Raw genomic sequence first — 230,686 nt, forward strand, 5'->3', positions numbered from 1 at the left:
AAGTGGCTATTGGCATAATGCAGCAGTATTTTGAGAGTTTGAGTTTGCGCTAAGTTACGCATGGTTTTACCACTGGCATCACCCAGCACTTTATTAAGTAAATGCCAGTGCTCGTAGCGCTTTTGCTGTTGAACTAATAATTGCTGTTTATCTGCTAATGCTTGGCTATTTTGTTGGTGCGTGTGCAGCTCACTGCCTACTTGCATCAGCGATTGATTCGTATGTTGCTGGGCATTAACGGCGTTAGCTAGTTCAGTTTCAGTGTCGCTTTCGCTGTGCTTTGGCTGATCTTTTAAATGCGCCGACTGCGATGAATGCAGCTGTTTTAAAGCTGCTTGAGTTTCTTTTAGCGCATTTTCTGCCGCGTGGTGCTCGTTGAGTGTTTGCTTTATTGATTCGCTACTGATGCTTAAAAGCGTTGTAATTGCGTCTTCAGAAAGTGAAGGATGCTGTGCTTTAAACTCGCTAAACCACTGCGTGAATCGTTTTTCAAGCGCAGCTTGTTCATCGCTTAACTCTTTTTCACGCATCGTTAAGTGGCTTATTTGAATAGCGTGCTCGTCACGCGCTTTAACCGCATTGCTTAGGTGTTGTTGAGCCTGTTGCACTGTTTGCTGTAACGAGTCAATGGCCTGTTCAAGTTGTGCAATATACTCATCGACCGACATGTTTGCATCGGCAAACAAGGTAATGCGTTTTTCATGCAAATCAGCCTGCTCGTTCTCGGTATGGGCAAGTTGCGCAGTGCACTTAGCTTTCGCTTCTGCTGCTTCATGTTGCTGAGGCAGTAAATGCGCGATGGTTTGCTCAGTGCTTGTTAGGGCTTTCGTTAGCTCATCCGATTGTTGAAGTTTCGTTTGATAGCGTTGCACATCCTCTGCAATAGTCTCTAATAACACCTGCTGCTCATTGAGCTGTTGCCACCAAGGGGCATTTTTAAAGGTGTCGTCGAGTGTGGTATGCAGTTGCTGATGCTCTGCATTTAGCTCGTTTAAACGCGCTTGTTCAGTGTTGAGTTGCTGCTGTGTTTCACTCAGTTTTTGCTCTGCTGCATGCAGTGCTTGCCCTTTTTGATTAAACTCTGCTTGTTTGGCTGTTAATGATGTTTGCAGCTGCTGTTGTTGCTCAAGCACTTTAAAATACTGCTGTTTCTGGCTCGTGAGCTGCTGCTGACGCTCGTTTAATTGCGCCTCGGTTAAATCATTCAGCTCTGTACGATTTGCCGCCATGGTCTGTTTGAGCGTGTTCTGCTGGTCGGTGAGTTCACTCACCTGCCCCTCTAATGACGCTATTTGCTGAGTACAGGCTGTCAGCTCATTACTTTTTGTTTGCTGTAAAACTTGCTGATTATTTAAGTGCTGTTTGGCACTATTAAGTTGCTCAGTAAAATCATTAATAAGCTGACTAAACTGCGCATTAACCACGTCATGTTGAAACGGGTGTTCAGTCGAACCACAAACAGCACATGGCTCACCAGCTTTTAAAGTGGCTCTTAATTGGCTGACCCCCTCACTGGCTCTTAACTGTATTTGCTGTAAGTTTTTTTCACATAGTGTCAGCTGTTGTTGGGCGTTTTCTACATCCTGCCCTATCGCGCTGAGGGCTGTTTGTAACTGTTGTTTATTTTGATTTAAGGTGTCTGATTGGCTTTGCCACACTTTTAATTGCTGCTGATTACTTTGCCACAGTTGACGCTTTTCAATAAGGTGTTTAATCGCCTCTAGTTGTGCATCTATGTCGGCCATAGACTGACTATTTAAGCGATCTTTGAAGCTAGCGTCTTGTTCATTCAGCGTTTTTAGTGCGTGCTCAAGCGCTTGATACTGTTTTTGTAATTGCTGACGACTGTGTTGCTGCTCAGTCACCGTAGGCTGAAGTGACTTTACCGTTTGATTTGTTTTATCAATACGAAGCTGCAGTTGATTAAAGCGGCTTAATTCACTTTTATAATATGACCAGTCTTTCGCTAATGGTTGCCATTGTGCATGTGTCGCTAACCAATTAGTGAGCGCTTGTTGTTGCTGATGTTGCTGTTGTTGCTCAGCCTTTGCCGTATTAAGTTTATTACTCAGCTCGGTGTTATGCTGGTTTGCTTTTTCGAGTTGTGCTTTTTGAGCGTGTGCTTGCTGGTTCAATACCGCCAGTTGTTTATCGTACTCACGTGCTTGGCTAATGATTGGCTGAGCATCTTTTTGCGTTTGTTTCGCTTGCTTTAACTGCTCAGTGTGTTTGTTTAGCGTTTGCTCTGCGTCACTTATCAGGGCGTTATGATCAATTTTTAAAAGTTGCTCACGGTTTTCTACAAGCTGCGCTTGCTGAGCTTTAATTGTGGCTGTGCGCTCACGGTTATCTTTTATTTCTAAGCACTGCTGCGCTTGTTTGGCTTGCTTTGCCTTGTCTTCAAGTTGATGTAATTGCTGCTCAGCTTGGTGCTTTGTATGTTCTGCTTGCGTTATTTGCTCTGATAGATGCGCCGCCTGTTTATACCAAGTTTGGTATTTCTCCAGCTGCTTTATTTGATTTTGTAGTTCAGTTTGCTTCGTTAATAGCGACTTATGCTCAGCTTGCTTAGCTGCTAACTCTTCGGGGCTTAATACCTTAAAGTTCGCCAAGCTCAGTTTTAATTGCTCAAGAGCCTGTTGTTGTTCGCGGTGACGTTCAAATATCCGTTGCCCAATACGACTAAACTTATCGGTGCCAGTTAAGCATTCTAACAGTTGTGCCCGTTCATCCCCTGTGGCTTTCAAAAAGGCTGCAAACTCATGCTGGGCAAGTAACACCGCCCGCGAAAATTGATCAAAGCTTAAACCAATAATGCGCTCTATTTCTTTGCTGGCATTACTTCTATCGGCAATTAAGGTTTCGTCAGGCAATGAATGAAGTGTGTGTTGCGCTTGTTGTAATTTGCCATTCGCTTTGTTCCGTGCGCGGCTAAAGCTCAAGCGAGCACGGTAGTGATGTTTATCTTGGCCTATAAAGTCCACTTCGGCATAGCCCTGCCCTGCCCCACGGCGTAATAAATTTCGCGAGTCATTGAGCTTGATATTATCGCCATTAAAGTCAATTTTATTACCTGTGTCGCCACGAAGTCTCGCGGTTTTGGTATACAGTGCTAAACAAATGGCATCAAGTAACGTACTTTTACCTGCCCCGGTATCACCCGTAATGGCAAATAGCCCGGCTTCTTTTAATGGCGAAGCTGTAAAATCGACTTCGGCATCGACAATGGATGCCAATTGATGAACACGTATCGCTAAAATTTTCATAGCACGTCCTCCGTATTCAACTCATCAATAACGTGGCTTAATAAGTCTTCGAGCTCTTTTGGCACTGCTTGCCCTGCCATATCTTTATGATTGGCAAAGGCTTGCTCTAACAACGAATGTGGATTGAGAGCTTCGATTTGCGACACATCGTCAAACAAGGCTTGCTCATCGTCTTGATGATTGCGCTCTTGTCGCACCCGTTCAATCCCACAAAACTTAAGCTGCTTACCTGCCAGCGCTTGTTCAATTTGCTCTCTGAACGTGGTGTCGGTGTCGTGAGCGCTCAGTTTAACGCGTAAATAGGGCGCTAAGTTTTCATCGCTTAAATCAAGTTCACTCAACAGCTCACACAATTCACTCAGTGGCACACAGTCTTTTTCGGGGAGCAGTATGACTTTACAAAAGCTCGGTATGTAAAGGGGGTTTACAGTGCAACTTGAATCAGAAAGCTCAATTAACACAACTTGGTGCTTGTAACGGCGCTCAGAAAAGGACATCGGCATGGGGGTGCCACTGTAGCGAATGGTCTCAGACTTGGCGACGGTTTGTGCTTTATGCAAGTGACCAAGGGCTACGTAATCAGCCTGTTCACTAAAAATGTTAGCAGAGATCGCTTCTTCACCGCCAATCACTAAGTTTCGCTCTGAGTCTGTCGAAATATCGCCGCCTTTTGCATGGAGGTGTCCCATTACAATTAGCGGCGCTTTCGGTAACTCACTGGCAGCATTTAGTGCATCTTTATAAGCCAGTGCCACTGTTTGGTTGTAACTTAAAGGTTGCTCTTCTTGGCGATTATAATGACTTAAATCGCTGCTTCGTAAAAATGGCATGGCAACAACATGTGCTTGGCCATTTTTTGTTGATATAGGCAGTACGACATCCTTTGGGCTTGCGGTATCGAACCGACCCACCACATGCGTATCAAATTGAGCCAGTAAGGGTTTTGCAGCCATGATACGGTTTGCCGAGTCATGATTACCAGCAATAATCACGATGTGTAAATCTGGGCAACGTTGTTTGGTGTTCTTGATAAATTGATAGAGTTGGTTTTCAGCACTCGCAGGCGGTGTCGCCGTGTGATAAATATCGCCAGCAACGAGTAATAAGTCGATGTGCTGTGCTGCGAGAGTCTCCGTTAACCAGTTTAAAAAAGCCTGATGTTCCTCGAAGCGGGAATGTTCGTAGAATTGTTGGCCTAAATGCCAATCAGAAGTATGAAGGACTTTCATTAAACGCTCTTATTATTTATTAAGAGTGTCAATATACCTAAGCTGAGCCTCGATGCCCAGCCTCGTTTTTAACTTAAGCTATACCACGCAAACAACACCATAGGCAAAGCAAGCAATGCCATTATTAAGGGCACTTTGATAGCCTTTGTTTGTTTGGCCTGTAAAACTTTAAGGGCATTGGTTTCATTACATGCCGCTACTTTGTCGATATAGAAATACCCCGAATCTAGGTATTGTTTACAATTTTGTTCGTCCGCTGGAATTGCAATTAGTTCTTGTTGTTTTTTTAGGATGTAAAAATCCATACGCTCACCGAATTCTATGCTGATTACCGAAACATTTTTTGGGTATGAATAGACACACATAAACACCCAAATCGAAAAAAGTGGGCGATTTTAAATACAAACAGCAGTAAATTTCAATAGAAAATGTCGCAAAAACTACTTTATTGCGAAAATAATTGCAATTAGACTCAAAATAACCAGCGTAGAGCCATAAAACAGCCATTTTTTAGGACGTTTTGCATGGGGAGTGGTACGCGATAGTGCATCGGGTTCATCGCGAGCGGCAATGACCTCTACAAACTCAAATCCGCGTGCTTTGTATTCGTTTAAAACCGATTCTTCTGCTGGAATAGCAGCTAATCGAGAGTCTTTTTTTACAATGTAAAACTTCATTTAAGTCCCCTCTTACCTTTAAACAAAAAATAAGCAACCTCGCTATATTTTAAGTGTAATACGGGGGTATGAATTAGCACTGAACCTGTTAGGTTTGTAAAGGGGCTTTACAGTATTGTTAATAGCAGATGAAAGGATTGAAAAATACAGGCTAGGAAAGCGCGAATACTACCCTAAAAAACCCGCACTTTATCGTGATTTTATTGAAATTTTGTTAGTGATTTGAGATGTTACGCTCACGCATATTTTACAGGATTAACAATGAAAAAAGCAGTTATTACTTTGAGTGCTTTGGTATTGCCTTTAGCAGTATCAACCGCAGTCATGGGGTCGTCTGTTGAGCAAACTAAAGGCTCATTTGTTGACAAGTTCCGTCAACTTGATGAAGCACTTGCAACGCCTAACGTATACCGTAGCGCCGCGGGTGAACCCGGCGAAAACTACTGGCAACAGCAAGTAAATTACGACATTGATGTAAACCTTGATGAGAAAAAACGTCGCTTAACAGCGCGTCAAACTATCGAATATAAGAATAATTCACCTCACACATTAAAGTACCTTTGGTTGCAATTAGACCAAAATATTTTTAAATCTGATTCAATTGCCGAGATGACCGCTACTTTCAATGGTAAAACATTGCAAGGTGACCCTCAGCCTAAAGCCACTAAATTGAGCTTAGGCCAGTTACGTCGTCAGCAATTTATGGCCGACAACGAGCTAGGTTTTCAAATCGCCAATGTTAAAGACGAAGACGGAAAAGAGCTTAAAGTAACCGTGGTTGATACCTTAATGCGTATTGACCTAAATGAGCCGCTTAAACCGGGTAAAGACGTTGAGTTCAGCATGGACTTCGCCTTTAACATTGTTGAAGAAGATGCGGTAGGCGCACGTTCAGGTTATGAACACTTTGAAGAAGATGGCAACGATATCTTTTTATTAGCACAGTGGTTCCCGCGTCTTGCTGCGTACACAGACTATGAAGCATGGACTAACAAAGCATTCTTAGGAAGCGGTGAGTTTACACTGGAGTTTGGTAATTATGATGTCGAAATCACCGTTCCTGCGGATCACATTGTATCGGCAACAGGTAAGCTAGATAACCCAGGCAGTGTATTAACACGTACGCAGCGTAATCGTCTTGAAGAAGCTGAAAACGCTAAGCGCCCTGTATTTATCGTGACCGAAGAAGAAGCACTTGAGAACGAGAAAGAAGGCACCGACAAAACCAAAACATGGCACTTTAAAGCCGAGAACGTGCGTGACTTTGCATGGGCATCATCACGTAAGTTTATGTGGGATGCAAAAGGCTACCATCAAGGTGGTAAAGAACAGCCGTTAGTGATGGCAATGTCTTTCTATCCGAAAGAAGGCGGTGACCTGTGGAAGAAATATTCTACCGAAGCTGTTGTGCACACGATGGAAGTGTATTCACGCTTTTCGTTTGACTACCCTTACCCTGTGGCTCAATCAGTCAATGGCCCTGTTGGGGGGATGGAATACCCCATGATCACATTTAATGGTCCGCGTACAGAGCTTCAAGACGATGGCACCCGTACTTACTCTCAAGCTGAAAAACGTTTCTTAATTGGTGTTGTTATCCACGAAGTCGGTCACATTTACTTCCCGATGATTGTTAACTCAGACGAGCGTCAGTGGACGTGGATGGACGAAGGTCTAAACAGCTTCCTAGATGGTGTTGCGGGGCGCGAATGGGACCACACAATCCCTTGGGGTGTTGAGCCGCGTGATATTGTTGAATACATGAAGTCTGAAAACCAAGTACCCGTTATGACACAGTCTGACAGCGTATTACGTTTAGGACCTAATGCGTATACTAAACCTGCTGCTGCACTTAATATTTTACGTGAAGTGATTCTGGGTCGTGAGCTGTTTGACTTTGCATTTAAAGAGTACGCGCAGCGTTGGAAGTACAAACGCCCTACTCCTGCAGATTTCTTCCGTACTATGGAAGAGGCGTCAGGGGTTGATCTAGATTGGTTCTGGCGTGGTTGGTTCTACACCACAGACCATGTTGATATCTCGTTAGACAAGGTTTATCAACTGCGTTTAGACACAAAGAATCCTGATATCGACTTTAATCGTCTTCGCGACATTGAAGCTGATAAACCAATGCCATTATTCGTTAAACGCAATAAAGAAGAAGGCAAAAAGTTATGGGTTGAAGAAAACCCAGATGTCACAGATTTCTATGACGAAAACGACCGCTTTACAGTGACTAACAAAGAACGTAATGCGTATAACAAGTTCCTTAAGGGGTTAGAGCCGTGGGAGCGTAAAACGTTTGAACGTGCAATTAAGGAAGATAAAAACTACTATGTGCTTGAGTTTTCAAACTTAGGTGGCTTAGTGATGCCTATCTTATTAGAGCTGACCTATGAAGATGGCACGAAAGAAGAACAGTACATTCCGGCTGAAATCTGGCGTCGTAACCACAAGCACGTACAAAAGCTAATTATTACTGAAAAAGGTAAAAACTTAGTGTCTGTTACGGTTGACCCTCGCTGGGAAACAGCCGATGTTGATGTGGAAAACAATAACTACCCTCGTCGTATTATTCCATCGCGTATCGAAGTGTATAAGCGTGAGAAGAGTAAAGCGAAAGTGAGCCGTGATATCATGCAAGATATCAAAACTGAGCTGAAAAAAGACGACGAAAAAGATGCTGAGGAGCAAAAATAATGCGCTTTATAGCCATTATTTTCGCTTTATTACTGAGTGCGCCAACGATGGCGCACCAGTTAAAAGCGTCTGTGACTACGGTATTATTTAATAAACGCACTAATAACATAGAGCTAATGCATCGCTTTTATTTGCACGATACGGAGCATGCTGTTGAACATTTGTTTAATGGCAATGCCGATATCTTAAGTAACAAAGAAGATCAAAAGCGTTTTGCTGATTATGTTGAGTCACACATTGCACTGCAAACCTTAGAGGGCAAGCAACTTGAGCTTAAAAAAGTGGGAGCGCAAGTTGATGGTAAGTTCTTTTGGGTTTACCAAGAAGTTACCATCCCTGAAGGCATCAAAGGGATTCGTATGAGCAATGGCGCGTTACGTGATTTATGGCCTGCGCAGGTCAATATGGTTAATATTGAAGGCAAAGGAAAGGTGAAAACACTTACCTTTAGCCAAGATGATAACTGGCTTGAAGCTAAATTTGAGTCAATTAAATAATAACCCTATCCGATAAAAAAGGATTGAAAAAGTCTATTTTTTAATCCTTTGATCCTTTAATTAACGGTTATCGTACACTATCTTATTAATGGGTCTTAAAATTTTCCCCCAATTCTCATATACAGGGATTTATATGAATATCCATGATAACAATATACGTGGTGTCATTTTCGATTTAGACGGCACCTTGGTTTCGTCAGAACTCGATTTTTCACTGATTAAAGCGCAAGTTGGCTGCCCGCTTGAAAAAGACTTGCTAGCCTTCATAGCCGCTTTACCTTCGCCTTATATGCGCGAAGAAGCGATGAACATCGTGCATCAACATGAGCTTTTAGATGCGCAGCACTCGCATTTATTGCCAGGTGTTGCCAGTGCGGTTACTGCACTCAAAGAAAATAATATTCCAATGGCTATTGTTACGCGCAATTATGACCGTGCTGCAGCAATCAAACTTAAAAATAACCCTTTGCCAATCGAAACAGTGCTGACTCGCTCAGATGCGCCAGCAAAGCCAGATCCAAGTGCGCTCAATGCGATTGCAACGCTTTGGGAGCTTGATAAATCAGAGCTGTTGTATGTTGGCGATTATTTGTTTGATATTCAAGCGGCACATAATGCGAATATGCGTGCTTGTTTGTATGCGCCAGATGACATTCCTGACTATGCTGATCAGGCAGATTACATACTGCATCATTTTTCAGAGTTACCTAATTTAGTTGGCGCATTTCAACAAAATAAAGTGTTATGTTAAATAGCTCTTCCTTTAATTATTTCTGCATCGTTTACTTAATTTTTTACTTTCAAGGTTGTCGCCACAGTCGTTGTCTATTTTAGCGCGAACGATAAACAGACCTGGTACTAGCCCAAGCGACAATGAATTGCTAAAATATCGGCAATTATCAAATGTATTCATAGAGGCATAAGATGGGCAGAGCATTTGAAGTCCGCAAAAACGCCATGGCTAAAACGGCCAATGCAAAAACAAAAGTAAATTCTAAGTACGGTAAAGAGATCTACGTTGTTGCAAAGAATGGTGAACCCGACCCAGAAGTAAACCAAGCATTAAAACGCATTATTGAACGTGCAAAACGTGATCAGGTTCCTGCGCATGTAATCGAAAATGCCATCAAAAAAGCAGCCGGTGGAGCAGGGGAAGACTACTCTCCAGCACGTTACGAAGGGTATGGCCCAGGTAACTGTATGGTGATTGTTGACTGTTTAACAGACAACCCTAACCGCACAATTAAAGATGTGCGTTTACCGTTCACTAAAACTGACTCAAAAATTGGGACGCCTGGTTGTGTCGCGCACATGTTCGATCACTTCGCGGTTCTTGGTTTTGCTGGCGAAGATGACGAAGTGGTACTCGAAGCCCTAATGATGGCTGATGTTGACGTGACGGATGTCGAAGTAGAAGATGGCAAAGTGTCAGTATTTGCACCGCATACAGAATACTACAAAGCAAAAACAGCACTTGAAGAAGCGTTTGAAGGTATTACATTTGAAATAGACGAAATCACGTTTGTTCCACAAGTACATACAGAGATCACTGATCCAGATGATATTGCTAATTTTGAAAAGTTCATCACGATGTTAGATGACTGTGATGACGTTCAAAACGTTTATCACAATGCGATTGTCAAAAACTAATTTTAAAAAATTAGCACGTAAAAAGGGGCATTTGATAACAAATGCCCCTTTTTTGATCAATTTTTATTAGCCGATGAATGGCCATTATTCACAGTATTTATTCCGTTAAATAACAATATCAAGCTGAAAAAATACTGAATCATTGTAAGGGATAACATGAGTCGCAAGCGTGTAAGACAGCGCTCACTAACGACTGTATAGATATAAAAGATAAAGCAATACAGGCGCAATTGCCGAGCACAACTCAATACAAAATTTTTGCCATGTTATCAACGATGTATTATTGCCTCAAAATAGACCACTTAATTAAGCGAAATGGTATAAATACATGCGTTTATTGATTTTTAGACGAAAAAAAGCAGCCCGAAGGCTGCAAAGAACGACACATCAAACTCAAAAGGGAGTGAGAAAAGTGATTAATGTTGAGACTTATACTTTATACGAAACGCATGCAGTAATGGTTCAGTATAACCACTTGGCTGTTTAACGCCTTCTAAAACAAGGGCTAATGCTGCTTGGTACGCAACACTTTGTGCTAGGCTTTCGGCTGAGTCAGCCATATTGGTGTAAGCTGGATCCCCTTCGTTTTGCCCATCGACGACTTTAGCCATACGTGCCATCGTTTTACGAATTTGCTCTTCATTGCATACACCATGATACAGCCAGTTCGCCATATGCTGGCTTGAAATACGCAGCGTTGCACGGTCTTCCATTAAGCCTACATGGTTGATATCTGGCACTTTTGAGCAACCAATACCTTGATCAATCCAGCGCACAACGTACCCTAAAATGCCTTGTGCATTGTTATCAAGCTCGGCTTGGATATCTTCTTTTGATAACGTACTTGGGTCTTTCATCAGTGGGGGGGTAAGTAAGCGTGTGAGGCTTGCTTCTTTACGGTCCATCAGTGTCTTTTGACAGGCAAATACATCAATATCATGATAATGCATTGCATGCAGTGTAGCCGCAGTAGGAGAGGGCACCCACGCGGTATTAGCCCCGCTTTTCGGGTGGCCAATTTTTTGTTCCATCATCAACGCCATTTTATCAGGCATTGGCCACATACCTTTACCAATTTGCGCTTTACCACTGAGGCCTGTTGCAAGGCCAATATCGACATTACGGTCTTCGTAAGCACTGATCCAAGGTTCTAGTTTTATAGCGCCTTTAGGCAGTACGACACCTGCTTGCATTGAGGTATGAATTTCATCACCTGTACGGTCTAAGAAACCTGTGTTAATAAACACAACACGGTTTTTAGCTTCGTAAATACAGGCTTTTAAATTTGCTGAAGTGCGGCGCTCTTCGTCCATAATCCCCATTTTTATGGTGTTTGCAGGTAAACCAAGCATCTGTTCAACACGTGTAAATAGGGTATTGGTGAAGGCCACTTCTTCTGGGCCGTGCATTTTGGGTTTAACAATATTGATGCTGTGAGCTGACGAATTTTTAAGGCCGTGCGTGCCTTTTAAGTCATGCAGGGCTGCGGTACTGGTGATGATGGCATCCATTATGCCTTCAAACACATCATTCCCCTCGCTATCTTGAATTGCTGGGTTTGTCATTAAGTGGCCTACGTTACGCACAAACATCATGCTTCGCCCTTTTAGGGTCACCGTTTCGCCATTAATACCCTGATATTGGCGGTCTTCAGCTAAGCGACGTTCAATAGTCTTCCCATCTTTGTTGAATGCTTCAACAAGGTTGCCTTGCATCAAACCAAGCCAGTTTTTGTAGACATTAACTTTGTCTTCAGCATCGACCGCAGCAACAGAATCTTCGCAGTCCATAATGGTGGTTAGTGCTGCTTCAAGTACAACATCTTTGAGGCCCGCTTTGTCTGCTTGTCCAATTGGGTGATGATGATCGATTTGTAGCTCAACATGTAAGCCATTATTTTTCAAAAGAATAGCACTCGGATTTTGTGCTTCACCTTGATAACCAACCAATTGCTCTGGGTGTGCCAGACGCACTTGGCTGCTATCACGCAAGGTGATAAGTAGCTCGTTATTCACAATGGCGTAACTGGTACTTTCAATGTGTGAGCCATTGGCTAAAGGCAGCGCTTTATCAAGGAATTGGCGTGCAAAAGCCATTACTTTAAAGCCTCGCACAGGATTGTATGCAGTGCCTTTTTCTGCGCCATCGTCTTCACTGAGCACGTCGGTGCCGTACAACGCATCGTACAAGGAGCCCCAGCGTGCATTAGCTGCATTCAGTGCAAAGCGTGCATTACTAACAGGCACAACTAACTGAGGGCCTGCTGTATTGGCTATTTCGGGCTCTACGTGTTCGGTTTCAATTTTGAAACTGGCGGGCTCTGGCACCAGGTAGCCAATCTCCTCAAGGAAACGTTGGTAATTGGCTGCATCCCATACCGGCTGCTGTTTATGGTAGTTATCAATCTTGGCTTGCAGTTGTTCGCGTTTTTCTAAAAGCGCCCGATTGATAGGAGTTAACTCATTAACAATATCGGCAAAGCCTTGCCAAAACGCAGCTGGAGAAATGTCTGTACCAGGTAGCAATTGTTGTTCAACGAACTGTGCTAGCTGCTGGTCAACACTTAACCCATTTAGTGAGAGAGTGGTGGTCATAATAGTGTCCTTTAAACGGTCGTAATTCGATCAGTCATGACTCAACCATATCGTAAAAAAGGGTAAATGGCAGGCTAAATGTCATTCACCAAAAATATAGTGGCAATAACAACTATAAATTTACTAAATCCAAAAAATCGGCCTAATGTTGATTTAAGCGCTACGGAGCGAACACTTCTTAGCCACTCTCACTAACAAAAAAGATTAAATGAACCCGTTCGAAGGATTTTTATTATGACTACATATCAACGCGAAACAGATAACTTAGCGACTTTATGCCAAAGCCAGGGCAAAACGTGGCAATCAATTAACCCTGAATATGCAAGCCGCATGCGTTTACAAAACCGTTTTCGTACAGGGTTAGACATCGCACAGTATACAGCAGATATCATGCGCGCCGATATGGCAGCATACGATGCAGACCACAGCCAATACACGCAATCTTTAGGGTGTTGGCACGGTTTTACTGCACAACAAATGATGATGGCGATTAAACGTCATAATAAAACAACGAAACGCAGCTACGTGTATTTAAGTGGTTGGATGGTTGCTGCACTGCGCTCAGAGTTCGGTCCATTACCTGACCAAAGCATGCACGAAAAGACTTCTGTTCCAGCGCTAATTGAAGAAATTTACACGTTCTTAAAGCAAGCAGATGCACGTGAGCTTGATCACCTTTATAAAGACCTCGATGCGGCGAAAGCAAACGGCGGAGACGTACAAGCAGTCCTTGATAAAATTGATAACTTTGAAAGCCACGTAGTGCCAATTATTGCCGATATCGATGCTGGTTTCGGTAATGAAGAAGCAACATACCTACTTGCGAAGAAAATGATTGAAGCAGGTGCGTGTGCGATTCAAATTGAAAACCAAGTATCTGATGCAAAACAATGTGGTCATCAAGCGGGTAAAGTAACCGTTCCACATGAAGATTTCTTAGCAAAAATCAATGCGGTTCGTTATGCATTCCTAGAGCTAGGCATTGATAACGGTATTATTGTTGCGCGTACTGACTCACTAGGTGCAAGCTTGACACAAAAAGTACCTGTATCTAAAGCGCCTGGCGACTTGGCAAGCCAATATACTTCATTCTTAGAAACAACGCCTGTAAACAGTGTTGATGAGTTAAACGAAGGCGACACAGCAATGAAGCTGAATGGCCAACTATGTAAACCAACACGTTTAGACAATGGTTTATACCAATTCCGTGAAGGAACAGAGAAAGACCGCGTTGTACTCGACTGTGTAACAAGCTTGCAATCAGGCGCAGACTTACTGTGGATTGAGACAGAAAAACCAAACGTTAAACAAATTGCAGAGCTTGTTAACCGCGTTAAAGAGCACGTGCCAAATGCGAAGCTTGTATACAATAACTCACCTTCGTTCAACTGGACGCTTAAGTTCCGTGAGCAAGTATACGCTGAATGGCAAGAGCAAGGTAAAGACCTATCTGCATACCCAAGCATTGATGACAACAAAGCATTAATGGCACCAGAAATGGATGATACTGAGCTTGCTGCAGCGGCTGATGTGCTTGTTCAAAACTTCCAACGAGATGGTGCGCGTGAAGCCGGTATTTTCCATCACTTAATTACACTGCCGACTTACCACACTGCGGCGCTAAGCACAGATATCCTATCAGAAGGTTATTTTGGTGACTTAGGAATGCTAGCGTATGTTCGCGATGTTCAACGTCAAGAAATCCGTCGTGAGCAAGCGTCAGTGAAACACCAAGACTTAGCAGGTTCTAATATTGGTGATACGCACAAAGAGTACTTCTCTGGTGAAAACGCACTGAAAGCGGGCGGTGAAGCAAACACCATGAACCAGTTCTAACCAAGTTGTAATATTCCTTTATAGCTATTCAATAATGTTGTTAGGGGCCTTCGGGCCCTTTTTCACTTTTAGTTATCAGTCTTCAGACTCGCATCCCGTAACTCGCATCTCGCACCTCGCATCTCGCACCTCGCACCTCGTATCTCGTATCTCGCATCTCGTATCTCGCACCTCGCACCTCGCACCTCGCATCCCGCACCTCGCATCATGCACCTCGTAACTCGCACCCCGCATCTCGTATCTCGCACCTCGCACCACGCACCTCGCACCACGCACCTCGCATCTCGCACCTCGCACCTCGCACCTCGCATCTCGCATCTCGCACCTCGCATCTCAGATCAGAGTTTAACTAAGTCTTGGATCAGCCATTTACTAGCTTTTAGAAAAGACAGATCACGCTTTTACCAGCCTGCATTTTTTGGATCAGGATTTAACTACCTCCGCTATTTCTTGGTTGATTCAGTCTATTTATTGCTTATAAGTCTGGGTAAAAGGCCAAAATTGGCTTTTATAGCTGATTATGGGCGGTAATTTGCGAGGAGAACTTCGTTTATAAACCGATTTTTTACCAACTTAAACGACCTACAAACCAAAATTTTACTAACTGATGCTAGGTTTTTAGCGGCACAAACCGATTTTTTACCAACTCAAGTTATTGATATTGGCCATAAACCGATTTTTTACTAACTGATGAGGAGACTATGTCCGATATTTGAGAAATGTATGTAAGGAGTTACTTACATATGTACTGTAAAGGGGGTTTACAATAATGGTTAAGAGTAAAGTCAAAAAGTAGCAGCGGGTTTACCCCGCGTAATGGTTTTATTCATGACACGGCATAAAGCCACCGCTACTGGTATGTGCGAAACTATTTTACATTTTATGCTTTGCAAGTGACGCGATAAGTTAAACGAAACTGCGTCACGAAATCAGTTCACCTTGCGCAAATGAAACGTTCTCGCTTCGCTCGATGTTGTTAATCATTTCCACTGTTCTTATCAAACCACCATTGAATATACGCTACTTTGCTCATTAAGTTTGATGGACGAGCTGTAATGCCATGTGACGCATTTGGAATGCGTACCATTGCCGTATCAACACCTTGTAGCTTTAACGCTTGATAGAATTGCTCTGTTTCAGAAATCGGCGTGCGATAATCAGACTCACCCGTTAATAGCATAGTAGGGGTTTTTACATTACCTACATAACTAATGGGTGAGCGTTTCATATAATGCTCAATATTGTCCCAAGGTTTGCCCGGAAACCAATAATCAGCAAAGAAAGGGTAGTAGTCGGCAGTTAGTACAAAACTGATCCAATTGATAACCGGCTTCGCAACAACGGCCGCTGCAAAGCGGTCAGTATGACCCACAATCCATGCCGTCAATACGCCACCACCTGAGCCTCCAGTAACAAACAGTTTGCTTTCATCAATAAAGCCTTTAGCGATAACCGCATCGACACCTGTCATCAAGTCATCAAAGTCATTGCTTGGGTAGTTATGATGAATTGTTTGCGCAAACTCTTTACCGTATGAGTCACTGCCACGTGGGTTCATGTATAGAACGACATTGCCCTTAGCGGCAAACAACTGAACTTCAGGGCTAAAGTGAGGTCCATAGTTTGCAACGGGTCCACCATGAATTTCGAGTACCAATGGGTACTTTTTGTTTTTATCAAAGCCAGGAGGGTAGGCAATCCACCCTTGAACAGCTAAGCCATCATGGCTTGATTTAACCCAAATTTCTTCCACTTTAGCCAGCTCTTTGTTGCCAAGTGCATCTTCGTTAAGTTGAGTTAAACGATTCACTTTACCGCGTTTAATTAATGCAATATCTGCAGGGCGCTGAGTGTCAGCCAGTGTAATTGCAACATCACCGTCTTCGCTTACATCAAAATCTCCGCCTGAATACGGGCGACCAAATGCCACACTGCCTATCTTCTCGGTAATAACCTTGTGTTTACCGTTTCGAGGTTGGTACGCTAAATGCGTTTTCCCTTCGCTGTCATAGCTAAAGTAAATGCCTCTACTGTCATCATCCCACTTAATTTCTTCAACGCTACGGTCAAGGTCTGTTGTTAAAACTGAGGTCTCACCAGACTTAAAATCAAGAAGGTAAATGTCACTGTTTTCATAGTTTGTTTTTTTATCATCGTAGCCTGTGTAGGCAAGGTATCGGCCATTGGGAGAGACTGCTGGTCGTGAGTCAGGACCTACCCGGTCGGTCACCTGTGAAATTGATAAGTCAGCTACGTTTAATTTGTAAATTTCCGAGTTAGTAGGTTTTAACTCATGATCTTCATGACGATTAGCTGAAAAATAAAAAGCATCGCCCGTTTCGTTAAAGCTAATTGAGCCGCCATGATCAAAGTTACCAAAGCTCAGCTGACGCGCGTTACCGCCAGTTGCACTGATCATGAAAAAATGGCGATAGCCCGCCTTTGTATAACCACCCCCATCGGCACGGTAATAGACGTCATCAATATATTTTGCAGGCTCCGCCCACTTAGCGCCTTCAGGCTTGCCCGGTAAAGATACAGGGCTGGCTGATTTTTCAGAGACAAATTGGCTAAACACCAAATTTTTACCATCTGGCGTCCATGTTAAACCACCCGGACTTTGCGTTAGGTTACTAATTTTTGCGACATTCCCTGTTTTTAGCCACTTAACATAAATTTGGCTACTCCCATCACGGGTAGAAATAAATGCCAAGCGAGTTTCGTCTGGCGACAACACAGGTGAGTAATCCATATGTACGCCGGATGTAAGCGGTAGCATTGTTTTACCATCAGGATTAACCGACCAAATATTACTGACTTTGCGATCGGTTTTAATGTCCATTCGGTTTCGTACGAAAAAAATGGTCTCGCCATTTTTTGTCATTTCTAATTGGTTCGCGTATTCAAGATCGAAGACATTTTCAAGTTGGAATGTGTTGCTAGTTTGTGCGTGGCTATAAAAGCTGGCTACAGCAAGTAACGCCAAAGACGCTTTGAACTTCATAATGATTCCTTGTTATTGGTCGGTGTATATTCTGTTATAAAGTAGCAAACCATAAAAATATAGTTCATTGCGATGAATGGAAAAATCAATAGACAGATGCCCAATTCCCTTCTATGTTGAACACACTATTTTTTCTTAAGGAGCAGAAAATGATTGGTTACATAATGTTAGGCACGAATAACTTAGCTAAAGCGGTGAAGTTTTATGATGAACTTTTTTCTACTTTAAACGCTGAGCGCTTTTTAGAAACTGACCGCTTTGTGGCATGGAGCACAGGCCAAGATAAACCAGGCTTTGCAGTTACAAAACCTTATAATGATGAAAAAGCCACTGTTGGTAACGGTACGATGATTGCGATTGCCGTTGAAACACCAGCTCAAGTTGATGAGTTTTATAAAAAAGCCATTGAACTCGGTGGAACAGATGAAGGTGCTCCGGGTCCTCGCGAAATGCCCGGTTTCTATGCCGGTTACTTTAGAGACCTAGATGGTAATAAACTTAATGTGTTTTGTTTTACACATGGGTGAGGAAAGTGAGCAGGCGCTAGGCACTAGAAAATAGGGCCTAGCAAATGTAGCAGCGGCTTTTGTTCGGCGCTAAAGCACCTCCTACCTCGCACCTCGCATCTCGCACCTGCAAGATTGCACAACTGGTGATGGCCTCGCGCGAAATAAATTTCACGCCTACAAGAAAATCGTGGGGTTACCTTAAGCTGTGATGAAGCGGCTTTTGTTCGGCGCTAAAGCACCTCCTACCTCGCACTTCGCACTTCGCATCTCGCGCCTCGCATCTCGCATCTCGCATCTCGCATCTCGCGCCTCGCATCTCGCACTTCGCACTTCGCACTTCGCATCTCGCGCCTCGCGCCTCGCATCTCGCACCTCGTAACTCGAATATCTAACTGAAAGCTGACAGCTAAAGTCAGAACTCCTACACACTTCTACTTATTTTTATTACACTGCTGCTATACAAAATAATTATAAAAATAAGAGTAGTAGTATGACGTCGAAATTGCTTAAATCGCTTTCTTGTTTATTTGCTTTAAGCCTTGTGGGTTGTGGTGGGGGTGAGGTGTATACCGCGCCAGCAAAGGATGAATTTGCTCATGGTGATGAGTTATTAAGTGCCGCAGCATTGACTGAAGATGCCAGTCACTCTCTACTCGCAACTGAGTCTAAAGTGTGTGTTTGGGATAATCAGTTAAAAGCACGTCTATACGATTGCATAACAGGGCAGGGCGCTGAGCATATAGAGCTTGCGGGCTTTAGTGCTAACAAATCGCGTTTTTATATTTCTAATCGTTTATCGGTGACCTTATTTGATACCCGCACGGGTCGAAGTATTGGCTCTTGGCTAACAGGGCAGGAGATAGCCAGAGATATCGCTATTTCAGCGTCAGGCGATACATTAGTGATTGCTTATCGTAGCGGCAAGGCTGAGGTAATAAATACCCGTACGGGCGATACTAAGCGCTTTGACATTCATCGTCTTGATATTAATAGCGTGGCGTTGTCGGCTGATGGGCTATGGGCGTTTACCGGCTCGAGCGACAAATACGTTAAGCTTTGGTCAACGAGTGATGGCAGTACACGCTTTGAACAGCGTTTAGCTACTAGAGTGAATCGCGTCACCTTAAATAAAGCAGGCACGTTAGGCTTTGCAATCGACTCGGTCGATGACCGAATTTTCTTTGATTTAGCCAATAAAAAAGAGCTTGCTGAGGTAGCCTCATACTCTAACTTTATTGAGTTCACCGCATCGCAATTTATCAATCAAGACAAATGGCTATTAACGGGATCGCCAAAAATGAAGATGCGATTATACCGTGTTGCTGATGGCGAGCTAATCGCTGAATATGAAGCAAAACAGCAGCGCCAACGTACCTCGGTGCTGAGTGTGGCTTACGATGGTACGCAGTTGTATTCAGAAACCAGTGACGGTCTATTACAGGCTTGGCCGTTTGAGCCAAAAAGCAGCAAATAGCAGATAAAACAAAAACGCCTACTTTAAGTAGGCGTTTTTTAGATTTCTAATTTTAACTAGTAATCAAATTTATGCTTGGTAAACAAGCTTTGTACTTGTTGCCATACTGCACCCGGTTTACCGTCACCCACCAATTTACCGTTCACTTTTACCACTGGGCCCACTTCTTTGGTGGCGCTGGTGATCCACACTTCGTCGGCATCGAGTAGCTCATCTTTGCTTATAATGCGCTCTTGCACCTTAAAATCACTGTGGCTGTGTAAAATATTGATAATTAACCAGCGAGTGATTCCTGGTAAAATTTGGTTATCAAGTGGTGGAGTGCTGATCGCCCCCTCTTTTACAATAAACACATTACTTGAACTGGCTTCGGTAATTTCTTCTAAGCGGTTAAATAAAATCGTTTCTTTGTTGCCCGCTGCTGCGCCATGTTGGTAATGCATAACATTGCCAAGCAGCGCTGTTGATTTTATATGGCAGCGTTGCCAACGACGGTCTTGCTCAAGTGATACCGTGTACGTTGTTGCACTGTCGACATCGCTTTTGGGCTCTGCAGGAATTTCAAAGGCAAAGGCGAATACGGTTGGCGTGATATTGCTTGGGTAGCCGTGGGCGCGTTTTGTGTCGGCACCACGACTAACATGCAAGTAAATGCCTAGGTTATCACCATGGTTTTTTTCGCATAAGTCGTTACAAATTTTACGCCACGTATCAGCACTGTAATCTAGCTTTATTTCGAGCTCATTTAAGCCGTTATTCATGCGTTCGATATGCGCACCAAAGCCGAGCATTTTACCGTTGTAAGATGGGATCACTTCATAGATGCCATCGCCAAATAAAAAGCCGCGATCCATTGGTGAAATCTTTGCTTCATCAGCACTTAGGTATTCACCGTTTAGGTATACCGTACCCATTGTTAAACCTCATTCTGTCTAGTAAGTTGGCGAAGCCGAGTTATTAATTGTTGGCCATGCATTGCATGAAGGCCGTCTTCAGTGAGCTCGTTTTTATGGGTAACACCATCCACACTGCCGCGCTCACTCAGGTATTGCAAAATGTTCAAAGGCTCTATATCAGCCAAAAAATCGGTGTTATGCCAGCGGCTTAAAAATGCGATAAGGCCATAGGCTGCCCAGTTAGATACATCGGCAAGTAGTAATTCATCGCAAGGCGTTACACTGGGTGTTATGTTGAGCCCATGCATATGCTTTGCAAGATTACCCATGCCAATTTCGTTGCCACCATCGCCTATTGCTATGGTTGGGCAGGTTGCTTCTGTTATAAAAAAATCAAAACAGCCACAGTGCTCCGAAATATCGATACCACGCATATTGTAATAACGTTGATGCTCATTAAGCCCCGGACGTTCGATTGACAGTACGCAATCTGGCTTTAATTGCTCAAGCGCTTTAATGCTAAAGGTGCGGGCATTTTCTATACTGTTAATCGGCAATTCAAAACAGTTAAAATCGTTTTTTAATGCGCTGTAAAGGGGGTTGCCAGTGACTAAAATGGGCTGTTTTCCTAGCTTGTCTAACACGCTATAAAGTGCAATTGCACCAACCGGGCCATCGGTTTCAAAGGTGTTATTAACCGCAAATCCAGTGCCAATTAATACCGGTCCATTTGCTTTATGTAATGCCTGAGCTGCGCGTAAGTACGTGCCGGTGCTTTGCATTGCGTATAAATGCTGCATACCACGTGGATTTTGTTCAACCATCATGGTTTCAATTTGTCGGCTGAGGGCTTCGTCGCTTAGGCTTGCTGACATAATGTTTTAATCTCTTGAATTAGGGCAATGCCTGCTTCGTTATCACCATGCACGCAGAGGCTATCTGCATTCAGCGTTAACTGTTGACCGCTTCGAGTGGTCACAGTACCGTGTTTAATCAACTGTTTAACTTGTGCGATTAACGCGGGCTTGTCGTGTACACTGCCAGCAAGGTTACGTGACACAAGTGTACCTTCGTCGGTGTATTGGCGGTCGGCAAATGCCTCTAAAATAAGTTCTAAATTGAGTGCGCTTGCGTGTTCTTTGTGTTTATCTGCTTGATTGGTAGCTAAAATCATTAATTTTAATGACTTTGGGTAACTTGCAACGGCACGCATTACACTCTCTAAAATACGCTCATCACGCATCATGTCATTGTAAAGCGCGCCATGAGGTTTCACATAATTAAGTGTTAAACCATGGACTGCTGCCATGCCATCAATCGCCGCTATTTGGTAATGCAGGCAATTTATCAATTCTTTAGCGCTCATAGCCATTGAACGGCGACCAAAACCTTGTTTATCGGGGTAGCTTGGATGAGCGCCAACAGTGACATTATGCTGCTTGGCAAGGGCCAATGTGTTTGCCATTACATCGGCATCACCCGCATGAAAACCACAGGCAATATTGGCCATATCAATATGTGGCATTACTTGCTCATCAAGGCCCATTTTCCACATGCCAAAGCTTTCGCCTAAATCGCAATTAAGTTTCATGCTCATTTTATAACGCCGCCATTCTACTGTTTGGAATATCGGTGATCAGCATATGACCAGGACTATGTGTAATGCAAAAATCGGGTGCTGCATTCGCAATGGCAATTTGTGGGGTGACACCACAGGCCCAAAACACTGGAACTTCGCCATTTTTAATGGTGACAGCATCGCCAAATTCAGGCTTATTTATATTTTTTATACCAATCGCTGCTGGGTCACCAAAATGAACTGGTGCGCCATGAACACTTGGAAAACGGCTACACACTTGAATAGCGCGAATCGCATCAGCAGGCTTCATTGGTCGCATACTTACGACCATATTTGCATGAAACATTCCTGCACTTTGACAGGGCATATTAGTCACATACATCGGCACATTTTTATGCTCGGTGATATTACGAATTTCAAGCCCTGCGGCAATCAATGCTTCTTCAAATGAGAATGAGCAGCCAATTAGAAAGGTCACTAAATCATCACGCCATACATCGCTTATGTCAGTGACTTCTTCAACCATTTGACCATTTTTGAATATGCGATAGCGAGGCAAGTCGCTGCGTATATCAATGTCTTCACCAACGGTTGGCATATCGGTTACACCTGGCGAGTGGCTGGTTGCAATAATAGGGCATGATTTAGGGTTGGCTTGGCTAAATTGCAAAAAGTCGAACGCATATTGTTTCGGTAAAATAACTAGATTTGCCTGCACGAAACCAGGAGCAAAGCCAGAAGTATGACCGCTGTAGTCACCTGCCCGCACCAATTTCCTAATCGCTGCTGGGGTCGTTAATGATGCATCTTTTTGCACGTGCCTCTCCTTCAGTATTTAGCTTGAACCAACCATAACATTCAGTTCAATCTAAGGGTATTAGACATTAATTTATACCGTTAATTGTAACGGGAAGCTGTCCTTTCGCAGGGGCTTTACCCAGCAAAACTTTTGCCAATGCTGTGAATGCAGGGCCTGCGATTTTCTCGTCAGTGTCCACGTCAATATTGTAAGCATAGGTGGCAAGGACTGCATCACCAAATTTGCCAAATTGGGCAATATCGTACGGTGCGCGTAAGCTGACAAATACGGTCTTTTTGTTTGCTAATTTAGCTTGTTTAAGTAACGATTCTAGCGCGGCTGATTGGTCTGCAATCGCAAACTCTGGGTTATCGGCCAAGTCATCCATACCACCTACTTCGACAGCACTTTGCTTGGGTGAAGCATTCGCCGCAATAATCACATCCGCTTCGTTTAACTCTTTTAACGTTGAAAGTGGCTCAAAGCCTTGCAAGCTGGTGCAGCTAAAGCTTAACAACGTGTGTGTGTTATCCAGCAGAGCTTGTTGCAGAGCGAAACATTTTCGTGTGTCAGGCATAATTATATGCACTTTGGTGTTTTCTTTAAGTTTAAGCGGTAAAGTGTGCTTTTCGTTTTTAACTTCGGTAATGGCCGCTAATGCCAGTTCTGCCTCTACTTTTCGGTGGTGTTGATCACCAAGCAGTAACTGCGCTTTTTTTATTGCGGCTTCATCGTCAAGCTGCGTTGTTAGGTTGAATTTTTCTTTAAGTTTTAAAATGCGTGTTGCTGATGCACTCACTTCATCGGCATTTAAGGTGCCACGTTTTACTTCGTTTTCTAATCGCTCTAACAGTGTTTCGAGTACGGCTAAGTCTTTAGGGCTTCTGATTTCAATTGGCATCAGCGCGATATCAACGCCTGCGGCAAATGTGTTGATTACAGCTTCGATAGGTTCAAAAAAATGGCTGATACCAGCCATATCGAGGGCATCAGTGATAACAACCCCTTGATAGCCAAGCTCATCGCGTAGCAAATCGGTGATGATTTTGCGCGACATGGTTGCAGGCTTGATCATGGTTTTACCTTCTTTGCTCACAAAGGTGCTGTTATCAAGCGCTGGGTACTGTATGTGCGCGGTCATTATCATACCCGGTTGCTGGTTTTTAATGATCTCTTTAAACGGCGGTAAATCTTGTTGCCAAATAGTCTCTTTGTCGTGCATCACTTTAGGCAGGCCTGTGTGGCTATCGACATTGGTATCGCCATGCCCCGGAAAATGCTTTAACGATGAAATAACCCCATTATTTTCAAAGCCTGCCACTTGAGCGCCACCCAGTTTAGCAACCAATTGGGGATCTTCACCGTAAGAGCGTACGTTGATCACAGGATTATCGGGGTTCATGTTTACATCAACCGTCGGCGCATAATTTACGTTAACGCCCAGAGCAAGCAGTTCATCAGCAATAATACGAGCGGACTCTTTGGCAAAGTGAGTTCCATGCTCTTTATACGTTGCGCCAATCGACATATTGCCCGTGAATGACGTGCCTACATCGCGTGGTATACGAGCAACCCGGCCACCTTCTTGGTCAATCGAGATAAACAAAGGTAAGCCTAACGCTGACTTAGCCGCGGCTTTTTGTAAGTCGTTATTAAGTTTAATTACTTGCGGCACGGTATCAATATTTTCGGCAAATAAAATTACGCCACCAATATTATGTTTAGTGATGATATTGGCTAAATCAGCGGGTAAGTGTGTAACTGGCGTGCGGCATTTTTTATCGCCGATGTCTTGCTCGCCGATTTTTTGTTCGCAGTAATAGCGTAAGTCGAGCATTAGTTTTTGCCCTAACTGCTGTTTTAAAGTTAACGCAGACTCAGCAAATGATGATTGTAATGGCATGAAACACCCTAATCCGATAACCAGTGACGATAGTGCAAACTTATTTAACACAGCAAGCTCCAAAGCAAAACGCTTAATTAATTTTAAGAATAAATTATTCTAGATGTTAATGTGTTTTTAAATAGAAATACAGTATTTTTTTGCTACCCTAACGGTTTTTGGTTTGGACTGCAAAAAGCGTAGTTAAAACACTGAATATTACTTATAACCCCAAAAAATATAACGAAAACCCGACCTGCTCAGAACGAAGTTGATAATTTATCAATTTAATAAGTCGCTTTTTGATTAAAATTAAAGTAATAATATATTCCATATTTATCACACCAGATTAAGGCTAGCTTGGGGGCGAGATGGCATTAACCCGATTGCATGCGTTTAAACAATACATTACACCTTTTTTACCAGAGTCCGCATTAATAGAAGATTACTCGCGCCGCTATGCGTATGGAACAGACGCGAGCTTTTATCGTTTAATTCCAGAGTTAGTGGTTCTTGTCAGTAACCAAAAACAAGCAAAGCAGGTTATTAGCGCGGCAAATCAACATAACGTGCCTATTACCTTTCGGGCTGCGGGCACTAGCTTATCTGGCCAAGCAATTACCGACTCTGTCTTGGTTTTGCTGTGTGATAGTTGGAGCAACTTTGAAATTTTAGATAACGCCGATGCAATTCGTCTTCAGCCTGCCATTATTGGAGCAAGAGTCAATCAGGTGTTGGCCCCTTATGGTAAAAAGATTGGTCCTGATCCTGCGTCGATTAACAGCTGTAAAATTGCCGGTATGGCCGCTAATAACTCTTCTGGTATGTGCTGTGGTGTCGCACAAAATAGCTACCATACACTAAAAGATATGACGCTTATTTTTGCCGATGGCACAGAACTTAATACGGCTGACGAACACAGCTGCCAACGTTTCTTAAGCACCCATAGCGATTGGGTTAATGAGTTAATGAATTTAGTAGCCAGTGTTAAGCAAAACGCTGCACTCAGTGAGCTAATTACGCATAAGTACCGACTAAAAAACACCACCGGTTACGGTTTAAATGCGTTGTTGGATTTTTCTGATCCAATAGACATTATTAAGCATGTGATCATTGGTTCTGAGGGGACGTTAGCATTTATTACCGATATCACTTACCACACGGTTATTGAACACAGCCATAAGCACACCGGCTTCTTTATTTTTGATGACATAAACAAAGTGTGTGAGTTAGTGCAAAGACTTAGCGAGCTTGATGTCGCCGCCGTTGAGCTACTTGATAAACGTGCCTTGATGTCAGTGGCAGAGCACGCCATTATGCCCAAGAATGTTGCTGATTACCCAGAGCACGCCGCGGCGCTTTTAATTGAGCTAAGAGCAGAGGATGCACACACGCTCAATGAGCTTACGCACACCACGCAGCAGTTAATTAATGAGTTTAGCGAATCTGCGCTTGCTACCATCGCCTTTTCGGCAGATAGCGTACGCAATGCCGCACTGTGGAATATTCGCAAAGGAACATTTCCAGCGGTGGGAGCTGTGCGCGAAACAGGCACCACAGTAATTATAGAAGATGTTGCTTTTGCCCTTGATAAGCTGGCTTTGGGTGTTAATGCGCTTCATCAGCTCTTTATAAAATATGGCTACGATGAAGCGATCATTTTTGGTCATGCGCTGGCAGGAAATCTACATTTTGTGTTTACACAAGCATTCGATACTAAGCAGCAAGTAACGCGCTATGAGCAATTTATGGCAGATGTTGCCAACTTAGTCGCCGTTGAGCTTAAAGGATCACTAAAAGCAGAGCATGGCACGGGCCGTAACATGGCGCCTTTTGTGGCGACAGAGTGGGGCGATGATGGTTTTGCCGTGATGGTGAAGCTTAAGCAATTGTTTGATCCGAAAAATATACTCAACCCCGGGGTGATCATCAATGCTGATAAAAATGCGCATACGCAACATTTAAAAACCATGCCCAAAAGTGACGATATTATTGATACCTGCATTGAGTGTGGCTTTTGTGAAGTTGTGTGCCCTTCAAAAGGACTCACTCTAACCCCAAGACAGCGCATAACTTTGTGGCGTCATCGCACTGAATTACACTCCGCGTTGCAGGCAGCAGACGATTTAAAAACCAAGCAACAGTTAAATCAAAAGCTCACCGTTATTGAAAATGACTTTAAATATCTGGGAATTGATTCGTGTGCAGCAACAGGGCTGTGTGGCTTAAAATGCCCTGTGGGTATTAACACGGGCGAATTTATTAAATCATTAAGAGCTGAAAAAGCGGCTACAAACAAACTCACACGCTCGCTTGCAGCCTTTGCGAGTAAGCATTTTGCGGTCATGGCCGGTGAGGCACGATTGGGTTTAAATGTGATGCAGGTGCTTGAAAAAGCTATCGGCACAAACAACCTTGTGAGCTTAACTAAACCTGCTCATAGACTACTGGGTACGCCTTTGTATTTTTCGGCGTGGCCTCGTGCTGAGCAACCAATTAATTGTCACGTAAAGCAAAAACCGCAACATAAAAAAATGGTGTATGTGCCAAGCTGCGCAGGACGGGTTTTTGCTGCCGATAAAGGCAGTGATGATACGCGTTCTCTTGTCGAAGTAATGCATTCGTTAGCTGCAAAGGCAGGGTTTGAAGTTATCATCCCTAAGCAGCCAGATTCATTATGCTGTGGTATGCCCTTTGCGAGTAAAGGCCTTAATAAAGAGTTTGAAAACAAAAGTGAGCAATTACTAACAGAGCTAATTGACTGTTCAAATAATGGAGAATACCCCATCGTTTTTGACGCCAGTCCTTGCGCTTTAACCACATTGAATGCAGCAAAAAATACGCAACTGACTATTTTCGAAAGTGCAGACTTTGCAACCGAGCAGCTTTTAGCGCATTTGCAGGTAACTCAAACAAGCGATCCTATTATGTTGCATGTAACTTGTAGCTCAAAGCGGTTAGGAAAAGAGCAAAGTTTAGTCACACTTGCCAAGGCATGCAGCTCAGACGTTATTATTCCGGCTGATATCGAATGCTGCGGCTTTGCTGGCGATAAAGGGTTTAACCTGCCCAAGCTTAACGCCAATGCGCTCAAAACACTCAAACAACAGGTACCAAAAAACTGCAATCGAGGGGTGTCTAATAGCCGCAGTTGTGAAATAGGCTTAACTGAACACAGTGGCATTAGTTCAATCTATTTTGTATTTACTTGATAAGCAAAGCAGCACTGTTAATTAGGAGCCTGTCTTATTAACAGTCAGTTCTATTTACGAGCCAGTTGTGTTGCCACAACTGGCTTAATTCATTATTTACACTTTCCAAAAAATGCCTTTCTTATAGCAGCCATACATCACACCGTATGACACAGCTAAAAACAGCAACGAAAACACAAAAGAAGCTAAGTGGTTATCTGTGATCAACGTGTTTATTGAGCCGTAAATAAGGCCCTTTAAGCTTGTATCCCCCACGGGGATCATAATTAATAACCGCGCCAGTATTGCTGCAAACATAAAGAATAAAATGGCGTTAGCACCAAACACAATGAAGGGAGCACCCCATGCACGTACTTTGTAAATGTCTAAAATTGCACTGCAAAACGCATAGGTAATTATTGCAAGTCCAGAGCTGAGTAACACATAACTTGGTGTCCAAAGTGCTTTATTGATAGGTGTAAGTGGCGAGATTAAGTAGCCTGCAATAACCGCTAACACACCTGTGAGGATAAAGACGCGCGCTTGTTTTTTTAGGTCTGTTTGTTTGGTTAAGTACACCGCCGCCAGTATGCCACTCAGCGCGCTGGCAATGGCAGGCAAAGTAGAGAAAATCCCCTCAGGGTCAAAAGGTAAGGGCTGTGCTTTAGCATAATAAACATGGTGACTACCCAGTACTGCATTATCAATCCACGCGCTTAAATTATTACCGTGTAACCATAAACCATTAACGACATCTCCGTTGGGCAGTGGGTAGGGAAGGTAAAGCATCGCTACAGCATAGACTGCAAGTAAGCTAATACAGGTTAATGCAATTTTTTGAGGCGTTAAATAGAGGTAACAACACAGTGCTACGATATACACTAAGCCAATACGCTGCAGCACGCCAAGTACTCTCAGTTGCAAAAGTGTGTCATCAATCCAGCTAAAGGTTGGATCACGAAAATTATAAAAAAACAGTGCTAAAAACCAACCAAGAGCAAGTAGTTTAACGGCTCTAATTGCCCCCATTTTTAGTATATAAGCATGGTTAAACCCTTTAGCTCGCATGCTATCGACAGAAAGAGTAATCGACATACCAACAATAAAAATAAAAAAGGGAAAGATTAAATCGGTTGGTGTCCAGCCATGCCACTCAGCGTGTTTTAGCGGCCAATACATTGCGCTCCAACTGCCCGGATTATTTACTAGAATCATTGCGGTGATGGTTAAGCCGCGCATAACGTCTAGCGCCATTAAGCGATGCGGCGGTAATGTGTTTAGAATGGATGAACAGTGTTGTTTCATTTTGAATTTTTTATCTTTTATTGATGATTTCAATCTAGATAATTTATTCCTATAAAGCAAGCCGTATCTAATTTTTTATAAAGTAGGGCACCACACGCATGAATTTAAATGAAAGTGTATGAACCTATGAACCTACGAATCTATGAATCTATGGCAGTGGTTAATCAATAAAGTGATTTATTAGAGTAAATGCACTTATTGTTGCGCTAAATCAATATTTGAGAAAAGTTCTATAGAGGTACAAATTTATAATTGCTAGTATAAAGGTATTAGATGTGCTCGATACGGAGATTGGGCTTTATAAAATGAGATGTATCGTGCTTAATTGTCTTAGAGCGGGCTTGAACCTGCATCGCTTAATTTTACTGCTGGCGTTTTCTGCAACGCTCATTACCTTGCTAAATAGTTACTACTCAAGCTATCAAGTTCAAAAACAGCAGCTGATAGATAACACATTAAATAATCATAAAGCGTATGCGGCGAAGCTTGTGTCTGCTACCGATAACTTTTTATTGGCGGCGCAGCAGCAATTAGCATACGTTGCCAAAATACTTGAAGCAGATTTTACAAATCAAACGCTCATTAATGCTGAAGCAGAACGATTAAGGCTGCAAACAAACAGTTTTAATTCAACAATTATTGTCAATAAGTTTGGTGACATATTAGGGGTGTCGCCCCTTTCACTTAACTTACAAAATCGTAAAGTGGATAGTTTTGGTACCAAAGCCGCGCTGTCGTATCGCGTCCCTATGATCAGTGAGCCCTATATCTCAATGGCCGGTAACTTACTGATTTTTATGTCACAGCCGTTATTTAACTCAAACAATGAATTTATTGGCTATGTAGGCGGCACGTTATATTTAAAGCGTGCCAGTATTCTCAACGAACTATTGCAGGTACATTATCACCAAGACGGCTCGTATTTGTATGTCGTCGATGAAAACAACCGTTTGCTTTATCACCCCGATAAAGAGCGCATAGGTGAGCAAGTATTTGATAACCAAGTGATCAATGCTGTGCTTAAAGGCAAAGTTGGTAAGCAACAAGTGATTAATAGTCAAGGTGTTGCAATGTTAGCGGGGTATGCCCCCATGACAATGGCACCCTGGGGTGTGGTAACACAACGTCCGCTTGAAAGTACCCTTGCACCGCTTGATAGCTTAATGTGGCAAGTATTTATTAAAACGACGCCAATAGGAATATTAACATTCGTGTTAATTTGGGTGCTTGCAAAATTGATAGCTCAGCCTTTAAGAAAGCTGGCTGAAACAGCAAATACTTTGGATGAGCCCACAACATCAGTTGCACTTAAACACATTCGCTCTTGGTATTATGAGAGCGATGAACTGAGAAAAGCAATGCTCAAAGGGATTGGGCTGTTAGAAAGTAAAATAGGCCTTTTGCGTCACGAAGCACACACAGATCCGTTAACGGGTTTGCACAATCGAAGAAGCTTAAATATGCAGTTAAGCCAATTAATGGCACAGCAGCGCTCATTTGCGGTATTAGCGATTGATATTGATCACTTTAAACGCGTAAATGATGAGTTTGGTCACGATATTGGCGATGTTGTTTTGCAATCTTTAGCAAAAATACTCCTCGATGTGACGCGTGATAGCGATATTGTGGCACGCACTGGCGGTGAGGAATTCATTGTTATTTTACCTAATGTGCACCCTAAGCGTGCGTATCAATTGGCTGAACGTTTACGTATACGCATTTCTAAGAGCATTATTGAACCAGTGGGTAATATTAATGTATCGATTGGTATTGCGGGCTGGCCGCTTGAGCAATTAAGCCTAGACGACGTTATGAAATTAGCCGACCAAGCGCTTTATCTAGCAAAAAGAACTGGTCGCAATCGCTGTGTTGTCGATACGATTTATGATCAACAGGATACGTCGCTTTTTGAGGCGACAGAGTTGGAATAAGTTATTTATTGTGTAATAGTGAAATTAATTAAGTTATTAACGGATAAATTTAATGGCATTCACTCACTTATATAGCGTGTCTAAATCAATGGCCTTTGTCAGTGTGGCATTACTGGGCGCGGCATCGGTCAATGCAACCCCACAAGAAGATAAGCGCAGCGAGTTTGTAGATGTCGGTGCATTATTGCCAAATGCGATGCTCGATATTCGTTATTTTGGCCATCATAACTTTGTCGGCAAACCGATAGAGGGCTATAATGCCCCTAAGTGTTTATTGCACACCAGCGCTGCCAATGCGCTTAAAAAAGTGCAAAATGCGGCGCAAATTGAGGGACTTGGTCTAAAAATATTTGATTGTTACCGCCCACAACGCGCTGTTAATCATTTTGTGCGTTGGGTAAACGACCTAGAGGATACCCGCACAAAAGCTGAGTTTTATCCAAATTTAGGGAAAGACCAGCTGCTTGGCGACTATATTGCTGCTAAATCAGGCCACAGCCGTGGTTCAACTATCGACTTAACGTTGGTTGACTCTAAGGGGAAAGAGCTTGATATGGGGTCACCGTTTGATATGTTTGATACCCTTTCTAACACCGACGACTCACGAATTAGCCCCAGTCAAAAAGCAAATAGATATAAACTTAAACAGTTGATGACCGATGCAGGCTTTGCCCCGTATTCAATGGAATGGTGGCACTTTACTTATCAGCCTCAGGCATACCCAGCCACCTACTTTGATTTTGTGGTGGAATAGAAAAGCTCTAAATTATTAAAAACGCGGCATAAAACGTTGTGACAGGTCGGTGTGAAACTACGGGGTTAATCCCACATAGCCATTGCCTAGCGAAATGCCCCCACTTCGTGCCTTTATAAGCACAAAGTGGGGAGTCGCAACTGCTCTACTGAACAGTCGCTTTTAAACCACGGCGTTTTAATAGCGCTGAGGTATCAGGTTCTTGACCACGGAATGCTTTGAACGATTCCATAAGGTCACGTGAGTTACCAACTTCTAAAATTTCTTTACGGTATTTATCACCCATTTCGCGTGTTAAACCACCTTGCTCTTGTACATAAGCAAAGGCATCTGCCGCTAAGATTTCACTCCACATATATGCGTAGTAACCAGCTGAGTAGCCACCACCCATAGAGTGTGAGAAGAAGGCTGATTTATAACGAGGTGGAACAAATGGTACGTTCACGCCGTGTTTAGTCAGTGCTTCTTGTTCAAACTTCTCGATATCTTGCAGGGGAGCATCTGCACTTAGTGAGTGCCATTCCATATCTAACAGCGCTGCTGCAACATACTCAAGCGTATCGTAGCCTTGGTTAAAGCTGCGAGATTGAATTACTTTTTTCAGTAATTCATCAGGAATTGGCTCACCTGTTTTGTGGTGTTTTGCATAATTAGCGATAACTTCAGGGTACATTGCCCAGTCTTCTTCAAAGGTAGAAGGGAACTCTACGAAGTCACGCGATACCGACGTACCAGACAATGTTGGGTACTTCACGTTTGAGAACATGCCGTGTAGGCCATGACCTAATTCGTGGAAGATTGTCGTGGCTTCATCATAGCTGATAAGTGTTGGTTCGCCATTGGCACCTTTTTGAATGTTCATAACATTCACAACCACGGGTTTTTGCTCTTTTAAGCCAGACTGTTTCACGAACGAGCTCATCCATGCACCACCACGTTTACCTTCACGGGCAAAGTAATCAGCAAAGAAAATAGCTAAGCTCTTACCGTCTGCATCAAATAATTCGTACGCTTTCACATCTGGGTGATAAACGGGCAGATCGTTGCGTGGTTTGAAAGTAATACCGTATAAACGGTTCATTGTGTAAAACACGCCGTCTTCTAATACGCGGTTAAATTCAAAATATTCTTTAACAGCGTTTTCATCTAGGTTGTATTTATCTTTACGCACTTGCTCTGCGTAGAATAACCAGTCCCACGGTTGCAGCTTAAATTGCTCACCTGACTCATCAATTTTCGCTTGGATTGCTGCCGCTTCTGCGTTGACGTTTTGCATCAATGCCGGGATCATGCTGGCAAACATATCAAATACGGCTTCTGGTTTTTTCGCCATTTGCGACTCTAAACCAAACGCAGCCCAGCTGTCATAACCTAGTAATTTGGCTTTTTGAGCACGTAACTTAGCAAGTTCAGCAACAATTTCACGGTTGCTGTTTTCGCCTGAAAGAGCACGCTCTGCAGATGCACGCCATACTTTTTCACGCAGGTCACGATTTTTCAGTGTGGCTAAAATTGGTTGGCGTGTGGTGTTAGTGATTTTGATTAGGTACTTACCCGGGTGACCCGCTTCTGTGGCAGCATTAGCAAGCTGTTCAACTTGACCCGCAGGTAAGCCTTCAAGCTGTGTTTTGTCATCAACTAACACAACGTTGGTTTTAGTCAGTGCTAGTAGGTTTTGCGAGAACTGCGTGGTTAAGCTTGAATGCTTTGTATTGATATCACGGATTTGTTGTTTTTCTTCTGCGTTTAGTTTTGCACCTGCACGTACAAAGCGCTTGTAGTAAACATCAAGTAAGCGCTTTTCTTCGGCTGTTAGCGCTAAAGAATCCATTTGTTCATGTACGCTAGCAACTTTGTCGAACAGCGCTTTATTTAAGAAAATATTGTCGTTATGTGCAGCAAGCTTTGGAGCGAGTTCTTTTTGTATTTCACGACGAGCAGGGTTTGAATCACTGCCTGCTAGGTTATAAAAAATGCTGCGTGTGCGCGTTAATAATTCACCGCTTTTTTCAAGTGCAACAACGGTGTTAGCAAAGTCAGGCTTTGCTGTGTTGTTGATGATCGCTTGAACTTCTGCCATTTGCTCTGTCATGCCCTTATTGAAAGCAGGCATGAAGTGCTCATCTTTAATGGCGTTGAAATCAGGCGTTTCGTATTGTAGTTCGCTTTTCACAAACAGTGGGTTTGTTTGTTCAACAGCGCTTGCCGGTGCTGTTTGCTCTGTAGTGGTATTGTTTGCTGTTGTTTGTGGTTCAGAACAGGCCGTTAACAATAACGCTGAACTGATCGCTGTTGCGAGTAAGTGTTTCATTGTTTATCTCTTTTTTATTTCTAAAATTAAATTGCGCCGGTAATGCGAAAGCTTCGTTAATAGTTAGTCGCGGCGCAGTTATGCTCACTAGGAGCACAATGACTGTGTAACCAATAGACTGAGGATACTGTGGATGACGACGAATGACCCCATCCGTTGCGATAAGGTGATTATTGGCTGCGATAAGTGGTGAATCTACCCTAAACCCCGACTGTCTTTATTATATAAACAGACCAAAATCATATCGCCTTTTTGTCAATTTTAAAAGCAACCGTATTTTTTAGCCCCATTCTTAGTGATTAAATGGTATGTTATATTGTATCATTAATTATTCAATAAACAGTATTGGCATTTTATTTTTTAAGTCAGTCATTAGGAAAAGGCCATCAGGCTTTAAATTTTAGTCATTTATAAGAATCCATTATGTATTTACCCGATATAACCTCACACAGTAATAGCCATTTTCAATTTCCGTTAAAGTGGGTCGGTATGGAAAAAATAGCCTTACCTATCAAGCTTGAGTTGGCGGGATTAAATGTGGCGCTTAATGCGTTTGCCGATGTGTTTGTTAGCCTAGACAGCAATGCTAAAGGCATTCATATGTCGCGTTTGTATTTAATGCTTAATCAGATGTTGGCACAGCAAACATTAACTCAGCATCGATTGGCTGAGTGTATGAACCACATGCTTGCTTCTCAACAGGACTTAAGCCAAGGAGCAAAGCTGGTGCTGCATTTTGATTTACCGTTGTTAAAACCGGCATTGCTCAGTGATAACGCGGGGTATAACGCTTACCCCGTGGTGTTAACCATTACTCAGCAAGCGCACCTAACGGTTAAATTAAACGTCACGATTGCTTACAGTAGTACATGCCCGTGCTCAGCGGCGTTGTCGCGACAGCTTTTAAGTGAAGCGGTCGACACACATTTTAAAGAGGACAGCATCGATAAGCACGCATTGTTAGGCTGGCTTGCCAGTGAAGAAAGCTCGATTGCAACGCCGCATAGCCAGCGCTCTTATGCTTACATAGACGCCACCTTTGAGAGTGAACAATTGCCTGATCTTTCGCATTTTATACAAACATGTGAACACGCAATTGGTACTCCCGTGCAAACCGCGGTTAAGCGTGAAGATGAGCAAGCATTTGCAGCCCTTAATGCAGAAAACTTATTATTTTGTGAGGATGCAGCAAGGCGATTAAAGGCATGTTTAGAGGCAATGAATGGGCTTGCTGACTATCAGTTTAAAATTGAACATCAAGAAAGTTTGCATGCGCATAATGCCGTGGTTTACGAGGCTAAGTAGGCTTAAATGTTTACAAACTTTGACAATCGTAGTCGCAAATTATTGCTATTGTACAAAACAAGGTGAATGATACGACCGCTAAAAATGATTAACAAAATAATATAAAGGTATTCTATGCGTTTTAAATTTATTGCAGCTGCAGTGGGTCTCGCTGTGGCAAATGTTGCTGTTGCAGACGAAGGTATGTGGCAACCTCACCAATTGCCAGAACTTGAATCAATTTTGAAAGCGAAAGGTTTGAACATCGACGTACAGTCAATCTCAAAATTGACAGAGTTTCCAATGAATGCAGTTATCAGCCTTGGGGGGTGTACCGCTTCGTTTGTTTCACCTAAAGGGTTAGTGGTAACAAATCATCACTGTGCGTATGGCTCAATTCAGTACAACTCAACAACTGAGAACAACATTCTTGAAAACGGCTTTCTTGCTAAAAATCATGCCGAAGAAGTGCCTGCCGCACCAGGTTCACGCGTGTACGTGACTGAAGATGTCGTTGAAGTCACAGATAAAGTAAACCAAGGCACCGATACCCTAACAGGTAAAGCGCGTTTTGATGCCATTGAAGCAAACCGAAAAGCATTGGTAAGCGAGTGTGAGCAAGATGATAGCTACCGCTGTAATGTGTATACTTTTCATGGTGGCTTAGAGTATTACTTAATTAAGTCACTTGAAATTAAAGATGTGCGTTTAGCGTATGCCCCAGCCATGGGCGTGGGTAAATATGGCGGCGATATTGATAACTGGATGTGGCCGCGTCACACGGGTGACTTTTCATTCTACCGTGCTTATGTGGGCAAGGATGGCAAGCCCGCTGAGTTCTCTAAAGACAATGTTCCTTACCAAAGCGATGCGTTTTTAAAAGTCAGTGCCAAGGGCGTACAAGAGGGTGACTTTGTAATGGTAACGGGCTACCCAGGTAGCACTAACCGCTACCGTATTTCACCTGAGGTTGATTACGTGTTTAACACGGCTTATCCACTGGCACGCAAATACAATTCAAAATATGTTTCATTGATTGAAGAAAATGCCCCAGAGGGTTCCGCGGCGCGTATTGCTTACGAAAGCACAATCGCTGGCTATAACAATTACATTAAAAATTATGGCTCAATGATAGAGAGCTTTAATAAAGGTTCAATGTATACCCGCAAACAGCAATTCGAAAAAGATCTAGCAGCGTGGATTAATAAAGACAGTCAACGTAAAGCTAAATACGGCAGCGTGTTGGCAGATTTAACTGCGTTAGTCGATGAGTCGCAGCAGCATAATCAACGCGACCGCATGTTAGGGTATGTGCATCGTTCGCAAATGATGTCATCAGCGCGCATGCTGTATCGTTTAGCCTATGAAAAGCAAAAGCCAGACGCAGAACGTGAAAGCGGCTACCAAGAGCGTGATATTCCACGTATTAAATCTCGCCTAGAAAGCATGAGCCGCCGTTACGACGAAACGGTTGATAAAGCTATTTTACTGTACTTTATTGAGCAGTATGCAGCGCTACCAAGCGACGAGCGTGTTGCAGAAGTTGATAAAGCACTTGGTTTAAGCGCTGGTTTTGACAAGCAAAAGCAACAGGCTTTGCTTGATGATATGTATGCTAACTCAGTGCTAAGCGATGAAACAAAGCGTCTATGGATGACTGATTTAGACCTTGCACAATTAAAGCAAAGCAGCGATCCATTTATTCAATACGCACACGCTATTTTTAACGTGATGAAAGACATTGAAGATGCGAAAAAAGAGCTTGAAGGCAAGCAACAAGCTGCGCGCCCAGCTCTAATGGAAGCCATTATTGCTTACAACAAAGCGATGAACAAACCTGTTTATGCTGATGCTAACAGCACATTACGTGTGACGTATGGCACGGTAGGCGGCTATTCACCGCAGGATGGCTTAGTGGCAACCCCCTTTACATCTTTAGAAGGATTGCTTGCAAAGAACACCGGCGTTGAACCATTCAACTCTCCTGAAAAGCAAAATGAGTTGATTAAACAAAAGCTTTACGGCGACTACACGGGTGGCATGAATACGGTGCCCGTTAACTTTTTATCGAATGTTGATACCACAGGTGGTAACTCAGGTTCACCTACTTTAAACGGCAATGCCGAGCTGGTTGGTTTACTGTTTGACGGTGTGTACGAGAGTATTATTGGTGATTGGGATTACGATGCTAATCTAAATCGCTCTATCCATGTTGATTCACGCTACATGCTGTGGGTGATGGATAAGGTCGACAATGCCCAAAACTTATTAAAAGAAATGAGCATCGTTAAATAACACGGTTAAATAGCTTTATTATCTGAGCGATAAAATGCCAGTCCTTGCGACTGGCATTTTTGTTTTTAATGAACATAAACGCATTTCAATTCAAGGAAATAAAAATATTTTATAAAAATAAATATTTCTTAAGTTTTATTTAAGTTTCGCTCGATAAATTTTACACATAACCTATGTGGAGCGAACGATAATGCTGTCAGTTAAACACTCACAATATACGCAAGTAAACGATCCCACTTTTGTTTGTGTACGCGAAGGGGGACACGGCCGTGACCGTCTCGAGAATACTATTAAGCAAGGTTTTGCTGCTGCCTATAATGCGAAAATTACGCAATTTATGCCGTTACTTTGCGAGCTCAATATTGATGGTGAAGTGTGTACGCTAGGGCTTCGCTCTGCATCATATCCTTTGTTTATTGAACAGTACCTGCCAGCGCCTATTGAGCATTTCGTGAATGCCAAGCGTGAGCAGATTTTTGAGCTAGGTAATTTGTGCTCAACGCATCGAAAAGCCACCTTGGCGCATTTTGTGTTAATGAACGAAGCGCTTTATCAAGCAGGGGCAAGCCATTTAGTGTTTTGTGCCACTCGTAAAGTACGTGCTTTATTAAAAATGCTGGGTGTTCATTGCAATGAAATTGGTGTTGCGAATGCCTATGCACTTCAAGACCCTGCGAGTTGGGGCAGCTATTACGATAACCAACCGACCCTTTGTGTCGTTGACTTAAATGAAGCGCATCAATGCATCATAAACACCCCCGCTTTATTCAATATTAAACAACAGTGTTTGTTGTCATCGCTTGAGCTTGCTGTGTTTTTGGAGGCGCTATGAATTGGTTTGCACAGTTACCGCACCGCGATAGCGACGTTTTATTGATGTGCCAGCACCCTGATGGTGTGCGTTCTTTAACTAAGCATGGCTTTCTTGAAGAGGTCGCGCGTTTATTACCAACATTGGCTGAATTTTCAGGCCAAGGCGTTGCTTTCCAACTTGATAACACGCCTGCATGGTGTGTGCTTGAAGCCGCAATTACTGAACTTGAAAGAGTCGCAATTCCGCTTCCAACGTTTTTTACCGCACAGCAAATTGCGCTGAGTCTAGAAAATAGTGGGGCTAAGTTGTTCGTATGTGACCGTGTTTTCGAAGGCGAAAATGCAACATTAGTGGCCTTGGTTGACGTATGTAAACGCTACCCTTTATATGTATATCAGTTATCTGATACACAGCCGATTACATATTTCGAAAATACGCAAAAAATAACCTTTACGTCGGGCTCAACAGGTACGCCAAAAGGGGTGTGTTTATCGCTTGAAAGCCAAATCAAGGTAGCAACGTCACTTTATAAACGTATTGGTTTAGAAAAACCAAACCATCTGTGTCTTTTACCTTTACCTGTACTTCTTGAGAACTTAGCCGGTGTATATGCGCCTTTGTTAGCGGGTGGGAGTGTTAATGTAGTGCCATTGGGTGAACTTGGTTTTTCGGGTGCTCAGTTACGTGAACCGCAAAAACTCATTGCTGCAATAGAGCGCACTGAGCCTAATACCCTCATTTTAGTGCCAGAACTTCTCAGCTGCTTAGTGGCCTTTGCAAAGCAGGGATGGCAAGTCCCGACTAGCTTACAATTTATTGCTGTGGGGGGAGCTGTGGTGAGTAGCAAACTGATCAAGCAAGCCCGTGAATATGGCTTACCGGTTTATCAGGGTTATGGCTTATCTGAGTCTTCATCGGTGGTGAGCTTAAATACCCCAGCTGATGATGATATTGAAACGGCGGGGCGCGCGCTCAATCACATTCAATACAAAATTGAAAACAACCAACTGTTTATTAAAGGCTCATTATTTTTAGGTTACTTAGGGCAAGCGGCACATAAGAGCGATGATTGGTATGCAACAGGCGACTTGGTCGCTGAGCACGAGGGTCGCATAGTGGTCCAGGGACGCTTAAAAAACCAGCTAATCACGAGCGTTGGCCGCAATATCAGCGCTGAGTGGCCTGAGTCGTTATTACTTAGTCACAGTCATGTACAGCAAGCGGTCGTTGTTGGTGAAGGCCGCGCGTTTTTATCGGCGCTAATATTTGCCAACCCAGCAATGACTGATGATGAACTTGCCGCGCATGTTGCTGCCCAAAACGCGCAGCTGCCTGAGTACGCACACATCCTAAAATGGCACCGTTTGGCAGAGCCAATGAGCCACACACAAGGTTTATTAACGAGCAATAATCGCCCTAAGCGCGAGGTGATTAACTCATTTTTTGCTAGCGAGATTTCAGCATTCTATCAAGAGGCGACGAACATGAGTCAATTTTTCAATACATTACAAGCCGAAACACAAAAAGAGCGTGATTACCTATTAGCAGCACCAATCATTGGTCGTGTGTTTAAAGGTGAGGTAAACCTTGCAGAATATGCGTCGTTTTTATCGCAAGCGTATCACCATGTTAAGCACACCGTACCGCTTTTAATGGCGCTGGGTGCAAAGCTCAGCGATAAACAAGAGTGGCTACGTGAAGCCGTTGCAGAATACATCGAAGAAGAGTTGGGCCATCAAGAGTGGGTGTTAAACGATATTGCTGCCTGCGGTTTTGATAAAGAGCGGGTACGCAATTCGCGTCCGCAGTTTTCAACAGAGCTGATGGTGTCATACGCGTACGATTTAATAAATCGTGGTAATCCAGTGGCATTTTTTGGCATGGTGCATGTGCTCGAAGGCACTTCAATTGCCTTGGCAGATAACGCAGCAGGGCAAATTCGTGACGTCATTGGTTTACCTAAAAAGGCGTTTACTTACCTTACGTCACACGGTGCACTTGATATTGAACATGTGAAGTTCTTCGAAAGTTTAATGAATCAAATCGATAACGAAGACGATCAACACGCCATTATCCACGCTGCTAAATGCTTTTATAAACTTTACGGCAATATTTTCCGTGATCTTGATACCGAGCCTTTCTTTCGTGAGTCAGATTTGGAGCAAAGCGCATGAGTAGCCCCGTTTGTGTACTAACCGGTGCAACGGGGGGCATTGGTCGTGCTATTGCGCTTCGTCTTGCAAAAGAAGGCTGGCGTGTGGTGTTGGTAGGGCGCAACATTAAGCAACTTGCTGCACTGCAATTAGAATGTGGCAACGACGCTGAATATTTTCAGGCCGACCTACATAACAGTGAATCGCGCGATGAGCTCGCTAAATTTGCGAAGCAAATAGGGGGGGCAAGTTTACTTATAAACAATGCGGGTGTGAACGTTATGCAAGGCTTTAGTGAAATGAGTGAGCAGCAAATAGATCATCTATTGAATATTAATCTCACTGTACCGATTAAATTATGCCAGCTGTTTTTGCCCCAAATTACTCGCAATAAAGGCACCATCGTCAACATAGGTTCGTCGTTTGGAAGTATCGGGTATCCGTATCAAACGGTGTACTGTGCCAGTAAATTTGGCCTGCGAGGTATGACAGAAGCACTTGCTAGAGAGCTGAGCCACAGCGAGGTTAAGGTGTTGTATTTAGCACCTCGTGCAACCGACACCGCCATTAACTCGCCACAAGTACGCGCAATGAATAAAGAACTTGGTAACACGATGGATCCGCCAGAAAAAGTAGCTGATGCATTGGTTGAGTTAATTAAATCAAAAAAACGTCGCCGCTTTATCGGCTTCCCTGAAACATTATTTGCCCGTATTAACGGTGCATTTCCATCACTAGTTGATAACGCAATTGCAAAACAACTTCCTAAAATAAAAAGTTTTTTTGCGAACTAAATTGATTAAGGTGAACGATTATGACTAAACTAAATTTAAAAGCCCTGATGATGTTAGGCGTTATTATGGCAGCCCCAGCAAAAGCCGACTTTAATAGTGATTTAAGCTCGGTGCAAAAGCAGTGGGCAGTGGTTAATTACGAATTAGTTGATGATGCACAGTTAAATGCGTTTGAAAAGCTGGCCAGTGAAACGGCTGAATTTACAAAAGCAAATGACGCACAAGCGGCAAGCCATATTTGGTACGGCATTGTGTTATCGAGCTATGCAGGTGCAAAAGGCGGGCTAGGGGCGTTAGGTCTGGCTAAAGATGCTAAGGCGCAATTTGAAAAAGCACTCAAACTTGACCCAAATGCACTTGATGGCTCGGCATACACAAGCCTAGCAACCTTATACGGAAAAGTACCCGGTTGGCCCATCGGTTTTGGTGACGATGATGAAGCGAAAAAACTATTTAAACAGGCGCTTGAGCTAAATCCTCGTGGCATCGACAGCAACTATTTATATGCCGCGTTTTTATATGATGAGCATAAATACAAATCAGCGAAAGAATTTTTACTGGTTGCTCAGCAAGCGCCTGCGCGCCCTGATAGAGTAAAAGCAGATCTTTATCGCCAACAAGAAATCACGCAATTATTGGCGAAGGTCGAGAAAAAATTAAAGAGATAACTCATGCATTTATTGCTCGTTGAAGACGACCATTTAGTCGCAGAAGGCCTGTGTCGTTCTTTACGTCAACAAGGTTATAGTGTTGAACACAGTGCGACCGTTAAGTCTGCGATGCAATGGTTGCAAAGCGATGAAATTGAACTGGTAGTTCTTGATTTAGGGCTACCAGATGGTGATGGCATCGATATTCTAAAGCACATAAAAAAGAATCGTAAACAGCTTCCTGTGGTGATTTTAACAGCCCGTGGCAGCATTGATGATAAAGTGATGGGGCTTGATTTAGGTGCTGATGATTATTTGGCTAAACCGTTTGATCCAGCCGAGTTATTTGCTCGCCTTAGAGTGGCAAGCCGGCGTTTAACGCAAGCGCAAACGAGTATACTGCAAGTGGGCGACGTCGCAATGGATACCGCAGCTTTTACCGTGCGTTATCAAGGCGAGCCTGTCAATTTACCCCGCAAAGAGTTTATGTTGCTTAAAGCCTTGTTAGAAAACCAAGGTCGGGTGCAGTCCAAACAGCAGTTAGAAAGTAAACTCTACGAATGGGGTGAAGAAGTAGGTTCAAACACCATCGAAGTGCACATTCATCATTTGCGTAAAAAATTCCCTAAGGAATTTATTAAAACCCTGCGTGGTATCGGCTATGTGGTGGGTAAACGCTAGTGTCAATTCGTAAGCGACTCACCTTATTAATACTCTCAATGGTGATTTTGACCTGCTTTTTGGCTTTCACCAAAGGTTACCGCGAAAGTATGAATCAGGCTGAAGCATTACTCGATAATGAGTTGGTGACGCTTGCACATGTGCTAATTGAACAACCGCTAAGCAAAGAAACACCCACATATAGCACTGATTTGCCCCAGCTGTTGTTTCAGGTTTGGGTTGATGACAAAGTGGTCTCAAGTTCAACGTCATTGCACAATAACCCTATTAATCAAAGCCAATGGCAGCCAGGTTTTAGTGTCGAAAACTTAGCGGGGCAACGGGTCAAGGTTTACCGTTTAAGCGAAGCTAATAAGCGGGTATTAATTGCAGAGCCGTTAAGTAAGCGCGTAGCGCTCACCGAAACCGTTATTCTGTCAGCAATGACCCCATTGCTGTGGAGTGTGCCCATTTTGGCTGTTCTAATTAGTGTCTTTGTAAAACAAGGGCTTGCACCGCTAACACGTCTTTCTAATCAGCTTCAGCATCGCCAAGCAAATGACTTTACCGCAATACCTTGGCAAACCCCAGAGCAAGAAATTAAACCGGTTATTAACCGCTTAAACGACTTGTTTAAGCGTGTTGAGAGTGCCTATTTACGGGAGCGTTTTTTTGCTTCAGATGCAGCCCATGAACTGCGAACTCCACTCAGTAGTTTAAAAATCAATGTACATAATTTACTTGCCCAAGGGGGTGATAATATTGAACTTGATGCGATGGAAAAAGGGCTCGATAAACTCAGTAACATTGTTGAGCAAATGTTGATTTTAGGGCGAACTTACCCCGAGCAATGGCAGGCGCAATTTAGCCCCATTTCAGTGCTAGAAATTAGCCAGCAAGTGGTGTCGCAACTTTATGACCGTATTGATGAAAAAGAGCACACAATTAGCATAGAAGGAGATGATTTTATCATCGACGGAGACGAATTTACGCTCGTCACTTTATTTGGCAACTTACTCAGTAACGCCATAAAATACACCCCCGCTCAGGGAGAACTGAGCATTACCCTGAAAACCGACAATAGTCGGTATATCTGGCAAATTGATGATTCAGGCCCCGGTATTGATGAAGCCCAAAAACAGCGTATTTTTAACCGTTTTTATCGGGTGGGCGGCGATAAACACCCATCAGGAGAGCAAGGGGCAGGGCTTGGTATGGCGATTGTTGAACACATTGTATCGATTTATAACGCTGATATTGCGCTTGCCGATAGTCACTTAGGTGGCTTACGTGTGAGCGTGTCCTTTATACAAGGAGACAGGAGTGAATAAATGGATTTTTGCGTTCACTATGATGTTGTGCCTGCCTTCTTGGCTCGCTTATGGCAAAGAGTACACACTCATATTAAAAGATCATTTATTTTATCCCGCCGAAATTAAAGTGCCGGCAAACAAAAAACTACGTTTACTGATCGACAATCAAGATAACACCCCAGAAGAGTTCGATAGTTTTGATCTAAACCGCGAAAAAGTACTTTACCCAGGCCGCACAAGCGTTATTTATATTGGCCCGCTAAGCCCCGGCCGCTACGATTTTTTCGGTGAATTTTCGCCTAATACTGCACGCGGCACCGTGATTGCGACGGAGGATAAAAATGCTGATAACTAGTTTATTAATGAGCATAAATCAGTTGTTGCCAGTGGTAATTTTAGCCGTTTTATTAAGTTTGATTGTGCCCCTTAGCCAACGACAAGTACTGATACACAGCATGGTAGGTATTGCGGTTAGTTTACTGTTTGTTCAAGCTGCGGCGTGGGTCAGTCAGCTGTTTCAGCACCGAGGTTTAGAGTTTATTCAAATGCTACTGTGTGTGGTGATATTTGTTGCCGCGTTACTAAGCTGTCGGCACAGTAAAATGGCAGCAGCAGTGGCATTAGTAGCGACTATGGCGTTGTATTTAAGTCACTACATGATTTATTTGGTGAGCTTTTGGCACAGTAAAGACGCGGCCGAACCACTACTATTAGGGACCTTTTTAGGGGGCGGTATTTGCATTAGCTTTGGCGTGCTGTTGTTTTTTTTACTCGAGAGCATTGTCAGGCATGCAGGATACCAGCCATTAATAGTGTTATTGGCATTAAATGCGACGGCGAAATTACTCATATTGCTTGATTTAGCGAGTCAAATCGACGTACTCGATATAACATCAAACTATTTAGACTGGCGCGGGTTTGTGGTTGAAAACTCCGAGCTGGGTCGGGTGTTAAAAGCGTTGTTAGGCTACGAAGCAACGCCCAGTAAAACGGCGCTATGGGTTTATGCAATTGCCACAATTGTATTTTTAGTCCTCGCCCGTGTTTTAAACGTTAAACACACTAAGGAGCCTGTATGCGGTTCTTAATTATTAGCTTTAGTTGCTTGTTATTGGCAAGTATGGCGCATGTTGCGCACGCCGATGGCATGGTGGTTGATAAAGTATATCACCCCTATGTTATGCCGTTTGAGCGTGAGGTTGAATGGCGGCTCGTTTCAAGGCAAACCGACCAAGGCAACGTACTTGCTCAGCGTGCAGGTTTTGGCGGAGCCATTAACGATACCATGAGCCTTGAGGGGTATATGGTTGGCGAAAGAGACGATAATGGCGATTTCGGTTTAGCGTCTTATGAGGTTGAACTGCGCTGGCAGCTTGTTGAGCAAGGGCGGTTATGGGCTGACTGGGGCGCCTTATTCGAGCTTGAAAAACAACATACAATTGATGCTTACGAGGCCACGACAGGCTTTTTATGGGAAAAAGAATTTGGTCGTACAAGCTTAACCATGAATGCATTTTTAGTGTACGAGTGGGGCGCAGACATAGAAAGTGAATGGGAAACCGAGTTCCGCTTACAATACCGTTATCGTTATCGCGCTGAGTTTCAGCCATCGATAGAGGTGTATTCGGGTGAAGACTTTTTTGGTGTAGGACCTGGTTTTATCGGTTTGCACCGCTTTAGCCCTAAACACCAGCTTAAATGGGAAGCCGGCTTTATAAGTGAATTAAGTCAATCGGGTAAAGACCACAGCTTTCGTTTAGCGCTTGAATTTGAATTTTAATTGTCGATAGTGTTTGACTTATCGCTTTAACTCTATATAGTGGGCGTCAGCTAGAAAGAAAGCGTGTAATTAATAAATCTTTATTTCGTTGTTGTATAAGTAATACTTGTAGTACCGTCCTGAAGTTTTTAAGTACCATCTCATTTTTTGCTACACCCGCCCACATGGGCATTTTTAATTTTTTAATATCAGGAATAATACTATGTCTAACATCGTATCAGGTACAGTTAAGTGGTTTAACGAGTCTAAAGGTTTTGGTTTCATCGAGCAAGAAAATGGCCCAGACGTGTTTGCACACTTCAGCGCTATCAAAAGCGACGGTTTCAAAACTTTAGCTGAAGGCCAACGTGTAGAGTTCACTCTTTCACAAGGTCAAAAAGGTCCTCAAGCGGATAACATCACTCCGTTATAATTTTTACTGAAAAGTAAAAGTTAAAAAGAAGCAAGCTACGGCTTGCTTTTTTAATGCCTAAAAATTGACTGGCATGATGAATATTCCTATATTTAATGCAGTAATTTTATCTGAGTGCATTAGCTATTTTAAAATATTTAATATTAGTATGCCTATGTTTTGCCCCTGTCGCGTTAGCAAAACAAACGCTCACGATCTACACTGAGCAGTTTCCGCCATATAACTTTTCTAATAAAGGGCACTTAGAAGGCATTAATCTCGAGTTTGTAAGTGCAATGTGCATTGATGCAGGCATTGAGTGTCACTTCGAACTGTTACCCTGGGCAAGATCCTACCATTTAGCACAGCAGCATCCTATGTCTGGGCTTATATCAGCTGCGCGTATTAGCGAGCGTGAAGCATTGTTTAAGTGGGTTGGGCCATTGGCATCATCGCGTAATTACTTTTACCGCTTAAAATCGAATACCCATGTTAATCCCCGTGACTTATCAGAAGTGAAAGACTACACCTTAGGTGTTGTACGAGATGGCATTTACGAAAAATTTGTCGAAAGTATTGGCTTCGAAAATAATAAAAACTTACTCAAATTCGGCCATCATTATGAGTGCATCAACCTCTTTTTCAAAAATAAACTCGACTTAATAATTGGCTCTGAGTTGTCATTTCATTACCAGCTTACGCAATATGGTTATGTTGGAAAAGAAGTGGTAAAACTTATTGAGTTGCCACTAAATGAAACCGTGGGTAACTTTTTGGCGCTTAACAAAAACATGCCTCAAGAGTTTGTTGAGCGTTTGCAAGCGAGCTACAACAAGTTAAGTCGCCAAGGGCTACTTGATAAATATATTGCTAAGTACGCCCCACCCAATAATTAATGTTGTTTGTTAAGCATCATTATTTCTTTATACCGTTGTGTTTTTGATACTTCATTGAATGCGGCTTTTATGGCCATTATGTAGCGTGGGTTGGTGTGTTTATTGGCAGCTAAATAGCCATTTATGCTTAAAAAATCGATAGCATGAACAAAGGTAAAACGTGACTCATCCTGTGCCAGTTGATCGGCCATCGCATTAAGATAGTTTTTATCATCGATAATTAAATCAACTTTACCCGAAATTAATAACTGATACGACTTTGTAATATCCGTCGTATAGACCAGAATATAGTCACGCTCGGTCAATTGCTTCGCAGCAAGATCATCACGTTGTACCGCTATTTTATAGCGTTTTGCTTGTTCGTTTGAGCTGATTTTAATGTCTTTACGGGAGGTCAGTTTAACAAATCCCATATGGTACGTCGCTACTTCACCAATCCATTCAAATTGATTTAATCGCTCAGGCGTTTTTGCAATGCTGTAAATAAAGGTATTAGGTTTTTTTTGCGCCATATTAAAGGCACGTGCCCAAGGGTAAAGTTCAATATTTGCTTGCAAGTCAGCTTTGTCAAAAATAGCTTTCACTAACTCAGTGCTTACGCCCGTAACCTGATTATTGATGAGCGTTTGATTAGGAGGAGAGAGCTCAGTCACGACCGTGAGTGATGGTGCGGCGAATACAGACCAACTCATACATAAGAATAAAGATATAAGTAGAGAAGATTTCATTTATGTACTTAAAAAGACTTAGTAAATAAATATTAGCACATAAAAACGATAAAAGGGCCTTTCGGCCCTTGGTGAAGTATCGTTCAAGTCAGATAGACCTTTAACCCCTTAAAGTCCTATCCTATTGTTTTGCAACTACGGCTCATCTCATTAAGTTTCTAAGCTAGCGAGAGGAAAAAACCTGCAATTGCTGCGCTCATTAGGTTAGCCATAGATCCTGCTAACACTGCTCTGAGCCCTAAGCGTGCGATATCCTTTCGCCGACCAGGCGCCATACCGCCTAATCCACCTAGTAAAATTGCTATCGATGATAAGTTAGCAAACCCACATAACGCGAATGTGACAATCGCTTGTGTGTGCGCACTTAACGTATCGCGATAATTTATAAAGTCGAGGTAAGCAACGAATTCGTTAACTACAACCTTTTGACCTATAAAACTGCCTGCGATTACAGCTTCGCTCCACGGTACACCTAATAACCAGGCAACTGGGGCAAATACATAACCTAAAATTTCTTGTAGCGTTAATGTTGGGTGATCAAACCAACCACCAATACCGCCTAATAAACCATTTAGAAGTGCAATAAGCGCCACAAAAGCAAGTAACATTGCACCCACATTGAGCGCTAAATGCATCCCGTTTGCGGCACCTGACGCCGCAGCATCGATGACATTAACGGGCTTTTCTTCTTGCACGTCTAAATCGGCTAAATCTTCTTTAGGGGTCTCAGTCTCTGGCACAATCATTTTTGCCATTAAGAAACCACCCGGTGCAGCCATAAAGCTGGCCGCAATTAAGTATTTGAGCTCTACACCAATTGTCACATAACCCGCCATAACAGAACCTGCTACGGTTGCTAGGCCACCCACCATTACTGCAAACAGTTCTGACTTAGTCATACTGGCAATAAACGGTTTAACAATCAGTGGTGCCTCTGTTTGGCCAACGAAAATATTGGCGGTTGCAGAAAGCGATTCTGGACGCGAGGTTTTCAATAGTTTTTGTAAACCACCGCCAAGAATTTTAATTATCCAATCCATCACCCCTATGTGGTACAACACAGCGACCAGCGCTGAGAAGAACACAATAACGGGCAATACTTGAATCGCAAAAATAAACCCTAAGGTATCTTGCGATGCGAGTGAGCCAAATAAAAAGCTGATCCCGTCATTTGCATAGCCAATGACTGAAGAAACGGCTTTAGACATACTTGCCAGTACGTTTTTACCCACCTCAAAGAACAAGACAAAGCCACCAATTAATACTTGTAGCAAGAAGGCAATGCCGACTGTTCTTAAATTTATTGCTTTACGGTTTGTTGATGCCGCAAATGCAATGGCTAGTAGCACAACAATGCCTACTAAGCTCATAAATGTTGTCATACTGACTGTTTCCCGTTGTTATTGTTGCAGTAAATATTTTATTTTACTTTTAATTATATCAATCGCAACGCGATTCATACCGCCGCGTGTGACCACTAAATCAGCCTTGTGCTTTGATGGCTCAATAAACTGATAAAACATAGGTCGCACTGTCGCTTGATATTGTTCAACAACGGACTGTAATGTTCTGCCACGCTGCTCCATATCTCGTTGCATACGGCGCATAAGGCAGATATCTAACGGTGTATCAATGAACACCTTAATATCAAATTCTTTTCGAAGTGCCGGATCACTCAATAATAAAATACCTTCGACTATGAGCACTTTTGCAGGTGCAACACGACGTGTTTCATCACTGCGTGTATGCATTGCATAATCGTAAGTAGGTACTTCTACAGAGTTACCAGCGCGTAATTGAAGCAAGTGCTCATGTAAAAGTTCATGCTCGAAAGCATCAGGATGGTCGTAATTAGTTTGCGTTCGATGGTCGAACGGTAAATGCGACTGGTCCTTGTAATAAGCATCTTCTTCGATCACTGCGATCGCGCCCGGTTCAAGCTCACTGACTAATTCGTTATAAATTGTCTTGCTAAAAAGAGACTTGCCCGACGCAGATGCGCCAGCAATAGCTATAATTGTTCGTGTCACTAAAGTTCTCGCCCACACAGAAGGAAACATTGTTAGGTAGATCACAATAGCAAAAAAGACACGATTAATCTCTTTTGCTTCGCTTAAGGACGCAAATTTATAATGTTTCCGTTTAATGAAACAGGACTTATGTCCTGTACCAAAAATTCAAAGAGCATATAAAGTATTCACACATTGATAACGAGGTACCCATGGCAAGAGCAATCATCTTAATGGCAGATAGCCTAGGAATTGGCGCAGCACCTGACGCAGAGAAGTTTGGTGATGTAGGCGCGAATACCTTTGCTCATCTATTGAAAGCCTATGCAGACGAAACGGGTGAGCATTTAGCGTTGCCTAATTTAACGCGTTTAGGGTTAGCCGATGCATGTGAAGCTGCAGGTAAAGAGCCTTGTTTAGTCAGTGACCGTCAAGCGCCAACAGGTGCGTGGGGTTATGCTAAAGAGTTATCAAGCGGTAAAGATACACCGTCTGGCCATTGGGAAATGGCGGGCGTTCCTGTGTTATTTGATTGGGGTTATTTCCCTAATACACAGCCGTGTTTTCCGCAAGAATTTGTTGACGAGCTAATTGCTCGTTCGGGTATTCCTGGCATTTTAGGTAACTGTTATGCCTCAGGAACCACCATTTTAGAACAACTGGGTGAAGAGCATATGAAAACCGGCATGCCGATTTGCTACACCTCAGTTGATAGCGTGTTTCAAATAGCCGCGCACGAAGAATCATTTGGACTGGAGAAACTTTATCAGGTTTGCGAAATCGCACGGGCGCTGCTTGATGAAATGAACATAGGAAGAGTGATTGCGCGGCCATTTTTGGGTTCTAACCGCGATGATTTTGCCCGCACAGGTAATCGTCGTGATTATTCAGTGTTACCACCGTCGCCAACCTTGCTTGATAAATTATCGCAAGACGGCGGTGAAGTGATCAGTATTGGTAAAATTGCCGATATCTATGCACACCAAGGCATTACCCAAAAACACAAAGCGCCGGGCCTGATGAACCTACTTGAGAAAACCTCAGAGGTGATAGCATCGGCTCCGGACCATAGTTTGATTTTTACAAACCTAGTTGATTTTGATGAAAAGTACGGTCATCGCCGTAATGCAGTGGGTTATGCCACAGCATTAAAAGAGTTTGATGATTACTTACCGACTATTTTAAATCAGCTACAGAGTGATGATGTACTTATCATTACCGCTGATCACGGTTGTGATCCAACCGCAGCGGGTACTGACCACACACGTGAATATGTGCCAGTACTTGCCTACCAACCGGGAATGACAAACACCCCGCTTGGTGAAAGAGCTAGCTTTGCAGACATAGGTCAAACCCTTGCCCAGTGGTTTAATCTGCCTGCACTTGAATACGGTGATGGCTTTAAAGATGAGCTATTAGCGAACAAAAAAGGAAACCAATAATGAGTACTCCTCATATCAGTGCCAATGTAGGCGAATTTGCAGAAACGGTATTAATGCCGGGTGATCCACTGCGCGCACAGTACATTGCTGAAAACTTTTTAGATGACGCAAAACAAGTAACAGGCGTTCGTAATATGTATGGCTTTACCGGTACCTACAAAGGTAAGCCAGTGAGTATTATGGGTTCTGGGATGGGTATTCCATCGATGTCAATTTATGCCCGTGAATTGATTGTTAGTTATGGCGTTAAAAATCTAATTCGAATTGGTACCTGTGGCGGTATTGGTAGCGATATTAAAATTCGCGACGTTATCTTTGCACAAGGTGCAAGCACTGACTCAAACGTAAATCGTGCACGTGTGCGTGGTTACGATTTTGCCGCTATTGCTGATTTTGGTTTACTACTTAATGGCGTAAACGCTGCGAAAGAGCTAGGTATCGAAGCAAAAGTAGGTAATGTATTCACAACAGATACATTCTACCAAGCAGATAACACATTCTATCAAGAGCTCGACAAACTAGGCGTACTCGCCGTTGATATGGAAACAGCAGGCATGTACGGCGTAGCAGCCGAGTATGGCGCAAAAGCTATGGCACTATTTACCGTAAGTGATCACGTGATCACCGGAGAAGCAACGCCGAGTGAAGAGCGTCAAAGCACCTTTAACGAAATGGTTAAAATTGCTTTAGAATCAATTTAATTACATTAAAAAAGTTCCTTGGTAACGTATTCACTGAAATTTGGAGACACGCCCAAAGTGAAGTGAGACTAACCTCAAAGCCGCATTTATGCGGCTTTTTTTATGCGTGTGTAATGTATTAATTTAAAAGGGATAGCCAGCAAATAATCAACAAAAACTAGTCAGCTGCGAAACGGTCGTAGCGAGTTTGCCTAGCCTATTAACGTGTATTATCTTTTTCGTATCGCGTATTTTAAAACTTCTTACTATGCCCATTGACACCACTACCAATTCTTGCCACCTTTAATAAAGGAACATAACTCGAGGATGCGTATGTCTAATTGGATTGAAGCGAAGGTTAAAGACGTAAAATGGTGGACCGACTCGCTATTTAGCCTAATAGTGAATGCAGATGTCGAGCCATTTACAGCGGGCCAGTTTACTAAATTAGCGATGCAAGTGGGTGATAAACGGGTAGCACGCGCTTATTCGTATGTGAATGCACCAGACAACCCTGATCTTGAGTTTTATTTAATAAATGTTGAAGACGGTCAACTGTCTCAGCAGTTAGCGCAATTAAAACCGGGGGATTCGGTGACCATTGAACGCCGCGCTACGGGCTTTTTTACACTGGACGAAGTACCGAGTAGCGAGCAACTGTATATGCTTAGTACAGGCACCGCGCTTGGGCCATTTATTTCAATTTTAGAGCAAGGCGATGTGTGGCAAAAGTTTGAGCACGTGCATTTAGTGCATGGTGTGCGTTTAAACGAAGACCTAAGCTATCAACAGCGTATTGCCGCCTTGCAAAAGCAAAACCCTAATCTTCACTATTCGCCCGTAGTCAGCAGGGAGTCAGCATCAGTCGGGTTTAATGGCCGGATCACTGACGTTATAAAAGATCATCGTTTATTTGAGGTCACTGGCAAACACGTTAATCCAGACACGGCTCAATTTATGATTTGCGGTAACCCCGAAATGGTAAAAGACACCACGGCAATTTTGTTAGAGCTTGGCTTTAGTCGCAACCGTCGCCGCGAGCCTGGGCAGATAACCGTTGAGCAGTATTGGTAAAAGACTATGCCTAACAGCGAGAATTTGCTACTTTAGCGCCTCAAATCAGGAATGATGCATTTAGGAAAAGTATGAAACCGTTATTTTTTGCAATTAGTTTATTATTCACATGGCAGTCTATTGCAAGTGACGAAACTGCCCAAAAAGCCGAGCCACAAACAAAAGCTGAACAAGAAACGAAAAGCGAGCAAAAAACAGAAAAATCAGTGCCAGCCATAGAATTTATTGAAGGCAACACAACAGCAACCCACACAGACACCCGCGCCTTAAAGACAGACCAACAAACGACAACAGAGCAAGCCGTTAATAACCCGCAAGAGCCTGTAACAACAGAAACAGCGCAACCTAAAGTCGTTGCTGAAGAACAAAAAGCAGCAGCTCAGGTTGATGACAGCAAAGTGCTTGGTACACAAACGCCAGTACCAGCAGAAAAACCAAAAACAGCACAAGCAAAGCAAGAAGCTGTCGCAGAGGCCGAAAAAGCAGTTAACCAAGCTAAAGAAGCGTTAACGGCTAAACAGCAAGAGAAAGCGCGTCAATCTCGCGAGTCTATGGCGGTTATTGAACAAGTGATAGCGGCTTATAATGCGCGTAATATTGAAGCATTTATTAAAATGTACGATGAGAATGTTGAGTTTTATGCGTTTCCTAATGAGTTAATGTTCACAGGCAAGGAAAAACTGATTGCGCGTTACGGCATTATGTTTAAAAAATTGAAGTGTATTAAGTCATCGCCTATAAAACGCATTGTGCTTGGCAACATTGTTATTGATCACGAGTTATCAGAAACTTGCTCACAAGACCCCAATGTAGTGGATAAACGTTCTGAGTTTGTGACCAGTTACCAAATTGAGAATGGCAAAATAACCAAGGTGTTATTCTTCCGTTAAGTAAAAAAGAGCAGCTGAGCTGCTCTTTTTTGTTGAATGGTAGGCGTAAAATTTATTTAGTATAAAAGTGAATCGCGCTGCTCGAACCTAGCTGCTCGAACCTCGTTGCTCGAACCTCGAACCTGCTTAAGCCGTTTCATTTAATAACGAATTAAAGCTTTCGTTATCGTGTAAGCTTGCAAATGCACTTTCGTGTAATAACTCATTACGCAAGTTTGGCGAGTACTCAAGGGCCATACGAATATCAGCCATCGCATCAGCATGTTTGTGTAACAGCGCGTAAGCACAGGCACGTTGCCAATAGGCATAACCATAGTCACTGTCCATTTCGAGCGCTTGATTACACAATTCAATCGCTTCACCTGTTTGATTAATTTCTAATAGTGCATCGGCTTTATACGCGATTGCTTCTACATCTTCTGGTTTACGTTTTAAAATCTCATCAAAAATTTCAATCTTGTTAGCTACATCACTTTCTAAATTCGCACGCATCCACAGAGAGTGTACTTCGTTGGTGATCGAGATTTTTTTCTGGTTCGTTAATATTTCTTCAGAGCGCTCTCGTAGCTTTTCTTCTAGTACTTTTAAGCGTTCTTCGTATTCTTTAGTAATTGCACTCACTCGTGTATTTACAATGTCTTCTACTTTATTTTTTACATCGCGTAATGAGTTCCAACCAACTAACACTAAAATAGATGCCGTAATAGTAATAATGAAAAACACATTGTTAATGGTGTCGGTGGTATAAGTTAATGCACGGTCGGCAGTATCTAACTGGGTATGAGTAACTTGTTTTGTTACATCTTCACGCAGCTTTTGTTGATCTTGGCGTACCGCTTTAAGCTCATCAAGAATATAGCGCTCTAACAAAGGCTTATACATAGGCTCTTGCAGTTTATCGAGTGCCTGTTGTTGCTCTGCTTCGGTTAAGGCAGGGCTGTTTTCTTGTGCTGTTTGAGCCTTGGCAAAGTGACTAAAGCTCATTAAAAAGGTGAATAAAATTAAGGTATAACGCATGACATATTCATTGTTTAGTGAATTCTAAAGTAACTTTAACATGCGAGGCCTGTGTGGACTAGGCAAAAAAAAACCAGCTCAAAATAGAGCTGGTCAAACTGCTTAAACAACATAACGTTGTAGGGGGTATCAACAGGAGTTAGGTACAATATAGCCACTTTAATCTGAACAACTACTTAATACTAAAAGAGTTTCTAAAAAGTAATTTTTGATATCTCAGATTTTCTATGTTCGTCTAGACTTAAGGTGTCCTGCAACTAAAAGGTGAGTGTAATGCGCCAACAACTAGTCCAACTGCTTTACGGCGTATCAATGTCTTCGGATCTTGATAGTGGTAATGTTGAATTAGCTGAACGCTTAATTCTAAATGCTGTACTTGATGGCCTTGAAATTGGTCGGGCAGGAATATGGTTACTAAATAAAGAAAACACCGCGATTGAATGTCGTTTGCTACTCGACAGAGAAAACGGCAAAGAGATCCAAATGATCGTATTGCCTCGTGATGCTTATCCTGCTTATTTTAAAGCCCTCGATACCCAGCGCACGATTACCGCTGTTGATGCTCACACAGACCCTGCAACATCGGAATTTAGCGAAAGTTACCTTGCTCCCCTCAATATTGGTGCGATGCTTGACGCTCCCATTCGTTATAAAGGCAAAATGATAGGTATTTTTTGCTGTGAACACATTGGCGGACAACGCCAATGGACAGAAGATGAGTGTTCATTTATCGGGGCATTAGCCGATTTATATGGGCGTGCGCTATCGGCGCAAGAAAATGAACGCATCAACGCTGAACTAGAGCGCTCAAATCAACTATTAGAGCAACGGGTTGCAGAACGAACTCGTACACTCGAAAAAACCTTAACAGAGCTTACAGACACCCAAGAAAAACTCATAGAATCCGAAAAAATGGCATCGCTAGGTAATCTTGTTGCCGGCATTGCGCATGAGGTTAATACGCCTATTGGCATCGCCGTCACGGCAAATAGCTCTGCAAAAGATAAACTCACCGAACTCGATAAGCTTGTCCAGTCAAACACCTTAACAAAGGCTGCGCTTATTGATGGTATGAACCATTTAAATGAATGCTTTAAAATATCTTTCACTAACCTTGAGCGCGCTGCAAAGCTGATTAGTGACTTTAAACAGACCGCCGTTGATCAGTCTTCACTTAACTTACTTGAAACAAACATTAAGCATTACCTCGAAAACATAGTGCACAGTTTAATGCCGCTGACCCGCGGTCATAACGTTACAGTGACCATAAAGTGCGACGATGATCTTAATCTGATCACCGTGCCCGGGGCTTTAAGTCAAATAATATTAAACTTGGTGAATAATAGTTGTGTGCATGGGTTTACGGGCCGTCAGCAAAATCACATTGATATAGTAGTGACCGTTAACCACGAAAACGACACATACACACTGTGCTATAAAGATAACGGTCACGGCATGAGCGCAGAGGTAATACATAAAGTGTTTGAACCCTTTTTCACCACCAAACGTGGTACAGGAGGCAGTGGGCTTGGTATGTCAATTGTTTATAACCTTGCAACCCAAGCATTGCAAGGCGAAGTAAGTATAGCGAGCGAGCTAGATCAAGGTGTTGCTGTAACCTTTAAATTACCGATGAAAATAGCCTAACTAACTAAAAAATAGACTAAATGGAGTGAAAATAATCTGGTGACAGGGTAATAAAATTAAAATTTAATCAGTGCGTTTACCAAGACACGACACATCATCGCAGCGGTTGTCTTTACAAAATTGTTTGATACGTCTTTTTGAATATAAATAATTAATACTGAATGGCGTAACAATAAGCACGAGCCAAAATAGTAATGGGCTTCTAAAAGCCAGTCCTGCGATAGAGGCAGCGATGATCCCCGTTAATACTAATATTGGCAAATTGGCGATGAAAAAGTTAATACTTAATTGTTTAGCAACATCAGGATTAATGGTTTTCATATGGGACTCACTGTTAATTAATACCCTTATAAAATGGTCGACTTTCGCTGTTAACACAAATCAGATTTTTCTATCAGAGCAATCGATTTAAAGTCGCGTTTGGGGTCTGGCATTATTTTCATACAACTCCTATAGTTCTAAATAACGGGAACTTCTAACTGATTAGTGATTCATAACTAACAGAAAATCCCTTTTATGGCGAAACTGCATTTAATTGAGATTTAAAATATTTCGTCACATTTTAGCTTATAAGGAGCAAAAAATGAGTAATGGAAAAACGGGTCAATGCCCGGTAATGCATGGTAGTAACACGGTCACCGCTCAATCAAACACAAATTGGTGGCCTAACGCGCTAAACTTCGACATTCTTCATCAACACGACAGCAAAACAAGCCCATACGGCAAAGACTTTAATTATGCCGAAGCATTTAAATCTCTCGACCTTGAAGCTGTAAAAACCGATTTAAAAAACCTCATGACCGAAAGCCAACCGTGGTGGCCAGCTGATTGGGGCCATTATGGTGGCTTAATGATCCGCATGGCATGGCACTCTGCTGGTTCGTATCGTTTAGAAGATGGTCGTGGTGGCGGTGGCACAGGTAACCAACGTTTTGCACCTTTAAATTCATGGCCCGATAACGCCAACCTAGACAAAGCACGCCGCTTACTTTGGCCTATTAAGAAAAAATACGGTAACAAATTATCTTGGGCCGATTTAATGATTCTAGCCGGTAACATGGCGTACGAATCAATGGGCTTAAAAACCTTTGGTTTTGCGGGCGGCCGCGAAGATATTTGGCATCCAGAGAAAGACATCTACTGGGGAGCCGAAAAAGAATGGCTCGCTCCGAGTGATGAACGTTACAGCAATGTAGAAAAACCAAACACCATGGAAAACCCATTGGCTGCGGTACAAATGGGCTTAATTTACGTAAACCCAGAGGGTGTAAACGGTAACCCCGATCCACTTAAAACGGCAGAGCAAGTGCGCGAAACATTCGCTCGTATGGCAATGAACGACGAAGAAACCGCAGCGCTTACCGTCGGTGGTCACACGGTGGGTAAAACGCATGGTAATGGCAGCGAAGCAAATGTAGGCCCAGAGCCAGAAGCCGCTGATGTATATGAACAAGGCTTAGGGTGGAACAACCATACCTCGCGTGGCATTGGCCGCGATACCATGACATCAGGAATCGAAGGCGCATGGACAACGCACCCAACTAAGTGGGATAACGGGTATTGTTATTTGCTACTTAACTACGACTGGGAACTTAAAAAGAGCCCAGCAGGTGCGTGGCAGTGGGAACCTATTAACATTAAAGAAGAAGACAAACCGGTTGATGTTGAAGATCCCTCTATTCGTTTAAACCCAATTATGACCGATGCCGATATGGCGATGAAAATGGACCCAACGTATCGCAAGATCATCGAGCGTTTTAACGACGACTTTGAATACTTCAGCGATGTGTTTGCGCGTGCATGGTTTAAGTTAACGCACCGTGATTTAGGGCCTAAGTCTCGTTATTTAGGGGCCGATGTACCGAATGAAGATCTGATCTGGCAAGATCCGATCCCAGCGGTCGATTACACGCTAACAGACAGCGAAATTAGCGAGCTTAAAACCAAGTTACTGAATTGTGGCGTAAGCCAAGCCGATCTCATTACTACCGCGTGGGATAGTGCCCGCACCTACCGTTGTTCAGATCACCGAGGTGGCGCAAATGGAGCACGTATTCGCCTAGCACCGCAAAAAGATTGGCAAGGCAACGAGCCAAAACGTTTAGCCAACGTACTCAGTGCGCTTGAGTCGGTTCAAGCAGATTTAAGCAAGCCAGTAAGCCTTGCCGATTTAATCGTGCTAGGTGGCAGTGCAGCAATAGAACAAGCAGCAAAAGCTGCAGGGGTCGATGTAACCGTACCATTTGCACCAGGGCGAGGTGATGCAACTGACGACATGACCGACGCCGAGTCGTTCGACGTGCTTGAGCCAATACACGATGGTTTCCGTAACTGGCTTAAAGAAGAGTATGCAGTATCAGCAGAAGAGCTCATGTTAGAGCGCACGCAATTAATGGGCTTAACGGCACCAGAAATGACAGCACTTGTGGGTGGTATGCGTGTACTTGGCACTAATTATGATGGGACTTTGCACGGTGTATTCACCGATAACGTAGGCACACTCAGCACCGACTTTTTCGTAAACCTAACCGACATGGCCTTCACGTGGAAACCAATAGGCAAAGGTTATTACGACATAATTGAGCGCAGCACAGGCGTTACTAAATGGACTGCAACACGGGTTGATTTAGTGTTTGGTTCAAACTCAATCTTACGCGCATACGCCGAGTTTTATGCACAAGACGATAACAAAGCACGTTTTGTACACGACTTTGTCGACGCATGGGTGAAAGTAATGAACGCTGACCGTTTTGATCTTTAATTTAAGTTGATAAATATCAAAAGGCTACAGCATTGCTGTGGCCTTTTTTATAGCAATATTATTAAAGCGTAAGCATCGCTTGCATATCAAAAATACGCACATTATGAGCGTTATTCTTTAAAGGCTAACGCTTTATTCATCGCCTTTTTAAACAGCTCAAAATTTTCAATATGAGGCAAGTGACCAATGTCTTTTAGTTCAATTAAGTGCGCAGTAGGAATGAGATTAGCGGCCGTTTTACCCAGCTCGTCATAGCGACCAAGTTGGTATTCTACACCCGGCTTTTTCCAGTTACGGCCAGGACCTGTTCTATCGCGAGTACCAAGAATTAAAGCAACAGGCATTTTAAATTGGTCGAACTCAGTAATAACCGGCTGAGTAAAAATCATGTCATAGGTTTTAGCATTAACCCATGCCATTAACTCATGATCAGGCCCCTCAATTTGGCCACTCAAAAAGTGCGTAAGTTGCTCATAGTCTTGATTCCATTTCCCGTCATAATAGTTTTGTTTTTGATAGGCAATGATCTTCTCGGGTGTTTTACCAAGCTCAAGATCATAGAAAAAATCAGTGTCTTTGTATTGAACATAGCTAAGGTAGTTTTCAAGCCCAATCGGGTTCAATAAAATAAGTTTTCGCACTTGCTCAGGAAACATTAATGCATAGCGGCTTGCCAGCATTCCACCCATAGAGTGCCCCAAAACAATTGGGCGTTTTATACCTAACGAGGTAATTAATTGATGCGTATTATTGGCAAGGGCAGGGAACGAAAACTGATAATCTTTAGGCTTTGATGACTTACCAAAACCAATTTGATCGGGGATTAAAATACCATAGCCCGCTTCATTTAAATACTTTGCTGTCGATGTCCAGTAATGACCATTAAAGTTTTTACCATGCATAAGCACAACGGTAGGCTTATCACCCTTAGGTTTTAAATACGAGTAAGCCATTTTTAAAGAAGATTGTTGAGAAGACAGGTTAAAAAACTTAACAGGGTAGTCGTACGAGTACGTACTCAACTCAGCGTCGTAACTGAGTTTTTCATTATTTGCTAGCACCGAACTTACGTTAAACAGCGCTACTGCTGAGATTAATATTACGCGTAATAATACCATTATCCTTTCCCACCATTTTTTAAAAAAGTGTCTCCAGCGTATCATCCCTGCTTTAAATTTATAATATAAATGCCACGAAAAAATACCGCGCAATGCAGCCATGAAACTTATCTCGCGCGCTTTTTTACGATTTTATATCGCGTATTCAGCGCTAAGCTTGACTCTCTAAGCTCGCATCTCTAAGCTCGCACCTCGTAGCTCGTAGCTCGTAGCTCGTAGCTCGTAGCTCGTAGCTCGAAACTCGCAGCTCGCACCTCGTAGCTCGAACCTCGCACCTCGTAACCCGTACTTGTAGGCGTGAAATTTATTTCGCGCGCCATCGCGCCATAGTGTGTAACCACATCATGAAACAATTGACGCGCGCAGGTTAAAAACAAAAACCTAAACCAGTTTGCTTATTGCTGACCCATCCAATAACTATGCTGATATACGTTTTCTTTATAAACTTGATCGCTGTAATCATATAAACGTTGCCATATTAAGCGGTCGAAAATGTATTTATCACTGTCTTTATAAAGCATTTTAAAGTTAGTTAATGACAAATAACTGCCAGTTTCATTGGCTAATATTTCGTTTTTACAGCTTACAAACTCATCAGCGTTTGGACACAAAGACATCAATGCAAACGTAATGCTATTGTCGCTTTCGAGTTGCCAGTATGCGTTTGGTGTGAAATAAGCAGCGTCTGTCTCCCCAAAACTAGAGTTGAAATAGTAGCTGCCCTTTCCATCGTCGTTAATAAACCAAAATACTTTATTATTTCCGATGATAAAGTCTTGGCGTAAGTAGCTGAATACCTCTTTGTAATCAGCTAATGTGATATTGGTTTCGTCTATGACTTCTAATAGCTCGTAGGCTAGGCGTGCTTGGCGCTCTTCTTTATTACGTTCAAGCGCATAAAGCATTTTACCTGTGTGCATTGTAAAAAATTGCAATGATGTATCTGAACCATTGCCCGTTAACTTTATGGTTTCGCCATTATTATCTAAGGTGTAATGCCACTTAAATGAATCGTTGTTTTTTGGTGTGTTAAACGTGACGGTCGCTTGGTTAGCAGCCGTTATAGCAAAGTGTGTAGGCACATAGCGTAATGTTAAACCCTCGCCAGTGTCTGCAATCTTATTATCTAAACGGCCTGTATAACGTGTGCCAATTTCAAGGTTGGGTACTGCGGTTGGTGTAATACGGCGAAATGTGCCGATCGATGTTTGCGTTTGCATTGCGGCAACAAGCTCTGCTGACTCAGCTATTTGGCTTGGGGTTATTTCATCGTGATAAGTTAAATTGTGGCTTACTTTTACGACCAAAAAGTCATCAAATTGCGCAATAATTTCTGCATCTATTAAGTTTAAGTCAAATGCAACATTAAACTCGTAGCCATCTTTGTGTAATTGCGACGTGTTATACGTATTAACAAGCGTGTCGCTAGTAATTGTAAGTTGTGTGCCATTAAGCATCGCCGAAAAATCGGCATAAGGTTGGAATAGTGTTTTTCCTGAGGGAGTCGGCACTGAGCTGGCTAACACAAACTCAAAGTAGCTTTCTTCTGCTTCTGTATTCAAATGATTTACAGTGTGAAATGTACTCACACGGGTATCAACATAATAGTGTGAGCGTAATTCAGGCTGTGTTTTATACAATGTAACTACGTCGCCTTTGTCTTCAGATACATTAAAAAACTCAACACGCAGTGCATCATCACGCTTAGCCAAAACATCAATTTCAATCAATGCTTTTTGAGAACAGTCCAAAACACAGTCAATAGCGTGTGTGTTTAACGCTACCACGTCAGGATTTGACCATTTAAAAGCACTTAGCTCACCATTGTGTGATAGAACGCCGCTATCTTTCGAGGCAAAAATGAGTTGAATGCTCGCATCCTTAGTGTGCCAATTACCGATTATATCGTCATCGCTTAACGTTATAGATTGCCATGCTTCGCGATTTTCAGCGACATTCACAATGAGCGTATACTGATTAGTCGCTTTGCCATCCGACACCTCAACCGTAAATGTATGGTTCGCAATATCGAACAAACTGGGTTCAATTTTAAAGGTGACTTGGTTATTTTTGCTAGACAGGTTCAGCCATTCTGGCTTATCAATGATTGTTGCAGTGATTGTATCGTTTTGCTCATCTTTTACATCAACCACTAAGGTTGCAGGCTCAAGTGCTTTTGTATTTATTGTTAATGAGCCAGACAATGTAGGTGCGGTATTTTGTACTACTTTATCATCTGGTTTTTTATCTGTTGATGAGCCGCCACAGGCCGTGAGCGCAAGCGTCAGTGCCGATACGCCAAGGAACTTTTTCATTTACATCCTAAAAATTTATTATGTTTTGTAAGGGAGATGTAAATTACCTAAAGTGGGTAAGTAGGTCAAAGGTATTATGTAACTGAACGTAAACAAAAAGGTGAGCTAAATAGCTCACCTGTATAAAAAGGGGTTATGACTCTTGTTGTGCAACATGATCCATATATTCGTCAAATGTGCCCTGAAAATCGATGATCTGTTTGTCCTTAATATCGATAATGCGGGTTGCCAATGACGAAACAAACTCACGGTCGTGGCTCACAAAAATAAGCGTGCCTTCGTAATCTTTTAACGCATTGTTAAGCGCTTCGATGGCTTCCATATCCATGTGGTTCGTGGGTTCATCCATTACGAGTACATTAATGTCTTGCATCATTAATTTACCAAATAACAAACGGTTTTTCTCACCACCAGAACAGTTGCGCGCCTTTTTGTTGGCATCGTCTGCGGTAAATAACAAACGCCCTAGCATGCCACGCACCATTAAATCGTTATGCTTGGCTGTGCGCCACTGCGACATCCAGTCGAATAGAGTTAAGTCGTTATCAAAGTCTTTAGTGCTGTCTTGTGGGCAGTAACCAACGCTTGCATTTTCTGACCATTTAACAACCCCTTCGTTACTTTGAAGTTCGTTCACTAAGCAGCGTAAAAACGTCGTTTTACCCACGCCGTTTTCACCAATAACAGCCAGTTTTGCACCCGCTTCAAGTAATAAGTCGCCGCCGCTGAATAAGGTTTCGCCGTCAAAGCCATGGCCTAACTTAGTGAGTTCAAGTGCTTGGCGGTACATTTTTTTGCCTTCGTCAAAGTACAATGACGGGCTCATACGGCTTGATGATTTAACTTCATCTAGCTTAATTTTATCCATACGTTTAGCACGCGAACTCGCTTGCTTTGCTTTAGAGGCGTTAGCGCCAAAGCGGTTTACAAAGTCTTGAAGCTCATCGATTTCAGCGCTTTTCTTCGCATTTTCGGCCAGTAATTGTTCGCGTTGAAGGCTAGATGCCTCAATAAACTTTTCGTAGTTACCCGGGTAAATGCGCAGTTCGCCATAATCAATGTCGGCCATGTGCGTACAAACCGAGTTTAAAAAGTGACGGTCGTGCGAAATAATAATCATCGTACACTTACGTTGGTTAAGCTCATTGGCTAACCAGTTAATGGTGTAAATGTCTAAGTTATTGGTTGGCTCATCAAGAAGCAAAATATCAGGATTAGCAAACAGCGCTTGTGCTAATAACACACGCAGTTTCCAACCCGGTGCTACATTGGCCATTAACCCGTAATGAAACGCTTGTTCAATACCTGCTTGAATTAAAATTTCTTCAGCGCGGCTTTCTGCCGTGTAACCATCCATTTCGGCAAAGATACTTTCAAGCTCTGCGACCTTCATGCCGTCTTCTTCGCTCATTTCTGGTAATGAGTAAATGCGGTCACGCTCTTGCTTTACTTTCCAAAGCTCTGTATCGCCCATTATTACCGCATCAACCACTGTGTATTGCTCAAACGCAAATTGGTCTTGGCTTAGCGTACCGACTTTTAAGCCTGGTGTAATCGACACGTTGCCTGAAGAAGGGGTAAGTGCACCACTTAAAATTTTCATAAAGGTTGACTTGCCGCAACCATTTGCGCCAATTAAACCATAGCGGTTACCGTTACCAAACTTGGCTGAAATGTTTTCGAACAACGGCTCTGCGCCAAATTGCATGGTGATATTTGCGGTTGAGATCAACGAATTATTCCTAGAAAAATACTGACAGGGTTATGGTGCAAAACTGCGAAAATAAACAAGCAATAGGGTAAATAATAGGCCGCGGATTATACAGATCCACCCACCGGAAGGCTATTAAATTTATATGAATACTAACGAGGAAAGATTAGAGCTAATAAAACAGACTTTCTTGCCCTATTTGCACCCTACACAGTTTAAACAGTGTAGGCGTGAAATTTATTTCGTGCGAAAAGTTCAATCGGTAGCAATGACTCTACATCGCGTATTTAGTCCGCACCTCGCTGCTCGCACCTCGCACCTAGTACCTCGCACTTCGTACCTCGCACTTCGTAGCTCGCATTTCGTAGCTAGCACTTAGCACTTCGTAACTCGCTCCTCGTATCTCGCATTACGCTTTTAGCAGCTCGCACTTCGCACCTCGTAGCTCGAATTTCGCAGCTTATGCTAATTCAACAAACTAAAATCGACCTCGGGTAGGCATTCAAATCCTGGGCGAGCAAATAAATACCCTTGCATTAAACTGACGCCAGCACTGCGCAGCCATTGGTATTCTTCAATACATTCAATGCCCTCGGCAAGAGGCGTTATATTAAGCTCTTCGAACATTGCAATACAGTGGCTAACAATTGTTTGGCGTGCTTTATCAAGGTGAATATCGCGAACTAACTCCATATCAAGCTTAATAATATTACTTTGGAAATCGGCCAATAAATTTAACCCTGAGTAACCAGAGCCAAAATCGTCGGTCGCAGTAATAAATCCAAGTGATTGATAATACTCAATAACGCGTTTTATATGAGCGGTGTCTTCGACTTGTTCAACTTCGGTAAACTCGAACATTATTTGCTTAACAGGAAAGTTGTATTTTTGGGCGGCTGCTAGCGTCGTTTTAATACAACGCTCAGGTTGATAAATCGCATTAGGTAAAAAGTTAATACTTAAAATAGACGGTAACGCTAGCTTTGCAGCAAGAGAAATGGCTTTAACACGGCACAGTTGATCAAATGTGTAACGGTTATCGTCATTAACCTGAGAAATAACAGAATAAGCCGACTCATTATTAGGGCCTCTCACTAAGGCTTCGTAACCAAAAATATTCTTTGCGGAGCAGTCAATAATAGGTTGAAAAGCCATGGTGAAGTCAAAGCCTAGTTCTAAGTTGTCTTCACACTGTTTACAGCTTACTTGCTGGCAATTAGTTTGGTTAGTGCGCATTTTTTACCTATTTATTAAGTACTCTCTTATATAATAGTGCTAGTAAATTCGTAAATGTGCAATGTTCTCGTCTGTATTGTTTTACATAGGTTGTTGTAATCTTTTAGTTCTGTGTGGTGCTGCTCGCTTAAGTACATTGCTACAAGCCTTTAACTAGCAGAACACACTGACAATAAAAAACTGACAAAAGAACAATTGATAATAAAGCTGTTGATAACAGATCAATCGATTAAAAAATGTTTCTCACAGTGAACCTTTAACAGTGCACTTAAAACGCAATGCAGCTTAAAAAGTCGTTTTTAAAAACAGCTTACTCGCTGTGCTCATGCCAGAAAATAACGCGGCTTTTAGCCTTAAACGCACCGTATTTTTTATGCTCAGGCATGATTTATTTTACGCATTGATTAAAAAATAACTTGCAAGCCTACCTACTGGTAGGTAATATCCCCAACATGAACACGACATATACAAACATACTGCAACACGCCGATGCGCTTATTCAAAGCAATGGTTTCCATGGTTTTAGCTATGCAGACCTTGCAAAAGAGCTCGATATTCGCAAAGCGAGTATCCATCATCATTTTGCAACCAAAGCCGATTTGGGCATTGCGTTTTGTCAGTTAAAATGCGAGCAGCTAAAGCAGCTAGAATCACACTTAAAAACGCTGCCATCAGCCAAAGCACGTTTACAAGGTTATTTTGCTGTGTTTCAAAGTTGTGCGAACGATGGGCAAATGTGTGGTATTTACGCCATGCAAACCGACTTGCGACTCATGGCCGAACCGCTGCAAAAGCAGGTATTAAAAATGGCTGATCTTGAGCTAAATATACTCAGTGATATTTTGCAAGTCGGACTTGATAACGGTGAGTTTAATTTTAAACCGACTGCTTATCAGCAAGCGGTCATTATATGTTGCGCAATAAAAGGCGCACTTATGCTAAACCGAAGTGAGCATCATGCTGGTTTGTTTAATCAAACGTGTGATGCATGGATTGAGATGCTGGCCTAGTTCAGCACTCAAAAAATTTTACCTAGCAAACCTACCTACTAGTAGGTTAAATAAAGGAGAGCTGTCATGGCTTTTACGAATACACAATTAACAACGTTTAACGCCCTTGGTGAAAAGCTAGAAAAAGCAGGTGTGCCGTTTATCTACATTACACTCGGTATCATCTATATTTGGTTTGGTGGTATTAAGTTTTCTGCGGGGCAGGCTGAGGGCATGTACGGCATGATAGCTAATAACCCACTGGTTTCCTGGATGTATGCCCTTTTCTCAAAGCAAAGCCTAGTAAACTTTTTAGGCTCACTTGAAGTTATCATCGGCTTATTATTTTTCGCACGCTTTATTAACCCCGCTTTATCGGTGCTTGGTGGGCTGTTATCCATGGCGTTATTTACAGTAACCATTAGCATGATGGTGTTTTTATCAGGTATTACGAGCGATGCCGGTTTTCCTGTATTGAGCTTTGTGGGTGAGTTTTTATTAAAAGATATAGGGTTGTTTGCAGCGTCGTTGTTTGTTGCTGGTAACAGCTTAAAAGCGTTAGTTGCAAAGCAAAACGCCCAGTAATGCCCGTGTAACATAAAGGTCCGAAAGGGCCTTTTTTCGTTTCAACGTGATTATTATGCTAGTTAGTTGCTTAACACGTAAGGTGTGCAGCGAATAAACAGCCAGCAAACATACTTTACAAGCCTTAAGTTAAGGCTGGGGTATACAGTAGGGGCATGCCTTATAAACATGGCCTAGAATTGTCGCCCTAAATGTAACCTTTCCCCCAAAATTAACACCGGTTTTCTGTTCGAAATAATCTGCTAACTTAGCGAAAATAAATGAATTACATCTAAAAATACTGACACCAAAAAGCGTGTCAATTTAGATAACTGCTATACTAGAAAAATCACACAAGTTAAGCCTATATCATGATGATACTACACTTTATTTATACGAATAAAGTCTGAAAATTGAAATATAATTAATACTTTAGGGAAAACAGGCGATAATACTAGGTAACAAGACAGCAAAGGTGGATTCAATGTCTGCAGGTATTTCATTTAAAAATCTAAGTATTACAAAAAAAATTCATGCCATAACATGCATTGCAGTCATTGCATTTGTCATTATTGTGCTAACCAACTATATCGCGATGAGCGATAATAGAGGCTCACTTGATGAGCTAGAAAAGTCGTCTTATCAAGTCGTTAAACTCACCTCGGCAAATGTGGCCTTACTCGAAAAGCTCGATGAGCTATACACACAAGCGGTCACCTTTGGCGAGTCAGACTTAGTCGATAGCGCAGCACAAACGTACAAAGTAATTAACGAAAACCTGCAAAATATTATTGCTATCAATAACAGCTATGTGAACGCAGAAACAAAAGAAAAACTACAGCAATACGCAAAAACCTCTTCTGCTATTGCCAGCTCCATGATCGACGGTACAGCCGACTTTAGTAAAATTCAGCAGCAGGCACAGCAAAAAACAAAGCTATATGAAGCCGTACTCACCGGCTTTAAAGGGGCTCAGGCGCGCGCTGATGACCGCTTTTTTGAATTAGTACAAGCCACTAAAGCGCGTTCTGACAACGCATTGCATTTAATGCTCGTTGTGTCGATTATATCGTTAGTTTTATTGGTGATTACCTCAATTTGGATTGCCCGTGGTATTGGCTCGTCTGCAAGTGCGGCTGCCGACAACTTACGCTTACTTGCAGATGGCAAAGGCTCTTTAAGCACGCAGCTGGCTGTGCATGCTAAAGACGAAATTGGTCATGTATCCATTAACTTTAATGCCTTTATAAAGCTATTAAAGGCCGCAGTACTTGAAGTAATTGCAGTGTGCGAGCCGCTAATGGAAAACTCAACCCGATTAGTACAAGGTATGGAACGCGCCGAAAAAGCCACAACCAAACAAACGACCGATGCAGAAATAGTGAAGCAATCAATGGAAGAAATGCGCCAAAGCGTGGCCGACATCTCTCATTCTGCTGCAAGTGCATCTGAAGCAGCGCAAACAGCAGAGCGCGAAGTAGAGCAAAGCCGCACGCAAATTCAGCGCTCAGTGATAGAGTCACGCACCTTAAGCGACGAAATAAACCAAGCCGCTTCAACAATCAACCAATTGGCAAGCGACACTAAAAACGTAACGCAAATTTTGAACGTGATCACTTCAATTGCAGAGCAAACCAACTTATTAGCGCTGAATGCTGCAATTGAAGCCGCGCGCGCCGGTGAGCAAGGTCGAGGCTTTGCCGTGGTAGCCGACGAAGTAAGAGAACTGGCTTCACGTACATCGCAATCGACAAATGAAATCAGAGAGCTGCTTTCAACACTTACCACCGCAGCCAGTGAATCGGTAAATGCAATGAACTCAGCGCGCGACATGGCAATGAACAACGCCGAAGCTGCAGAGAATACAGGCCTATCGATTGAGAAAATCTCTGAGCAAATTTTAGAAATTAACGGCATGAACTCGCAAATTGCCGCCGCAACCGAAGAGCAAACCTCTGTTGCCAGCATGGTTGTAGAAAATGTGTCTAACATGCACATGTCGTTCGAAGAGACCATGGACTCGCTTTCGGCAGTACGCGATGTTGCTAAAAACTTACATTACCTGTCTGACTCACTGTTAGACGCCACAGCAAAATTTAAAGTTGAATAAGCTAAGAACGACACGCTAAAATTAAAAAAGCCACTTCATATTGAAGTGGCTTTTTACTACGTAAACAAATACCGATTAAAACGTCGCAATAACTTTTACTTTGTCGGTCACTTTCGCAGCATCAATATAGCCAATCGCATCGTTATTAGAGGCAACAAAGTCAATAACGGCTTGATCATTCGCCAGCTTTTCAGGAGGCGTGCCCTTACCGGTAAAAACCAGCTTAGACCAATACGCATTAAGCTGGCTGCTCGACTTACCTACCACCTTGTCGTTAAACTCATCGCTCACGCTGTTACCATCTTGGTTTACAGGGTTTACTTTAGTGCCATCGTCGAACGACTTTGCTTTACCAAGGTAGATCTTTTTAATGGTGCCTTCATCAATTGCATTGCCATTGGCCGGATTAACAATCACGGCAACGTCTGCAAAAGCGGTGCTCGATAAAAGCGTTACCGCTGTAGCTAATAGTAATTTTTTCATTATGAACTCCAATTAAAAAACTAAATCAACAGCAACAGCAACGACATCAGTTTCTGTATCAGTGATGTCATCTTTAAAGCGACTAAAGTCAACTTTTAAAGCGGCAGACGGGTGGAAGTCATAACGAGTACCAATGGTGTAAACGTTACTTTTTGCTTTAACGCCCTCTAATACCTGGTTAATACCCGCGTTTAATGGCGGTACAGCAGGTAACGCGTTATAGCGATTACTATCGTGTTTGTCGTCGTTGTTTTCGTAAGTTAAGTGAACGGTCCACTCATTCATTCGATAACCAACCGACGTGTAATATTGTGTTTGTTTAGCCAGCGCACTGTTTTCTACTTCAAACTCAGTGTACTCAGCGTCAAATAAAATGTTGTTGTAATCAATCGAAAAACCAATCGCAAAGAACGAGCCATCATCTTCATTTGCAGCAATATCATTGGCTTGATCAACAAAGCCTGCACCACGTAATGCTTGCTCTAAGCCATTAAGTGCAATACCTGCGTCGGTATCATTTGCAATATCAATGGTTGTTTCGGCAACAAAGTAAGCAGCGCGAGCGCTAAACCAGTCGTAGGCTAGAGTCCAGTTAATACCCGCAATGTCGTTTAACTCAGTGTCGCCATTAACAGATACAACCGCAATATCACCATCGAAACTGCCGTAAATAACTTGCAAGGTAGAGTCCCAATCGCCTAATTGGGTATTGTGCAATAAGCTTAAACCCTCATAGGTCGAAAACGGTAAGTTATACACTGATTGCGGTGGACGAACCCAGCGGTACGTGTAACCCACATCTAAAAAGTCTGAGTAGCGGTAAAACGGCGCACGCATTTTACCTGCGCTTAGTTGCAGCTCATCGGTAAACTCATAGGTTAAATAAGCCCACTCAAACTCAGCGTCAAAGTCGTTATCGCCACGGGCAACAATTTGTGCTGTCGCACTTAATTTCTCTTGTAAATCAGCTGAAAGCTGCAAAGCAAACATGCTCTCATTCTTAAAAGAGATATCGTTATCGTAGCCGTATAAAGTTGTGTCGTCGTCGAGAGTTTTACCCCCCACAATTGAAGCAAAGCCATTTATGCGAACTTCTGCAAGCGTGTTTGCAGACACGAAAGCAGCACATAGCGCCAATGCGATAGGAAGTTTTTTCATTGTGTATCCCTAGTATTTGGTATTAAGAATGTTGATTTCATTTAACATTATAGTCGTATGTTTAGAAATGGGCGACAAAAGCCCTATTAAATTGTGACTTTTGCAACAAATAACCTGTTATATATCAAACATAACGCGTGCAATGGCGCAGCTTTTACCTGCTAAAGTGTTAAATTAGTCGTGAGGTAGGCAGGGGGAATACTTCGCGTGTTTAAATTAATTAACACTTTTGGGGCGATTAGCAGTAAAAATGCAACGACGGTTTCATGCCGTGCTTTATTTAACTAGTTTGGCCAATTTAAACTTTCTTCATTCATTTTATTTACCGATATCTCGCTTTAATGCTATTTTTAACCTAAGCACTACTGCCACGATAAAGGACGTAAAATGGCAACCAAAACAATCGATTACTACAACCAAAACGCACAAGCATTTGTTGATGCCACGCTCGATGTAGATTTAACTCAGCTTTACGATGAGTTTTTACCGCTGCTGCCAAAAAATGGCACCGTGTTAGATGCTGGGTGTGGCTCTGGCCGCGACGCCTTTATTTTTAAAGAGCGCGGCTTTAACGTTGATGCGTTTGATATAAGCCCCGAAATAGCCAAGCTAGCCTCAGAATACTTAAATCAAGAGGTGGCAGTAAGCAGCTTTCAAGACCTAAAAGACGTTGAAAAATACGACGGTATTTGGTGCTGCGCAAGTTTAATTCATGTCTCAAAAAACGACTTAACCGACGCCTTTAATAACCTAGCCCGCGCACTTAAACCTCAAGGTATTGTGTATGTATCGTTTAAATACGGCGACGGTGAGCGTGAACACAACGGTCGCGAATTTACCGACCTAAACGAAGTTGGCCTCGAAAGCATTATTAAAAACACCAATCTGTTTATTTTAAAGTCGTGGCAAAGCGCCGACCAGCGCCCAGAGCGCGCCTCAGAAACATGGCTAAACGCCATTTTGCATAGACGAACGCCAAAGTAAGTCTTTAATCTTATAAATTACAAAACGACAGTGCGGCATACCTCGTTATGCCGCATTTTTAAACGAATCCCTCACATGTTAATTTAGAGCAACCACTTTATTCATCGATAAACCCTATATTTATCATGGTCATTCGTGCTAGATTGTTTTTAAACTTAATAGCAGCTTAACGGCTCGTTATTTAGTATTAATAAATAACCATGGAGCGGTTTACTAATTTTAAGCCGCAGTAACAGGATTTAGCTTATGCGCTTAAAAGAAGCCCTCAGCGTTTTATCAAAGTCTTCATTAAAGGCATAGTTTGGATATGGCTATGCAGCAACAGCTCGACTTTATCGCTTATATTCAACGCATGCTGGTGGAAGGGGACTTTAGTGCCACTTACAAGTTTGCCTTGTTGCATGCGCTTGCTGATATCAGCATTGAAAAACAGCAAATAGATCCGAATGCGCAATTACCAATAACGTTTGACGAATTAGTCGAAAAGTTTATTGCGTTGTATTGGCATCAAGCATCTCCTTTTGGTGCCATTGGTAATAATAGAGACCAGCTGCTTTTACAAAATACCAACTCCAAAAAACAAGCCAAAATCATCACCACACTGCACGATGCAAAATTAAATAACATTAATTCAGTTAGCCAATTAAAAAAGTGCAGTGATTGGAAAAACATACGCAGAACAACGTTACAAACCATTAAAGATGGACCGTTATGGTTATTACAAAAGCTAAATGGCAAGGAAGAGTGTTTCTTATATCCTCATGTTAAAGGGCAGCAATACATTACCTTAAATGCAGGTATTGCCAGTTGTTTTAGACGTTTTTACGACTTAGTTGTGTACTTAGCTAAAAATGCATGGCTACAAAAAATTCAAAGTATTAAATACAACCAAGCGCTAATCGGCCCACAAAGCCAACTTCATGACTTTTTATTTGGCTTTGATCGCAATGCACTCAATAAAGCAAAACCTGTATTAATAGAACTACAACGCGGTCACTGCTTTTATTGTCAAAAGGCATTAAACAGCAAAACCGAGGTTGATCACTTTATTCCGTTTACGCGTTACGCCAACGATTTAGGCCACAACTTTGTGGCAGCTCATAGTAAATGCAATAACAGCAAACGCGACTTTTTAGCTGCGCAAGAGCACCGTGAGCGCTGGCAAGAACAAAATCTCGTTATATATAACCAGCATATAACTCGTGAGTTGAGCGATTATTTTAATTGTGATGCCGAAAAATCACGCTCAGTGAGCGACTGGGCGTATCAGGTTGCACAGGCAAACAGCGCCAAATTGTGGGTAGGCATAAATAGTTTTGAGTTTGCAGAAAGTGCTGTTTATCAACAGCAAAATAATGAGCTTGGTTTAGTGGCGGAAGATAAGCCAAGTTATAACGTGTAGATAGTGAAGTTTAACGTACAGACCTAGAGTTTGCGTGCAGGATTTTTAAGGGATTAAAAACCTCTATTTGAGGTTTTATCGCGTTGGCGATGGCAACCAAAGAGAGGCTGCCGCCGACCTCTCTCTGGACTCTCTCGGCGCACCCGAGGATCAAACTTGATCTTCAACTTACGTTAATGATGTGAACGTAATCAGCGTAGATAGGCCATCCATGGCCAAGCTACGCTTTGTACAGCATCCATGCTGTAAATTACTCATCATTAACTTAGTTTCAGGTGTGATCACGGGGAATTGGAGTGTACTGGTAGATTGGTGTTTATGATAGCGCGAGTAACATCACGCATGACTTGTGATTTAATAAAAGCATTAACTATTCAATATAAAATTATGGAACCATTATGGATGATATAGAGTTAGACTTACCTTACAAACATAGTAATTTTTATTTTCCAAAGCCGGAGATCAATATTAATCGCGAGTACGCTATTAGTGATTGCATGTACAAGATTAATAAGGGAGATAGAAATATTTTTATTACTGGGGAACCAGGTATAGGTAAAACAGTTTTTTTAACTCAACTTACCGAGCAGTTAGATAACAACGTAATAACTTTATTCCTAAATCCAATAAGTGGTTTTTCTTGTGACGAAGAAATTATAAAACAAGATATATCGGAACAGTTATCTTGGATGATCTACAATAGAGGGTTAGATGATAGAATGTCAAGTGGTCGAGATATGTATTCTAAACTATGCTCTTCACTTGCTAGACATTGCGATGCTCAGAAATTAAAAACTGTTTTTATAATTGATGGTCTTGATAATCTTGAAAGTATAGATTCTGTAAAATCAATATTAAACATAATGCCTTTTCATTTGAAGTGTTTGACTTTTATTATATCAACAAATCAGCAGTTTATTTATGAAAAGTTCATTAAAGCAAAGTCCCCTATTGACTACTTTCCAATTCCGCTCATGAACAAGCAAGAGTGTGAACTTCTTTTTTCAAATGTTGAGAGAGAAGATGTAAATAAAATAGTTTCTGCATACCCTTGTATACCGGAAAAGTTAATTTCAATAAAAAGACTTATTGATAAAGGTTTCACAGTTCATGATATTTTAGAAGAGTATGGTGAACATAATGAAACAATATTAGAGGCTGAATTTAGGCTAAATAAAGATTTAATTTATGAAAATAAAGATCTGTTATCTTTCCTGATATATAACCCTTTAAAAATAAGGTGTGAAGATTTTTTAAATGTTTTTGACTTGGATTTAGATTATATAGAAAAAACCTTGCAAAAAATATCTTTTATTAAATTTGAGGGGGATTTTTTAGAGATCGCAAATCCAGCTTTAAAATCTTACCTTAAGTTAGAGTTGTCAAATAATCGAGCTTTAGTTCAGCCAATTATAGATGACTATATTGAAAATAAAAAAATAAACTCTGAAAATATTTTTTCAATTTTGAAATATAAACAAGAGGTTGAAGATTTCGATGGTGTTGTAGAAGGGTTGAGTAACGAGTCAATACTTGATGTATACAAAGAAAGTAATAGTTTGAATACATTATCTAAAGCAATAAAAATAGGTATGAATTCCACAGCGGATGATAGGTACTTAGTCGATAGGATAAAGTTTACTCAACTTCACTCTCTATTCAAAGGGGTATCAGAAATAGCTGTTTTAAAAAGTGAAATTGAATGTTATTTAAAAGAGGAAGACTATAGTTCAGCTATCAACTTAGCTAACGAAATCACTCTTATTGAAGATAAAATTCAAATACTAGCAATGATAGCTACATCGCAAAAATCTACAAACATGATCGTAAATGAGGATGTTTTATTACAAATAGAATATTTATATTCAAATCTTAATATTGAGCATTTGGATGCTGAGACGTCAATGGATATATCGGTCTCTATTTTTCCAATATTTCCAGAGTTATCTTTCAAAATTATTTCTTATATAGATAAAGTTGGTAGGAGTGGAGGAAATAAATCCGATTATGCTTATGCAAGGTTATATTTTGAGGCTGTTTTAAAAAATAAGGATGAACTTGATTCAATTGACCTTGAGGGTTTTAATATTGACGATAAATTTAAAGACTCGCTCAGAAAGATTAAAGATTTTAAAGCAGGTTCTAGTGTTGAAAGCTTTTTTCAAGAAATAGAAAGTCTAGAAATTAGCAATGGTGATAAAATAGGATTGATTACAGAAGGGTTAAAAGCATTTCCAGATTACAAAGGTGCACAATATTTATTAAGTCATTGCCTTGATTTGATAACTGAATCAGCTGATTTTGCATCTACTTGTACACAGTATAAGGATTTAACTACTTCTTTTATAAAAGGTTTTGATGATGATTATTCAATGAAAAATTATAATCAAATATTAAATCAACTACCTCGCTTAGAAAAAACAGGTCCTACTGTTGATTATGTTGCATTGTGTTTAAATGTTGCAGTTTTTGAGACTAAAAACCTAAATAAGACAGATAGGCATAAAGAAACTTTAAATTATGTCAGAAATAAAATACCTGACCTTTTAGTTACTCTAAGATCTATAATGGTTATTCAATCAGCGTGGCACGATAGTGATTTCAAAGTATACTGGGGAGCAATGATTGAATACAAAAACTCTATATTTGATGAGGTTCTAATTGAGTCAGCACAACACTTTACACTTTTAAAGGAAGTTATCGCAGAAGAAGCAAAGGTTAGTCTTAATCAAGCCATAAACTGGTGTGCTCAATTGAATACTGAAGCAAGAAAGAATGAAGCTATTTGTTATGCAGTAATGAGTTATGTATTTAATAATAAAAATTTTGATATAGATAACGTAGTAAGTGTCATAAAAAAAATATCAAGTGATTATGAATATACAAGAGCTTCTCGAGTTATAGCTAGTAGGTTTCATGTTCTTGATTCTATAAATAAATCCGATTTTAATAAGTTAAGAAAACTAAAAAATAGAATCACAAATAATAATGATAAATCTCAATTTATAGCTCATTTATTATGTCTAGTAAATCAAATGGAAGGTGAAAATCAACAAGTTAGAAATAATTTAATTGAAGAGTTAAAGGAATCATTTAGTTACATTGATGCAGATTGGAATAAAGTTAATGCAGGATTTAGCTTAGCAAACATTTTACTAAAAAGTGAGAGTGAACTAGCAACGTATTTGAGGGAAGAAATTAAAGAAATAAGGAATAACTCTACGATTGATGTAATTGAAATAAAGACTTCTTACAGTCGCTGTATTGAATTAGCAATTAGAGTTAATAACTCATTGTTAAAACAAGATTTTTATGAGGATAATGTAGCGAAAATTATCAGTCGAATTAATATTCTTAGCGGTAATATAGAAAAATCAAGGCTATTTTCAAAGCTAATTTCATCTTTGCAAAATAACTCTCATGAAGGGCAAGCAAACTCTGTTATAGAAAAACACATTTTAAAATTATTAGATAGTTATGGAACATCAACAGTAAAAGAGTACTCACTAGTTTTCTTTTCGTTATCTCCCGTTATTTACAAATATGACAAAGATATTTTCTTTAATTGTTTAAGTAAAGTTACTGACGAAAATCTGAAGAATGAGGCTATTAGTATAACTATTTCAAATATATTTGAAAAAACGATGGTTTTTGATCCTTTTTATCATACAGATAAGCATCAATATAAGCTTTCTTATCTCGAAGTTAAAAATATATTTTCACTATTGAGTAAAATTAGTTCAGATTGGTTGGTTTTTAATAATCTTCGTCGCCTTACGTTGTGTTTAAAATCACTATGCAAAGGAGATAATTTCACTGCTACACAAAAATTAGAGATTGAAGGATTTTATGATTCTATAATTGAGTTAATGCCAATGGACGGTGGTATCAAGCATGATGGTTATAAATTATGTATAGAAGCTTTGAAGTTAAGTTATCAAAACTTGAAAAGTACTACTTTATGGGAAGGGTTACTTGAAAAAGCACGTAGAATTAATAATTTAGCTGATTCTATATATACAGAAAGTTGCATATTAGAATTAGCAACTAATTTGAAACCAACGACAAGAAAAAGCTTATTAGTTGATTTGATTGAAAAGACTAACTTAGTAAATATATCTATAGAAAGGATAGATCTAATTGAAACAATTTATTCATCTTGTAAAGATATTTGTAGAAGTACTGTAAAACGGGCTCTGAAAGATGCTTTATTTTTAACGACAAGTGAAAAAACCTACGAACTCCAAAAGAAAATGAGAGGATTAATAGATTCATTCTTCGAAATTGACCCAAAGCTGTCGACTACACTGACATCGCTAACAGACGGTGATCCTCATCGTTCTAAATTAATTTCTGAAAATATAGAATTTAAAAAGAAGCAAGAAAAGTTGACGGAGAGTTTCTCTGATTTCGGTTCAAAAAAGCTTGAGTTAGTAGATCAGGATGAATTCTCAAAATATTGCAATGACCAATTAGCTAAATTGAATTCAAATAAAGCAGTTCGAAGAAAGACTCCACAGTTATTGGACTTTATGAGAAATATAGATAATCTTGATGCAGATAATTTACATGTAGTTTTAAGTTTTTTTGTTCAAGCATATGCGGATAACTTCAAACAAAAAAATATATTGTACTCTAATTTACAACCTATTTTCGATAGCTTCATCTCCAACTCTTCTATGTTTTGTGAGGTATATAAAATAAAAACAGCATTTAATGATAGTCAAGTTGAAACTGATGATTCTGTTGTACTGGATATCGGTGATGAAGAGTATAAAAAGGCTGTAGATTTCATTAAATTGTGGGTTGAAAATAGCAAGTTAGATGAAATATTTATCTCGGAACCATATTTTAGTCTTCAGGATTTAAATTTTATAGTCGATAGTCTAGATTGGGATTTCTCATCGGATATAAAAATAATTACTAGCCTTTCAGTATATGAAAAGCTAATAAAGGAGATGAAGGATAATGGTGGTTTTGATGATTTGGATGATTATATTGAAAGTTATTGGTTGGACAATATTTGTCCAGATAAAAACCCTAGAATTGAGTTTTTTTTCGCAGGTACAAAAATAAATAAAGAGCCATTAATTCATGATCGTTGGTGGTTAAATGGTAAAGGAGTTGGTGGTATTAAACTAGGAACTTCTATTAATGGTATAGGTAAGAAATACAGTGGTATAAATATCTTGAACTCTGACGATGCAGCCAATGTTTTTAGTAAAATTAATAATATAGCAAGTAAAGTAATAAAAGATTTTAAAGGTGAAAAAGTAGTATATAAGACTGCTATGGTTAATTAGTTTGTAGTGGTTTTTTGTTAAAATCACCCAACAGCCAATTTTCCTGCCTCATGCCACATTTCGTTTGGCATGGGGCTTACTAATTCCCATGTTATATTCATTGGCTGGCTGCCGCTGTGGCTTTGATATTTAACCTCGCCATAGTTTACAAATCCCATGGTTCGGCCGTTTTCATCTTTGCTTTGTTCACGCACAAACAGCAAGATGGTTTTGCCTGTTTGTTGGTGCTGAATGTAGCTTAGGCCGCGGCCGTGTTCTGGTCGGGCGCTGTTTTGCGTTTGCCAATGAAACAAGGTTGGGCTGATTGCATAGTCGTGATACAGCGTTGTTGGTGAGTAGGTTTTTTCGCACTTATTGAGCGTGACGAATAGTAGCTCTAAATTTTGTTCTTTGAACTCTAATACACCTTCGCGAGCGGTCGATTTTTTATCAAACGTATGCGCGCCGAACGCCGCTAATATTTGTTGGCGAGTGTAGCGGCTGTGCAATTTTATTGCATGGTTTGGTAGGCACGCTAAGCCACTTTCTTGTTGATGAATACGATTTATTAAAAGCGCAATCACTTCTGATAACTCTTGTTGTAATAACGGGTCTTTTAGTGCTTGTAAGCTTTGCTTAAGGGATTTAAACCCTAGACTTGTGCCAGTGTTATCCCAAAAATTGTAATGTGCCATGAGTGCATACTGTTGATTTTTAGGTGTTACCTCAATGCTGAAGTCGCTGTTACATAAATCGCGTAAAAAGCACAAATAGCTCAATGAATCACAGCTAAGTAATTGCGTATTTATAGCTCTGTAATAGGCACTATATATATCAACTTGATCTGCTGGAATATCTTCGTCTTTTAACCAATGCCAACCGCCATGCCTTGTATCTTTCGGTTTATAAATATCTTCTAGTGTGACTTGTGGGTTTATACGTAAAAAGTTACTTAGCGTTAGCTCGTCGCTTGTATGATGAGAATAACTGTTTATAAGCTGTTGCAAACGGCGTTTGCTGTTTGTTGCTTGTTGTATATTACGTAGAATAGTTTTTTGCGTGCGTTCTTGTAGCTCTATACGACAGCCCAGCGGCAAGTGCGGAAAATTATTTTCTATTTCGGTTTTTATTGGCTGGTTACTTTTTCCAATGAGTGCGCGAAACTTATTGGCAAAGTCATATTCGGGGCGAGCGTTACCAACAAAGTCGAGTACAGTACAACATTGCTTTTGACTGTTGTCGGGTAAACGTAGACCACGACCTAACTGCTGTAAAAATAGCGTTAGGCTCTCGGTTGGACGCAAAAATAGCAGTGTATCTACTTCTGGAATATCGACCCCTTCGTTAAAAATATCAACGACGCAGAGTATGTGTATTTCACCCCGTCTAAGCGCCTGCTGTTTGTGTTTTCGTTCACTAGTATTTTTACTGGTAAGTACGTCTGCACTTATACCTGCAAGGTTAAACTTACTGGCCATAAACTCAGCATGATCTTGGCTTACACAAAATGCTAATGCCTTAATAGCGTTAATATTTGTAACGATATCGTTGAGACTCGATATGATTTTATTCGCGCGGTTATTCTCGCCTGTATATAGCTTACTAAGCTCACTAATATCGTAACGACCGCCTCGCCACGTTACCGTGCTTAAATCTGTATCGTCATCAAGGCCAAAGTATTGGAACGGGCATAAATGGCGCTGATTTATGGCTTCTGGTAAGCGGATCTCTGCGGCAATAACACCACAGAAATCTTCTAATATATTTGCCCCATCTTGCCTTTCAGGTGTGGCCGTTAACCCTAATAAAATGTTTGGCTTGAAGTAATTAAGAATGCCACGGTAACTGTTAGCACTTACGTGATGCACTTCATCAATAACAATATAATCATAAAAATCAGCACTCAATTTTATGTTGTCGATTTGGTTGTTAAGGGTTTGAATTGAGGCAAATAATTGGTTGTATCTTTGAGGTTTGTAGTTGCCAACCCAAAGCTCGCCAAAATCATTATTTTTTAGCACTCCACGATATGCGCTTTGTGCTTGAGTGAGGATTTCTTCTCGGTGAGCAACAAATAAAAAGTTGGCATTTGGTTTTTTGTCGTACACGGTTTTAAAATCAAATGCAGATATGATTGTTTTACCTGTGCCTGTTGCTGCCACTACTAAGTTTTTAAAGCGATTGTGAACGCTTCGTTCAACACTTAGTTTTTCTAAAATAGCTAATTGATGAGTTTTAGGGGTTATATCAAAATAGAACTGGTTACTTGCTTGTCCTTTACCACGCTGTTCATTCAGTGAGTTTATTAGCTTTTCTTTACATTCAACTTTACCACTAAACAGTTCAAAGTCTGGTGATTGCCAGTAGGTTTCAAAGGTGCTTTTGGTTTTAGCGATAATATGCGGAATTTCTTGCGCTGTAATTTTTAAATTCCATTCAAGGCCGCTGGTGAGTGCCGAATGCGATAAGTTAGACGAACCAATATAGCCAGTATGAAAACCGGTGTTACGCATAAATAAGTAAGATTTTGCGTGTAAACGTTCTTGCTGATTGTTATAGCTTAGTTTTACTTCAGTGTTTGGTAGGCTTGCCAAAAATTCAACCGCTTTAGCATCTGTTGCCCCCATGTAAGAGGTGGTGATAACTTTTAGCTTGTTACCACTTTTGGTAAAGGCTTCAAGTTCATTTTTAAATATTCTTAACCCTGTCCACTTTATAAATGAAACTAACCAGTAAATAGTGTCGGCCGATTTTATCTCACGCTTTAATTCTGTTTCGAGCGATATACCCGCATTCGCGCCACTAAATAATTCGCTTTGGGTAAGCCCTGTTAATGGAAATATATCTTTGGCGTAGTCTTTGAGGTTTGCTGCAATTGGGTTTTCAGTATTGAATAGTGCAGTGAGGATTCTGCCTTGGCTATCTACTAGGTTTTCACTTATTAGCTCATCATCTCGAATATGATCTTTAAGCCAAAAAACTAAGTTATTTGCTAGATTGATTTGCTCTTGTAAGCGATTATTTGAACTAGGTATAGCATCAATCGCGTGAGCAATTAACTTACCTAAAAATCGAGACAGCCAAGTGGCAGCTTCTGCTGATTCAAGTTGGCGTTCTCCGACATAAAACTGTTCACGATCTAGGTGTTGCTCGATTACTTGCGTAATCAGTTGCTCGTAAATACCAACCTGTTCCATAACGACTCCCTGTTTTCGAACAGTCAGTTTACTAAAATAGATAATGAAAACAAATAATAACTCATTGGTAATTTGAAGGCTTTAGTTACGGTTACACCCCGTGTTCACACCCGAAATTGAATTAATTATGAGTAATTAACAGCATGGATGCTGTAGAAAGCGTAGCTTGGCCATGGATGGCCTATCTACGCTGGTTACGTTCATTTAATTAATTCAAATTGAGGAAACAGTGTGAACCTCGGGGCGCCGAGAGATTCCAAAGAGAAGTCGGCGGTTACTTCTCTTTGGTTGCCGTCGCCAACGCGACAGAATTAAATAATTAATGTATAAATAAGCTGTTTTCAAAACAGGTAATGCTAATGGAAAATTTCTTAAATCAAGGACTAAGTCTTTTATTCGTCATCATTGGGGCATACTCAATACTAGGTGTTATATTCTTTAAGTTATGGATACATCAAAAAAATGCAAAGTTACCTATTGAGCGTAAAAAGCTTTTGCGTTTAGCAGCACAGACATTGAATGACCAAGTTAATGACAAAATATTTGACGTTGTAGGTTACATATTTTTAGCAGTATTTATTATCACAATGCCTTTTGCACTTAAAGGGATTGCCGAAATGTTTGCTAGTGGTCAATTAAACTACTTTTTTATCATCTTTATAGCTATCGGCTTAATCTATACGGCAAGAAAGTTATGGCTTGAGTCAGATAAACTTATAAAATTGAAGCTTGGGCGTGATGCTGAATTAGCCGTTGCAGCTGAGTTAATTGAGCTTCAATCACATGGCTACCAAATATTTCATGACATTCAAGCCGATGGGTTTAATATTGATCATCTTGTTATTGGTTCGAATGGTGTTTTTGCAATTGAGACAAAAGGTCGGCATAAGCGCATAAAAGATGACATCAATTATAAAGTGCGATTTGAAAACAATTTATTAGCCTTCCCTTCATGGAATGAGAGTAAGCCGATTGAGCAAGCGGAAATACAATCACAATGGGTCTATAAGTGGTTAAATGAGGCTACGGGGTTTCAAACACAAGTAACACCAATTTTGTGCTTTCCAGGTTGGTTTGTTGAATTAAAACAACGACCACCATTTCCAATTGTTTCCCACAAACAGTTAGCCAAAGCTATCTTATCGATGCGTAAATGCCAGTTAAATGAAGTTATGCAAAAAGCTATTTGTTATCAAGTCATTCAAAGGTGCGCATATAGTTCAAAAGCTTAAATTAAAATTTCTGAGTTTCAGTTGTAAATGCACATCGAGCATGAGGTTAATACGCGCTATAAAATCGCTGCGACAAATTCACTGTTAAAACAGCTCCTACGGGTGGTGGCTTTTAGGTATGGCGGTGTATTTTTGTGTGTTGCGGCAATTGAAAACGCGCGAAATAAATTTCACGCCTACAAGAGCGGAATAGCGCCAAGGTGCGAGATTTGAGATGCGAGATGCGAGATGCGAGATGCGAGATGCGATGTGCGAGCTTAGATATTCAATATTAAAGAGCCAAGCCTAGAGCGAATACGCACTATAAACCGCTGCGAAAGATTCACCGTTAAAACGGCTCCTACGGGTGGTGGCTTTTAGGTATGGCGGTGTATTTTTGTGTGTTGCGGCAATTGAAAACGCGCGAAATAAATTTCACGCCTACAAGGGCGGAATAGCGCCGATTTGTGAAGTGCGATGTGCGAGCTTGGAGATTCAAGCTTAGAGAGTCGAGTTTAAAGAGCTAAGCCTAGAGCGATACGCGCTATAAAATCCCTGCGAAAGATTCACCGTTAAAACGGCTCCTACGGGTGGTGGCTTTTAGGTATGGCGGTGTATTTGGATATTGTGGCGATTGAAAAACGCGCGAAATAAATTTCACGCCTACAAGAGCGGAATAGCGCCGAGGTGCGAGATTTGAGATGCGAGATGCGAGATGCGAGATGCGATGTGCGAGCTTAGATATTCAATATTAAAGAGCCAAGCCTAGAGCGAATACGCACTATAAATCGCTGCGACAGATTCGCCGTTAAAACGGCTCCTACGGGTGGTGGCTTTTAGGTATGGCGGTGTATTTGGATATTGTGGCGATTGAAAAACGCGCGAAATAAATTTCATGCCTACAAGAGCGGAATAGCGCCAAGGTGCGATGTGCGATGTGCGATGTGCGAGCTTAGAGAGTCGATCTTAGATTAGCTATCTTAAAGAGCCAAGCCTAGAGCGAATACGCGATGTTAAATCGCTGCGACAGGCTCCCTCACAACATAAGCAGCAAGTATTAAAGCGCTAATATTTCCCCCTGTAAGCTTGGTGAACCCGCAATACTGGTTTGTAGTTGCGCTATTAATAACTGCGCATTCGCAGAGGGTGTGCGCGAGTGAGCCCACAGGGCGTAAATTGGCCTTGCTGGAATGCTGTGGGGCGTTTCTATATAACTAAAGTTGCGGGTGTCTTTTATGCAGCTAATTTCACTCATGGGCAGTATGCCTACACCGTAGCCTGCTTCGATCATTTTTCTGGCGATTGTAATATCAAAACAAAAGCTTATTTGTTCAAATTCATTTTTTAAAGCGGTTAATAATCCGCTAGGCAGCTGCGACTCTGAATAGGGCAGCACTAGGCGTGATGTTGGCGCCCCTTTCTTTACTATCAGCTTTATGGCAATCGCCCCTAGGCGTTTTTGAAAATAGCTTGAATCTTGTTGTTCGCCCACTCTAATCGCTAGATCAAAACGCTTTTGGCTTAGTTGGCTATTGGCATTACTTGGGTAAATGTGGAGATTAAGCGCAGGGTTGGCTAAGGCAAACTGATTTATTGCGCTCATGAGTGGGCCAGCAATGATATTTTGTGGGCACAAAAGGTAAAAGTCTTTTGCTCCCGACGAGTCATTTAATTGTTTTAATTGGCTATTAAGTGCAAGCACTTGCTGACCGAGTTCATCGTAAAGGGTTTCACCTTTGGCTGTGAGTACAATGCCTCTGGCGGTGCGTTGCAGCAATGGTTCGCCAAGTTTGTCTTCTAATGCCTGTATGCGCCTAGAAAGGGTTGAAAGATTTAAGCCGAGATCTTTTGCTGTTTGACTCATGCTTTTACGGCGCGCTATCTCAATAAACAAATGCAGATCATCCAGCATACGACTCCCTCAATCTTAGTTTGCATTTTCGTGACTGTTGTCACTTGCCCTGTACAAATATAGTAACGCCAAGGAGGACATATGAAAATTCATTTTATTTTTACTGCGGCGTTTTCGTTCTTAATGTCGTTTTTATTATCGGCATGGGTTACATACGTGAATTTAGGCCTAAGCGATACGTTTATAGCAAGTTGGATGAAGGCCTTTGCTAATGCGTGGCCGGCTGCGTTTGTGGTGGCATTTACGGTGGCACCGCCTATTAGAACATGGGTTTTAAAGTTATTTAGTAAGGAATCAGTATGATAAATATAGTTGCAAAAATCACCCCTAAAGCGGCGTTATTCGAAGAGTGTAAAGGGCGTTTACAGTGCATTTTAGCTGCCACTCGCGCAGAGCCTGGATGCAACCGATTCGAGTTGTTTGCAAGTAAGGAGCAGCGCTGTTTGTTTTTGGTGGAGCAGTTTGTATCGCAAGCTGCGCTTGATGCGCATTATGCTCAGCCTTATACCAAAGCGGTGTTCGCGTTTTATGAGAATGCGTTGGCAGAGCCGGTTGAAGTTGAGAAAGTAGAAGAAGTTATAAACTAGAAGTTAGACGTTAGAAATTAGACGTTAGAAATTAGAAGTTTTGGGCGCTAAAAAACTAGGCTACTGGGGAAGTACTGCTATTCGTAGCCTAGTTTTACAAGGTTGAAACAGGTTAAAGCATGGTTAAAATTTGTTTGGCTTTGTCACGTGTGAGGCAAGCGGCCATGGGGCGTTTGGCAAATAATTTTGCAGACACGGTGTGCTCTTTGCCATTGTATTGATTTTGCAGTGTTTGCACATTCACGCGGCACGTTACGGTGTATTGGTTTTCAACGTAGCGAATTTCAACGCGTTCTACTTTTTGAATTAAGTTTTTATAGGGGTAGCCTTCGTCGGTATCAAGCTGAGTTACAGCGGGTTGGTTTGCATAGCTTGCACTCGATAGGCAAATAAAGAGTAAAATGATGCAGTATTTCATAACAGTTATCCTTAATTGATGGCGGTTGGCTGTATGAGTATTACGTGAGAGAACAATGCTGACAAACGATTAAAAATTGCCTATGCTTAAGTTTTTATTAACCATAAGCGCATATGAAACTTCCTCCTTTAAAGAGCCTTTGGTATTTTAAGCATGCTGCAAAGCTTGGCAGCTTTAAGCTGGCCGCTGAGCAGTTATTTGTAAGCCAAGCTGCTGTGAGCCAACAAATTCGGCTACTCGAACAGCAACTGGGTTGTGCTTTATTTACCCGTCATACGCGTTACGTTGAACTAACGCGTCAGGGCGAGCAATTATTGCCTCATGTACTCAAGGGGTTTGATCATTTGCATACGGGTGTGCAGTCATTAAGCCAAGACAGTCACCCAAATACGTTAAATTTATCGGTGCTGCCTTCGTTTGCTAGTGGCTGGTTACTGGGGCGTATCAGCGATTTTCAACACCAATACCCAAACATAAAAGTACGTATTGAGCCTAGCGATCAATTGGCCGACTTTTCAACGGGGCAAGTTGATTTAGGTATCCGCTTTGGTCTTGGTAATTACCCAGACTTACAAAGTGAGCTTTTAACCGACGACAGCTTATTTTTAGCTTACAAACCGGGTTTAATTGATGTAACTAAAACGCTTAAGCCGCAAGTAATGGCGCAAAAACTAATAAAAGATATTTGCCCCGATGCCGAACGAGGTTGGTTAACGTTTGCAGAGCAATTAGGCATGAACGCCGATGCGTTACCTTCGCTCGAAATAGACAATGCGGCATTGGTTATACAAGCAACCCTTGCAGGGCAAGGTATTGCTATCGTTCGCCGACGCCTAATAGAAACGCAATTACAACTTGGGCAGCTTGAAATTTACCCCGACTTTGAATACCCATGCCAATTTAAATACTATTTAGCGGGGCCAGCAGAGCATTTTACATGGCACAAGGTGCAGGTTTTTAAAGACTGGTTAATGCGCCAATTTGAGCTTGACGACGAGCAATTTTATAAGCATCAGCAGTCACTTTAATAACTAAGCGGCATTATATTAATTCAAGAATACTTAATTATTTTGAGGGATTAAACCTGTCGCTAGCGGTGCTTAAAATGTCTGGTTTATGACTACATGGATGCAGGAGGTAGCGCAATGCAGGAGCAATTGCCGAGAACAACTCAATAACGACATGTTTGCCGTGTTATCAACGGGATTTTATTGCCCCAAGATTGCTCACTTAATTAAATGAATAGGTAGTACAGTCTGTTGTAGCAAGAATGATTTAATAGTGGCAGCGCCCAGTAGGTAAATAATGAATACGAGGAGCGTATTCACCTTAGCCATTATTTAAAGAAGAGCGGATAAAGAAGCGCGGAGATTTAACGCAACCGTATTGAATTTTTAGCTAAAAATGGTACTCTGTTCCTCTCTATTTTACAGTGACGTAAATTAATGATTAAACGGATTTTATTCTCTCTGTTATTGTCGCCGTGTGTGTCATGGGCGCAAACAACAGCACCTTCAGTTGAATGCCACGCTATGGAAGCTGAACGCAGTGAACTGCAATCGGCACTGCGTAAAACTCACCTGCTCGACGAAGTTGATGATTACAAACAGCGCATTCAAAACTTATCTGATCGCATTGCATCGAATTGTTTAACCGAAGCGCAAATAGCTGAGCGCAAGTTCGCATTTTATAACCATGATATTGCTTACCTTGAAAATTCGTTAGCTAAACCCTTGTCAGAACAAGCATATATTAGCAAGCAGGCCGCATGGGACCGTTTTTATGTGATCCCGTCTCGTTGCCTTAATAAGCCATTGTCAGTGCAATATTTAGAGTGGTGTATTGAGAATAAGCAAGTGCAGTTTCAGCAGTTTGATATGCTATGGCAGCAAAAGAGCACCCAAACGGTGCGTTCAGAAGTAACATCTAACGACTCATTTCATGAGTTTAAATTACCCAGTAAAGCCGAAAGAACAAAGTTAAGTGCAGAGCGTGAAATAAAGCGCCACACCTACAAGAGTGACTCGTTTTTGCCAAAAAACATTATTCTTTTGTGTGTGCTGGCCGTGGCTGTTTTCTTTTCGTTGATATTTGTTTTTCATTGGTTAATGCGCCCGCGCACCACACTGAAATAAAAAGGGAAAGCACGGTGCTTTCCCTTTTTTTAAAATCTTTATTGATTAAAAAATCTTTATTTAAAAAACCTTAGTCGCTAGTCGTCGGTTTTGAGTTGTTTGGCGCGTTCTTCGGCGTCGATTAAGGCTTGAGATTTCGGCTGTTTAGCTTTGCTCTCTAACGAGGGTTTTTCTGATGAGTTTGGATCCCACGCAGGGTCTAGCGACAAGTTAGCAAACGGATTGTGTGGCTTACTGTCGGTATGCTCGTCGTTATCATCTTGCTGTGCTGGCTCTTGCTCGGTTTCGGTTAGTGTTGCATCATCGTTTTGCTCTGTATATTCAACCTGAGTGTGCTTAGGCTCTTCGTACAGTTCTTGCTCAAGTGCTTGTAACGCTTTTGCCAGATCGTCGTCGCTAATATCGTCGTCGGTGTTTGATGGCTTAGGTTCTGTAACTAGCGATGGCTGGTCGCTAAATTGATCGGCAAATGATAAATCGTCACCCATTAACGATGATAAGTCGTACTCTGGTACGTCATCTTTTACAGGCTCGTCGTCTGAAAGCGGCTCTTGCTTTGCGTACTCGTCGAAGCCGAATGATGAACTGCTAGTAAAAGCAGGCGCTTGTTCGAGCTCGTCATTTTCAAGCTCGTTACTTTCAAGATCGTTACTTTCAAGAGCACTGCTTTCAAAACTATCGTTTTCAAGAACGTTACTTTCAAGGTCGTCATTTATAAGCTCATTGGTCAATGGCTCGTCGTCTGTAAGTGGCTCTTGCTTTGCGTACTCGTCGAAGCCGAATGATGAACTGGTAGTAAAAGCAGGCGCTTGTTCGAGCTCGTTATTTGAAAGCTCGTTACCTTCAAGAACACTGCTTTCAAGGTTGTCTCTTTCAAGAGCATCGCTTTCAAAATCGCTACTTTCAAAACTGTTACTTTCAAGGTCATCACTTATAAGCTCATTGGCTAATGGCTCGTCGTCTGTAAGCAGCTCTTGCTTTGCGTACTCGTCGAAGCCGAATGATGAACTGCTTAACAAGGTTTCAGCTTGTGTGGGCTCGGCTATAATTTTGGGCTCAGTATCTTTGGGCTCAGTTTCATCTTTGGGCTCAGCCTCGTCGTTGTCGAGTTCGAGCTCATTAAACTGATCCGCATCGGCAAAATCAGTGTGTTGCTCGTGAAAGTCGCGTTCAGCACTAAAGCGGGCAAGTTCCGAAAGCTCATCGTTGCTGTCTTCGTTGTCTGTGGCTGTAAACGAACGATTTTGCTCTAATTCACTCTCTATGTCGGGGGCTTGTTCTGTGCTTTGCTCTGCAAGTATCGCGGTGGTGGCCGATTTAAGTTCTTCGGCTTCTTTATTTGCGTTTGCGGCGGCTTTTAGTGCTTGCGCTTCTAGTAAGCTGTGTTCAAGTTCAGGATGTGTGTCTTGTTGTTTACTTTTGCGTAATCGTACAATAAACAAACCCGCCACAAGCAGCACTAATAGCACGATTAAGCTGGGCATAAGCAGTGACGTTGACGAACTAGGCGCGGCGCTTTGCACCGGGGCTGGTTGTGGTGTTGGTGCAGGCTCTGCAGGTATTGGCGCGGCATCGACTGGTTTTTCTGCCTCTGTTGCTGACACAGGGGGTGTATCAGATGCGGGCTCGCTTTCAAGGTTATCAGTTAAATTATTTGTCTGCGGCGCTGTTGTTTGTGATGCTGTTACTTGCGGCGTTGCTGTCTGCGCCGCTGTTAGCGCTTCGTTAGTCTCGTTTTGCGGCTGCGGTACGCTCTGCACTGGCTCTGTTGTTTCGAGCGCTGATGCATTGGCAACAGGTTCAATGGCGGCTGCATCAGAAATGAGTTCTGGCTCTGATGTAGGCGGCGTATCTTGAGTTGCTTGCTCTAATTGCGTTACGTCGAGGTTTTGTGGCTCAGGTGCTGGAGTATCGTCAGCAATACCTTGAATGGCAGCCGAGTGCTCTGTTGGGCTTACTGATTTGTTGGGGGTTATGGGGGTTGATTCTGCCGATTGCGCGGTTAACTTTTCAAATGCTTCGACATTGTGGACAGGCGTCGGATTTTTACAGTTCTTTTCATAGTTACGAGCTGCAGAGCGATAATTGCGATTACTCGTATTATTACGAAATTCATGCATTTGTTGTTTTAACAAAATGCACATGGCCTCATTATACTGCGCTTCGCTGGTGAAACTTACACTAGCAAGTATCAGTAAAAGTGTTGTTTTTATAATTGGCATAGTTTCCTGACCAGTAAGGTTAATCTGGTGACCCAAACAATGACTTAATTCTAAGCCTTGATGGGTTTTTTATCCACATTTTGTTAACAAATTAAAATAAATAGCTAAATGAATCAATCAATAACCATTAAAGCGCGGTACTCGTCGTAAGCAAATTGGTCGGTCATACCGCTAATGTAATCTTGAACAAGTCTGCAACGGTAATAAAACTCATAGGCTGCAAAGTGATCGGGCTCTGCTTTTAAGGCATCAATGGCTTTTTGGTAGCTGTTTATGTGTTTATTTGAGAGCTTTTTAACGAGCCGTGTTTCAATTAAATACTGAGGGTCGCCTTTTAAAACCCGTTTAAAGGCGTCGTGGTCAAGGGCGAGTAACGGTTTGTAGCAATCGAGCAAACCGCTAATGATCCGATAACCTTGCAGTTCTAGGCGCTCTACTTCTTTGTGGCAAAATACATGTTTAATGGCCACTTGTTTTAACGTGAGTGTGACTGCATGTAAGTGACTGCGATCTTCCAGTAAGGCTTGGTTAAAGTCGCCGTGGTAAATGGCTTCAATATTGCCAACAAAACGCTCTGCGGCATAATTTACCAACGGGTGTAGCAAGGTCACGCGTAGGTAAATAAAAAACTCGCTATTATAGTTATAGGGCTGCTCGGCGGCTTTACTCAGTGCGTAATCAATGGCTTTTTCGGCAAAGTCACTGTGCTTGGTGTCGTTAAGCGTGAGGTTTGTTAAGGTGCGCGTGTATTGCTCTTTTAATTTTTCGCACAGTAGTTCAACGTTTATAATGCCTTTTTCTACAGCGTCTTCTATGTCGGCAAGGCAATACGAAATGTCGTCGGCTGCTTCCATTATGTAACTTGCGGGATGGCGGCAATATTGCTCTATATCAAGCTCGGTTTGCAGTGCCTCAATAAAGGGTTTTTCGCTAAAGTAATAACCCACTTTTTTCATTAAGTAATTTTTGTCTTGTGGGATGTCTTTTTTAGCCATGCTGGCAGGGCGGGTGTACTTTAATATGCCGGCGCTTTGGCTGTATGTTAGGTTGAGTGAAAGCAAAGAATGAATAATGCGAATACCTTGCGCATTGCCTTCAAAATTTTTGATGTCTTGTGCAAGGTGCTTAAAAATAACATGTATGCCACTGGCTTTGCAGCGCTCTGGCGTGAGCGACTCTAGGTGTTTTTCAAACCATTGGTTTATGGCGGCTTCGCCAAAGTGACCAAATGGCGGGTTGCCAATGTCGTGCATCAAACACGCCATTTCAACAAGGCTCTCTAAGGGCCTTTCTAGGCCTGCAAGGCCATACTCTTTTTGTTGGGCGTCGCTTAACTTATTAAAAATTGTTTGCACTATAAAGCGCCCCACTTGTTGTACTTCAAGAGAGTGGGTTAGCCGCGAGCGCACCGCTGCATTGCGTTCGAGTGGGAAAACTTGGGTTTTTTGTTGTAAACGACGAATGGCGGCACTGTTAATAATGCGCCCCCGATCACTTTCAAGGGCAGTGTGTAACGTGTTGGTTGAGCGCATTTCGCGCGCAGGGGTAATTTTTTTACGAAAGTCGATCATGTTTCATTCCCACGAGGCGCTTCCTATTAGGCTGCTCAGTGTTGTTATCAAAACTGCGATAGTTATTAAATTTAATCTAACAGCTTGTATCTTAAATTAAAATATTTGGATTAATTAAAGTTATTACTTTAAATCGGGACCTCTATTCATATATTATTCAGCTTTACACACTTCTTTATGAGCTCTAATAAAAAAGGAAAGCCTTTTGGCTGTAAATGCAATGATGCAAACTTCGTTTACTAAACCTTTGCTGCTGGTCGGCATTTTACTTATTTGTGTTGGCTTAACGGCCTGTAAAAGTACCCCAGAAGCGACTCCCGAAAGCACGCTCACTGTTGCACAAAAGCAAGCAGTGAAAGCCAAGCAAGAAGCACTGTTTGCCCGAGGCTTCTTTGAGAGCCAACTTGGCAATATTAACTATGTGTCGGCGCGACAATGCAGTGGATTTAACCTGCAAAGCCACCGAGGTTCGATTCGTTACGCCGAAAACTCAGTTAATGCAGTGATTGATGCCATTGATAATAACTTTGACGTGATTGAAATTGACGTGCGTATTACCCGCGACGATGTGTGGGTTGTACACCACGATGCGCGTACCGGCCGCGAAACGGGCACGGTCGACAACAAGCGTCGCAAAATTGAGTCGATGAGTTATAAAAAAGAGTGGGGGTATTTACGCCTGCGCAATCAAGATACAGGCTTACTGAGTGATGACTTGCCTGCCTCTTTTCGTGAGTTAGCGTCGAGCTTTGCGCGTTATCGTAAACCGCATCAAAAGCTTAATATTGAAATTAAATCAAACGCTTCGATCAACGATCTTAAAATGCTCGACTACCTGGCGTACGAATACATTGGTGGCGGTAATTACTTTTTTAGCAGTTTAGAAATGCGCAATTTAACGCGTATGCGTGACATTAACCCCGACATTTATTTAGCGTTTATTCAGTCGCCAGCTAAAGCGTCTATGAACAAGCTGGCCAGTGACTTAAAACGCGGTGCAGGGAGTGACCCTATTTATGAGCGCAACAAAGAACAGCTCGAAAGCTTGCAAGCGTTAGGTAATCGTTATCACCGTGAAAAGCGTTACGACAGCCCGTTGCAGCTCGACAAATTAGCAAAACAGCTGAAGCGTAACTTTGGCTACGTGCTTGATATTCGACACTACAAGCAAACCGCTGCTCGTTTAAAGCCCAGTGCCAAGGCGCGTGGCATTATGATTGCGACTTATTCAATTAACGGTCACGACTATCATGAGCGCAGTTTACTAGCGCAGTCGCGCTCGGTGCGTCCCGACTCTGTGATTATTGACGACACGGTGTATGGCTTTTGCTCGGTGTTTGAGCTGCCAAACGTGACCCCTTATTTTAGCGATGAAGCCGACGCTAAGTTAATAGCAAGCATGCCCGATGATCTTGATTTAGAGCGCCTAGACGAGCTTAAAGCGTATCAAAGTAACAAGCTTTATCCAGCTGTTGGAGGCACGCTTAAATCGACTCAAGCAGTGAGCTATGTTCCTCAGGTTACACAGACGCCTAAAGCACCCAATCTCGAAATTGGCACACGCCAAGCCGATGAAGACTTTAGCTTGGAAACCGACCCAGCGGTTGAATTAGAACTACGTAAAAAGCAATAAAGAACAATACTATGACTACAATAATAAAGCCGTTTTGGTGGCGCTGTCTGCTGCTTGTTTTAGCTACTTTATATTTATTACCCGAAGCTATTTTTAATGCGCAACTTGTGTCGCTCGTGGGGTTAGGCACCCCTTCTGCGGCCGATTTAGAGCACCTCGAAATTTATGGGCGTGCGGTGTCGGGCGTTGGTGTCGCACTGTTATTAGCCGACTTTTTACCCAAAGCCATGGTTGCTAAAGTTGGCCGCGGTGTTGTTTCGTTTATTGCGCTACTTTGCCTTGTGTGGCCGGTGGTGTTTTTTGGGCAAAAGTACGCCATCGAAAAAACGTTAATAGAACCCTCAACGGCTGAGCAACGCCAGTTTGCAACCTATAGCGCAGCGCTGCGTGATGCCTTGGCAATTAACTCAATTAAAGTAAACGACCTTGATTATAACCCTGAACAGTTGCATAGCTCAGAAAACCTGACTTTTTTGGCGTTGTTTGGTGGCCTACTTTATAGCGATGCGGCACTGTCTGATAACCTTGAGCAAGATAAGCGTAAAATTATTGCCTCTTTCGTGCAAAAGAAGGCGTATCAAGACTTTGATAAACATTATAAAAATTACAGCCAGTTGTACGATGAGCTGGTGGTTAAGTACAAAGCCTACGCACAGGGCAGTAAAAAATATAACCACACGTTAGCCAGCATTGGTGAGCGCGAACAAGGTTATTGGCAACAGGTTGAGCAAGAAATCAACAGCGGGTGGAATAAGTATCAACAAGCGCAAAAAGCCCATATTGCTAAAGCCTCTGCGCGTGCACAAAAGTACGGCCCGAAAATATACGATTACCACAATAGTATTGCGAAGTGCCGTGAGCGCTACGATAAAAGCAGCGAAAAAGACCGCCGTAATCGCTGTTACGAACGTGAAGCGGCCGATTACAGAAGCACCATTTTAAAAGCCGGTATTGGTTACATTGAGCCAGACTATTGGTTAATTGAAGAAGATGTCTCGGTGGCAGAAAACGCCGCAGGCACTATTTTAATGGGCGTGCTAACGGGCGGTGTTTACACTGCATTGCAAGCGGCAAGTTTAGCGACCGGTGGCGACGGCGGTTTTAAAGATAAGCGGTATAAATACACCGACGACCCTGATCATTATCAACTACGTTTTTTACAGCATCCTAATTTTCATAAAATGTTTGCTAAAGAAACGGGTTACCCGTTTACCCTTGAAAACTTAATGGCGTTTCGTGCACACGACACCACGCAACAAAAGCTGCGTGCTCATTTTGCAAGCAAAGGCCTTGAGCTTGATAGCACGTGGAATGTGAATCAACGTCAGGTATTTGCTAATGCCGTTGCGACTAAAGTCACTCAAGAAGCGACAAACCAATGGCAAAGTGAAATGCGCAAACGGGGTATGAGCTTACAGCCTAACTTAAGCTGGGTTGAGTTTCAGCTACACCCAGAAATTCAAGCCAAAATCGCCGACCGTATGGGCGACTTATACGTGAAAAACATTCGCGCAGACTGGAATAAAAAGAACTTTAAAGATCAGGTGCTTGATCCCAATATTGAAAAACGTACCGACAAGTACGTAGCCATGCTTAATAGCGCTGAAGGTAAATTTGCCGATGGCGGTGAGTACGCGCAGTACGGTAAACAGGCGTTGCGTTCGGTGATTATTCCGCCTATTTCAATGTCGTTATCGTTATTTTTAATTTGTTTAACGTTTAGCAAGCTGCCGTTGAAATTATGGCAACTTATTAAACCTGCCCAAGAAAAGCAGCCAACAACATGGCTGAGCGTACTGCAAAAACTGATAATGCCTGCCGTGATTTTAATTGCCCCAGTGCTCTTTATTCATAATAGCTTTACCGAAGATGAGCAAAGCCCGGTTAACTACTTTTTAGACAAAGTGGATGAGTCGAGTAATCCGGTATTTAGCTACGCGATTCGTTGGACTCTTCATGCCCAGCCAGTACTGCATCCTTTAGGCTTAGCCTTTGAAGAAAAACTGCATATATACGAGCGTTTTAGCCCGATGAGCCATGCGCTGGCACAGGTTGATATTTTACGTCACGACACGGCAAATTTAAGCGCCGAGCAACAATCTCGCAGACAATATTTGGTTGAGCAAAAAACCAAACTGACCATTGCCACCAATGCACCTAATGCCACGGTTCGTATTATGAATATAGGCCCTAAGTACCGCCCAGGAATGACTTTAAAAACGGGCGCGTACGATATTCAGGTGTCGGCACCGGGGTATAAAACGTATCGTCGTTGGCATCAAATAGAGGCTGGCGAGCAAACATTAACAATTGATTTAAGTAAATAATTAAGCAAGGAATGACTATGCAACATTGCCAAAATACGGTGTATGCTACCGATCTTCACTGTTGTGATTGTGGTGAAGCTCTTGAGCAAAAAAGACAAATGCACACGGTTGAAGAGCTCAACCCAGACTTGCTTGCTGAAGTAAAACACTACTCGCCACAAGCCTGCACTATTACCGGTGTTGTTAAATCGATGTACTACTATAAGCGCCGTTATAAAACCAATAATGACGATATGTTATATGGCTATTGGTGGTTAGAAGTTGAAGACAAACACGGCCAGATTCACGAGTTTAGCGTGGATGCTGAAAAAGAGGTGATTGCTAATTTACAAAAGGGCAATGTGATCACTGCATTTCAGCCAAGCCCTTTGACACTAAATTACCGAATAGCAAACAACGACGCGATTAAAGTCGTGAAGAATAACCGCTTTATGCCAATTGTGATTGTGCACTTTGCTGATCAACAATACCGCAGTTGGGATAGCAGCATTAACCGAGCCTACACCGGCGGGACTGTGCTATGGCTTGTATTGGGCTTTATTACATTTTTAGTGATGCTATTTGCTGCCAAACTTGAGTTTGTGCCGGCATTATTAGCAACCTTGCCTGTCGCTATCGGGGTATTTATTGCAGAACATAAATACCATAAAAAAGCCAAGGCCAAAAAGGAAGCACACTACGATGCGATTTTAGCGGCCACCGATGTCATGTTATCAACCAGTCAAAATCAATTGGGGTATCACATGCTTGCTCGCTTGCCGAGTAAGTCCGATGTAATTTGTATTTCGTGTCAGCAGCGTATTAGTAAAGATGCCGCACACTGTTATTGTTGTGGTGTTAAGCAGCATGTTGAGCCGGTAGCATCGGTTTTGGCAGATGACGAGCAAAGCACAGAAAACCAAACGGTGAGTGCAGAGCGAAAGGCTGAATCACATTTAGTTAAACCAACCACTATTGCTGATCTTGAACACGCCATAATGGGTGAATACAGCCTAGACTACAAAACAAACTATGTGCATAAAAACGTGTGGGCGCGTAATGAAAAGGGCACTATTCGTCACCGAGCCGTGCTAGGTAAAGTATTAGACAAAGCACAAAGCGCGCACGCCAATGAAACCCGTGAAACAGTCACTACAACAGAAACCACCACCACCTACCGTGGCGGTAATTATGTTGGCACCGATGTGACAGAGCGCGTTCAGGTATACCGTAATCGTAGCACGACCCTAAAAGGTGAGATCATGCTCGAAACAGCCTCGGGCGAGCCGTATATTTTTAAAGCCGGTGAAGACTTATTAGGGTCTGTCGATGTCGGTGATTGGGTTTACTATGCCTACAGTGATGTAGAAACACAGCGTTATTCAAAGTACTTCCGTGAGTATGCGGTGAATGTGAGTAAAGATATTAAATATGATTACTCATCAGTTAAACGCTTTGGTATGGTGCATGGTTTTAACCGTATGGTAATGCTAGGCCTTACATCAATTGGCTTGGCTTGGTATTTAGACCCGCAAGATTTTTATCCACTGGTGAATGCGCTTGTGCCAGACGCAGGCATTGAGTTACTTGATCAATACCCGCAAGTCGTGGAGCATTTAGATGGCTTTCCTGTTGTGGTATTTATTGTGTTGAGTGTGGTTACTGGGCTGTGGGGATTTATGTATAGCTTAGCAAATGGTACACGTTTAAAACGCAGTGTGAAAAAGCTTGAAAGCACGATCACAAAATTTTCAAAAGAGTACGGTAACATACTCGAACGAATCAAAAAATTAAACTAACAAGGGTTTTGTATGCGTATTTTTCAGTTACTTTTAGCAGGTTTGTTAATCATAAGTGGAACGGTAAAAGCCGATAGTGAGCAGTCTGTTGTGCTTATTTCGATTGATGGGTTTCGCTGGGATTACATTGAAAAACACCGTGCATCTGCGTTAAAAGCAATCAGTGAACAGGGTGTAAGGGCAACCAAAATGCGCCCTGTTTATCCAACTAAAACTTTTCCTAATCACGTGTCGATTATTACGGGGTTGTTGCCAGTAAACCACGGTATTGTTGATAACCGTTTTTGCGATACACAGCGCAATGAGTGTTACAGCATGGGCAAAGGCAAAGACGACAGCACTTGGCTAAATGGTATTCCGCTTTGGAACCTTGCACAAATGCAGGGGGTTAAAGCGGCAACCTATTTTTGGCCAGAGTCTGATGCGCGCTTTAACGGCATGTTGCCAGATTACTTTTATCACTATTCTAAGCACAGTGATTACCAAAAACGTGTTGATCAAATTATTCAATGGTTAAGCTTACCAAAAGAAAAGCGCCCACGTTTGGTGGTGAGTTACTTTTCGTTGGTAGACAGTATGGGGCATGAGTATGGCCCTGATGCAAAGCAAACCTTTGATGCAGTACAAACCTTAGATGCCTTAATGGCAGACTTGCACACACGCTTAAAAGCGCTTGATGAGAATATTAATTTGGTGATTGTTTCTGATCATGGCATGTCGACAGTTGATCCCCAACAGAGCATCAAAATTAGTCAGCTACCAGAGGATGATAACTTCATTGTTAAAAACACCGGTCCGCGCGTGCTTTATTACGCCAAACCAGATAGCCAAGCCGATATTGCGGGGTTTAGCAAAAAGCTTGCTCAGGCGGCAGATGGCCGATACATCGTTTTAAATGATCAACAAAAGCGTGATTATCATTACGATAAAGGCCCGCGTGTGGGGGATATTATTTTACAAACGACTGCACCGCGCGTATTCACCGACAGCAAAATGGCGCCTTATTTAGGCACCCATGGTTACGCATACACCGATGATATGGCCGCCACATTTATTGCCACCGGCCCTGCGTTTAAAAACGGTATGCAACTTGATGAAGTGAGTAACTTAGATGTGTATCCGCTTATTGCAAATATATTAGGCCTGAAAATTTTAAGCCCTATCGACAGCGATGGCGCGACTTTATGGCCAGTGTTAAACAAGTAATACGCGGCTTAAAAGCAAAGAGCGAGCGTGTAGTGCGATGTAAAACCGCGGCTACAAACTCGCCCTTTGTTGCTTGAATCTTGTCACTTACAGCTTGGTTACCCAGCCATACTTGCCATAACTTTCAAATTGGTAGTTTTCGTTACCCGCATTAAACTGCCCGTGTAAGGTATTTTCTGTCAGGGTCATAACGGCTTGATGGTCGTTTTGTGCGTGATCATTTAGCTTACCAAACACACTGCGATCACCGTTGCTGGCTTCAATAATGTCGGTAATTTCGACGGTGTAGCTTAGGTATTCGTCTACCTTCAAAATATACTGATCACCGGTTTTTAAGGTTTTTAGTGTTTCAATATCAAATTCACTAAATGCGGTATCGCTCAGCGTTTTAGGTAAGCGCCTTTGTTTGTATAAGTAGTCGTGCGCTTTGTTTGAAAGCTGATTAAGGGGCGCGGTTAAGTTAACAATAGGCTGAGGTGCAATAAATTGCTCATCTGATTTGTATGCAATAACAGGCTTTTCAGCGCTTGGCGTAGAGATAAAGCCATCGCTTTGAATATGCCATTCGTTAAGCGCAAATGCACTGATTGGAAGAATGAAGATTAATGCAAGCGTCCTGTTCACATGTTTCTCTTACGGGTTTTAATGTTAACTTAATGTAAGTTTTTACCTTAAATTAACTTAATGGTCAATAGTTGTTCTATCAATGCTGCTTTTGGTAATCGTGACGATAAAATTTATTTGTTTTACTCGGGCTGCAATGCTGCGCATAATCCGCGTTTTTTTGTCACTTAAACCCCAAGACTAGAGGTACTAACCATGCGTGGGTGGATCATTTATAAAGACAGTTCGGGCTTGTTAAAGCAAGAAACCTATGAAGTTGAGCGTTTACTTGCAGCTGCCAAAGAAGAGGGCATTGATTTACAAGTTTTTTCGCCTGATCAATTTGATTTAACCATTACCCGCGAAGATGGCAAAAGCATTTTGATTGATGGTCAATCAGTTGCACTACCTGATTTTGTTATTCCACGTATGGGCGCGAGCACAACGTATTTTGCTTTGGCTATTATTCGCCACCTTGAGCGTTTAGGTGTGTATTGCGTGAATAGCTCGCAGTCAATCGAAACGGTGAAAGACAAGTTATTTGCACAGCAAATTTTAGCTGAGTGTAATTTACCAACCCCTAATACAATGCTCGTAAAGTTTCCGGTAAATATTGATTTAGTTGAAAAACAAATTGGTTTCCCGGTGGTGATCAAAACGTTATCGGGGTCGCAGGGCAGTGGTGTCTTTTTATCAAAGTCGAAAGAAGAGTTTGATGATCTTATGCAGTTAATCGAGGCTGCAAACCCACAAGCAAACATTATTTTGCAGCAGTTTGTTAAGTCGAGCCACGGTCGTGATTTGCGTGTACTTACTATCGGTGGACGTGCCGTTGCATGTATGGAACGCAACTCGCAGGGTAAAAACTTTAAAGCAAATGTCAGTGCGGGTGGTACAGGTAAGTCATTCCCAATTACCCCTGAAATTGAGTGGCTTGCAACACAAACGGCCAACGTTTTAAAGCTCGATGTAGCGGGCATTGATTTATTATTTGACGAGCAGCATTTTAAAATATGTGAAGCAAACTCAAGCCCTGGCTTTGAAGGCCTAGAAGGTGCATTGGGCATTGATGTCGCAAAAGAAATTTTGCACTTTATTCGTATCCGCTTAGGTATTTTTGACAAGCCCGTAGCGAAAGAAGTAAACGAAGAAGTGGTTGATCAAACTGCCGCTTAGTGATTACTTAACCGAAAGATGCACAAATACGGCCACCGCGACTAGGTGGCCTTCTGTATAGTAAATTACTCTTCAAATACTACAAAAGTGTACAGTGTCAACGTGTGCTTCTTGCGATAAGGTAGGTTTTTATCTGCATGTTTTGCAAGGAGTCTCCCCTTTATGAGTCAACTGATCAGTCGAGCAACCGCGGGCTTAGTGGCGGTGATTATTGGCTTTACCAGCTCAATTGCATTGATATATCAATTAGTGATGGTGCTAGGCGGTACCCCTGATTTAGTGGCCAGTTGGGTATTAATGCTGGGGCTTGCGATGGGAGTAAGCTCTATTGCATTGTCGTATTACTATAAAGTGCCCATTTTGGTTGCGTGGTCGACCACGGGCGCTGCATTACTTATTTCAAGCGCGCAAGGCTACACCTTAAACCAAGCTGTTGGGGCGTTTATGTTTTCGGCGGTGTTGGTGTTTTTATGCGGTATCACCGGTATTTTCGAAAAAATGATGAACAAAATTCCCAGTCAATTGGCCTGTGCTATGTTGGCGGGTGTCTTGGTGAATTTTGGCATTGATGTGTTCAATTTTATGAACGAATTGCCCTTAGTGATTGGCGTGATGGTGGCTGTTTATTTATGTGGTAAACGTTATTTCCCCCGTTTTGCGATGTTAGCCGTTGTTGTGGTTGGCTTTTTAATGGCAGCAATGACCGGACAAATTGATACAAGTAGTTGGCAATGGAAATTAAGCGAGTTTACATTTATTGCGCCAGAGTTTGATTTAAATGCCATGGTCAGTGTGGGCTTACCGCTGTTTATTGTGACGATGACATCGCAAAACTTACCGGGCATCGCTGTGTTAAAAGCACATCATTATAAGGCTCCGGTCTCGGCTGCTTTAAATGTTACGGGGCTTTTAAATGTGTTTATCGCGCCATTTGGTGGGTATTCGATTAACCTTGCGGCGATCACTGCGGCAATTTGTATGAGCCCCGAAGCCGATAAAAATCCCGATAAGCGTTATTGGGCAAGTATTGCTGGTGGTGTGTTTTATATCATTATGGCGTTACTGGCTGCGACATTAGTTGGTTTAGTCGCCAGTTTACCGCAAGCACTTATTTTAGCATTAGCGGGTATAGCCTTGTTTGCCACGATTGCCAGTAGTTTACAGCAAGCGTTAACAGAGGCTTACTATACCGAGGCAGCCATAGTGACATTTTTAGTGACGGCTTCAAACCTGACCTTGTTCACGGTTGGTTCGGCATTTTGGGGGATTGTTGCAGGGGTAATAACCTTAGTGATGACACGCAAAGATTAGGGGCTATTTAAACTAATCCGCAATGATGCTTGATCATTTTGAGGGATTAAACCTGTCGCAGGCTGCGTTAAAAATGTCTGATTTACGACTGCATGGATGCAGGAGGCTGGAGGCAGAGCAATGCGGGAGTAATTGCCGAGAACACCTCAATAACGACATGTTTGCCCAGTTATCAACGAGCTTATATTGCCCAAAATAGATCACTTAATTAAGCAAATTAGTATTAAAGGTGAAAGTAACAAATGAAAGTAATACGAAGTCATGAATTTACTGCCGACCGTGCATGGGGCGCATTAGATATCGCCACAATGAACGGCATTACAACCCGTTTGCACTGGACGAATGAGCCTTACAAGTGGCACACCAACGATGGTGAAGAAGTGTTTGTGGTGTTAAGTGGTCAGGTTGAGATGCTTTATAAGCAACAGGGTGAAGTATGCGCTGAGCTGTTAAATGCCGGAGATATCTTTTATGCCAGTGTTGGCACTGAGCATGTGGCTCACCCAAAAGGTGAAGCGCGTATTTTGGTGGTTGAGACACAAGGCAGCGTGTGAGTATCAATTAGGCCCTAGTAACTAGGGCCTAACTACAATTACTTAAGCAAAGGCTTAATAACTTCGTACATGGCGTTAATGTGGTCGTCGCGCGTATTAAGTGCAGGAATATAACGGTATTTTTCACCGCCTGCATGCTCGAATATTTCGCGATTTTCGCCTTCTATCTCTTCTAATGTTTCTAAGCAATCGGCGCTAAACGCAGGGCTAATTATGGCAATATCTTTAATGCCTTGTGCGGGGTAACTCTCAAGCGTGGCATCGGTGTATGGTTTTAACCATTCTGCTTTACCAAAACGGCTTTGGAACGTGGTCACCGCTAAGTCTTTGTCTAAGCCTAGCTTTTCTGACACTAAACGCGTGGTTTGCATACAAAAACAGTAGTAAGGGTCGCCATTTTCTAAAAATAGTTTTGGCATACCATGATACGAAAATACCAGTTTTTGTGGTGTGCCATGGGCATTTAAATCTTCGCTGATACTGGCTGCTAACGCATCAATGTAAATAGGGTGGTCGTGGTAGCCGCTTATAAAGTGAAGCTCGGGTACCCAGCGCCATTTTCGTAATACGTTCGACACAGCATCAAACGTTGAACCAATCGTTGTACTTGAGTATTGCGGATAAAGCGGCAGCACAATAACGCGGGTAATGCCTTTTTCGCGCAGTGCTTCAAGCCCCGCTTCAATCGATGGATTACCATAACGCATTGCCATAACAACGTCGGTATCTTGATGGCCTTTCTCTTTTAAAATTGCGGCGAGTTTTTCGCTTTGTTGGCGTGTGATATGCGTTAATGGCGAGCCGTTTTCTGTCCATATACTTTTATAAAGTGCAGCAGAGCGCTTTGGGCGAAGCGTGAGTACAAAGCAATACAGGATGATCATCCAAATGAAGCGCGGGATTTCGACAATGCGTGGATCAGATAAAAATTCGCGTAAGTAGGTTCTGAGTGCCGCTGTGGTTGGGGCATCAGGGCTGCCTAAGTTGGTCAATAAGATACCGGTTTTTTTATTAAATCGGCCATCATGAGGCTTATCTGTTATAGCGGAAAATCGCGACACTGATCGCTCCTTTAGAAGTAAAAGTAATATAAATCACATTGTAACGAAGTAGCGATAATAAGTGATCACTTTATTCGTTAATTTTTGATCATGATCCTGAAAGGATTCGGTTTTTTCGCTTCGAGCTGCTGTAACTTACTTATCGATTTAGGGCCAAATACATGCCCTTTAGGTAAGAGCAAAATTCCGTCGTAGTTTCTCAGGGCATGCCCAAGCACCATGCCGTTTTTTAACTCGTTTGCATTAATGATTTTCATGCTGCCAACGACTTGGTTACTGGCGCAGCTAATTTTTAATCCGCTTAAAATCTCGAGCAATTTAGGATGGTAGTAGGTGCCACTGTAAAGTTGTAATTGCCCCAGTGCATTTTCGAACTTGCTGTTTCCCAGCGAACTGACTTGAGCCACGGCTTGCCAAAAATCGCGAGAAATAGCCAAAATCATGGCGGTTATCGGGATATCGGCGCCTTTTAATCCTTTTGGAATACCATTGCCATTGTATTGCTCAAATTGGTAATAAATGGCTTCGGATACATCGTGTAAATGGGTTGCGGGCATTAACATAAGTTGCGCCGTGCTTGGGTGCGTATAAAAAAGCTTTTTTTGATTTTCGTTTAATTCACGCGTGGGCTTTTTATACAGGGCTGGCTCCATTGCCAATAAGCCAATTTGCGCTAAATAGCCTGCCATTTCGGCCATTTCTATGTGTTTTTTATCTAACCCAAGTGCCTGCGCAATTTGCTTGCAGGTGTTCGCTATATTTTGCGCTTGAATACCATCTAGGTATGGGTTGGCGTTGATAAAATTATATAAAATCTCGAAAGTTGTGCGGTGTTCGTGTTTTTCACGTTCGTTTGCTTCTTCAAGCTGTTTAAGCACTTTACGTATTTGTTGGGTGCGTTTTTCAACCATCTGCTCAAGGTTATTATTGAGCTCTTTTAGTTGGCTGTTTTGGGCTTTAATTTTTTGCTCAAGTTGCTTATTTTTACGTTTTAAAGAGGTTTTTTCGATACCGTCATGAATGTTGCGTAACAACAGCTCATTTTGCCAAGGTTTTTGAATATAAGCGTGAATTTTTCCTTTATTTACAGCGGCAATGGTATTGTCGATATCGGAATAGCCGGTTAATAAAATACGCTGTGTATCGGGGGCAATGTTGATTGCTTGTGCAAAAAAGTCTGCGCCATCCATACCGGGCATGCGCATGTCACAAATGATCACATCAAAGGTGAAACTGTCTAAAAGTTTTAGTGCTTCAATGGGCGAAAGGCTGGTTTTAACCGAAAGATTATTTGCCGTTAACAACCTAACTAAGGTGCGTAAAACAATTTCATCGTCATCAATGCATAAAACCTGAATATGTTCTTTATTAAGTTGTTTTGCCATACCACATTGCTTTGAATCATCTTTAATCAATAACATAGCCTTAAATTAGGGCTTGTGCTAGGTTTTATAAGAGATGAGCTAAGTTTGAGGCTAAAATGGGTGATTTTAAACAAGCCTATTTACTAGAAAAAGCGGCGCGTGAACAAGCGGAGCAATTGTTAGCAGATAAAAGCCGGCTGTTGGTTGCATTAAACAGTGAACTTGAACAAAAAATTGCTGATTTAGAGCATCATCAGGCGATGTTTATTCAGGCCGAGAAAATGGCAACACTTGGCACGCTTTGCGCGGGTGTTGCGCATGAAATTAATAATCCACTGGCTTACAGTATTAGTAATGTTGACTGTTTAAAAGATTACTGTGATTTTTTTAGTGAGTTGCTTAGTGCATGTGACAAGTTTGCCAAGCGACACATTGAAAGAGATGTTTTTTCTGAGCAATTGACGCAACTGAATAAAAAACATGAATTTAATTATGTAGCCAACGACTTGCCCGAGCTAATTAGCGACACTGCCCAAGGCTTACAACGGATCCGTAAAATAGTTGCAAATTTGCTCGATTTTTCGCGGCCTAAAGGGCACGAAAAGCAATTTGCCGATATGACTGACGCGGTGAAAAGTGCCGTAAAACTGTTAGCAAATCAGTTAAACGATTACCACTTACACACCCACTACAGTCCTATTTCGATTAGCTGGTGTAATTTGCCTGCGATAAGCCAAGTTGTCGTTAATATTTTAATAAATGCCAAGCAAGCATGTGACAGTAATCGCTCAGAGGCACAGATTACGGTGTCGGTGTATGAGATTGAGCATCATATTTACATTGATATTGAAGACAATGGCGAGGGAATGTCGGAGCAAACAATGGCTAAAATTTATGATCCCTTTTACACCACTAAACCTGTAGGCGAGGGAACCGGTATGGGCATGACCATGGCATACGCTATTGTGCATGAGCATCAAGGCCGGATTGATATTCAAAGTACACAAGGTATGGGAACGCGTATTAGCTGTGTGTTTCCGATCCTCAGTCATGTAAGGCAAGTTGTTGACAATATCTAAGTTGTTGCAAAAAAATGTGGTTTCGCTAGTGTAGGAATACACCCTAACAAAGGCAAAATATAAAGGCTCAATATGCTTAATAAAGAAAGTGCAGATGTATTTAAAAATTATCTCGCAAGTCAAAGCGAAACACAGCAGGTTAGTTTAGACCAAGTAATCGGTTTTATGAGTGGCTTGTTAGCGTGTTCTGAGTTTTTTGGCGAGTCTGAATTGGCTAATTACATAGCCGACGGCGACGAAACGGTGTTTAACACGTTAATGACTGAGTCAGCCCCTCGTGATGCGATGATTGAGCTGCTTGATAATGTAACGGAAGCACAAGTTGAGCAAAAAAAATTACTCGTACATTTATACCCAGATGAAGTGAAAGCCAACGAGCCAAGCCAAGCATTGCAAGATTTTTGCATTGGCTACATTGCAGCCTATATTGTTAACCAAGATATCTGGCATAGTGATTTACAATTTTTGTTGAAAGCCGATGAACAGAATGACAACGCAGGTGATGGTCAGCTGTTTATTGATAATTTTGAAGCAACGCTTGATTTACTCACAACCTTAGCAATGTGGGATCAGGCGCTTGCAAATCACCCCGAGCCTGATAAGTTAGGAGAAGGTTTTGCGACCTTTTTTACTGCGTTAGATGAAAGCTTGTCTGAGATTGCAACGATGGCGCTGATGCTTGAAGATGAAAAACTCGCGATGATAGAGCAAGAATAACCTCCCCCTGTTAATAGCAGAGATAAGTGTGTAGTTGCATTTTCTTGCTTATTTCTGCTTATTAAATAGTCAAACCCCCTTTCTTTAATCACTTAATAGTACAAATAGGTATAATTATACCTAAGTCGTAGCTAATTTTTCTTTCTTTTCATTTTTTTGTTGATAGGATGTTTTATAAAGGTTAACTCGCAGGCTTGAGTTAGCTTTCAAAATTAAGATTTTATAAATCTATAACACGTGCTTAATGCTTTTCCTTTGTTTCTCCCTGTGAGGCGCTTTATTTTTTAGCTTTGGAAAAGCCAGAATATCAACAGGATTCACATGACAACACATTCTTTTAGTATGCTGGCTATTGCCGTCAGCGTCGCTGTGTCGGCGACTTCATTGCAGGCTGCTGAGCAAGCAACAGACGTTCAAGCTGATAAAAATATTGAACAAATTTCAGTTTTGGGATCGCGAGTAGCAAACCGCACTGCAACCGAATCAAGCTCTCCTATTGATTTAATTGATGCTGATACTCTGAATAAAGGGGGCTTCACTGAACTTGGCCAAAGTTTACAAGCGACCGCACCGTCTTTTAACTTTTCTCGTACGCAAGTGTCAGATGGGTCTGATTTATTTAGACCCGCGACTCTGCGCGGTTTACAGCCAGATCAAACGTTGGTGCTTATTAATGGTAAACGTCGTCATAATCAGTCTATTTTTGGCCTAAACGGCACAGTGGGCGCGGGTGCAGCGGGAACCGACATGAACGCTATTCCGCTTAGCGCATTAAAAGGGGTTGAAGTATTGCGTGATGGCGCAGCGGCGCAATATGGCTCTGATGCAATTGCAGGGGTGATTAACTTATCACTTAACGATTCTACCGGTGTGACAACGGGCTATGTGCAAGCAGGTAGTACGGGCGAAGGCGACGGCGATACGATTTCGATTGGTTTAAATCGTGGTTTTGATTTAGGCGACGAAGGGGGGTTTATTAATTTTTCGGCTGAATACCGTAATGCTGATGGCACTAATAGAGCCGAGCGTGATACGGGTGGGTCGTTAGATGTCCCTGCTGGCACATTATCTGACGATGTCCGCTGGGGGCAAGGTAATGCTGACAGTGAGTTTACGTCACTTTTTTATAATATGGCACTCCCGCTGGGTGACACAGAACTTTACTCATTTGGTGGCTATTCAAACCGAACAGCATTAGGGAATGGTTTTTACCGTAACTATAATCAGGCCGCAAAGAATGTGGTGCAAGTATACAGCGATGGCTTTTTACCTCGTATAGACAACGAAGCCGAAGATATTTCATTTGCAGTGGGTCTGCGTGGCGAGCTAAACCCTGACTGGGGTTATGATGTGTCTGCTGTGTACGGTGAAAATAGCTATGATTTCACCTCAAAAAATACCTTAAATGCTTCTTATGCTGCTGAATATGTAGCTAATAACCCAAGTGCGAGTGATGCAGATATTGCTGCTAATGCGGGCCCACGAGGCGGGTATTCGGGCGGATTTAGATTTGATCAAGCCACCGTTAATGCCGATTTAAACGGCGTTGTTAATATTGGCCGCAGTGAGCCTGTGTATGTGTCGGTGGGGGCTGAGTACCGCAAAGAAAACTATCAAATTGTCCCAGGCGAAGAAGCATCCTATGCGTGCGGCCTTGCTAATACAGACACTTCTTACCCAGCGGTAAACGATGACAGCGTATTTGCTGAATGTGGTTTTCAGGCTTATAACGGCCTTCGTCCTGAGGCATCAAACAAAGAAAGCCGCGACAGCTATGCATTTTATGTCAATGCTGAAACCTTGCTGACAGATGCATGGCAAGTGAGTACGGCACTGCGCTATGAAGATTTCTCTGATGCAGGTGACGACATCATTGGTAAATTAGCGACACGCTATGAAATCTCTGATGATTTTGCAGTGCGTGGTGCAATCTCATCGGGTTTCAGAGCGCCTTCATTACAGCAAAGTGCTTACACGGCTTACACCACTAACTTAGGTGCGGGTGGGGTATTATTGCAGTCATTTACTGCAACGGCAGGATCTGATTTTCCTTCAGCACTGGGCGTTGATAATCTTGGCCTTGAAAGCTCAGAGAACCTAAGCGCAGGTTTTGTTTATAACGTGAGCAGTGAACTGTCGTTAACCGTTGATTTTTATCATGTTGAAATTAAAGACCGCATTACGCTTGGCAGCTTAATGTCTGCGGATGATGTTGCCTTTAGCCCTGCGGCTGTGGCTGCATTGAACGCCACTGGCGCACAGCAAGCGAACTACTTTTCAAACTCGGTAGACTCAACCACGAAAGGGGTTGATATTATTGCCTCGTACCGTACTGATTTGTACGACGGTAATTTCTCAGCAACGTTTGCTGGTAACATTAACGACACCGAAATTGATAATGTTAATGCCCCAGAGGGGATCCCTGAGTCGATTGCACTGGATGATTTGCAGCGTAGCTTTTTAACAGATGGTCAACCTGGTGAGCGTGCAACGCTTACGTTTGAATATGATCGTGGCGACTTTAACAGTATGTTGCGCTTTAATTATTATGGCGAAACAGACGTTAAGTACTTTGGTAATGACCACATAGGCTTACCAGATGAGCTTTCACCTACAGGCGAATTTAAAGATACCAGTACGGTAGAGTCTGCGGTTTTAGTTGATATTAACGTGGGTTATCAGTTAACTGATGAGCTTATGCTGTCGGCAGGTATTGATAATATCTTCGACGTAACCCCTGATGAGTTAGGCGAAGATGAAGCACTTGATTTTATCACTAACCAAGCGTTTAAGTACCCTGTACGTGCCTTGCCTTATGGCTTTGATGGCATGACCTACTATGCAAAACTTAGTTTTAGCTTTTAATTCCTATATTGAAATGAAGTTTAAATAGCGCCGAAAGGCGCTATTTTTTTGTCTTTGCGAAGGTGAATACCTATCGGCAATAATACTTAATTAAGCACAATGGTATACGTATAGCGCCCTGCATTTATAAAACGCAGCTGGGGTAAAGCAAAGCGTATAGCAGCGGTTTAATTCACTTTGAGTTATACCGCATAAAGTCGCTATTACGTGTAAGCCTTTATTGCTTTGAACTACTAGCAGCCCGTTCGCATATGTCGCGCATTCGCTGTTTAATTTCAGGCTCTTTTTCGTTGAGTAGTTTACTAATGCAGTCGATATACGCGTGGTTTTCTTCAAATGGCACACCTATTTCGTAGGCGTCTGCGGCTAAGCGCAGCATTTCTTTGTCAAATTCGCTGAAGATATTAACCAGCTCTTGTGCTTTTTGTTGCTCAATGCCGAGTGCTTCAAATGCGCTGCGACCCATGCGAAGGGAGCTGTCGTAGGTTTCTCTTATAATGTCGCGACACCCGTATGCCCACAAGTCATAAACATGATGGCGGTCTACAGCACGCGCAACAACATGAAGGTGCGGATAGTTTTGCATTGCATAGCGAACCAGTTTGGTTATTTGCTCGGCATCATCGAGTGTAACAACCAGTAATTTTGCATTGTCTATTCCGGCGGCGCTGAGTAAGTCGGGTCTTGTTGCATCACCAAAAAAATTGCGGATCCCGACACGCTCTAATCGATCAAGCTGTTTGTAATTGTAATCAATTACGGTGGTGTTAAAGCCGCCCGCTTTTAAGATTAAATCGACAACCCCTCCAACACGACCAGAGCCAGCAATGATGACGTGGCTATCTTCAGGAAAGGTTTCTTCTCGGTGAGCTTGCTCGCCAATATAACGAGGGGCAATGAAACGTTGATACACAATGTATAATACCGGTGATAACAACATAGAGAGTGTGACAACCAATAACAGTTGGTCGGCTAAAGCCGATGGAAGCACATGATTGCCCACGCTGTAGCTTAATAGCACAAACCCAAACTCACCGGCTTGAGCAAGCCCTAGCGCCAGTAACCATAGGGCGGCTCCTTTTAAGCCAAACAGTCGCCCAAGTATTAATAACGCCGCTGTTTTAGTAAGGATCAGTATCGCCGTTAAAAGCACAATGGTCGCGAGGTTATCAGTTAATAACTGAAAATTAATACTGGCGCCAACCGTGATAAAAAAGAGCCCTAACAGTAATCCTTTGAAAGGATCGATATTACTTTCGAGCTCGTGCTTATAGGGGGAGTTTGCAAGCACCACGCCTGCTAAAAATGTGCCCAATGCGGGTGAAAGGCCCACTAACGACATCATCAATGCTATGCCAATAACAAAAAATAGCGCCGTGGCGGTAAAGAGTTCACGAAGCCGTGCTTGTGCTACAAACCTAAAAAGTGGGGCTGTGAGGTGGCTTCCGCCAAACACCACAAGCGCAATCATACCTAATGTAACTAAGGCTGCTTGCCAGCTTTCAAGCCCTGCTACGAGGCTAAGCCCTGTATGACTGTTATTGCTGGTGCTTGTTATTCCTGTTGCCAGCTCTGGTAGGGCTAATAATGGAATAAATGCGAGCATGGGAATAACCGCAATATCTTGCGTGAGTAACACGCTAAATGATGCTTGGCCGCCGTCTGATTTTAATAACCCACGCTCTGACAGGGTTTGCAGCACAATCGCCGTGGAAGAAAGCGATAAAATTAAGCCAATAGTGAGAGCTGTTTGCCACGGGTGATCCAACATCATAGCCAGTGCAGTAAATGCTGCACTGGTTAATAAAACTTGCCCTCCGCCAAGACCTATTAGCTGTTTGCGCATTGACCACAGTGTTTTAGGTTCAAGCTCAAGACCAACAATAAACAGCATCATCACCACACCAAATTCGGCAAAATGCTGAATGGCAATCACATCCACATTTAAGGTGGTTAGCAAAGGAGAAATGGCAATACCAGCCAGTAGGTAACCCAGTACAGACCCGAGTCCCAGCTTGGTGGCTATTGGCACGGCAATAATGCCTGCAATGAGGAAAATATAGGCTATTAACAGTAAGTCAGTCATTATGATCCTGTTGTTCTTTTTGATTCTTAGTCATTATTTTTTAATAACTATGGTTGTTTTAATCAGTATTGCCAGCTGTTGGTATGTGAATGCAAATAAAAAACACGCTTAACCATAAAAATGGCAAAAATGCATGGCAGCAATTGATTTAAATTACGACAAAATAAGGGTGAAAAAAGAGCCATATTTTTAATAAAACTACTTGCGTAGCAGTATTAACGGTATACAATCGCGACACATTCATGAGGAGTAAAAAATGAGCAAAAAGAAACAAAAAAACCAAAGCCAAGTTGATATTGGCCGAGGCGTAATTAACGACAATGCCTATGCTGCATTGGTTACCTCTAAGCTGTTTCAGGCTAAAGTTGAAAAAGCTAAAAAAGGCAAAGGTGCATATCAGCGTAAGGCAAAACATGCAGGACGAGAGTCCTATTTAATCGCTGCTTAATTGAGTTGTGATCAAATAGGGTTTTTTATAAAAGCAAACACCCGCTGTTTGCTTTTTTTATCTCAAACATCTTCTAAAAAAGTCACCGCGTTTACTTTTTACACAATTTTTATATATGTTTTTACAATAAAACTAATTTATTCGCTATATACCCAAAAAAGATACATTTTTTATTAACGCTATTTACCGCTATTTTCCCTCGCCAAATTCTAAATGCCTTGTAAGCCGTACGCTTCAAGGTTAAAAACTTGTTAATTTTGTGTTCATTTTTACGCTGTAGAATCGAGCAAGTTTTAGTCGTAGCTCAATAATTTTTATCAGTTTTGACAGAGATTAACGGTATTTTTCAGTAAAAATAAGAATGCATTTACCTTTATTGGGTAAATTAGAGGTTGACCTGATTATTTTTTATGTTACTTTTAGGTTGGAAATGTAAAATAATTGTTATAACAACCTTGGGCGGAGGGAGCGAATGAGCTCACATCAATTAATAAAAAATGCCTTTAAACTAAGTGCGCTGTCACTCAGTGTATTTGGCTTTACAGCACAGGCTGCAATTGATTGCAGTAACTTAGAAGTATGGCAGCAAGGCCAAACACATGTCGGTGGCGATCAGGTGCAAGCACAAGACAGTGCCTATGAAGCTAAATGGTGGACACAGACTAACCCCGTGGAGACATCGGGTGTTGATCAAGAGTGGCGTTTATTGGGCGCTTGTGACAGCGCTGTCAGTGAAAACCAAGCACCACAAGTAACAAGCTTAAACCCTGCTGAGGGTTCTTTGTTTACTACTGGTGACAGCGTTGTCATAGAGGCTGACGCCATTGATACTGATGGCACAGTTGCGAGTGTTGAATTTTTTGTTGATGGAACATCGGTGGCTGTTACAAGCAGTGCGCCATATTCAACAAGTTGGCAGGCAACCGTGGGAAGTCATGTAATAAGTGCGGTTGCAACGGATGAGTTAGGGCTTACATCAACAGCGGTGGCACATTCGGTGAGTGTGTCTGATGCTGTCGAACCGGGTAATCAAGCGCCGACAGCAAGCATTGAATTTAGCACTGTGGCGAGTCAAGTTACCGTGGGTACAGATATTGTATTTGCACTTTCGGGCAGTGATAGCGATGGTCAGGTGACTGGGCTTAGTTTGGCAGAAAATGACAGCGCTGTTTATCAGGCAAGTAGCGCGTCATCAAGCTATACATGGCAAGCACCGGCACTGGGTCAATTTACCTTTACGTTAACCGTGACAGACAATGAAGGCGCAACTGGCACTGCCACTCACGTTGTGAATGTGGTTGAAGCGACGCCGCCAGGTGCTGATTGTAAGCCCCACGGTTTATACCAAACACCGGGTGTGAATACACCGTATTGTACAGTTTATGACAGCAATGGCCGTGAAAAAATGGGCGCTGATCATCCGCGTCGTGTGATTGGTTATTTCACTAGCTGGCGCAATGGTGCAAATGGTCAACCGAGTTATTTAGTGAATGATATTCCGTGGGACAAAATTACCCATATTAACTATGCCTTTGCGCACGTTGATGCCAATAACAAGGTGTCGATAGGCGATCCGAATGCTGCGGGCAACCCCGCAACAAATATGACTTGGCCGGGGGTAACAGGGGCCGAAATGGATCCTAGCTTTAGCTACACAGGTCACTTTAATCTACTGAATAAATTTAAAAAACAGCATCCAGATGTAAAAACATTAATCTCTGTGGGTGGCTGGGCCGAAACCGGTGGTTATTTTGGTGCAGATGACACGCGCGTAAACAGCGGTGGTTTTTACACAATGACAACGAATGCCGATGGCTCGGTAAACCAAGCTGGTATTGATGCGTTTGCGAAAAGCGCCGTTGAATTCATTGAAACGTATGGTTTTGATGGGGTTGATATTGACTATGAATACCCATCGTCGATGAATGATTCGGGCCATCCTGATGATTTTGCTATTTCGAATGCGCGTCGAGCAGGCTTAAATGCCTCGTATCGTGTGCTGATGCAAAAATTGCGTGAAGAGCTTGATATTGCGGGTGAAAAAGCCGGTAAGCATTACCTACTCACGATTGCATCACCGTCTTCGGGTTACTTACTGCGTGGTATGGAAACTTTCCAAAGCGTGAAGTACCTAGATTACGTGAACATTATGTCGTACGACTTACATGGCGCATGGAACTCACACGTAGGTCACAACGCAGCATTGTATGACACTGGCCTTGATTCAGAGCTTGCACAATGGGGCGTGTATACAACAGCTGAGTTCGAAGGCATTGGTTACTTAAATACCGATTGGGCTGTACGTTATTTCCGTGGCGCGGTGTCTGCGGGTCGCATCAATATTGGTATTCCTTATTACACGCGTGGCTTTAAAGATGTGTCGGGTGGCACACATGGCCTGTGGGGACAAGCTGCGTTACCTGATCAATCTAACTGTGCAAAAGGCACTGGAGTCGGTGAGAAAAACCTATGCGGCAATGGTGCGCTAGGCATTGATAACCTGTGGCATGACAAGAACGATGTAGGTGAAGAAATGCCTGCAGGTTCTAATCCTTTATGGCATGCGAAAAACTTAGAAAACGGGATTAATCCGTCTTACCTTGAAATCTACGGCTTAACGCCAGATACCGACACAGATGATGTTTTAACAGGCACTTATACACGTTATTACGATGATGTTGCCGTGGCGCCTTGGTTATGGAACGCAGATAAAAAGGTGTTCTTATCAATTGAAGATGAACAGTCGATGGCAACCAAAGTTGATTACGTTATCAACAATGGCTTGGGTGGCATCATGTTTTGGGAACTGGCGGGTGACTTTGATTACGACTCGGCAAAAGGCGAGTACTTTATGGGGTCAAGTTTAACGACGCTGGCTTACGATAAGTTTAATCAAAGCGGTGTGGCATACGACACACATCAAGGCAATGTTGATTTTACCGTGCCCAGCGAAGCTGTAGATGTGAGCTTTACGGTTAAAGACTTCCCGATTGGTGATGATAACTACCCAATTTCACCGACTTTCTCATTTACTAATAACTCAAATATTGATTTAAGCGGCGCGAAAATTAGCTTTGATGTGCCGGTATCGACATCAGCCATTTTCAAGTCGAACTGGAATGCGCAAGAAAAGCTCGGTATGGCGGTTGAGGCAAATGGCTCGAATGCTGCGGGCAACAATATTGGTGGTTATGAGAATGAATTCCATCGCTTTTCAATCACTCTTGTAAATGAGTGGGGTGGAATTGAAAAAGCCTTTAACACCGGTGACACCGTTGATGCACAAGTCATGTATTACATGCCTATTACTGGCCCAACTAATTTCACTATTGAAAAAGAGGGCAAAACCTACGCATTTAAATATGAGTACCCAATGTTGCCTGATGCCGTGCCGGGCACCACAAATCCAGGCGGTGACAATGGTGGTGATAATGGCGGTGACACAGGGGGTAACGATGCAACGTGTGACGGTGTCGATGTCGCCAGCATTGCGGTCTATCCAAATTGGCCGCAAACAGACTGGGCTGGTAACCCAAGCCATGCCGTTGGCGGTGATCTGATGAATCACAACAATGTGATTTACGAAGCTAAGTGGTGGACAAGCACAGAGCCAGGCACATCAGCTGATTGGACTGTGAGCTGCACGCTTTAACTCAACAAAGCGGGGCACGCAATGTGCTCCGCATTTCTACAGCGAGAATACAACAATGAAAACAACTAAATCAAAGGCATTGTCTTTATCGGCAGTGGCAACCAGCATGCTGCTTGCCTGTGCATCAAGCCATGTGAATGCCCACGGATTTTTAGAAAGCCCTAAAGCTCGCCAAGCATTTTGTCAGGCAGACGGCGGTTATTGGTGGCCCGCTGATGGTAGCGCTATTCCTAACCTTGCTTGCCGTGCAGCATTTGCAGAGGCAGGGCATGTGCAGTTTGTGCAAGATATTGAATATTCAGCGAACACGATTGATTACACCAACCTAGCAGCGGTAAAAGACAGTGTGCCCGATGGCCGTTTATGTGCGGCAGGCGACAGTGAAAAACGAGGCATGGATTTACCTTCGGCTCATTGGCAACGTACCGAGGTGGTGCCCAACGCGAATGGCGATATTTTAGTGCGTTTTTTAGCAAGTACGCCTCATAACCCAAGTTTTTGGCAGTTTTACCTGACAAAGCCTGGATTTGATAGCGCCACAGACGTTCTCACGTGGGACGATTTAGAGCTGGTTGAGGAATACGGCAATCTTGATTTTGTGATTGGTGATAATAACGACCGTTACTATGAAATGAGCGTGTCTATTCCTGCTGAGCGCAGTGGCGACGCTATTTTATATACTCGCTGGCAGCGTGATGATGCAGGTGGCGAGGGCTTTTATAATTGTAGCGATATTACCATTGTCACAGACACTGCACCGACGGATCCGAGTGAATGGTCTGCACTGACGTATTTTGTGCGCCAAGGTCAAAATGCCGAAGTGGGTGACAGTGTGTCTGCGCGTTTGTTTGATGAAACGGGGCAAGAGCTGTTTACGCAACAAATGCAAGTCACCAGCGATAATCAGGCTAATTGGCAAGCAGAGTTTGCTCAGCTGCTTAATCTGAATTACAGCCATTTACTACGCATTGGTGTGCAAGATGCTGGTGGCACAATCGCTTTTAATGCCAGCGATATATTAACCAATCAGGTGTTTGCAACAAACGCCAACTACAGTTTTGCACTGAGCGTAAAAGCCGCACCTGAAAATACTGCCCCTATTATCCATCAACCTGAAGATATCACCCTGAATGAAAATAGCACGGCAGATGTGCACTTACATGCCTTTGACGATCAGCAAACCGCATTAACATACCGCTGGAATGTACCGGCTCCTCTTCGCTTTACAGGGGCGGGTGCCGACATCACGTTAATAGCACCAGAAGTCGATGCAGATACCTCTTTTACTGTCACGGCCTCAGTATCTGACAGCATGCTTACCAGCGAAGCCAGCTTTACGGTCACGGTACTAAATAGCAGTGTGGTTGAGCCAAACCCCGATGCGCCTGCGTGGGATAACAGCGCGCAATATAACACCGGCGATAAAGTGAGCTTTAACGGCGGGATCTACAGTGCGAAATGGTGGAACCAAGGCGCACAACCCGACAGCAGTGATGCATGGCAGCTTGAATCAGGTTCGGCATCGAGCGAATGGAACATCGGCAAAGCCTACCAAGGCGGTGACGAGGTGACCTATCAAGGACAGCGCTATCGTGCGCAGTGGTGGACTCAGGGCGATACACCGAGTACCAGCCAAGTATGGGCAAAAATCTAAAGTTTTGTAGTTCAAACTTTATCAATAACAGCAAACAGCTAAATAAAAATAGATAAGAGAGAATCATGAATATAAAACAATTAAGCGCAGCCATTGGTGTTGCATTATGTGCCAGTGCAGCAAATGCTGCACCATCGACACCGACCATTATTTGGGAACCGCAAGAGTACTCGTTTGTTGAAGTAAACCTTGAAGGAACGGGCTCGTATAAAAGCCTCGTTAAACGTGTTGATCAAGTAACGATTAACATTGAGTGGAATGCATGGAGCGGTGATGGTGGCGATAGCTACAAAGTGTATTTTGACAATATGCTGGTAAACGAAGGCCCTTTGGCTGCGGGCACTAAAAGCGGAGTAATTAGTTTCCCTTATGATAAAGCGGGTCGCCACACTTTGTATGTTGAGCTTTGTGAAGGTGGCACAACGTGCGCGCGCAGTGAAGGCAAACCCATTGTTATTGCCGACACCGACGGTGCGCACTTAGCCCCATTACCCATGGATTACGATCCCAATAATAAAGACATTGGTACAAAAGAAGGGTTGGTAACAGGGGCTTATTTCGTTGAATGGGGTATTTATGGGCGTGACTACGATGTCACAAATATTCCTGCACAAAACTTAAGTCACATTTTATATGGTTTCATTCCAATTTGTGGTCCGAATGATTCACTGACTGGAGGCCCTAAAAACGCGCTAAATACTGCGTGTGCGGGCTCAGAAGATTTTGAAGTCGTTATTCATGATCCGTGGGCGGCGATTCAAAAAGCCCTTCCGGGTGTGAGTGCAGACGATCCAATCCGTGGTACTTACTCACAATTAATGGCGCTAAAACAACGCTACCCTGATTTAAAAATATTGCCATCTGTGGGCGGTTGGACGTTATCTGACCCATTCGCATATTTTACTAATAAAGCAAACCGCGACACGTTTGTCGCATCAATGAAAGAGTTCTTAAAAACATGGAAATTCTATGATGGTGTCGATATTGACTGGGAATTCCCTGGTGGCGACGGTGCTAATCCGGCGCTAGGTGACCCAATTGCAGATGGCCCTGCTTATGTGGCATTAATGCAAGAGCTGCGAGCTATGCTTGATGAGCTTGAAGCCGAGACTGGTCGTCAATATGAGCTAACATCAGCGATTGGTGCAGGCTACGACAAAATTGAAGATGTTGATTACCAAGCAGCAAGCCAATATATGGATTACATTTTTGCTATGACGTACGATTTTTACGGCGCGTGGAGTGGAGTAACAGGCCATCAAACCGCCCTGTACTGTTCATCGCATTTCCGCCCTGGCCAATGTGATGGCACAGGTGTTGACGCCCAAGGCGTACCATACAAAGGACCTGCTTACACCACCGATAACGCAGTGCAGCTATTACTTGCGCAAAATGTTCCATCGAAGAAAATTGTTGTGGGCACAGCGATGTATGGTCGTGGTTGGGAAGGGGTTTACCCAGCAGGCACGACTATTGATGGTAACCCTATGACTGCAACAGGGTCGGGTCCTTTAAAAGGCAGCACTGCGCAAGGCGTCTGGGAAGACGGTGTTATTGATTATAAAGGCATAAAAGCACATATGATCGGCGCAGCAGGCACCGGTATTAATGGCTTTGAAGTGGGCTACGATGAGCAAGCAAAAGGCGCATATGTCTGGAATCGCTCTACAGGTAAACTGATTACGTATGACAGCCCTGCCTCAGTTATTGCGAAGGGTAACTATGTTAATCAACATGACTTAGGGGGATTATTTGCATGGGAAATCGATGCCGATAATGGTGATATCCTGAATGCGATGCACGAAGGTTTAGGTGGTGCGGTTACAGAGCCTAGCAACAGAGCGCCTGTGCTGTCAGTATCAAGCACCGTAACTGTAAACGCCGGTGAGTCTGTTTCAGTTGTCGCATCAGCAACCGATGCCGATAACGATGCACTGACTTACAGCTGGACAGCAGACGCCGCGCTGTCTGTAACGGGTGAAAACTCAAATACACTGGTTATTGCTGCGCCATCAGTGACAAGTGATGCGCAATACCTAGCAACGGTATCGGTCACCGACGGTAAAGCTGTGGTGAGCCGTAATGTAACAGTGAATGTTGTGGCGCCAAGTACGGGCGGCAATTCAGCGCCTGTCGTGGCTGCAATTTCAGATAAAACCGTTGCTGAAGATGCAAGCGTTGCGGTATCAGTGTCTGCTACGGATGCAGATAATGATGCACTTAGCTATAACTGGACAGTGCCTGCGGGCTTAACATTGGTGGGTTCAGGTGCAAATATTAGTTTGCAAGCGGGCAGCGTTGATGCCGATACAAGCTATGTTGTAACGGTAGAGGTATCTGACACACAAGCTACGACATCGGTAAGCTTCAACGTGACAGTGACTGACTCTGGCACAACAAACCCACCGGGTGGCGATACAACATGGGATGAAGCCGCCATTTATGTGGGCGGTGACACGGTAATCTATAACGGTGTTGAATATACTGCAAAATGGTGGACACAAGGAAACCGTCCTGATTTAGGTGGCCCGTGGGAAGCAAGCTCAAAACCAACAGACGGTAATGGTGATGTGGTTTGGCAAGCTGCTGGTATCTACAACGGGGGCGACCAAGTCGTTCACCAAGGTACAAAATACGAAGCGAAGTGGTGGACTCAAGGAGAAGAGCCAGGCGTTGTGGATGTATGGAAAGCACTTTAAACCTACCTAGCTACATGTAGTGTATTTTATTAAAATGTGATTTCCCTACAAAGCAGCCTTCGGGCTGCTTTTTTAGTGTCTAATCTCTAACTTTTCCTTATTTTAATTGCTCACTTTCCTCCTCGCTTAGTTTTTGTGTTTCACCTATTATGAACCATACTAAAAGAGTGATGAGTTTAGGCTCTTAAACTACAGGTGTGTTGATGACGATGAAAGTGCTTTTCTTATTGGTTTTTGCTGCGTTAAGCACTGAAGCGTTTGGCTGCGATAGGGTTTTAAAAGTCGGGGTGAGCCAATCGTGGCGACCCTATGTTTTTAGCCAAAATGATCAGCTCACTGGGATTGATATAGAGATTACTGACTTGGTGTTAAAAGAAGCAGGGTTTTGCAGTCAATTTATCGCAATGCCTTCGTCAAAACGTGGATTTGCTGAATTAAAACATGGCACTGTTGATTTACTTCCCGCAGCCAGCTACAGCCAACAGCGAGATGATTTTAGTACTTTTTCAGTGCCTTATCGTAACGAAGTTATGCGTCTTTTTTGGTATCCGCACAGCCATTTGGAATCACAAGACTTAAAAGGTTTACTCGACCATAAACAAACTATTCTTACCAATAGCGGCAGTTATTATGGCGATGAATTGACACGTTTAAGTGCGAATAAAAAATATAAAGATCAGTTTGTTACTGTCCCATCATTACGACAGCGCTTAGCAATGCTGGTGGCCAAACGCGTTGATTTTTTTATTGACGATGAACTAGCAGGCTTAAGCTTGATTCAACAACATCAGGCTAACAACGTAAAAATTCATCCGTATATTATTAATAATGATTATATTTATTTTATGTTAAGCGACTTGAGCCTCTCCGAGGAGGAACGACAGGCTATTAACCACGCGATTCAATTCAACAAGCAAGCAATAACCGATATAATCAGTTCCTATAAAACACAGTGAGTTAGCCTAACCGCGTAACACGCAACTTGATACGTCCGGCATTGGCACCATAAAAACGATTTAAGTCATTCGCAAATGGGCAAAACTCGCCTGACTTTGTAATGCGAATATCGGCACCTTCAGCAATTTCAAATAAATGCTCATCGTTGTCATCAATCGCGCCAATAAGTGCAAACCACTGTGCATGCGCTAAGCGTCTAAATGGCTCAAGCACAGCCATGGGAATTTCTTTTACACCTAATTGCACGTTATCACGATGCCAACCCGCGGGGCCGCAACTAATGCCATCGTCATACCAAGTTTGATCAGGATAAGGCGTAAACCGATAGGTCGCCCCTTGCGCTAACATTAATCCGGTGTGGTTATATTTTTCGGCGCCATAAACAAATACATCTTTACTTTGACCAATACTGAGTACGGTCATGTTTTGTTTATCAAGCGCAATATGTGGGCTTAAGCCGTTGAAGGTTAAGCGGCTTTCATCATTGTAGAGCACATCATACGTAAGGCTTTTTAGCGACTCAGGACGATAACTGGTTAAACGGTTAATACGCTCTGCCACGGTGTAATGAATTGTGGGAGGATGTTCACTTTGCTCATTATCAACCAATACGCAGCACTCTCGGTCAACAAGCTTAAATAAAGGATTAAACCAAAAGTAATTTTGTTGGTGACTAAGCGCCAACGGATCGGGGGTGACAGTGACATCGTCTTGGGCAATTAAATTACGGTGCTCATCGGGCAATAAGCTATGGTAATTAATATCAGCACTGGTCAGAAGGTTAAGTGAAATTGTTTGTTCTATTAACCACTCAATAGCATAACGCAGACAAATGTCGGCTAAGCCATCACGGTAATACCCGCCACCCACGTCAGAGTGTGCGCCCGCAAACCATACCTCTTCTACATGAGGCGCTTTGTTTATGAGTGTTGGCTCAAACGCGCGGCGCTTTTCATCCAGCGCAACACAATGCAGGGCTGCGTTAATATTACTGGCTAGGGTGTAGTTTTCAAAAATAACGTGTTCAGCGCCACGTGTTGCTTTGGTCACTTTTGAAAAACCAATGGATGCCACGGTATCAAATACGCATAAAAAAACATTGTCGCTTATTAAGGGCTCAAGGCATTTTGCAAAACGCCTTGCCAATGCTGCACCACGACTAAAACCCGTTAGCAAAACCCGATCACCCACAGCGTAATATTGTTTAAAGTCGTTTATTGCGCGGTTTAAAATACTGGCGACATCGTCGCCTCTTGGGGCTAATGCTTGATTGAATAAACGTCTGAAGCGGCTTCCTTGAGTGCCTATGCCTTGATAATAAAAACTAAGTTGGCTTGGGAATGGCGTTTCGGGTTCACTGTTGAGTGTGCCGCCAAATAACAAGTGAAGTTTAAGAATATTGGAAATACTGGCGTCTTCTTTGAAATGAGCGGCACTAAATTGTTCTGCATCACGTGGCTCACTGCCTGTGCCATCAAAGTTGAAAATCAGCGTTTTAGGGGTCATAGCGTCATTCCTTTAGTGGTTTGTCATAACATACAAGGCATTTATTAAAATTTGAAGACAAATTATGCGTGATGGCACTCTTTTTATATCAGGCTTTTTATATCAGGCTTTTTATGAGAACACAGAAGACAGGAGAGAGATTTGGGCAAGGTGTGTGGTTAACCTTGCCCAAAATAGCCGTTTGAACAGCTAAAATTAAGCGTAAGTGTGGCTGTATAGAATGCCTGAGCCAATTAAGATAAGGGCAATACCGCCAATGGCTTCAGCTTTTTTGCCAACCCAGCCACTCATCACATTCCCCAGTAATGAGCCGATAGTCACCATTACGGTTGTGGCGAGACCTATCATTGCGGCAGCAACATAGATATTAACTTTCATAAACGCAAGGCTTATGCCCACGGTCATTGCATCAATACTGGTGCCTACTGCGGTCAGCAGGGTTGCCATTAATGAGCGCTTATTGCTTGGCACTTCGTCGGCGTCGTCATCGTCGTCTTTACGACTTTCAATGATCATGTGTATGCCAAGGCCCACCAATAATACAAACGCAATCCAGTGATCATAGGCTTCAACGTACTCGGCACCCGCACTGCCAATTAACCAACCTAAAACAGGGGCAATTGCTTCAATGCAGCCAAAAATTAAACCTAATTTAATGGCACTAAGAATACGTGGGTTTTTAAGTGAACTGCCTTTGGTGATTGATGCAGCAAACGCGTCGGTTGACATTGCAAGCGACAATACGCTGAGAGTAATAATATTCAATTTTTGCGCCCCACAAAAAGTGCGCATTATACGCGTATAAGCCGTAAACAGGTAGAGTAATTTACGGCTTAGGGTGAGTCGCGCTGTTTGTTAATGCAGTTTCATTTTGGGTCTTACCACGCGGAGTACTTTTTCGCTGATCCACAATGCAAAGGTTTTGGCGCTGCCATGAATGGCGCGCTGGTGCATGCGATAAAGAGAAATATACATGAACCGCGCTATTTTCCCTTCGATAAAAAAGCTATTACTGGTTAAGTTACCCATTAAGCTGCCCACGGTGCTGTAACGTGACAAATTCACCAAAGAGCCATGATCACTATAGGTAAACACGCTTAACGGGTTGTTTTTGAGAGTGGCTAGTAGGTTTTTTTCTACGCATTGTGCCATTTGATGCGCTGATTGTGCGCGTGGTGGAACCTGTGAGCCATCGTCTTGAGTAAACGCGCAGCAATCACCAATCACAAAAATAGTCTCATCAACACTGCTTTGTAGGTATTGATTTACCTTAATTTGGTTGTTACGTGTAAGCTCAAAAATACCAATATCTTTGATAAAATCGGGGGCTTTTACACCTGCTGCCCATACCATGATATCGGCCTTTATAATGGCGTCATTGTTAGTGATAAAGCTGTTTTCTGTGGCTTCTTTTACTTGTGTGCCTTCGCGCACCGTGACCCCTAATTTTACCAGTTCTCGTTTTGCCGAGTTGGCTATGCGTTCAGGCAAGGCAGGCAAAATACGAGGACCTGCTTCGATTAAATCAATGTGTAGGCGCTTGGCTGTCATTTTATCTAGGCCATACATTTTTAGCATGTCGGATACATGATACAGCTCAGCCGAAAGCTCAACGCCCGTCGCTCCACCGCCAACAATGGCAATTGTTAGAGCCTGCTGTGGATCGTCATCTTGGTGCAAGCGAGTAAAGTTATCGAGTAATGCATGTTGAAAACGCTCGGCTTGTTGGTTTGAATCAAGGTAAAAGCAATGATCTTTTACGCCGGGGGTATTAAAGTCGTTACTCACACTGCCGATGGCGAGCACTAGGTAGTCATAGCTGACATGTCGCTGTGGCAAAATGCGATGGCCAAGCTCGTCTTTTAACTCGCTTAAGGTAATGGTTTTGTTGGTTGAATCTAAGTGGCAAAAACTGCCGAGTTGAAAATTATAATGGTGTTTTGCTGCATGAGCAGAGTACACAACGCCGTCTAAATCGGCATCAATCGACCCCGTCGCTACTTCATGAAGTAACGGTTTCCAAATATGGCTACGGTTTTTATCGATTAATAAAATATCTGCTTGGCGTTTTTTCCCGAGTTTATGTCCTAATTGTGTTGCAAGCTCTAAGCCGCCTGCGCCACCACCGACTATCACGATTTTAGGAGGTTGGTTAGTCATTACGTTGCCCTCAAAAGTATAATACCTAAACACTCTCGATTTATAAGCGCTTAGGTATTGCAAATCCATTCTTCAATACCCCATGGCAACGGGTCTATTGTGCGCCTTTTTGCTGGTTTTGTCAGTAAAGCTTACGAACAATATAGTGTGTTTAGTGATATTAATGGCCTTGGGTGATGAGCCTAAACACGTTAACATGGCTAATTCGCACTAAGGCACCTATCATTACCTAATACAGGGAAATGAAACAAGGGATCAGGATGACTACAGCACTCCACACTTCGCTAAATCAATACTTTGGCTTTACTGAATTTCGCCAGGGTCAGCAACAAACGATTGAACAACTGTTAAATCAACAATCATCATTGGCTATCTTTCCGACAGGGTCGGGCAAGTCGTTGTGTTATCAATTAACTGCATTGCATTTGCCTAATTTGACCTTGGTGGTTTCACCCTTGTTAGCGCTGATGAAAGATCAAATCAGCTTTTTGAATAGCAAAGGTATTTACGCGGCCAGCTTAGATTCGAGTCAAACGAGCGAACAAAGCCATACCGTGATGAGTGATGTGCGAACCGGGAAGGTTAAAATTTTAATGGTGTCGGTGGAGCGTTTTAAGAACGAACGCTTTCGCGAGTTCATCAAGCAAGTGCCGATTTCAATGCTGGTGGTTGATGAGGCGCACTGTATTTCTGAATGGGGGCATAACTTTAGACCCGACTATTTAAAACTGCCGCGTTATCGCGATGAGCTTAATATTCCTCTGGTGTTGCTATTAACTGCAACGGCAACCAAAAAAGTAAAACGTGACATGTGTGAGCGGTTTGCCATTGCACCTGAATGCGTTGTGCAAACAGGGTTTTATCGTGCGAACCTTGATTTATCGGTGTTAAGTGTGGCGAGCCAAGACAAACAATCGCACTTAACACGCGTTATTGCTGAGCAGCAGGGCGCAGGCATCGTGTATGTGACACTGCAACACACTGCTGAGCAAGTGGCCGCAGCGTTAGCGCAGACAGGACTTAATGCAGTGGCGTATCATGCGGGTCTTGACGATGATAAGCGCTGGCAAATTCAAGATGACTTTATGGCGGGTAACATTAATATTGTGGTTGCCACCATTGCGTTTGGCATGGGCATTGATAAGTCGGATATTCGCTTTGTTATTCATTATGATTTACCTAAATCAATTGAAAACTACAGTCAAGAAATAGGCCGCGCAGGGCGAGATTCTAAGCAATCAAATTGTTATACCTTAGCAAATCTAGATGGCCTGAACACAGTTGAAAACTTTGTCTATGCCGACACCCCCGAGCAAAGTGGTATTGAATATGTGATCAACAATATTCGCACGGAGCAAACGAATGGTCAGTGGGAAATGCAAGAATACAGTTTGTCGAGTGACAGTAATATTCGTGCATTAGCCTTAAAAACGTTATTAGTACAGCTTGAAATTCATGGCGCTATCACGCCGTTGTATGCCTATTATGCTGACTTTAAATATAAGTTTTTAACAGACAAAGGCACACTTCTTCAGCAATTTGATGAGCAGCGCCAAGCATTTCTACAGCAGGTATTTAATCATACTGAGTTTAAGAAAATTTGGGGCACTCTCAACTTTGACGCCTTAACACATGCCACGCAAGTCGATAGAAAACGGGTGGTTGCTGCGCTCGATTATTTGGCCGAAAAAGGTCACATAGCCCTTGAAACTAAACGCATTACACAAGTGTATGAGGTGAATAACGAAGTCATTAATGCAGACAATTTAGCGTCGCAATTACATCAGTACTTTATTGAAAAAGAGCAGGCAGAAATAAAACGCATTGCCGCATTGGTGCGCTTTTTTGAGCTTAATAGCTGTTTGAGTTATAACCTTGCACGTTATTTTGATGATCACAATGCCCCAAAAGAGTGTGGCCATTGTTCTGTGTGTCGAGGCCAGTCTGTAAAACTTAGTTATTCACTTGAGCACACCATGCCAGACACTGCGGTTATTGCAGCTAAAGTTACACAGCTAAAAGAGCACTTAGCCACTAAAGGGGTAACTGAAATCAGTATTGATACTCAATGCCGCTTTTTAGCGGGGATGAGCGTGCCACTGTTTACCCGCAATAAAGTTAGGCAGCTTTCAGGTTTTGGGGTGTGTGAACACCAGCGTTATAGCGATATTAAAGCAGTGCTACAGCAGTTGTAGTATCGCTTTAAATTTTAAACGCATGTGTTTAAGCTTCGGTAGCTTAGGTAACCATTTTTGACGAACCTGTCTTGTATAACTCTGTCAGTGTATTTTGTAAGGACAACTGAAAGTTTTCTTTGTAGAGTGGTAACTATTGCAACGTGCCACTTATCAGTTTTAGGGCTGAGTATTTAAGAGCTTCTTTTTATTGCTTCCAAAACGTACGCGTAAAAAGGGCAAAAACAGTAAAATATTCCAAACGACCCACAAGCATTGCGCTGGTTAATATCCAGGTTCCTGCGTCTGAAACTGGTGCAAAGTTCGCGCCTACTTCACCAAACCCCGGTCCGAGCACATTGACACATGCGGCGACTGCTGAAAACGCACTCCAAAAATCCAGCCCAGTAAACATGAGTAATAATGTAAACAGCATGCTTGATCCTGCGGCAAAAGTCATAAATGCCATAACGGCATGAAGTACATCATCTTTTACAGGGCTGCCTTGGTACTTAATGGTGAATATAGCGCGGGGATGAAGAAGTTGTTTAAAGTTATTATTGAGCATTTTAACCACTAGAATATTTCTGATGATTTTATTTCCGCCAGCCGTTGAGCCCGCGCATCCCCCTAAATAGCCGGTGATAATAAGTAAAAATCCGACAGCTTCGGGCCATTCAGTAAAGCTTGCTGCACCAAATCCGGTGCTGGTTATAAACGACACTATATGAAAAGTTGAAAAACTCAATGACTCAAAAAAAGAGGAGTAGGTGTCGTGACTGTACAAAATAACGCCCGACAACACTGCAAGGGTTGTAATGATGTATATAAAATAACGCGTTTCTTCATCAGCATAGTAACTACCGAGCGCTCGTTTGTGGACGACTCTAAAGTGCAGTGCAAAATTAATAGCACCTGCAATCATAAATAAGTTGGCGACCCATAAAATTAAATGACTTTTGTAAAACCACATACTGGCATCGTGGGTCGAGAACCCTCCCGTTGAAACGGTTGTCAGTGAATGAGCCAGTGCATCGTAAAAAGTCATGCCTGCAAAATAGTAAGAAACAGTACACAACACGGTTATGCTTAAGTATACACTCCAAAGGTAATGCGCCGTGTTTGCAATACGAGGTGATAGCTTTTCATCTTTAATTGGCCCAGGTGTTTCGGCTTTTAAGAGCTTCATGCCACCTATATTTAGCATGGGTAAAATAGCCACCACGAAAATAACAATGCCGAGCCCTCCCATCCATTGTAAAAACTGGCGGTATAATAAAAACGTACGCGGCATATCATCTAAGCCCGACAGTATTGTGGCGCCGGTGGTGGTTAATGCGCTTATTGATTCAAACATGCCATCTGTAAAGCTCACTTTGGTGACTAAAATGATTGGAATTGCCCCCAAAAAGCCAGCAATCACCCACGTGGCTGTCGCGTAAATCAGTGCATCCCTAAAGTTGGCCAGTGATGAATCAACATGCTGGGTTTTTAACAGTATGACACTTGCTGTAAAAAGCATTATTGACGCAGGCAATAGGAATGACACGGATACATTATCTTTAAATAAAAATGCAGATAAAGCTGCAAATATCAATTGCACTATACTCATCCACAAAATAGGGAAAGCGAGTAATCGAAATGTGATTTTCCAATTGATCATACGTCTACTGATTTAATGAACGGCTCTTAAATCAGCATGCTATTGAAATAGACGTATATGTCTTTAGAGAGAGTGGAAGCTTTATAAAGATTTTATGCCGAGATAAAAAAACTTTATAAAAACTTTATAGTGACAAAAATAAAAACACTTTAATCTAATGACAATTCGTTAGATGAGCATAAACAGATGATGCAGTCAGTATTCAAACCCCCGTTATTTAAGGCCATATTTTTAAGTGTATTGATGCCACTTGTGGTGGTGCTTGCTATTTTTCCGTTTAGAGAACTGTTTACTACCACCGATATTGTGATGTTACAGCTGTTGTGGGTGACGTGGGTGGCTGTACGAAGTAATCGCCGTGTTGCAGCGCTGACAACCCTAGTGAGTGTAGCCTGCACCGACTGGTTTTATGTGGTGCCGTACTTTACCTTTCACATTGAAAACATTGAATATGTGGTGACATTTGTGGTGATGCTTATTGTTGGCCTAGTGATAAGCCATTTAGCCGGTGAGCTCAATACTAAAGTGCGCGATGTGCAAGAACACGCCAGCAATAGCCGACTGCTCTACGAGCTTGCGAAAAAATTAAATGAACTCGACAGTTTAGATGAGCAAAAGCAATTATTTATAGCCGCGATGACGGCACATTTAAAGGTTAAATGTGATTGGCATGTATCGCAGACAAACAATGTTATGTATTTAAATGAGCAGCAGCCTGAATTAGGGGGGATCGCGTTTGCAAAACCCTTGACGAGTGAGCAACAAGCGCTGGCAGATACGGCGTGCTCTTTATTGTATCAAGTTCACGAAAAAACGTTATTGCGTCAACAGTCTGCGGCCATTGCAGTACAAGCGGAACTTGAGCGGTCAAAGAATACCTTGCTGCGCAGTTTATCGCATGACTTGCGAACTCCTTTGGCAACCATTATGGGGGCATCAAGTATGCTGGCTGATGAAGAGATCGAATTAAGTCGTGACGTGGTTAAAGAACAAGCCAGTAATATTTTTGAGCAAAGTAAAATACTTAATCAGCATTTTGATAAGGTAATGGAGCTAAGCAAAGTCAATAAGTTAGGTGAGAATATTACATGGCAAAAACTCAACGTTTCGAGCCTCATTAGCGAAGCAAAAGCGCGTAGGCAACAGCAATTAAGCGACTTTAAATTAACCATTAATGCTGCACAAAATAGTGCCTGCTATGGTGATGAAACACTGCTAGAAATTGCCTGTGCTAATATGCTCGAGAACGCAGCGCGTTATGGTGACGGAACGGCGGATATGCAATTTATTGAACGAGAAAATGAGTATCAACTCGTGCTAATAAACTCGATTAATCGCAATAATGAAACCAGTCAAGACGAAGGCGTTGGTCTTGGCAGTATTATCTGCGATGTGGTTGCTAAGTGTCATCAAGGTCAATTTGAGTTAACCATTAATGAGCAAACAGGGCAGGCGAAAGCCCAGTTGATTTGGAGTAAACAGCATGGCTAACATTTTAGTGTTAGAAGACTCACCTCCACTGCAAAGTTTTTTAAAAACGCTGCTTAAAGCCAGTGGCTATGAAGTCAGCCTATGCGCAAAGGGCTTAGATGGCTTTGCACTGTTAAGTGAGCAACAGTTTGATTTAGTGCTACTTGATTTAGGCTTACTCGATATGGATGGACAAAATTGGCTGCTTGAGTTTAGGCAATGGAGTTTATTACCGGTATTGGTTTTATCTGCGCGTGATGGCGAAACAGAAAAAGTAACCGCACTGGATAATGGCGCAAACGATTACATAACGAAGCCCTTTAGTGCCAACGAACTTCTTGCCAGAATACGGGTTTTATTACGCGCCCAATCTTCGCCAAATATGACATTGCAATGTGGTGATATTCATATTGATCCCCACAAACATGTTGTTAAAAAAGACGGGCAGAGCATCAAGTTAACTAAAAAAGAATACGCTATTTTACTGTTACTCTTTCAACAAAAAGATAAAGTATTAACGCATAACGCTATTTTATCTCAAGTATGGGGGGAGCAATATATAAATCGCCCTGAATACGTGCGTGTTCACATAGGCCAGTTAAGACAAAAACTCGAAGATAATGCAGCAAACCCTAAACACATACTTACCGAGCCCGCCGTGGGTTATCGGCTAGTTGATTAAGTTTTATGTCTTTTTCGTTAGGCATACCCCATTTATTGACTACTCTTTTAATATTAAAAACAATAAATTGGGGTATTTGATTGACGTCTAATTCAAAGGGCAGCAAAGGGCTTAATACGCTGTCTAATAAGCAGCTAGAGCGTATTATTGCAGAAATTGATCAAGCAATTGAATGGCACCAATCTTGGTATAAGCAGTTACTACGCAGCCTAATCTCAAATGTCCCTGCCAATAAGCATGACCTTAGCGACAATGCGCATAATTTTTGCGAGTTTGGTCAGTGGTTTAATAAGTTACCAACCGACACTAAAAAGTTGCATCCTCATTTTTCTGAGATGGGCACTGCGCATCAAAAAATGCATCAAGGTGCTAAAGTGCTTTTGTCGTTAAATGAAGCTAAATCGGCTATTCCAGTGAGCTTACTCGATCAATTTCATGCTGATTTAGACACGCTCAGAGATTTATTTGAAGCGGTGAGCGATGAGTTTTCCGACGTTTTGCATACCCGTGATCCACTTACTGGGGCAACTGATCGCACCAACTTACTGAGTCACCTGCGCAAAGAGCACGAACGCTGTAAACGTCACTCGCTTGAATGTGCAATTATCATGATAGATCTTGATCATTTTAAACGCGTAAATGATGAGCATGGTCACGCAGCTGGCGATAAGGTATTGGTTGCCTTAGTAAAATGTATTCAATCGCATTTACGAGAGTACGATCAACTGTATCGTTATGGGGGGGAGGAATTTTTAGTGTGTCTGCCAGAGACCGAGCTTGAAGGGGCCAAGTCATTTTCTGAGCGTTTAAGAGCGAGTGTCGAAGAGTTAAACATTAATATTGGGACCAACACGCCTATAAATGTGACAGGCTCGTTTGGTATTGCCTCTGTCAGTGTTAACGATGATATTGAGCAGGCAATTGAAAGAGCAGATCACGCGATGTATCAAGCTAAAAAGTCTGGCCGCAACAGAGTCTGCGTGACGTAAGGATATTAGCGACGCTTGCCTCTTCTTTACTGATTATTTTTGGCGATGAACATGGCCATGCTTACTTTACCTTGAGCCCAATCAACACAGACGACTTTGCATTACGTGAACTAAACAAACTGGCACATAAATAGCCGCTATCAGCGATATAGGTAGAAAGTTGTTGTGAGTGTTTTGTGAAAGTTTCTAAATCAAGGTGAGTCGATGCTAAGTACAGGCCATTGCTAACGATAGCGTTATTTACGGTGTTTAAAAATGTCACCGCTGCTTGAAAGGAATCAAAGCAACATAATGTGTCTGCTTCATTATTAAGGTTTATGATATCTGCAAGGTCTATATTGCTCGGCATTTCATGACTGTAAAGCTTGGCAACAATATTTAAAATGACATTTTGTATCACGCTTGTGTCGTTGCTTGGGTGGGTTATTTTAATGAGTGGTGTGCCATACGATGCACAATAATCAGTAAGCTCTTTTGTGTTAGAGCAATCAAGCCCGCCAACAAATACGGCATCGAATTGAGCAAAATCTGTTGCTTGAAATGTCTGTGGGCATAGCAATGTTGCATGCTCTGAGGCGGTTAGGTTTGGTACTAATATGGCGATGTTTAAATCGTTAGATAATTCGTGAATAGGTACAAACATTACTTATTTACTATTTTAAAAATGCCCAGTAAAACCACGGCTATGCCCTCCATCGTAATAATATAGAGGCAGTAAAGGCACAAAACAGTGCCCTTACTTTTTACGCTAATCGTATTTTGCTTCTAGCTCATTGGCTGTGTGATAGCTTTCGTGAGTTTTTAGCTGCTCAAAGTAGCGTTCGATTTCAGGGAAGTGCGACAGCTTACCCGCCTGAGCAACCTGCTCTACAACAAAAGACATCATGAAATCAGCGCCTGTCAATGTGTCATCGACTAAGTACTGCTTACCTTGTAATTGCTGATTAACATAGCTCAGTATTTTAGCAATTTCATGGTCGGCATAGTCGGCAATAAAGTTAGTTTGACAGCCATCTTTAGTAATAAAGAGTTTTAGTAGAAGAGGCACCATGGCAGAGCTTTCAGCAAAATGCAGCCATTGCTGGTAATCAACATAGCTGTCGCTTTGCTGACTTGGCATAAACTTGCCTTGCCCGTACTGGCTAATTAGATAATCAGTAATTGCACCAGACTCGGTAATTACTTTACCGTTATCTTCAATAACGGGCGATTTACCCAGCGGATGAATTTGTTTTAGTTCATCAGGTGCTAAAAACGTTTCTTTATTGCGTTGATAGGCAACAATGTCGTAATCGACACCAAGCTCTTCCAGTAACCAAATAATACGTTTAGAACGTGATTTATTTAAATGGTGTAACTTAATCATTCGTTATCCTTAATAGTGGCGCAGCATGGGTTGCTACGCCTAAAAAATTTATATTGGCTGCTGAACTTGCACGACAGTTTTGCCAAAATTCTCACCATTCAACATAGCATTAAAGGCGTTAAGTGTATTTTCGAAATTAGCTTCAAGGTGCTCTTTATATTTGATTTTTCCTTCGCTTAGCCATGCTTGCATGTCTTTTGCGAACTCCTCATAACGATGAGCGTAGTCATCAAAAATAATGAAACCTTGCACTTTAATACGTTTCTTTAAAATTAAGCCCATAAGCATAGACAAGCGGTCTGGGCCCGGTGGCAGCTCGGTTGCATTGTACTGTGATACTAAACCACATAATGGAATGCGCGCTTTGGTATTTAACAGTGGTAATACGGCGTCGAGTACATGACCACCGACATTTTCATAATAGACATCAATGCCTTTATTACAGGCTGCGCTTAACTGTTCTGCAAAATCATCCGCTTTGTGGTCAATACAAGCATCGAACCCAAGGTTTTCAACTGCATGTTGGCATTTTTCTTTACCGCCAGCTACGCCAACGACCTTACAGCCTTTTAATTTAGCTATTTGCCCTACCGTTGCACCGACAGGTCCTGTGGCCGCAGCAACAACGACCGTTTCGCCTGGTTTTGGTTCACCAATATCCAAAAGCCCCATGTACGCCGTAAACCCAGGCATACCCATAATACCTAACGCATAAGAAGGGTTTTCAGGGTTCTTACCCAGCTTCATTAAGCCTTTTGTGTCGCTGATTGCGTATTCTTGCCAGCCCGTGTAGGCCAACACCCATTCACCTTCTTGGTAGTCAGGGTGGTTTGATTGCTCAACTTGGCATACGGTTGCGCCCACCATCACATCACCAATTTCGACAGGGTCAGCATATGACTCTGCATCGCTCATTCGCCCACGCATATAGGGGTCGAGTGATAAATAAATAGTTCTAAGCAGTACCTCACCGTTTTTTGGTGCGGGTACTGAGTGTGTTTTTAATACGATATTGCTTTCATTTGCGACGCCATTTGGGCGAGACTCAAGAATATATTGACGATTTTGAATATCAGACATACTTTGTTCCTATTACTAGGTTTATGAAGTGGTGCATATAGATGAAGTGCGGGCGCATTCATAAAATTCAATGATTAAATTGTCACTGTGAAAATAAACACAATTTCAGTCACGCAATAATCGATTTTGCAGAGGGCACAGAAAGGTGTATGCTCAAATGCAACAGATAAGTCAAAAGGATTGATATGAAACGTATTTTATTGTTAACGACGGCGCTTTTAACTGGCGCGTTTAGCGCTCAGGCTAACGCGAATGATGAGGTATTATCGGTTGACCCTGTCTCGCTTTCGGGCGGTGCGTTTGCATTTGAAAACGACGCCAAACGTTATCCCAAACAAAGCCAATTTAGTATTTTGCATAGTGTGATGATGAGTAGCGAAAGTGGCCGACGTCTCGCCGTGGTTACTATCGAAAACAAAGCATCTGGCTCTCGTATTTTGCAAGCCGACCATATTATGGCGTTGTTTGCAGATGGCAGCCGATTAAACCCTCTCACTTTCGATGAAGGCATTAAGCTTGATGATGGAGAAAAACGCTCCCTTACACTTTCGTTTGGTGAAAATGAGTACCCAATTTTAGCTGTCTATACCAGCCTAGATAAATAAAAGGATGATCATGAAATTTCGCACTTTAGCAGCTGCCGTTGCGCTTGTTAGCTCACAAACCGTTATGGCCGTTGATAGCCAAGACTTTGTAAAAGACAATGTGTTTACGCAAGGCATTGAAGGACCTACCATGTTCAACGGCACTTTGTATGCCGTTAACTATGCAGAGCAAGGGACGATAGGCCGAGTCGATAACATGGGCAAGTCGTCATTATTTGTGCGCTTACCAAATGACAGCGTTGGTAATGGTTTGCAATTCGATCAACATGGTAACCTTTATATTGCCGATTACGTTAATCACCGTATTTTAAAAGTGCCTGCGAACAGCCAACAAGTCGAAGTATTTGCCCACAACAGTGAAATGAATCAACCTAATGATATTGCGATTACGCAAGGAGGCAGCTTTTTTGCCAGCGATCCTAATTGGGCAAAAAGCACCGGACAGCTGTGGCGCATAAACGCAGACGGTAGCACACACCTTCTCGAAAAAAACATGGGAACCACTAACGGGGTTGCCGTGAATAACGACAACAGCAAGCTGTATGTAAATGAAAGTGTGCAACGCGTTGTATGGCAGTATGACCTTGACGATGCACTGAATATTAGTAATAAACGCGTGTTGATACGCTTTGATGATCATGGCCTAGATGGCATGCGCGTGAATAACCAAGGGCATATTTTTATTACCCGTTACGGAGCGGGTAAAGTGCTGGAGGTTTCACCTGAAGGTAAGGTTTTAAAAACCTACACGCTTAAAGGCCAGCACCCCACAAACCTAACCTTTAACGACGAGCAGGATACTCTCTTTGTTACTATGCAAAAGCGCGGTGCGATAGAGGTCATTAAACTTTAAATTAGCCTTGCTTAGCGCGTGTGATAGCGGCGTTAATCGCCGCTTTTGCCTGCGGGCTATTTTTCCAACAGCTTGAATGCAGCATTGAGGCAACTCGCTCAGCAATTGTGTTTGCATCGAACCCTGCTAACTGATCAAATGAGTCAATCCCTATTTCTTCAAAGCGTTTTACCACTGTGGGGCCGACCCCTTTAAGCGCTAATAAAGCCGCGCGTTCTTGTTCACTAAATGGCATGTATACATTCCCTGTTTATCAGTTTTTATTTAGGTACTTTGACCTAATTATTAAGGCGTTAAAATTAAATATTATACTAATTCGCTTAATTAAGTGGTCTATCTTGAGGCAATAAAAAAGCGCACCGGGCAGGGTGCGCTTGAGGGGATTAATCCTGTGTAGCTAAAACAGTAGGACTAATTAAAACTCGGAGCGTATCTCAGTGAAACACCGACAGAGCGGCCAATCACACTATAATCACTTACGGTATTAAAGTGGTTTGCACCGATTTCAGGTGTTGGTGGTTCACGGTCTAATAAGTTATCGACACCAAAATTAACAGCAAGTTCCTCATTAACTTGCCATGCTGCTGCGAAATCAAGATAATTTTGTGCTGAGATTGTTTCTGAACGGTCTACAGCATACTCTACTTCCCCGATTCTGCGCCAGCCAAGTTGGAAATTCATGTTATCTAATTGCCAATCAATGCTTGCACGGTGTTTATAGTCTGCTTGTAAAATACTCGCAAAGTCACCAGAACACGCACTGCCATAGGTGCCTTTACAGTCTACTTCTGCCACGGTACTGTTATTTTGGCGAGTTTGTTTAGTAACAAAGTTACCTTGGTACGAGAATCTAAAGCGACCGCCCATTTGAGCTGGGGCATCAATAACGTAGTTAGCCGCAACATCAATACCTGCTTGCTCAATTGCTGCTAAGTTAAAGTCGTTGACAATAGCTGTGCTAATAAACCCGGTATTCGGATCGCGAAGTACTGCACCACACAATGGGTTATTCGGGTTAGGATCGTCAATGTAACAGCTTTGCAGTGCCGCACCTGGTTGAATTTGACTTACCGCATCCGTTACGCGAATGCTGTAATAATCTAACGATAAATCAAAGCCTTCTAAATAGCTAGGAGTGTAAACAATGCCCAAAGTATCAGATTCAGCTTGCTCTGGTTTAATATTTGGGTTTCCGCCGTACGTGTATTTTGCTGTGCTTGAGTCAAACTCAGTGCCAACTGGCGGCGCACCAAATGCAGCACATTGGCTTGCATCGCCCGTACCTAGCAAACAAGGATCGCCGTTATAACGGCCCGCTAATCGAGGGACAAATTGATCACTGTTTTGATCAAATAACGACAGCGAAAGTGCCGTAATAGGGCTGGCAAATTCACCTAAGTTAGGTGCTCTAAACGCCGTTAAGCGGTTTGCACGAATACGAATATCGCTGTTAATTGCCCAGTTTATACCCAGTTTATAGGTATCTTCTGCTTCAGTGTTTGAGTAGTCAGAAATGCGATAAGCACCTTCAAAGCTAAGCTCTTCGGCAAAGGGCTGATCAATTAAAATAGGCACTAATACCTCAGCATAAAACTCTTCTGAGCTGAAGCTTGCGTCCATATCAAATGCACTAATTGACGCAAAGCTGGTGCCATTTCTAAACGCATCGCCCGGTGTTTGTTTACCGGTTTCTTTACGGTATTCGTAACCAACGGCAAAGTCGACAGGGCCAGCAGGAAGCTCAAACAAGAACCCTGAATCACCCGATAAGGTTGCTGAAATCACACTTTGTGTACGGTCGCGAGTGGTATAAATTAGTGGGTCGCTGAAATCAGTTAAGTCGAGGTTGGGATCAAAAATGTCCACTGAGTTAGCAAGCGCTGCAAAGCGGCTGTTGCCACTGTTGTCATTGCGATAGGCATTGTTATAAATGGTTGCTACTTCGTCGGTTTTACCGTATTGACCATACACATCGTAGCGTAAGTAATCGGTTAAATCGCCTTTTAAACCTAATTGAAATTGCATTGAATCGCGAACGGCTTCTGTATGTTGCACACCTAAACCAAGGTTTCGCTCTACATTTACACGTGCATTACCTTCGCTATCAAACGTTAGTTGGTCACGTAACTCGCTAGGAATATACGGGTTATTACTGGTAAGAGTGACTTGCTCGTTCACAAAAATAGGTGTTTGACCACTGGCACCCGCTCCCTTTACAGTCACTTTCGAATACATGGCACGCCCATATGCAACGGCGCTGTTGCTTACATCAACATCGAATAACAAGCCGGTTGAAAAGCGATCCATTGGTTGGGTTAAGTAACGATCGGCTGTAAAATCAGTTGTTTGACGCTCATTTGAAACACTTCCTGCATCTGTAATAGCAAGGCTATTGCCTGATGCAACATCGGTATAGTAACCACCACTATTAATCAGCGGTGTTGAGTTATCAAGGGCATAGCTTCGCTCGCCTGCTAAAAGTTCTTTACGTTCGGTGTAGCCCAAATATCCGGTAACGTGGCCGCGACCCTCGGCGATATCACCCCCGAAAATTGCTTCAAAATTGAGTTTTTCATTCCCGCCATCAGCACTTTCATAACTCGTCGAGAATTCAGCACCGGTAAAATCATCATCTAATACAAAGTTTACAACCCCTGCAACGGCATCAGCACCGTATACCGCAGCAGCACCGCCGGTAAGCACGTCAACACGCTTAATTAAACCTGCCGGAATCGTATTTACGTCAACTGAGTTTCGAAAACTAAAAGGTACAGCGCGTGTACCATCAATAAGCACAAGTGTTCTGTTTTGTCCTAGGCCACGTAAATCAATCGTCGATGAGCCAAACGAGTCGCCAACGGTTGCGCCTGTGCTATTTGCACCTGCTGCCGCTTGTGGCAGTTTAGCCGTAATATCTTCAACGTTTACCGCACGGTCTAGGTGAATTTGTGCTTCATCAACGCTGACAACAGGGCTGCTTGAAACTAATTCGGTTCGTTGAATACGTGAGCCTGTTACAGTGATTACTTCAGGCTTTTTGGCTTGTTCGGTATCTGCAGCGTGCGCCACCCCCATAACCGAGCTTACAGCAATAGCAAGTGGTGAGAGCAGCAGTAGCGAACGTTTTGTGTGAGTTGTCTTTGCTTTCATGTTGATTCCCTAGCGTTTTATCATTTAAATCAACGCTGGTTGGTATGCGACCAAGACCATTTAGTTAATTTAATGCGTCATACTTTTTGTTATGATGGCTGTTGTGTTCTCCTTTTGGGGAGCTCACCCGTACAGTTTTAAAGCAAATTAAAAATCTTTGCAATAATTATTCTTTAAATGTATTGTTTTAAAATATAAACTATTCCAATTCATCAAGCGGCTTATTATTATATAACAAGCTGATTTTAAGTGATTTATTTATGCATCAACATATTGAAAAACTGTATTTAAGTGCAAAAAAAGAAAAAAAATTAATTATTGGTCTGATGAGTGGCACCTCATTAGATGGCCTTGATATTGCGCTGTGTGAGGTCTCTGGGCAAGGCATGAATACCCATGTTGATGTTATTAAGTTTACTACCGTTGATTACGACGATAATTATAAATCACGCGTTAAGCGCGTGTTTGCAAAGCGTGAATGCGACCTTGAAGAAGTAACCTTACTTAACCCATGGATAGGTCAGCTTCATGGCGAGATGGTTGCACATACTTTAGCGAGCTGGGGTATAGATAAAGAGCATATCGATGTAATAGCAAGCCATGGACAAACTATTTATCATTGCCCTAAAACTCAGCACAAACGCCCTGAATACGGTAATGCAACGTTACAAATTGGCGACAGTGATCATCTCGCGGTTACAGCAGGGATCACCACTATTGGCGACTTTAGACAAAAGCATATTGCTGCGGGTGGAGAAGGTGCTCCTTTGGCGGTATACGGTGATTATTTGTATTTCACAAGTCATCAAGAAAACCGTATTTTGTTAAATATGGGGGGGATTGCTAATCTTACCTATTTACCAAAATCTGCCGATGCGCGAGCTGTTTTTAGTTCAGACATTGGCCCAGGCAATACCATTATGGACGCGTATGTACAGCGTCATTTTGCTCCGCTTCAGTATGATAAAGATGCATTAATCGCCAGTAAAGGCACCGCAAACGACGCTTTGTTAGCGGCGTTATGTAGTGATGCATTCTTTAGTTTAGATTTTCCAAAGACAACAGGGCCAGAAGTATTTAACCTAGATTATTTAGCGTCGGCTCAAGCACGTTCTAACACGAGCGATCTGTCTCATTACGACGTTATGGCCACTTTAGTCACGTTTTCGGCTTTAATGATTGCTAAAGCAATCAACCAATGCAGTGAAAAACTGACCGATATTGCAGTGTATGCCAGTGGCGGTGGAGTGCATAACCCGCTGCTAATGAATATGATCTTAGCGAATTGCCCGCAGCTTTCAGCTATTAAAAACACCGATAGCTTAGGCATTAATCCAGATGCGAAAGAGGCGGTATTGTTTGCGATTCTGGCAAATGAGTGTTTGTCGGGGGGTCAACAGCGTTTTGGTAATACCGAGCAAGGGATCCCCGATATTACCATGGGTAAAATAAGCTTTTGCGATTAGAAAAACGCTAAGAAACTTGCCCCAAGATTACTGATATAGTGCCGAAAACCCTGATTTTTAGCGTGGTTTGTCGGCGCTAATTGTGGCGATGCGTTGGCAGCGATACCGACGTCGAATTGCGCGCTGTCTTTCAATGTTGCATGCTTACCATGAAGCATTAGCTGCAATACAAATTCACCACTTTGTGTCACGTTTTCTAACGTAAGCATAATAAGCTGCTGATCTAGGTCATGTTGCGTCAGTGTGCGCGCAGTAAAATACGCTGATTCACGCGCATTAGGATAGGTCGCACTAATAGAGATCACATCGCCCTCATGCGCATCTTCGGGTAGCACACAATAAAACAAAACCTGCTTTTGCTCGTTAGCAACAAAATGCAGTTGTTCGTATTCCATTGTATGCTCAAGTGCCGCACATAAGGGATCATCACTAGAGGGGAGTGCAAACGAAAGTTGCACCAAAGCACTGTTCATTACTTCTTCATTACGTTAGTTGATTAAATTAGCGCCAATTATTGATCAATTAAATGACAGAATTATGACTATTGTCATAAGGGGGATTATTTATTTTATGAACAACTAAAATTGTGTTCTTTCTGTTCCAAAACTAGAATAGTAATAAATTAAAATCCGATAAATGATATGGATCTCAACTAGGCACCGCAAGATAACCATTAAGCAGCTTTAAGAGTCGTATTCATTGGTTGAAGACTGTTTGTAACTTTGCGTTATGAATGTTTTGATGAGACTTTGTAAGCAAGTAAAAGCGCATGTAGCGTCGTTTTAATTAGTCAATGAGCTAGGCACCTAGCTCATTGGGGTAAGAATATTTAAACATTAGATAACTTAAACACACTAATCTGAAGTAAATGTTCTCGTTAATTTTTGTTCACTTGAGCTATTTGTAGTCTTATTGCTTGAATATATAAAATATAAGGCAACACCAAGACAAATAATTGCAATTACCCTATAAATTGAAAAAGGTATTGGCTCATTCCCCAGCCAGCCAAAATTATCAATTAACATACTCATTGTTAGCTGCCCGAAAATAACCGCAACCGTCTCGACAGCGGTACCGATACGTTGCACAGCGAGTACCATTATGACTATATATGGAACACCACACATGGCTCCCAGTAATTGCCATTTGGGTACATCCAGCAACGTGATTGAATGCTTGGGCTCAAAGTAGAAGATCAATAAAGCTGTGATTAATGCACCCACTGAAAATGTAAGGAATGCGGTCTTAAAAACGCCTAATTTACTTCCAAGTTGACCATTAATTGCTGCTTGAATACTGAGCATAACGCCACCGAGTATCGCTAATAAAATCATTATAAATGTCATAATAGATCCTAACCTTGTGCAACCATCGCTAACGCGATAATGATGAAAATGAGTGCAATAATTCGTCTATTGTCGATTCTTCTATGAGGGGTACCAAATAGGCCAAAGTGATCGATAATTAAACTTTTAGAGATTTGCCCAGCTAAAATACCAATCATCGTCATTGCAATACCTATTTTAGGCGTCGCCACAGTGAGAATAACGACATAAACGACACCTAATACTCCCCCTGACAGTTGCCATGATGGCTGAGAGAAAAAAGATGCACTATTACGAGGGCTAAAAAACAACATCAACAAAAATGTTAATGCAGCCCCAACTGCGAAAATACTAAATGTTGCCCATAAATCGCCAACTTGCATTCCCAAAGGCCCTAGTAACCCGGCTTCAACGGAAAGCCCCATACCACCAGCGATAACAATCAAAATTAAAAAGAGTTGCATATAAAACTTTCTCCATTTTTTAAGGTGAAGAAGAATACGCTTTTCGATTGATGAGAAAATGCCATTATTGTGTGAACACCTTTGCACAATATGCATATATGAGTAATTTTGAATCTATAAATCTAAAGAGCTTACTGATTTTCATCAATGTGTATGAGCTAAAGAATTTTTCGTTGGTAGCGAGACGGGAAGGGGTGTCTGCTTCTCAAGTGTCTCGTGTTATACACAATCTTGAAGATGCACTTGGACATCAATTATTTTATCGGAATACGCGTGCGATAATACCCACTGAAAGTGGTAACCTATTCATAAATCATGCGCGTGCAATGGCTTTAAATTTTCATGATGCACAACAAGCGTTAAGTGAAAGATTACTAGAACCCTCGGGACTTGCCCGGATAAACGCGCCAGTATTTTTTGGTCAAAAGCATATAGCTCCAGCCCTTGCTAATCTGAGCGAAAGGTATCCAGAATTAGATATAGAGCTAACTCTTACTGATGATTACATTGATCCGATGAAAGATGCGTCAGATGTCATATTTCGGATTGGTACGCTTAACGACTCCTCATTACGAGCACGTATTGTGGGAGAGCAGAGTTATCATCTCACTGCATCACCCAAGTACATTCAAAAATATGGTGTGCCTAAAAAACCTGAAGACTTAGTTACACATAAATGTCTTGTCTATAGTGGCTCATCAGGTCCAAATCGTTGGTATTTCAGGCAACCCGAAGGTTTATGGGTTCACTGCCCGATCACTCCGACTTTAAGTTCGAACAACGCCGAGTCTCTGCTCACCGCCGCTTTAAATGGTATGGGAATAGTATTGTTTCCAGATTGGCTCATTGCTGACAGTCTATCTGAGGGGAAACTTGTGAAGCTTTTTACAGAGATTGATTCATCAATTAATACTGAAACTCAAACTATTGCTGCAATATACCCGAATGCCCGTCACCCATCACTTAATGCAAGAGCCATTATTGACTACTACATAGACGTGTTTGGGTCCCCTTTGTATTGGCAGCTATAGCCTCGCTATATTTAAAAGAAGTTACGGCCTTTTAAAGCCTGTATTAGGGTCGAATGCAATTTTCAACGCTTAGTTTTGATAAAAAATAACGGTAGAGGGTTTTAGCGTTCAAGACGACGAGTGATTATCCCCCAAAAAACTCCCTAAACTATTTATATATACCAACTAACTAACCTCTCTCAACGGGGTTATTTACTGATCTAGTTAAAAAATTCATTCGTATTTTTATGCGGATAGATGATCTTAAGAATGTAAGAGTCTCTATTGCTACACTTATACGATGCAATAGCATGCGCATACTGCCGTTGTTGGTCGATCTCTCTACAAGAATAGGATCTGCCATGCAGACCCCACAATAAATTTTGAGAGGATGAAATAGATGAAAAAGTTTTTACCAATTTTTCTTTCTTGTATTTATGGGTTGGCAACCCCTTCAGTACTGGCTTTAGAGGATAGAGAAGCACTGGTTCCTTTACCTTCATTAGATGATTTCACTAAAGGGAAAGACGGCTGGAGCTTTGGGCTTGGCGCAGGTGTTGAATATGAAACGGCTTACGAAGGTTCAGACGAATTTGGGTTTGAATTACAGCCTGCGGGAGCGGTGCAATGGCGTAAGGGCGATAATATATTTTATTTTGCTGGAGAAGCATTCGGTTGGCGTGGTCTTCGAAACAATGATTGGTTGTTAGAGGCATCGGTAGGTTTTGATGAGGGGCGAGAAGAAAGCGATTCAGATGATGGCCGATTAGATGGGTTAGGTGATCAAGAAGAAGGGTTTGAACTGGTGTTTCAGGCTCGTCGTTCTTTCACACCTGATTGGCGTTACTGGCTAGTGAGCCGTGTTGTGGCGAGTGAAGATGGAAATTTAGGTTTGTTTGGGGTGGGCAGACGCTTTGGAACCCACACAGATGGGTCGGGTTCTGAAGTTAATCTAGTGGCTGTTTTTCATGATAGTGACTATGCCAACAAAGGGTTTGGTATAGACGAAATGCAATCTGCGGCATCAGGCTTAGAAACGACCTCTTTGAGTGGGGGATTACGCTCGTTTGGCGTGGATTACAGTTACCGACATATTATGAATGATAATTGGCAGATTTACGCGGAAGCTCTTTTTGAGTACTTCAGCAGTGATGTAAGGAAAAGCCCCATCGCGCGTAGTAATTATGAAAGTGAAATCGGCGTCGGTTTCATTTATATTTTCTAACTTTAATGCTCTTTGACAGCCTGCTCAAAGCGTTGGGCAGGCTTAAATTACCTTGGCTAAATTACGGTATTTTATATTTTTGCTTGTGCTACATAGCTGTAAATTTCATTGCTGAGTCACCTCATAAATATGCTTGCCGTTTTTGCATTGGGGATGCTCAGGAAGTTCTAAGCAAATTGAGAATATTCGGTAATCAAAATATAGTAAACCGCTTATATTTTATAGATGTAGCCGTTGATTTTGGATTAAAGAACCTCGCTCGCGCAACTACAGATTTATGAGCCACTATAATGTTATGTATACGCGCTTTTAGGCGGGCCAACAGATTTCAATTATGGTTCCGCCGGTATCACTTATACGACAACTAACATTGCCTTTATGCGCGTTAGCAATAGCAGCAACAACTGCTAACCCTAATCCGCTACCACTTTTGGGGTTATCTTTTGCGCTGTGAAATGCGCAGAAAATATGTGGGATAAGATCAGGCGAAATACCTGGACCACTGTCTTCCACGCTCAGGTAGCAAAAGTCTCCTTTAAGCTTAGTGGTAATTTTTATTGCGCCAGAATGAGCATATTTACTCGCATTTTCGAGTATTGCTAAAAGAGCTTGCCTGATTCGGGTCGGGTCGCACATGACTGGCTCTGTCGTTAGGTTCAGTACTACGTATTGATTTGCCTCATGAAGCATGTTTACCGATAAATCGGTGAGTAATTTTATTTCTGTGGAGAGATTCGTTTTTTGTACATTTATTCTTAGTTCACCACTATTCATTAAACTAATGACACGAAGATCTTCTATTAATCGAGACAACCCTTCAATTTGCACTAATAGTTTGGTGAACTGGGTTTTATCGGGAGTGAACACGCCCTCTGCTAATCCTTGTAAACGGCCTCGTAAAATAGTCACTGGGGTTCTTAGTTCATGGGCGATAGCTGCATTCCAAAAAGCATGCTCTTCTGTCATTCGCTGAAGTTTTTCAGCGAGGAGGTTAAAATCGTCCACCAGTAATGCTGCCTCGCCTAAGGAACGATCTCCGACATTAGCCCTAAAATGCAGTTCGCCTTCCGCGATTCTATGCATTCCTTCGGCAACGGCACTAAGCGGTTCTAAAATACGTTGGGATAACTTAAGAGCAAGACTTGCAGCGAGCAATATGACTATGATGCATGTCAACACAATCCAAATCCACTCTGGCCAAGAGGGAGTAATATAGACATCACTAGGTATGTAGTTGGGCCAATATTTATCCCAAAGGTAATAAAAAATGAACGAACCAACAATTGTAATTAATGCAGAGCCTATCGCTATCTTCATCATGGAAAACGCAATTTGACGGCTCAAACCACTTGATTTCATTGTTCCCCCTTGAAGCGATAACCAACCCCACGCACGCCAGCGGGAATGCCATGAATTCCAAAGGTTTCAAGTTTTTTACGGATCTTACTGATATGACTGTCGATCGTCCTTTCGAGGGTATCTCCCTCTGGTAAGCAGGAATTTAATAGCTCTATTCGGCTAAACACTCGTTTTGGTGAATTTATGAAATGTGTTAAAAGTTTAAATTCAGTGAGGGTTAGCGTTGTTATGGCATGACGCTGTCCATCCACATTGACAGTAATTTCATGGCTTTCTAAATCAACTTCAAAGGGATCCGTTCGCAGTATGTTTTGCTGCTTAGGTTGATTAACTCCTAAGGTACGCCTTAGAACAGCTTGCACTCTCGCAACGACTTCTGCCGGATTAAAGGGTTTAACAACATAATCATCAGCGCCAATTCTGAGCGCCATTAGTTTGTCTAAATCTTGGTCCATTGCTGTAAGCATAATGACGGGCGTGTTACTTTTCTGACGAAGTTGAGATAAGACATTCCACCCATCCATTTTTGGCATCTGGATATCGAGCAATATAAGATCAGGCTTCATGGATGAATGAAGTTCAAGTGCTTTTTGCCCGTCTGAGGCATGAATGGTGCGCAAATTATTACGAGAAAGGTAAGCGGAAAGTATATCGACAATTTCAGACTCGTCCTCAACAATCAGGATTAAAGGCTGATGGTGAGAAACTGACTCTGTATCTTGATCTGAATACGCAGCTAGTTTCTGTCTTTCAACGTACAAATTATTCATCTCCATCAAATCTCCATATTAGCTCAGCGTGACCTCCATACATAGCGATTACACTCAACACTATCTACGGCGGATAGCCCGCTTTAACTTGTTCAGAGGATACCTCAGTGAAAAAGATAAATATATGTGCATTTAGCAGCTTACATATATTGATACTGTTCTTTTTAGTTGGCTGTTATCAATCTAATAAAGACGAAAATGCCATTGAGCTACAAGAGTCTTCCCCTTTAGTGTCAACTATAAAGTTGAAGCCGCAACATGTAGATGTCTATGAAGAACTGCCAGGAAGAGTGAGGGCTGTAAGAGTGGCAGAGATTCGCCCACAAGTTGTTGGGATCGTAAAGCATCGCTTGTTCAAACAAGGCACTGAAGTGAAAGCGGGTCAACCGCTCTTCCAAATTGAGCCTGCGCCATTTGAAGCAGATGTCGACACAGCAAAAGCAAATTTATTAAGAGCGGAGGTGACTTATAAGCGTGCTCAGGACAAAGAGTTACGATTACGCCCCCTTGTAAAAGCCAATACGATTAGCCAACAAGAGTTTGACGATATTGTCTTACAGCGTGATCAAGCTGCAGCAGAAGTCGCTGTGGCTAAAGCAACGCTTGCACGACGTGAACTTGATTTACAGTTCGCACGTGTTACAGCGCCAATATCTGGATTGATTGAACAAACGTTGGTGACTGAGGGCGCTTTGGTTAGTAGCACAGATGCCACTTCGATGGCGCGTATACAGCAGATCGATAACGTGTTTGTTGATATTCGTCGACCCGCGTCTTCACTAGAGGCTACTCGTGAGGCTCTAGCGGGAAATTCTGGCGACAACCCCAGTGTTAATGAAACAAAGATTGAAATTTTACGCAGCAATGGGCTTCCTTACCCTGTCAAAGGGCACATTTTGTTTTCAGGGATCAATATTGATGAAGGCACCGGTGATGTGTTGCTTCGTGTGCTTGTAGATAACTCCCAGCGTCTTTTACTGCCGGGTATGTTCGTTAAAACAAAGGTGCTTCGTTCGCGTTATAGCAATGCACTCACTGTTCCACAGCAGGCTGTTTTGTATGTTGCTGGCTCTCCTCATCTTTGGAGTATTGATTTGGAAGGGCATGCACACCTAAAACCAGTAAAACTTGGGGAATTAATCGATGGTCAGTACCGCATCAAATCGGGCGTTGAAAAAGATGAAAATATCGTAGTCGAAGGTAAAGAAAGACTTGAGGACGGTATTCTAGTAGACCAACAGCAGTGGCAAGAACCTGAGGTTTTTATCACATCTATGACACACTGATTAAAGTTAGAGAGCCTCTTTTATGTCTCAGTTTTTTATTCATCGCCCTGTATTTGCTTGGGTTATTGCGCTTTTCATTATTTTATTTGGATGTATTTCGATTCCGAAATTACCTATTTCTCGTTACCCCTCTGTTGCACCACCGACGGTTAGTATTATGGCGACGTATCCTGGAGCGAGTCCTAAGGAAATGAATGATGGTGTGCTTAGCCTTATCGAGGGAGAGCTGTCGAACGTTAAAAACTTATTGTATTTCGAGTCATCAGCTGACAACTCTGGCTCTGCATCTATCACGGCAACATTTAAGCCAGGAACAGACCCAGACTTAGCGCAAGTTGACGTACAAAATCAACTAAAAGCGGTTGAATCTCGTTTGCCTCAAGCTGTGCGTCAAAATGGCTTATCGGTGGAGTCTGCATCATCAAATTTTTTGATGATTGTTGGATTAAGATCGGATGATAACCGCTTTGATGAAATAACATTGAATGACTATTTAGCTCGTAACATTGTAGATGAACTACGCCGAATAGAAGGGGTAGGGCACGTTCAGTCATTTGGCGCAGAGAAAGCAATGCGGATTTGGGTTGACCCGAGTAAACTCAATGCATTGGGCTTGACGATGAATGATATTAGCGTGGCTATTGCTCAGCAAAATACGCAAATTGCGCCAGGCAGTATCGGTGCTGCGCCTACAGTATCTGGACAAAGAGTATCAGTCCCATTAACTGTGCAAGGTCAGTTAACGAGTGTTGAAGAATTCTCTCATATTATTCTCCGCGCAAATAACCAGGGGTCAAAAGTCGTTTTAAGTGATGTTGCACGTGTAGAAATTGGTTCTCAATCATATGGTTATTTAAATCGGGAAAATGGTAAAACGGCAACGGCTGCGGCTATTCAGCTCACACCGGGAGCGAATGCTGTTAAAACTGCTGATGCTGTCCAAAAACGTTTGGCAGAATTGAGCCAAAGCTTGCCCTCTGGGATGACCTATTCAATCCCGTTTAATACGGCACCTTTTGTAAAGGTTTCAATCAATAAGGTTATTTATACGTTAGTTGAAGCCATGGTGTTGGTTTTTTTTGTTATGTTTTTGTTTTTACAAAACATTCGCTACACATTAATTCCAGCTATCGTAGCGCCAATTGCGCTGTTGGGAACATTCACGGTGATGTTGTTAACCGGCTTTTCGATAAACGTATTAACGATGTTCGGTATGGTTTTGGCGATTGGCATTATTGTCGATGATGCGATTGTCGTTGTAGAAAATGTAGAACGTCTCATGTCGCAAAAGGGTTTATCCTTGAAAGAAGCGACATCTAAGGCGATGAAAGAAATTACAGGCGCTATTATTGGTATCACGCTTGTGTTGACGGCGGTGTTCATTCCAATGGCATTTGCCAGTGATTCGGTTGGTGTAATTTATAAACAGTTTACATTATCAATGGCCGTATCCATTTTGATCTCCGCATTTTTAGCACTGACACTCACGCCCGCTCTTTGCGCCACGTTATTAAAACCAGTGAAAGGTAATCAGCACACACAGACTCGATTTGCCAAATGGTTTAATCGGGGTTTTAACCGAATTAATAGTCGCTACGAAGTTCAGGTCAACGCATGTGTGAATCGCAAAGGGCGAATAATGCTTGTTTTTGTCTTTCTGTGTGCTGTTCTCGTTTTAGTGTATAGACAGCTGCCTTCCTCGTTTTTGCCAGAAGAAGACCAAGGTTATTTTATCACTAATATCCAACTTCCTGCAGACGCAACCACCGTTCGCACATTGGATGTTGTGAAAAAATTTGAACAATATGTGTTAAGCCGACCTTCTATAGAGTCAACAATGACAGTCATTGGTTTTGGTTTTTCGGGCTCAGGCACTAACACCGCACAAAGTTTTACGATGTTGAAAGATTGGGACGATCGCAACAACACCTCAACAATAGATGAGTTAAGGCTTGCTGAGGAGGCGATGACAGATGTTAAAGAAGGCACTGTTATGCATATGTTGCCCCCTTCGATTGATGAGTTAGGAACGAGTTCTGATATTACGTTTTTCTTGCAAGATCGTGGCAATCAGGGATACGAAGCATTGAAAGCTGTTGAGGCGACGATGCTAGCGTTGGCTAGAGATAGTAAGTCATTTAGTGATGTTTACGCTGATGGACTTCCTGTGGGCATAAGTATTCATTTAGATATTGATCGCCAAAAAGCAGAAGCACTCGGTGTTTCATTTACAAGTATTAGTGAGACGTTATCAACGGCGATAGGCTCGTTGTACATTAATGACTTTCCTAATGAAGGCAGGATGCAGCAAGTCATCATGCAAGCTGAGGCGTCATCTAGGATGCAGATAGAGGATGTACTTAAACTGCACGTACGAAATATCAACGGTGGCATGGTGCCGTTATCAGAAATGGTGATCCCAACGTGGACTGAGTCAGCGCCGCAATTTATTCGTTTTCAAGGTTATCCTGCGGTCCGGATTTCGGGTAGTGCATCGTCTGGCGTCTCCAGTGGCGAAGCGATGGCTCAGATAGAAAACATGGCTAAGCAACTCCCTGCAGGTTTCACCATCGCTTGGACAGGACAGGCATTGCAAGAGCTTCACTCAGCCAAACAAGCACCAATGCTTATGGCGCTATCGATGTTAGTCGTCTTTTTAGTATTAGCTGCACTTCATGAGAGTTGGGCTATTCCATTATCCGTCATGTTGGTTGTGCCACTGGGGTTATTGGGTGCGGTACTTGCTGTTGTACTACGTGATATGCCGAACGACGTTTTCTTCAAAGTGGGGATGATCACCGTCATTGGTCTTTCGGCGAAAAATGCAATTTTAATCGTTGAGTTTGCTAAGCAGTTGAGAGAGCAAGGCCACGGATTGGTTCAGTCTGCGGTTCAAGCTGCGAAGTTGAGATTAAGACCTATATTAATGACCTCTCTTGCATTTGGTCTTGGGGTTGTGCCTCTGATGCTAGCGGAAGGCGCAAGTGCAGAGACTCAACGCGCCATAGGTACCGGGGTGTTTGGCGGAATGGTTAGTGCAACCGTACTTGCCATTTATTTCGTACCTGCTTTTTTTGTGTTTGTCATGAATATTCAAGAGCGCTTGCAGACTTGGCTACAGATTAGTAAGAAATCAAACAGGCAGCTTGAAGATTAGTTATTCGCTTATTTCTGGGTGTTTTCTTATTCCAAAATTACGAGAAAACATTGTGTGATAGAGAGTGATTCTGTTGTATCTGAAATAGAAAATTTCCGTTTAAACAATGGAATGACTGCATTCGAGATAAAACATAATTCACATAGAGAAAAATTGGGAATGTATTTTCAAAAGGCCAACTTAGATTATGAATAAAAAAACTGTACGCTTTGTACCGGTAACAAAAGAAGAACTATCTGATTTTAAAATCAAATTACAGCAGACTTTCACCGATGCGTTAGTCGAGCAATTTGGAGTTTCACACAGTGAACCCATACCATCAGATGAGGATATAACGACGTCTTTTAACGCAAAAGGCGCTGTTGTATCTCATATAGTATATGAACAAAAGAGGGTGGGGGGTGTTGTGTTGAATATTAATACAGATAGCCAATATAACAGCCTCGATTTGTTTTTTATTTACCCAGAAAATCATAACAAAGGTTTAGGGCTGGCGACATGGAAAGCCATTGAAGCTGCGTACCCAGATACTAAAGTTTGGACAACAGTCACGCCTTATTTTGAAAAAAGAAATATTAACTTTTACGTAAATAAGTGTGGTTTTCATATTGTTGAATTCTTTAATAAACACGATCTTGACGGTGATTCTGTGGTTCAGGATATTGATGATTCTGGCATCAACGAAGAAGACTTTTTCAGGTTTGAGAAAATCATGAAGTAACTTGAGTCCTCAAGCACAGTGAAAATGAATACGGGTTTTCATTGATGAAGCAGTGATTATCATTATCCGTGCGCGCTTATGCGGGATAGAAATGAAGTATTCGACTGAAATAACAATGAAATTAGGTTAAGTCCATATGGGTAAAATACTGGATACCATGAAAAATACATTGTCACTTTTCCTTTCGGTAGGCTTCTTTGCTTATGAGGGATAGTTTGCGGGTATTTGTTAGATTACAACAAGACAGTAAATTTCTAGAACATTTTCAACCTTAATGCCGTTTTGTTATGAGGGGTTAGAACATTGAGTAAGTTATTGAATATTGTTATTACGTTTATTCTATGGTCAATGTAATGTGTTTTGTTCTTCCTATTGGTGTTAATTTTAATTGTCAACAGGTTTTAGCGCGGGTATCTCGTTGGCGAGTAAATCGCTGATAGGCACTAACACTATGTGGTAAACACATTGTTCAGACGTATTTTGATCCGGCACCATTAAAGCACGAATGTAGAGTACGTCTTGGCAATCACTCTTTTGGTTTTTTACAAATGTTTGCACCAAATGCCCACCTCGGCAGGCTGATTTTATATTTTGAAAATCATCAGGGGCAATTATTTCGCTAATTTGGTCTGTTTGAATATCAATCTCAATATGGGCGTGTTTATTAATGCGTGTTAGCGCTCCTTGCTCATTAACAATGATAAAAGGGGCAGGGAACTGGTTTGTTGAATCGAAGTGCTTTTTATTGGGGAGGCGCGAATGAAACCCTTCAAACGCATGCACCATCATAACGTAGTTACCTTCTTGTGAAACGCGGGGGATTTGAATACAAAAGACTTTTTTGTGCCGACCATTTGGGTAAAAATCCCATTCAGAACTTATTTCGGCTTCTCCTGAAACAAAGCGTCGATAATAGCTTTTTAGCCGTGTTTTAACTGAGTAACTCATTAAGTTGAATGTTTTTGCTTGTAAGTTTTTGAGGCTCTCTACTCCCCAAAATTTAACCCCAGAACGATTTGCCCAAATGACTTTATTGGTGTTGAAATCCCATAGCCAAGAAGGATGTGGGCGAAGCTCTAGTAAACGAAGCTCTTTTTCACTGAGTAACAATGTAGCGTTATCACATTTTGCGCTGTATTGACTGTGAGTATAATTAGTAATCCACTCTTTAAGAGCGTGCTCTTCAACCCCTTTGTCAAATAAAAAGCCCTGACCAATTTTGGCACCGGCTTCAATAAGAATGCCTCGTGCCATGCAGGTTTCTATGCCTTCGATTACACAACGCAGCTCTAAATCACTGCACAGTTGAAGAATAGCATTCATGCCTGCCATGCTTGCTTTGTCATTAATAAGCTGCGAGGTTAAGGAGTAGTCAATTTTTACTTCGCTAAACACATTTAACCGAATCGTTTCGAGTGTCGAAAAGCCCGTCCAGAAATCATCAATAGCAAGTTGAATACCCAATTGACTGAGTTGTCTTAGGTTTGCCACGCTTTGGTTGCTGAAAATGCCTGCGGTTTCGGTGACTTCGAGTACAATCGAATCTGCATTTATCTGGTATTGATTGATTAAATGACCGATTTGTTTGGCGAAGCCTTCAATGGTGAGGTCATTAGCTGACATATTTAATGAATAGTGAATAGCCGTTTTCGTATTATCAAGGGGCTGAATGGTCTGCAGCATTCGCTCAAACAGTGTGAGTGTTAATAAATAACATTGTTCATTTATTTCAAGTAGATCAATAAAATGAAATGGTGCGATGACACCATATTTAGGATGGTTCCAGCGTGCCAGAAATTCAAACCCGACCAGTTCGTATGTGTCGAGGTTGACTTGTGGCTGTGCGACTAAAAAGAACTCGTTGTTTTTGATGGCCATCAAAATATCGTCAATTTTAAAGCGCGGTATATTCGACAGCATCATGGTTCCTTATTTTTTATTGGGTTGTGTTTATTGCCGTTACAGTATTGGTGAACGTAGTTATGTTAGCCAGTCGGAAAGGGTGATTAAACATTCAGAAATTGCTTAAAATTAAGGAATTACGATTTTTTGAATAGCGTGAAGTAAAAAAGCAGGTGTCGTTTAGCACGCTACCTGCTTGTTTATCTGTAATGTCGTTGTTTTTCGTGAGGATTAATTAGCTAGCAGCTCTTTTCGTACAAGCTCAGCCCCTGCGCTGAGGGCTTTTAATTTGTCATTTGCGATATCTCGGGGTAATGGGGCCATGCCGCAGTTGGTGCAAGGGTAGAGCTTATCGGCATCAACATATTTGAGTGCTTCACGCAGTGTTGCGGCAACCTCTTCTGGGGTTTCTATTTCATTGCGTGCGACATCAATGGCGCCTACCATCACTTTTTTCCCACGGATCAGCTCAAGTAACTCAATTGGTACACGCGAGTTATGACATTCGAGCGAAATTATATCGATATTCGATTTTTGTAGCTTAGGAAATATTTCCTCGTATTGGCGCCACTCGTTGCCCAATGTTTGTTTCCAATCGGTATTGGCTTTAATGCCGTAACCGTAACAAATATGAACGGCGGTTTCGCATTGCAGCCCTTCGATTGCTCTTTCAAGGCAGGCAATACCCCAGTCGTTAACGTCGTCAAAAAACACATTAAAAGCGGGCTCATCAAATTGAATTATATCGACACCTTCAGCTTCAAGCTCTTTGGCCTCTTGATTAAGAATTTTAGCAAATTCCCAGGCGAGCTTTTCGCGGCTGTGATAATGGTCATCGTACAGGGTGTCGATCATGGTCATCGGACCCGGCAACGCCCATTTGATTGGCTGCTTGGTTTGTGCGCGCAAAAATTTGGCATCGTCAACAAACACCGGTTTGGTACGTGATACAGGCCCAACAACACACGGCACACTGGCATCGTAACGGTCACGTATTTTAACGGTTTTACGGTTTTCGAAATCAACCCCTGTTAAGTGTTCAATAAAGGTGGTGACAAAGTGCTGGCGGGTTTGTTCGCCATCACTCACAATATCAACACCTGCTAACTGTTGTTCATGTAACGAAACACGCAGAGCATCATGCTTGCCATCGCTAAGTTCACTTCCTTGTAATTTCCAGGGTGACCAAAGTGTTTGTGGCTGTGCCAACCAAGACGGTTTTGGTAAGCTGCCAGCGGTTGAAGTAGGTAATAATTTTTTCATAATAATCGCTTAGTTATCTTGTTATTAGGCCAGATTGCTAGACCATTGCTCAAGCACTGTTTTATAGGGCTTTATAAAGTATTGTTCGGCAAATTTGCCTTGTGCAACAGCTAACTGACTGCGCTCTTCACGGTCATAAATAATCTGTGTTAATGAATGATCTTGGTTCTTTAAGTTTGGTTTATAACGGCTCCCTGCGACTGCATTGGCGTTATAAATTTCTGGCCTGTAGATCTTTTGAAAGGTCTCCATGGTGCTAATGGTGCTGATAAGCTCAAGGTTAGTGTAATCGTTAAGCAAATCACCAAAAAAATAGAATGCCAGAGGAGCCACACTGTTAGGAGGCATAAAGTAACGCACTTGTAAGCCCATTTTTTTGAAGTATTGTTCGGTTAATGATGTTTCATTTGGCTGATACTCTACCCCTAAAATTGGATGCTGGTTTTCAGTGCGGTGATAGGTTTTGTTGTCTGACACGCTTAAGCAAATAACCGGTGGTTTTTTAAAGTGGCTTTTGTAAGTATCAGAGCTTACAAAGTGTTGAAACAACTTGCCGTGTAAGTCGCCAAAGTTATCGGGGATGCTAAATTGGCTTTTACTTTTATTATGATCAAGCAGCAACACACTAAAGTCATAGTCGCGAACATAAGATGAGAAGTTGTTACCCACAATGCCTTCGATTCGTTCATCGGTCTGGTGATCAATAATATTCGTTTTTAACACTTCAATAGAGGGAAAAACGTCGCCACTGTTCGCAATATCGATATCAACAGAAATAATTTCCAGTTCAACAGAGTAGCGAGTGCCTTGTGGGTTATCCCAATTTGCTAAGGCATTAAAACGATTATTAATCATTTTTAAAGCATTGCGTAGGTTCTGTTTACGGCTTTCGCCTCTTGCTAAGTTTGCAAAGTTGGTAGTGATACGCGTGCTGTTTGATGGATGGTAGTTTTCATCCAAGCAAATGCGCTTAATAGTAAATGTAAAATCATTTTTCATGGCTGTAGGTATCCAATGTTTAATCCGAAAACGTGACTGCTGTTTAATTATTTATCGCTGTGTTAGTCATAACAGGCTACTCAATTAGCTTTAGTAACCTTTGCAGCGTTAATAAATTTATACGTGCTCTGGAGCATGAAGAAAAACGTTTTTATTTCAGGTAAAACATGAATGCGATTCATACATTAAAGGGACGTACTCTTGTGGTGTGTATTTAATATGGGTGCAAAGTACTTAAACATACTTTGAAAGTCTAGATGGCTAAATGGGTGAGGCTATGATGTGGTTTTTTCATGTGAAACGTGAGTAATATTCAATACTTAACGCCGCAACTATTGTTCCTTTAATTGATATACTCGAAATCTAAACGAATAACAGAGATAAAGGGAATGAGTGAATTAATCGTGTTGGTGCTTTACTGCGCTTTACTTGGCAGTGGCGTTGGGTTTTTAGCCGGTTTATTAGGGATTGGTGGCGGTTTAGTGATTGTGCCAATACTCAGCATTATATTACTGCACTTTAATGTCTTACCCGCAGAGCAGGTCGTGGTAGTGGCTATTGCAACCTCATTGGCATCCATACTTTTTACTTCAACGTCGTCAGCAATAGCGCATCATAAAAATGGTAATGTGCCATGGGAAATTGCGCCTTGGGTGATGGTTGGTGTGGCACTTGGTGCGCTCATCAGTGGGTTTATTGCGGCGTTATTACCAGAAAATGTGGTGAGGTTAGTATTCGCTATTTGCGTTGTGCTCATTGCGCTTAAAATGATTTTTGGGGGCAGGGGAGATACATCCACTGCGCGCCAATTACCTAATAAAGGCCTGCTTACATTTTTAACCACAATCACCGGTGGCTTATCGGCCATGATAGGTATTGGGGGCGGTGCGGTGCTTGTGCCATTATTAACGTTTTTTTCAGTCGATATGAAAAAAGCCATTGGCTGTGCATCGGCTTGTGGCATTGTTATTGCGCTCTTTGGTTCGGTAGGTTACATCAGTGCGGGTAGTCAGTACTTTGCATTGCAAGACGGTTTTGCAGGGTTTGTTTATTTACCGGCTCTGTTGGGTATTGTTTGTACGTCTTGGTTTACTGCGCCTTGGGGGGCCTTAGCAACGCAGACATGGCCAGTGTCATTGATCAAAAAAATATTTGCCACTTTGCTTATTATAATGACCGTTAATATGCTGACTCGCTAGCATATTTTTAATGCTTGAATGTAAGGCACCTGTTGGGCAGCTATGTCTTGCATTCAAGTTTTTTGGGCTAGCGTAATCTAGCAATTTGCATTTTATCGTGGGATGCTATGTTTACGTTTAACACCTGAATTTTATGTGCGTTCGCAATTTCCTACTAAACTTGCAAGGGCAGAATTCATAGAGCGCGCAGCGATGCAGGGAAATGAAAAAGCACGTATATGTTTGTCGATGAACAAGTGGGCGTAAACAGTGCGGCTAAAGCCTATGCGATTAATCGTTTGCTTATGGAAATGACGCAAAATAATGATTTATATAATCGCTATGCTTGGTTTGAGCAAAAGCACTCCCCACGCTTGTCACAGAATGAGCTTGCAGATGCTAATACCTTGTTTGAGCAGTGGTTAGCAGAGATAAATAAAAATGGCTCGCTTTATCCGAGTGAGTTTTAAGGAGGAAATTTACGATGATAAAACCAGATTACGCAAATTATACATTGGCAGAACTGATTGATTGCCAACATCATATAGACGCACACGCATGGCCTGAACGTGTTAAAGAAATCGATCACTATCTTGGTCTGTATGCTGCAAAATCGCCTGAACATGAACGGGAATACAAGCAGGCAGTCTTTAACGCATTTTGCGATACCTTACGTCGCGATCTTGCGATAAACATCGATGATAACATTTTGTGGTTTTTAAGGTTTTTTTCTAAGCGTGCAAAAGCGCTAACTCCAAGTACATTTGCTGATGAAGTGTGTCCACTTTGCCATGCAAGTCTTCATGCTCGAACTTGGGCTGGTGGTTGGGAATTGCACTGTAAAGCATGTGATGTGGCGGGTATTGTCGTCGAACGTTACTCTGTTTAAGAAGTCGAATCGTGGTAAAAAAAACAAGTAAAAAAGGTGTAGATTTTACTTTGTACTTGTGACTTTTGGTTATATAGTCTACGCCTAACCTTAGGGGAGTAGTCGCTTAGTTACTAAGATGAACGTCAACAGTCTCCGAACATTCGTTCGTGGCGTTCATGTCCGTAGTATGGATTGACAAGACTTAAGGCATCTACTGTGTTCCGGGCGGGCATAGTGCATGCCTTATTGTATTCCGCCCTAAGGGGTCTGCTCGTGTTTATTACTTTTCTAGCGTGTCGTCTGGGTGACTACGCAATGTTCAAGTCGGTCATTTTGTTACCACTGATGCGCCGGGAGTTCATATGATTACTTTTGTCCTCGCTATTTTATGCGGTTTTGCATTGCTGATTTGGAGTGCCGATCGATTTGTTGATGGTGCCGCTGTCAGTGCTAAATATGCGGGTATGCCAACTCTTTTAATTGGCATGATCGTTGTTGGCTTTGGCACGTCTGCGCCAGAAATGTTGGTGTCAGCTATGGCAGCGGCAGACGGCAGCCCCGAGCTTGCATTAGGGAATGCCGTTGGGTCAAATATCGTAAATATAGGGCTGATCTTGGGCCTTACAGCTATTATCTCGCCGATTGTCGTTCATTCAACGATTGTTAAAAAAGAGCTGCCACTATTACTGCTTGTTAGTATTTTGCTTGCTGTGTTGATATGGGACAACAGCCTAACGCGTTTTGATGCCATTGTATTATTACTTGGGTTTCTAGCCTTTATTGGCTGGAGTATTTTTGCTGCGCTAAAAAGCAAAAACGATACCTTACAAAACGATGTTGAGCAGGAACTGAGTGCCCAACCTATGTCGCTTAAGGCGGCTATTACTTGGTTAGTCATCGGGCTTATTGTACTCATTTCCAGCTCTCGTTTACTTGTGTGGGGGGCGGTAAATATTGCTGAACTTATGGGAATAAGCGATTTAATTATTGGCTTAACTATTGTGGCACTGGGTACGTCGTTACCTGAACTTGCCGCCTCAGTTGTCGCAGCGCGAAAAGGTGAACACGATATTGCCATTGGTAACGTGATTGGCTCTAACATGTTTAATATTTTAGCGGTGACAGGCATTGCTGGTGTTATTGCGCCTGCCGTTAATCTTTCAAGTGATTTATTAATGCGTGATTGGTTAGCGATGTTCTCTTTAACGCTATGTTTATTAGTGTTTGCTTATGGTTATCGCAGGACTGGCAGAATAAACAGAGTTGAAGGGGTTGGGCTACTGCTTGTGTACTGTGCCTATAATACGTGGTTACTGTTTTCAGTAAGCAATTAAGTTAACGAATTGAAATATAAATATATTATACAGGACATAGTATGAAACAAACGGTTAGCGATTTTTGGCTTAATCACTCACAGACTATTATTGCGCTGGGCTACAAATTGGTGTTGGCGATTGTAATTTTGATTGCCAGTGCGCTTATCGCCAAGTCTGTGAAAAAGGCGATTAAAAACTCTCATTCAAAACTGAATAAAGTAGACGACACACTCTTGCCTATTTTGTCATCGGTTACAGGCTATACGGTATATGTGATTGGTGGTGTGTTTATTTTAGATATTTTTGGCGTAAATACCGCAAGTTTGATTGCGTTAGTGGGGGCCGCAGGCCTCGCGATTGGTTTAGCGCTTAAAGATACTTTAAGTAATATTGCTGCTGGCATGATGTTACTTATTTTAAGGCCCTTTAAAGTGGGTGACTTTGTTGAAATAGGTTCAATGCAAGGAACAGTTTCTGAAGTTAATTTGTTCACCACTATTTTTCAAACCATCGATGGCTTATATATCGCATCACCGAACGGGATTGTGTGGGGCAACAATATTAAAAACTTTACTCGAAATGGTAAACGCCGCATGGATATTGTTGTGGGTATTTCGTATGCCGATTCGATTGATGAAGGGTTCGATGTTTTAAAACGTATTGCTGCCAGTGAACCTCGCTTACTTTTAGAGCCTGCACCTCACGTTATGGTATCGGCTATGGCCGAAAGTGCAGTTAATATACAGCTTAGAGCGTGGGCTAAAAATGACGATTATTGGCAAACGTATTGGGATTTAAATAAGCGCGTTAAAGAGTCAATCGAAGACGCAGGCTTAACGATTCCATTTCCGCAGCGTACCTTACACATACCCGAACGGCTTGTTACTAAAAGCGAGCCTGTGTGAAATAAAAGCCACAATTGTGGCTTTTATTGTTTAACCACCATGGGTGGTAACAATGCATTATGGTAAAGATAAACAAACGCTCACTCAGGACCCAATTGCCAATGATGTTTTACAATTTAAAAACGACAAACATCGACATCAGCACACATAACCTGCCGTTTCGATGGGTTAATAAATGGTATGAACGGCATGAATACACAGTTTAAAAATAAACCACCCGTTGTCCTTATTCATGGTATGTGGAGCACCGCGGTGGCTATGCAAGACGTGGCGGCAGTATTTACGCAACAGGGCTTTGAAGTTCATGCATTAACGTTGCCAATGCATTTTGACAAATCAAGTTATACAACGGCAGATAAACAGACATTAGCGAAGCTGCGCTTACAAGATTATGTTGCGTTTATTATGGCAGAAATAGCCAAGCTTGATAGGCCTGCCATTATTGTTGGTCATTCGATGGGTGGGTTACTGGCTCAATTGGTTGCTGCAAGGACGCATGTTGCCAAGCTTATTTTACTTTCATCAGCCGCACCGGGGGGGATCAATGCATGGAGTTGGTCTGTTATTCGCACATTTGGACGTAATTTATTTTTATTTCCGCTATGGCGGCGGGTAACACATATTACGCTTGCGCAGATTCGTTATGGTATTGCGAATACGCAACCTGAGCCGGTTCAGCAGCTAATATATCAGCATGCGACTTATGAGTCGGGGCGGGCTACATTTCAAATGGGGGTAAGTGGCTTTTTTCCAACGGGTTATTCACGCGTTAATAGTGCATCAATTCGCTGCCCAATACTTATCATTGCGGGCAATAAAGACAGGATCACCCCCATCAAAGCACAGCGAGCAATGGCAAAAAAATATGCCCGAAATAAGGCTCAGTTTATTGAGCTTGAAGGTGTTTGTCACTGGACTGTGGGCGGCGAGCATGTTGAAGTTGTCCGCAGCGCCATGTTGTCATGGCTGGCTGAGGACGCGCAAGCTTAAGCTTTCTTTACAAATTTTGCGGTGACCATCATTTCGCCGATACCGTCTACTTTACAGTCGAGCTCGTGGTCTTTTTTATCGAGCACTCTTCGAATAACAGCTTTGGTGCCAATTTTAATGACTTGTGAGCTGCCTTTGATTTTTAAATCTTTAGCAACTGTCACTTTATCGCCATCTACCAATAAAGTGCCGTTGGCATCTTTTACTGTGATCACGTCATCGCTATTTACAGCTGTTGGATTCCATTCATGCCCACATTCAGGGCATATGAGGTTGTTTTGATCTGGGTATACGTATTCCGATTGACACTTTGGGCAAGGAGGGGTCGACATAAACTACACCTAGGTTAATTTTATTTGCGCTTATATTAATGGCTAATGGTGCACTATGCGAGCCTAAGTTACTTACAAATACACCATCATGGCATTGTATTAGGGGGTTTCCAGTGTTTTGCTCACAGAAAAAATGCCTCTTAAATCGCCTAGTTTATACCCAGTTGCTAAGTCGTTAGGGTAATGATTATTGAGCGCTTGTTTTACCTCTGGTGATATTTTTTCACCGTGACAGGCTAAACACATCGGGGCAACTTTTATGGCTTTGGCAAAGCGAAACTGACCATCGCGGGTGGTTGAAAATGTGACATTCTCGATGCTTTCGCTGTTTCGTAGCATGTCCAGAAGTTCGGCTATTTTCTCGGCCTCCCAACCATCAGGTTTATTGTTCGGGTTGCGGTGTTTGCTGCTTTTACGAGCGACTTTCCAGCCATTGATTGACAAACTTTCAGCGATAGCGGGCGCCTTCATTTGGCACACATCAATCCCTGCAACAAGCCCACCTTGCTGTATTGCCTCACCAAGTTCAGATTTGAGTGTGTTTGCAAATAATGCAATGCGCTCAACGGCTTCGCTCTCCAAACTCGCGATATTTGGCGGTGTTGTTTGTGCATAGCTCATTGAACTGAAAAGTACTAAAAGACCGCTGACTCTTTTTGCTGTGACCATGGTGATTCTCATTATATTAGTTATAACTAATATAATAGGGTAGATTTTAAGATTTTGCGAATAGCGTGTGTTCATAGGCCGAATTGAAAGTAGGGATGTTGATTTAACCCTATTCATCGTAGAGGTTTATTTAAGAACGTTTTATGTTGTTTTGAACGCACCTAAAACTGGTGTAAATAAGCGCAATTAGTTATTGTGGGACTTTAATAGCGTAGAGAATAATAATTATGAAATATGTATTGAGTGCCTTTGTGGTGCTTTTGTCAACGACGCTGTTTGCCGCTGAAGCGCCCTATGCTGGCGATATAACGGTTGCAGACTTACTTAAAAACTACGCTGAATTTAGCGAAGAATATGAAGACTATTCGCCAAGCGAAAATGACCTAAACACAATAAAAGCACTGCAAGGCAAGCAAGCTTTAGTTTTTTTAGGTACGTGGTGCCATGATTCAAAACGCGAAGTACCGCGCTTTTTAAAATTGCTTGATATGGCTAAAGTGCAACTTGGTTCATTGCGTTTAGTTGCGGTTGGCTACGACAAACTCGACCCTAACGGCCTCGCAAAGAAGCATGACTTACGTTACACCCCTACCATCATTATCAGTGATGATGGCACAGAACTTACCCGAATGATTGAAAAGCCTCAGCAAAGTATTGCCCGCGATCTTACGGGGCAGGATCAAATTCAATAAACTTTTCGATTGGTAATGGCATTGAAATTAAATACCCTTGAATGTAATCAATGCCTTTATCACTGACCAGTTGCCATTGTTCTGAGCTTTCGACCCCCTCGGCAGTGATGGTTAAGTTTAAATGATGCGCCAAGTCACTCATGGTTTGTAAAAAAAGACCGTCACGCGGGTTTTCAACGCAATTACAAATAAACGCGCGATCTATTTTCACGTTATCAAGGGGGAATTGCTGTATGGACGCAAGCGATGAATAACCCGTTCCAAAGTCATCAAGCGATAAATCAAAGCCCGCTGTTTTTAGTTTGTGCATTAAGCTAATGGCATATTGTGTGTTTTGAAAAAGAGCAGACTCAGTGATCTCAAGGTTTATTTCTTGATCTGCCGGGAACAAGGTCATTTTTTCTTGGCTTAAACGTTTTACGAGATGCGCATCTGAAAACTGTTTACGAGACAGGTTTATCGACATTCTTATATGAATGTTATTTTCCACTAATCGGTGACAGTCTTCAGCGACTTTGGCAATGATCCACCGCGATAATAAGTTGATCAACGCAGACTGCTCTGCAATGGCGATAAATTCGTTTGGTGACACATAGCCCCTAACAGGATGCTGCCACCTAACTAATGCCTCGCATGCAACCAACGCCCCTGTTTTGGTATTAAGAATGGGTTGGTAAACCATACTCAATTGCTTACCGGTAGAGAGGGCGTGACGCAAATCACTTTCTAAGTCGCTCTTTGCTATCAGCTTATCTTTTAGAGACTGGCTGTAAATAGTGAATGTTTTTTCTAAGCTATGGCACTCATTCATTGCAATAAGTGCCGTATTAATTTGCTCTCTTGCATCGAGACTTTGTAAATGAGGATAACCCACACCAATATAAAAATGATAAAAGTGGGCCGTGCCTGCGGTTTCAATTAAACCAGCAACTTGGTGTTGAAGTTTATCAACAAAGGTTGCAAGCTTTTCATCAAAAATAGCTTCTTTTAACAGCAGTAGAAAACACCCGGGTTTAATATGGGCGCAAAATGCGTGGTAGTGCTCTGCAAACTCTATTAAACGATTGGCAATGATTATTTGTAATTCGTTTATGAAATTATGACCATAGATATCTTCGAGTTGTCGAAAGCCTTTTATTTCAACGCATAACAAGGTAAGTCCTGAGTTATATTGATTTTGAGGACATAAGCTGGTGATGTATTTTTCAGTGTAATGGCGATTAGCCAGTCCGGTCATTGGATCAAAATTAGCCTGCCGATAGAGTTCATGTTGCTGGTGTTTTTCGTCACTGACGTCTTCGACAGTCCCCACTAAAGTGTTGGTTTTAAAGTTCCACTCTGCAAGTTCGTGAAACCAGCGCTTTTCGCCATTAATTTTTATGGTGTACTCAAGCTCTATAGGCGTATTTGGGCGTGAATTGATAAAATTTAAAAAGGCATTTTTATAAAAACTGTCGATGCTGTTACAGATAGCGTTGATCGTTTGTTCTGCCGAATCTGAGTTAAAAAGCACTTTGGCTTGGGCTGATAAATGACGCGTTCCCGTATCGGGTGATAAGTGCCAGCTCCCCACACCACTCAATGATTGTGCTTGTTTGAGTGCTAACGCTTGTTCTGAAAGTTCGACTGTTTGCTTTTGTACTAATTCTTCTAAATTATGCTCGTGCTCGCGAAGACGCGCCGTGATAAAAAACAAATAACAGCTGATAGATGACAACAGCAGTGAGAACAGCAGTAAAACAGCAATTTCGGTGTGACTACGCAATATAAATTGGTCTTTAATGCCGACTACCCATTGCTGATTTTTTATCATGATCGGCTGAGTTAGCCATTCACTTTCATCAAACGTCTGATTAGCGAGTAAAGGCCGGTAATTGGTGTCTTGTTTTTGCCAGACTTCAAAACGATGAGATGCAGAGGCAAGTTTAGGTTTAATATTGCTTATAAATTCAGGAAAGCGCAGCACAGCAATACTAAAGCCCCAAAGGGTGTCTTGTTTAAAAATAGGTAGGCGTGCGACTAACCCTTGTCCACCTTGTGAGAGCTCTTTAGGCCCATCAAGTTGCATTTGTTTGGTTTGTATCGTTTTTTGCAAAGAATCTTGGATGGTTTTATTTTTGAATAAGTCTGCATTGATGACACTTTCATGGCTTAGTAATGGATAGCTGTAGGCAATAATTCCGTTTGGCGCCAACTGGATCGTTTGGCTGCCATCGCTGTGATTAAGGATTTGTTTGGCGAGTGTTTCGAACTGCTCTTGTGTGTATGAATAGTCACGCATTGCTGCGCGCACTAAATAAGGGCCTTGAAGGGCATTGAGAATGGCCTTTTCAACATCGCTACTGTAACTATTCAGAATCGTTTTTTGTTCCAGCTCATGCATTTCTTGCCTATCAAAATACACCTTGAATGCAATCGTTGAAAATAAGCCGAAACTAATGATAAAGGAAAGTAACGATTGAGAGATTTTATTTTTCTTCAGCAAGGGCATCCCTAAACTCTTAGGCAATTAAAGTATGAAATTACTTACTGAAAAATACTAGTTTAGGGTTGCTTTATTGTCTAGCAAAGCTCAATAATTACTCATCAATTTCAACAAAATAGCAAAATGTAACAGACCAGATTACAATAACTTGCAAATACTTAAGAAAGAACTCCTATGTACCAAGCTGTAATAAAAGCAATAGATAATGCAAATAATGCTGATCCAAATAGTGTGAAGTTCGAGGGGCAGTCATATGCAAAAGAATTCCTTTATGCGATGCGTATGACAGACATGCTAACGCGTTTTAAACCTGACGCTGATGAGTTAATGCACATTGCTGCACGAGGTCAGCATATTGAACGTTGGCGCTCACCTCGCAGTGATTTCCCTTTAGGTAAGCAGGGTTATTATCAGTGGCGAGGCGCGTTATACGATTTTCATGCTGAGCGAGTGACTGCGCTAATGAAAACTGCGGGCTATTCAATAGCTGATTGTGAGCGTGTGTATGCTGCGGTTGCTAAAAAGAACATTAAACATAACCCTGACAGCCAGCTGATAGAAGATATTGCAAGTTTGGTATTTATTGAGCATTACATGCTTGATTTTGCAATGAGTAAACCTGATTACGACGAGGCGAAATGGCTGGGGATCATTCGTAAAACATGGCAAAAAATGTCGAGTGAAGCACATGAGTTTGTTTTAGCTGGGCAAATCGCATTGCCAGAACCATTAAAACCGCTTATTTTAAAAGCGCTTAACTAATATTAAAAACAAGGATGTTTTATGGATTGTCCACGCACAAATACACCCCTTAATGAGGTGAGTATTGGCGATACTAAGGTGTATTTTTCATCAACGGGTGGCGTGTTTTTTGATAATCGGCAAATATTTCACTTCAGCGATCCCAATTTAAAAACAGCACAGGTGCTGGTCGCACACTTACAAACATTACCGACAGAATGCATTGATCTTACCAAGCGGATTAATTGCCCTAAGTGCCCTGATATCGTGATGATGCGGCGTTTTTTTACCCCGCTTAAAGTAGTTGAGTTAGATGAGTGCCCCAACTGTGCCGCGATTTGGCTTGATAATGGTGAACTTGAAAAAATTCATGAAAATCACCTAACCCCAAAAGAACGTGAACTATTCCGTCTCGATATGGCAAACAACCATGGCTTTATTCAAGTTAAGATCCCAAAAAGGCGTTATTCTGTTGATGCTGAAAAACCAGAATCTAAGGCAAGCTCATCATTAGAAAAACTGGCACAGCTGGCATACTTATCGCTTTTGAATGGCTGATAACCTATATAAAGCCCCTGAGGCTGAGCTAACTCGCAAAGCTATGTACCTCTCGAAACCTCGAGATTTAGCTATTTGTGATGTACTGTTTTCTTTTCAAGGGCGTTTAAATCGTAAACAGTTCTGGTTTGTACATGGGTTTTATCTATTGACTCAGACCATTGCTGTCATTGATGTGTTTTTATTTATTGGTGTCTTTATTTTATTTCAATGGCCACTCATGGCGTCCCAGACTAAACGTTGGCATGATATTGGAAAATCAGGCTGGAACTGCTTACTTTGGTTTGTCCCCTTGGTTGGTTTAATGATGACATTTATTGAAGCAGGGCTAAGTAAGGGACACTTGATTAGGAATCAATACGGTGGTTCGCTCTACCGTGCTGATTAAGTAATTTAGTGGGTTGAATTTATGTATTTTTAAATAAACTGTTCAATAACGCAAAAAACGAAACTGTGCGAGCCATTGCTAATACCATTGTGCAATAATACTTAATCATTGTGAGTGATTAAACCAGTCGCTACCTGCGTTAAACATGTCTGATTTACGACTGCATGGATGCAGGTAGAGCAATGCAGGAGCAATTGCCGAGCACAACTAAATAACGACATTTTTGCTTTGTTATCAACGCGGTTTTATTGCCTAAAAATAGACCACTTAATTAAGCACAGTGGTATAAAACATCGTTATGCTGTGTTTTTGTTTCATATGTGTTTCTGGTTTTGAGAATGGTATTTTTTAAATTTTTTCACTATTAAAAAGCCTGTGTCAGCGAAGACACAGGCTGTTTATTACACGTTTAGCGTGTTATAGCTTAACCAGCATTTTGCCCTTATTCTTACCTTCGAATAAACCAAGAAAAGCATTTACGGCATTTTCTATGCCTTCGTATACTGTTTCTTCAGACTTAACTTTACCTTCACTGAGCCATGCGCCCATTTGCTCGATAAATTCAGGGAATTGGTCAAAATAATCAATAACAATAAAGCCCTGTACGGTTAACTTTTTAGAGTTAATGAAGAATAAGTTATTTGGCCCAGGTTGCGCCGTGTCGTTGTTGTAACCTGAGATCATGCCACAAACAGGAATGCGGCCGTAATCGTTGATCACATTTAATGCTGCTTCAAGGTGGTCGCCACCGACATTTTCAAAGTAAACATCAATCCCTTGTGGAGCGGCTTGCTGAAGTGCTTGAGTAAGGTTTTCAACGGTTTTGTAGTTGATTACAGCATCAACCCCTAAGTCTTTAACCATGCGTGCTTTTTCATCTGAACCCACCGAGGCGATAACTTTACAGCCTTTTAGCTTAGCAATTTGGCACACAACACTGCCGACTGCGCCAGATGCAGCAGACACAAACACAGTGTCTGTTTCTTTTAGAGTGATAACTTTTGTAAGGCCTGCCCATGCAGTTAAACCTGTCATACCCATGGTGCTTAAAAATAATTGATCAGGCAGTGGAACATCAGGTAATAAGGTTAAGTCGCTGCCATCGCTAATGTGTGCAGTGCGCCAGCCACTAAGGTGAGTTACTTTACTGCCAACAGGAAATTGGTTGTTACGTGATTCAATTACTTCGCCAATGGCACCGCCATCCATAACGTCGTTTAATTTAAAGGGTTCGATGTAAGATTCACGATCTATCATACGTGGGCGCATGTAAGGGTCGACTGACATCCAGGTGTTTTTAATTAAGACTTCACCGTCTTGTAGTTCAGGCAATGTTATTTCTACTTGCTTGAAGTTATTGTGGGTCGGCATGCCTGTAGGGCGTGATACTAAATGAATCTGTTGACTTGTAGCCATAAAAACCTCGTATTTTTTAATCTAGCAATGCTAGTGAAATAACAAACTAAGATTTACGCAAAACATTTGCGCGCAAACTATTTGTGATCAATTTAATGATCTTTTAGGCAAATGGCAAGTGTTATTCGAAAATAATTTGCGCGCAAAGTAAATTAACGTAATAATAGCCGCAGTAATTATCTTTAAGGCACTGCAATGACTCAAAACTTATCAGACAATGTGTGTTTTACGCTTTACAGTGCGACTAATGCGCTAATAAGAGCGTTTCGCCCTTTACTCGAAGCGTATGACTTAACCTATCCGCAATACATCGTGATGCATTCTTTGTGGTACAGAAATCAAGTAAGCTTAAAAGAGCTTTCTTTTGATACGCATTTAGACTCAGGCACACTGACCCCTATTGTGAAACGGTTAGAAGCAAAAGGCTTGTTAACTCGCCAAGTCTCTAGTGAAGATGAACGCAAAAAAGTGATCTCGTTAACAGAGCAGGGCATACAGCTTAAAACAGACGCGGAAGAATTAACGGCTAAGTTAATGGCACGCTCTAATATGAGCTTAGATCGCCTTGAGGAACTTCGCGTGCTGACACTAGAGCTGCATACCGAGCTGACAAAAAGTTAAATCTCAATGAGGCACACCAATGTACCTTCAATGGCCCTTAAATAGGCATAATGTTGGGCGTCTTTTTTTGTCGGTGGGCATAAAGGTTCAGCACCTGCAAGTACGGCTTTATCGTAGCTTTGTGCTAGGTTTTCACAACTAAATCTTAATTCAAATCCCAATGCGGGTTGCTTCGGGTGCGCGCGAATGTAGCCTTGCTTAAAATAAGATTGCGCGTGTGGGTGAGTGGCAAACGCTAATTTCACCGTGCCCGTTACGAGCTCGCCGTACTCTGCATCGTCACTAATATGATTAATGGAATGGACTCTCTCCACTCCCCAACGGCGTCATAATGCGCCATAGTAGTTTAGGGTAAGTTTTAGCGTAAACAAAGTAGAGAGAGTCACATGAATAAAATAACAATTGGATTAGATATCGCCAAGAACATTTTTCATTTAGTTTGGTTATCAAACTCGGGAAAAGTGCTCAAAAAGAAAAAGCTCAAACGCACTAACATGAAAGAGTATTTTTGTAATTTAGAGCCCGCAATTGTCGTCATGGAAGCGTGTGGCTCATCAAACTACTGGGCACAAAGTATTCAAAACTATGGTCATGAAGTGAAAGTTATCGCTCCACAATATGTAGTCCCTTACCGAAAAGGAAATAAAAATGATTTCAATGATGCAGAAGCGATAGCTGAAGCTTCACAACGAGTGAATATGCGATTTGTGCCAATAAAAAGTGTAGAGCAACAAGACATTCAACTGTTGCACCGTATAAGAGAGCGGCGAATAAAATGTAGAACGGCCTTAGTGAATCAAACCAGAGGCCTCTTAGCCGAATATGGTATTAGCCTCTCGCAAGGCGTTAATCAAGTGAGAAAGTCTATCCCCGATATTTTAGAAGATGCGAGTAACATGTTAACGCCATTGTCTCGTCGATATATAGCCAGTTTGTATGATGAATTAATTGAGGTAGATAAGTTAATCACGGATTTGGATAGCGAGATAAAAGCTTTAAGCCATCAGATAGAGCAGTGCCAGAAATTAGAAACAATGACAGGAATAGGTCCCATCATCGCAACAGCTTTGTATAGTGCAATAGGTGATGGTAAAACCTTTAAAAGTGGACGTCATATGGCAGCCTGGCTGGGACTAGTTGCCAAACAGCATACGACTGGCGATAACCCCAAGTTAAAGGGAATAAGTAAACGAGGAAATACTTATTTGCGAACTCAGCTGATTAATGGTGCCAGAGCTGCGTTAGTCAAATCGGGGAGTAAAGCTGACAAGGTAAGCTTATGGGCAAATAACCTGCGGGAGCGGCTGCCATTTAATAAAGCAGTGGTTGCATTAGCGAATAAAATGGCGCGAATGGCATGGGCGATGACCGTAAAACAAGAGAGGTACAAATTTGTATAAAAACATTAACCGCAATTAAAAGACAAAAGTTCAATAGCAAAAATTGCAAAGATTGAGATTGACGGAAAACGGTTCATAGCCGTCCTATTTAAACCTGATAATACCAAAGGCTGTTAGAAGCCGTCGAGATTGATAAGGTGATAGGGGCGGATATCCATCAGGGCTAGAGCGGATAAATCCGCTCATAAAAAAGCCGAATATATGGCAGCAATGAACTTTGAAATTCTATCAATTACTGTCTTGCAATCGGAGAGAGTCCATATATGGTATTAAAACCAAATGCTTGATAATAAAAGTCGAGTACTTCTTCTACGTTATCGACGTAAATAACCTGACTTATAAACTCCATTCATTGTGCTCTTGTTTTTATTCGTCCTATAAATAAAGCACAGTTTTTGCTGTTTTGCAGGGATAAAAAAACCTTGTAGGCAAATGCGTACAAGGTTTTTATAGTTGTTAGAGTTCTTGCCTAGCTCTTCTGTCTTATGAATTTGGTATTTATATCACTTAAATTATTACACAATGGAAATGGTGCTGAAATATCGATAGTAAATGATTGCAATATGACTTGGTCATCAATTATTGCACGAATAATAACCGTGGATTGCCCAATATCTGAATCAGAAGGCATCCACGTTATTTCATTTTGGTTAATTACCATGCCACTAGGTGCTTTAACAAGGCTATATTCAACGCCTCCAACATAATTAACAGTAATGGAATATGAAAATATCTCTTCAATCATAACTTGGGTGGAAGGGGTTGAGGTAAACTCATAATCACTAACAGGAATGTCTAGATCAACATCTGATTTATTCAAACGGCTTAGCTTACCATCAAACCAGGTTAAAATACTCTCGCCTACTTCCTGTAAGACCACTATTCGCGAATTACTTGGAACAGAGCCTATATCATTCCCATCTTGATCTTGAGATAACTCAATATAAGAGCCCTGAGTTTGACCGAAATATCCATTGCCATAAGCCTGGTATGATGCATCGTTGTGCTAAATATTTAACCCGCTACCGGTGCTTCTTGTACCGATAACTGCATATTTATCACCTGCATTTATGTTGCCAACAAGTTCAGATGATGATGTTGCCTGAGCTCTTAAATTGACTCTTTTTATATGCTCAGAAATTAAAAATTATGAAAAAGCATGAGGAGAAAAATATACATAGATAAATAAACGTCCTTGTTAGTTGAATAAATTAAGCTGTTTTTTATTTTCAATGTTATTTGAGTTGTTTAATAGCTAATTGTTGTTTTTTCTTTTTGTAGTTATATTTTGTTTGTTTTTATTTTAATGTAGTGATTTATTATGCTTTCTGTTTTTTAATATTTATTTTGTTTGATACATTATTGAATTGATGTAATGTTTGTTTTAATAAAGGGGGAGTTTTAATGATAAGGAATAGTTATGGAAATTAGGCCTAGTAGTTTTGTATCTTGTTTTTTTGGTTGGTTTGCTGCTTTTTAGCTCTAAATTACTCGCTGTTAATTTAAATGATGTCAATCAAATAGAGTCTGAAATAGAAGATCTTAGAACGTAAGCTGGTTATGGTTTAAGTTATATTCAAAATTTAGTTATACAGCTCAATAATGTTGAGATTAATCTAAATAAAGAACGTGTGTTAAACAATGAAAAAATTTCTTATCTTGATTTTATTTTGAAAAATAAACTGGCCTTATTAAAGCATGTAAATGAGAGTTGTTTATATGGTGTTCTTAATCAATAGCTAATAATGTTAATGGTAGGTACAAATAAAAGCATGACTCGCTATGAAAGAGATGAAGCGCTTGGTTATATTTTAAAAAACAATAAAGCTGATTTATTAAAAGAGTTAGGGCTATTGTTTGATACAGACAACGGCCTTGTTTTATCGCCTGAGCTGGCGCAACTTGCAAATATTTATGGCTACCAAATTAGTGGCAGTGCCGACAACCCCATTATTAGCGCTAAATAATTATTAAAATAGAAGGTTAATAGTGTGAAAAATTTAGTAATGTACTGTGTGCTACTGGCGTGTTTTTTGACATCAGGCTGTGATTTTTTATTTGATAAAGCACATGGTTATCGTGGGCCCATTGTTGTGACGATTGAAACAGAGGATGGCTCAGTGCCAGAATTTCCTTTTTTAATAGAGTCGGGCTATTCGGAATCGTGTGGTCACAGTAGTTGTGGTATTGAATTTGGTTATAAATATTTTAAAACTGCCTATGCTAATGAGCCAATTACCTTCCCTCGTGAGCGTTTGGATTTATTACAGCCCAACGCCTATGCATCGATTGAGTTTACGGTTACCCATCCTAATTATCACCAAGGCGGATTTCCGCGAGGTTTTGGGCCTACCGATGCTGATGATCCTATTCATATTACGTTTACCGTTAAGCCGTTTGCTGAACAAATGAATAAAGTAGCTGGGTGGGCCGAGCAAGGCAAAGTGATGATGCAGAACGCGGCACCAGATAGTAATGAGCATTTCAATGGGAAAATGCAGCTTTGGCAAGAGCGCTTTAATTTGGGGGCGACGATTACAAGGCACATTACGGTGATCAAAACTATGTACTTACCCCATTTTTCAAAACGTATGCAACAACGCGTAATTGAAAAGTATCAACCGATTTTTAGAGCGTGGTATTACGGTGTACCCGAAACGGATTGTTGGAACAAAATGACTTGCCAAGAACATATTTTAAAGCCAAGGGAAGCTGAATATGAAGGATTATAAGCGTAAAACTGCACTGCAATTTTACTGTGTGCTACTGGCGTGTTTTTTGACAACAAGTTGCACTACGGTATTCGATAAGGCTCATGGCTATCGTGGACCCATTGTTGTGACGATTGAAACAGAAGATGGCTCAGTGCCAGAGTTCCCTTTTTTGATAAAGTCGGCCTATTCAGAGTCATGTGGTCACAGTAGTTGTGGTATTGAATTTGGTTATAAATATTTTAAAACTGCCTATGCTAATGAGCCAATTACCTTCCCACGCGAGCGTTTGGATTTATTACAGCCCAACGCCTATGCATCGATTGAGTTTACTGTTACCCATCCTAATTATCACCACCGCGGATTTCCGCGAGGCTTTGGGCCCACCGATGCTGATGACCCTATTCATATCACGTTTACCGTTAAGCCGTTTACTGAACAAATGAAAAAAGTAGCTGGGTGGGCGACTGCCCCTAAACAAGACATGCAAAACTTTGCACCTGATAGCAGGGAATATAAAAAAGCAGACATTAGGTATCGCCAAGCGCGCTTTAATTTGGGGGCGATGATTAAAAGGCACATTACGGTGATCAAAACTATGTACTTACCTCATTTTTCAAAACGTATGCAACAACGTGTAATTGAAAAGTATCAACCGATTTTTAGAGCGTGGTATTACGGCGTACCTGAAACGGATTGTTGGAGTATGGTTAAATGTAGAAAGCAAATTTTAAAGCCAAGGGAAGCTGAATATGAAGGATTATAAGCGTAAAACTGCACTGCAATTTTACTGTGTGCTACTGGCGTGTTTTTTGACAACAAGTTGCACTACGGTATTCGATAAGGCTCATGGCTATCGTGGGCCTATTGTTGTGACGATTGAAACAGAGGATGGCTCAGTGCCAGAATTCCCTTTTTTGATAGAGTCCGTGTACACAGAGTCATGCGGTCATAGTAGTTGTGGCATAGACTCCGGTTATAGATACTTTAAAACCACGCATGCTAATGAGCCAATTACCTTCCCACGGGAGCGTTTGGATTTATTACAACCCAATGCCTATGCAACAATTCTTTTTAAGGTTACTCATCCTAATTATCACTACAATGTATTTACGCGGGGCTTTGGGCCCACTGATGCTGATGACCCCACTCATATCACGTTTACCGTTAAGCCGTTTACTGAACAAATGAAAAAAGTAGCTGGGTGGGCGACTGCCCCTAAACAAGACATGCAAAACTTTACACCTGATAGCAGGGAATATAAAAAAGCAGACATTAGGTATCGCCAAGCGCGCTTTAATTTGGGGGCGATGATTAAAAGGCACATTACGGTGATCAAAACTATGTACTTACCCCATTTTTCAAAACGTATGCAACAACGCGTAATTGAAAAGTATCAACCGATTTTTAGAGCGTGGTATTACGGTGTACCCGAAACGGATTGTTGGAACAAAATGACTTGCCAAGAACATATTTTAAAGCCAAGGGAAGCTGAATATGAAGGATTATAAGCGTAAAACTGCACTGCAATTTTACTGTGTGCTACTGGCGTGTTTTTTGACAACAAGTTGCACTACGGTATTCGATAAGGCTCATGGCTATCGTGGGCCTATTGTTGTGACGATTGAAACAGAGGATGGCTCAGTGCCAGAATTCCCTTTTTTGATAGAGTCCGTGTACACAGAGTCATGCGGTCACAGTAGTTGTGGCATAGACTCCGGTTATAGATACTTTAAAACCACGCATGCTAATGAGCCAATTACCTTCCCACGGGAGCGTTTGGATTTATTACAGCCCAACGCCTATGCAACAATTCTTTTTAAGGTTACTCATCCTAATTATCACTACAATGTATTTACGCGAGGCTTTGGGCCCACTGATGCTGATGACCCCACTCATATCACGTTTACCGTTAAGCCGTTTACTGAACAAATGAAAAAAGTAGCTGGCTGGGCGACTGGCCCTAAGCAAGACATGCAAAACTTTACACCTGATAGCAGGGAATATAAAAAAGCAGACATTCTGTATCGCCAAGCGCGCTTTAATTTAGGAGATATGATCACAAGGCACATTACGGTGATCAAAACTATGTACTTACCTCATTTTTCAAAACGTATGCAACAACGGGTAATTGAAAAGTATCAACCGATTTTTAGAGCGTGGTATTACGGTGTACCCGAAACGGATTGTTGGAGTATGGTTAAATGTAGAAAGCAAATTTTAAAGCCAAGGGAAGCTGAATATGAAGGATTATAAGCGTAAAGCTGCACTGCTTTTTGGGGCGGTAATGGTATTTAATTGTGTAGCGCACGATACCAATACCAGCCCAATACCAGCCACCCACGTATTACAGAAGCAGTTTATTTTTCAATGCTAGGCCTAGATAAAGAAAGCTTTTCTTACTACCAACTTTATCAAACCCAACCAGGTTATGTCACTAAGCTTGTGGGGGATGCGCACCTAATAAAATTTTTTTTAATTTCAAAAAATACTGAAAATGGCTACTTAATCCAGGTCATCGATAAAAAATATAATTACTCAGTCAATAACGACGGATAATACTGTAACAATAGACACGATAAATTACTTAAGTATTTTAGCTGATGGAGGAGTTCTCCAGATCATTCATCCAATAGAAAAAAAGGAAATATATACACCTAAATTTTTAGATTTTATTACTCATAAGATTGATATACAGCTGAGTTGTTGGTGCGCTGATGAAACATACCCAGAGGAACAAGATTTATCTTTAGTTTATCTCCACTTTGTTGATTTAAAAGAACACTATATTAAGAATGTAGATGTTGTTAGTCGGAGAAAGGCTATTGAAGGAAGGAATCGAGCACTTGATTCTCTCGTTGCCGTCGCAAGCTCTAGTGTCAATGAATCAAGGAAGCTACATAAGAGCCAAGTAAGTCAAATGAAAAAAGAGATGGGGAAGATAATAGGTGATTTATATGTTGATCAAAGCTTAAGTTACTAGTAAAAACCTTGTAGGCAAATGCGTACAAGGTTTTTTCATGACCGAATGAAGTTTATGACTTATTGCGGTTTTCTTTCGCAAATGCACGTATTTTACGTTTTTGCGATAAGGTCACTTTATTGGTGCGGCCTGCGTATGGGTTATCACCTTCTCTAAATTCAATTTTGATAGGTGTGCCCATGATATTCAATGCTTTACGATAGTAGTTCATTAGGTAGCGTTTATAGCTATCAGGTAAGTCATGAACTTGGTTACCGTGAATAACGATACGTGGTGGGTTATAACCACCGGCATGCGCATATTTAAGCTTAACACGACGGCCACGAACGAGAGGAGGCTGATGATCCGCTTGAGCCATGTCCATGATACGACGTAGCATTGCAGTACTAATACGCTTAGTCGCAGACTCATATGCTTCATCAACTGATTCAAATAAGTGACCCACACCGGTGCCGTGTAACGCAGAGATAAAGTGTAAACGTGCAAAGTCAATAAAGCCTAAACGACGGTCAAGCTCAGATTTGATTCGTTCTTTAACGTAATCGTCTAAGCCGTCCCATTTGTTTACGGCTACAACGAGCGAACGACCTGCATTTAAGGCAAACCCTAATAAGCTTAAGTCTTGATCTGAAATGCCTTCGCGAGCATCAACAACCAGTAATACAACGTTTGCATCTTCAATAGCTTGCAGCGTTTTGATAACAGAAAATTTCTCAACAACGTCGCTTACTTTTTTACGCTTACGAACACCAGCGGTATCAATAAGGATGTACTCTTTGTCATTACGCGTCATCGGAATGTAGATAGAGTCGCGCGTAGTACCTGGCATATCGTAAACGATAACGCGTTCTTCACCTAAAATACGGTTAGTCAGCGTAGACTTACCCACATTTGGGCGACCAATGATTGCGAGTTTTACAGGTTTATCTGCAAATGCTTGTTGGTTCTCTTCGCTGTCGTCGTCTTCACTGTAAAGATCAATTAATTCGTCATCACTTTCTTCAACGTCATCGTTTTGTGCAGCCATTTCAGCGATAACTGGTTGAAGTGTTGTTTCAAGTAACTGCGTAATACCACGACCGTGAGCCGCGGCAATGTGGTGAATATCACCTAAGCTTAATTGAAAAAACTCTGCACAGTATGAGTCAGCATCAATACCATCTACTTTGTTTGCGACAACAAAGCATTTCTTTTGCTGTTTACGTAGGTGATTAGCAATTGCTTGGTCTGCGGCTGTCATGCCTGCGCGCGCATCAACTAAAAATAATACGATATCGGCTTCTTCAATCGCGAGTAACGATTGCTCGGCCATTTCAGTTTCGATACCTTGCTCAGAGCCGTCAATACCGCCCGTGTCTACCACGATAAATTCATAGCCATCATAGTCAGCTTGGCCATATTTTCTATCTCGTGTTAAGCCTGGAAAATCGGCAACGAGGGCGTCACGAGTACGTGTTAAACGGTTAAATAATGTGGATTTGCCCACATTGGGTCGCCCAACAAGAGCGATCACGGGAAGCATAAACTACCTCTTTAAAAAACAACAAAAGGCTTCGCCAAGCGAAGCCTTAGAAAAATAACGTTTACTATTAGTAAGTTAGTCTGGAATTTTAACCGCGCTAACTTCACCATCTCGGGTGTATAAAATTAACTTGTCACCGGCAACAACAGGCTCAATAAAGAAACCTGAGCTGTCAAAGTCTTCACGCGATACAAGCTCGCCCGACTCTTTATCTAACCAGTGTAGGTTACCTTCTTGGTCACCCAATGCTAAATATTTTCCAGCAACTGTTGGGCCTGTTAAGTACCAGCCACGTAGAGCAGGTTGGCTCCAACGTTCAATACCAGACACTTTATCTAAGCCGTATACCACACCGTTGCTGTCAACAATATAGATATATTGGCTGTCCATCGATAAATCACGGTAGCTGCTGTACTCACGTTTCCATACAACATTACCAGAGCGAATATCCACGGCTGCTAAGTTACCATTATAGGCGATAGCATAAGCATATGGGCCGCTAATTAAAGCTTGTGTATCGACATCAACTAAACGCTCAAACTCAGAAGCCCCTTTTGGTGACGCAATTTCAGCGCTCCAAGCAGAATAACCGTTTTCTGAAATTAATACGTTGAGCTTGCCTGTTTCAAGGCCTATTAATACCCCACCATTCGCAACCGTTGGTGAGCTTTGGCCACGCAGTGTTAGTGGCGGTACTTCTTGCTCATAACGCCAGCGTTCTTCACCTGTGTCTGGGTGAATGGCGAGTAATTTACCAGAACCCAAATTAACGAATATTAGGCCATCGCCCGCAGCGGGTTTTGAAAGTACTTCGCCCGGCACTGTTTTGCGCCAAATAATTTCACCCGTTTCGCGGTCAAGAGCAGTTAAATAGCCGTGCTCAGAGCCAACGAATATTTTACCATAAGCTTGTAAAATACCGCCTGATAATTTAGCGCTCTCAGATGTTTCCCAAGGCCAAAAAGCGGGGTTTTCACGTACATCGGTATGCCAAAGAGTATCGCCATTTTCAAGCGATAAGGCTTCTACTTCACCTTCACGGTTGGCAACATACACAACGTCGTTATATACCGCTGGAGTGAGGCGAGAAAAATAGTGCTGAACACCATCACCAATCGACTCTTGCCAAACAACCTTTGTTTCAAACTGATTAACAATTTCTGGTAATACTAATTCATCTTCGTCATCACTTGATGAACACCCCGTTAGGGTCGCAATACACAGAGCAAGTGTTGCCGCTGTTAACTTCTTCATCTTAACCCCTTATGCCGCTGGGCTAGTTTGTGCTAAGTCATCAAGTTTAATTTGTAATAACGGGTTATTTTCAAGGCCACCTTTATCAGCCGCAGCTTGATATTGGCTGCGCGCTTGGTCTTTGTCACCTTGTGCAGCAAACACATCGCCTTTTAATTCCGCAACCGTTGCAGCAAATGATTCTGGTAACGTTGAGTTTAATGTTGCTAATGCTTGCTCATACTGCTTTTGTGCAAGATGAACACGAGCAAGACGCGTTGCAGCTGTGGCTTTTAACTCGGTGTTTTTCTCGTGCGTGATAATCCAATTAAGTTTTTCACTTGCCGCATCAAGATCATTTTTTTCTACGGCTTCTTTAGCTGCAACGAAAGCAACTAAGGTACTGTAGCTTGATTCATTATTATCTTTGATAAACGTTTCTGCTTTGTCTAGCACGGCACCGCTATCAACAAGTTGAGTGAATGAGTCTGATGCATTTTCAGCACTGGTGATTTGGTGTTGATTATATGTTTTCCAGCCATACAAACCACCTAGGCCTGCGATAATACCCACTGCCAGTGCGACACCGTTTTCACGAAAAAAGCGTTTAATCGCTTCTGCTTGTTGTTCTTCTGTTGAATAAATTTCCATGCTTACCTCTGTTGCTAACTGAACTTAAATAAGTTCAGCTAGTAGCGTTTTCGCTTCTTCTAGTTTTAAGGTGACTTGTTCTTTACGCTCACGTAAATATTTTACAGTCACAACGCCTTGTTCTAATTCATCTTCGCCGATAATGAGCGCAACTAATGCATCGCTTTTATCAGCGCGTTTTAATTGCTTTTTAAAATTGCCGCCGCCAGCGTGAACCATCACTCGAAGACCCGCCACATCTTTGCGAAGTTGAGCTGCGATGATAGGCGCTTGAATACTGGCTTTGTCGCCCATGGCTGCCAAATATACATCAGCACTGCGACGAATGTCACCTACACATTCTAATGCTTGTAGTAGCAGAACTAAACGTTCAAGACCCATTGCAAAACCAACGGCTGGGGTTGCTTTACCACCTAGTTGCTCAACTAGGCCGTCGTAGCGACCACCGGCACATACGGTTCCTTGTGCGCCCAGACTATCTGTCACCCACTCAAAAACTGTGCGATTGTAATAGTCAAGGCCACGTACAAGCTTTTCGTTTACCGTGTATTCGACGCCAGCTGCGTCTAAACGTTCACATAAATTTTCAAAATGTTCTTTTGATTCAGCATCTAAATGCTCAGACAGTTTTGGTGCATCAGTTAAGATTGCTTGTACATCTGGATTTTTACTGTCTAAAACACGTAATGGGTTAGAATACATGCGACGTTTTGAGTCTTCATCTAGCACATCAACATGTTGCTCTAAGTAGGCAACAAGGGCATCGCGATAGTCAGCACGTGCTTCATTAGAGCCTAATGAGTTAAGCTCTAGACGAACGTGTTCGCTAATACCAAATTCTTTCCATAATTGGGCTGTAAGCAAAATAACTTCTGCATCAATATCGGCAGTGGCAATGCCGAATGTTTCTAAACCAAATTGGTGGAATTGGCGATAACGGCCTTTTTGTGGACGTTCATGGCGGAACATCGGTCCCATGTACCATAAACGTTGCTCTTGATTGTACAGTAAGCCATTTTGGTTACCTGCACGTACACACACCGCGGTTCCTTCAGGGCGAAGTGTTAGGTTATCGCCATTACGGTCAGCAAATGTGTACATTTCTTTTTCAACGATATCAGTAACTTCACCAATAGAGCGTTTAAATAGATCGGTTGACTCAACAATTGGAAAACGAATTTCTTGATAACCAAACGATGAAACGGTATCACGTAAGATATTTTCTACTTTCTGCCAAATCTGCGTGTCGCCTGGCAGACAATCGTTCATACCACGAACTGCCTGAATTTGTTTTGCCACTGATAAATCCTAAATACTGTACTTGCGTAAATAATCATTACGCATCAAGAAAACTAAAAATTGACCCGCTATTATAACGTCTGAGCGGTAAAGGTAAACGGCAAACCGCTGGGTTTGCCGACTATATTCGTATTATTCAACTATTTTGATGTCGATTGGCGTTTCTTTCTCTTTTTTAGCGATAAAGTCGCGCACATAGCCTTCGAGCTGGTCAACAATGTTGTCGTTATCGATACGTGCTTTTTGACGCTCGCCATTAATGTAAAGGCCTGAACGACGGTTTGCACCCGCAAGGCCAATATCACTCACGAGGGCTTCACCGGGACCATTAACCACACACCCAATGACAGACACTGACATGGGTTCAACAACGTCTTCAAGGCGTTCTTCGAGTTGGTTCATCGTGCTAACAACATCAAACTCTTGACGCGAACAGCTTGGACACGCAATAAAGTTGATACCACGCGAGCGAATACGCAACGATTTTAATATATCGAAGCCAACTTTGATCTCTTGCACTGGATCAGCCGCAAGTGACACACGTAATGTGTCTCCAATACCTTCGGCAAGCAGCATACCTAAACCCACTGCAGACTTGACTGAGCCAGAACGCATACCGCCAGCTTCCGTAATACCTAAATGCAGAGGCTGATCAATTTCTTTAGCAAGGAGCCGGTACGCACCGACTGCTAAGAATACGTCTGATGCTTTAACCGAGACTTTAAATTGATCAAAGTCTAAACGTTGCAAAATCTCAACATGGCGCATTGCTGATTCTAGTAATGCTTCGGGCGTTGGCTCGCCGTATTTCTCTTGTAAATCGCGCTCTAATGAGCCGCCATTTACACCAATACGAATGGGAATATTGTGCTCGCGTGCAGAGTCTACCACTGCACGAATACGTTCTTCACTGCCAATATTACCAGGGTTTATACGTAAACAATCTGCGCCATACTGCGCTACTTTTAGTGCAATGCGGTAGTCAAAGTGAATATCAGTCACCAGTGGAATAGTGACCTGTTCTTTTATGCTTTTAAATGCTTCAGCCGCTTCCATGGTAGGCACTGAAACACGAACGATATCGGCTCCAGCGTCTTGAATGGCTTGAATTTGTGCAACCGTTGCATCGACATCTAATGTGTTGGTGTTAGTCATCGACTGAACAGCAATCGGTGCACCATCACCAATGGGGACATTGCCTACGTTAATGCGTGTCGATTTTCTGCGTTTAATAGGAGATTCTGAAAACATTGCGGTTACTCTGATAACGGTAAAGTAAATTTAGCTAATCGGTTTTTGGCAAAATGTGAGGTGTCGACAGGTTGACCTTCAAACGTAATATCAACCATTTGGTGTTTGCCTAGCACGACATTAAATGGCTGTGGACCTGTGACAGTCATGACGTAGCCGGCTTTTTTTACGCCAAATGCTACGCGGTCACCGTTGCCATCGTGAATTTCAACCCAGCTGTCTTCATTAAAGTGCATGACAATGGTGCTTTGTTCAGGATCGCTTGAGCTTGCTTGCTCTGGTGTCACAGGTGGTGTTGTCGCAGAAGCTGGTTCAGACTCTGCAACAGCTAAATCAGTACTGATTGGTGCTGCACTTTCAGTGTGTTCTTGGCCAACGGGAGGCTCTTGAACAGGGGACGAAAGTTCACTTGTTTCAAGTTGATTTGGCTGAATTGTCTTAATGGGCTCTTCAATCGCTGGTGCGCTATTTTGCCACCACCAAAAAACAGACGAGCCAATGATTACAGCTAAAATAAAGTAGCTGAACAACATTAAGCGGCTGTCATGTGCTTCTTTTTCAGTACGACGAGAGAAACTTTGCATTTTTGACTTTTTCGCAGGTTCTATCTGCTCAGGCAGTAATGCAAGCATGGCTTGACTGTCAATTTTAAGCTCTCGGCAATAACTTTTAATATAGCCTTTAACAAACGTGGCAGGGCCAAGTAACTCGTGTTCGTCGTTTTCTAGTCTCTGTAATTGTAAAACAGATAATTTTAATGCTCCGGCAAGTTGCTCAAGGCTCACTCCCGCATTTTCGCGGTGCTTTTTTAGCGCTTGGCCGAGCGTTTCTTGCGGTTGTTCTAACGTGTTTTCTTCATTCATAATGCGTATGAGTCTGGGTCTACCAATAAGAGTCTATGCCCAGGTTTTAGGGCTACATCTGGGCTCAATTTGTTCCAGCGCATTAATTGATCGATCAATACGCTATGCTGGGTGGCTATGCCATAAAGAGTATCGCCAGCGTTAATGTCATGGTAAATGTGCGGATCATTTAAATAGATTTTTGTGCCGTTTTGCACACGATCCGATTCTTTTAAGCCATTCCATTGCAAAATCTTCTGTAGTTTAACATTGTATCGCACCGAAATGCTAAATAGGTTTTCACCATTTTGAATAACATGGTAAGGAATATTTAATGCGGCGACACTGGGGTTCAGCATGGGCAGTTGTAATTGCTCTGTGCTGACGCTGTAGCGCGTGTTACTTGTTTGCGCAGAACGAGAAGAACGGGTGTTAAATACATCGGCATCTTTTTCTGCTTCGTAAAAAACTACGGTGCCAGTGTCTTTTTTCACCGCGTTTGTAGATGGCTCAATTTGCTGTTTTATTTCAGGTGTTTGTGGAGCACCAAATGAAACAATTTTTACGTCATCACTGTTTGTTTGTGTGGGCTCAACTGCTGGCGTTGTGGTTTGTGATGAACCAAGTGCATTCATAACTGCTGAGGTATCGTTAGCCACCGCGGTTTTTACTACTGGGCGTGATGACACGGTGGTAAAACCGCCTATTTTAGGCTGCGTTTTTTGTACGGTTGCCACTGGCTGTTGTTTAGGTGCCGTGACAGCGGCCTCTTCTTCGACTGCGGCCTTTTCTTCGACTGCGTCAACGTGCTCAATATCAGCTTGCGCAACTTCAACAGATTTTACTTCTGGTAATGAGTCTGCTGGCGTTGGCATGGTTGCCACAGGTTGTGTGTCTGTTGGTTCTGCAGCGACAGACACCGCTGCTGATTCTTCAGTTGCGACAGGTTTAATTGTCGCGACAGGCTCTATTGTTGTGTTTGCAGCTACTGTTGTGCTCGCCGAACTGGGTTGTTGTGGCTTAGGCGGTGCCTTTTTCTTTACGATACGGATTTTTGGCTGATCTTTACTTACCGACGAGTAATCGCTTGAAATGAGCAGTTCTTCTAACTGAGAAAGGCGGTATTTTTCTTGTAAAATCTCAAATTCAGTGTTCTTTAACTGCTGAGAGGAGATGGCTTTAGCTTCACTTGAGCCGGGGTAAGTTTGTAAAATAATGGCCGCCGTGGTTTCTGCTTTTTCAATGTGGCCCATGCGTTGTTGAATTAGGTAACTTAGCATTAAAGCGCGAGGAGTGACACGGCCTGTAGATTCAAATTGCTCCACGACTTCCTGTGCTTTATGTAAGTCGCTTTTAGCATAATATAAACCTGCAAGGTTTATTAATGATGATGGGCGTTGTGAGCTGTGACTTAATGCTGATTTAAAATATTTTTCAGCATTTTCAAAATCATTAAACTCAACGGCACATAACGCTAAGTTTTCGTAACTTTCGGCTACACGAATATAGCTTGGAATCGCAATGGCTTTAAGGAGTTCTTCTGCGGCGCGGTCATATTCACCGATACCACATAAAAAGACCCCATAGTTATTTAAGGTATTAGGATCGTCGGGATCAAGTTTTAATGCTTGTTGATAGGCCCTGTCGGCCAACTCATTTTCATCAACTTGCTGATAATAATATGCCAGAGAATAGTGTACTTCAGGTAGTTGCGGTGCGAAGTCAGCTGCACGCTCCAAATTATACTTTGCTTGCGAGTTATTGCCTGTTTTTAAGTACTGTAAAGCAAGGGCTATACGAGTACGCGCGGCACCAGTATTATTGATTTTATTTTCAACAACAGGTTTGTTACTTCCGTTGTAGCTGTTTTCTGTGACACACCCAGCTAATGCTAAAGCACTAACAGTTATGGCAAGTAAAGATCGCATTACCTAATCTCTTGTTTGATTCCGTATGCCTATCTTACCGAAAAGCCTTTGTCTTGCATCTATTATTTTAAAAATAAGCTGCTTAACACAAAGGCTTGTCTTGGATTTAACGATTATGCTTGATGAATATTAACAGCAATTGCGTTGTCATCGCGCATTTTCTTTTTCGCTAAACGCTTTGTTCTGTCAACCACATCGCCCACTAATTGACCGCAGGCTGCATCAATATCGTCACCACGAGTACGTCGAACAATACAGGTAATGCCTGCCGCTTGTAGTACTTTAGAAAAACGGTCAATACGGCTATTACTTGAGCGACCATATTCGTTGCCAGGGAATGGGTTAAACGGAATAAGGTTTACTTTAGACGGTGTCCCTTTTAATGTTTTAACCAGTTCATGGGCTTGGTCGGTGCTGTCGTTAATGCCTTGCAACATGACGTACTCAATAGTGACATCTTTATTCGCTTTTGAGCCATCGATGTAACGACGACACGCCGCTAAAAACTCTTCAATTGGGTACTTTTTATTGATAGGCACTAGCACGTCACGCAGCTCGTTGTTTGGCGCGTGAAGAGAGATGGCCAACGCAACGTCGATTTTTTCTTTTAGTAAATCAAGAGCAGGAACAACACCAGATGTGCTCAGTGTAACGCGACGCTTTGATAGACCAAAACCCCAGTCATCCATCATCAGTTCCATTGCTGGCACAACATTCTTAAGGTTTAAAAGTGGCTCACCCATACCCATCATTACAACATTAGTAACAGGGCGTTTGGTGCTATCGCCATCAAGGCCAATATCTTTAGCAACACGCCATACTTGGCCAATAATTTCAGATACCGTTAGGTTACGGTTAAAGCCTTGCTGCGCTGTTGAGCAGAAAGTACATTCTAGCGCACAGCCTACTTGTGACGATACACATAAGGTTGCACGGTCTTTTTCAGGGATCCACACAGCTTCAACTTCTTGGCCACCTTGTAGCAATAAGGCATATTTAATTGTGCCATCACTTGCTACTTGTTTTACTGAGATCTCGGGTGCAACAATTTCACATTCAGCTTTAAGCTTTTCTTTTAACTTTTTATTGACGTTGCTCATGTCGTCAAAATTATCTACACCAAAATGATAAATCCATTTCATCACCTGATCGCCACGGAACGGCTTTTCGCCGAAGGATACAAAAAGCTCACGCATTGCATCTCGGTTTAAATCTAATAAATTAATCTTTTTTTCTGTGGTCATGAAACAACCTCAATCAGTGACGGTGGTATAAGTATTTAGGGTGCGCGATTGTATATTATTTAATCGACTTAGTCATTAGCTAAACAGACGAATAATAAGCTTAGCTAATGACTAAAAAAGGGCTCGAAAGCCCTTTTTCTTCTGCATCACAGACTTAGCTGTGAACTCGATATTAACGAGTACGTGGGCAGATTTCTTCGTCAGCGAAGAAGTATGCGATTTCACGTGCAGCTGATTCAACAGCGTCTGAACCGTGAACAGCATTTTCGTCGATGCTGTCAGCGTAGTCAGCACGTAATGTACCTGCTAGCGCTTCAGCTGGGTTAGTAGCACCCATGATTTCACGGTTTTTAAGTACAGCGTTCTCACCTTCAAGAACAGTAACCATTACTGGACCAGATGTCATGAACTCAACTAAAGCACCGAAGAAAGGACGCTCGCTGTGCTCAGCGTAGAAGCCTTCAGCTTTTTCTTTTGAAAGGTGAACCATTTTAGCTGCAACGATCTTAAGACCTGCAGTTTCGAAACGGTTGTAGATAGCGCCGATGTGGTTTTTAGCAACTGCATCAGGTTTTACGATTGAAAAAGTACGCTCTAAAGCCATCTTTGTGCTCCAATAATTTTATATATAAAAGGTTAAATATTAACGGGCGCGAATTATACGCGCTTTACGCTAAAATTCCTAATTTTATTAAATAGAGCATAGATGGCATTTTTATGATCCTTTTGGCGATTGCCCTAAAAGGCTGCCTTTAATTCAATTATGACTGCAAAGTTGTTACTGCAGAGGGATTTTGAGCTATCATTTTCAGCAAGGAAAATAGAGTACTAAAATAAGGAAAAACAATGAAAAAACTTCTTTTAATAGGTTTACTTGCTAGTGTTTTAGCTGGCTGTAATTCAGATTCAAATGATGAATTAACATGTCCGCCTTCACCTGTAGCCATCGATATTGCTAACTACGCTGTGGTAGCTGAACAGGATAGCGCAAATACACTTACACCCATTGCCTTTGACACCTATAAAATCAAGCTAAGCGGAATGGGTGACGGTGTTTATCAAGACGGTAACGAACCAGATCCTAATAAAGAATACGCTGATTGCCCAGTGGCGGCTGTGGTGCTTGGTAGTATTAATAGCATCACTGCAATTAATGTTTATTCAAGCGCCGATTATAGCAGCGAACTAACGGCTGGTATGAGCTTGAATAGTATCTTCAATGTCACAGAGATGTATGTGAATGACTTTGACTACTTTAATGAGGGAGGCTATGCCAGTGTCGCTGATTTTGCTGACATATTACCTACTACAGCACCTGTGTTTATTGAACTAAAACCAAATCAAGCGCCTGAACTGCAAAGCAGTCATATTTTTTATATAGATATTTATTTTGCAAATGGTAAAACGTTCACACTCGAAACAGAAGAAGTTGCGCTTTTTTAGGCAATCATAAAAGGCACTAGAACTAGATAAGTGAAGTTACTTTGCATATCGCTACTTTACTTATCTAGGTGGAACATTCCTTTTTACAACCTTATTTTTGTTAACCTTTCATTCACTTTTGCACTGTTAACGTATACCAATGTGTTATGCTGCTATAACTTTAACTTTCTGAATATATAGGTTTTAAATTCACTTTTCTTCTTTTTACCCTACCTTAAAATAAAAAATAAGCACCTTTTAAATTGTAACCTAAATGTTAAATTTAAGTGTACAAAAGGCTACATGTTTTTGCGTGAACTCTTGTCTTTATTCAACCATAAATAATTAGTGATTAGGTTTTTTGTAGTTATAAATCCTGATTTAAAACAATAAATACACGAATTAAAGAATGATAGGAGATAAGAATGAAACTACGCAGGTCATTAACCAAGCTGTCATGTGCATCTATTTTTGCACTAGGCACTGCGATGGCATTGTCGCCAGCTGCCAATGCAATGAAATTAAAGCAACAAAACTTACAAGAACTAACGCAAGCATCTCAAAGTATTATTACTGGCGAGGTTATTAAAGTAACCGATGGGTTTGACAACAAGCGTCCTTACACTGAAGTCACTATTCAAGTTGGGTCTGATGCAAAAGGCAAATTAAAAGAAAACTCGACCTACACTTTTCGTCAATTTGGTTTAATTAAGCCTCGCTCAATGGGCAATGGCAAAGTGTATTTAGGGGTTACTCCAGATGGTTTCGCAAAGTGGCATGAAGGTGAAAACGTCATTGCTTTTATGTACAAACCAGCTTCTATTACCGGTTTTCAAACAACTGCGGGCATGGCACAAGGTAAGTTTGTTGTACGCGATGGCAAAGTCGTAAACGAATTTGCAAATGCCGGTCTATTTGAAGACATGGATACATCTAATTTTTCAAATGAAGAACGCAATATGCTCACCAGTCCGGGAGCAGTTAAGGCCGATGTATTTATAAATTTGGTGGGTAAACTGACTGGAGTACAACAATAATGAAATTTTCAAAAATTACAGCAGCCCTTGCCTTAGCCACTCTTTCAGCCAGTTCACTCGCTGGCGGCCCTTTATATATTCATGATAAAACCATGGCACCGTATAAATGGGACACCTCCAAAGGCACTATTCCTGTATGGACGGATGGTGGTCAAGTTATTAAAGACAAAGACGGTAACGACGTTCAGGCTTTTACCATATTAGAGCAAGGCACGACATTCAATGTCGATATAACTTTACCAGATGGCACTGTGTTACCAAAATACGTTCCTTTAGACCGAGATTACACTTTTCTAACGATTGAGCAGGCGAATGCAGTCACAGCAGATGCTGTCGCACAGTGGTCAAATGTTGAAACCTCAACCTTAGACATGGCACTTGCAGGCACAATTGAAAGTCAAACCGGTATTAGCGACGTTAACGCTTCTAATGTTGACCAAATATATGGCGCCGAAAACGGCTACGGTTTTTGGGTTAACTATGATACTGACGGTGCGATCCTCGAAAATTACTTTGGAGTTCCTCGTTCATCTGTGCTCGGTATTGCTTTTCCTGAATGGGCAGATGAAGAAACGGGTGAAATTCTAGAAGCAACTGCGCTGATGAATGGATGGTATGTCGATATCAACGACACCGAGGGTAAGATGATACAAGGCGTATTTACTCATGAGTTTGGCCACGCGATGAATATGTCACACTCACAGGCAAATGGTCACTTTACCTATATAGCTAACCCAAACTACCTTATGTATGATGGTGTTGCTGGTTGTGCGGGTACGAATTCGTACACTGGGCGGAATAGTGCGCCTGTCGACAGTATCGAAACAATGTTTCCATTTATTAATGTACGTGGTATCGAGGGCGAAGCACAGGGTACGGTCAATGTACGCGATGATATCGTCAATATCTCTGATTTATATCCAACTGCGGATTACAAAACCAAATACGGAACCATTAAAGGAAAACTTTACACCAAAGAAGGTGTTGAGTATGCAGGCATGAATATGGTTGCCCGTAACCTCGATAATCCATTGCAAGACGTAATCACCCAACAAAGTGGGAATATGACCCAAGGGCGTATAGGCCCTGATGGCTCATTCACAATCAACGGCTTAACGCCTGGTGGCCGCTATGCGCTGTATATGGATCCAATTCGTGCTGGCGGCTACCCCACGACACCAACCGATATCATTTCTGAAAATGAATATTGGAATGAAGATGAAGGCACTTCGCCAGCGCTTGACAATGCGTGTAACATGACCGAAATCATTGTCGCTGGAGGTGAAACTAAAGAAGTTGAAATGTACTTCAATGGCTATCAAGATGGTATTCAATACACCCCGCTTGTGGCAGCCTGGGTAAGCGATCATGCAAAAAATGGCAAGAAAGCATTAGGTACTACTCAGGGTGGTACACCATTTATTTATAACAGCACACAGAATACTTTTGAAACACTGGAGACGCCGCAAGGTTTTGCGCCTTTAAAAGCCACTTCTGCTGCGATGAGTAAAACAGCCACAAAGGCGGCAGTTATTGCTGATCTTGACGGTAACGGCATTGGTCAAGGTGCAGTATGGGATATCAGTTCAGGCCACCTCTCTGTGCTTGAAGACCCAAGCAATAACACCTGTGCGCTGGCAAGTCAGTCAGGTGTGAGTTCGCACTCTATTTGGGATATGGATGATGCTGGTAAAACCGTTGTTGGTAATTCTCGCCGCCCCAATACTGGTGGCGTAGAGTGTGCACCAGACAAGGCGTCAAGTTCATATGGCGTTCCAACAGTCTGGGATGTTAAAACAGGCAAAGCAACACCATTAACCGATGGCTTAGAGTTTATTCCTCGCTCTTGGGGAGATGGCTATGAAGTACGTATTAATGGTGAGCGAACCGAAGCATGGGTGCGTGCAGATAAAATCTCTGGTAACGGTAAAACAGTGACCGGCTCAGGCAACAACAATAACTCTCAGCTTGCGTGGGTGGATGGTAAGTTACGAGACCTCTACAAGGACTTCGGAGCACTCAACTCTTCTGTAATTTCTTATGATGGTGAGCGTATCGCCTTTGGTGCACAACGTGGATTTGGTCGTCGAGCGTTCGGTGAGGGGGTGAAAGTCTGGAATGCTAAAACAGATGAAGTGACTAATCTCGGTGGTCTACGTTGGTGCGAAGATGTTCCATACTATCAGTTCATCTACAACCTATGTGCGGCACCTTATAATATGAGCCATGAAGAAATTGCTGAAATTGCTGGTTTACCATTGAACATGGTACTTGATGCCAATGATGATTTATCTGTTATCACAGGCCGCCTGCTTATCAATGGCATGCCTGCTGGTTCGACCATCTATATGGAAGGTATTGGTTGGATGACAGGTCAGGAGTTCTTTGGTAAGCAAGGTGTCGTAGAAGCGAAAAACTTCATGACCAATGGCATTTTCGGTGTCAGTGCCAACGGCTCCGAAATGATGGCTGGTATTGTCGGGCTTCCCACACCAGTGACCATTGAAGTCGATGCCAACAAAGCCTTTGTATGTAAAGATGGCATAAACCAAGAACTAAGTTTCCCGAAACAGGTTGTTGAAGCGGTGAAAGGCGGAGCAGAGTTTGGTCGCTGTGCCCACATAGATGACTAGTATTTTGCTAGGTTAGTGGATGGCCCACTCAAAATGTGGGCCATTTTATTGTTACAACAAAGAATTGTTTATGTTTAAAAATATAATAAAAATAATGTGCTTATTATCTGTGATTGGCACAGCTGAAAACCTACATGCACAAATCAATCAAGAATCGAACACTGTAGAGGCTGAGTTTCCAACTGAACTTGAGACAACATGGGAACTTGATGAGGCTGCATCAATTGAGTACGCAAAGCGCTCTGTGTACTGGAATGATAATATCGCAAAGTTACTGCCTAAACTCATAGCGACGAATAAGCAAATAAAATATCGTTTTAATGAAAATGAGCTGGTGAGTGTACTCGAAGACACTAAACAGAAAATAGCGATTACCTTAAATAAACAAACCCTTACAACGTTTTTATTTAACTTTCAGCATGATGACAAGCAAGGTCATTTGAAAGTTGAAAAAGCGGCGGGCGGGCGAATTAACATTCAAGCTGAAGGCTTGCTTGGCTATCAATTTCTGTTGTGGAAAAAGCGCCGCGAACGCTTAACAGGCGTGTAAAAATTTTTATGAGAATGGCTTTGCTGTTAACATAACTAAATCAAAACCAATTATCCTGGATAGTTAATTGCGTTTGATCTAAAAAAGGTGGCCATAGGATTGGTCACCTTTTTTTCTTTTCTCTGTTAGTTTTTCGTGTTTCAAAGCCACTCATCTCATTAAGCGAATGGGTATCACAATGCACTATAACCACAGTGCAACAGTGTTTAATTAAGATCTTTTAATGTGCTATTTGGTGCTTGATTACACTTTGGTACAAACTGGTACATATGAACGCTGTGTGAATTTAATTTTAACAAGTTGTAAATAAAGGCGTTTTTTCTGCTTACATTTGTGCTGTTCATTTTTGCTTATTTCTGCGTATTGAATTCTCTTATTGGTTGCTCTAATACTGTGCTGTCGCTCTTAACTAGATGTATATACTAGAAATATTAGTTTGCGTCACAGTGGATAAAACGATAATGAAAACAAACTACAAGGAAAAAAATATGAAACTAACACAGTTAGGGTTGTTAATTGCAACAGCCGCTATATTGAGTGGCTGTGCAAAAATAGATGCACGAGTGTCAGCTGGTGGAACGCTTAATTCAAAAGGCGGAGCGGGCAAAGCTGTCTTTACTGCGCATGCTGCGCGATGCGATGGTGATGTATCTGGACAGGTTAATTATAAGGATTTAACAGCAATTGATTGGCAGCAAATGGGCGGTGTAGCGTTTAATGCAAACGTGTATGGTGCTGGATTATGCAGCGAAGAGCCCGTTGATCCTGAGGGCGCAGAGTCGGGTGATGAGCGTTTGTACTGTAAGCAAGATATTTGCACTGAGGGAATGTATCAGGTGGAGTTTAATTATAGCTCAACCAACCCAACAGCGCCGGGAGAGGGCGTTGGCTTTGCCTGTATGATGGATATTTCAGAAGGCGTTAAAACAGGGATTGGTGCAAACGGGCTCTTAAATGTGATGTTGCTTGAGTCTGGGCCATATCAAGGTTACAGCAATGCAGGAACAATCAGTGGTAACGTTCAGTTGCATGATTGCCCAGCGAGCAAAAACGATAATACTGCACAATAACAAGGAGCCCAACGATGATTAATAAAAAAACAGTACTTGCTGCAAGTGTGGCTCTCGCATGTAGTTTCCCCAGTTTTGCAGAACAGACGTTTCGCATAGTGGTTGAAGCGAACAATAATAAAGCGTCAATTGTGAAATCGGCACTTCAGGCTAAAAATGTCAAAATAGAAAAAGAAATTAAGTCACTCGAGAGTTTTGCAGTCACTATTAATAAAGCGCAATTGGCAGAGATAGCAGGTTTATCCAATATTAAAGCGTTTTACCCCGATGTACCTCGTAAACTGATGTCAGAAGAGCCGATGCAGTTCTTACCTTATGGCTATACGATGGTTCAGGCAGATAAAGTGCAGTATCAAGGCGGTCAAAAGGTGTGTGTCATTGATAGTGGTTATGGATTAAGTCACCCTGATTTACCGAGTGCGGGCGTGACCGGCTCAGCGGATGGTGGCGCGGGTGTTTGGTATGAAGACCCATTTGGTCATGGCACGCATGTTGCGGGCACGATTGCTGCAATTGATGACAACAAAGGCAGTGCCGGTATTGTGGGTGACCACTCTCTGGATATGCACATTGTGCGTGTATTTGCAGGCAACGGTAGTTGGGCTTATGCCTCTGATTTAGCTGGGGCCATTGATGAGTGTCAGCAAGCGGGTTCAACAGTGATCTCCATGAGCTTAGGGGGCAAATATTCAAGTCCGATTGAAGAAAGAGCAATTAATAAAGTGGCGCGTAATAATATTTTAATGATTGCAGCAGCAGGTAACTCAGGCGATGCATCACACAGTTATCCTGCGTCTTACGATAGTGTGGTTTCAGTTGCCGCCGTGGATAGTGTTAAGCAACATGCAAGCTTTTCACAGCGCAGTTCACAGGTTGAGTTATCAGCGCCAGGGGTTGGGGTGTTCTCAACAATTCCTGTTGGTAAAGGACGTTTTTCAAAATTTAGTGTAATGCAGGATGATGTGAACTTTCAGCACTATGCATTGGATGGATCACGTTTTGGCTCGGTCACAGGTGAGCTTGTCGATTGTGGACGCGGCACCGAAAGCTGTGGTGATGTAACAGGCAAAATTTGTTTAGTTGAGCGTGGTGATAGCCCGTTTTATAGCAAGGTTGAGCAATGCGAAGCCGATGGCGGGGTGGGGGTTATTATTCGTAATAACATCGAAGGCCAGCTTGTGGGTAATATTAATCCAACGACACTGGTTGTGGGCGCGGTAATGATGAATGAGGGGCTTCATTTAATGGAGCAACTAGGGCAAGAAACCACAATAAGTGTTGCCGAGTTTACAGATCATGACTTCAAGTCAGGCACTTCAATGGCCACACCTCATGTATCTGGCGTGGCTGCTGTGGTGTGGAGTAATTTCCCTGAATGCACTGCAAATGGTATTCGCTTAGCGCTTCGTGCGTCAGCGGATGATCAGGGCGAGGCTGGGTATGATCATGCTTATGGCTGGGGGGTTGTTCAAGCAAAAGCCGCCGTTGATTATATTTCTGAGCATGGCTGTAGTGCGCCAAAAGGCGTGTTACGCGGGGGCGATGGCTCGGCTCATTAATTCACGAGTTATAAGATACATTGTTATTGATACCAAAGCGCCAAAAGGCGCTTTTTTTCGTTGTGTTTCGCAAGCAGCAATGTTTGGCGTTAATTAGCGGCTTAGTTACCTGCAATTATGATCTAGATCAATAAAATATAGTCACAGATTATTATACTCCCGCGCTCGTTAATCATATTAATTCATGCAACCGACTTGTACTCGGTTCGATGTGTGGAGCATTCATGTCGTCACCTATTTTGACCCCTCGCCCTTTTACGCCTGAGTTGTTATCACCCGCAGGTAGTTTAAAAAATATGCGTTATGCTTTTGCTTATGGCGCAGATGCCGTTTATGCAGGTCAGCCTCGTTATAGCCTTCGTGTTCGTAACAACGAGTTTGATTTAGATAACTTGCAAATCGGTATTAATGAGGCACATGCACAAAATAAAAAGTTGTACGTTGTGTCGAACATTGCTCCCCACAATGCCAAAGTAAAGTCGTATTTACGCGATATTGAACCTGTGATCGCAATGCAGCCAGATGCGCTGATTATGTCAGATCCGGGCTTAATTATGCTGGTCCGTGAAAAATGGCCAGACATGCCAATTCACTTATCTGTACAAGCTAACGCAGTTAACTATGCCACGGTAAATTTCTGGGCAAAACAAGGCATTGAACGTGTTATTTTGTCGCGTGAATTATCACTTGAAGAAATTGCAGAAATACGCGAATTATGCCCAAGCACAGAGCTTGAAGTCTTTGTTCATGGGGCATTATGTATGGCGTACTCTGGACGCTGTTTGTTGTCGGGTTATATTAATAAGCGCGATCCTAACCAAGGCACGTGTACGAATGCATGCCGTTGGAATTACGATGTAAAACCGGGCACCGAAAACGAAACGGGCGAAATGGTTCATAAAATTGATCCTAAATCAGTGATCCCCACACTCGGTGAAGGCGCGCCAAGTAATGAAGTCTATATGCTGGAAGAGCAAGGTCGCCCTGGTGAATACATGCCTGCATTTGAAGACGAGCATGGCACTTACATCATGAATTCAAAAGACTTACGCGCCGTACAATATGTTGATCAGCTTACAAAAATGGGCGTACATAGCCTAAAAATTGAAGGGCGCACAAAGTCTTTCTATTATGTGGCGCGTACCGCACAAGTTTACCGTAAAGCAATTGATGATGCCGTTGCTGGGCGTCCTTTTGATGCAAACTTATTTAAAACGCTTGAGAACTTAGCACACCGAGGTTACACCGAAGGCTTTTTAAAGCGCCATGCACACCAAGACTATCAAAACTATGAGTACGGTCATTCGGTATCAGATAAACAACAGTTTGTTGGTGAAGTGCTGGGGCGTACTAGCAATGGGTTGGTTGAAATTGATGTTAAAAATAAATTTTGTACGGGTCACTCGCTTGAGTTAATGACACCTAAAGGCAATATCAACTTTAACCTTGAGTTTATGGAAAACAAAAAGGGCGAGTCAATCAGCGATGCAAAAGGCTCAGGCCATATTGTAAAAATCCCTCTACCGGAAGATATTGATTTAGACCACGCAATTTTGATGCGTAACCTCGATGCTAATCAAGATACACGGAATCCTTTTAATAAAGGTTAGTTTTCATTCTGTTGCGCTAAGCAATAGTTAGCGCAACACCGACAGATTTTTTCATTATTTATCTACACTTAACTGTTATTTTTACTATCCTTTTTAGTAATACTTATAAAAATAGTTAAAAGCTTAGTGAAACAGTTTGTACATACTTCTCATCATAAAGAACTTGTAAATACCTTACCTTACATTGGTGTCGGTGTGTTGCTATTAGCCATCGTATTACTGCTAGAAAAGGTCGGTTTAATTGCTACTGAACCTTTTTATGTAGGCATGCACACCAGTGTTGAGCTTTTCTCAGTTGTTATTTCATTCTTAATTTTTGCTATTGGATGGAATACATGGCACTTCACCCGGAATAGCAAGTTATTGTTGCTATCTTGTCTTATGCTGTGTGTTGCTATTTTTGATGCGTTGCACTTTTTGAGTTTTTCAAGTGTCAGTGATCACGAGAAAAACATGGAGCAAGTGTTTGCTTTTTGGCTGTTTGCCCGGTTTTTTAATGCCGCTGCATTTTTAGTGATTGCAACCGCTATTTGGGTGAATTATAAGCTGTTTAATGCGCGTGTTGTGTTGAGTACTTTACTTAGTGTGACCGCGTGTATTGTGGCTGTTGTATTTTATTTACCCGATTGGTTGCCCACGTTGTACATTGAAGGAGGTGGCAGCAGTCAACAAAAGTGGCTGATAGAAATAACACTGATTACGCTCTACAGCCTTGCTGCGTGTATGTTTGCATCGCAATTAAGAAAACCAAGAAACACTCTAAATATCGCCGGGAAAACGCTTGTTTGTTTGTTGGCGATATTAAGTGAGGCGTGTTTTACGCTCTATAATGATGCCTCGCATGTAACCGATACACTTAACTTCTTTGGTCATATTTATAAAGGTTTGACCTACTTTTTATTATATAAAATCGTGTTTGTTGAAACCGTCACCAAACCCTACGCTGATCTTGAAAATTCAACAGAGCAGTTATCTGCAACGCTCACCGCTTTACCTGATTCTGTTTTTGAGCTTGAGCGAGATGGCACGTTTAAAGCTATTTACAGTGACAATTCGCCGAATCGTGTCTTTTCGAACAATGTGTTAGGTCACAATATTTGCCAGCTTTTTGCTCCTCAACATGCACTGCAGTTTATACACTCACTGCAACAAAATCATTTATTTGGATTATTTACTATCGATGCATTACCTCTCTTAATTAATGGACGTACGCATCATTTTGAATTCTCTGTGACGTTGTTTACTTATGAAAATGAGCATGAAACTTATTTAGTTGTCGCGCGTGACGTAACAGAAAAAATAGGGCAAATGGCAGCACTGCTTCAACAAAGTAAGTTTAATAAGGGATTGCTTACATTGACCGAAATTTCGTTTCAGGAAGATCAAGAAACCTTGCTTAATTATGCCGTTGAGCAAGCCCGTGAAATTGCAAATTGTGATGGTGCATCGCTCTATATTTGTAATGAACATAAGCAGCTCGCTTACCGTGCGGTGCATGGCTCAAAACTGGATGTATGTACCAGTAAGTTGCAAGAAAAAGTCGCTGTTGGAGAAGCAATCATTGTTAATCGCAAGCAAGCAAAAGAGTTTGGCTTGCCAAGTAATGCCAGCTCTTTGCTGGTGGTGCCGGTTGTGCGTCATGGCAAATGTCAGTTAGCGATTATTTTGCAACACACAGAAAAAACATTTTCAGTTCATGATAAAAACATGCTCACCGTGTGGGCCGAATCAGTGTGGCAGTGGTTTAATAAAATCACGTTGAATAAACGCATGCATATTTTATCTCAAGCTGTAGAGCAAAATCCGCACCCTATTATGTTTACGAATACGGATGCCAAAATTGAATATATGAATCGGGCGTACTTAGACATGTGTCAGTATGGTTACGATGAACTTATAGGCCAAAGTCCGAACATGATCAGCGCAGGTCAAACGGATTTAGGTGTTTATCAGGGGATGTGGCAACAGCTAAATAATAAACAAGCGTGGGTTGGTTCATTGGTTAATAAAACTAAACACGGAGATGCTATTGTAGAGCAAACAACCATATACCCCATTTTTGATAAGCAAGGAGCAATCAGTAATTACATTTCTTTTCAACATGATATGACTAAGCAAGTCGAAAGTGAAAGCTTAATACATCAGCTTTCTTACTTTGATCAGCAAACAGGGCTTGCCAATCAAGTGAAGTTACAAATGGAATTTGAGCAGGTCATAAAAGCGCATGTCGGTATTAAATCAGCCTTTATCTTAATTGGCTTAGACAACTTTAAAATTCTTAATAAGGCTCTGGGAATAGGGAATTGCAACTTAATACTGCAGAACTTGAGTGCAAGAATGAGTAATTTTATGGGTGAACAAGTCATGGTTGCGCGTTTACAAGGTGACCGCTTTGCATTTATTACCCCCTATACATCGACAGAAGAGATTGATAAGTGTGCTCATATCTTACTCAAAGTGATCAGAGAACCCTTATCAATTAACGACGAGTTAATTGTTGTAACGGCCTCGATAGGGGTTGCCCTGTGCCCGCTGGATGCCAGTGACTTTGAATCTTTATTGCAGATGGCTGAGTCGGCTATGTTTGAGGTGAAGAAACTAGGCCGTAATAATGTCTTGTTTTATGCTGAAGAAATGAATAAAGCAGGTGTGAGGCACGCTCAGATCATTAATGCTATCAATTACGCACTAAAAAATAACGAATTTTCACTCGTATTTCATCCTCAAATAGAACTAGCAACAAACAAAATGGTAGCCGCTGAGGTTTTATTGCGCTGGCATTCAGCTTCGTTAGGCTGTGTTTCACCCGCTGAGTTTATTCCGATTGCAGAACGTTGTGGCCGAATTAGTGACATTGATGATTGGGTTTTTGAAAATACCGTAAAAACGATTCGTCAATGGCGCGATAATGGGATGCCAGCGCTCACTTTTGCCATCAATTTATCGGCTACCAAATTTGTTAAAAAGAACTTGCTACGTAGTTTGACCACGGTACTGCAAAAATATTCCATTGAGCCGTGCTGTATTGAACTTGAGCTGACTGAGACGATTGCGATTGGTAATCCACAGTTTGCATTAAACACGATAACTAAACTGCGTGAAGCTGGATTTAAAATGTCGATTGATGATTTTGGGACGGGTTACTCATCAATGGGTTACCTTAAGGAATTTGCACTTGATAAGTTAAAAATTGATAAGTCATTTATTGATAATTTAGAACATCCGACTAAAGCAGATATTGCTATTGTAAAAGCCATGATTGATCTGGCGAAAGCACTTGATATGGAGTCGATAGCAGAAGGCGTTGAGTCAGAAAAACAATTACAAACCCTAAAAGAGTTAGGCTGCATTCAGATCCAAGGTTATTACCACAGTAAACCAATGCCAATTGATGCGTTTTATACATACGCTACTCATGAACGCGATAAGAATTGACGATTATTTATTAAGAAACTAATTACCTTTATTAGGTATTATTTTGGGTTGTTTAATTTAATATTTAATTACCTTTATTAGGTATTTCATCAAATTATTTGCTGTATAGTATTGTATTATAAAAAGTGTTTTTTTAAATTAAATTGCAATTATCTTTTTTGATTCATAGTCTTAGCTTGTTTCTGATTTATATTGATGTAATTTAACTTTTTAAGTAAAATAGAACGACTAAAGGATGAATTGTCAATGGGAAGACGATGAGTAACTAATGTTTTTTTATTACAAGGTTACTTAGATTGAAAAAAATACAATCCAATCAATTAAAGAAAGGTATGTTAGTTAGGGTCAATGAACACTGGCTAAAAACTCCTTTTTTTACAAATAAAGTTAAAATTAAGTCTGAAGGCGATAAGCACAAACTCAAGCAATTTGAGGGATCGTTATATGTCTCTGAAGACAAATCGGTTGGTGCGCTGAATAAAGGGTTATCAATCCTTAAAGTGGCACTTGAAGACTGTGGCCAATCAGATGTATTAAACAACAAGGCGATAACTCAAGCCGTTACAAATATTGTTTTATTTGTGCTTAATGATGCCAGTCGTCTGGATTTAATATACGAAAAAATTAGCGAAGACTCCCAATCATTTCGAGAGTCTGTGCGGTTATTGGTGTTAATTACTTTATTCTCAAAAGAAATAAAATTAAGAAAAGACAAACTCATCCCTTTTGCAAAGTCAGCATTCTTAAAAGACATTGGCATGTCTTTGATCCCGCCTGATTACAAGCAAAGTAAGCAGTTAAGCGCGAAAGCAATTGACAGTGTTCATGAGCACGTTGTGTTGGGCTGCCGCGAGTTGCAAAGCCGCGGCATTGAAGACAATGTGATCAAGATTATCAAGTGCCACCATGAAAATTGTGATGGCTCTGGTTACCCTCATGGCCTAATAAAACCTGAAATCCCCCTTGAAGCACGCATAATTCGTATTATTGATACATACGTTGCTTTAACTTCACAGCGTCATTATCGCGAAAAATTCTCACGTGTAGAAGCGATTGAGAAAGTTTATCACGCCGCTCAAATTGGTAAGTTTGATCATATATTAACGACTAAATTTATTAACTTTATTCGTCTTTATCCAAAAGGTGCAAAGGTTGAATTAAATGATAGGTCGCAGGCTATTGTTAATAAAGATCTCGCGAATGGCACCGTTGAGTTAGCTGATAGCCACACAGTTGAAAAATCAATTGTTGACAAAGTTAATATAGCTAAATGTCTGTGGTTTATATAACACGCCTCTATTTTTATTTTTAATCTAGCTAAATAAAACCCTTTATATTGAACTGGCATTTTTAAATGAGCCAGTAAATGTTGTGCATTTAATTTTTAAATCCATTAAAAGACTGTAAATGGAACAGATATCATGCGAAGTGATTTACCAATAAATAATTTAGAAAAAATACTCTCGACTTTAAATAGTTCACTGTTTCTTTCACAAAAAGTAGGTGTTCATGAAGAACAGTTAATTGGTAAAGATTTTAATTTTTTATGCTGCTTTGAGTTTTCAAAAGCTGTGTTTTATACAATGAAAAAACAATTAAAAACCTTGAATTTAAAGGTTTTAAAAAGTCATGCTGTTGCTCAAAGTAAGCATGATGAAGACGCTTTAGCTACGCCTATGTTTGCTGTAATTTGGCAAGGAGAATAGACAATGTACATCTCTAAAGCGGGTTTTAAGTGTCAGGGTGTAAATAACCATTATTTTGTTTTGTTTTCGAGCTTAATTATTGGGGCTTTAATATGCTTTTTTGTGCTTGAAAGTATCGATATATTTTCACAAAAAAATACTGAAATACTGCATTTAACAACGGAGCTATTGTCAGTTTTTGTTTTCTCATCAGTGGTACTGCTTGAATTTCAGCGCCTTGACGGCCGCTACGCAGAACAAACGAATATCATCATATTCGGATTTAGTATTGTCCTAATGATGGACTACATGAACGCGATTTCGTTTGCTGGTATGCCAGCGTTTATTACGCCCAGCTCAAGTCAAAAGTCGATTTTCTTTTCTTTAGCTGCGCGAATGTTTGAATTACTGACGTTTGCAGCCATTGCGGCCTCACTGACTTTTCATGGCAGGAAAATGGTATGGCTAAGCTGTGGGTTAATTGTTTCAGTTATTTTAATCGCGTTCGGCACCTTGTTTGCTTATAACCTACCGTCTCTCTTTATTTATGGCGAAGGCGTGTCCATTGTAAAAATAACCTTAGAAAATGTTCTATTAATTGGTTATGTCGTCGTGGCTTATTTGTTTTACAAGAAACATAACGTAGATGGTGAAAAAAGGTACCTTCATTTTGCATTATCATCAGTTTGTATGGCGTTGTTTTCATTGTTGGTTACCCAGTATCAAACCCTGTCTGATACCTACCTTGTCATTGCGCATTTGGTGAAGTTATGTGGTGCGTTATTTATCTATAAAAGCGTATTTATTGAGGGGGTTTTATATCCTTATTCAATGGTGAACAAGGCTGAGCTGTATGCATCTAAAAAGAAAAATGAGCTGAAAACAATCTTAGATAATATGAACATAGGTGTGCTCAGATTAAGCGCTGATTTTAAGTTGAGTTATTACAATCAGAATGCGCTAAAAACCTACTTTTATTTACGTACACCGACTCAGGGTAAGTATATTCATGATGTTTTCCCTCCCGATGTTATCGATAAAGTATTGCCTTTTTTAAGGACGGCATTAAAGGGAGAACAAGTTAAGTTTTCGATAAACCTCAAAGGGCTCGATGAGGAAACGTTGTTTCTTGATGTTAATGTGATCCCAGAAAATGATAAGTCAGAAAAAGTAATTAGCCTGTTATGTTTGATTGAAAACATGACCGAAATGAAGCTCGCCGAAAAAGAAAATGAAGAGCTCAATAGAAGTCGAGCAGAACTAAAAAAGGCCCTTGATCAGCATGCGATTGTCGCGACCACCAATAGCAAGGGAGTAATCACGAGTGTGAATGAAAAGTTTTGCAACATATCGCAATTTTCTGCTGCAGAGCTTATCGGAAAAACCCATGCGTTAGTCAATTCTGGGACGCATCCCCCGCGCTTTTTTAAAACTATGTGGCAAACAATTCGCAGTGGTCAAGTGTGGTCAGGAGAAGTCTGTAACCGTGCCAAAGATGGCAGCTTATATTGGGTTAACTCAACCGTCGTTCCTTTTATTGATGAAAATAACAAGCCGTATAAGTACATTGCTATTAGAGCTGATATTACCGACCGTAAACTTGCAGAGCAAAATGTTCATCGCTTAGCAATGTATGACGAGTTAACTAATTTACCTAACCGACGTCATCTTATCGACAAAGCAAAGTCATTGGCTAAATCAAAGCATCATACCCAAGGCCACAGTTACGCCTTACTGCTGATTGATTTAGATAATTTTAAAATGATCAATGACACTTTAGGGCACAGTATTGGTGACTTACTGTTAAAAGAAGTCTCGCGCCGTTTAGAAAGTATTGTTTTATCGCCTAATTTAATTGCCAGATTAGGGGGCGATGAATTCGTTATTTTACTGGATGATCCTACGTGCATAAAAGATGGTGACTTTCATTCTGTGGATAGCTTTGCGCAAAACATACGTGAAACGATTTCGCGTGTTTTTTACCTTGATGGGTATGAAGTTCATACAACACCTAGCATTGGCCTCACAATCATTAATGCATGCGACTTTGAATTGTCAGAGGCACTGAAGCAGGCTGATATTGCGATGTATCACTCTAAGGAGCGAGGGCGAAATATGATTAGTTTTTATGACCCGAAATTACAAGCATCTATTTTAGAGCGAAATGAAATAAACCAAGGGTTGATCAATGCCATTGCCAAAAAAGAGTTAAACGTTGTGTATCAACCTATTCATAACACCAGCAAAGAACTCATTGGTTATGAAGCATTACTGCGATGGGATAGCCCTAAATTAGGGAGCGTTTCACCAGATGTTTTTATACCTATAGCAGAAGAAACAAAACAAATTAATCAAATAGGGCAGTGGGTTCTTGAGCAAGTGTGTGAAGAAATGAGCAAAAATGATGCGTATTCAAACCCTAATTTAAGTGTGGCTGTTAACGTCAGCGCGCTGCAATTTCAAGACCCTAACTTTGTTCCGCAAGTGCTTGAGACAATTAATCGATTTTCAATACAACCTTCACGGTTAAAACTAGAGTTAACCGAAGGGGTTATTTTAATGGGCACCGAGATGCTCATAAAGCGAATGAAGGATCTAAAAAACTTGGGTATCAACCTCTCTTTAGATGATTTTGGAACCGGTTATTCTTCGCTTAGCTACTTAACGCGGTTTCCGATTGATACGTTAAAAATCGATAAGTCATTCATCGATAAAATGCTGATTAGCTCCGAAGACGAGTCGGTTGTGAAAGCGATTCTCACCTTAGCGACAAGCTTAGGAAAAAATGTGATAGCCGAGGGGGTTGAATCAGAAGAGCAATTTCAATACTTAAAACGTTTAGGGTGTCAGTTTTTCCAAGGTTATCTATTAGGTAAGCCACAAAGTTTTAACCACCGTGAATAATGATTGATGAGTGCACGTAAGGCATTTTATTTATTCTCGCTGAGAGAGTGGCAAATAACATGCCTTACGTTAAACACGATTAAAAAAACATACCTTCAATGCGCTCAATAAGCCAAAAACAGGCAAGGCTACCAATACCGTATGCCGCAAACGTAGCCGCGGGTTTTGGCACTTTAATAAGGTGCTTAGTAATGGCAACGGTGCCTAAAATAGCGGTAATGAAAAACAATTGGCCAAGCTCAACCCCTAAGTTAAAAAACAAGAGAGCTGCAGGCACATCGACTTGTGGTAAGCCAATGTCTTTTAGTGCTCCCGCAAAACCAAAGCCATGCAATAAACCAAATATAAATGCGACTAACCAAGGCCATTTTGTTGTTAGGCTGTGTTGATTGTGTCTAATACGTATTGATTCAGCTGCAATCAGTAAAATACTCAATGCGATGAGTGCCTCAACGGGAGGAGGTGGCAGTGATACATAACCAAATGTTGCTAACCCGAGCGTGATTGAATGTGCTAATGTAAACGCGGTGATTGTTTTAAATAACGTGACCCAGCCTCTAACAATTAGCATCAATGCTGCAACAAATGCTAGGTGATCCCAGCCCTCTAAAATATGCTCAATTCCGAGTTTTGTATAAGAGGTGATGATTTGCCAAATACTGCCTTCGCTTGGAATCGAAAGCGTATTTTCATTCGGCTTCATTAATAAACTATATTGACTCCCGTTCAACAATTTTATGTTGATTAAAGTATCGATAGTGGTGCGGTTTAGGTTTTCAATTGTCAGTGTTGTTCCTGCAAGTTCTGTATCGGCATTTAACCGATATTGAAACAATACAAATCCATTTATTACCATGTGATTCGGTAATGGAGAAAGTGAAAACTGAGGCTCGAAAACAGGGCGTATATTCTGCACTAAGTTATTGTTAGTGGGTACTTTCCAAAGTAAATTATACTTGTGTTCAGTCACTTGATTAATTTGTAAATACGCGGGGCGAATTTCATGTGCAAACCCTGAACTTCCCCATATTAATAGCAAGGCAAAACAAAATACTTTCATTCTCATAATGCGGCAAACTCTTGCTCTATTTCCGTCGGAATGGTGTCAGCTTCCAATCGAACGCGATACTTTTTAAGCAACGTTTCGAACATTTTTTGCTGTGAGTCGATGACTGCATAGTATTTATACTGCTCTAAAACATAGTCTTTAATATCACTGAAAGGAGCTAAATGTTCGGGGGTATTATTGGCAATTTTAACGAGGTGCAAACCAAAACCAGACTCAATGGGCCCAACCCATTGCTCTGTTGGCTGCTTAGCGAGTTGCTCAACAAAGGTGCCTCCAAATGCATTCTTGAGGGTGTTTTCAGGCATGAGAGGCCAGTTGTTAGGCACTGAACGGCGATTCTCAAAACTGTTTAGTGTATTTGGATTTGCTATTAGTTGGGCGCGAATTTCACTCAGTTTTGGCTCTTGAGCCTCTTGTGGCGTTAATATAACTTGCTCAAACGCGAATGATTGCGCAATGGTAAACAGTTCTGGGCGAGCTTGATGAAACTCTTTAAGCTGTTGCTCAGAAGGGAGCTGCATTAAATTGCTGAGATCGCTGGCAACTGCTTCCATTTTCTGTGCAAGTCGCGTACGAATTATTTCATCACTTTGATCAAGACCCATGGTTAACGCTTCACGGTAAAATACCTCTTTGCGAATATGTCGCTCAAGAATGGCAGCAATATCCTCATTCGAAGGTTCATGTTTCCACTGCGCTTTCCAAAGGGTTTTTAGGTGATCAAACTTAGCTTGATCGACCACTATTACATACTCATTGTTTTCTGATTCTTGCGAAGGTGCAAGGTAATTCCATGCTGCAAATAAGAGTGAGCCTAATACCAGAAAATGAGTAATAGGCTCTTTTAAAATACGTTTAATCATTAATTATACTTACTCTACTTCGTACCAAATAGGTGAGGCCCATGCGCGTTCTACAATTTGACGTTTTACATCATCAGGGTATTTTACACCGGCATTTATTTCGTCATATAACGTCCAACGTGCTGTTGGCAGTTGCAAAACACGCACATAATAAAATGCTTCTTGATTTGGGTCCCAGTCAGGGTCTGTCCATACTGACATAAGTTCAACAGCCCCTTTTACTTGATTGAATTCACCCGTTTTAAGATTTATAGGGGCATCAATAGGGGTAACACTTCCATCTGCTTTTAGGCGATCTCCCGAGGCTACAACGTCATAAACGTGGTCTTTCATTTCACCGTTTTCGTACCACCCTTTAATAATTTGGATACGATCTAAGTTTGGGCCAATAGGATCTTTGATTGCCCATACTAAAAACTCAGGGGCTTTTTTACCTTTGTAGTCGCCGCCCATCGGCACGCCCTTTTCATAACCATCTTTTACAAGGTCGGTGTAATTTTTGTAACTTTTATTGAACCCTTGGCCTGCAAAAAAACGGACTTTCATACGTGGGCCGCTGGTGGCAAAGGTTTCTTTTGCTTGCATTGAATCCCAAATCGCACTGCGCGTATTTGAATTAGCCCACACAGCAGTCAACGCGCCAGGACTGGAGTCTGCAATCAGCATTTCGCCTTCAAGCATTGCCTTAGAACGTACATCGGCTGTTTGGTCGGCATAGCCATGACTACCGACAGCGTAATTGTCTTCTTCAACGTTACTTGGTGTGCCATTATGGCTGTCTGTTCCGCCAACAAACCCATATTTAAAAGGGTTAACTCCAAGCACTGCATGATATTTAATGCCGCGTCCTAGTCCATAACGCACATAGTTTTCTTTTATGAACGCACGACCATTAAACTTTTGAATTGACACTGCATTTTCAAAGTCTGCAAATTCGTCATTGGGCCAAAAGTTGGGTATAACTTCTGAATTACCCTTAACTTGCATCATTTCAATGAGTGGCTCCATACTGGCCCGTTTTTCAGCATATTCTTTGTTTACGGGTACGCCTGAAAGACTTGCTTCAGCAAATAATAAGCCTTTCGATTCATTTGAGTTATGTGGTATTGCGAACACTTTTTTGCCACTGTCGCGTTGTGTTTGCATCCATGCCCATAACTGCTCAGGATCGGCCCCTTCGTTTGATGAAAAAGGCATATCAGGGACATTGTTATCTCTAAAGAAAACATTGCGATGTTGGTTTGCCCCCCCAGGAGCAGATGTCCACTCGTAGGCATGTATAGTGGTGAATTTACCTGGTTGATAATGCTTTTCAGTGGCTTCTATATTTTTTTGCCATGTAGATTTAATGGCTTCTTGGCCTTGAAAAAATGCAGGGTGAGGTTCTCCACCGCCTGCTAATGGGGCTAATACGTACTTATTATAAAGTTTTAATGCCGTTTCTAAATCTGGAGCTTCACGAAAAGCAACGGCTATTTCGTGGTCGTAACCAGGTGCCCCTTCATTCATTAGGCTAAAGGCTTCTCCCATAAACTCTGAGTGATCTGTAACAGCAACAAAATCAAGTGGTCGTTTTATTTTGTGGAGACTGCCATTCACCATCATTTCTTCGCCTTTAGCAAAGCGATAAGCGTCATCAGGCGTTAGTCTATTACCCGCAATAAACGCATCCATCGACACACCTGTATGGACATGTTGCTCACCGAAGAACGCTTCTTTTAATGGGTAGACCTTGGCATTGTTAGGTTTTTGTTCGGCTTTTGCAGAAAAAGCTAACGGCAAAGAGCAGGCTAAAGCGATTGAAATAGTTGTAGATATAAGTGAAATCCGTGCACACATTTTGAGCACTCCTCGCAGTAAATGTGGTGATGTATATTTTTTAGATACTAACTGATTAAAAAATAGCAGGCTTTGCGAAAAAGAACCATCGAAAGCGGCTTTTTTTTTGCACGAATAAGGAGTGCTGAACTTTTGTTTGATGAAGGAAATTATTTCTAAGTCGGTTGAATTAACAGTCATTACTGCAAATGATGAAGATAACGTTATAAAGGAGAAAACGTAAATCAAACGTTGCAATTAATGTTAAACCACTTAAGTATAGTTAACAGTTTAGTTGGCCAAGCAGGTTTATCTGCGCTTTATAACATGTGATAAAAATTGAAAGGCGTATTACTTGAAAGAATTAGATGTACAGGAAGTTGGAATGCAAAATAAGCTATTAAAAATGAGCTTACTCTTTTTGATTGCGGTGCTTGGGCTCGTCAGTATTGATGTGTTGGCACATGGTGTAGATGACAACACCCGTGCATTTTTAGAGCAAAATCAGGGAATACAATTTGTCCCGTTTTTGTATATTGGTGCAAAACATATGATCACAGGCTATGACCATTTATTATTTTTAGTCGGTGTGATTTTCTTTTTATATCGCAGCAAAGATGTGTTGCTCTATGTGACGATGTTCACTCTTGGTCACAGTACTACGCTTTTGCTCGGTGTACTGGGTGATATTAACGTTAATGCTTACTTAATTGACGCGATTATCGGTTTTTCTGTTATTTACAAAGGGTTTGATAACCTAGGTGGGTTTAAACGCTGCTTTAACTGGCAACCCAATACAAAAGCAGCGGTGCTGATTTTTGGCTTGTTTCATGGTTTTGGTCTAGCGACGAAGTTACAAGAGTTTCAATTACCAGAGGATGGTTTATTAGTTAACTTAATTGCGTTTAATATTGGTGTTGAATTGGGGCAATTTGCAGCGCTTATCTTTATTTTAATTGCCATAAATGCGTGGCGACATTTTCCATCATTCCAACGTTTTTCGACCTTAACAAATACAGCACTCATGAGTGCTGGTGTGATGTTAGTTGGTTTTCAATTAACGGGTTATTTCGTTAGTTAACACATAAATAAGAGATGAGTATGCAACACACAGTGAGTTTAAAGACCTTAATTATAGCGAGCGTATCGTCAACGGTTGTTGCGGCCATTGCTCTGGTGACTTTAATTCTTCCGGCCGAATATAACATTGACCCAACGGGTCTTGGCCATAAGCTTGGCCTAACCAGCATTGCGATAGCTGCAGAGACAGACGCACAACCAAATCAATCACCGACAGGGAATAAAGGCACCGACGATGAATTTCAGATCATTGAAGTAATAGTTCCTGCAGGTAGAGGAGTTGAATATAAGTTTGCAATGCCCCAACATGCCAAAATGACCTATGAATGGTTAACAGAGGGTGAGCCATTGTATTTCGATTTGCATGGTGAACCAAAAGGTGACACAACGGGGTATTTTGAAAGCTATACGATTGCCACGAGTAATGAAATGAAAGGAAGCTTCACAGCTCCCTTTGCCGGTTCACACGGTTGGTACTGGAAAAATAAAACAGATAGCCCAATTGCCGTACAGCTCCTTGTTAAGGGTGAATATGAAGTGATTGGCTTAAAAAAATAAACGGCATAATTAAACACATGGTAAAAGTAAGAACCAGGAGAGAAAAGTAATGAATCGATTAATTACAACAGCGTTAATCTGCATTGCATTAGTGAGTGTTGGGGCGTTGGCGCACAGTGGCCATGACCTTATTAATGACCAAAAAGCAATGAATATTGCTGCCAAGTCAATCAAGAAAATGACTTTTAAGGATTATGGGTTTGAAGTTGGTAAACTTGATGCTTCATGGAAAGAGGTAGCAAACGATAAGCTCTCAATAGTCCATGTTGAAGAGGGCTATTATGTTGTCAAAGCAGAAAATAACCAAAATGAGAAAAATATCTTCTTTAAGATAGCTAAGACTGGCGAATTGTTAGATGTGAAGTCCAATCATGATTTTGAATAGCTGAAAGCCATCAGCGTGTAATATAAATGAGCCACTCTGATAACTTGCTGTGCAATTCATCTATCAATAAACATGACCTTAATTTAGATAAGTGTAACGGGGCTACTTTCAGGTATACAGTGGAGAGGTGGGGAGCAATACATTTCAATATTTTTATTGAAAATGATGTTTTTACCTTGTTTTCATTTCATGCATAGATAATAAATAAGCCAAAAAGTGACAGAAAACGTATCATCAATTTGGTTCTTATTTAGAGTGAGATTGAGATTGAACTGCTACTGTAATATCAAATATACGAAGATGAAGGCAGTGATGCATATTGCAAGTATGTGACCTATTAAAAAGTAAGTGACTGAACTTTAGAGTACAAAAGTCTCAAGTGAGCGTCCAAGAGACAATAACTCACTTTTGGACATACATTAGTTAGAGCCTAAGGACGGCTCTGTATAAAAGAAAGGCCTTGGTAACGCCGCGTTAAGTAGTGAGCAACGCTTACCACCAGACTTAGCCCATTGTGCCGTAATCACTAAATTCAAAGCAAACCGAAAATGCCGAGCGTTGCGAATCTGTCTTAAACGCATTGTTATACGTGTGGTATAGCACCAATCTGCTCAAGTCCCTCTTTGATTAAATCTTTGCTTAGTTTGTTGTAATGAAAACAAGGATGCGGAGAGCCAATAACAAACACCTCGTCTCCATGCATATCTAGTGAACAAAATTTATAGCTAGTCGAATTGATAGGAACAATCACAGTTTCTTTCAACCTCGGATAATAATCTTGCAAATACTTCCACGCTGAATGCCCCTGGTCGGCATTACCATAGGCGAAAATTACTTTAGGGCTAGAATTTTTCACTACGAAGTCATCAAAAAAACCCATTGATGCATTAAGTAAGCCTTTCAAATTAGTAAACGTGTCCGTTTCACTTCTTAATATCTCAAATTGATTTTTGATATCACCAACACCGTTGGATGCCAACAAAAGCCCATTAGTTAAAATCATATTTGACACTGAAAACTTAGAATTTCCAAAGCACTCATTAAGGACATCAGGGAGCTTGATTAGCTCTTTTCGCAAAGGCGATACTCCCCAATCACCAGATAAAAGGTGACTGTATTGTGGATTTCTAGCTCTCTCTTTCACCCACTCTACATTGGTTTTTATCGCATCGGTCATGTTCCCATTAGTGCCCAACAAGATGAGATTGATATCTTCTTTTTTGTTATCAAAGACGTCAAAAGCGTTATCAAAAGGACTGCCTAATATGTGTGAAAGGCCATGCTTCTCTAGTAATTTCGCAATAGTTTCTAATTTATTCATAATCGTAATATCTCACAAAAGCGAAGATACCAACGCCTTGCTAATGGGCGTAAAATGCTTGGCTAAAATTAGCGACGAAGGAGCACAAGCCAAGCGTTTTACGTCCATTTGAGAAACTTGTTAGTTTTCAATGCCTACCAACAAACTCCCTAATCCAATCATGCTCTTCATCACTTGTTGTTTTAGTATCAAAGAACTCAGATATTTCAGCTTTCATTGATTCTAATTCGCTTATACCCTCTTCTAGAGTTGATAAGTAAGTTGTATGGAAGAAGTAACCGTACACTCCACTTGTTATGGAGTATGGTGCAATATCACCGCCTTTTTCCAAAGTTAGGCGAGCACCTTTGGAATGCTCCATATCCTTAATTACCTCACCACTTTCAGAACCTATTGTTCCGATGGTTTCTCCATTATCAGTTTGATTCCACATAGCTCAACTTTTGAAAAATAACGTTTTATAGCGAGCGAATCGCACGTTTTTCTGCCACAACGTCGCTCATTTCTAACAAACTTCTTGACTAATTGCCAATACTACTAAAATGCAGTGGTTCTAGCTTCTGTTTCATTACAAAAACGAGCGATTGGGTCGTTTTCCTGACTATACAGCAATATACTTTGACGAAATTGAGAAGCAATTGTGAACGACCGAAGTTCGCTTTTTTGAGAAATTGGCCTAAACACGTCTTGGGGCAAAGGCGAGTTATATTCATAACTCTTCGATGGACAAAAGTGTGCCAGCAAAGATGCGGCTTAAAAAATAAGGTGCCGTTACGCAAACACTCGTAAGCGGTGTCTATCTGGGTCTAATGCAACAAAGTTAACGCCATATACAGACTCTTCGCGTTCCTGAGCAAATTCCACACCTAGTTGCTTCCACTGCTTGAACAAGTTATCTAGATCGACGCGGCTCGTTGCAGGGATTGAAAGTTCGGTACCACCGCCTCTAACTGAGCTACTTGGTGTAAGTGCATTAACTTGTTTCAGAGTAATCTTCACATTTTCAGCAAACTCTAATACTGCAAAAGTTGGCGATAAGAGCTTTGGCTGACATTCAAATACTTCCTCATAAAAAGCCATGCTAAGTTTGATGTTTTCTACGTAAAGAACTATAGAGTCAATAGCGAACATATTAATATACCTGCATTTGTTGAATACTAAATTAAGTATAAACAAAAGCACTGACAGTTTTTGTCAGTAGAAAAAATGCTTATGTTCGATTCCCTCTAAAGCCTCCCACTCAGTTAGCAATTCATTGCGAGAACGTTCGTATCGAGAATTAAGTTGAGAAAAAGAGTGAATTTTATCCACCCGGAAGTTACGGTAATCGCTTCGTGTTTCGCACCATGCAACCAAAATATTGTATTGCTCAAACATACCTATAAGTATTGGCCACACAACCCTTTTTCTGATAACCCCTTTGGCATCTTCATAAACAATTTCAGCTTTATGCGCTTTTTGAATTGTTGCTTTCAACTCTGTTAGCGAGATCATTAGCTTCGGAACTTTGAGAGCTGAAGCAACTCTAACGACACTCTCAGTACGCTTAGCTCTGTGCTCAGAGGGTAACACTGCTGAGATTTTAGCAAGTGCATCAATGGCAGCCTCGCTAAATTCTCCATTAGCTTGCTTCGCCACCCATTCTGCTCCTAATCTGAGGGCTTCAAGCTCTTCAAAGCTAAACATCATAGGTGGTAAATCAAAGCTCGGCTTTAAGATATAACCCAGCCCAGCTTCTCCTTCGAGATCTGCTCCTTGAGCTTGTAAAGTGACAATATCACGATAGATAGTCCTAACACTTACATTAAGCTGACTAGCCAGTTTCTCAGCTGAGATTGGGTATTTATAGCGTCGTAGTAGTTGAAGAAGATCTAGAAGGCGTTGACTTCGGGACATTGCAAAAACTCATAAAATAAAGAATATGCCTAATGTACTAAAAGAGAATCAACTGATCATTCAATTAAAAGATGTGTGAACGACTTAATAATTAAATAATCTACCGTCTTGACTCTCGAAACTCATTTTGGGGCATAAACGAGTTATGACTGAAGGTTCGCTTTTTGCACATTTGCGACGGTCAGATGTGACTAAACCCCATTTTCGAATTTGACAGACCAGATCAAGGCTTACTCAATGAGTAACGGTTACTCATTTAACAACATGTAAAGTACTCACAGGTTTCCTGCCATAGGGAACCTTACTCTTTATGTTTATTGTGCCTATTTGGTGGGGTTGCATGGCAACTCCAGGGTTTGTGAGTGACGTTATCTTTTATATTTTGATCGACAAATTGGTAGTAACTTTCTTTGGTGTGTGTCCACCAGTCATTGTGAAGATCGGCACTGTGTTTGCGAATAACGGTTTCGATCCCTTCTAAGTTTAGGTGGGTTGCGTCATAGGCCAAGTGTATTACGTTTTCACGAATATTATAGCTCACTTCATCGATGCCAAAGAGACTATCAATCTCTTCAATGAGTGCATCACAATTTTCATCTGTCACTTTACACAGCCGCAGATTGCGAACGACTAAGTTTGCTTCTTTTACGCCGACTCTATGTTCTAAATCACTCATAATAATCTCTCCAAGCTGTTTTATTTTCACTTCACAATCTCATTCGACTGCAGTGATAACACCTTTGTACATTTGCATTTGGCAGTGGAAAACATGTTCTCCCGGTGGGATATTTTGCAGGTGTATTTTTGTCACTTTGTTTAGGGTCAGTTGCTCACTTATATCTAAGGAGGGAATGAGCAGTGTTTCGGAGCAAGGTGACGGATCTTTTCGCAAAAAAGATAAGGTTATTGCGTGGTTAGCTGTAACTTGTAGAGAAGCAGGCGAATAAACCCCTTCTTTTACCTCAATGAGTACGTCGGTACTAGTTGCAACAACGTTGTTTGGTTTATAAAGCCAAAACCACCAAATGATCAGCGCGATGAGTGAAATACCGATAAAGTTAATAATCATCATAATGTGGCTCCTTAGTGATCTTGTGCTTTAAATAAACGAAGCCTGTTTGCATTCGTCACCACGGTAAGCGAAGAAAAAGCCATCGCAGCACCCGCGATAACAGGGCTCAGCAGTAGACCAAAAAATGGATACAGAATACCTGCCGCCACTGGAATACCTGCCACGTTATAGATAAATGCACCAAATAAGTTTTGTTTTATATTGCGTAACGTGGCTTTGCTCACCGCAATGGCATCAGCTAAGCCATGAAGAGAGCCTCGCATGAGTGTGATGTCGGCACTTTCAATGGCAACATCAGTGCCTGTTCCAATCGCAAAACCAACATCGGCGAGGGCAAGTGCGGGGGCATCATTGATCCCATCGCCTGTCATACCGACAATTTCGCCTTGTTGTTGGAGTTCGCGCACTTTATTGGCTTTGTCTTCAGGTAGAACGTCAGCAAAGAATTCAGTAATTTGTGCTTTTTTTGCTATCGCCGAGGCGGTTTCTTTATTATCGCCAGTAAGCATAATAACGCGGATACCATTGGCTTGAAGACGCTTGATTGCACAAAGTGAATCAGACTTCATCGGGTCCGCTACCGCGATAATTGCGGCTAGCTGCCCATCTACAGCAAAATACATTGGCGTTTTTGCTTCTTTCGCTAAGGCCTGTGCTTTCGTTGTGAAGTCAGAGAGTTCAATTTCTTTCATTTTCATTAATTTACTATTGCCAAATAGCAGCGACTTACCATTACACGTGGCTTCGACACCATAGCCAGTAATTGCGTTAAAGGCGTCTATTTTCAGCAGCTCGATTTCTTGCTCCATGGCACTGTCGACAATTGCTTGCGCAAGAGGGTGCTCTGAGCCACTTTCTAAACTGGCTGCTAGCTGTAATATGGTTTTTTCATCACTGTCATTTGCTAAAATAACGTCAGTGACTTTGGGGGAGCCTTCGGTAATGGTGCCCGTTTTATCTAAAATCATGGCTGTAATTTTGGAAGCTGTTTGCAGTGCTTCACCATTTCGAATAAGAACACCGGCCTCAGCTGCTTTGCCCACACCGACCATAACCGACATTGGCGTAGCAAGTCCTAACGCACACGGACACGCGATGATAAGCACCGTTGTCGCAGACACAATTGCAAAGGCAAGAGTGGGCTCAGGGCCAAAGTTTAACCATGCTAGTGCACTGACGATAGATATAATCATGACAACCGGCACAAAATACGCAGATATAACATCGGCTAGTCGCCCTATTGGGGGTTTTGAGTTTTGGGCACGTTTTACCATCGCAATAATTTGTGCAAGCGCGGTGTCTTTTCCTACCCGTGTTGCTTTAAATAGGATCATGCCAGATTTATTGAGCGTACCCGCGGTGACGTCGTCTTTTTCTGATTTTTCAACAGGCATGGGTTCGCCTGTTAGCATTGATTCATCAACGCTGGTGTGGCCTTCGATTACTTCACCATCAACGGGGATTTTCTCACCCGGTCTGACTTTGATAATGTCATTGAGCAACACTTGGTCGATATTTATTTGAACGTCTTTGTTATCCCTAACAACAGTGGCGGTTTTGGCCTGTAAGCCGATTAAGCGTTTGATTGCTTCTGAGGTTTTTCCTCGTGCTTTTAGCTCTAACGCTAAACCAAGGTTGATTAAGCCAATAATCATGGCGGTGGCTTCAAAATATACATGCCTTGCCATTAGCGGAATAGCATCGGGAATAAAGACAACCAGCATTGAGTAGACCCATGCTGTACCGGTCCCCAGTGCAATGAGGGTATCCATATTGGCAGAATGATTTTTAAAGCTTTTCCATGCGCCAATATAAAAATGTTTACCAGAGAAAAACATAACCGCAAGCGTTAAAAGACCAACAATTAACCACGCGACCCGCTCAGTATTTGTTGCTACGGTCATCTCACCAATAGCAATACCATAGAACATAAGAGGCACACCCAAGGAGAGTGCGATAATGGTGTCGCGCATCAGCTTTTTATAATATGCCCAATCGGCTGCTTCTTTTTCATCAAGGGAGTCTGTGTGCGAACTGTCATTGAACGGTTTGGCATTGTATCCAGCAGATTCAATGGCTTTAACTAGGTCTTGGGTATTGGCTGTCCCACTGACGAGTACGGTTCGGTCTGCAAAATTCATCTCTGCGCTGTTCACGCCAGGTGTGTTTTGCAGTGCTGCTTCAATTTTCCCTACGCAACTGGCGCAGCCTGCGCCCTCAATGATTAGCTGCTGCTCTGTTCCGGCTTTACTCATGCGGTGTTCCTTTTTTCTTAAAGCCCTTAGCTTAGTGAGATGGTTGCTTTGGGCTTTATTTTCATTAATTTTACAGTGTCGTAAAAATGATGAAGTGAGGTACTATTTTTGTAATCACCTAGTTATAGCGTATGCCTAATTCATTAAAATTGCTCGGCATATTGTTCAATATATTGATAACTTACAGCGGGTGAATCTATTGTTAGTAAATTAATGTTGTATTTATGGAATACCTTCCCCATTTCCATCCCTGGCGTACCCACGGGCATGGCAGGAACACTTAAGCCTATCGTACCTTCAGGGTGTTGCTCTGATAAGAATTGCTTAACAAATTTAGCGGGAACATGCCCCTCAAAAATAAAGCCATCGGCTGACACCGCCGTGTGGCATGAGCGCTGATTTGGTTTTATCTGATAGTTATTTTTTATGGTGCCCATATCAACAACATCAATGGCTGTTGTGTTAAAGCCATTTTTGTTCATGTGTGTGACCCACTCTTTGCAACAGCCACAATTTTTACTTTTATACACAGTGAGTTCACTATTTAAATCATGTGTGTGTTGATTGCTGTTATGGGTTAAGGGTTGATTACTAGTTGTTGCCATCACTGGCAAATTGCTCATAAAAAGTAGTAATGAAGCAAGGTAAGCTGTTCGCATGTTGTACTCCTTAATTAGACCAGTGGATATGAGTGATTTTCCATCCATTGTCGGTAATTTTGAGTGTTATTGTTTCCATTCCAATACTCTTTATTTCTTTCCCTTTGTAGCTGCCTTCGGTTGAGCTTCTGGCAATTGAGAAAGCTATATCGCCCTGCGTGAATACCTGATGCTCTAATAATGTGCTTTCAACGGCTTTTAAAAATGCCATATCTGCATGCATATGGTGATTTGCGTATTCATCTGCTGAGCGTTCAATACCGCCTCCTTCAAAAATAATAACATTGTCAGCGAGTAGTTTACGAGCTGTGACTTGATCACCCTGTTTTAGTGCTTTTTTAAACGCGGTAACAGTGTGTGCGGGTTCACTGTCGATACCAACAAATAAGGTGCTTTTGTTTGGATGAGCTTCATCACCGTGTGCGTTAACAGCAAACGAGCTGAGTGCACCTAAAAGTAGCAGTGATATCATTTTTAATTGTGATGTGTTTTTTAGCATGCGTTTTTTCTCTACTTCATAGTTAAATAGGAGGGCCAACAAGTGTGGTAAAAACACTTGTTGTGATAAGTACAAAAAGCGCTATGACCATTTCAACAGCGATAGAGCCTTTTAAGGTTTCAAAATACCGTTGCCGGTTAATATTAGGGACTAAAAATAGTTTATGCCATGCGCCAAGCAAAAGCATGGCGCTGACAAGCAGTAACTTCAGTAAAATTAATTGGCCATAAGTTGAAGTAAATAATGCAGAAAATGAGTGCAGATACTGTTGTAAAAGCGCCAAGCCAGACACAAGCAATACAACCACAATAATGATGGCCATTTGTCCAAAGTGATGCATTATTTTTTCAACGTCGGTTTTGATAAGCAAGGTGCAGCTTTTAAGCAATGGCCATAATGCGCCAATCCAACAGGCTAAAGCCGCAAGATGAAATGTCAAAATACTTTTTACTAGGCCATTTTCATTGGCACTGTGACCAGTAATAGAAAAACTAAACGCAATAAGAGCCGCTATGATTAGCATAAGAGCAAAGTTGAATTTTTCTGCGTTGTTATTTTCTGCCTTCACATTCCACAAGGAGGCAACCATAAGTGCGACTAAGAAACTAACAATCCTTAAACGCGCTTGCTCGCCAATTACCGAGTACCAAACAATCTCGAGCATTGGGCGATCTAACATTCCCATAAAACCTGATTCGGCAATGGCACCTGTCTCTATTGGTGTTTGCAAAATAGCCGCTATTAAACCAACCATTAAGCATTTGATTTGCCAGTGCTTCAAGAAATATAAAAACGCAGTATGCTGGTTTCCATTAAGGTGAAAATGGCTAATAAAACGTATCAGTAATGTACCTGCAAGTGCTGCTATAGCCGTATAGTTTGCTAGTTTCATTAACAGTAAAAGCAGCGACCACTCACTAAATTGCATTGTCATGACCTAAGGCTAGTGATTATGGTTACCGTGGCCATTTTCTGGCATTTTTGTTTTATTACTATGCTTTGTACCATGGATCATGAAAGTGAATTCCCCTGTCATTTTATGGCCATCACCACCGAGTGCGATCCATTTTACCGTGTAATTGCCTTGCTTTAAGTGTGGCAGAGGCCAACTAAAATCACTACTTGGAGCTGCTGTAGGCTTAAAATCGAAGTCGATAGGTTGTTTATGTGCATCTTGAACGACTATTTTTGCTAATCTTACTTTTCCGCTAAACGCGAGCGATAGCTGCTCAGGGCTACTCATTAACATTGCTTTATCTTGTGGCAGAGTGTGTGTTACTGAGACATGAGCCGATGCCATAAATGGCATTGTTAGTACGAACATGAGTGCGACATACTTAAAAAATTTCATAATTACCTTCTTACTTGTTATTAAAAATCAAACAGATTGCAACAAAGTGTGACGTAATAAACGATTACTGACTCTGTTAATAAATAGAAAAACATGCCATAAGTTTAGAAAGTTGACCTGTCTTCAGCATGACGTGAACATGACAAAGTTGTAATCTTGGTGTCATGTTGCTGTTGTGATTAAAACACCATAATGATAACGGCTATGATTTTGATGAAGGATTGAAATGCGCTTACTAATAGTTGAAGACGAATTAAAAACAGGAAATTACCTAAAACAAGGTTTAACTGAAGCCGGTTTTCAAGTGTCACTAGCGCGAAATGGACTCGATGGTCATCATTTAGCCATGACAGAGTTATTTGACGTAATAATTCTCGATGTGATGTTACCTGATGTCTCTGGGTGGCGAATTTTACAATCACTTCGCGAAGCTAAAAAACAGACCCCTGTTCTTTTTTTATCAGCGCGAGACAGTGTCGATGACAGAGTTAAAGGGCTTGAACTAGGGGCTGATGATTATTTAATTAAACCATTCGCATTTTCTGAAGTGTTAGCAAGAGTGCGCACTTTACTTAGGCGAGGCGGCACACAAAAAGTAGAAGATGTCTTAAAAATAGCCGACCTAGAAATGAATATTCCAAAAAGAAAAGTTCAACGTGCAGGCCAACGCATTACCTTAAGTAATAAAGAGTTTAGTTTACTTGAGCTATTACTGCGCCGTGAAGGGGAGGTGCTGCCTCGTTCATTAATCGCTTCACAAGTGTGGGACATGAATTTTGATAGTGATACCAACGTGATTGATGTTGCAATAAGAAGGCTTCGCAGCAAAGTGGATGACAATTTTCCTATAAAACTTATACACACCGTAAGAGGGATGGGATACAAGTTAGAGGCAATGTCTAATGCGAGTTAGCACGCGACCCTTGTCATTAACGATGCGAGTTTTGTTATTTGTAGCAATAACAATTATTGGCTGTTTCACCTTTGTGGCCTCACTCATAAATAGCTCAATAGAGCATCATTTTTTGCAACAAGACAGTGGCGAGTTACAGGTTATTACGCAATCAGTTGAGTCTGTATTATCACAGCCTTTTCAATCACAAAAACAGCTTGAAAACGCATTGTCGATTGCTGTTGTTGGGCATCATGGGGTGTACTACCAAGTAAATACGTTAGAGGGAGAGCTTATATATCAAAGCTCCCATAATGATTTTACTGAATTAGCAATGCGCGCGAAAGCTTCTCAGGGGTTTAAAAAGGAGAACATAATTACATGGCATACAGGCAGTAAGGCGTATCGTGCATTAGTCAGTGAGCTAGAGACATCTAAACAGCATTATAAAATAGCCGTTGCGATTGATATGAGCTTCCATCTGCGCTTTTTAACCCAGTTTAAACAGAGTTTATGGGTCATTATGTTAGGCTCGGCTGTGTTAGTGTTGCTTGTCGCATGGATTGCTATACATCAAGGTCTTAACCCTTTACGTGGGTTAACTCAAAAAATGCTTGATATACAAACCAATAAAATGGATGTCAGGTTAGATCATAATAATGTTCCTGTTGAGCTTGAAAACATGGTGCAGTCTTTTAATGTGATGTTAGATAGGCTGCAAAGTGAGTTTATTCGCTTATCTAACTTTTCCAGCGATATAGCTCATGAGTTAAGAACCCCCTTAACAAATATCATTACCCAAACGCAGGTGGGCTTATCAAAATCAAGAGCGGTTGTTGACTATCAAGAACTGTTATTCTCAAATCTTGAAGAGTTAGAAAGATTAACAAAAATGGTCAATGACATGCTGTGGCTTGCAAAAACTCAGAACGGTTTAATAAAGCCAAAACAACAAATTTTGCATAGTCATGACGAGATAGCATCGCTATTTGACTACTTTGATGCGTTGGCGGAAGAAGCAGGTATTTGTTTTAAAACAGAGGGTGAAAACCTGCGTTTTTACTGTGATCAGTTACATTTTAGACAGCTGTTATCAAACTTACTCTCTAACGCTATTCGGTATACCCCAAAAGGGGCTTCAATTTCAGTTAAAAGCGAAATAGTAAGCGCAGATACAGTGTGTATTTCGGTTGTGAATCCCGGTGAGAAAATACCCGCTGAACATTTACCGTATTTGTTCGACCGTTTTTATCGGCCGGATAAATCAAGACAAAAACACAGTGATGGTGTGGGGCTCGGTTTAGCCATTGTTAAAGCGCTCGCAGAGGCCAATGATGGCGCGATAAAAGTTTACTCCGACGAGCACGAAACGTGTTTTAGTGTGTGTTTAAAGTCAGCTAAATTAACGTGAGCGCACCTATCTGAGGATATTAAAACGCAGCGCTCACTGTAAAAACGCTATTGTAAAAATAAAAGCAAGAGTAAAATACTGTAATCAGTCGTGATCAAAACCCTCCAGTTCTTCGTACAACACTTTTATTAATCGTTAAAGTTAATTAATTTCTCAATGTATAAAACAGTGATAACCACATGGGGTCGTGTTTTGCACGTATGACCTTATTTCACCCGACCACTTATGTAGTCATGCCTTACTTTTACTAAATACAGTTATTGAAAAAACGCAATCTTTCTAGACACTTGATTCTGAGTGCTCTACTTTTTGCGTATATAACCTAAAGGAAACCAGTTTATGTGGTTCACTAATCGCAAGTTGCTGTCTGAAATTGCTGAATTAAAAAAGCAAACAGTTGAGTTTGAAAATATAAAGCAAGAATTGAAAGAGGAAATGCTGTACTTTTTGCTAAGCAAAGATGGCCGTATTCTCGAAGTTAATCAACAATTTGCAACCGCGATAGAATACAAAGAAAGTGAGCTTATTGGTTTAAATTTCAATGACCTGATTGTTAAAAAGTCGCTCAAAAAACCTCACTCGCAAAGAATGCTTTCAGCCATAAAAAAAGTGAGCCATTGGCATGGCGCTTTGCACCTCGTAACGCAGTCTGGGCGTGAGTTATGGCTTAGAAGTATTGTACAACCAATTAATAATGAGTTAGCTGTTTACTCGGCAGAGCTCACGCGTACTATTTCTCAATCAAGAGAAAAAGAAGATATGCTTGCGGCTTTGAGTCGTTCATCTGCGGTTATCGAATTCAGCTTAGATGGTATTATTTTAAACGCCAATGATAACTTTCTGAGCTCTATGGGTTACTCCAAAAGCCAAATATTGGGTAAACACCACAGTATGTTTTGCGACCCTGAAGAAGCTAAATCGAACGCTTATAAACAGTTTTGGTCTGAATTAAAACACGGACGGTTTATTTCTGATCGTTTTAAAAGATTAGATAGTTACGGTAACGAAGTATGGTTAGAAGCCTCGTACAATCCAATTCATAACGATGACGGAGAACTCTATAAAGTCGTAAAGTTTGCAACAGTAATAACTGACCAGATGCAAAGAGAATTTGCAATATCTGAAACGGCTGGTATTGCTTATGACATTTCTAAACGAACAGATGCCGACGCTGAAATAGGGTTAGGTGTCGTAAAGCAAACAATTGTTACAGTGAATAACTTATCAAAGAAACTCGAAGTAGCCAGCGAAAGTGTTAATAACCTCGACGTACAGTCGTCTAAGATTGCTCAATTAGTCGAAAGTATTAAAGGTATTGCTGATCAAACTAATTTGCTGGCATTAAACGCTGCTATCGAAGCCGCGAGGGCGGGTGACCAAGGACGAGGTTTCTCCGTTGTTGCAGATGAAGTTAGGCAACTGGCATCAAGAACGAGTTTGGCCACAGAGCAAATAATCAACGTCGTGTCTGAGAATAAAGCGCTTACTCAAGATGCGGTAACCGAAATTGAGTCGAGTTTAGCAGAGGCCAAAGATGCCTTGGAGTTATCGAATAAATCAGGCTCTGTTATTAATGATATTCAAAAAGGGGCTAAGGAAGTTGTTGAGGCCGTCGGGCAGTTTAGAACCAGTCTTTAGGCACCAATGTGCCTAAAAGCTGTGTAGGTCAGAAAATGATAAATTTTCACTCCTGCTGCTGTAGTAGCTAAGCACTGAATATGCATGAACGAAGCTGTTGTTTAAAAATAGGTAGATTAGCGCTTTAAAGCTATAAACCTAAAGTGGTTTCGTAATGCGAACGTAAAATTATAATTACATTCTCATCTAGAGCGCTTTGCTGACTTATTCGATACTGATTTAAAGAGTGAATTCGAAGACAGCTATGAATAAAAAGAATAAATTGAGCGTGAGTTCGAGCCTGAGCTTGAAAACGAGCACATTCAAAACTCCATAAAAGAGACCATATTGCAAATCAAACAAACGCATTCATAGAATAAATAAAGCTATTTTTGCATTTAAAAATAGCAGCCTAATCATAACTCACTAAATACGCCACGAGACGTTATTTGCCGGCTCACTACTCAATGTTTGGGTAGCCAGAGTTCACTCTGATAATACTAGTGAGGGAATTGTACGCAAATATACTTTCCATTGTGGTAATGCAAAGGCGTATTACCAACGATAATGTAGGGCGAGGCTTAAGGGCAATAAAGGAGTAGCGTGCTACTCCTTTTTTAATTAAAAGCGTAATGAACCACAAAGAACACTAAAACTTGCAAAATGTTCCTTTCTACATAAAAACAAATCTTATAAACACCATCTTAATAAGGTTGTTTATCTAACTTCTTTCCTGCAAAAAACAAATAGTACATCAAATGCCATTTTTAACTGTTGTATATGATGATTAGGAAGTTGATGGACGATCACAAAAAAATTATCCATCATTTTGCAACAACCATCTTACAAACTTTATTAGCTTAGATAAAGACTTAGGCTTGTATAAAAATACAACATAAACTAATCTTGTTTGGAAAATTTTAGTGATGAATAAGGGTCTAACTTATTACTTTTTATAGGTAAATTATATTATTTACTGTAATATAGTTCACAAAGTAAAAATATGAGCAAATGGACTGTGAATATACTTCTTTCTTGGCTAGGCACCAAAGATATTGAAAACATGCTCGATAGTGAGAAAAATGCCTCTATATCAACTCTCGCTATAAAATCTCAAACACCTTTTGATAAAATTGTAATACTCTCAAATCATCAGCATGAGCATTGGGAAAAATTTGAAAATTTTGTAAAAAAGCGGATGGCTACGCTAGTAAGGCCATATCATGATATTCAGGTACACAAAGCCAATATAGCCAGCCCAATTGATTATGAGTCTATTCACCAAGTAACAGCGCTTTGGATCAATAAATTAAGTGAAGAGGCAGATTTGTTATCAATAAACCTGACCTCAGGCACGCCAGCAATGACCACTTTATCGGTTCTTATCGGTAAAGGTAAAGCGAACGTTCAATTCCTTCAAGCAACCCCAAAAAATGAGTTGCTACATGTTGATATCCCAATTGATTTTGGCAAGGAATATGTAAAGTCGGCATCTAAAAACATAGCGAATACGGCAACCTCTGAGCCTAAAATTGAGCAAGCTTTTTCAGCACTCACTGCAAAATCAGTGCAAATGCAAAATGTAGTCAACAAAGCTAAAAAAATTGCAGCTTCAGAAGTACCCGCACTTATCCTTGGCGAAACCGGAACCGGTAAAGAGCTAATGGCAACAGCCATTCACAAAGGAAGCTTACGAGCAAGCAAGCCATTAAAAGTAATTAACTGCGGAGCATTTGCAGAAAACCTTGTTGATTCAACCTTGTTCGGCCATAAAAAAGGGGCCTTCACTGGAGCAGAAAAAGACCACCCAGGGCTTTTTGAACAGGCCGACGGCGGTACTTTATTTTTAGATGAGGTTGGTGAATTAACCCTCGAAATTCAAGTAAAGCTTTTAAGAGCATTACAACAAGGCGAGATCAACCGTTTAGGTGATACCCAAACCACTAATGTCGATGTTCGAGTTATTGCAGCCACACATAAAGATTTATCAAAACTAGTAGAAGAGGGTAAGTTTCGCGAAGACTTATTTTACCGCTTAGCAGTGGGCATTATACAAATACCAGCGCTACGAGAGCGCATTGAAGATATTACAGTTATTGTTAATCAACTTGTAGAGCAAATAAATAAAGCAGGTAGCAAACATCCCGACTACACAAGTAAAAATATTTCCGAAAAGGGAATAAAGTTTATTTTATCTCAGCCGTGGCAAGGGAATATTAGAGAGCTGTGGAGTACATTAAATCGTGCTTTTTTATGGTCTGATTCACAAACAATAACTGAAAATGACTTATCAAGTGCCATGATTAATCGCGCTAAAAATGAAAGCTTTACAGATATTACACTGTCATACGACGATAAAATAGATATTACGCAATTAGTTGATAAATATAAAAAATCTTATGTTTTAGCTGCTTTAAAAGCAAGTGGAAATGTTAAAAGCCACGCTGCCCAAATGCTTAATTTAAAAGATCACCAAACGCTTAGCAATTGGATGAAGAAGCTAAATATCAAACACGAAAAATAAAAAGGACAATAGTGTTGGTATATAAGTTGCCAATAGCTATTGAGTAAAAGGAGAAGTAGCCAGTGAAAAAATCAAACTTTGAATTCTTAAAAGGTGTGAACGATATTCTTTATCGCATAGCGTTTGCTGCGGAAAAGAATTTTCCTGACGATCCTAATACCACATTAGTAAAACTGCGCATGTTTGGAGAAGCGTCAGCCAAACACATTGCTAAACTTCTTGATTTAGAACTCCCCCCCACACAAGTTGATCTAATCAGAGAGCTTGCAAAAATATCGTGGGTTGATGACTCTATAATCAATATTTTCCATATGCTGCGTAAAGTAGGTAATCAAGCTGTTCACGACTACCACAACGATTTAGATGATGCCGAAATGGCACTGCGTTTAGCATTTCGTTTAAGTATTTGGTACTACCGACTAATTAATAAAGACGTTGATTTTGCAGCGCCTATATTTGTACTACCAGACGGTCAACAAGAAAACGAATACCAACACCAAGTAACAGAGCTAAAAGCAGCACTACAACAAGCATTAAATAGTAACGCGCAAACCGACACTGAACTTGCTCAAAACAAAAATCAACTTACCGCGCTAAGTGGCTATATTGCTATTTTAGAAGGTAAGCAGCAAGAAACCGAGCAACAAACACAAGATCGAGTAAACGCGCTTGAAGCACAGTTACAAGCCAAAGAAGCAGAGCTTGCACAAAAAACACAAGCAGAGCGCAAAGCATACAAGCAAGAAATCACGCAACGTGCAGCAGCGCGCCGCTTAGATTTATCAGAAAAAGAAACGCGCTTTCTTATCGATCAGCAACTGCGTGACGCAGGCTGGGCTGCCGACACGCCAGTGCTAAATTATGCAAACGGTACGCGCCCACAAATAGGTAAAAACCTAGCTATAGCAGAGTGGCCAACCGATACCGACGAAGCAGGTAAAACAGGCTTTGCCGACTATGTATTGTTTGTGGGTTTACAACCGGTAGGGGTTGTTGAGGCTAAAAAAATAAATACCGACGTATGCGGCAAATTAGCTGAGGCAGAGCGTTACAGTATTTACTTTAACCTTGAGCATTTAAATGCCGAAATTCAAGCGCGAGCTGCAAACGATGCAGAACATCAAAAAGTAGCAGAGCAACTACAAACTCAAAACAGCTACCAAATTACGTGGAAAGAATCCAAAGAGCCAAACGCACGAAGCTATAAAATACCGTTTGTATTTTCAACAAACGGGCGAGAGTACCGCCGCCAGTTATTAAGTAAAAGCGGTATTTGGTATCGTGATGTTCGTAAAGTGAGTAACCAAGCTAAAGCATTACCTGCATGGCATACACCAGGCGAACTAAAAGCTAAGCTCGATGGCAACATAGATGCCGCGCAGCAATGGCTCGAAACTAACGAACCAACAGGCTTAGGCCTTCGTTATTTTCAAAAAGAAGCAATAACAGCCACTGAGCAAGCCATTAAAAAAGGTCAGCAAAATATACTACTTGCTATGGCAACCGGTACAGGTAAAACCCGTACCGCTATTGCGCTAATGTACAGGTTAATTCAGTCACGCCGATTTAATCGTATTTTGTTTTTGGTCGATAGGCGCTCATTGGGTGAGCAAGCATTAAACTCGTTTGATGACACACGCATAAACGATGTGCCTTTTAATACCATATTTAATATAAAGGGCCTGACCGATAAGTTTCCGTCAGACGCAACTAAAATACATGTATCAACAATTCAATCGCTAGTTAAGCGCACGCTACAAAGCGATGAATTTATGCCAGTAGAGCGCTACGACTGTATAATAGCAGACGAGGCACACCGTGGTTATATTCTTGATAAAGAACAAACCGATGGCGAAATGGAGTTTAGAAACCAGCTCGACTACGTATCAACGTACCGCAGAATACTTGACCATTTTGATGCAGTAAAAATAGGGCTTACTGCAACACCTGCATTACACACAACCGACATTTTTGGTTTACCTGTGTACCGTTATAGCTACCGCAAAGCGGTGATAGACGGCTACTTAATAGACCAAGCGCCCCCTATAAAAATAATTACTAAGCTTAACCAAAATGGTATTTATATCGATAAAGGCTCAGAGGTAACGCGCTTAACCTCTCAAGGGGAGCTAATTCAAGACACCCTTGAAGACGAGCGCGACTTTGAAGTAGCCAGCTTTAACCGCGATATTATTGCATCAAACTTCAATAAAATAGTTGCCGAATCACTAGCAACAAAGCTCGACCCAACAGGTAAACAAAAAACACTCATATTTTGTGTAAACAACACCCATGCCGATAACATGGTGATTGAACTGCGTGAGGCTTTTAAAAAGCAATATCCCAATCTTGAGCACGACGCCATTATTAAAATAACCGGCGAAAGCGATAAAGATCCTAAAAAAATACAAAGTATGATCACCCGCTACAACAAAGAGCGATTACCTAATATTGTGGTAACGGTAGACCTACTCACTACAGGGATAGACGTACCCAGCATTTGTAACCTCGTATTTTTACGTAAAGTAAAAAGCCGTATTTTGTACGAGCAAATGAAAGGGCGCGCCACACGTTTATGCCCAGAGGTTGGCAAAGTTAACTTTACTATTTACGATGCCGTCGACTTATACGACTCGCTCGAATCGGTAGATACAATGCGCCCAGTCGTTGTGCGTCCAAAAGTAGAGTTAAACACCTTAGTAAACGAAATAACCGACTCACAAACTTATAAAACATTAGAGGCCGATGGCCGCTCGTTTGCACACCATAGCCACGAGCAACTCGTTGCTAAAGTACAACGCATTGTCGGTCATGGTATATTTAATCAAGATAAATCAGCCCAAATAGACCAATCAATAAAACGCCTAGATACCGTATTAGCCGGTGCTGCAGGTTGCGACTTTGCAAGCCTTGCTCAAACCCTAAAAACTAAAGGGCCAGAGCAAAGCGCCGAAATTTTTACTCAACTACCAAAGCTGGTCGAAAATCTAGAGCACCTTAAAAAGCAAATAAACGAGCTACGCCATGAGCCTATTTTTACCGACATAGAAGACGAGCTAATAGAATTTAAAGAAGGCTATGGCGATTACGACAATGCCGAAGACTTTTTAGACGCGTTTGACAAACTCGTAGAGCAAAGCGAAAACAGCCAAGCCGCGCTACAAACCGTTATAACCAAACCTAAAGACTTAACCCGTAAAGCATTAATAGAGCTGCAAGAGTGGTTTGATGCACAATCGTTTGACGAGTCAACACTCAGAGTTGCATGGAAAAAAACCACCAACCAAGATATTGCCGCACGGTTAATAGGGCATATTCGCCGCGCAGCACTCGGCGATGCATTACTCCCGTTTGATGAGCGTGTAAATAACGCACTGGCTAAAATAAAGCAGCAAAAACCCTGGAGTAACGAGCAGCTACAGTGGTTAGAGCGCTTAGCCAATAGCTTAAAAGAGCAAGTAGCCATTGACGACGACACCTTTAAAACCGGTAATTACCGCCGCCGAGGTGGTAAGCGCAAGCTCGATGCTATTTTTAATAACGAGCTTAACCAAGTGCTAGAACAATTTAATAACTATATGTGGGAACAACCTGCTTAATTAATGTAGGTCGGGCTTTAGCCCGACAAGCTATTAAACAATATTAAAATGTTAGCCTAAAGGCCAACCTACAAATAAACGATGCAGGTCGGGCTTTAGCCCGACAAGCTATTAAACAATATTAAAATGTTAGCCTAAAGGCCAACCTACAAATAAACGATGCAGGTCGGGCTTTAGCCCGACAAGCTATTAAACAATATTAAAATGTTAGCCTAAAGGCCAACCTACAAATAAACGATGTAGGCCGGGCTTTAGCCCGACAAATTATTAAGCAAAATTAAATGTTGGCCTTAATGCCACCCTACAAATGAAGAGACACTATGAACAACAATGATTTAGTAGCCAAACTTTGGAAAATGTGTGACACCCTGCGCGATGGCGGCGTGTCGTATCAAAACTACGTAAATGAGCTGGCCACATTGCTGTTTTTAAAAATGACCGAGCAAACTGGCACCGAAACAGACCTACTACCACAAGGTATGCGTTGGAACGACCTGAAAGGTAAAATAGGGCTCGACCAATTACAGTTTTACCGCAACATGCTCGTACAGTTAGGTAACGACGAGCACGCTATTGTGCGTGCTATATTTCAAAACGTAAATACCACTATTACCAATGCAGGGCAGCTTACAGAGCTTGTAACCACAATGGACAGCTTAGATTGGTACGAAAGCGGCGATGGCGAGAATGTTGTTAAAACCCGTGACGACTTTGGCGACATGTACGAAGGTTTATTACAAAAAAACGCCAACGAAACTAAATCGGGCGCCGGCCAGTACTTTACGCCAAGGCCACTAATAGAAACGATGGTACGTTTACTAAAGCCACAACCGCGCGAAATTATTCAAGACCCCGCAGCGGGCACCGCAGGCTTTTTAATCGAGGCCGACAAATACATTAAAAGCCAAACCAACGATTTAGACGACCTAGACGACGATACGCAAGAATTCCAAATGAAGCGTGCCTTTGTCGGGCTTGAGCTAGTACCCGAAACTCGCCGCCTTGCATTAATGAACTGCTTATTACACGACATTGAAGGCAATGACGAGCTTGGCGGTGCTATACGCCTTGGTAACAGCTTAGGTAACGATGGCGAAAACCTGCCAAAAGCCAACGTAATACTTACAAACCCACCGTTTGGCTCGGCAAGCAGCACTAATATCACCCGTACCTTTGTATACCCAACATCAAACAAGCAACTGTGTTTTATGCAGCACATATACAATAGCCTTGAGCCAGGTGGCCGTGCTGCCGTGGTCATACCCGATAACGTATTATTTGAAGGCGGCAGAGGCGCTGAAATACGCACCGACTTAATGCACAAATGTAATCTACATACTATATTACGCCTACCTACCGGTATATTTTACGCCGCAGGTGTTAAAACTAACGTATTGTTTTTTCAAAAAGGCACGGTTGATAACCCAAATCAAGATAAAGACTGTACAACACACACCTGGGTGTACGACTTACGTACCAACATGCAAACCTTTGGTAAGCGCAGCCCATTTACTCATAAATACCTCGAAAGCTTTGAAGCGGTTTACGGCGATGATGCTAACGGCCAAGCAGAACGAGAAGAAGGCGTTTACAATATTTTAGGTTGTACTACTCCTGTAAACGAAGAAGATATTAAAAACACTGACAATACTGGGCTAATAGAAAATGCTCGCTGGCGCAAATTCTCACGTGAGTTTATTAGAGCTAAAAACGACAGCTTAGATATAACATGGCTTAAAGATAACTCAGTAACCGATGCTGCAAACTTGCCTGAGCCTGATGTATTAGCAACACAAGCAATGACAGAGCTTACCGAAGCTCTACGAGAGATGAACCAGCTGATGATAGACCTTGGCGCAATTGATCAAGCTGAAGGTCAAGTGGCGTTATTAGCTGAAGAGTTT

The 230,686-nt window shown here is 41.8% G+C and carries 184 protein-coding genes and 1 pseudogene (2 of these 185 cut by a window edge); 106 read left to right on the forward strand and 79 right to left on the reverse strand.

The features are described from left to right. From H3302_RS16910 to H3302_RS16925, 4 genes are all read right to left on the reverse strand, one after another. On the reverse strand, positions 1–3,266 hold the 5' portion of the coding sequence (locus tag H3302_RS16910; RefSeq protein ID WP_182396662.1) for an SbcC/MukB-like Walker B domain-containing protein. Its footprint begins 385 nt before the window's first position; 3,266 of the gene's 3,651 nt are visible here — the first part of the coding sequence; its start codon is at positions 3,264–3,266; its stop codon lies off the left edge, out of view. Next, positions 3,263–4,495, reverse strand: a complete 1,233-nt coding sequence (locus H3302_RS16915) for an exonuclease SbcCD subunit D C-terminal domain-containing protein (protein WP_182396663.1) — start codon at positions 4,493–4,495, stop codon at positions 3,263–3,265. Before H3302_RS16915 ends, H3302_RS16910 begins: the two co-directional genes overlap by 4 nt. A 68-nt stretch (positions 4,496–4,563) precedes the next feature. Then, positions 4,564–4,800: a hypothetical protein gene (locus H3302_RS16920; RefSeq protein WP_036972579.1), complete on the reverse strand. Its 237-nt coding sequence runs from the start codon at positions 4,798–4,800 to the stop codon at positions 4,564–4,566. Between the two features lie 135 nt (positions 4,801–4,935). Further along, positions 4,936–5,172: a hypothetical protein gene (locus tag H3302_RS16925; protein ID WP_036972578.1), complete on the reverse strand. Its 237-nt coding sequence runs from the start codon at positions 5,170–5,172 to the stop codon at positions 4,936–4,938. Between the two features lie 261 nt (positions 5,173–5,433). Between H3302_RS16925 and H3302_RS16930 the strand changes: the two genes are divergently transcribed. The 4 genes from H3302_RS16930 to H3302_RS16945 all read left to right on the forward strand — a co-directional run bounded on the left by H3302_RS16930 (position 5,434) and on the right by H3302_RS16945 (position 10,019). Further along, entirely contained in the window at positions 5,434–7,872 is a 2,439-nt protein-coding gene (locus tag H3302_RS16930; protein WP_118844983.1) for a M1 family metallopeptidase, read from the forward strand. Beyond that, positions 7,872–8,369, forward strand: coding sequence for a DUF6702 family protein (locus H3302_RS16935; protein WP_036972575.1), 498 nt, complete (start codon positions 7,872–7,874; stop codon positions 8,367–8,369). Before H3302_RS16930 ends, H3302_RS16935 begins: the two co-directional genes overlap by 1 nt. Positions 8,370–8,502: 133 nt before the next feature. Next, complete coding sequence (locus H3302_RS16940; RefSeq protein ID WP_036972573.1) at positions 8,503–9,120, forward strand: HAD family hydrolase; 618 nt, start codon at positions 8,503–8,505, stop codon at positions 9,118–9,120. A gap of 173 nt (positions 9,121–9,293) precedes the next feature. Beyond that, the gene (locus H3302_RS16945) at positions 9,294–10,019 is read left to right on the forward strand and encodes a YebC/PmpR family DNA-binding transcriptional regulator (protein ID WP_036972571.1); all 726 of its coding nucleotides are present in this window, start codon (positions 9,294–9,296) and stop codon (positions 10,017–10,019) included. Between the two features lie 416 nt (positions 10,020–10,435). On the opposite strand, the gene H3302_RS16950 is transcribed toward H3302_RS16945, so the two are convergent. After that, the gene (locus H3302_RS16950; protein WP_036972570.1) at positions 10,436–12,613 is read right to left on the reverse strand and encodes a malate synthase G; all 2,178 of its coding nucleotides are present in this window, start codon (positions 12,611–12,613) and stop codon (positions 10,436–10,438) included. Between the two features lie 234 nt (positions 12,614–12,847). Here H3302_RS16950 and H3302_RS16955 point away from each other — a divergent pair, with 234 nt between their 5' ends. Next, positions 12,848–14,449, forward strand: a complete 1,602-nt coding sequence (locus H3302_RS16955) for an isocitrate lyase (RefSeq protein ID WP_036972569.1) — start codon at positions 12,848–12,850, stop codon at positions 14,447–14,449. A 976-nt stretch (positions 14,450–15,425) separates the two neighbouring features. On the opposite strand, the gene H3302_RS16960 is transcribed toward H3302_RS16955, so the two are convergent. Continuing rightward, entirely contained in the window at positions 15,426–17,453 is a 2,028-nt protein-coding gene (locus H3302_RS16960) for a S9 family peptidase (RefSeq protein ID WP_182396664.1), read from the reverse strand. 149 nt (positions 17,454–17,602) lie between these two features. Here H3302_RS16960 and H3302_RS16965 point away from each other — a divergent pair, with 149 nt between their 5' ends. After that, on the forward strand, positions 17,603–17,980 hold the full coding sequence (locus H3302_RS16965) for a VOC family protein (RefSeq protein ID WP_065979219.1): 378 nt from the start codon (positions 17,603–17,605) through the stop codon (positions 17,978–17,980). A 472-nt stretch (positions 17,981–18,452) separates the two neighbouring features. Beyond that, positions 18,453–19,436 (forward strand): WD40 repeat domain-containing protein, encoded by a 984-nt coding sequence (locus H3302_RS16970; RefSeq protein WP_036972564.1) that lies wholly within the window; start codon positions 18,453–18,455, stop codon positions 19,434–19,436. Positions 19,437–19,492: 56 nt separating this feature from the next. Here the strand turns inward: H3302_RS16970 and H3302_RS16975 are convergent, their stop codons facing one another. The 5 genes from H3302_RS16975 to H3302_RS16995 all read right to left on the reverse strand — a co-directional run bounded on the left by H3302_RS16975 (position 19,493) and on the right by H3302_RS16995 (position 24,613). Beyond that, positions 19,493–20,350, reverse strand: a complete 858-nt coding sequence (locus H3302_RS16975; protein ID WP_036972562.1) for an aminotransferase class IV — start codon at positions 20,348–20,350, stop codon at positions 19,493–19,495. Between the two features lie 2 nt (positions 20,351–20,352). Then, positions 20,353–21,207: a glutamate cyclase domain-containing protein gene (locus H3302_RS16980; protein WP_036972560.1), complete on the reverse strand. Its 855-nt coding sequence runs from the start codon at positions 21,205–21,207 to the stop codon at positions 20,353–20,355. Further along, entirely contained in the window at positions 21,192–21,923 is a 732-nt protein-coding gene (locus H3302_RS16985) for a 5-oxoprolinase subunit PxpA (RefSeq protein WP_036972977.1), read from the reverse strand. The genes H3302_RS16980 and H3302_RS16985 overlap by 16 nt, the downstream gene beginning before the upstream one ends. Before the next feature lie 7 nt (positions 21,924–21,930). Continuing rightward, positions 21,931–22,728 carry a putative hydro-lyase gene (locus H3302_RS16990; protein WP_036972558.1) on the reverse strand — a complete coding sequence of 266 codons (798 nt, stop codon included), beginning with the start codon at positions 22,726–22,728 and terminating at the stop codon, positions 21,931–21,933. A 67-nt stretch (positions 22,729–22,795) separates the two neighbouring features. Then, on the reverse strand, positions 22,796–24,613 hold the full coding sequence (locus H3302_RS16995; RefSeq protein WP_036972975.1) for a glycoside hydrolase family 3 protein: 1,818 nt from the start codon (positions 24,611–24,613) through the stop codon (positions 22,796–22,798). Positions 24,614–24,963: 350 nt separating this feature from the next. Here H3302_RS16995 and H3302_RS17000 point away from each other — a divergent pair, with 350 nt between their 5' ends. Then, positions 24,964–27,804 carry an FAD-binding and (Fe-S)-binding domain-containing protein gene (locus H3302_RS17000; RefSeq protein ID WP_310735075.1) on the forward strand — a complete coding sequence of 947 codons (2,841 nt, stop codon included), beginning with the start codon at positions 24,964–24,966 and terminating at the stop codon, positions 27,802–27,804. A gap of 96 nt (positions 27,805–27,900) precedes the next feature. Here the strand turns inward: H3302_RS17000 and H3302_RS17005 are convergent, their stop codons facing one another. Next, positions 27,901–29,088 (reverse strand): acyltransferase family protein, encoded by a 1,188-nt coding sequence (locus tag H3302_RS17005; RefSeq protein WP_182396665.1) that lies wholly within the window; start codon positions 29,086–29,088, stop codon positions 27,901–27,903. A gap of 341 nt (positions 29,089–29,429) precedes the next feature. Between H3302_RS17005 and H3302_RS17010 the strand changes: the two genes are divergently transcribed. Further along, on the forward strand, positions 29,430–31,019 hold the full coding sequence (locus tag H3302_RS17010) for a sensor domain-containing diguanylate cyclase (RefSeq protein ID WP_310735076.1): 1,590 nt from the start codon (positions 29,430–29,432) through the stop codon (positions 31,017–31,019). A gap of 52 nt (positions 31,020–31,071) precedes the next feature. After that, positions 31,072–31,773: a M15 family metallopeptidase gene (locus tag H3302_RS17015; protein ID WP_206770764.1), complete on the forward strand. Its 702-nt coding sequence runs from the start codon at positions 31,072–31,074 to the stop codon at positions 31,771–31,773. Positions 31,774–31,918: 145 nt separating this feature from the next. Here the strand turns inward: H3302_RS17015 and H3302_RS17020 are convergent, their stop codons facing one another. Continuing rightward, positions 31,919–34,084 (reverse strand): M3 family metallopeptidase, encoded by a 2,166-nt coding sequence (locus H3302_RS17020; RefSeq protein ID WP_182396666.1) that lies wholly within the window; start codon positions 34,082–34,084, stop codon positions 31,919–31,921. Between the two features lie 489 nt (positions 34,085–34,573). Between H3302_RS17020 and folE2 the strand changes: the two genes are divergently transcribed. From folE2 to H3302_RS17085, 14 genes and pseudogenes are all read left to right on the forward strand, one after another. Next, positions 34,574–35,389, forward strand: a complete 816-nt coding sequence (gene folE2 / locus H3302_RS17025) for a GTP cyclohydrolase FolE2 (RefSeq protein ID WP_259369919.1) — start codon at positions 34,574–34,576, stop codon at positions 35,387–35,389. 114 nt (positions 35,390–35,503) lie between these two features. Further along, on the forward strand, positions 35,504–37,663 hold the full coding sequence (locus H3302_RS17030; protein WP_036972550.1) for a S46 family peptidase: 2,160 nt from the start codon (positions 35,504–35,506) through the stop codon (positions 37,661–37,663). A 190-nt stretch (positions 37,664–37,853) separates the two neighbouring features. Beyond that, entirely contained in the window at positions 37,854–38,495 is a 642-nt protein-coding gene (locus H3302_RS17035; protein ID WP_065979225.1) for a thermostable hemolysin, read from the forward strand. 44 nt (positions 38,496–38,539) lie between these two features. Continuing rightward, positions 38,540–39,421, forward strand: a pseudogene (locus H3302_RS17040) (AMP-binding protein); the annotation flags it as partial. Between the two features lie 540 nt (positions 39,422–39,961). Then, positions 39,962–40,651, forward strand: a complete 690-nt coding sequence (locus tag H3302_RS19845; RefSeq protein WP_199524833.1) for a TenA family transcriptional regulator — start codon at positions 39,962–39,964, stop codon at positions 40,649–40,651. Further along, positions 40,648–41,424 carry an SDR family oxidoreductase gene (locus H3302_RS17045; RefSeq protein WP_036972548.1) on the forward strand — a complete coding sequence of 259 codons (777 nt, stop codon included), beginning with the start codon at positions 40,648–40,650 and terminating at the stop codon, positions 41,422–41,424. The genes H3302_RS19845 and H3302_RS17045 overlap by 4 nt, the downstream gene beginning before the upstream one ends. A 20-nt stretch (positions 41,425–41,444) precedes the next feature. After that, positions 41,445–42,092 carry a hypothetical protein gene (locus tag H3302_RS17050; RefSeq protein ID WP_036972546.1) on the forward strand — a complete coding sequence of 216 codons (648 nt, stop codon included), beginning with the start codon at positions 41,445–41,447 and terminating at the stop codon, positions 42,090–42,092. A gap of 3 nt (positions 42,093–42,095) precedes the next feature. Further along, positions 42,096–42,755, forward strand: coding sequence for a response regulator transcription factor (locus H3302_RS17055; RefSeq protein ID WP_182396672.1), 660 nt, complete (start codon positions 42,096–42,098; stop codon positions 42,753–42,755). Then, complete coding sequence (locus tag H3302_RS17060) at positions 42,755–44,065, forward strand: ATP-binding protein (RefSeq protein WP_036972542.1); 1,311 nt, start codon at positions 42,755–42,757, stop codon at positions 44,063–44,065. The genes H3302_RS17055 and H3302_RS17060 overlap by 1 nt, the downstream gene beginning before the upstream one ends. Positions 44,066–44,084: 19 nt before the next feature. Beyond that, a complete protein-coding gene (locus H3302_RS17065; RefSeq protein WP_118845288.1) occupies positions 44,085–44,402 on the forward strand; it encodes a cupredoxin domain-containing protein in 318 nt (105 codons plus the stop codon). Then, positions 44,389–45,135, forward strand: a complete 747-nt coding sequence (locus H3302_RS17070; protein WP_182396673.1) for an iron transporter — start codon at positions 44,389–44,391, stop codon at positions 45,133–45,135. The genes H3302_RS17065 and H3302_RS17070 overlap by 14 nt, the downstream gene beginning before the upstream one ends. Then, entirely contained in the window at positions 45,123–45,827 is a 705-nt protein-coding gene (locus tag H3302_RS17075; RefSeq protein ID WP_036972537.1) for a hypothetical protein, read from the forward strand. Before H3302_RS17070 ends, H3302_RS17075 begins: the two co-directional genes overlap by 13 nt. Positions 45,828–46,029: 202 nt before the next feature. Further along, on the forward strand, positions 46,030–46,239 hold the full coding sequence (locus H3302_RS17080) for a cold-shock protein (RefSeq protein WP_036972536.1): 210 nt from the start codon (positions 46,030–46,032) through the stop codon (positions 46,237–46,239). A gap of 251 nt (positions 46,240–46,490) precedes the next feature. Then, positions 46,491–47,114, forward strand: a complete 624-nt coding sequence (locus tag H3302_RS17085; RefSeq protein WP_244887017.1) for an ABC transporter substrate-binding protein — start codon at positions 46,491–46,493, stop codon at positions 47,112–47,114. Here the strand turns inward: H3302_RS17085 and H3302_RS17090 are convergent. From H3302_RS17090 to udk, 3 genes are all read right to left on the reverse strand, one after another. Further along, positions 47,111–47,842 (reverse strand): ABC transporter substrate-binding protein, encoded by a 732-nt coding sequence (locus H3302_RS17090; protein ID WP_182396674.1) that lies wholly within the window; start codon positions 47,840–47,842, stop codon positions 47,111–47,113. The genes H3302_RS17085 and H3302_RS17090 overlap by 4 nt on opposite strands. Before the next feature lie 158 nt (positions 47,843–48,000). Next, positions 48,001–49,224, reverse strand: coding sequence for a NupC/NupG family nucleoside CNT transporter (locus H3302_RS17095; protein WP_075593388.1), 1,224 nt, complete (start codon positions 49,222–49,224; stop codon positions 48,001–48,003). An 18-nt stretch (positions 49,225–49,242) separates the two neighbouring features. Further along, entirely contained in the window at positions 49,243–49,872 is a 630-nt protein-coding gene (udk, locus tag H3302_RS17100; protein ID WP_036972527.1) for a uridine kinase, read from the reverse strand. A 191-nt stretch (positions 49,873–50,063) separates the two neighbouring features. Between udk and H3302_RS17105 the strand changes: the two genes are divergently transcribed. From H3302_RS17105 to H3302_RS17120, 4 genes are all read left to right on the forward strand, one after another. Continuing rightward, on the forward strand, positions 50,064–51,293 hold the full coding sequence (locus H3302_RS17105) for a phosphopentomutase (RefSeq protein ID WP_036972526.1): 1,230 nt from the start codon (positions 50,064–50,066) through the stop codon (positions 51,291–51,293). After that, positions 51,293–51,994: a purine-nucleoside phosphorylase gene (gene deoD, locus H3302_RS17110; protein WP_036972525.1), complete on the forward strand. Its 702-nt coding sequence runs from the start codon at positions 51,293–51,295 to the stop codon at positions 51,992–51,994. The genes H3302_RS17105 and deoD overlap by 1 nt, the downstream gene beginning before the upstream one ends. Before the next feature lie 312 nt (positions 51,995–52,306). After that, positions 52,307–53,047, forward strand: a complete 741-nt coding sequence (locus tag H3302_RS17115) for a ferredoxin--NADP reductase (protein ID WP_036972964.1) — start codon at positions 52,307–52,309, stop codon at positions 53,045–53,047. A gap of 71 nt (positions 53,048–53,118) precedes the next feature. Next, the gene (locus H3302_RS17120; protein WP_036972522.1) at positions 53,119–53,937 is read left to right on the forward strand and encodes a nuclear transport factor 2 family protein; all 819 of its coding nucleotides are present in this window, start codon (positions 53,119–53,121) and stop codon (positions 53,935–53,937) included. Positions 53,938–54,063: 126 nt separating this feature from the next. Here the strand turns inward: H3302_RS17120 and H3302_RS17125 are convergent, their stop codons facing one another. Next, positions 54,064–54,954: a TPR end-of-group domain-containing protein gene (locus H3302_RS17125; RefSeq protein ID WP_036972521.1), complete on the reverse strand. Its 891-nt coding sequence runs from the start codon at positions 54,952–54,954 to the stop codon at positions 54,064–54,066. Between the two features lie 273 nt (positions 54,955–55,227). Here H3302_RS17125 and H3302_RS17130 point away from each other — a divergent pair, with 273 nt between their 5' ends. Then, positions 55,228–56,601, forward strand: coding sequence for a GAF domain-containing sensor histidine kinase (locus H3302_RS17130; RefSeq protein WP_065979234.1), 1,374 nt, complete (start codon positions 55,228–55,230; stop codon positions 56,599–56,601). Positions 56,602–56,664: 63 nt separating this feature from the next. Here H3302_RS17130 and H3302_RS17135 read toward each other — a convergent pair whose 3' ends face one another. Then, the gene (locus tag H3302_RS17135; RefSeq protein WP_065979235.1) at positions 56,665–56,922 is read right to left on the reverse strand and encodes a hypothetical protein; all 258 of its coding nucleotides are present in this window, start codon (positions 56,920–56,922) and stop codon (positions 56,665–56,667) included. A 262-nt stretch (positions 56,923–57,184) separates the two neighbouring features. Here H3302_RS17135 and katG point away from each other — a divergent pair, with 262 nt between their 5' ends. After that, a complete protein-coding gene (gene katG / locus H3302_RS17140; RefSeq protein ID WP_118844993.1) occupies positions 57,185–59,362 on the forward strand; it encodes a catalase/peroxidase HPI in 2,178 nt (725 codons plus the stop codon). 110 nt (positions 59,363–59,472) lie between these two features. On the opposite strand, the gene H3302_RS17145 is transcribed toward katG, so the two are convergent. The 4 genes from H3302_RS17145 to H3302_RS17160 all read right to left on the reverse strand — a co-directional run bounded on the left by H3302_RS17145 (position 59,473) and on the right by H3302_RS17160 (position 65,742). Further along, entirely contained in the window at positions 59,473–60,480 is a 1,008-nt protein-coding gene (locus H3302_RS17145) for an alpha/beta fold hydrolase (RefSeq protein ID WP_182396675.1), read from the reverse strand. Between the two features lie 395 nt (positions 60,481–60,875). Next, positions 60,876–62,795: a hypothetical protein gene (locus H3302_RS17150; protein WP_182396676.1), complete on the reverse strand. Its 1,920-nt coding sequence runs from the start codon at positions 62,793–62,795 to the stop codon at positions 60,876–60,878. A 133-nt stretch (positions 62,796–62,928) separates the two neighbouring features. Continuing rightward, positions 62,929–64,527: an ABC-F family ATPase gene (locus H3302_RS17155; RefSeq protein ID WP_074988464.1), complete on the reverse strand. Its 1,599-nt coding sequence runs from the start codon at positions 64,525–64,527 to the stop codon at positions 62,929–62,931. 444 nt (positions 64,528–64,971) lie between these two features. Further along, positions 64,972–65,742, reverse strand: a complete 771-nt coding sequence (locus H3302_RS17160; protein WP_074988466.1) for an EAL domain-containing protein — start codon at positions 65,740–65,742, stop codon at positions 64,972–64,974. 452 nt (positions 65,743–66,194) lie between these two features. On the opposite strand from H3302_RS17160, the gene H3302_RS17165 reads away from it, so the two are divergent. From H3302_RS17165 to H3302_RS17175, 3 genes are all read left to right on the forward strand, one after another. Further along, complete coding sequence (locus H3302_RS17165) at positions 66,195–66,752, forward strand: TetR/AcrR family transcriptional regulator (protein WP_074988467.1); 558 nt, start codon at positions 66,195–66,197, stop codon at positions 66,750–66,752. Between the two features lie 66 nt (positions 66,753–66,818). Further along, entirely contained in the window at positions 66,819–67,316 is a 498-nt protein-coding gene (locus H3302_RS17170) for a DUF417 family protein (RefSeq protein WP_182396677.1), read from the forward strand. A 463-nt stretch (positions 67,317–67,779) separates the two neighbouring features. Next, positions 67,780–69,405 carry a methyl-accepting chemotaxis protein gene (locus H3302_RS17175; RefSeq protein WP_036972510.1) on the forward strand — a complete coding sequence of 542 codons (1,626 nt, stop codon included), beginning with the start codon at positions 67,780–67,782 and terminating at the stop codon, positions 69,403–69,405. A gap of 75 nt (positions 69,406–69,480) precedes the next feature. Here the strand turns inward: H3302_RS17175 and H3302_RS17180 are convergent, their stop codons facing one another. Together H3302_RS17180 and H3302_RS17185 are read right to left on the reverse strand one after the other, a co-directional pair. Then, positions 69,481–69,888: a phosphate ABC transporter substrate-binding protein gene (locus H3302_RS17180; RefSeq protein ID WP_065979240.1), complete on the reverse strand. Its 408-nt coding sequence runs from the start codon at positions 69,886–69,888 to the stop codon at positions 69,481–69,483. Positions 69,889–69,900: 12 nt separating this feature from the next. Next, positions 69,901–71,046: a porin gene (locus H3302_RS17185; RefSeq protein ID WP_075593398.1), complete on the reverse strand. Its 1,146-nt coding sequence runs from the start codon at positions 71,044–71,046 to the stop codon at positions 69,901–69,903. Positions 71,047–71,433: 387 nt separating this feature from the next. Between H3302_RS17185 and H3302_RS17190 the strand changes: the two genes are divergently transcribed. The 3 genes from H3302_RS17190 (at position 71,434) to H3302_RS17200 (ending at position 78,735) form a co-directional block, all read left to right on the forward strand. Next, positions 71,434–72,030 (forward strand): bifunctional 2-polyprenyl-6-hydroxyphenol methylase/3-demethylubiquinol 3-O-methyltransferase UbiG, encoded by a 597-nt coding sequence (locus H3302_RS17190; protein WP_182396678.1) that lies wholly within the window; start codon positions 71,434–71,436, stop codon positions 72,028–72,030. A 313-nt stretch (positions 72,031–72,343) separates the two neighbouring features. Then, positions 72,344–73,432 carry an HNH endonuclease gene (locus H3302_RS17195; protein ID WP_259369920.1) on the forward strand — a complete coding sequence of 363 codons (1,089 nt, stop codon included), beginning with the start codon at positions 72,344–72,346 and terminating at the stop codon, positions 73,430–73,432. A 398-nt stretch (positions 73,433–73,830) separates the two neighbouring features. Next, positions 73,831–78,735 carry an ATP-binding protein gene (locus H3302_RS17200; RefSeq protein ID WP_182396680.1) on the forward strand — a complete coding sequence of 1,635 codons (4,905 nt, stop codon included), beginning with the start codon at positions 73,831–73,833 and terminating at the stop codon, positions 78,733–78,735. Between the two features lie 23 nt (positions 78,736–78,758). Here H3302_RS17200 and H3302_RS17205 read toward each other — a convergent pair whose 3' ends face one another. Further along, positions 78,759–81,911, reverse strand: coding sequence for a DUF3427 domain-containing protein (locus tag H3302_RS17205; protein WP_182396681.1), 3,153 nt, complete (start codon positions 81,909–81,911; stop codon positions 78,759–78,761). Between the two features lie 359 nt (positions 81,912–82,270). On the opposite strand from H3302_RS17205, the gene H3302_RS17210 reads away from it, so the two are divergent. Then, positions 82,271–83,143 carry a nuclease-related domain-containing protein gene (locus tag H3302_RS17210; RefSeq protein ID WP_036972500.1) on the forward strand — a complete coding sequence of 291 codons (873 nt, stop codon included), beginning with the start codon at positions 82,271–82,273 and terminating at the stop codon, positions 83,141–83,143. A gap of 1,036 nt (positions 83,144–84,179) precedes the next feature. On the opposite strand, the gene H3302_RS17215 is transcribed toward H3302_RS17210, so the two are convergent. Continuing rightward, complete coding sequence (locus H3302_RS17215; protein ID WP_182396682.1) at positions 84,180–85,034, reverse strand: LysR family transcriptional regulator; 855 nt, start codon at positions 85,032–85,034, stop codon at positions 84,180–84,182. Positions 85,035–85,115: 81 nt separating this feature from the next. Between H3302_RS17215 and H3302_RS17220 the strand changes: the two genes are divergently transcribed. Together H3302_RS17220 and H3302_RS17225 are read left to right on the forward strand one after the other, a co-directional pair. Next, positions 85,116–85,337, forward strand: coding sequence for a DUF2798 domain-containing protein (locus H3302_RS17220; protein WP_065979259.1), 222 nt, complete (start codon positions 85,116–85,118; stop codon positions 85,335–85,337). Next, positions 85,334–85,621 carry a putative quinol monooxygenase gene (locus H3302_RS17225; protein ID WP_036972494.1) on the forward strand — a complete coding sequence of 96 codons (288 nt, stop codon included), beginning with the start codon at positions 85,334–85,336 and terminating at the stop codon, positions 85,619–85,621. The genes H3302_RS17220 and H3302_RS17225 overlap by 4 nt, the downstream gene beginning before the upstream one ends. Before the next feature lie 112 nt (positions 85,622–85,733). Here the strand turns inward: H3302_RS17225 and H3302_RS17230 are convergent, their stop codons facing one another. Further along, complete coding sequence (locus tag H3302_RS17230) at positions 85,734–86,039, reverse strand: hypothetical protein (RefSeq protein WP_182396683.1); 306 nt, start codon at positions 86,037–86,039, stop codon at positions 85,734–85,736. A gap of 113 nt (positions 86,040–86,152) precedes the next feature. Between H3302_RS17230 and H3302_RS17235 the strand changes: the two genes are divergently transcribed. Together H3302_RS17235 and H3302_RS17240 are read left to right on the forward strand one after the other, a co-directional pair. Continuing rightward, positions 86,153–87,067, forward strand: coding sequence for a LysR substrate-binding domain-containing protein (locus H3302_RS17235; RefSeq protein ID WP_074988479.1), 915 nt, complete (start codon positions 86,153–86,155; stop codon positions 87,065–87,067). A gap of 417 nt (positions 87,068–87,484) precedes the next feature. Then, positions 87,485–88,174, forward strand: coding sequence for a hypothetical protein (locus H3302_RS17240; protein ID WP_182396684.1), 690 nt, complete (start codon positions 87,485–87,487; stop codon positions 88,172–88,174). 77 nt (positions 88,175–88,251) lie between these two features. Here H3302_RS17240 and H3302_RS17245 read toward each other — a convergent pair whose 3' ends face one another. Both H3302_RS17245 and dgt read right to left on the reverse strand, forming a co-directional pair. After that, positions 88,252–90,396 carry a hypothetical protein gene (locus H3302_RS17245; protein WP_182396777.1) on the reverse strand — a complete coding sequence of 715 codons (2,145 nt, stop codon included), beginning with the start codon at positions 90,394–90,396 and terminating at the stop codon, positions 88,252–88,254. A 113-nt stretch (positions 90,397–90,509) separates the two neighbouring features. Then, the gene (gene dgt, locus H3302_RS17250) at positions 90,510–91,967 is read right to left on the reverse strand and encodes a dGTPase (protein ID WP_065979264.1); all 1,458 of its coding nucleotides are present in this window, start codon (positions 91,965–91,967) and stop codon (positions 90,510–90,512) included. Positions 91,968–92,172: 205 nt separating this feature from the next. Here dgt and H3302_RS17255 point away from each other — a divergent pair, with 205 nt between their 5' ends. Genes H3302_RS17255 through H3302_RS17270 form a run of 4 tightly spaced genes read left to right on the forward strand, consistent with a single transcriptional unit; the run spans position 92,173 to position 98,911 of the window. Further along, positions 92,173–93,600, forward strand: coding sequence for a glycerophosphodiester phosphodiesterase family protein (locus tag H3302_RS17255; RefSeq protein WP_230236217.1), 1,428 nt, complete (start codon positions 92,173–92,175; stop codon positions 93,598–93,600). Positions 93,601–93,611: 11 nt separating this feature from the next. Beyond that, the gene (locus H3302_RS17260) at positions 93,612–95,927 is read left to right on the forward strand and encodes a carboxypeptidase-like regulatory domain-containing protein (protein ID WP_182396685.1); all 2,316 of its coding nucleotides are present in this window, start codon (positions 93,612–93,614) and stop codon (positions 95,925–95,927) included. Between the two features lie 17 nt (positions 95,928–95,944). Beyond that, positions 95,945–97,705 (forward strand): hypothetical protein, encoded by a 1,761-nt coding sequence (locus tag H3302_RS17265; protein ID WP_182396686.1) that lies wholly within the window; start codon positions 95,945–95,947, stop codon positions 97,703–97,705. 12 nt (positions 97,706–97,717) lie between these two features. Next, positions 97,718–98,911, forward strand: coding sequence for an alkaline phosphatase family protein (locus H3302_RS17270; protein WP_182396687.1), 1,194 nt, complete (start codon positions 97,718–97,720; stop codon positions 98,909–98,911). Between the two features lie 87 nt (positions 98,912–98,998). On the opposite strand, the gene H3302_RS17275 is transcribed toward H3302_RS17270, so the two are convergent. Beyond that, a complete protein-coding gene (locus H3302_RS17275) occupies positions 98,999–99,535 on the reverse strand; it encodes a hypothetical protein (RefSeq protein ID WP_182396688.1) in 537 nt (178 codons plus the stop codon). A 195-nt stretch (positions 99,536–99,730) separates the two neighbouring features. Here H3302_RS17275 and H3302_RS17280 point away from each other — a divergent pair, with 195 nt between their 5' ends. The 3 genes from H3302_RS17280 (at position 99,731) to H3302_RS17290 (ending at position 102,555) form a co-directional block, all read left to right on the forward strand. Further along, positions 99,731–100,690, forward strand: a complete 960-nt coding sequence (locus tag H3302_RS17280) for a RimK family alpha-L-glutamate ligase (RefSeq protein WP_036972486.1) — start codon at positions 99,731–99,733, stop codon at positions 100,688–100,690. Positions 100,691–100,852: 162 nt separating this feature from the next. Further along, the gene (locus tag H3302_RS17285; protein WP_036972485.1) at positions 100,853–102,001 is read left to right on the forward strand and encodes a benzoate/H(+) symporter BenE family transporter; all 1,149 of its coding nucleotides are present in this window, start codon (positions 100,853–100,855) and stop codon (positions 101,999–102,001) included. Positions 102,002–102,243: 242 nt separating this feature from the next. Further along, the gene (locus H3302_RS17290; protein ID WP_036972483.1) at positions 102,244–102,555 is read left to right on the forward strand and encodes a cupin domain-containing protein; all 312 of its coding nucleotides are present in this window, start codon (positions 102,244–102,246) and stop codon (positions 102,553–102,555) included. A 38-nt stretch (positions 102,556–102,593) separates the two neighbouring features. On the opposite strand, the gene hemH is transcribed toward H3302_RS17290, so the two are convergent. Both hemH and H3302_RS17300 read right to left on the reverse strand, forming a co-directional pair. Then, positions 102,594–103,616 carry a ferrochelatase gene (gene hemH / locus H3302_RS17295; RefSeq protein WP_065979269.1) on the reverse strand — a complete coding sequence of 341 codons (1,023 nt, stop codon included), beginning with the start codon at positions 103,614–103,616 and terminating at the stop codon, positions 102,594–102,596. 77 nt (positions 103,617–103,693) lie between these two features. Beyond that, positions 103,694–105,001 carry an HD domain-containing phosphohydrolase gene (locus H3302_RS17300; RefSeq protein WP_074988578.1) on the reverse strand — a complete coding sequence of 436 codons (1,308 nt, stop codon included), beginning with the start codon at positions 104,999–105,001 and terminating at the stop codon, positions 103,694–103,696. A 95-nt stretch (positions 105,002–105,096) separates the two neighbouring features. Between H3302_RS17300 and H3302_RS17305 the strand changes: the two genes are divergently transcribed. The 3 genes from H3302_RS17305 to H3302_RS17315 all read left to right on the forward strand — a co-directional run bounded on the left by H3302_RS17305 (position 105,097) and on the right by H3302_RS17315 (position 109,641). Then, positions 105,097–106,059, forward strand: a complete 963-nt coding sequence (locus H3302_RS17305; protein ID WP_075593414.1) for a sensor histidine kinase — start codon at positions 105,097–105,099, stop codon at positions 106,057–106,059. Positions 106,060–106,131: 72 nt separating this feature from the next. Then, positions 106,132–106,776: a UPF0149 family protein gene (locus tag H3302_RS17310; protein ID WP_182396689.1), complete on the forward strand. Its 645-nt coding sequence runs from the start codon at positions 106,132–106,134 to the stop codon at positions 106,774–106,776. A gap of 321 nt (positions 106,777–107,097) precedes the next feature. Further along, positions 107,098–109,641 carry a TonB-dependent siderophore receptor gene (locus H3302_RS17315; protein WP_182396690.1) on the forward strand — a complete coding sequence of 848 codons (2,544 nt, stop codon included), beginning with the start codon at positions 107,098–107,100 and terminating at the stop codon, positions 109,639–109,641. Positions 109,642–109,858: 217 nt separating this feature from the next. Here the strand turns inward: H3302_RS17315 and H3302_RS17320 are convergent, their stop codons facing one another. Beyond that, the gene (locus H3302_RS17320; RefSeq protein WP_182396691.1) at positions 109,859–111,727 is read right to left on the reverse strand and encodes a cation:proton antiporter; all 1,869 of its coding nucleotides are present in this window, start codon (positions 111,725–111,727) and stop codon (positions 109,859–109,861) included. A gap of 256 nt (positions 111,728–111,983) precedes the next feature. On the opposite strand from H3302_RS17320, the gene H3302_RS17325 reads away from it, so the two are divergent. From H3302_RS17325 to H3302_RS17345, 5 genes are all read left to right on the forward strand, one after another. Further along, positions 111,984–112,175 (forward strand): alternative ribosome-rescue factor A, encoded by a 192-nt coding sequence (locus H3302_RS17325; RefSeq protein WP_036972476.1) that lies wholly within the window; start codon positions 111,984–111,986, stop codon positions 112,173–112,175. A gap of 472 nt (positions 112,176–112,647) precedes the next feature. Then, complete coding sequence (locus H3302_RS17330; RefSeq protein WP_182396692.1) at positions 112,648–115,827, forward strand: glycosyl hydrolase family 18 protein; 3,180 nt, start codon at positions 112,648–112,650, stop codon at positions 115,825–115,827. Positions 115,828–115,882: 55 nt separating this feature from the next. Continuing rightward, positions 115,883–117,481 carry a lytic polysaccharide monooxygenase gene (locus tag H3302_RS17335; protein ID WP_182396693.1) on the forward strand — a complete coding sequence of 533 codons (1,599 nt, stop codon included), beginning with the start codon at positions 115,883–115,885 and terminating at the stop codon, positions 117,479–117,481. Positions 117,482–117,546: 65 nt separating this feature from the next. Next, the gene (locus H3302_RS17340) at positions 117,547–120,180 is read left to right on the forward strand and encodes a glycosyl hydrolase family 18 protein (protein WP_065979273.1); all 2,634 of its coding nucleotides are present in this window, start codon (positions 117,547–117,549) and stop codon (positions 120,178–120,180) included. Positions 120,181–120,383: 203 nt separating this feature from the next. Continuing rightward, complete coding sequence (locus H3302_RS17345) at positions 120,384–121,136, forward strand: ABC transporter substrate-binding protein (RefSeq protein ID WP_182396694.1); 753 nt, start codon at positions 120,384–120,386, stop codon at positions 121,134–121,136. A 1-nt stretch (position 121,137) separates the two neighbouring features. Here H3302_RS17345 and H3302_RS17350 read toward each other — a convergent pair whose 3' ends face one another. The 3 genes from H3302_RS17350 to H3302_RS17360 form a co-directional block, all read right to left on the reverse strand. Continuing rightward, entirely contained in the window at positions 121,138–122,643 is a 1,506-nt protein-coding gene (locus H3302_RS17350; RefSeq protein ID WP_118845026.1) for a DUF2235 domain-containing protein, read from the reverse strand. Between the two features lie 195 nt (positions 122,644–122,838). Continuing rightward, positions 122,839–123,408, reverse strand: coding sequence for a manganese efflux pump MntP family protein (locus H3302_RS17355; RefSeq protein ID WP_036972950.1), 570 nt, complete (start codon positions 123,406–123,408; stop codon positions 122,839–122,841). A gap of 90 nt (positions 123,409–123,498) precedes the next feature. Further along, the gene (locus tag H3302_RS17360) at positions 123,499–124,803 is read right to left on the reverse strand and encodes an NAD(P)/FAD-dependent oxidoreductase (protein ID WP_180311782.1); all 1,305 of its coding nucleotides are present in this window, start codon (positions 124,801–124,803) and stop codon (positions 123,499–123,501) included. A gap of 260 nt (positions 124,804–125,063) precedes the next feature. Between H3302_RS17360 and H3302_RS17365 the strand changes: the two genes are divergently transcribed. After that, entirely contained in the window at positions 125,064–126,998 is a 1,935-nt protein-coding gene (locus H3302_RS17365; RefSeq protein ID WP_182396695.1) for an ATP-dependent DNA helicase RecQ, read from the forward strand. Between the two features lie 187 nt (positions 126,999–127,185). On the opposite strand, the gene H3302_RS17370 is transcribed toward H3302_RS17365, so the two are convergent. After that, a complete protein-coding gene (locus H3302_RS17370; protein ID WP_182396696.1) occupies positions 127,186–128,640 on the reverse strand; it encodes a TrkH family potassium uptake protein in 1,455 nt (484 codons plus the stop codon). A 186-nt stretch (positions 128,641–128,826) separates the two neighbouring features. Here H3302_RS17370 and H3302_RS17375 point away from each other — a divergent pair, with 186 nt between their 5' ends. The 3 genes from H3302_RS17375 (at position 128,827) to H3302_RS17385 (ending at position 131,781) form a co-directional block, all read left to right on the forward strand. Next, complete coding sequence (locus H3302_RS17375; protein ID WP_182396697.1) at positions 128,827–130,131, forward strand: DUF4118 domain-containing protein; 1,305 nt, start codon at positions 128,827–128,829, stop codon at positions 130,129–130,131. Then, entirely contained in the window at positions 130,124–130,792 is a 669-nt protein-coding gene (locus tag H3302_RS17380) for a response regulator (RefSeq protein ID WP_180311780.1), read from the forward strand. The genes H3302_RS17375 and H3302_RS17380 overlap by 8 nt, the downstream gene beginning before the upstream one ends. A gap of 80 nt (positions 130,793–130,872) precedes the next feature. Then, a complete protein-coding gene (locus tag H3302_RS17385; protein ID WP_182396698.1) occupies positions 130,873–131,781 on the forward strand; it encodes a diguanylate cyclase in 909 nt (302 codons plus the stop codon). A gap of 61 nt (positions 131,782–131,842) precedes the next feature. Here the strand turns inward: H3302_RS17385 and H3302_RS17390 are convergent, their stop codons facing one another. From H3302_RS17390 to H3302_RS17400, 3 genes are all read right to left on the reverse strand, one after another. Then, positions 131,843–132,424, reverse strand: coding sequence for a hypothetical protein (locus tag H3302_RS17390; RefSeq protein WP_036972457.1), 582 nt, complete (start codon positions 132,422–132,424; stop codon positions 131,843–131,845). 105 nt (positions 132,425–132,529) lie between these two features. Then, a complete protein-coding gene (locus H3302_RS17395; protein WP_036972455.1) occupies positions 132,530–133,147 on the reverse strand; it encodes a glutathione S-transferase family protein in 618 nt (205 codons plus the stop codon). Positions 133,148–133,195: 48 nt separating this feature from the next. Continuing rightward, positions 133,196–134,227: an NADP-dependent oxidoreductase gene (locus tag H3302_RS17400; RefSeq protein ID WP_182396699.1), complete on the reverse strand. Its 1,032-nt coding sequence runs from the start codon at positions 134,225–134,227 to the stop codon at positions 133,196–133,198. Positions 134,228–134,412: 185 nt separating this feature from the next. Here H3302_RS17400 and H3302_RS17405 point away from each other — a divergent pair, with 185 nt between their 5' ends. Both H3302_RS17405 and H3302_RS17410 read left to right on the forward strand, forming a co-directional pair. Next, on the forward strand, positions 134,413–134,832 hold the full coding sequence (locus tag H3302_RS17405; RefSeq protein WP_065978548.1) for a hypothetical protein: 420 nt from the start codon (positions 134,413–134,415) through the stop codon (positions 134,830–134,832). Positions 134,833–134,836: 4 nt separating this feature from the next. Then, positions 134,837–135,685 (forward strand): SMP-30/gluconolactonase/LRE family protein, encoded by an 849-nt coding sequence (locus H3302_RS17410; protein ID WP_409076806.1) that lies wholly within the window; start codon positions 134,837–134,839, stop codon positions 135,683–135,685. Between the two features lies 1 nt (position 135,686). On the opposite strand, the gene H3302_RS17415 is transcribed toward H3302_RS17410, so the two are convergent. Continuing rightward, positions 135,687–135,920, reverse strand: a complete 234-nt coding sequence (locus H3302_RS17415; protein WP_182396701.1) for a helix-hairpin-helix domain-containing protein — start codon at positions 135,918–135,920, stop codon at positions 135,687–135,689. A 176-nt stretch (positions 135,921–136,096) separates the two neighbouring features. Continuing rightward, positions 136,097–138,835, reverse strand: coding sequence for a TonB-dependent receptor domain-containing protein (locus H3302_RS17420; RefSeq protein WP_074988504.1), 2,739 nt, complete (start codon positions 138,833–138,835; stop codon positions 136,097–136,099). Positions 138,836–139,095: 260 nt separating this feature from the next. Here H3302_RS17420 and H3302_RS17425 point away from each other — a divergent pair, with 260 nt between their 5' ends. Beyond that, entirely contained in the window at positions 139,096–140,301 is a 1,206-nt protein-coding gene (locus H3302_RS17425) for an anhydro-N-acetylmuramic acid kinase (RefSeq protein WP_074988505.1), read from the forward strand. On the opposite strand, the gene H3302_RS17430 is transcribed toward H3302_RS17425, so the two are convergent. The 3 genes from H3302_RS17430 to H3302_RS17440 all read right to left on the reverse strand — a co-directional run bounded on the left by H3302_RS17430 (position 140,298) and on the right by H3302_RS17440 (position 142,090). Further along, positions 140,298–140,774: a hypothetical protein gene (locus H3302_RS17430; protein ID WP_074988506.1), complete on the reverse strand. Its 477-nt coding sequence runs from the start codon at positions 140,772–140,774 to the stop codon at positions 140,298–140,300. The two genes, H3302_RS17425 and H3302_RS17430, sit on opposite strands and share 4 nt — an antisense overlap. Positions 140,775–141,155: 381 nt before the next feature. Beyond that, on the reverse strand, positions 141,156–141,647 hold the full coding sequence (locus tag H3302_RS17435) for a DMT family transporter (protein ID WP_182396702.1): 492 nt from the start codon (positions 141,645–141,647) through the stop codon (positions 141,156–141,158). Positions 141,648–141,655: 8 nt separating this feature from the next. After that, positions 141,656–142,090: a DMT family transporter gene (locus tag H3302_RS17440; RefSeq protein WP_182396703.1), complete on the reverse strand. Its 435-nt coding sequence runs from the start codon at positions 142,088–142,090 to the stop codon at positions 141,656–141,658. A 98-nt stretch (positions 142,091–142,188) separates the two neighbouring features. Here H3302_RS17440 and H3302_RS17445 point away from each other — a divergent pair, with 98 nt between their 5' ends. Together H3302_RS17445 and H3302_RS17450 are read left to right on the forward strand one after the other, a co-directional pair. Then, positions 142,189–143,121, forward strand: a complete 933-nt coding sequence (locus H3302_RS17445; protein ID WP_036972445.1) for a LysR family transcriptional regulator — start codon at positions 142,189–142,191, stop codon at positions 143,119–143,121. Positions 143,122–143,500: 379 nt separating this feature from the next. Further along, positions 143,501–144,325 (forward strand): MipA/OmpV family protein, encoded by an 825-nt coding sequence (locus H3302_RS17450; protein WP_182396704.1) that lies wholly within the window; start codon positions 143,501–143,503, stop codon positions 144,323–144,325. 309 nt (positions 144,326–144,634) lie between these two features. Here the strand turns inward: H3302_RS17450 and H3302_RS17455 are convergent, their stop codons facing one another. Both H3302_RS17455 and H3302_RS17460 read right to left on the reverse strand, forming a co-directional pair. After that, positions 144,635–145,684 (reverse strand): ATP-binding protein, encoded by a 1,050-nt coding sequence (locus H3302_RS17455; RefSeq protein WP_182396705.1) that lies wholly within the window; start codon positions 145,682–145,684, stop codon positions 144,635–144,637. Beyond that, the gene (locus H3302_RS17460; protein WP_259369921.1) at positions 145,681–146,445 is read right to left on the reverse strand and encodes a response regulator; all 765 of its coding nucleotides are present in this window, start codon (positions 146,443–146,445) and stop codon (positions 145,681–145,683) included. The genes H3302_RS17455 and H3302_RS17460 overlap by 4 nt, the downstream gene beginning before the upstream one ends. Before the next feature lie 116 nt (positions 146,446–146,561). Here H3302_RS17460 and H3302_RS17465 point away from each other — a divergent pair, with 116 nt between their 5' ends. The 3 genes from H3302_RS17465 (at position 146,562) to H3302_RS17475 (ending at position 151,618) form a co-directional block, all read left to right on the forward strand. Next, positions 146,562–147,740 (forward strand): efflux RND transporter periplasmic adaptor subunit, encoded by a 1,179-nt coding sequence (locus H3302_RS17465; protein ID WP_220469635.1) that lies wholly within the window; start codon positions 146,562–146,564, stop codon positions 147,738–147,740. A 22-nt stretch (positions 147,741–147,762) separates the two neighbouring features. After that, positions 147,763–150,897, forward strand: coding sequence for a multidrug efflux RND transporter permease subunit (locus tag H3302_RS17470; protein ID WP_182396707.1), 3,135 nt, complete (start codon positions 147,763–147,765; stop codon positions 150,895–150,897). A 187-nt stretch (positions 150,898–151,084) separates the two neighbouring features. Then, positions 151,085–151,618 carry a GNAT family N-acetyltransferase gene (locus tag H3302_RS17475; RefSeq protein ID WP_182396708.1) on the forward strand — a complete coding sequence of 178 codons (534 nt, stop codon included), beginning with the start codon at positions 151,085–151,087 and terminating at the stop codon, positions 151,616–151,618. Between the two features lie 384 nt (positions 151,619–152,002). Here H3302_RS17475 and H3302_RS17480 read toward each other — a convergent pair whose 3' ends face one another. The 3 genes from H3302_RS17480 to H3302_RS17490 all read right to left on the reverse strand — a co-directional run bounded on the left by H3302_RS17480 (position 152,003) and on the right by H3302_RS17490 (position 155,782). Next, positions 152,003–153,541, reverse strand: coding sequence for an EAL domain-containing protein (locus tag H3302_RS17480; protein ID WP_182396709.1), 1,539 nt, complete (start codon positions 153,539–153,541; stop codon positions 152,003–152,005). 210 nt (positions 153,542–153,751) lie between these two features. After that, a complete protein-coding gene (locus tag H3302_RS17485) occupies positions 153,752–154,783 on the reverse strand; it encodes a methionine synthase (RefSeq protein WP_182396710.1) in 1,032 nt (343 codons plus the stop codon). 24 nt (positions 154,784–154,807) lie between these two features. Then, a complete protein-coding gene (locus tag H3302_RS17490; RefSeq protein WP_036972439.1) occupies positions 154,808–155,782 on the reverse strand; it encodes a DUF1852 domain-containing protein in 975 nt (324 codons plus the stop codon). Between the two features lie 389 nt (positions 155,783–156,171). Here H3302_RS17490 and H3302_RS17495 point away from each other — a divergent pair, with 389 nt between their 5' ends. The 6 genes from H3302_RS17495 to H3302_RS17520 all read left to right on the forward strand — a co-directional run bounded on the left by H3302_RS17495 (position 156,172) and on the right by H3302_RS17520 (position 161,042). Beyond that, positions 156,172–156,981 (forward strand): sulfite exporter TauE/SafE family protein, encoded by an 810-nt coding sequence (locus H3302_RS17495; RefSeq protein WP_065979613.1) that lies wholly within the window; start codon positions 156,172–156,174, stop codon positions 156,979–156,981. Between the two features lie 218 nt (positions 156,982–157,199). Then, positions 157,200–157,430, forward strand: a complete 231-nt coding sequence (locus H3302_RS17500; protein WP_065979612.1) for a hypothetical protein — start codon at positions 157,200–157,202, stop codon at positions 157,428–157,430. Between the two features lie 14 nt (positions 157,431–157,444). Further along, positions 157,445–157,849 carry a hypothetical protein gene (locus tag H3302_RS17505; RefSeq protein WP_036972435.1) on the forward strand — a complete coding sequence of 135 codons (405 nt, stop codon included), beginning with the start codon at positions 157,445–157,447 and terminating at the stop codon, positions 157,847–157,849. Between the two features lie 344 nt (positions 157,850–158,193). Further along, complete coding sequence (locus H3302_RS17510; RefSeq protein WP_065979611.1) at positions 158,194–159,165, forward strand: calcium/sodium antiporter; 972 nt, start codon at positions 158,194–158,196, stop codon at positions 159,163–159,165. Between the two features lie 41 nt (positions 159,166–159,206). Further along, entirely contained in the window at positions 159,207–160,052 is an 846-nt protein-coding gene (locus tag H3302_RS17515) for a mechanosensitive ion channel family protein (protein ID WP_075593436.1), read from the forward strand. A 189-nt stretch (positions 160,053–160,241) separates the two neighbouring features. Beyond that, a complete protein-coding gene (locus tag H3302_RS17520; protein WP_182396711.1) occupies positions 160,242–161,042 on the forward strand; it encodes an alpha/beta hydrolase in 801 nt (266 codons plus the stop codon). Here the strand turns inward: H3302_RS17520 and H3302_RS17525 are convergent. Both H3302_RS17525 and H3302_RS17530 read right to left on the reverse strand, forming a co-directional pair. Next, a complete protein-coding gene (locus H3302_RS17525; RefSeq protein ID WP_074988514.1) occupies positions 161,039–161,374 on the reverse strand; it encodes a zinc ribbon domain-containing protein YjdM in 336 nt (111 codons plus the stop codon). The genes H3302_RS17520 and H3302_RS17525 overlap by 4 nt on opposite strands. Positions 161,375–161,473: 99 nt before the next feature. Next, positions 161,474–162,043: a DUF3365 domain-containing protein gene (locus tag H3302_RS17530; protein ID WP_182396712.1), complete on the reverse strand. Its 570-nt coding sequence runs from the start codon at positions 162,041–162,043 to the stop codon at positions 161,474–161,476. 227 nt (positions 162,044–162,270) lie between these two features. Here H3302_RS17530 and H3302_RS17535 point away from each other — a divergent pair, with 227 nt between their 5' ends. Next, complete coding sequence (locus H3302_RS17535; protein WP_036972428.1) at positions 162,271–162,735, forward strand: thioredoxin family protein; 465 nt, start codon at positions 162,271–162,273, stop codon at positions 162,733–162,735. On the opposite strand, the gene H3302_RS17540 is transcribed toward H3302_RS17535, so the two are convergent. Next, positions 162,710–165,220 (reverse strand): bifunctional diguanylate cyclase/phosphodiesterase, encoded by a 2,511-nt coding sequence (locus tag H3302_RS17540; RefSeq protein ID WP_176714564.1) that lies wholly within the window; start codon positions 165,218–165,220, stop codon positions 162,710–162,712. The two genes, H3302_RS17535 and H3302_RS17540, sit on opposite strands and share 26 nt — an antisense overlap. Positions 165,221–165,394: 174 nt before the next feature. Between H3302_RS17540 and H3302_RS17545 the strand changes: the two genes are divergently transcribed. From H3302_RS17545 to H3302_RS17555, 3 genes are read left to right on the forward strand one after another with little or no spacing between them, the layout of a single operon-like run. Beyond that, positions 165,395–165,982, forward strand: coding sequence for a DUF4202 domain-containing protein (locus H3302_RS17545; protein WP_036972426.1), 588 nt, complete (start codon positions 165,395–165,397; stop codon positions 165,980–165,982). Positions 165,983–166,003: 21 nt separating this feature from the next. Beyond that, positions 166,004–166,519, forward strand: coding sequence for a zf-TFIIB domain-containing protein (locus tag H3302_RS17550; RefSeq protein ID WP_182396713.1), 516 nt, complete (start codon positions 166,004–166,006; stop codon positions 166,517–166,519). Continuing rightward, the gene (locus tag H3302_RS17555; protein ID WP_182396714.1) at positions 166,512–166,907 is read left to right on the forward strand and encodes a DUF805 domain-containing protein; all 396 of its coding nucleotides are present in this window, start codon (positions 166,512–166,514) and stop codon (positions 166,905–166,907) included. Before H3302_RS17550 ends, H3302_RS17555 begins: the two co-directional genes overlap by 8 nt. A gap of 417 nt (positions 166,908–167,324) precedes the next feature. Here the strand turns inward: H3302_RS17555 and H3302_RS17560 are convergent, their stop codons facing one another. Continuing rightward, a complete protein-coding gene (locus tag H3302_RS17560; protein WP_182396715.1) occupies positions 167,325–168,323 on the reverse strand; it encodes an NADP-dependent oxidoreductase in 999 nt (332 codons plus the stop codon). A 195-nt stretch (positions 168,324–168,518) separates the two neighbouring features. Between H3302_RS17560 and H3302_RS17565 the strand changes: the two genes are divergently transcribed. Next, positions 168,519–168,944: a MarR family winged helix-turn-helix transcriptional regulator gene (locus H3302_RS17565; RefSeq protein WP_036972421.1), complete on the forward strand. Its 426-nt coding sequence runs from the start codon at positions 168,519–168,521 to the stop codon at positions 168,942–168,944. Here H3302_RS17565 and H3302_RS17570 read toward each other — a convergent pair. After that, positions 168,941–169,258, reverse strand: a complete 318-nt coding sequence (locus H3302_RS17570; protein ID WP_182396716.1) for a glyoxalase — start codon at positions 169,256–169,258, stop codon at positions 168,941–168,943. The genes H3302_RS17565 and H3302_RS17570 overlap by 4 nt on opposite strands. A gap of 72 nt (positions 169,259–169,330) precedes the next feature. On the opposite strand from H3302_RS17570, the gene H3302_RS17575 reads away from it, so the two are divergent. Beyond that, positions 169,331–170,344, forward strand: coding sequence for an IS110 family transposase (locus tag H3302_RS17575; RefSeq protein WP_065979998.1), 1,014 nt, complete (start codon positions 169,331–169,333; stop codon positions 170,342–170,344). Between the two features lie 469 nt (positions 170,345–170,813). Here H3302_RS17575 and H3302_RS17585 read toward each other — a convergent pair whose 3' ends face one another. Beyond that, positions 170,814–171,164: a hypothetical protein gene (locus H3302_RS17585; RefSeq protein WP_182396717.1), complete on the reverse strand. Its 351-nt coding sequence runs from the start codon at positions 171,162–171,164 to the stop codon at positions 170,814–170,816. 952 nt (positions 171,165–172,116) lie between these two features. On the opposite strand from H3302_RS17585, the gene H3302_RS17590 reads away from it, so the two are divergent. From H3302_RS17590 to H3302_RS17615, 6 genes are read left to right on the forward strand one after another with little or no spacing between them, the layout of a single operon-like run. Further along, complete coding sequence (locus H3302_RS17590) at positions 172,117–172,311, forward strand: hypothetical protein (RefSeq protein WP_155950855.1); 195 nt, start codon at positions 172,117–172,119, stop codon at positions 172,309–172,311. A gap of 24 nt (positions 172,312–172,335) precedes the next feature. Beyond that, complete coding sequence (locus H3302_RS17595) at positions 172,336–173,076, forward strand: hypothetical protein (RefSeq protein WP_182396718.1); 741 nt, start codon at positions 172,336–172,338, stop codon at positions 173,074–173,076. Further along, positions 173,063–173,821, forward strand: a complete 759-nt coding sequence (locus tag H3302_RS17600) for a hypothetical protein (protein ID WP_182396719.1) — start codon at positions 173,063–173,065, stop codon at positions 173,819–173,821. Before H3302_RS17595 ends, H3302_RS17600 begins: the two co-directional genes overlap by 14 nt. Next, a complete protein-coding gene (locus H3302_RS17605) occupies positions 173,808–174,566 on the forward strand; it encodes a hypothetical protein (protein ID WP_182396720.1) in 759 nt (252 codons plus the stop codon). The genes H3302_RS17600 and H3302_RS17605 overlap by 14 nt, the downstream gene beginning before the upstream one ends. Continuing rightward, positions 174,553–175,311, forward strand: coding sequence for a hypothetical protein (locus H3302_RS17610; RefSeq protein WP_074988523.1), 759 nt, complete (start codon positions 174,553–174,555; stop codon positions 175,309–175,311). Before H3302_RS17605 ends, H3302_RS17610 begins: the two co-directional genes overlap by 14 nt. Before the next feature lie 42 nt (positions 175,312–175,353). Continuing rightward, positions 175,354–175,614: a hypothetical protein gene (locus tag H3302_RS17615; RefSeq protein ID WP_143104559.1), complete on the forward strand. Its 261-nt coding sequence runs from the start codon at positions 175,354–175,356 to the stop codon at positions 175,612–175,614. A gap of 476 nt (positions 175,615–176,090) precedes the next feature. On the opposite strand, the gene der is transcribed toward H3302_RS17615, so the two are convergent. The 9 genes from der to ndk form a co-directional block, all read right to left on the reverse strand. Beyond that, positions 176,091–177,560, reverse strand: coding sequence for a ribosome biogenesis GTPase Der (gene der, locus H3302_RS17620; protein WP_036972413.1), 1,470 nt, complete (start codon positions 177,558–177,560; stop codon positions 176,091–176,093). 75 nt (positions 177,561–177,635) lie between these two features. Continuing rightward, on the reverse strand, positions 177,636–178,814 hold the full coding sequence (gene bamB, locus H3302_RS17625; RefSeq protein WP_036972412.1) for an outer membrane protein assembly factor BamB: 1,179 nt from the start codon (positions 178,812–178,814) through the stop codon (positions 177,636–177,638). Positions 178,815–178,823: 9 nt separating this feature from the next. Continuing rightward, positions 178,824–179,444: a tetratricopeptide repeat protein gene (locus H3302_RS17630; RefSeq protein ID WP_182396721.1), complete on the reverse strand. Its 621-nt coding sequence runs from the start codon at positions 179,442–179,444 to the stop codon at positions 178,824–178,826. A 24-nt stretch (positions 179,445–179,468) separates the two neighbouring features. Next, complete coding sequence (gene hisS, locus H3302_RS17635; protein ID WP_036972410.1) at positions 179,469–180,743, reverse strand: histidine--tRNA ligase; 1,275 nt, start codon at positions 180,741–180,743, stop codon at positions 179,469–179,471. A 132-nt stretch (positions 180,744–180,875) separates the two neighbouring features. Further along, on the reverse strand, positions 180,876–181,994 hold the full coding sequence (gene ispG / locus H3302_RS17640) for a flavodoxin-dependent (E)-4-hydroxy-3-methylbut-2-enyl-diphosphate synthase (protein ID WP_036972409.1): 1,119 nt from the start codon (positions 181,992–181,994) through the stop codon (positions 180,876–180,878). Between the two features lie 5 nt (positions 181,995–181,999). Beyond that, positions 182,000–182,857 (reverse strand): RodZ domain-containing protein, encoded by an 858-nt coding sequence (locus H3302_RS17645; protein ID WP_075593185.1) that lies wholly within the window; start codon positions 182,855–182,857, stop codon positions 182,000–182,002. Continuing rightward, positions 182,854–184,764 (reverse strand): type IV pilus biogenesis/stability protein PilW, encoded by a 1,911-nt coding sequence (gene pilW, locus H3302_RS17650; RefSeq protein WP_182396722.1) that lies wholly within the window; start codon positions 184,762–184,764, stop codon positions 182,854–182,856. Before pilW ends, H3302_RS17645 begins: the two co-directional genes overlap by 4 nt. Before the next feature lie 113 nt (positions 184,765–184,877). After that, entirely contained in the window at positions 184,878–186,008 is a 1,131-nt protein-coding gene (locus H3302_RS17655) for a bifunctional tRNA (adenosine(37)-C2)-methyltransferase TrmG/ribosomal RNA large subunit methyltransferase RlmN (RefSeq protein WP_036972406.1), read from the reverse strand. A gap of 172 nt (positions 186,009–186,180) precedes the next feature. After that, on the reverse strand, positions 186,181–186,612 hold the full coding sequence (gene ndk / locus H3302_RS17660; RefSeq protein WP_036972405.1) for a nucleoside-diphosphate kinase: 432 nt from the start codon (positions 186,610–186,612) through the stop codon (positions 186,181–186,183). Positions 186,613–186,854: 242 nt separating this feature from the next. Here ndk and H3302_RS17665 point away from each other — a divergent pair, with 242 nt between their 5' ends. The 11 genes from H3302_RS17665 to H3302_RS17715 all read left to right on the forward strand — a co-directional run bounded on the left by H3302_RS17665 (position 186,855) and on the right by H3302_RS17715 (position 203,913). Continuing rightward, positions 186,855–187,451: a hypothetical protein gene (locus H3302_RS17665; RefSeq protein WP_036972404.1), complete on the forward strand. Its 597-nt coding sequence runs from the start codon at positions 186,855–186,857 to the stop codon at positions 187,449–187,451. Positions 187,452–187,855: 404 nt separating this feature from the next. Continuing rightward, the gene (locus H3302_RS17670) at positions 187,856–188,467 is read left to right on the forward strand and encodes a hypothetical protein (protein ID WP_036972403.1); all 612 of its coding nucleotides are present in this window, start codon (positions 187,856–187,858) and stop codon (positions 188,465–188,467) included. After that, a complete protein-coding gene (locus H3302_RS17675; protein ID WP_182396723.1) occupies positions 188,467–191,100 on the forward strand; it encodes a hypothetical protein in 2,634 nt (877 codons plus the stop codon). Before H3302_RS17670 ends, H3302_RS17675 begins: the two co-directional genes overlap by 1 nt. A 70-nt stretch (positions 191,101–191,170) precedes the next feature. Then, the gene (locus H3302_RS17680; protein ID WP_118845085.1) at positions 191,171–191,650 is read left to right on the forward strand and encodes a hypothetical protein; all 480 of its coding nucleotides are present in this window, start codon (positions 191,171–191,173) and stop codon (positions 191,648–191,650) included. A gap of 488 nt (positions 191,651–192,138) precedes the next feature. After that, positions 192,139–192,720 carry a hypothetical protein gene (locus H3302_RS17685; RefSeq protein ID WP_036972400.1) on the forward strand — a complete coding sequence of 194 codons (582 nt, stop codon included), beginning with the start codon at positions 192,139–192,141 and terminating at the stop codon, positions 192,718–192,720. Positions 192,721–192,734: 14 nt separating this feature from the next. After that, the gene (locus H3302_RS17690) at positions 192,735–194,279 is read left to right on the forward strand and encodes a S8 family serine peptidase (protein ID WP_075593189.1); all 1,545 of its coding nucleotides are present in this window, start codon (positions 192,735–192,737) and stop codon (positions 194,277–194,279) included. A gap of 224 nt (positions 194,280–194,503) precedes the next feature. Beyond that, complete coding sequence (gene yegQ, locus H3302_RS17695) at positions 194,504–195,889, forward strand: tRNA 5-hydroxyuridine modification protein YegQ (RefSeq protein WP_065979595.1); 1,386 nt, start codon at positions 194,504–194,506, stop codon at positions 195,887–195,889. A gap of 126 nt (positions 195,890–196,015) precedes the next feature. Then, positions 196,016–199,324, forward strand: a complete 3,309-nt coding sequence (locus H3302_RS17700) for an EAL domain-containing protein (protein ID WP_065979594.1) — start codon at positions 196,016–196,018, stop codon at positions 199,322–199,324. A 296-nt stretch (positions 199,325–199,620) separates the two neighbouring features. Then, positions 199,621–200,613: an HD-GYP domain-containing protein gene (locus H3302_RS17705; protein WP_075593190.1), complete on the forward strand. Its 993-nt coding sequence runs from the start codon at positions 199,621–199,623 to the stop codon at positions 200,611–200,613. A 132-nt stretch (positions 200,614–200,745) separates the two neighbouring features. Further along, entirely contained in the window at positions 200,746–201,030 is a 285-nt protein-coding gene (locus H3302_RS17710; protein ID WP_065979592.1) for a hypothetical protein, read from the forward strand. A gap of 3 nt (positions 201,031–201,033) precedes the next feature. Then, complete coding sequence (locus tag H3302_RS17715) at positions 201,034–203,913, forward strand: EAL domain-containing protein (RefSeq protein WP_083422858.1); 2,880 nt, start codon at positions 201,034–201,036, stop codon at positions 203,911–203,913. A 79-nt stretch (positions 203,914–203,992) separates the two neighbouring features. Here H3302_RS17715 and H3302_RS17720 read toward each other — a convergent pair whose 3' ends face one another. The 3 genes from H3302_RS17720 to H3302_RS17730 are packed head-to-tail and all read right to left on the reverse strand — an operon-like array spanning position 203,993 to position 207,684. After that, positions 203,993–204,973, reverse strand: coding sequence for a HupE/UreJ family protein (locus tag H3302_RS17720; protein ID WP_182396763.1), 981 nt, complete (start codon positions 204,971–204,973; stop codon positions 203,993–203,995). A 2-nt stretch (positions 204,974–204,975) separates the two neighbouring features. Next, positions 204,976–205,845, reverse strand: coding sequence for a peptidyl-prolyl cis-trans isomerase (locus H3302_RS17725; RefSeq protein ID WP_036972395.1), 870 nt, complete (start codon positions 205,843–205,845; stop codon positions 204,976–204,978). Positions 205,846–205,854: 9 nt separating this feature from the next. Beyond that, positions 205,855–207,684: a DUF3604 domain-containing protein gene (locus H3302_RS17730; protein WP_065979589.1), complete on the reverse strand. Its 1,830-nt coding sequence runs from the start codon at positions 207,682–207,684 to the stop codon at positions 205,855–205,857. Between the two features lie 364 nt (positions 207,685–208,048). Between H3302_RS17730 and H3302_RS17735 the strand changes: the two genes are divergently transcribed. The 3 genes from H3302_RS17735 to H3302_RS17745 are packed head-to-tail and all read left to right on the forward strand — an operon-like array spanning position 208,049 to position 209,686. Continuing rightward, complete coding sequence (locus H3302_RS17735; protein WP_036972393.1) at positions 208,049–208,744, forward strand: HupE/UreJ family protein; 696 nt, start codon at positions 208,049–208,051, stop codon at positions 208,742–208,744. A 20-nt stretch (positions 208,745–208,764) separates the two neighbouring features. Then, entirely contained in the window at positions 208,765–209,301 is a 537-nt protein-coding gene (locus H3302_RS17740; RefSeq protein WP_182396724.1) for a hypothetical protein, read from the forward strand. Positions 209,302–209,350: 49 nt separating this feature from the next. Further along, entirely contained in the window at positions 209,351–209,686 is a 336-nt protein-coding gene (locus H3302_RS17745; protein WP_065979587.1) for a DUF6488 family protein, read from the forward strand. A 583-nt stretch (positions 209,687–210,269) separates the two neighbouring features. On the opposite strand, the gene H3302_RS17750 is transcribed toward H3302_RS17745, so the two are convergent. The 11 genes from H3302_RS17750 to H3302_RS17800 all read right to left on the reverse strand — a co-directional run bounded on the left by H3302_RS17750 (position 210,270) and on the right by H3302_RS17800 (position 218,739). Continuing rightward, complete coding sequence (locus H3302_RS17750) at positions 210,270–211,007, reverse strand: hypothetical protein (protein WP_182396725.1); 738 nt, start codon at positions 211,005–211,007, stop codon at positions 210,270–210,272. A gap of 127 nt (positions 211,008–211,134) precedes the next feature. Next, on the reverse strand, positions 211,135–211,440 hold the full coding sequence (locus H3302_RS17755; RefSeq protein ID WP_118845111.1) for a hypothetical protein: 306 nt from the start codon (positions 211,438–211,440) through the stop codon (positions 211,135–211,137). 338 nt (positions 211,441–211,778) lie between these two features. Continuing rightward, positions 211,779–212,087, reverse strand: coding sequence for a glyoxalase (locus tag H3302_RS17760; protein ID WP_259369922.1), 309 nt, complete (start codon positions 212,085–212,087; stop codon positions 211,779–211,781). Positions 212,088–212,201: 114 nt separating this feature from the next. After that, positions 212,202–212,903 carry a YafY family protein gene (locus H3302_RS17765; RefSeq protein ID WP_180311740.1) on the reverse strand — a complete coding sequence of 234 codons (702 nt, stop codon included), beginning with the start codon at positions 212,901–212,903 and terminating at the stop codon, positions 212,202–212,204. A 301-nt stretch (positions 212,904–213,204) separates the two neighbouring features. Next, positions 213,205–213,579 carry a hypothetical protein gene (locus tag H3302_RS17770; protein WP_036972388.1) on the reverse strand — a complete coding sequence of 125 codons (375 nt, stop codon included), beginning with the start codon at positions 213,577–213,579 and terminating at the stop codon, positions 213,205–213,207. Between the two features lie 39 nt (positions 213,580–213,618). Next, the gene (locus tag H3302_RS17775) at positions 213,619–213,975 is read right to left on the reverse strand and encodes a cupredoxin domain-containing protein (protein ID WP_182396726.1); all 357 of its coding nucleotides are present in this window, start codon (positions 213,973–213,975) and stop codon (positions 213,619–213,621) included. 11 nt (positions 213,976–213,986) lie between these two features. Next, a complete protein-coding gene (locus H3302_RS17780; protein WP_182396727.1) occupies positions 213,987–216,230 on the reverse strand; it encodes a heavy metal translocating P-type ATPase in 2,244 nt (747 codons plus the stop codon). A gap of 143 nt (positions 216,231–216,373) precedes the next feature. Continuing rightward, on the reverse strand, positions 216,374–216,889 hold the full coding sequence (locus tag H3302_RS17785) for a DUF411 domain-containing protein (RefSeq protein WP_259369923.1): 516 nt from the start codon (positions 216,887–216,889) through the stop codon (positions 216,374–216,376). 10 nt (positions 216,890–216,899) lie between these two features. Then, positions 216,900–217,388 (reverse strand): DUF4440 domain-containing protein, encoded by a 489-nt coding sequence (locus tag H3302_RS17790; protein ID WP_182396728.1) that lies wholly within the window; start codon positions 217,386–217,388, stop codon positions 216,900–216,902. 22 nt (positions 217,389–217,410) lie between these two features. After that, positions 217,411–218,322 carry a copper resistance D family protein gene (locus tag H3302_RS17795; protein WP_259369924.1) on the reverse strand — a complete coding sequence of 304 codons (912 nt, stop codon included), beginning with the start codon at positions 218,320–218,322 and terminating at the stop codon, positions 217,411–217,413. Positions 218,323–218,331: 9 nt separating this feature from the next. Then, positions 218,332–218,739 (reverse strand): copper resistance CopC family protein, encoded by a 408-nt coding sequence (locus tag H3302_RS17800; RefSeq protein ID WP_182396730.1) that lies wholly within the window; start codon positions 218,737–218,739, stop codon positions 218,332–218,334. 226 nt (positions 218,740–218,965) lie between these two features. On the opposite strand from H3302_RS17800, the gene H3302_RS17805 reads away from it, so the two are divergent. The 6 genes from H3302_RS17805 to H3302_RS17830 all read left to right on the forward strand — a co-directional run. Then, on the forward strand, positions 218,966–219,652 hold the full coding sequence (locus tag H3302_RS17805; protein WP_182396731.1) for a heavy metal response regulator transcription factor: 687 nt from the start codon (positions 218,966–218,968) through the stop codon (positions 219,650–219,652). Then, the gene (locus H3302_RS17810; protein WP_182396732.1) at positions 219,642–221,042 is read left to right on the forward strand and encodes a heavy metal sensor histidine kinase; all 1,401 of its coding nucleotides are present in this window, start codon (positions 219,642–219,644) and stop codon (positions 221,040–221,042) included. The genes H3302_RS17805 and H3302_RS17810 overlap by 11 nt, the downstream gene beginning before the upstream one ends. Positions 221,043–221,381: 339 nt before the next feature. Beyond that, positions 221,382–222,680, forward strand: coding sequence for a PAS domain-containing methyl-accepting chemotaxis protein (locus H3302_RS17815; RefSeq protein WP_182396733.1), 1,299 nt, complete (start codon positions 221,382–221,384; stop codon positions 222,678–222,680). A 982-nt stretch (positions 222,681–223,662) separates the two neighbouring features. Beyond that, on the forward strand, positions 223,663–225,183 hold the full coding sequence (locus tag H3302_RS17820) for a sigma-54-dependent Fis family transcriptional regulator (RefSeq protein WP_259369925.1): 1,521 nt from the start codon (positions 223,663–223,665) through the stop codon (positions 225,181–225,183). A gap of 62 nt (positions 225,184–225,245) precedes the next feature. Continuing rightward, positions 225,246–228,782, forward strand: coding sequence for a type I restriction-modification system endonuclease (gene hsdR, locus H3302_RS17825; protein WP_182396734.1), 3,537 nt, complete (start codon positions 225,246–225,248; stop codon positions 228,780–228,782). Between the two features lie 320 nt (positions 228,783–229,102). Continuing rightward, positions 229,103–230,686, forward strand: the 5' portion of a protein-coding gene (locus tag H3302_RS17830; RefSeq protein WP_182396735.1) for an N-6 DNA methylase. It continues 36 nt past the right edge of the window; only the first 1,584 of its 1,620 coding nucleotides appear in the window; its start codon is at positions 229,103–229,105; its stop codon lies off the right edge, out of view.

Origin of the sequence: Pseudoalteromonas sp. MT33b (genome assembly GCF_014117385.1) — a bacterium.
In the GTDB taxonomy this organism is placed as follows: Bacteria; Pseudomonadota; Gammaproteobacteria; order Enterobacterales; family Alteromonadaceae; genus Pseudoalteromonas; species Pseudoalteromonas lipolytica.

What these genes read in the sequence shown, in the direction of transcription:
- H3302_RS16915 (WP_182396663.1), bottom strand. Translation starts at nt 4,495, where the DNA reads ATGAAAGTCCTTCATACTTCTGATTGGCATTTAGGCCAACAATTCTAC.
- H3302_RS16920 (WP_036972579.1), bottom strand. Translation starts at nt 4,800, where the DNA reads ATGGATTTTTACATCCTAAAAAAACAACAAGAACTAATTGCAATTCCA.
- H3302_RS16925 (WP_036972578.1), bottom strand. Translation starts at nt 5,172, where the DNA reads ATGAAGTTTTACATTGTAAAAAAAGACTCTCGATTAGCTGCTATTCCA.
- H3302_RS16930 (WP_118844983.1), top strand. Translation starts at nt 5,434, where the DNA reads ATGAAAAAAGCAGTTATTACTTTGAGTGCTTTGGTATTGCCTTTAGCA.
- H3302_RS16935 (WP_036972575.1), top strand. Translation starts at nt 7,872, where the DNA reads ATGCGCTTTATAGCCATTATTTTCGCTTTATTACTGAGTGCGCCAACG.
- H3302_RS16940 (WP_036972573.1), top strand. Translation starts at nt 8,503, where the DNA reads ATGAATATCCATGATAACAATATACGTGGTGTCATTTTCGATTTAGAC.
- H3302_RS16945 (WP_036972571.1), top strand. Translation starts at nt 9,294, where the DNA reads ATGGGCAGAGCATTTGAAGTCCGCAAAAACGCCATGGCTAAAACGGCC.
- H3302_RS16950 (WP_036972570.1), bottom strand. Translation starts at nt 12,613, where the DNA reads ATGACCACCACTCTCTCACTAAATGGGTTAAGTGTTGACCAGCAGCTA.
- H3302_RS16955 (WP_036972569.1), top strand. Translation starts at nt 12,848, where the DNA reads ATGACTACATATCAACGCGAAACAGATAACTTAGCGACTTTATGCCAA.
- H3302_RS16960 (WP_182396664.1), bottom strand. Translation starts at nt 17,453, where the DNA reads ATGAAGTTCAAAGCGTCTTTGGCGTTACTTGCTGTAGCCAGCTTTTAT.
- H3302_RS16965 (WP_065979219.1), top strand. Translation starts at nt 17,603, where the DNA reads ATGATTGGTTACATAATGTTAGGCACGAATAACTTAGCTAAAGCGGTG.
- H3302_RS16970 (WP_036972564.1), top strand. Translation starts at nt 18,453, where the DNA reads ATGACGTCGAAATTGCTTAAATCGCTTTCTTGTTTATTTGCTTTAAGC.
- H3302_RS16975 (WP_036972562.1), bottom strand. Translation starts at nt 20,350, where the DNA reads ATGGGTACGGTATACCTAAACGGTGAATACCTAAGTGCTGATGAAGCA.
- H3302_RS16980 (WP_036972560.1), bottom strand. Translation starts at nt 21,207, where the DNA reads ATGTCAGCAAGCCTAAGCGACGAAGCCCTCAGCCGACAAATTGAAACC.
- H3302_RS16985 (WP_036972977.1), bottom strand. Translation starts at nt 21,923, where the DNA reads ATGAAACTTAATTGCGATTTAGGCGAAAGCTTTGGCATGTGGAAAATG.
- H3302_RS16995 (WP_036972975.1), bottom strand. Translation starts at nt 24,613, where the DNA reads ATGCCATTACAATCATCATTTGCTGAGTCTGCGTTAACTTTAAAACAG.
- H3302_RS17000 (WP_310735075.1), top strand. Translation starts at nt 24,964, where the DNA reads ATGGCATTAACCCGATTGCATGCGTTTAAACAATACATTACACCTTTT.
- H3302_RS17005 (WP_182396665.1), bottom strand. Translation starts at nt 29,088, where the DNA reads ATGAAACAACACTGTTCATCCATTCTAAACACATTACCGCCGCATCGC.
- H3302_RS17015 (WP_206770764.1), top strand. Translation starts at nt 31,072, where the DNA reads ATGGCATTCACTCACTTATATAGCGTGTCTAAATCAATGGCCTTTGTC.
- H3302_RS17020 (WP_182396666.1), bottom strand. Translation starts at nt 34,084, where the DNA reads ATGAAACACTTACTCGCAACAGCGATCAGTTCAGCGTTATTGTTAACG.
- folE2 (WP_259369919.1), top strand. Translation starts at nt 34,574, where the DNA reads ATGGAAAAAATAGCCTTACCTATCAAGCTTGAGTTGGCGGGATTAAAT.
- H3302_RS17030 (WP_036972550.1), top strand. Translation starts at nt 35,504, where the DNA reads ATGCGTTTTAAATTTATTGCAGCTGCAGTGGGTCTCGCTGTGGCAAAT.
- H3302_RS17035 (WP_065979225.1), top strand. Translation starts at nt 37,854, where the DNA reads ATGCTGTCAGTTAAACACTCACAATATACGCAAGTAAACGATCCCACT.
- H3302_RS19845 (WP_199524833.1), top strand. Translation starts at nt 39,962, where the DNA reads ATGAGTCAATTTTTCAATACATTACAAGCCGAAACACAAAAAGAGCGT.
- H3302_RS17045 (WP_036972548.1), top strand. Translation starts at nt 40,648, where the DNA reads ATGAGTAGCCCCGTTTGTGTACTAACCGGTGCAACGGGGGGCATTGGT.
- H3302_RS17050 (WP_036972546.1), top strand. Translation starts at nt 41,445, where the DNA reads ATGACTAAACTAAATTTAAAAGCCCTGATGATGTTAGGCGTTATTATG.
- H3302_RS17055 (WP_182396672.1), top strand. Translation starts at nt 42,096, where the DNA reads ATGCATTTATTGCTCGTTGAAGACGACCATTTAGTCGCAGAAGGCCTG.
- H3302_RS17065 (WP_118845288.1), top strand. Translation starts at nt 44,085, where the DNA reads ATGATGTTGTGCCTGCCTTCTTGGCTCGCTTATGGCAAAGAGTACACA.
- H3302_RS17070 (WP_182396673.1), top strand. Translation starts at nt 44,389, where the DNA reads ATGCTGATAACTAGTTTATTAATGAGCATAAATCAGTTGTTGCCAGTG.
- H3302_RS17075 (WP_036972537.1), top strand. Translation starts at nt 45,123, where the DNA reads ATGCGGTTCTTAATTATTAGCTTTAGTTGCTTGTTATTGGCAAGTATG.
- H3302_RS17080 (WP_036972536.1), top strand. Translation starts at nt 46,030, where the DNA reads ATGTCTAACATCGTATCAGGTACAGTTAAGTGGTTTAACGAGTCTAAA.
- H3302_RS17090 (WP_182396674.1), bottom strand. Translation starts at nt 47,842, where the DNA reads ATGAAATCTTCTCTACTTATATCTTTATTCTTATGTATGAGTTGGTCT.
- H3302_RS17095 (WP_075593388.1), bottom strand. Translation starts at nt 49,224, where the DNA reads ATGACAACATTTATGAGCTTAGTAGGCATTGTTGTGCTACTAGCCATT.
- H3302_RS17105 (WP_036972526.1), top strand. Translation starts at nt 50,064, where the DNA reads ATGGCAAGAGCAATCATCTTAATGGCAGATAGCCTAGGAATTGGCGCA.
- deoD (WP_036972525.1), top strand. Translation starts at nt 51,293, where the DNA reads ATGAGTACTCCTCATATCAGTGCCAATGTAGGCGAATTTGCAGAAACG.
- H3302_RS17115 (WP_036972964.1), top strand. Translation starts at nt 52,307, where the DNA reads ATGTCTAATTGGATTGAAGCGAAGGTTAAAGACGTAAAATGGTGGACC.
- H3302_RS17120 (WP_036972522.1), top strand. Translation starts at nt 53,119, where the DNA reads ATGAAACCGTTATTTTTTGCAATTAGTTTATTATTCACATGGCAGTCT.
- H3302_RS17125 (WP_036972521.1), bottom strand. Translation starts at nt 54,954, where the DNA reads ATGCGTTATACCTTAATTTTATTCACCTTTTTAATGAGCTTTAGTCAC.
- H3302_RS17130 (WP_065979234.1), top strand. Translation starts at nt 55,228, where the DNA reads ATGCGCCAACAACTAGTCCAACTGCTTTACGGCGTATCAATGTCTTCG.
- H3302_RS17135 (WP_065979235.1), bottom strand. Translation starts at nt 56,922, where the DNA reads ATGAAAACCATTAATCCTGATGTTGCTAAACAATTAAGTATTAACTTT.
- katG (WP_118844993.1), top strand. Translation starts at nt 57,185, where the DNA reads ATGAGTAATGGAAAAACGGGTCAATGCCCGGTAATGCATGGTAGTAAC.
- H3302_RS17145 (WP_182396675.1), bottom strand. Translation starts at nt 60,480, where the DNA reads ATGGTATTATTACGCGTAATATTAATCTCAGCAGTAGCGCTGTTTAAC.
- H3302_RS17150 (WP_182396676.1), bottom strand. Translation starts at nt 62,795, where the DNA reads ATGAAAAAGTTCCTTGGCGTATCGGCACTGACGCTTGCGCTCACGGCC.
- H3302_RS17160 (WP_074988466.1), bottom strand. Translation starts at nt 65,742, where the DNA reads ATGCGCACTAACCAAACTAATTGCCAGCAAGTAAGCTGTAAACAGTGT.
- H3302_RS17165 (WP_074988467.1), top strand. Translation starts at nt 66,195, where the DNA reads ATGAACACGACATATACAAACATACTGCAACACGCCGATGCGCTTATT.
- H3302_RS17170 (WP_182396677.1), top strand. Translation starts at nt 66,819, where the DNA reads ATGGCTTTTACGAATACACAATTAACAACGTTTAACGCCCTTGGTGAA.
- H3302_RS17175 (WP_036972510.1), top strand. Translation starts at nt 67,780, where the DNA reads ATGTCTGCAGGTATTTCATTTAAAAATCTAAGTATTACAAAAAAAATT.
- H3302_RS17180 (WP_065979240.1), bottom strand. Translation starts at nt 69,888, where the DNA reads ATGAAAAAATTACTATTAGCTACAGCGGTAACGCTTTTATCGAGCACC.
- H3302_RS17185 (WP_075593398.1), bottom strand. Translation starts at nt 71,046, where the DNA reads ATGAAAAAACTTCCTATCGCATTGGCGCTATGTGCTGCTTTCGTGTCT.
- H3302_RS17190 (WP_182396678.1), top strand. Translation starts at nt 71,434, where the DNA reads ATGGCAACCAAAACAATCGATTACTACAACCAAAACGCACAAGCATTT.
- H3302_RS17195 (WP_259369920.1), top strand. Translation starts at nt 72,344, where the DNA reads ATGCAGCAACAGCTCGACTTTATCGCTTATATTCAACGCATGCTGGTG.
- H3302_RS17200 (WP_182396680.1), top strand. Translation starts at nt 73,831, where the DNA reads ATGGATGATATAGAGTTAGACTTACCTTACAAACATAGTAATTTTTAT.
- H3302_RS17205 (WP_182396681.1), bottom strand. Translation starts at nt 81,911, where the DNA reads ATGGAACAGGTTGGTATTTACGAGCAACTGATTACGCAAGTAATCGAG.
- H3302_RS17210 (WP_036972500.1), top strand. Translation starts at nt 82,271, where the DNA reads ATGGAAAATTTCTTAAATCAAGGACTAAGTCTTTTATTCGTCATCATT.
- H3302_RS17215 (WP_182396682.1), bottom strand. Translation starts at nt 85,034, where the DNA reads ATGCTGGATGATCTGCATTTGTTTATTGAGATAGCGCGCCGTAAAAGC.
- H3302_RS17220 (WP_065979259.1), top strand. Translation starts at nt 85,116, where the DNA reads ATGAAAATTCATTTTATTTTTACTGCGGCGTTTTCGTTCTTAATGTCG.
- H3302_RS17225 (WP_036972494.1), top strand. Translation starts at nt 85,334, where the DNA reads ATGATAAATATAGTTGCAAAAATCACCCCTAAAGCGGCGTTATTCGAA.
- H3302_RS17230 (WP_182396683.1), bottom strand. Translation starts at nt 86,039, where the DNA reads ATGAAATACTGCATCATTTTACTCTTTATTTGCCTATCGAGTGCAAGC.
- H3302_RS17235 (WP_074988479.1), top strand. Translation starts at nt 86,153, where the DNA reads ATGAAACTTCCTCCTTTAAAGAGCCTTTGGTATTTTAAGCATGCTGCA.
- H3302_RS17240 (WP_182396684.1), top strand. Translation starts at nt 87,485, where the DNA reads ATGATTAAACGGATTTTATTCTCTCTGTTATTGTCGCCGTGTGTGTCA.
- H3302_RS17245 (WP_182396777.1), bottom strand. Translation starts at nt 90,396, where the DNA reads ATGCCAATTATAAAAACAACACTTTTACTGATACTTGCTAGTGTAAGT.
- dgt (WP_065979264.1), bottom strand. Translation starts at nt 91,967, where the DNA reads ATGATCGACTTTCGTAAAAAAATTACCCCTGCGCGCGAAATGCGCTCA.
- H3302_RS17260 (WP_182396685.1), top strand. Translation starts at nt 93,612, where the DNA reads ATGACTACAATAATAAAGCCGTTTTGGTGGCGCTGTCTGCTGCTTGTT.
- H3302_RS17265 (WP_182396686.1), top strand. Translation starts at nt 95,945, where the DNA reads ATGCAACATTGCCAAAATACGGTGTATGCTACCGATCTTCACTGTTGT.
- H3302_RS17270 (WP_182396687.1), top strand. Translation starts at nt 97,718, where the DNA reads ATGCGTATTTTTCAGTTACTTTTAGCAGGTTTGTTAATCATAAGTGGA.
- H3302_RS17280 (WP_036972486.1), top strand. Translation starts at nt 99,731, where the DNA reads ATGCGTGGGTGGATCATTTATAAAGACAGTTCGGGCTTGTTAAAGCAA.
- H3302_RS17285 (WP_036972485.1), top strand. Translation starts at nt 100,853, where the DNA reads ATGAGTCAACTGATCAGTCGAGCAACCGCGGGCTTAGTGGCGGTGATT.
- H3302_RS17290 (WP_036972483.1), top strand. Translation starts at nt 102,244, where the DNA reads ATGAAAGTAATACGAAGTCATGAATTTACTGCCGACCGTGCATGGGGC.
- H3302_RS17300 (WP_074988578.1), bottom strand. Translation starts at nt 105,001, where the DNA reads ATGGCAAAACAACTTAATAAAGAACATATTCAGGTTTTATGCATTGAT.
- H3302_RS17305 (WP_075593414.1), top strand. Translation starts at nt 105,097, where the DNA reads ATGGGTGATTTTAAACAAGCCTATTTACTAGAAAAAGCGGCGCGTGAA.
- H3302_RS17310 (WP_182396689.1), top strand. Translation starts at nt 106,132, where the DNA reads ATGCTTAATAAAGAAAGTGCAGATGTATTTAAAAATTATCTCGCAAGT.
- H3302_RS17315 (WP_182396690.1), top strand. Translation starts at nt 107,098, where the DNA reads ATGACAACACATTCTTTTAGTATGCTGGCTATTGCCGTCAGCGTCGCT.
- H3302_RS17320 (WP_182396691.1), bottom strand. Translation starts at nt 111,727, where the DNA reads ATGACTGACTTACTGTTAATAGCCTATATTTTCCTCATTGCAGGCATT.
- H3302_RS17325 (WP_036972476.1), top strand. Translation starts at nt 111,984, where the DNA reads ATGAGCAAAAAGAAACAAAAAAACCAAAGCCAAGTTGATATTGGCCGA.
- H3302_RS17330 (WP_182396692.1), top strand. Translation starts at nt 112,648, where the DNA reads ATGAGCTCACATCAATTAATAAAAAATGCCTTTAAACTAAGTGCGCTG.
- H3302_RS17335 (WP_182396693.1), top strand. Translation starts at nt 115,883, where the DNA reads ATGAAAACAACTAAATCAAAGGCATTGTCTTTATCGGCAGTGGCAACC.
- H3302_RS17340 (WP_065979273.1), top strand. Translation starts at nt 117,547, where the DNA reads ATGAATATAAAACAATTAAGCGCAGCCATTGGTGTTGCATTATGTGCC.
- H3302_RS17345 (WP_182396694.1), top strand. Translation starts at nt 120,384, where the DNA reads ATGACGATGAAAGTGCTTTTCTTATTGGTTTTTGCTGCGTTAAGCACT.
- H3302_RS17350 (WP_118845026.1), bottom strand. Translation starts at nt 122,643, where the DNA reads ATGACCCCTAAAACGCTGATTTTCAACTTTGATGGCACAGGCAGTGAG.
- H3302_RS17360 (WP_180311782.1), bottom strand. Translation starts at nt 124,803, where the DNA reads ATGACTAACCAACCTCCTAAAATCGTGATAGTCGGTGGTGGCGCAGGC.
- H3302_RS17365 (WP_182396695.1), top strand. Translation starts at nt 125,064, where the DNA reads ATGACTACAGCACTCCACACTTCGCTAAATCAATACTTTGGCTTTACT.
- H3302_RS17370 (WP_182396696.1), bottom strand. Translation starts at nt 128,640, where the DNA reads ATGATCAATTGGAAAATCACATTTCGATTACTCGCTTTCCCTATTTTG.
- H3302_RS17375 (WP_182396697.1), top strand. Translation starts at nt 128,827, where the DNA reads ATGATGCAGTCAGTATTCAAACCCCCGTTATTTAAGGCCATATTTTTA.
- H3302_RS17380 (WP_180311780.1), top strand. Translation starts at nt 130,124, where the DNA reads ATGGCTAACATTTTAGTGTTAGAAGACTCACCTCCACTGCAAAGTTTT.
- H3302_RS17390 (WP_036972457.1), bottom strand. Translation starts at nt 132,424, where the DNA reads ATGTTTGTACCTATTCACGAATTATCTAACGATTTAAACATCGCCATA.
- H3302_RS17395 (WP_036972455.1), bottom strand. Translation starts at nt 133,147, where the DNA reads ATGATTAAGTTACACCATTTAAATAAATCACGTTCTAAACGTATTATT.
- H3302_RS17400 (WP_182396699.1), bottom strand. Translation starts at nt 134,227, where the DNA reads ATGTCTGATATTCAAAATCGTCAATATATTCTTGAGTCTCGCCCAAAT.
- H3302_RS17405 (WP_065978548.1), top strand. Translation starts at nt 134,413, where the DNA reads ATGAAACGTATTTTATTGTTAACGACGGCGCTTTTAACTGGCGCGTTT.
- H3302_RS17410 (WP_409076806.1), top strand. Translation starts at nt 134,837, where the DNA reads ATGATCATGAAATTTCGCACTTTAGCAGCTGCCGTTGCGCTTGTTAGC.
- H3302_RS17415 (WP_182396701.1), bottom strand. Translation starts at nt 135,920, where the DNA reads ATGCCATTTAGTGAACAAGAACGCGCGGCTTTATTAGCGCTTAAAGGG.
- H3302_RS17420 (WP_074988504.1), bottom strand. Translation starts at nt 138,835, where the DNA reads ATGAAAGCAAAGACAACTCACACAAAACGTTCGCTACTGCTGCTCTCA.
- H3302_RS17425 (WP_074988505.1), top strand. Translation starts at nt 139,096, where the DNA reads ATGCATCAACATATTGAAAAACTGTATTTAAGTGCAAAAAAAGAAAAA.
- H3302_RS17430 (WP_074988506.1), bottom strand. Translation starts at nt 140,774, where the DNA reads ATGAACAGTGCTTTGGTGCAACTTTCGTTTGCACTCCCCTCTAGTGAT.
- H3302_RS17435 (WP_182396702.1), bottom strand. Translation starts at nt 141,647, where the DNA reads ATGACATTTATAATGATTTTATTAGCGATACTCGGTGGCGTTATGCTC.
- H3302_RS17440 (WP_182396703.1), bottom strand. Translation starts at nt 142,090, where the DNA reads ATGCAACTCTTTTTAATTTTGATTGTTATCGCTGGTGGTATGGGGCTT.
- H3302_RS17445 (WP_036972445.1), top strand. Translation starts at nt 142,189, where the DNA reads ATGAGTAATTTTGAATCTATAAATCTAAAGAGCTTACTGATTTTCATC.
- H3302_RS17450 (WP_182396704.1), top strand. Translation starts at nt 143,501, where the DNA reads ATGAAAAAGTTTTTACCAATTTTTCTTTCTTGTATTTATGGGTTGGCA.
- H3302_RS17455 (WP_182396705.1), bottom strand. Translation starts at nt 145,684, where the DNA reads ATGAAATCAAGTGGTTTGAGCCGTCAAATTGCGTTTTCCATGATGAAG.
- H3302_RS17470 (WP_182396707.1), top strand. Translation starts at nt 147,763, where the DNA reads ATGTCTCAGTTTTTTATTCATCGCCCTGTATTTGCTTGGGTTATTGCG.
- H3302_RS17475 (WP_182396708.1), top strand. Translation starts at nt 151,085, where the DNA reads ATGAATAAAAAAACTGTACGCTTTGTACCGGTAACAAAAGAAGAACTA.
- H3302_RS17480 (WP_182396709.1), bottom strand. Translation starts at nt 153,541, where the DNA reads ATGATGCTGTCGAATATACCGCGCTTTAAAATTGACGATATTTTGATG.
- H3302_RS17485 (WP_182396710.1), bottom strand. Translation starts at nt 154,783, where the DNA reads ATGAAAAAATTATTACCTACTTCAACCGCTGGCAGCTTACCAAAACCG.
- H3302_RS17490 (WP_036972439.1), bottom strand. Translation starts at nt 155,782, where the DNA reads ATGAAAAATGATTTTACATTTACTATTAAGCGCATTTGCTTGGATGAA.
- H3302_RS17495 (WP_065979613.1), top strand. Translation starts at nt 156,172, where the DNA reads ATGAGTGAATTAATCGTGTTGGTGCTTTACTGCGCTTTACTTGGCAGT.
- H3302_RS17500 (WP_065979612.1), top strand. Translation starts at nt 157,200, where the DNA reads ATGTTTGTCGATGAACAAGTGGGCGTAAACAGTGCGGCTAAAGCCTAT.
- H3302_RS17505 (WP_036972435.1), top strand. Translation starts at nt 157,445, where the DNA reads ATGATAAAACCAGATTACGCAAATTATACATTGGCAGAACTGATTGAT.
- H3302_RS17510 (WP_065979611.1), top strand. Translation starts at nt 158,194, where the DNA reads ATGATTACTTTTGTCCTCGCTATTTTATGCGGTTTTGCATTGCTGATT.
- H3302_RS17515 (WP_075593436.1), top strand. Translation starts at nt 159,207, where the DNA reads ATGAAACAAACGGTTAGCGATTTTTGGCTTAATCACTCACAGACTATT.
- H3302_RS17520 (WP_182396711.1), top strand. Translation starts at nt 160,242, where the DNA reads ATGAATACACAGTTTAAAAATAAACCACCCGTTGTCCTTATTCATGGT.
- H3302_RS17525 (WP_074988514.1), bottom strand. Translation starts at nt 161,374, where the DNA reads ATGTCGACCCCTCCTTGCCCAAAGTGTCAATCGGAATACGTATACCCA.
- H3302_RS17530 (WP_182396712.1), bottom strand. Translation starts at nt 162,043, where the DNA reads ATGGTCACAGCAAAAAGAGTCAGCGGTCTTTTAGTACTTTTCAGTTCA.
- H3302_RS17535 (WP_036972428.1), top strand. Translation starts at nt 162,271, where the DNA reads ATGAAATATGTATTGAGTGCCTTTGTGGTGCTTTTGTCAACGACGCTG.
- H3302_RS17545 (WP_036972426.1), top strand. Translation starts at nt 165,395, where the DNA reads ATGTACCAAGCTGTAATAAAAGCAATAGATAATGCAAATAATGCTGAT.
- H3302_RS17550 (WP_182396713.1), top strand. Translation starts at nt 166,004, where the DNA reads ATGGATTGTCCACGCACAAATACACCCCTTAATGAGGTGAGTATTGGC.
- H3302_RS17555 (WP_182396714.1), top strand. Translation starts at nt 166,512, where the DNA reads ATGGCTGATAACCTATATAAAGCCCCTGAGGCTGAGCTAACTCGCAAA.
- H3302_RS17560 (WP_182396715.1), bottom strand. Translation starts at nt 168,323, where the DNA reads ATGGCTACAAGTCAACAGATTCATTTAGTATCACGCCCTACAGGCATG.
- H3302_RS17565 (WP_036972421.1), top strand. Translation starts at nt 168,519, where the DNA reads ATGACTCAAAACTTATCAGACAATGTGTGTTTTACGCTTTACAGTGCG.
- H3302_RS17575 (WP_065979998.1), top strand. Translation starts at nt 169,331, where the DNA reads ATGAATAAAATAACAATTGGATTAGATATCGCCAAGAACATTTTTCAT.
- H3302_RS17590 (WP_155950855.1), top strand. Translation starts at nt 172,117, where the DNA reads ATGACTCGCTATGAAAGAGATGAAGCGCTTGGTTATATTTTAAAAAAC.
- H3302_RS17600 (WP_182396719.1), top strand. Translation starts at nt 173,063, where the DNA reads ATGAAGGATTATAAGCGTAAAACTGCACTGCAATTTTACTGTGTGCTA.
- H3302_RS17605 (WP_182396720.1), top strand. Translation starts at nt 173,808, where the DNA reads ATGAAGGATTATAAGCGTAAAACTGCACTGCAATTTTACTGTGTGCTA.
- H3302_RS17610 (WP_074988523.1), top strand. Translation starts at nt 174,553, where the DNA reads ATGAAGGATTATAAGCGTAAAACTGCACTGCAATTTTACTGTGTGCTA.
- der (WP_036972413.1), bottom strand. Translation starts at nt 177,560, where the DNA reads ATGCTTCCCGTGATCGCTCTTGTTGGGCGACCCAATGTGGGCAAATCC.
- bamB (WP_036972412.1), bottom strand. Translation starts at nt 178,814, where the DNA reads ATGAAGAAGTTAACAGCGGCAACACTTGCTCTGTGTATTGCGACCCTA.
- H3302_RS17630 (WP_182396721.1), bottom strand. Translation starts at nt 179,444, where the DNA reads ATGGAAATTTATTCAACAGAAGAACAACAAGCAGAAGCGATTAAACGC.
- ispG (WP_036972409.1), bottom strand. Translation starts at nt 181,994, where the DNA reads ATGTTTTCAGAATCTCCTATTAAACGCAGAAAATCGACACGCATTAAC.
- H3302_RS17645 (WP_075593185.1), bottom strand. Translation starts at nt 182,857, where the DNA reads ATGAATGAAGAAAACACGTTAGAACAACCGCAAGAAACGCTCGGCCAA.
- pilW (WP_182396722.1), bottom strand. Translation starts at nt 184,764, where the DNA reads ATGCGATCTTTACTTGCCATAACTGTTAGTGCTTTAGCATTAGCTGGG.
- H3302_RS17655 (WP_036972406.1), bottom strand. Translation starts at nt 186,008, where the DNA reads ATGACCACAGAAAAAAAGATTAATTTATTAGATTTAAACCGAGATGCA.
- ndk (WP_036972405.1), bottom strand. Translation starts at nt 186,612, where the DNA reads ATGGCTTTAGAGCGTACTTTTTCAATCGTAAAACCTGATGCAGTTGCT.
- H3302_RS17665 (WP_036972404.1), top strand. Translation starts at nt 186,855, where the DNA reads ATGAAAAAACTTCTTTTAATAGGTTTACTTGCTAGTGTTTTAGCTGGC.
- H3302_RS17670 (WP_036972403.1), top strand. Translation starts at nt 187,856, where the DNA reads ATGAAACTACGCAGGTCATTAACCAAGCTGTCATGTGCATCTATTTTT.
- H3302_RS17675 (WP_182396723.1), top strand. Translation starts at nt 188,467, where the DNA reads ATGAAATTTTCAAAAATTACAGCAGCCCTTGCCTTAGCCACTCTTTCA.
- H3302_RS17680 (WP_118845085.1), top strand. Translation starts at nt 191,171, where the DNA reads ATGTTTAAAAATATAATAAAAATAATGTGCTTATTATCTGTGATTGGC.
- H3302_RS17685 (WP_036972400.1), top strand. Translation starts at nt 192,139, where the DNA reads ATGAAACTAACACAGTTAGGGTTGTTAATTGCAACAGCCGCTATATTG.
- H3302_RS17690 (WP_075593189.1), top strand. Translation starts at nt 192,735, where the DNA reads ATGATTAATAAAAAAACAGTACTTGCTGCAAGTGTGGCTCTCGCATGT.
- yegQ (WP_065979595.1), top strand. Translation starts at nt 194,504, where the DNA reads ATGTCGTCACCTATTTTGACCCCTCGCCCTTTTACGCCTGAGTTGTTA.
- H3302_RS17710 (WP_065979592.1), top strand. Translation starts at nt 200,746, where the DNA reads ATGCGAAGTGATTTACCAATAAATAATTTAGAAAAAATACTCTCGACT.
- H3302_RS17715 (WP_083422858.1), top strand. Translation starts at nt 201,034, where the DNA reads ATGTACATCTCTAAAGCGGGTTTTAAGTGTCAGGGTGTAAATAACCAT.
- H3302_RS17720 (WP_182396763.1), bottom strand. Translation starts at nt 204,973, where the DNA reads ATGAAAGTATTTTGTTTTGCCTTGCTATTAATATGGGGAAGTTCAGGG.
- H3302_RS17725 (WP_036972395.1), bottom strand. Translation starts at nt 205,845, where the DNA reads ATGATTAAACGTATTTTAAAAGAGCCTATTACTCATTTTCTGGTATTA.
- H3302_RS17730 (WP_065979589.1), bottom strand. Translation starts at nt 207,684, where the DNA reads ATGTGTGCACGGATTTCACTTATATCTACAACTATTTCAATCGCTTTA.
- H3302_RS17735 (WP_036972393.1), top strand. Translation starts at nt 208,049, where the DNA reads ATGCAAAATAAGCTATTAAAAATGAGCTTACTCTTTTTGATTGCGGTG.
- H3302_RS17740 (WP_182396724.1), top strand. Translation starts at nt 208,765, where the DNA reads ATGCAACACACAGTGAGTTTAAAGACCTTAATTATAGCGAGCGTATCG.
- H3302_RS17745 (WP_065979587.1), top strand. Translation starts at nt 209,351, where the DNA reads ATGAATCGATTAATTACAACAGCGTTAATCTGCATTGCATTAGTGAGT.
- H3302_RS17750 (WP_182396725.1), bottom strand. Translation starts at nt 211,007, where the DNA reads ATGAATAAATTAGAAACTATTGCGAAATTACTAGAGAAGCATGGCCTT.
- H3302_RS17755 (WP_118845111.1), bottom strand. Translation starts at nt 211,440, where the DNA reads ATGTGGAATCAAACTGATAATGGAGAAACCATCGGAACAATAGGTTCT.
- H3302_RS17760 (WP_259369922.1), bottom strand. Translation starts at nt 212,087, where the DNA reads ATGGCTTTTTATGAGGAAGTATTTGAATGTCAGCCAAAGCTCTTATCG.
- H3302_RS17765 (WP_180311740.1), bottom strand. Translation starts at nt 212,903, where the DNA reads ATGTCCCGAAGTCAACGCCTTCTAGATCTTCTTCAACTACTACGACGC.
- H3302_RS17770 (WP_036972388.1), bottom strand. Translation starts at nt 213,579, where the DNA reads ATGAGTGATTTAGAACATAGAGTCGGCGTAAAAGAAGCAAACTTAGTC.
- H3302_RS17775 (WP_182396726.1), bottom strand. Translation starts at nt 213,975, where the DNA reads ATGATGATTATTAACTTTATCGGTATTTCACTCATCGCGCTGATCATT.
- H3302_RS17780 (WP_182396727.1), bottom strand. Translation starts at nt 216,230, where the DNA reads ATGAGTAAAGCCGGAACAGAGCAGCAGCTAATCATTGAGGGCGCAGGC.
- H3302_RS17785 (WP_259369923.1), bottom strand. Translation starts at nt 216,889, where the DNA reads ATGCGAACAGCTTACCTTGCTTCATTACTACTTTTTATGAGCAATTTG.
- H3302_RS17790 (WP_182396728.1), bottom strand. Translation starts at nt 217,388, where the DNA reads ATGCTAAAAAACACATCACAATTAAAAATGATATCACTGCTACTTTTA.
- H3302_RS17795 (WP_259369924.1), bottom strand. Translation starts at nt 218,322, where the DNA reads ATGACAATGCAATTTAGTGAGTGGTCGCTGCTTTTACTGTTAATGAAA.
- H3302_RS17800 (WP_182396730.1), bottom strand. Translation starts at nt 218,739, where the DNA reads ATGAAATTTTTTAAGTATGTCGCACTCATGTTCGTACTAACAATGCCA.
- H3302_RS17805 (WP_182396731.1), top strand. Translation starts at nt 218,966, where the DNA reads ATGCGCTTACTAATAGTTGAAGACGAATTAAAAACAGGAAATTACCTA.
- H3302_RS17810 (WP_182396732.1), top strand. Translation starts at nt 219,642, where the DNA reads ATGCGAGTTAGCACGCGACCCTTGTCATTAACGATGCGAGTTTTGTTA.
- H3302_RS17815 (WP_182396733.1), top strand. Translation starts at nt 221,382, where the DNA reads ATGTGGTTCACTAATCGCAAGTTGCTGTCTGAAATTGCTGAATTAAAA.
- H3302_RS17820 (WP_259369925.1), top strand. Translation starts at nt 223,663, where the DNA reads ATGAGCAAATGGACTGTGAATATACTTCTTTCTTGGCTAGGCACCAAA.